A 230,686-nucleotide genomic window follows, 5' to 3' on the forward strand; every position below is an offset into this window, starting at 1 on the left:
GATGTAGATATTGAAGCATTTGAAAATACTAATAATCATATAGGTTTAGATTTAGGAATTAAAGAATTTTGTATCTCAAGTTGTGGAGAATTTATAGAAAATCCTAAGTATCTTAAGAAGTCATTAAACAAGCTTGCTAAATTACAAAGAGAATTATCGAGAAAAACAATCGGTAGTTTAAATAGAAATAAAGCAAGATTAAAAGTTGCAAGACTTCAAGAACATATAGCTAATCAAAGAAAGGATTTTCTACAAAAACTATCTACTAAATTAATAAAAGAGAATGATATTATTTGCATAGAAGATTTACAAGTAAAGAATATGATTAGAAATCGTAAACTATCTCGCTTAATTTCTGATGTGTCATGGTCAGAGTTTATTCGTCAATTAAAATACAAGGCTAATTGGTATGGTAGAAAAATTGTAAAAGTAGGCAAATTCTTTGCAAGTTCACAAATATGCAATAAATGTGGGTATAAAAACGAGGAAGTGAAGGACTTAAATATAAGAGAATGGATTTGTCCTAGTTGTAATGAAACTCACGATAGAGATATAAATGCAAGTATAAATATATTAAAAGAAGGATTAAGACTAATAACAATTCAAAATAAATAACTTATGTAAGAACCGTAGGAACTACGGGGATGGCCTGTGGAGAATTAGTAAGACATATTTTAGTATGCAAAATTCTATGAAGCAGGAACCCTGTGACTTTAGTCATGGGAGGTTCAGAAAGAAATAGTTTTTCTTATGCTTTTACTTAGTAAGATTGGATTTGATATTATCATATTATGTCCAGGAGGAGAAAACAATATAGAGAATGTTATAAATAACCAATTGATTGATATACACAGATTGGATAAAATGGTATATGACCTTAAATTAAATTCGCTTGAAAATGATATACCTTTACTTAAAAAAATTTTTGGAAAGAGGAGACGATTTTAGATGGGGATAAATATAAATAGTTTTTCAAAAGATAAGAATTCTGTAGAGGTTGCTGATAATTTGCCTACAGCAGTTCAAGAAGAAAATTTCGATATAATGGAATATACAAATAATAAAAAAAATGAACTGAGAAAGTCTAAGGAAGTTGAGGCATTGACGTCTCTTATAGAAGTAGAAAATCCAGATACGATTTTACAATTTGGTAGGAAAGCATCTGAAGGAGTAGCAAGAGTTTCCGATAGCCTTTTAAATACAATAAAATTAAATAGAAATGAAGAAAATTCTAAAATGTTAGTTCATTTAACTAAAATAATGGACAAGTTTGATTTAGATGATTTTCAAGAAACTAAGGAACCAAATTTCGTTCAAAAACTTTTCAAAAAAGCTAATAATGCCATTGAAATGATGTTTCAAAAGTATGAAACACTAGGAGGAGAAGTTGAGAAAATTCAAATTGAGCTTGAGCAGTACGAAAGAGATATAGCGCTTTCTAACAAACAAATAGGTGCTATGTTAAATGAAAACTTTGAGTTTTATAATGAACTTCAAAAATATATTGTTGCTGGAGAAATGGCAATAGAAGAAATGGATAATGAAATACTACCTTTCTTTAAACAAAAATCAGAGACTAGTGGAGACCAAATGGATGTTGTTAATTATCAAGAACTATTAAAAGTTTATGATATGTTAAATCAAAGAGTCTATGATTTAAGAATAGCAGAAAATATAGCCATCCAAACAATACCTATGCTTAGAGGTATGCAACATAATAATTATGGTTTAATTAGAAAAATAAACAGTGCATTTGTTGTAACGTTACCAGTATTTAAACAATGTTTATCTCAGGCCATATTGCTTAAAAAGCAAGAATTGCAAGCAAAATCTCTAAAGGCACTTGATGACAAAACTAATGAATTATTGCTTAGAAATGCACAAAATGTAAGTACTCAAAGTGCACAAATAGCTAGAATGGCTGGAACAAGTTCTGTTCAAATAGAAACACTGGAAAAAATGTATAATACTATCAAGTCTGGTATAGATGAAACTATGAGAATAGAAGAAAATAATAGAGCTTTAATTAAGGATAATACAAAGAGATTGGAAGAATTAAATACGACTATAATTTATAATAAGTAGTATTATATTAAGGGCTAATTTGTATAAAGTTGGCCCTTTCTATGTATATGAGGAGGCTAGACATTGAAATATTTCGATTATATCTGCAAAGATGATTTGGAGAGAATTTTTTTGAAGGAGCCAGAAGACTTTAATGCTAAGACTGAAAAAGATGTGTTGAAATATGCACTTGGTGCTTTTTTATACGTTCCAGCGACTCAATATAATATGATTTATAAGAGTATTGTAGGGGATGTTAAGGGAGTTAGACCATTAGCTATTTGTTTAGAAGATGCTGTTGGGGTAAATGGAGAGTTAGAGGCTATAGAAAATCTTAGATTAATTTTGAAAAATATTAGTAATGAAAGTATAACCAATAAAGATGGAATACCATTAATTTTTGTAAGAATAAAAGATGTGGAGCAACTGTTGAGAATTAAAGAGATTATAATTAAAAATAGTCATTCTATAACAGGAATATTAATTCCTAAAGCAAATTCGGAGTTAATTGAAAATTGTATAGAAGCTTTAGATTCTATGAATCTTCAAGATATGTATGTTATTCCAATAATAGAGACAAGAGAATTTATATATAATGAAAAAAAAGAACTTAGTTTTACTAATTTGTACAATGCTATTTTAAGACATAAGTCAAGAATATTAAGCATTAGAGTAGGTATAACTGATATATTAGGGATGTATGGTATAAGGAGGGACAAAACCTTCTCTATATATAATAATTTAATTTGTTCTTCATTTATACTAGATATAATCACATATCTTCAAAGACCAGAGTTAGATATACCTATAAGTGGTGGAGTATCAGAATTTTTTGATTAAAAAATAGCTACGCACAATCGTGACTTTAGTCATGAGTTAGTAGCTAAAATAGTCAGCATATAGGGAAACCTATATGTAGAGATAGGATAGAACCTATCCAATACTACTTGAATTGCTAAAAACCCCTAAAGCTAACCAAACTAAAACATAAGGATGAAATAAACCTAAGTGTGAAAGTTACGAAAGTAGAAAAAATTGGTTAGATGGTATAAGGTTAAACCCTAAGTACTTTAAAATGGGCAATCAGCAGGTAAGCTCCGAATAGGAAAAACTTCAACGACTATTCCTCTTGAGGGAAGTACACTACAAGCTATTGGTAGTGGAAGTGGGTAGACCTTAACGGGTAATGCCGAAGGATAAGATATAGTCTGTGCTTACGTGAAAGTGTAAGAAGTTCATAAGAGAACTGCATAGGTAGTAGCGAACTTATGTGAACGACAACCTCAAAAATGATAAAAGTTAAGACTTACGGTTCTTAAATATGTTATTTAAAATTAAATATAAAGCCTTCTAAATAATTGTTTTAAATAATTACATTTGTTAATATTATGATAGGTGATTAATAAATTGTTCACCACAGCATTATATAATATATTAAATATGATAAAATCATTAAAAAGTGTATTAAAAAACAATTAAAGTGAGGTGATAGTAGTGGAAAAAGCTTATAAGTTTAGAATGTATCCAAATAAAAAACAGCAAGAGCTAATTAACAAAACTTTTGGATGTTGTAGATTTGTATATAATAAATATCTTGCTAAAAGAATAGAAGTTTATAAAAATGATAAAGAAACTTTTACTTATAAACAGTGCAGTTCTGATTTGACCAATTTAAAAAAAGAATTAAAGTGGCTTAAAGAACCTGACAAATTTTCACTACAAAACGCCTTAAAAGATTTAGAAAACGCATATGAAAAATTCTTTAAAGGAAAGGCAGGATTTCCTAAATTTAAATCAAAGAAAATTAATAGATTTTCATATAAAACTAACTTTACAAATGGAAACATTATGTACTTTAGTCAATATATAAAATTACCTAAACTTGGTATGGTTAAAGTAAGGGATAAACAAGTTCCTCAAGGGAGAATACTTAATGCTACTGTATCTAAAGAACCAAGTGGTAGATATTATGTATCATTATGCTGTACTGATGTAGATATTGAAGCATTTGAAAAGACTAATAATCAGATAGGTTTAGATTTAGGGATTAAAGAATTTTGTATCTCAAGTTGTGGAGACTTTATAGAAAATCCTAAGTATCTTAAGAAGTCATTAAGAAAACTTGCTAAATTACAAAGAGAATTATCGAGAAAAACAATCGGTAGTTTAAATAGAAATAAAGCAAGATTAAAAGTTGCAAGACTTCAAGAACATATAGCTAATCAAAGGAAGGATTTTCTACAAAAATTATCTACTAAATTAATAGAAGAGAATGATATTATTTGCATAGAAGATTTACAAGTAAAGAACATGATTAAAAATCGTAAACTATCTCGCTCTATTTCTGATGTATCGTGGTCAGAATTTGTTCGTCAATTAGAATATAAGGCTAATTGGTATGGTAGACAAATTGTAAAGATAGGTAAATTCTTTGCAAGTTCACAAATATGCAATAAATGTGGGTACAAAAACGAGGAAGTGAAGAACTTAAATATAAGAGAATGGATTTGTCCTAGTTGTAATGAAACTCACGATAGAGATATAAATGCAAGTATAAATATATTAAAAGAAGGATTAAGACTAATAACAATTCAAAATAAATAACTTATGTAAGAACCGTAGGAACTACGGGGATAGCCTGTGGAGAATTATTAAGACATATTTTAGTATGCAAAATTCTGTGAAGCAGGAACTCTGTGACTTTAGTCATGGGAGGTTCAGATGACAAATAGGGATATAAGAAGCAAGTATATAGAAGAAATATTATTGGATAAATATCATGGATTAATTGGAAAGACCGTAATTCATCCAATGCAAATTCAAATTGTACAAGCGCTATCTACAGTATCATATGAAGATTTTACTGATGCTTTGGATATACTGGATAGTACAGACAGTAAGTATGGTGTGAGCAAGGGTGTATTAGGAGAGAGAATGAATGAAACAAATCCACATTTTTTATGGGCTAAAAAAACATTGATTCTATCTAAAATATATGGTGTATTAAATAAAGGAGTAGACTATGAAGAATTGCTTAAATTTTAATTGTGAGATTGACATTATTGATAATCCCTTGAATTTAGAACTAAATGATTTTTTAGATGTAGGAATAAGAAATAATAGCAAAAGACGTTTTTTGTTTATCTCAAAGAAACTCGGTAAACATTTAGCATGTAAGCCAAGTGAGATGGATAATTTGGGAAAATTAATGGCTACAATTTATAATGAAAAAAATAAGGAAGAATCAAATGGTACTGTTATAGCTTTTGCTGAAACTGGTACAGCTGTTGGGCATAGTTTTTTTGATTACTTATGTGGAGAGTATGAATTCATTCATACTACTAGAGAACAGTTTGATGAGTTAGAAAATCTTGAATTTTTAGAGGAACATTCTCATGCAACAGACCAAAATTTATATTTTGGGATGCTTAACAGCTTTAAATTTGGAGACGAGATAATATTGGTTGATGATGAGATTACCACAGCTAACACATGTATAAATATAATTAGGAAGATTCAAAGTATTTATCCTAAAAAGAAATATACTATATGTTCCATACTTAATTGGGTAAGTGATGAGAATTTAAGTAAAATTACTCGTTTAGAAAAAGAACTGGATTGTAAGATAGAATTTGTATATTTATTTAAAGGAAACTTTAAATTTGATATAGATGAAGATGTTATTTCAAATTACAATGATAATTATATTATTACCAAATCAGACACTATTTCAAGGGATAAATTAAACTTAGTAGTAAATCATATTTATGTTGATTTAGAAGATTATATTGGAAATAAGAAATATGTAAAATATACAGGTAGATTTGGAATCAATAGAAGAGAACAATCTAGATTAAAAGAAATCGTTAAGAGAGAAAGTAAAAAAATAACTATGGATAGTAAAGGATCTTTAAAAAATGAAAAAGAAAAGATTCTATTTTTAGGTACTGAAGAATTTATGTATATACCTATGTTGTTTGCAAAAGAAAAAGAAAATCAATGTGATGTATACTATCATTCAACAACAAGAAGTCCAATTATTAATATTAATAAAGATAATTATCCTATTAGAAGTAAGTTTATGTTAAAGAGTTTTTATAATACAGATGTTCAAAATTATATTTACAATATAGATAAACATAATTTTTCGAAGTGCTATTTATTTGTAGAGCTAAATAAAAGTGAAAATTCTTATCTAGAATTTATTGATATAATTAAAGAGACAAGTATAAAAGAATTAACTATAGTATGTTGTAGCTAAAGTGTTTTAACAGGATAAATATATCACAGTTTTAAGATAGGAGTTGAGTCATATGGGAGATTTTAGCACATATTCTAAAGATGATGTTATCTTTTTATTAAAAGATATATCAAATTTAATTGAGGAAGAAGGAAATAAAGAGAGAGAATTAAAAATACAAAATGGCAGACATTATTCAGAAATGATACCAATAGAGTATGAAGTTAGTGAAGATTATCTGAATTTATATCATGAGAAACTAAGAGAAAACAAAGATAAGCTTGCATTTTCTATAGGAGTTATGTGTGAAAAAATAATTAAAAAAAATGGAAATGATGTAGTATTAGTTTCACTTGCTAGAGCAGGAACACCTATTGGTATTTTGGCAAAGAGATATATAAGAAGTAAGTATAATATAAATTTACCTCACTATACAATCTCTATAATAAGAGATAAAGGAATAGATATGAATGCAATTGAATATATAGTAAAGAATCATCCAAGTTCAAAAATTCAATTTTTAGATGGATGGACTGGGAAGGGAACTATATCAAAAGAACTTGAAAAAGCATGTGATGAACTTAATACTAAATTTAAAAGGTATTTTGACTCAACCCTTGCTGTATTAGCTGACCCTGCTGGATATTCAGGGCTTTATGGAATTAGAGAAGACTTCTTAGTACCAAGTGCATGTTTAAATTCAACTGTTTCTGGGTTGGTAAGTAGAACTGTACTAAGAGATGATTTAATTGGTAAAGATGACTTCCATGGAGCTAAATTCTATAGACATTTAAAAGATAAAGATGAGTCTATAAACTATGTAGAAACTATAGAAGAATGTTTTAAAAATCAATTTAAAAATATATCTGATGAAGTTGAAAACTGGGAAAGTGATATTATAACAAGAGATGGATATTTTGATGTCTTAAATATAAAGGAAAAGTATAACATAACAGAGATTAACTTTATCAAACCAGGTGTCGGAGAAACAACAAGAGTTTTACTTAGGAGAGTTCCATATAAGATTCTTGTTAAAGACTTAAATGATAAATCTTTAGAACATATATTCATATTAGCTAAAGAGAAAAATGTTGAAGTTGAACAAATGGATTTAAAAGCTTATAAATGTTGTGGAATAATAAAAAATATGAAAGATGTTTAGAAAATATATTAGACAGGAGAATATTGAATGATTGTTTTTTCAGATTTAGACAGGAGTATCATTTACTCTGATAAATTTTTAAATACTAATAGTGAATATACCAATATAGAAATTTATAGGGAAAAAGAAATATCTTATATATCTTTAGATACTATAAATTTAATAAAGCAAATACAATATTATGGTATGTTTATACCGACAACTACTAGAACAGTGGAGCAATTTAAGCGTATAGGATTTAATAAATACGGGATTCACTTTCCTTGGAGTATAACTTCAAATGGAGGAATTATACTTAAAAATAATGAGATACTCAAATCATGGAGTGAAAGAATAGATAAATTAAAATCTGACTATGAACCCATTGAAAGTATGATTGAGAAATTTAGAGACTATTTAAATATAGATGGCATAACTAATTTTAAAGTTGCAGAAGATACATTTTTTTATATAGTTGTTGATTTCTCAAAATTTAATTTGGATTTAATCAAAGAATATATAAATATCTTGGAATCAAAAAATTGGAGGTTCTATGTGAGTGGCAGAAAAATCTATTTTATACCAAAAGAAATTTCAAAAGAAAATGCTATAAAATACTTGACTAAAGAATTAGAAATAGAATCTTTTTATGCAATTGGAGATTCTATTATGGACTATGGTATGCTTAATATCTCAAATAAAGCTTATGTATTAAGGCATGGTGATATAAATAAAAATGAAATAGAAAATTCATTTTTATTAAGTTCTTTTAGTGGAATGAGTGGAACTGAAGAGATACTAGCTAACATTTTAGACGAAAGTTGCCTACTTAATATATAATGACTGACATGTATAAAAATAAGCTAAAAAATCTGAAATAAGTTAGAATAAAGTTTGACATACTAATTTATTTCAGATTTTTATCAATTTATATTTAAGTAAGAACTCAATATGTTAAAATGAAGGTGGAGTCATTGCCCAGACTGAGATACATTCCTCATCATCAAAATTTTCATACACATGTGGGATAGTACTGTTAAAATAAAAACTATCTCCTTCCTCTAATACATATTCCTTATTTCCAAGTGTTATCTTCATTTTTCCTTTTATTATATAGCCACATTCTTCTCCTTCATGTGTCACAAATTCATTATTTTTTTGTGTATGACCATCTAGCGTAACAAGTATAAATTCTATCTTTTTTCCAGATAAATTAGGAACAAGAAGTTCGTAAAATTTTGTAGAATCATTAGTTACTATTTTTTTTCGATTGTTTTTCTTTACTATTATATTAGAATCTTCTCTTCCAATCTCGTCAAAAAAATAACCTATACTTATGTCAAGAGCCTTTGATATTTTCCACATTGCCACAATTGATGGAACAACCATATTACGCTCAATCTGACTTATTAAGCCTGTACTTAAATCTGAATTTTTTGCTAAAGTAGAGATACTGATATTTTTAGATTTTCTAAGAGCTCTAATTTTACTTCCGACATCTATATTCATTAGATACAAACCTCCTCAGACATGATTATAACATATAATTTCTAAAGATTAATAGAATAAATAAAGTTTTACAATATATGTATTTTTTCTGTTATATTGAATTTTCTGAAAAGATGCATTATAATAGTATTAATATTCAGTATATTAAATATTGATATAGATATTTTAATTTAATGAAAGGGAGGTAGTTAAGATGAAGAGTTTTGTAAGCTCTGATAATATTTGGGTATTATGGGCAGTTATAACTGGATGGGCAGCATTTAGTATTTATTTGGAACAAAAGTATAATTGGGCATCAAAAGTGTCAGGAGCAATAATAGCTCTTGTAGGGGCAATGTTATTATCAAATCTAAATATTATACCAGTAGAGTCTGTTGTGTATGACCAAGTATGGGGATATGTTGTTCCTTTAGCTATAGCTTTATTGTTGTATCAATGTAACATTAAAAAGATATGGAAAGAAAGTGGAAGATTACTCGTAATATTTCTTGTAGGTTCTGTAGGAACTGTGCTTGGAGCTATGATTGGATTTTTAGCATTAAAAAATGTAGTACCAGATTTAAATGTTGTTGCAGCCATGATGACAGGTTCTTATATAGGTGGAAATGTAAACTTTGCAGCTATGTCAGGGGCATTTGATGCTCCAGGAGAATTAGTATCAGCAACAGTTGTAGCAGATAATCTTTTAATGGCATTATATTTCTTTGTTTTAATAGCTATACCATCAATTGGATTTTTTAGAAAACGTTTTAAACATCCACATGTAGATGAGATGGAAAGTATAGGTGTAACTGATGGAGAAACAATAGCAGCAAATTACTGGGGAAGAAAAGAAATATCTTTAAAAGATATAGCAATAGCCATTGGTAGTGCCTTTATAATTGTTGCAGTCTCTGTGGAATTATCAACTTGGTTCAAAGCTATAATACCAGTATCAAATCCTTTTTTAGCAATGCTAAATACTTTATTTGGCAATCAATATCTAATAATAACTACTTTGACTATGTTATTTGCTACATTTATGCCTAATTTCTTTAGCGATATAAAAGGAGCACAGGAGTTGGGTACATTTTTAATATATATCTTCTTTGTTGTAGTAGGTGTTCCTGCTTCAATACCATTAATAATTCAAAAATCACCATTATTACTTTTATACTGTGGAATAATGGTACTGATAAACATGTTAGTTACATTTATAGTTGCCAAAATATTTAAGTTTAGTTTAGAAGAAGCTATTCTTGCATCTAATGCAAATATTGGTGGACCTACAACAGCAGCAGCTATGGCAATATCAAAAGGATGGTCTAAGCTAGTAGGGCCAATACTTATAGTTGGTACATTTGGATACATAGTTGGTAATTATTTTGGTCTTTTAGTAGGAAATATTTTGATATAATTTTACGTGGATAAAAAAGTTGTTTTTGAGAAAGATTTTTATTTAATTGGAGGTTGTTATGATTTTCGATGGACATTCAGATACTTGGGCAGATGTAACAATAAGAAGAATTAACGGGGAGAAAGATGTATTTAGAAGAATCCATCTTGATAATTTTAAAAGAGCGAATATAGAAGGAGCTATTTTTGTAATATGGATAGACCCACCATATGATAAAGAGCCTGAAAAAAGAGTTAAACAAATCATAAGCTCTATAAAAGATGAAATAGAAGATATGAAATATATTACAAATATAGTAAAAAAATATTCAGATATAGATAAAGGTATAAGTGAAAATAAAATAAATATTTTAATTGGTCTTGAAGGATTAAGTCATATTGGAAAAAATATAGATTTAATAGATTATTTTTATAAAGAAGTTGGTGCAAGACATGCATCATTAACATGGAATGAGCAAAATGAACTTGCTACAGGATGTTTAGGAGATGAAAATCGTGGTTTAACTGAAACAGGTAAAAAAGCAGTAAATAAGATGGAAGAATTGGGCATGATAGTAGATGTATCACATTTAAATGATAAGTCATTTTGGGATTTAATGTCTATTGCAAGTAAGCCAGTAATAGCTTCTCATTCTAATGCTAGGAGTCTATGTGATGCTAAAAGAAACCTTACAGATAATCAATTAAAAGAAATTTCAAATACAGGTGGATTAGTAGGAATAAATAGTTTTAGAGGATTTACTAATAGTAATCCTAAGAAACAAGATTTAATACATTTGGTTGACCATATAGACTATATGGTAAATCTTATAGGTATAGAACATGTATCTTTTGGCTTTGATTTTAGTGATTACTTAGGAAAAGAGACTATAGGTTCTTTTACTGGAAATGTTAGTATTCCAAGTGTAGATGGTCTTGAAAGTACACATACAGCACATAATATAGTAGTAGAACTCGAAAATAGAGGTTATAAAAAAAGAGATATAGATTTAATTTCTAGTGGTAATTTTTATAGACTCTTTAAAGATATACTAAAATAATATAATAAATAACCTAAATTTATAAAATATTATATTTACATAATAATATTTACATATTTAAATTAGTGTTTATAGTTTTTTATTAAATTAGATTTTAATGTTACTAGAAATTTCTAGTAACATTTTTTATGCGAAAAACAGATTTATATATATGTATTGACAATGATAATTATTATTGATAAACTATAAAAGTGAAAATGATAATAATTTTCATTTTAATTAAGAAGCGATTTTTAAGGAGGGAGAATGAAAAAAAGGTATTTAGTCATAGGAATAATAATTTTGTCTTATTTTTCTTTATTTATAGGAGCTGAAGATATAAATATAATGCATATATTTGCAAAAAATCAGCATAAGCTTATGATATTTATCATGAGTAGAGTACCAAGATTAATAAGTATATTGATTGCTGGTGTAGGGATGAGTATAGCAGGTCTTATAATGCAACAGATAAGTAAAAATAAATTTGTATCACCTACAACAGGAGCTACAATAGATGCAGCTCAATTTGGTATAGTAATATGTATGCTTTTAGTACCAACTGCATCTATTTTTACAAAGACAATAATAGCGTTTGTATTTTCTCTTGTAGGAACTTTTATGTTTATGAAAATAATAAGGAAGTTGCAATTTAAAAATATAATCTTTGTACCATTAGTAGGTATAATGTTTGGAAATATAATAGGTTCTATGACAGATTTTATCGCATATAAATACGATTTGAGTCAAAATGTAAGTTCTTGGATGCAAGGTGACTTTTCTATGATACTTAAAGGAAATTATGAGATATTATATATCACAATACCTCTTATAATATTAGCATATATTTATGCAAATAAATTTACTGTTGTTGGTATGGGTATGGATTTTGCAACAAACTTAGGTCTGAGTTACAAAAGAATTGTTAATATAGGTCTAATAATAGTAGCACTTGTTACAGTATGTGTAGTCGTTACAGCTGGAAATATCCCTTTTATAGGTCTAATAGTTCCAAATATCGTATCTTTATATATGGGTGATAATATAAGGGCAAGTATATGGTATACTGGTTTATTTGGGGCGATATTTGTACTTATATGTGACATTTTTGGAAGGATTATTATTTATCCATATGAAATATCTATAGGGCTTACAGTTGGAGTTATAGGAAGTATACTATTCCTTTATTTAATCTTAAGGAGGAATGTAAATGAAGCTTAGTCTCAATCAAAAAATTTATTTGGTGAGCGCATTACTATTAATATCAATAGCACTTTTTGTAATCTATAGAATAGATATGAATCATTTAGAATATGCATTGTCGCAGAGAATACCAAAAATACTTGCTATGATATTAGGTGGAGGATGCATAGCGTTTACTACTGTGGTCTTTCAAACAATTACGAATAATCAAATATTAACACCAAGTGTATTAGGTTTGGATTCATTATATGTAATGATTCAAACTATAATAGTATTCATATTTGGTTCAAGTAGTAGTTTGATTATAAATGAGAATTATAATTTTATTATTAATATTGTCATGATGATTGGAGCTTCACTGTTATTATATAAGACGTTATTTGAAAAGAATAAAAATAATATTTTCTTTTTAATCCTAGTAGGAATGGTATTTGGAACATTGTTTAAAAGTGCTACAACATTTATTCAAGTAATGATAGACCCAAACGAATTTTTAGCTTTACAAACCAGTATAATGGCTAGTTTAAATAATATAAATACTAATGTGCTTTTAATAGCATTTATAATAATTATTGCCACAATACCTTTTATATGTGACGAAATAAAGTATTTGGATGTATTATCGTTGGGTAAAGAGCAAGCAATTAATTTAGGTGTAGATTTTGATAAAGTAGTTAAAAAAATGATAATACTAATAGCAATTTTAGTTTCAATATCAACAGCACTTATTGGTCCAATGACATTTTTAGGACTTTTGCTTGCCAATATATCTAGAGAAATTTTTAAAACATATAAGCATACATATTTAATTTTGGGTTCTATGTTGATAGGGATGATTACACTGATAATAGGACAATTTTTTATACAACATGTATTTAAATTTGACACAACTTTAAGTGTAGTAATAAATTTCATAGGAGGAATTTACTTTATTCAATTACTATTAAAGGGGGCAAATAGATGATAGAGATAAAAAATATATTTAAAAAATATAAGAATAAAAATGTTGTAGATGATGTCTCTTTTAATATAGAAAAGGGAAAGATAACATCTTTTATAGGACCAAATGGAGCTGGGAAAAGTACTGTATTGTCAATAGTTACAAGGCTTATAGTAGGTGATAGTGGAGAAGTAATAATAGAAGGAAAAAGCTTGACTAATTATAATAATAAGGAATTGGCTAAAAAAATAGCTATTCTTAAGCAGTCTAACAATATAACTTTAAAACTCACAATAAGGGAATTAGTTGGATTTGGAAGATTTCCATACAGTGAAGGTAATCTAACTAAAGAGGATGAAAAGTATATTGATGAAGCAATAGAATATATGAAGTTGACTGATATACAACATAAGTATTTGGATGAATTGAGTGGAGGTCAAAGGCAAAGAGCTTATATAGCAATGGTAATAGCTCAAGATACAGAGTACATATTACTTGATGAACCACTGAATAATTTAGATATGAATCATTCAGTTCAAATGATGAAGGTACTTAGAGACCTTTGTGACGAGTTAGATAAGACTATAGTGTTAGTAATGCATGATATAAATTTTGCATCATGTTATTCAGATAATATAGTTGCATTAAAAAATGGAAAAGTTGAAAAAGTAGGTCGTACAGATGAGATAGTTAATGAAAAAGTTTTAGAAGATATTTATGAAATGAATTTTAACATTAAGAATATAAATGGAAATCGAATCTGTATTTATTTTTAAAATATTGTATATAAAAATAAACTTACTACATCTTTTTTTATAAAATTTTAGATTAAGATAAATATTAATAAGAAAGAGGGAAATATTGATATGAATAAAAAAGCAGCGATAGTAGCAGCAGTAGCTATAGTAGGATTAGTGACAGTGTTTGCATTAGGTGGAAATAAAAAGAATGAATCAAAAACATCAGAGAATTCAAATGATACCATAAAGATAACTCATAACTTGGGAGAAACAGATGTAAAATTAAATCCTAAAAAAGTAGTAGTATTTGATTATTCAGCTCTAGATACGATGGACGCATTAGGTGTAGCTGAGAATTTAGTAGGGCTTCCTAAGGCGAGTTTACCAGCATCTTTAGAAAAATATAAGGATGAAAAGTATACAGATTTAGGAGGTTTAAAAGAACCAGATTTAGAAGGTATAAAGTCAGCAAATCCAGATTTAATTATAATAAATGGAAGACAAGAAGATTTTTATGAGCAATTGTCAAAAATAGCACCAACAATAAGTACAAGTAAGGATGATAAGAAGTACTTAGAATCTGTTAAAAATAATATAGATAAAATAGCAAAAATATTTGAAGTAGAAGAAAAAGCCAATCAAGAATTTAGTAAAATTGAAAAGAAAATAGATACTTTGAATAAAAAAGTAACAGAAAAAAATTTAAATGCTTTAACTATAATGGTCAATGAAGGTAATTTAAGTGTATTTGGCGAAGAATCAAGATTTAGTATATTATACAATAGTTTTGGATTTGAAAATAAAGATAAAAATATAAAAGAATCAAGTCATGGTCAAAATATTACTTTTGAGTATATAGCTAAACAAAATCCAGAAGTTATGTTCGTCATAGATAGAGGAATAGCTACTGGTAGTGATGTAAAGGACAGTTCAACAGCAAAATCTGTTTTAAATAATGATATAATAAAGTCTATGGATGCATATAAAAATGATAATATAATATATTTAGATTCACCAACATGGTATGTAAATGATGGAGGTCTAACGTCTTTAAACAAAATGATAGATGATGCTTCAAAAGCAGTCAATAAATAAATTATTTATATTAAACATGTCTTGTTTATTACTTATTTAATCAGCCACTTTAGAGTGGCTGATTTTTTATAGTTTAAGTAATAGTATTGATTATAATAATATAAATCTATTTAAAATCTAATAAAATATAAAGTTATACTAGACAAAAAGAATAATTTTTACATAGTTATTATTATATAATTTTAAACGGTATTTTGTAATTATAAATACTGTAAATTATATTAGGAAGTAATAATTTATAAGAATTTATAGATTAGAAAAAAGTTTTTATAAATAAAATTCTAAAAAGGAACTATATAAAATAAGTTTTTATATATTCTAATTGTATAGAAGATTTTATTGGATTTTCATGAACTTTATTTGAAAAATAATTATAAATGATAAAGAATTTATTTATAATAGTTAGAAAAAATAATTTTCAGACAAAAAAGAGACTATGAGCTAATTTACTCATAGTTTCTTAAATAAAATATACTTATTTTCTTCCTGCAACCCATTTTAAGCCCCAATTGAACTCAGTATCCATTTCTCTATGTCCTTTAAAGTATTTAACTACTTTTTCAACACTGAATGTCTCATCATCTACATTTTCTATCAATGCTATTGAACACATATTATAGCCATTTTTATGTTCATCAAGTTTAACAACTAAATCTGAATCTTGTTTTTGTTTGATTGTTACAATTCCATCAGCTTCAGACCAATTAGCTACACCTTCATAGATAAAAGCATAAATAAGTATTCTCTTTATTTCTTTTATTTTATTACCATTTATTCTCAAATTTTCTCCCTGTGTATTACTTCCTGTACGGTCATCTCCATCTAATTGTGCAAAAGGTGGATACTCCAAATTACCAAAAGAATTACCTAGTGCCTGAACAGCACCTTTTACACCATTTTTCATTTCAAACAAGCAACCTAAATCTAAATCTATATTACTGCTTTTTAGAGAGCCAAAAAAACCTTTTTTTTGTATTTTTTGGTTCCAATTTAAATTAACTAAAATTTCACCTAAATTACTATTTTCTTTTTTTGTAAGGTTTATTTTTTGCCCCTTTTTTAGTTCTATAGCCATAGTAATCTTCCTCCATAAACATAGATTTATTTAAATGGTAGCACTTAATAAGTCAATGTTCAACAAGATTAGGATAATAATATTAAAATTATACTAAATATACTAAAAAATAGGAATTACAACACCTTTGTACTTTTCTTCAATTATACTTCTTGCTTTGTCTGATGTAAGAACATCTTGTAGAACTTTAATTTTTTCGCTATCTTTATCTTCAGTTCTAAATGCCAAAAGATTTGCATATTCATCATTTACAGGAGCTGTATAAATTCCATTTTTCTTAGCATCAAGACCAGCTGGTACTGCATAAGTAGTATCTATAAATGCAGCAGTTACATCTGGAAGAGAAGACGGAATTTGAGCAATATCTAATTCTTTGAATTGTATCTCCTTTGGATTTTCTATTATATCCTTAGGGCTAACTAATCCATTACCTTTAGGTAAAGTTAAAAGACCAATACTTTCAAGGTATCTAAGGTTCTTAGAACAAGAAGATGGATTGTTGCTTATTGCAATTGTATCTCCTTTTTTAAATTCATCAACAGATTTTATCTTATAAGAGTAAAGTATTGCTGGACATACATATAGTTTTTTACCAGCCATTATTTTGTAGCCTTTAGCTTTAACTGCTTCTTTTAGATAAGGTTCGTGTTGGAATAGATTTGCATCAATTTCTCCATTATTTAAAGCCTCGTTTGGAAGTATGTAATCATCAAAATTTTTAATTTCTAAAGTATAGCCTTTTTCTTTAATAAGTGGTTTTAATTCTTCTAATAATTCTCCACCTGGGACTAAAGTAGCTCCGACAATTATTTTTTTATCATCTTTGCCTTTGTCTTTAGAACATCCCACTATAGATAAGGTAAACACTAAACATAATAACAAACATAATAATTTTTTGAATTTCATATAAATTCCCTCCTGAATATAATTGATTAGTTAAAAATAAAATACCCTTTTTATTACCCTGCAAAATAAAATAAGCCTGAGTTTAAACTCAGGCTTTAAAAGCTAATTTAGACTCATCTTTCAGTATAATACTGCAGGATTTAGCACCAATGTATATAAAATATACTGGTTGCTGGGTTTCATAGGGCCAGTCCCTTCACCACTCTGGATAAGAAGTATTAATTTTTAATTATGTTATAAATATTATCATGATTTTTTATATCTGTAAATATAATTTTATAAATATTTTAAAATATTTAACATACTCATTTAACACCTAAAATTCCAGAAACTAGAATATCAGTATTAGCGCCTAAGAAATAATCATTTATTTCAATAGAGTCTAAGATATTTCTCAAAGCATTTTCCTCATGTTTTATACCAATAAGTTTATCTTCTACAAATGAAACATCACGTTTTCCAAAAAAATCTCCAAAAAATTTTATAGTGCTTATTATGCCTTTATCAACATTTAAATTAAATTCAACATTTCCACCAGAATATTTTAATTCATTTGAAAGAGTATATTTTGGTGAATTGCCAAAGTTCCAATCCCAAGTTTCATATTTTGATTTAGTAAGTTTTTCTATCTGTTCTATATCATATTCACTTAAACAATAATTAGTATTATCAGTATTTATTTTAGAAAGATAGTTCATTATTGCATCTTTAAATTCCAGTATATCCATTTTAGATTGTAGATGTTCACTTATATTAGTTACACGGGATTTTACAGATTTTATTCCCTTTCCTTCAAATTTTATAGGTTTAACTTTTAGTGCACTTGAAAGGTCGTTTATCTCAGATGAAAATAAAAGTGTGCCATGATGCATTACTTTGTTTTTGTAATTATATTGAGCATTTCCAGAAAATTTCTTACCATCTATAAGAAGGTCGTTTCTTCCAGAAAATTCAGCATTGACGCCTAATGTTTTAAGTAAGTCTATTATTGGTTGAGTGAATCTTCTGAAATCACTGAAACTATTATTATTACAAGCTATGAATGTAAAGTTTATGTTTCCTAAATCATGAAATACAGCTCCACCACCAGATTGTCTCCTAACAACAGGTATAGAATGTTCTTTTATATATTCTAAGTTTATTTCAGAAAGTGTGTTTTGATTTTTTCCAACGATTATAGAAGGTTCATTCCTCCATAAAATAAATAAGTCTTCATCAAAGTTTTTTAGAATATATTCTTCCATTGCTAAATTGAAATAAGGGTTTGTTTTTTCATTATAAATTAATAACATTAAAGTAATTCCTCCAATAAGTGATAAAATTTTTTTGTTAGTCTTAGTACAATTAATTTTATAATTCGACAATAGTGTAAAAAGTCCTTTAAATTAGAAATTTTAAAAACTACCTTGCAAAGTTTAAATAAATAATATATACTCAAAATGTGTTTAATAAAAGTGAATAAAAAGGTAGAGGCGCAATAGTCTATCAGTACTAATAAGGAGTTAAGCACAGAGAATTATTAGGAAAGGAGATATTGCCGAAGTTTTATAATCGATGCTTTAAGATTATATTGCTGGGGGTACATAGAAAATGTGTACAACTGTCACAGGTTTATTTGTGGTGAGCTATCATTTAAGGAATTATATTATATTTATTTTTAATATTGTTTATGTATTGTAATGTTTAAGCCTTGAGTGTTTACCACTCAAGGCTTTTTTAGTTTTATCAGAACATAATACCCTGTATAATTCACAAAATTAAAAAGAGAGGGAGATTTACATGAGGAACAAAAAAATTAATATTATTTTTCTGACGACAATTATGTTCATAATGTCAACAGTAATGGTTTTTGCAGAGGAGGATATAGACACTATTGCATTAGCTAATGCAGAAAAATTTGGAATCTTAACTTTAATACCACCAGTAGTTGCTATAGTACTTGCATTTATAACTAAAAACGTAATAATTTCATTATTTATAGGGATTATTTCTGGTAGTTTTATAATTAAAGCTAGTGGTATTAATGTTTTTGCGACATTTATACAAGCTTTTTTAGATTTGGTAGATAGAGCTTTAGTATCTTTGGCAGACCCATGGAATGCAGGAATAATACTACAAGTTCTGGTAATTGGAGGAGTAATAAATCTTGTTGCTAAGATGGGAGGAGCTAAGGCTATAGCTGAAGCGCTTGCTAAAAGAGCTAAATCAGCAAAAGGTACACAGCTTATAACATGGTTTTTGGGACTTTTAGTATTCTTTGATGATTATGCAAATTCATTAATAGTAGGTCCTATGATGAGACCTGTTGCAGATAAGATGAAAATATCAAGAGAAAAGTTGGCATTTATAATAGATGCTACAGCAGCACCAGTTGCTGGATTAGCTATAATATCTACATGGATAGGTCTTGAAGTTGGTTTAATACATGACGCTTTTGAAAGCATAAATGTAGATGTTGACGCATTTGGTATATTTTTAAATACAATACCATTTAGATTTTATAACATATTAATATTAGTGTTTATTGTATTATCAGCATTATTATTAAAAGAATTTGGACCAATGAGAAAAGCAGAGATAAAATCTAGAAGTAGAAAAATTGGTACAGACCTTGATGAAGGTGTAGAAGAATTAGATGATTTAGCTCCAAAAAATGGAGTAAGATTGAGTGTATGGAATGCTATAATCCCGATAGGCACATTAATAATAGTTGCATTAACATCATTCTATTATAGTGGATATACATCTATAATGGGAGGGGAGAATAAGGCTCTTATACAGTTATTTACGAATTCGCCGTATTCATTTGAAGCAATAAAAGAAGCATTTAGTGCATCTGATGCATCTAGAGCATTATTCCAGTCTGCACTTGTTGCAAGTTTGGTTGCTATTATAATGGCTGTAGTCAAAAAGATTTTTACAATATCAGAGGCAATTGATGTTTGGATAGATGGAATGAAAAGTTTAGTAATCACTGGTGTAATATTAATACTTGCATGGTCATTGAGTTCAGTAATAAAAGAGTTAGGTACAGCTAAATTTTTAATACACTTATTATCAGGTTCATTACCTCCATTTTTATTGCCAAGTTTAATATTTGGTTTAGGAGCAATAATATCATTTGCTACTGGAACAGCTTATGGAACAATGGGTATACTTATGCCACTTGCAATACCACTAGCATACTCACTAAATCCTGATATGTCTTATGTAATAGTAAGTACAAGTGCAGTTTTAACAGGTGCAATATTTGGAGACCATTGTTCTCCTATTTCAGATACAACAATACTTTCTTCAATGGGAGCTGGTTGTAATCATATAGACCATGTTAATACTCAAATACCGTATGCTATATTTACAGCAGTAATTACCGTTGTATTTGGATACATACCAGCTGGATTTGGATTGCCAATATATATAGTGTTGCCAGTGGCTATAGTTGCTATATTTGTAGGTATTCAAATAATTGGTAAGAGAGTAGATGAAGCAGAAATTGAACTTGTAGAATAAGGATATAAATAAATTTAACCTTTTATTATGATTGTTTTATTAGTTTATAGATAATTTTAAAAAGTTATTGAAAAGAATAGCGAAATATAGTAAAATAAAAGAGTAATAAGCGGATGTGGCGGAATTGGCAGACGCACTAGACTTAGGATCTAGCGCCGTTGGCGTGGGGGTTCGACTCCCTTCATCCGCATTTTACAGTACTTAGTTGTACTGGAAAAAACTGGGGTTGCTGGCTTTCGGAGTGGGCTATCCCGTTTTTATTTTTTGATAGATAAGTTAAATACAATATGAATATATTTATAAAATATTTTACTAATAAATACAAAAAAGCACATTAAGTGCTTTTTTTGTTGTCTAAAAATATATTTATAAAATTGCAAACGATTCTATTGTTTGTATGAATATATCTTTAACATAATATAGTAAATTACAATATAACTTTACTTTTAGTGTTTTGTATGACATATTAATAATAAATTAAATAAATATATTATTTTACATTAATATATAACATATATGTATAAAAGTTAATAATATAAAAGTAATATAATTGATAATAAAAACTTAACAAAAAAAATAATACATAAAAAAAAATAAATATAATGTGTTGACATTTAATTGAAATATTCATACAATAAAAATGAAAATAAATATTTCCAAATGAGATTAGCGAGAGAGACCTTTATATAAAAAGGCGCCGAAGAAGAAATTTAAGAAATGCCAATTCTTAGAGAAACTTTCAGGCAAAGATATCGCTAGTTGATGGGACTCTGGAAAGACTTAGGTTAATATACTATAAGTCACCGAAGAAGCAAAATAATATTAAATTATTAAATCTTTCAGGTATACAAACAGGGATATATAGGCTAGGATTATTTTCCATGCTAATATATCTTTTTTTTATGAAAAAGTATAGGACATAATATCGAAATTGCTTAAATATAGTGGGTCTAATTTTATAGGGAGGGTTATATATGAATGAATTGAAAAGAGTGACTTTGTATAATATACACAAAGAGCTTGGAGCAAAACTTGTTGAGTTTGCTGGTTGGGAAATGCCTTTGGAATATAAGGGAATAAATAAAGAGCATGAAATGATTAGAAAAAGTGCAGGTATCTTTGATGTATCTCATATGGGAGAGGTACAAATAAAAGGTGTAGATTCAGAAAAATTTATACAAAATTTAGTTACAAATGATATAAGCACATTAAAGGTAAATGACATTATATATACACCTATGTGTTATGAAAACGGAGGAGTAGTTGATGATTTATTAATATATAAATTTGGTGAAGAAGATTATTTATTAGTAATAAATGCAGGGAATATAGATAAAGATGTGGCATGGATAATAAAACAAAGTAAAGGTTACAATGTAGATATAAAAAATGTTTCTAATGAAGTTAGTCAACTGGCAGTTCAAGGGCCTAAAGCAGAAGAAATTCTTCAAAAAATCACAGACATAGATTTAAAATCAATAAAATTTTATAAGTCAATTCCATCAACAAAAATATGTGGTTTAACTTGTTTAGTTTCAAGAACAGGATATACTGGAGAAGATGGATTTGAGATATATTGTAAAAATGAACATACAGAAACAATTTGGAATGAAGTTTTAAAAGCTGGAGGAGAAGATATATGTCCTGCTGGTTTAGGTTGTAGAGATACTTTAAGATTTGAAGCAGCTCTACCTCTATATGGTCATGAAATAAGTGAACATATATCTCCAATTGAAGGAGGCTTATCCATTTTTGTAAAAACAAACAAGGAAAACTTTATTGGAAAAACAATTTTATCAGAAGAAAAAGAAAATGGAGCTAAAAGAAAATTAGTAGGATTTGAAATGCAAGGCAAAGGGATGCCTAGAAATAGATACGATATAAAGGTTGGTGAAAAAATAGTAGGTTTTGTAACAACAGGATGTGCATCTCCAACGACAGGAAAGATTTTAGGCATGGGAATTATAGATTCTAAGTATGCAAAAGTAGGAAATGAAATAGGTATAGTAATCAGAAAAAAAGTTGTTCCTGCTACGATAGTTAAGAAGCCTTTTTATAAAAAGCAATATAAAAAAGATAATACTGTATTAAATGAAGAAAATAAATTTTCATATATACCTGCCATAAGTGAAGATAAATCAAAAATGTTAAAGGTAGTAGGATTAAATTCAGTTGATGAATTATTTTCAGATATACCAGATGAAATAAAATTAAAAAGAGATTTAAACTTGGAAAGTGGAAAATCTGAATTAGAGGTAAGTAAAATAGTAAAAAGGCTGTCAGAAGAAAATTTAAGTTTAGAAGACTTAACTTGTTTTCTTGGAGCTGGTGCATATGACCATTATATACCGTCAATTATAAAACATATAACTTCAAGGTCTGAATTTTATACATCATATACTCCATATCAAGCTGAAATAAGTCAAGGGACTTTACAAGTAGTGTTTGAGTTCCAATCTATGATTGCAGAAATTACTGGAATGGAAATTGCAAATGCATCAATGTATGATGGAGCAACTGCTGCAATAGAAGCATGCATAATGGCTATGAATCAGACCAGAAAAAGTAAAATAGTAGTATCAAAAACTACACATCCTGAAACTTTATCAGTACTTAAGACTTATCTACAATACAAAGATTGTGAAATAGTAGAAATTGATTTTTGTAATGAATATGGAACTACGGATATAGAAAAATTAAGGGCTTCAGTAGATAAAGATACAGCATGTGTTCTTATACAGACTCCTAACTTCTTTGGTATTATTGAAGAGATGGAAGAAATAGAAAAGATAACCCATGAAAATAAGGCTATGTTAATTATGAGTGTTGACCCAATATCATTGGGTGTTTTAAAGACACCAGGTGAGATAGGAGCAGATATTGTTGTTGGAGAAGCTCAATCACTAGGAAATCCTCTTAACTTTGGAGGACCTTATGTAGGATTTTTCGCTAGTAAATCTAAGTATACTAGAAAAATGCCAGGAAGAATAGTTGGGCAAAGCTTAGATACAGAAGGAAAAACTGCATATGTGCTAACTTTACAAACTAGAGAACAACATGTAAGAAGAGAAAAAGCAACTTCTAATATATGCTCAAATCAAGCTTTAAATGCTCTTGTAGCTTCAATATACATGGCTACTATGGGGAGAGAAGGATTTAAAGAGGTTGGAATGCAATCTATGAAAAAAGCACATTATACTTATAATAAACTTATACAAACAGGAAAATATAAGCCAATATTTAAAGGTAAATTTTTCAAAGAATTTACTGTGCAAGGAAATCTTAATATAGAAACTATAAATAATAAACTTTTAGAAGAAAATATATTAGGTGGTTATAATTTAGAACACAATTACCCAGAATTAAAAATTTCAACTTTACTTTGTGTGACTGAGAAAAGAAGCAAAGAAGAAATAGATAAGTTAGTTGGAATAATGGAGGGATTATAAATGAAAGAATATAATAGTTTGTTGATAGATATATCTAAAAAAGGTAGAAAAGCATATTCGCTTCCAAAGTTAGATGTAGACGATATAAAAGTAGAAGATATGATTGACCAAAGTATGGTTAGACAAAGTGAATTGAATTTGCCAGAAGTTAGCGAATTAGAATTAATTAGACATTATACCCTATTATCAAATAAAAACTTTGGAGTTGACACAGGTTTTTATCCTTTAGGTTCTTGTACTATGAAATATAACCCTAAAATAAATGAAGATATGGCAGCACTTCCAAACTTTACTGCAATGCATCCATACCAATCTTCATACACAGCACAAGGTTCTCTTTCTTTAATGTATGACTTGTCAAATAGACTTGCAGAAATTACAGGTATGGATGAAGTCACACTACAACCTTCAGCAGGTTCACATGGTGAATTTACAGGTCTTATGATTATAAAAGCATATCATGAAAACAGAGGAGACCATAAGAGAAACAAAGTAATAATTCCTGATTCTGCACATGGAACAAACCCAGCAAGTGCAGCTATGGCAAACTTTGATGTGATTCAGATAGCATCTGATAAAAATGGAGCTATAGACATAAATGCGTTAAAAGCAGTTTTAAGTGATGAAGTAGCAGCTCTTATGCTTACTAATCCAAGTACTCTTGGATTGTTTGAAAAAAATATAAAAGAGATAGCAAGTCTTGTACATGAAGCAGGAGGACTCTTATACTATGATGGTGCAAATATGAATGCCATTATGGGGATAACAAGACCTGGAGATATGGGATTTGATGTAGTGCATCTTAATCTTCATAAGACTTTTTCTACTCCTCATGGAGGAGGGGGTCCAGGAGCTGGTCCTGTTGGAGTCAAAAAAGAATTGGTACCTTTTTTACCAATACCAGTAATTGAAAAACAAGAAGATAAGTATGTATTAAATTATGATAGAGAAAAATCTATTGGAAAAATTAAAAACTTCTATGGTAACTTTGGAGTGCTTGTAAGAGCTTACACATATATATTAACTATGGGAAGAGATGGGCTTAAAGAGGCTAGTGAAATGGCAGTTTTAAATGCAAATTATATCAAAGAGAGTATAAAAGATGACTATATATTACCAATAGATACCTTATGTAAACATGAGTTTGTATTAGGTGGGTTACCAAGAGGAGAGGCAAATATAAAAACTATAGATATAGCAAAGAGATTACTGGATTATGGATATCATCCTCCAACAATGTATTTTCCTCTTATCATAAATGAGGCACTTATGATAGAGCCTACAGAAAGTGAGAGCATAGAGACATTAGATAGTTTTATAGAAGCTATGAAAAATGTTGCTAAGGAGGCAAAAGAAGAACCGGAACTATTGAAAACTGCTCCACACAATACTTTAGTTAAGAGAGTGGATGATGCAAGGGCAGTAAAGAAACCTATACTTACATGGTCGCAAAGATAAATAATTAAAAATAGAGATTATAAATATAAAGGAATTTGTATTTATAATAAAAAGCTATCTAACTTAATATAGTTTAGATAGCTTTTTTGTATATATATAATATTTACTACTGAAGTTTTAAATTATATTAGTGCTTATATAAGAATATTAATATGATGATTATTATACCATTATTCATAAAAATTATAGAAATTTATTTTGATACAACTTTTTACTCTTTTGGTTTAAGAGAAACTTAACTAAAATATATCGAAATTTATAAAAATTTAGGAAATCTTAAGAATTATATTATTAAAATCTTTAGATTTATATTTTATTATATAAACTATAGAATAATAAAATATAAAAATTGGGAGTTTTATAATATATTTGTAAATTTAAGTATAAAAAGCGTTAAGTTGAAAGGAGTAGAATATGGATAGTGCTAATTTAAAAAGTTATAATTGTGATATAAATATGGGATTAAGCAGTGGGCAACTTCAAAGTAGGATAGATGATAATTTAATTAATGTATTTGATAATGGAAAAACTAAAACATATAAACAAATTTTTAAAGATAATGTATTTACACTTTTTAATCTTATAAATATTGTTTTAGTTTGTCTATTGGTATCAGTTGGCTCTTTTAAAAATACTTTATTTATATTTATTGCTGTAATTAATACTATTATAGGAGTAATTCAAGAAATAAGAGCCAAAAGATTGTTGGACAATCTATCTGTCATAGTTTCAAATAAGGTATCTGTTATAAGGGAAGAAGAGAAAAAAGAGATTGATGTACAAGAATTAGTATTAGATGATATTATGATTTTAAAAACAGGGAATCAAATTTGTGCAGATTCAAAGGTATTAGATGGAAAATTAGAGGTAAATGAGTCTTTAATTACAGGTGAATCTGATATTATTATAAAAAATGAAGGTGATTTCTTATATTCTGGTAGTTTTGTAGTTTCTGGAGAGGCTTTTGTGAGAGTTGAAAATATAGGAAAAGATAACTATGCAAATAAGATAGCTAGTGATGCCAAGATTTCTAGAAAACATAATTCTCAACTTAGAAATTCATTAAATACAATATTAAAAATTGTAGGTATAATAATTATTCCTCTAGGGATTATATTATTTGTAAAACAACATTTTGGAAATGGAGATTCTATAACTACATCTGTAGTAGGTACTGTGGCAGCTGTAAATGGTATGATACCAGAGGGATTGACATTGCTTACAAGTATTGCTCTAGCTGTAGGAACTATAAAGCTTGCAAGTCATAAAACTTTAGTGCAAGAATTATACTGTGTAGAGACTCTTGCTAGAGTTGATACATTATGTCTTGATAAAACAGGCACAATTACAGAAGGTAAAATGCAGGTTGATGATGTAGTAATACTGGATGAAATAGATATTGATGATATAATGGGAAATATATGTAATTCCCTTAAGGATGATAATGCAACAATAAGTGCAATAAGAGATAAATACCGTATTTTAGATACTTATAAAGTTAAAAATTTAATACCATTTTCATCAGAAAGAAAATACAGTGGAGTAGCCTTTGAAGATAAAGGTACATATTTACTAGGGGCATTTGAGTTTGTTTTTAAGGATAAACATAAAGAACTTAAAACAGAGGTTGAAAAATATTCTAAAAAAGGCAATAGGGTAATAGTTTTAGCTCATAGTAATTCTTATATGGAAGAAAATAATATACCTGAAGATATAAAACCACTAGCTTTTATATTAATATTGGACAAAATTAGAGATGAGGCTAAGGAAACTTTAGAATTTTTTTATAATGAAGGCGTAGATATAAAAATTATATCTGGAGACAATCCAGTAACAGTAAGTGAAGTGGCTAGAAAAGCAGGTCTTAAAACGGCTAGTAATTTTATTGATGCAACAACACTTAAAAATGATGATGATATATATGAGGCAGTTGATAAATACAGCGTCTTTGGAAGGGTAAGCCCTCAACAGAAAAAACAAATGATTTTAGCATTAAAAAAACAAAATCATACAGTAGCTATGACTGGAGATGGCGTAAATGATGTTTTAGCACTTAAAGAAGCTGATTGTAGTATAGCTATGGCTTCTGGAAGTGATGTTACTAAAAATGTTTCTAATTTAGTATTGTTGGATTCAAATTTTGCATCAATGCCAAAAGTTGTTATGGAAGGAAGAAAGGTGATTAATAATATTCAAAGAGCATCTTCTTTATTTTTAGTAAAGACAATTTTTTCATTCTTCTTGTCGCTATTAACATTATTTTTCTTTAGTAGACAGTATCCATTCGTGCCTATACAATTATCACTAATTGGAGCTGTAACAGTTGGTATACCGTCATTCTTCTTAGCTCTTGAAGCAAATAAAAGTAGAATTTCAGGAAATTTTTTACTCAATATATTAAAAAATGCATTGCCAGGAGCACTATGTGTGACAGTAAATGTAATTATTGTTTACAATATAGTTGAATACTTAGGTTATAGTTCAAGTGTATTTTCTACTATGTGTGCGATATTAACTGGTGTATGTGGTCTTTTAATATTAAGACAACAATGTCTACCATTTAATAAAGAGAGGTTATTTTTAATTGTAAGTATGACTATTGCATTTGTTATTGGAATTCTATTTTTAGGTGGATTATTCTCATTTGTAGCATTGAGTAGAGAATTAATTCTAATAACTATGGTACTAGCAGTATTAATGCCAATTATGATAAAAGTTATGTTATTCGTGTTGGATGAGATATTAGATACAGTAGCTCCAGATTTAAATTAATTTGTACTGCACCCCAATTGTTGGACCAAAAATCTAACGATGGGGGTGTTTCTATATGGCTAAATATGATTTTAATTTCAAATTAAAAGTAGTTAAGCCCTATTTAAATAGAGAAGGAGGATATGTTTCAATAGCAAAACAATATGGAGTTGTTAACCATTTTTGAATGAACAATAGTACACTTATAGCAACATGAAAACAAAAGTTTTTACATGGTGATGTCGATGACCTGTCTAAAACGAAAGGAAAACCATCAATGAATAAAAATAAAAACACTAAAGAAGAAAAAATCGTCTCTATTTTTGAAGAACATAATGGTAGATATGGCTATTGCCGAATTAAAGTTTCACTAAAAAATAATGGTATAGTTATTAATCAAAAGAATTAAAGAAAAATTCCCTGTTAAATATAGATTTGAATATGAATCTAAAGTTGCATAAATTTAAAAATACAGGAATGAAAATTTCATTCCTGTATAAAGTCTAACTTTTGGGTCTCAGTACACATTTTGAGACAATCCCTTTTATTAGTTATAATTATGTAAATTATTCTATATTAGGTTCTTCGATTAAGTTTCCACATACATATCTATGAATGATATTTCTGTCATCACCAACATAGATAAATCTTTCAAGTCTTTCAAGTATAGAGTAATTGGCATGATTTAAATCTGAATCATCAATAATTAATGCATCAAAATCATAATCTTCTTCAAAGCTACCAACTTTTCCAAAGAAACTTCCTCCACTTTTAGTTGCAATATAAAAAGCTTCAGATAAAGATAAGAAGTTAAGTTCCTTACCAGAGTTCACCCAATATAATTTAGATAACTGTATTGCAGACACTATTGCTTTAAATATTGACAAGGTATGCCCACCGCTTATATCCGAACCAAGGGCTAATTTAATACGATTATCAAGGAATTTTCTAATAGGCATAGCACCACTACCAACATTAAAGTTAGAAGCAGGGCAGTGAACTGCCATAACATTATTTTCCCTCATTAAATCCATTTCTTCTTGAGAACAATGAACACAGTGAGCCATTAAAGTAGGAGTTTGACCAAATAAATTATACATATTATAGGCATCTCCATAAAATTTAGATTTAGGCTCTAAACTTTTAACCCATTCAATTTCATCATAATTCTCAGATAAGTGTGATTGTATAGGCATATTATACTTTAAACATAAATCTCCCAAACCTTTTAAAAGTTCACTCGTACAACTTGGTATGAATCTAGGAGTTATGATTGGTTTTACAATAGACTCTTTATCACTGTATTTATTTATAATTTCTTCTGTATCAGCAATAGATTTATAAGTATTCTCTAGTAAAGCATCAGGGCAATTCATATCCATATTTACTTTACCAATATATGCTCCAATACCAACTTCTTTGAATATATCCATAAGTTTCATAGAAGCTTCTTTATGTACTGTGGCAAATACAGCTGTTCTTGTTGTTCCAGATTTCCAAACTTCTTTTACAAATTTTTTATACATTTTTGTTGCATATTCTATATCTGTATAATTTGATTCTTCTGGAAACACATAAGTTTCAAGCCATGGCAAAAGTTCTTTATCCATAGCTATTCCTAGATTTTTAAATTGAGAAGCATGGCAATGAAGGTCGTTCATACCAGGTATTATAAGTTTATCGGTGTAATCTACTATTTCTAGATTCTTATATTCTTCAGGTATGTCTTTAAAGATTCCTTTTACTTTGCCTTTGTATAGTATAATATAACTATTTTCAAATACTGTGAAGGTGTCTGAAGTTTTTGTGAAAATTATATTCCCTTTTATTGCTTTTAACATATAAGTCTCCTTAGTTTTAGATTTGTTGATTTTAACGTATGTAAGTTATATTTTTGTTTTATAAATTAAACTTTTACCATATCTATTATATCAAATTTGAGTTATAAATACTATTAGAGAATAGTAAACAGCAGTGAAATACAGTTGTTTACTAGCATTTCCTAATATATATTACTGACATTTAAGAAAAACATGATGTTAACTGATATAAAACTAATATTATTTAAAGAGAGCAGTGCTTATATTCTTGGTTGTTTATTTATCCATTTAATCTAAAATGTGAGAATATTTATTTATATCTATTTTTAATAACTGTATGTCCTAATCTTTCAGAAATTATTTTTATGTTGGTTACAGTTAGAAGAAGTAAGCTTGCATTTGCATGTCTTAATTCATGTATCTTTATACATAGAAGGTTATTAGTTTCTAATAGTTTTTTAAAGAATATATTTATTTTATTAAATTTGCTTGTTTAAGTTAACTCATTTTAATATAAATAATTATTTTTTTGTAAATTAAAGTGTATTTATTTTTATTAAATTATAAATTTACATAAATATTCAAAAATAATCTATTTATGATATAATAAAAATATAGAAACTTTGCAGTGTTCGATTTTTTTGGAAAATTGTTTGTAGTTATTGAAATTACTGTTTTATAGAGGTTTTTTATAAAGTATCAAAAAACACTACTGGTCGCTCACTGCAATTTTAAGAGAATTATGTGATTTAAGGTATTGAAAATGCTCAATTTATTTTGGGGTTTTATATTAACTAAGTGGTATGTAAATTTTTTAATCTTACGTCACCTTTTATTCTTCTTATTAAGTTTTATATTAACTAAGTGGTATGTAAATTAAATTATTTTACAATAATGATGATACAATTCTTTAGTTTTATATTAACTAAGTGGTATGTAAATTTAGATCATGCTTATCGTATGGCTTATTTTGTTCAAGTTTTATATTAACTAAGTGGTATGTAAATTGTAAATCCTCTGGAAATGCTTCTCTTAAAGCTGTAAGTTTTATATTAACTAAGTGGTATGTAAATATAGCTAAAGAAAATTCACTGAAAGAACTTCCAATAAGTTTTATATTAACTAAGTGGTATGTAAATTTGTTTAGGATAATATTCTTTTATAAGAAGTTCTACAGTTTTATATTAACTAAGTGGTATGTAAATAAAAATGAAGCAAGTTATTGTGATTATACAGGATTCCGTTTTATATTAACTAAGTGGTATGTAAATAAAGGTGGTCTGATTATGATATAGAAGAAATCTACAGGTTTTATATTAACTAAGTGGTATGTAAATATTGGATATTGTACAATAAAAGGTGAAAGATATGCACGTTTTATATTAACTAAGTGGTATATAAATAAAGTTTATAGGAGTGTCAACACCAGTAGTATCTAAAGTTTTACATTAACTATGTGAATTTAAAATCGAAACCACTAAATAACACTTACTCAAATAGTAGGTGTTTTTTTATACAAAAACTTAAGAAAGGAGAGTAATAATATGGCAATAATACAAACAGCTATTCGAATTTTCGATGGAATTAAATTTTAAATATAAATATACCTTAGGAATTGTTAATAGTAGTGAAAATACCTACTAAAGTGAAGATACTTATCTTTATGCTAATACAAAGAAGCTTAAAGCTTTTATTAGAATTAAAGAATCTAAAAGCATTATAAATAGTAAAACTTCTAATTTAGATACGAAGCTAGAGGAATTAAATAATGAACTGTTAAATGCTATATAAAATATCTAAAAGAATTAAAAAAGAGTGCAAAAGCACTCCAATTGTGAGAAATATATACATAAAATCATTATTACAACAATGAAAAATGTACATATTAAGGGACATTTTGTATTTTTTTATGATAACACTTAATTTAAAATAAATGTTTATCATAGCAATAAAAAAGAAAAAGGGAGTACTTCATACTCCATTTGTCAAAAATATAAAACTTTTACATAAGATTATTATAACATAATTTATAAAAGTGTAAAGATATATAATAAATTTATAAAGATAAGGAAAATAAAAAAGATAAATCCTAAACAATGAGAATTATCTTTTTGGGTAAGAAAATTATTATCCTATTCTTAAAAAGCGTATCTAAACTGAATAATAATTTATTATTACTGCTTTTAATTCTTTTTCTCCTTGATTGTGATATGTATGCATTGATTTAGCTGAAAAACAAATAGAGTCATTTTCTTTAAGTTGATAAATAGAATCATTTACTTCTAATTTTAATTGACCTTCTATAATCATAATATATTCTTGTGATTTTTCGGAATGACCAACAGGCTTATAAGTCTGCATCAAGCAGAAGAATAAAGAATGAGTTTCCAGAGATACGAAAACAATTATGGAAGGAGTATTTTTGGAGCAAAAGTTATTGTTTAGTAACTACTAGTGAAGCACTATTAGAAGTTGTAAAACAATACATAGAAAATCAAGGAAAGAAGTGATATTGTGATAAGAGTCTACAAATATAGGCTATACCCAAATGGGGAGCAAAAAGAATATTTTGCTAAAACCTTTCCGATTTTATGCATAGGGCATTTTCCAATACCTTCACATCCATATTTATCTGCTAAGTCTTTGTGAAATGTACTCTTTATCACTTCTATCTTACATTTTTTCATAGTAGTCTCATCTCCCTATATATTTATTTATATAAGTATATGTTTTATTTTATGTTTGAACAAGTACTTACTTTTAAGTAGAGTACTAACGTTTAGTATAGTGATTTTATTATATGAGGAAGATTAAATAAGCATGAAAGACTATAATACATCATATTTGACCAATATAATTTCTAGTTTATTTATATATGTTTTTCGGTTATTAAATAGGAAATAATTATAATTTTTTTAATATACTGAGTATTATTTCCTAAAATAGGTTTATATCAATTTCTATTTTGATAGATGGAATTCATAAATGATAATAAATAAAAAAATAATATAATCAATTAATGAAACTTATAATAATCATTGATTATTACTTATGTATAAAATTTAGCAATATCAACTGATGATAAAGGTAATATAATAATAAATAATCCAAAATTTTCTGAGTCAGTAAATTGATTAAAATACAATAGGAGATATAATGAATAGGTCAAATCAAAAATTATAGAAAAAATATTGTAATTTGAAAAATGTAAAAACAAGTATAAAATATGAAATAAACATACTTATAAATGTGACATAAGAAAAAAGTTAAAAGATTTATTTTAAATTATTAATCCTTTATATATTCAAAGATTTCTTCTATACTTACGTTGAATACATTGGCAATATCAAATGCTAATTTTAATGAAGGATTATATTTTCCGTTTTCTAAGTTACCTATAGTTTCTCTTCTTACTCCTACTAATGATGCTAGTTTCTCTTGGCTCATATTATACCTTGCTCTATATTCCTTAGTTCTTGAACGAATTATCATTATTCTAATCCTTTTCCTTCTTTATGCTGTAAGTATGCAAAAATTCCTATAAAACTAATCATTGCTACAGAAAAGCTAATTCCGAGTCCATTTTCTATATTAGAAATTTTATATGAAACAATGGATATAACCATAGATGCTGATAGTGATGTAAGTGTTAAGAAGAATGCTGGGGTTGCTGCTTTTCTTAAATTTTCTTTAAATAATTCATCTGGAATGATATTAAAGTATCTGAAAAAAACAAAAAACGCACAAAAGCTAATTGTATGTATTTCACCAGTATATGATATACCAGCTATCCCCAGAAAACCTAAGAATCCTAGAAAACCAAGTTTATTTAGTTCTTTAAAATTTTTCATTGATAATTCCTCCCAATTATAAAATGTGATGTATTTTTAACTTCTTGTTAATAATATATAACAAAATATAGTGATTATACAATATAAAAATTAAATTTTATATAAAATACTTTATAAATATTACTTATCTATGTAGAGAATAACATGAGTAGTTTTTACTATTAAGAAAATGCATAAAACTATAGCAGAGATTGTAACAATAAAACTAAAGAAAATTATCATACTAAAACATAAGGAATATTATAATTTTCTTAGATACACGCATAAATATATATTAAGGGTGTGTCCCAAAATAGAGATAAGTCTCTTTTTCATTGTTGAAATGATGAAAATATATTTGATTTAATACAAAAAAGAGTGCCTCATGAACTAAAAAGTTCATTTTGAGACAACCCCGTTTTTTTCAATATAAAGGTGTATTAAATTTTTTATCAATAGGATGAACCTACTCTCCAAAGCTGTGCTTCTTTTAACAGAATATCAATCAGTTCCTGCTTCCCGTCAGTATAATATATCGTCCAAAGTACTAACGCCTATGGCAATATCAATAATAGGTTTTGCATGAATTTTGCAAATAGAAGTGCTTCCAATATGCTGAATATCGAGGGCAACTTCGCCTAATAATTTTTTTAACAATATAATTATATCTTCTGTTTTTTTATGCCATATCGTTTGATGAGGCACTAATCCAACTATACCTCGTTTTAATCCAAGCATTATATCACTTACCAAAATTTCGATTTGTTAACTTACATTTTATCCATCTAATGAAAATAATAGTCTTTCTTTTACTCTAAATTCAAACGCTAGTTCTGTCAAGTTATTCTATATACTTAAAGAAATTAATTAATAACATGAAAATTAGCAAATTACCTAAAGCAGAATTAAAAGTTACAAGATAAGTTTAGAAATTAGATATAATATCAACATCAAGAGAAATTGTTTTAAATAAATTATAAATAGCTGAATTGATAAAAACAATAGATAAACATAAAGAAAATATAAGAATTTTGTCTAGTTATACGTTTTTATTGACCAGTTATGCAGTTGATATTGAATATTCTAAATATTGATGTTATTTTATAGATGGTTTAAACATACTAGGGGGATTTTATGTATGTGATTTGTATGAAGAGAATGTATAAAATAGTAAAAACTTAGAACTATACCTGATGAGATTTCAGAATATATGTATAGAATGATTCTCATACATTAAGTTAGGTATTAAGTAATGTATAATTTATATTGGTTGATTTATTTTTATGGTATATGCTTTTAACTTATCCAATGAAAAAGTAAAGATGTACTCCCAATACATCTTTACTTTAACAGAAGTTATAGTTACTTATAAAGTACCAAAAAAATTATATATTTATTAAGGTAGATAAATCTAAAAAGGTTTTTCTAGAAAAATTTAAATTTAATTATATCTACTGACTAGCAATAAAACTTGATGTAAGCAGATTTCAACTGTAGTTTCTCCATATTCTGATATAAAATCATCTAACTGTGTATCTAAAAAATTACAATAATCATATGAACTACTGATATAAGCAGTTAATATATGTGTACATTTGTCTATTTCTCCAATAAACATACTATTCATCCCCCTAAAAAATTTAGTAAAAATTAAAAATTGTATTTTAATAACCAATTAACACAACTATAAATTTTTTTAGTATTAGCTTCTATAACTTAACTTTATAAAACTAAATATTCCTAGTTTTACCAATTTAGTTTTATTCTACAAATATATAATACTAGAAGATGCTTTATTATTCAACATGCTTGTTTGAGAATAGAAAATATTCTAAAATTAGACTAGTTTTTAAAAAGAAAATTCAAGGATAAATAGATTTATATGTAACTATTTAAATTAAAGTTGTGTCATTGAACTAACTTCATTTAAATGAATAATTATAAAATAGTGTTAGATAAGGAATTATGTATAAAAGAACAAAAAAATTCATTTTACTATTTAGTAAAAATTTTCAAGATATATGTTATAAAAAATTCAAATAAGGTATTTGTAGACATTTAAGAGATATAAAGAATTTTTCATAATGATTCTTTATATTTTTTTTAGTATATTAAAGAATTTTATAATCTAACAAGATATGGAGAAATACATCTAAAATAAATATTATTAGTGACTATAAAAAAATAAATAAGTTAATAAAATTGTTATCTGATAATCTTTCCACAATAAGTACAGTAAGTACCATTCTTTAAAAGTTCCATTTTTGAATCTAAACAATGATTACAGTTCGGACAACGATAAAATTTTCCGTCAATAAAAATACCTAAGAGGATAAAAATAATTGAAACTGTATAGTTTCCCATAAAGACAATAAATGCAGAGCAATAATAAACATACTTATAGATACTAAAAAACTTATTTTCAATTTTGTGTAAATATCTATATATCTCACATAATCACCAACTTATTTTAGAGTTATTCTTACTAATAAAAGTATACCAAACCTATTATAAAAAAGATAAACTAAAAGGTTACAATAAAAATAAGCATATTATAGATTACTTTATAAAAATATCAAATTTAAAAAGGCATTTTTGATTAGTTTTTGACAAATAAAGCTTAAATTTTTGATTTATCAAAAATTTAAGCTTTATTTAAGGTTAGGATTATATTGATATAAGATTTGAGTTTTAATATGTATATGTAATCAAAATAACTTAGGAGGAGAAGTCTATTGGTAAATTGGGAAATAAAAAAATTGATTAAATCTAAAAGTATGTTTATATCTCTAGGGATACTAATTTTAATGCTGTTAATCAGTATCTTTATTAAACCTGTTTTAGAAACAGAGAATTATTATATAGATAAAGATGGAAGGTATATAGAAGATATAAGAAGTGATAGTGATATAGGTAATGAAAAGTTTCAAAATAAGATTAATCTTTTGAAACAATTTTCAAATCAAATAGGTACAGATGAATTTTCTGAAAGCATTAAATCAATGTCAAAGAACAAACTTAATAATCTAAATGTAAATGAATATAAAGATATTAATTTCTGGAAAGTATTTAATTATAGAACTACAAATGCACTTATAAATGTAGGGATGTTAATCATTATAGCTATAATTATATCAAATATTTATATAGATGAAGTAGTTTCCTCAGTAAGAGATATCATACTATCATCAAAAGAGAAAGAAAAAGCCTTAAGGTCTAAAATAATTGTTGCTTTATTAGTTCCATTAATAATTTATTCTGTTTATTTAATTGGAATATTCATCATAACTTGTATACAGCAAGGGATGCCAATTAATGGAGATTTAGAACCTTTTAGAGTAGTAGACAATATAGCTACATTGAAAACTAATTCAAGTATAACAAATTATGTAATATCAAATATAGGTATAGAGCTTTTAATTTTTGAGGGATGGGCTATGATAGCTATATTATGCTCATTTATAAGTAAATCCTCAATATCATCAATAAGTTTTTTTATATTTTTTATAGCTGCAACTAAGATAATGTCAGTAATTCATATATTACCTAAAAAATTAATTTCAGTCATTTCTACTGTAAATTATTATGATTTGATATTTGGTTTTAATAAAATAATAGGAAACTATCTAGGTAAGATTATGATATTTAAAGTAAATATAGATATTGTAAACCTATTAATAGGACTTTTGATAACAATATTTATAGGTGCTATGTCATTATGTTTTTTAGTAATAAAGTCAGATTATATGAGTAAATAAAGGAGAGTTAAGATGAATAAGTTAGAAATAAAAAATCTTTCAAAGATATATGGTAAAAAAGCAGTGAATGATAAGATTACAATAACTTTAGAAAATGGAGTTTATGGTCTTTTAGGACCAAATGGAGCAGGAAAATCCACTTTAATGAAACAAATAACGACGTTGATAAAACCTGACTGTGGTCAAATTCTCTATAATGGTAAAGATGTATTTAAAATGGATGATGATTATAGAAACATTTTAGGATATCTACCACAAGAATTTGGAGTTTATAAAAACTTTACAGCAAAACAATTTTTACAGTATATAGGAGCATTAAAAGGTTTAAAGGGAAATAATTTAAATAGTAGGATAGATGAATTATTAGAATTAGTAGGACTCTATGATGTAAGAAATAAGACTATAGGAAAATTTTCTGGAGGTATGAAGAGGAGAGTTGGTATAGCACAAGTTTTATTAAACGACCCTAAGATAATAGTACTTGATGAGCCAACAGCAGGTCTTGACCCACAAGAAAGAGCTAGATTTAGGAATTTAATAGCAAAAATATCTAGAGATAAGATAATAATACTTTCTACTCATATAATCTCAGATATAGAATCAGTTGCAAAAGAAACCATAATGATTAAAAATGGAAAACTTCTAGTGAAAGGAACACATAGAGAAATATTAAACCATATGGAAAATAAAGTATATAATATTAAAGTTAAAAATGAGTGTGAAATTGATAAGATTCAATCTAAGTACAAGGTTATAAGTATTCAAAGTGATGTTGATTCAATAGTACTTAGAATTGTTGCAGATAATATTCCAACAGAAACTAATACACAACCAGTGCAAGCAAAATTTGAAGATGTATATATGTTTTATTTCGATTTGGAAGATACAAGGGAGGTATAGTAGAAATGATATATTTAGTTAAAGCTGAAATGATAAAAATATTAAAATCAAGGAGTGTTTGGATAATTTGGCTATTTTTACTATTTTTTGGCTTTCTTCTGATTAGAAAGTTTGATGTTTTAGATACTTATGCAGACATATTTTACAAGATAGAAGGCTCCATACCTCTAATAGGTTTGATAATGTTTATAATAACTTCTGGAAGTTATACTAAAGAATATGATTCTAATATGACTGGTTTAATAAATACAACTAAAAATGGAAAGAAATCAGCAGTGTTATCAAAAATAGTAGCTAATGGTTTAATTTTATCCATTATTAATATTTCATTTATATTATTAGTAGGAATTAGAGGGTTTAGTTTTTTTGACTTTAAAAATTTAAATGAACCAATTCAGAACTTATGGTACTTTAGAGATAGTAATTTAAATCTTACAGTGATACAAATGTATATAATTGTTATCTTAACTACTATTTTTGCTTCTTTTATATTTGCACAAATAGGTTTAACATTTTCATCTATATTTAAATCTGCTATAATTCCATTTATATTAGGTGGATTGATAATGGCAGTTCCATACTTTAGTGTAGGTTTTATACCAGATAAAGCTATAAAATTTATGTCAGTAACTCCAAATTGGATTATGATGAGTCAACAAATCGTTAGGTATAACGTACCAAGTACTTTGATAGGTTTTTCTATACTAATCTCAATTATATTAATGATAGTATTAACTAAAATAACATATAAAAATTTTACATCAAGCAAAAGGTTTTAACTAAAAATAATACTAATATTATCTATACCTTAGTTTAATTTAAAATAAGATAAAAGAATTTTAGATAAAATATATGCTAATATATAGGTAAATTATTATAGGAGGTTATTTATGGAAAATTGTGTTTTGATAATAGATGACGAGGTAGAGATATTAAAACTTTTAGAAACTGTCTTAAAAAAAGAGGGTCTTAAAAACATATATACTGCAAAAACTAGAAAAGAAGGATTAGAAGTATTTAAAAATATCAATCCTGATTTGATTATATTGGATATTATGTTGCCAGATGGCGAAGGTTATGATATTTGTAAAGAAATAAGAAAAACCTCCAATTCTCCAATAATATTTTTATCAGCTAAAACTGAAGAATTAGATAAATTACTCGGACTAGCGATTGGAGGAGATGATTATGTCACAAAACCTTTTAGCCCTAAGGAAGTAGCTTTTAGGGTTAAAGCTCATTTGAGACGATTAAGTTATTTTAGTGATGCTCAAAATGAAAGTACAGATTTAGATGACAATGAAGAAAATATTATATCGTTTGGACCATATATATTGAATGAAAGTAGAGCAGAGCTTATAAAAGATGGAAAGTCTATAGCATTATCTGCAAAGGAACTAAAAATACTATCTTTATTTGCGCATAATCAAAATCAAATTATAAGTAAAGAAAAACTATGTGATAAAGTGTGGGGAGAGGATTATGTTGGATTTGACAATACTATAATGGTTCATATAAGAAAAATTAGGGAAAAATTAGAGGATAATCCTTCAAAGCCTGAATATATTCTGACAATAAAAGGTCTTGGATATAAATTAGCAGTAAAGGAAGATTAGAATATGAAATGGAAGATTACTAGAAACTTTATATTTACAATTGTGTTTGTAGTTATATCAGTAGTAATTATAAATATTATATCTATACTGTATGTGATTTCAACTGACAGTTTTTTTAAAGTTGTAGATTCTAAAAATAATCCTGAAGAATTTGCACGTTCCTTTGAAAAAGATTTATACGAAAAAGATGGAGAACTTAAACTATCTAAAATTGGAATTGATAAATTAAAAAAATCAAATTCATGGATACAGGTTTTAAATGATTCAGGAGAGGAAGTTTATGGAGTAAATGTTCCAAAGGAAACTCCAAAAAAATATACACCCTTCCAAATGGTCAATAATTACAAGTATATAGAAACAAAGTATGTTAATTTTGTCTTAGAAAAATATTTAAACAAAAAACATCTAAATATAATAGTTGGTATGCCTAGTAGAGATACATCAAGAATAATTTTAACTTATTCCCAAAGTAGTATTAAAGAAACTTTAAATAAAACTATCATTATAACATTAGTAATTGATGGCATAGTTGCCTTAGGTGTAGGATACTTATTTAGTAGAAAACTTACAAAGCCAATATCAAGTGTACTATGGAGTATTGAGACTATGGCTAATGGAAATTATAGTTTATATCTCAAAGACAGAGGTATATATGAAGAAGTTTTTAAAAATATAAACATGTTAGCTGATACTTTAAGAATAAATGAAGATGAGAGAAAAGAAAATGAAGAATTGAGAGAGGAATGGCTGGCAAATATAACACATGATATAAAAACGCCTCTAGCATCTATACAAGGGTATGCAGAGATAATCAATGATAAAGATTATGAGTTTGCAGAAGACGAGGTACGAGAGTATACAGAAATTATATATAATAAGTCTAGGTATATAAAAGATTTAGTTGATGACTTAAATTTATCTACTCGATTAAAAAATAATACTATAGTTTTGAACAAGAAAAAAATAAATTTAGTCAGTTTAGTTAGAAATATAATAATTGATATTTTAAATGACAATAGATATAAAAATAGGAATATTGAATTTGAAAGCAATGAAGATTTAATTGAAGTATGTGTAGATTCAATCTTATTCAGAAGAGCTATAACCAATCTTATATTTAATTCAATAGTTCATAACAACGAAGGAGCTTTTATAAAGGTAGAAATTGCAAAAAAAGATAATATAGAAATTATAATAAAAGATAGTGGGGTTGGAATAAGCAAAAATGATTTGAAACATATTTTTGAAAAATACTATAGAGGTACTAATACAGGTGAGTTGCATAAAGGCTCGGGTCTTGGTATGGCTATTTCTAAAGAAATAATAGAGATTCATAAAGGTAAAATTTATGTAAGTAGTGAAATTGGAATAGGAACAGAAATTATTATAGAAATAAATCAAAATTAGAATATATAATATGGATTTTTTTAAAAAAGGTATAAGTGGGTTTACTATATATATTGTATATCTTAGGAATATACTTAATAAATGGGCTTTTGATTGTAAGTACTATTTAATACAAAGCGAGGTTTGCCCTAGGTCAATTAAAATCGTCGTTTGGATAAGCATTATATAGTAAAATTATGAGCAGAAATTCAGTTATTGTATATAAACAACATTAGAATGTAGTATTATAACTTATTTAGAAGTATATAATGGAATATGTGATTTAGTTATTAGTGGAATAATAAAACAGAGGTTTGATATAAAATTCAATACCTCTGTTTTATTACTTTTTATCCCATATCTATGCTTATTTTATTTATAAATTAGTGATTTTATTTTAATTAATACTACTGCATTTTTATTATTTATTTTATAAAATTAGTCATAACTTTTTCTTCGTATTGTGGTTCTTTAATTCCAGCTTTTTTACCAGCTGAGATACACTTAAGAAGCCATGCCATATTTTCTCCTAGAGTTCGCATAGTTTGCAATCCTTCTTCATCCTTCATAACATCTTCTGGTGTAAAGCCATGTACCTGATTCCAATACTGTGATGATACAATAGGCATATTGCTGATTGAAAAATATTTATTTAATTGGTCAAATGTTGCAGTTGCACCACCACGTCTACAGGATACAATTGAAGCACCCAGTTTTGTAGCCATACGACTTCCAGCTATGAAAAATAGACGGTCAAGAAATGAAGTTAACTGACCAGTTGCACTAGAAAAATAAACAGGAGAACCAACAATAATACCATCAATATTATCAAGCTCTTCAACCAATTCGTTAACTTTGTCATTCCAAATACATTTTCCAGTTTCAAAACAGGATGAGCAACTAGTACATCCTGGTATTGCTTCTTTACCTAAATACAATATTTCTGTTTCAATATCATGTTTACTCAATACTTTAGTAATCTCATTTAGTGCTGTATAAGTACATCCATATTGGTTTGGGCTACCGTTTATCAATAAAACTTTCATTATAAATTTCCTCCAATGAACTTTATTTAATAGATTTTCTAAGATACATTATTTTTTATAAAGCAGGATTTCCATGAATACCATCAATTTGTATACCAATATTTAATCTTGGAATCCTATTTAAAATAATTTTTTTACCTATATGACACACCTCCTATTATAAAATTGACTTTCAATTATTCTTACACTATAATTTTATTATAAATTATTCTAAAAACAAGTACGCACATTTTTGTTCAATACTAACCAAAAGGAGAGTGTAATACATGGGTATAGATTGTATTTCAAATACAGATTTAAGTGAAACAGGATTTAGTTATACACTTTCACTGATTAGTGGCAAGTATAAAATGATAATTCTCTACTGTCTTGTAGAGTTTGAAGTTGTCAGATATAATGCATTAAAGCGTTATATAAATACTATCTCCTATAAAACTTTGAGTCTATCATTAAAAGAATTAGAAGCAGATAACTTGATTATTCGTACTGAATATCCTCAAATACCTCCTAAGGTAGAATATAGTTTATCAGAAAGGGGAAAATCTCTGATTCCAATTTTAGATGCAATGTGTGAGTGGGGAGAGAAGAATAGACCTTAACTTTATATCTGTATACCATAAAAAGACTGTGAGTAAGATTGTTTAAATAATCTACTCACAGTCTATATTTAAATAAATAATTTTTATTTGTAATTTATAGAAATGCTCAAAAAATTATTATGAAATTTCACCACCAATTTCCTTTATATCTTCTTTGTATATGACACAAGCTTCTATAGCTAATTCTAAACCTTTGACTATTTCTTCTAAAGACATGAATGGTGTGTTCTTTTTGTCTATTATTTGTGAAGTCATATATGGAATGTGTATAAATCCTCCCCTTAGATTAGGATATTTTTTGTCTATCATATAAAGAATTCCATACATCACGTGATTACAGACAAATGTACCTGCAGTGTTTGAAACACTAGCTGGAATTTTATTTTCATTCATATGTTTTACCATAGCTTTTATAGGTAATTTTGAAAAATATGCAGGTTCACCATCTTCTTTTATAACAGTATCTATAACTTGATTGCCTTCATTATCTTTTATTCTAAAATCATCTACATTTATAGCAACTCTCTCAGGTGTAATGTCAAATCTACCTCCAGCTTGTCCAACTGATATTACTATATCTGGATTGTGTTTTTGGATAGCTTTATCTATAGCTTCAACAGATTTTGTCATAACTGTTGGTATGGTTATTTTTACGATTTCTGCACCATTTATATTATCACTTACCCTTTCAACTGCTTCTTGAGCTGGGTTTATTGGTTCTCCACCAAATGGGTCAAATCCTGTTAACAAAATTTTCATTATTTTACCTCCTAATTATATTAAAATCCTAAAAAGTACATTACTAATATGTGGGCTATAATTAACACCAAAGCAACTGGTGCTTGATATTTTATAACAATATAATCGTTTTTACATTCTAGTAAGGCTGCTGGAACTATATTAAAATTAGCAGCCATTGGAGTAAGTAGAGTTCCACAATATCCTGCTGTTAATGCTAATGCTCCAATTATAGCAGGATTTCCGCCTTGAGACAATACAAAAGGAATTCCAATTCCTGCCGTTATGACTGAAAATGCAGCAAATGCATTTCCCATTATCATGGTAAATATAACCATTCCCAATACATAAGCTATAACACCAAATAATCTGTTATCAGCAGGGACTACTCCAGATATCATAGTTGAAATAACTTCACCCACTCCAGCTTGAGTAAACAAAGCACCTAATGCAACTAAAAGTTGTGGTAGCATACTAGCAGGTCCCATTTGTTGAAGTAATCTTGAACCATCTTGAACTGATGTGGCAGGTTTTGCTTTGGTTATTATAAGAGCTGATATTAACGCGATTACTGAACCTACACCTATTGCAAACTGTGAAGAATTGTCAAAATTAGAAAGGCTCATAGCTACTACTACTGCAGCAAATGCTAATATTAAAGATGGTATAAATATTTTGTTTTTAAGTTTATCTGCATGTTCTTTTCCAAAATTCTCATCTGGTTCTTCATGCTTTGCAAATACAACTTGTTTAGAAAGTGTTAATAAGCTAGATAATATTAGTATCATTCCGATTATATTGGCTGGAATCAATCTACCAAATATGAATGGTAGTGATATAAGTATCCAAAATAATGATGTACCATATTTCTTATTGTTATTTATGGTAGTAAAAGACCTATATGCTATGACAATCATTAAAAATCCCATTAATGCGTAAAAAATTTCTAATGAAATGTTTATAAAATTTTGCATTTTTATTCCTCCTAAATAAATCTATTTTTTATGACTCTTATTTAATTTTTTATCATATAAGGTAAACTGGATTGTAGCTACCACAAGTGCTATTACTGCCATAATAGTGTTAGCTTTTACAATATTAAGACCAGTTACATTGTATCCAAATTGAGTCAGAGTAGAAGCTATAAGCAATACTCCACTACTACCTGTAAATAGGTTTTGTCCATAAAAGTTTCCATAATTTTCTGATGCAGCAGATAATGCTTTTATAGTTTCTTCATCAGATTCTTTTAGTTCGTCACTGTTACTTAAACCAGCAGCTTGAGCCATAGGATTAACAAGTGGTCTTACAAACTGAGGATGACCACTCATTCTAATTGATAAAGCACCAGCTATTTGTCTAGCTATCATGTATATAGTAAGTACTTTTCCTGTTGTGAGTCTCTTTAATTTTTCTATTAGAGAAACAGCTCTTTGTTTCAATCCATATCTTTCTAATATACCGATTACTGGCAATGTCAATATGAATAATGATACACCTCTGTTTGAGACAAAAGAGTCTCCTAATATTGTAAAAATTTGATTAAAATCTAACCCTGCAACAATTCCTGTTGCTATTCCTGCTAATAATACAGTAAATAATGTGTCAGTTTTAAGTATAAAGCCAATTACGACTATCAATATACCAATTAGTTTTATCATAAATTATTCTCCTTCCATTTCTCTATATTTTTAACTTAAATTCACTCAATAGATAAAATTAAACTCTTTTTATAGTATTTGCGTTAATAGGACTATTATTATAAAATTTAAGAAAATTAGAGAAGATATTTTTAAATATCAAAATAAATAAAAGTTAAGCAAATGAATTTAGATAAGAATGATTATATTTTAAACTAATATGAATTGATTTTATAAGTACATAATTTAAATGCTAAGGTATATTTGAAATAGTAGTTTTAAATTAGATATTAGATTATAAAAAGCCGTAATCAAACTTGAGTTGATTACAGCTTTTTCATTATAAATTAATAAAATGTATGCTAATGAATTAGTTTGTATTTTGTTAAAAGTAATAAAACTTTAATAAATATTAAAGACTATTTTTGATAATATTACTCAGAAAATAAAAAGCGTTTATTATAAAAATAAGTAATTTTATTTTAGTTATTAAAATTTATTAAAAAATCGTCTATTTTATCTTGTGATATTCTAAAGTTATCATAATTACCTTTTGTAACAGATTTCATGATAAGTTTATCTAGAAAGTTCATTTTTTCTAATCGAGCTTCGCCACCAAAAATCCCAATCGCATTTGCGCTCTCTAACAAAGATGATGGAAAATTTGATTTTAAATATTTATCTGATTGTTCAGAAAAGCCACAACAAATGAAGATACCAACTTGTTTTTTGTTTAATAATTCTATATTATCGTTACATAATACACGGATTTTTTTTGAAACTAAACCAGCATATATGGAACTTCCAATAATAATTGCATCAAATTCTGATAATTCAATTTTAGTATTATTATCATTAATATCAACAATAGTAACATTATCTGATAGTTTATTTTTTAGTATATTTGCACAGTCTTTTGTACAACCATATTTACTTGAATATATAATAATAGTGTTCATATTTATTCTCCTTTTCGTAAAGCATTTTCTACGGCTTTTCGTATAGTATCACTACTATAAGTTGCAGAGGTTATAGCATCTACCTCTAAAGATTGTTGCTTAATAATATCTTTTATGATTTTTTCAGCAGGTTTACCTAAAAGAGTGTCGTGCTCTAGTATTCTAATATTTTGGATTCTAGCATCATTAACTTCAACAGATACAGTAGCTTTTACCAGTTTATTATCAGCACTTCCAGTATAAATACCGTCTTTCACATTGACAAGATTTATATTTTTAACTACTAACTTTTCTGGTTTTAAGTTGTTTGCAATTAAAATAATAATGCATATAAATACAAAACATAGAAGCATTGCTATTTTCAAAATTTTTGAAGATTTTTTCTTTTTACTATAAGTTTCATTATGAGTTTTCATTGTAAAGTCCTCCCACCAAAATATCTAAGAAATTTTCTATAATTTGAGTAAAATTATGTAAAGAATACAACTGATTTTCAACAATACATAAAACAAATCCTAATATTGCACTTATAAGCATCCATGAAGTTTTATCTATATTTTGTTTAAATATTCCTTGTTTAATCCCAGTGGAAAGAAGTTCATCAAGCATTTTTATACCATTATTACTAGGGGTACCATTTGTATTTTCAGATGCAAATAAAAAATTCATTTTACTATGCATAATAGCTTTTGACATCTCTGGTTCACTAGAAAGAGTTTTTATAAAGTTAGTCATAATTTCTATGATTTGCTTATCTATTGGTAGAGATGAGCAGTTATGCATAAGATTAATAGTATTGCTTTCTATTTTGTTGTAAAGTTTATTGGTCATATCGCTGATAATCTCTGCTTTGTCTTTATAGTAAAGATAAATTGTAGTTGGAGAATAATCTATTTTTGTAGCAATTTTTCTTATTGATAAATTTTCATATCCATGTTGATTAATAATTTCGATACTAGCATCCATAATTTTTTTCTTCATTTCTGCTTTTTCATTTTTACGTCTTTCTTTGATACTCATATAATCACCCCTTTACTTAACGGTGTTAATTTAATTGACATTGTTATTATATGCTTTAATTTTAATGTTGTCAATAAACTATTATAATATAAGTTGATATATTTTTATAGATAATAAATTAAGGTTATTAATTGTAATATTTGAGATATTGTTGTATAATAATAATCGGTTTAAACGTGCCACATTTTGTTAAAGTTAGTTCATAGTCTTAAACAAATTTTAATAAAATACATCGAAATATGATAAATTCTTTTATACTATAAAATTTATTTTGTAGTTATCAAATCAGATGTTTGAAAATTTTTTGCTAATCTATAGTAAAGAGCCGAAAACTATAATTTAACATCTGTACTTGTTCGAGAACTCCAAGTATAAAAAACTAAGGAATTATATAGTGGCAGTATATAATTAATACCCTTAGACACACCTTTTTGAAAGTGGAAAAAAGATGTGTAGTTCTCCTCGACCACAAATCAAGGAGGATAAAAAATGGAAAAGAGAAAAGTAATAATTGATTGTGACCCAGGAATTGATGATTCTTTGGCAATCCTTCTGGCTTTAAATTCACCAGAGCTAGAAGTAATTGGAATTACCACATGTTGTGGAAATGTTCCAGCCAATATAGGTGCAGAAAATGCACTAAAAACACTTCAAATGTGTTCTTCACTAAATATCCCAGTATATATAGGAGAAGAAGCACCACTAAAAAGAAAACTTGTAACAGCTCAAGATACACATGGAGAAGATGGTATTGGAGAAAATTTTTATCAAAAGGTGATAGAAGCTAAGGCAAAAAATGGAGCAGTAGATTTTATAATAAATACTTTACATAATCATGAAAAAGTATCAATAATAGCACTTGCACCACTTACAAATATAGCTAAAGCACTTATGAAAGATAAAAAAGCATTTGAAAATCTCGATGAATTTGTATCTATGGGAGGGGCATTTAGAATTCATGGAAATTGCTCTCCAGTAGCAGAATTTAACTATTGGGTAGACCCACATGGAGCAGATTATGTTTACAAGAATTTATCTAAAAAAATTCACATGGTATGTTTAGACGTAACTAGAAAAATTGTACTTACTCCTAATATTATTGAGTTTATAAATAGACTTGATAAAAAAATAGCAAAGTATATAACTGAAATAACTAGATTCTATATTGATTTTCATTGGGAACAGGAAGGAATAATTGGTTGTGTGATAAATGACCCTCTAGCAGTAGCATATTTTATAGATAGAAGTATATGTAAAGGGTTTGAATCATATGTAGAAATTGTGGAAGATGGAATAGCTATGGGTCAGTCTATAGTGGATTCTTTCGATTTCTATAAAAAAAATCCTAATGCAATTGTTCTAGATGAAGTTGATGAGAAGAAGTTTATGTACATGTTTTTAAAGAGGCTTTTTAAAGGTTATGAAGACACTATAGATTCTGTGGAAGGAGTGATATAGTGTGAAAAGAAAGATATGTATAAAAACTATTACACTTATAGCTTTTGGTATTTCTATAAATATAATAGGTGCTTTTATAGCTATGGGATTAAGATTACCTATATACTTAGACTCAATAGGAACTATAATGATAGCCTCACTTTTAGGACCTAAATACGCTGTCATTACAGGTGTGTTTGGAAGTCTAATAAGTGGAATTACGTTTGATGTGTATTCTCTCTATTTTGCACCAGTTCAAATATCAACGGGATTACTTGCTGGAATAGCATTTAAAAAGAATTTTTTAAAGGGTTTAAAAACTCCTTTAGGAGTGCTACTATTTGCTATTCCAACATCTATAATAAGTTCAATAATTTCAGCTTTTTTGTTTGGAGGTATTACATCATCAGGTTCTTCTTACATAGTACAAATCTTGAAAGTATTAGGGTTAGGAGATGTTTTTAGTGTATTTGTAACCCAGGTATTTACTGACTATGCAGATAAATTGGTAGCAGTTGTTTTGGTGAATTTAGGATTAAATGCAGTTCCAAAAACTATAAAAATGTCATTGACTGAGGGAAGATAGGAGAAAAATGGATAGATACAGTGAGATAACAAATAAAAATCGAAGAGAAATTGTTTTGCTTAAAGGATTTCCTTGTATATGGGGAAAGTGTTCTTTTTGCGATTATATAGATGATAATTCTGATTTAGAAGAAGAGATGAATAAATTAAATCTGGAGGTTTTAAAAAACATAACTGGAAAATATGGAGTTCTTGAGGTCATAAATTCCGGTAGTTGTTTTGAACTACCTAAGAATACTTTAGAAAAAATAAAATGTATTATAAAAGAAAAGAATATAAAAAAATTATTTTTAGAAAGTCATTGGTCTTATAAAAACAGGCTTAAAGAAATGAGAGAGTATTTTGAAATTCCCATAATATTTAAAATTGGAGTTGAAACCTTTGACAATGATTTTAGAAATAATATTTTAAATAAAAATGCAAAATTTAAGACTCCACAAGATGTAAAAGACTATTTTGATTCACCTTGTATTATGGTTGGAATTAAAGGACAAACAAAAGAGATGATAGATAAAGATATAGAGATTATCTTAAATACTTTTGAAAAAGCAACGGTGAATGTTTTTATAAATAATTCTTCTAGTATAAAAAGAGACGAAGAGTTAGTGAAATGGTTTATTAGTAAGTATAAATTTTTGGATGAAAATCCAAATATAGAAGTTTTATACAATAATACAGACTTTGGTGTAGGGGATTAGCATTAATTTAGTTTAAATTTTAAATTAAAAAATTTAGTTTGTTTTAAAAAAAGCTTCTGATATTTAGAAGCTTTTTTTTTAGAGTATTATGTTACAATAAGAAAAAAGGAATTAAGGAGTAAATAAATGATGATTAATAGGGTAAAATGGAATAAATTGGATTATAATGAATTTTTAGAATATATGAAGTCTATGCAAGATATCAAATATAGAGATTTTAACAAAAAGCTCATACCTGGGACAGAAAATATCATAGGTATTAGAATTCCCAATTTAAGAAAGTTATCAAAAGAAATAAGCAAAGGAAATTGGAAAGAATTTTTAGAAGTAGCAGAGGATACATACTATGAAGAAGTTGTACTACAAGGTATGATAATTGGCAATATAAATAGTAACTTTGAAGAAATTTTATACTATATAAAAAGATTTATACCTAAAATCAATAATTGGTCAGTTTGTGATGGATTTTGTTCTGGCTTAAAGTATACGAAGAAATATAATGAAAGCATGTATGATATACTTAAAAAATATGTTTATTCAGAGAATACATGGGAAATTAGATTTGCATTAGTTATGTTTTTAATATATTATGTTGATGATAAACATATTAAGGAAATATTTGAATGCTGTAATAATATACAAAGTGAAGAATATTATGTTAAAATGGGTATGGCATGGTTGCTATCAATTTGTTTTATTAAATATGAAGAAGAAACATTTCTATATATAAAAAACAATAATTTAGATGATTTTACTTATAATAAAACGCTACAAAAAATAATTGAATCAAATAGAGTAGATTTAGAAAAGAAGAATATAATAAGAAGTATGAAAAGAAAGACAAGAAGATATTGACGGAGGAATATTAATGAATAACAATAAGGAAAGAATTGATAAATTTTTAGAACTTCAAAGCAAAGGAATTAAATTTGCAGAGATAGCTCAAAATTTAAAGATTAGTCAAAGTACTTTAAGAACTTTTTTAAATAAAAAAGGGTATAAGTCAGAAAAAGGTAAATACATATTAAAAGACGAATTAAATTATAATGAAAACTTAGATAATAGAAGTTTGGAAGAAGAAAAAGCTAGAGAATATGAAAAAAGTAAAAAGAATAATACAAGTAATATAAGAAAAGTAAGCACCAAGAAAAAGGCTTCTAATGAAAAGATTTTAAGTAAAAATGTCGAACAAATTGAGTTTAATGACACAGATTTAAAAAACATAAAAACCAAAAAAAATGTTAAGCCTAAAAAAGATAGAAAAATAAATATAACTCAAGAAGATTTAGACAAGCTTTGTGAAGTGTATGATTGGTACTTAGAGGTAAAAGACCACAATATAAAACCAAAAAAAGTATCTAATAAAAAAGATGTACATATAGATAATGAACCCTTAAATGAATTAAAAACAACTAGAATACGTATAGATAAAGAAATATGGAATGACTTTGAAAGGTTATGTAGCAATTCTAGTTTTGAAAAACATCAAATACTTACACAAGCATTGAAAGAATTTATGAAAAAATATAAAAATCTACTATAAAATACTACTATATGAGGTGCTTAATATGAATAAAATAGTAAAAAAAACAATTTTTCTAATGATTATATTAACAATATTTATTTTTACGTTGTCAGCATGTGAAAAAGAAGAACAACCTGATTCAGTTTATATTCAAGCAGAAGATAAAAATGAGGTAAAAATAGATGAGGGAAATGCAAAAGTGTTGAATATAGGAAAATCAGAAATTATAAATATAGATGAAGGTGATAAAGTAGACACATCCACAAAAATAGAAAATAATTCAACATTTAATATATCGAATGTTGAATTAATATATAATGAATATGATGAGAATAAAAAAATTATATCTTCAGATAGTAAGGCTTTGTTGGATATGACTCTAATGCCTGGGAAAGTTGCTTATATAGAGTGTGGGCATAAAACTTTTGTAAAGAGTGTAGAAGTTTATGCATATGAATATGAGGCAGAGGGTAAGATAGTGTATGTTAATTTAAAAGAAAACACTATTAATATAAGAAAGAATAATATTAAGCTAGAAAATAGTAGTCAATATGAGGTACTATCTACATCAGAACTTAAAAAAGTAAATGAATCAAACGAGGGAATTACATATCAAGTAAAAGTAAAAAATTCATCATCAAAAGATTTAGGAAATATTATCCTTAAGACAGCAGAAGTTAATGAAAATGGAGAATATTTAATTGTAAATCGTGTGCCATCATATAAGATTTTAAAGGCTTCAGAAGAAATCGATATAGATATATTGTGTTCAACAAAAGCAAAAAGTGCTGAAATAGTGGGATATACATATGATGATATAAAAGAAAAAGCCAATGTAGATATTGATTTAAAATCTCATAAAGTTAAGATAGACAAATAAAGGTAGGGGATACTTATGAAGGTTTTGATAGTTGAAGATAATAAGATACTTTTAGAAAGTGTAGTAGAAGAACTTAGCAAACATTTTGAAACTGAAAAGTGTGAGGATGGAGAAGAAGCCTTATATTTGGTGAATCAAAATATATACGATTTAGTTATTTTAGACTTAATGCTTCCTAATATAAATGGAATTGATGTTCTAAAGAAGATGAGAGTTAATAATATAGATACGCCTGTACTTATATTGACAGCTAAAGAGGCATTAGATGACAAAGTAGAAGCATTTACTATAGGAGCTAATGATTATTTGACAAAACCTTTTTATATGGAAGAATTAGTAGCAAGAGTGTACGCTATACTAAGAACTAATGGGAAGATAAAAGAAAGAAACGGATTAGAATTTAAATCTTTATATTTAGATACATTAGAAAAAAGAGTGTATGTTGAAAAAGAAGAAATAAAACTTCAAAATAAACAGTTTAACTTGCTTGAGTATTTTGTATTAAATAAGGGTTCAATTTTATTAAAAGAACAGATTTATGATAGAATATGGGGAATTGATTCAGATGCAACCATTGAAATAGTGGAGGTATATGTAAGTAATCTAAGAAAAAAGCTCAGTAAATATGGATATGATAAATACATTAAAACTAAACGTAAGGTAGGATATATATTCGATGATAAATAAGAATGTATTTACTAGTACCAAAAATCATCTAATAAAAATGTATATTGTTGTAGTAGGTAGCTTTTTAATAATCTTTTCTATATTTATATATTCATATTTTAGAGGGCTTACATATAGTGGAATTGATAGTGAGATAAATGATGAGCTTGAATATATAGTTTCTCAATTTAAAAGAACTTCGTTTTTGGACCCAATAAGACTCAAAGACCCTAAAGATATGGTATATGTATACGAGGGTGGTAGGATAAGTTACTATACTCAAAATGAATACTTTGATGAGTTACTTCCAGATAGAAGACTAGATAAAAACAATTCGTTTTTTAAATACACAGAAAACGGATATACTTTTAGAGAATTAAATGTGGATGTAGGTAGATACCAAATACAGATAATTAGAAATATAGATTCTGAGATGAATTCTTTAAAACAGCTTACATCTGTTCTTATGATTGGAATCTTAATTTCTGTAATAATCACTTACTTTGTTGCTGTATATCTTACTAGAAAGGCTTTAATTCCAATAGAAACAGCATGGAAAAATCAAGCTAAATTTATACAGGATGCTTCTCATGAATTAAGAACACCAATAACAATAGTTTCATCAAAATTAGAAAGTATGTTGAAATCTCCAGAAAGTACAGTAAATGATGAAGTTGAAACAATAGCCACTGCAATGAAAGAGACTAGAAGACTTAAAAAAATGATAACTGATTTATTGTCTCTTACTAAAGAAGATTCCATTGTCAAAATCAATTTAGAAGAAGTAGACTTAGAAAAATTACTGGAAGAAATATCAGAAGATTATATTGATATAGCTGAATTTCAGGAAAAAAGGTTTGTATTTAATTCTGAACTGAAGAATAAAATTATAATAACAGATAAAAATAAACTAAGACAGCTTATATTGATTTTTATCGATAATGCTTTTAAATATACAAAATTGGGTGATGAGATAGTATTAGAATTAAAAGAAGATATAGAAGATGAGGTAACTTTACTTATAAGTGATACTGGTATAGGAATAAAAAAAGAAGAGATATCTCTTATATTTGATAGATTTTTTAGAAGTGAAAATGTAAGAAATAAAGATTTAGAGGGTTCTGGGATAGGTCTTTCCATAGCACGCATGATTAGCTTAAATTTGTCTATTGAAATAAATGTAACCTCTGATATAGGTATTGGAACTACCTTTGAATTATCAATACCAAAAAAGTTAAAATAATAAAAACATAAAAATCTGTTTTTACAAATAAAGAATGGGTATACTAATTAGTATAAAATAAAATATAAAAACACCTTATAAAAGTAAAATTATATTTACAAATATCATAGTATAATTATATAGGGATAATAAAGTTTAATAGGAGGATTTAAAAAATGGCAAAAGTTATAAATACATCTGAATTTAGAAATATTGTTGAAGGTAGTAAAGGGATAGTTGTAGTGGACTTTTTTGCAACTTGGTGTGGACCTTGTAATATGTTAGGTCCTGTATTTGCAGAATTAGGTGAAGAAATGAAAAATGAAGCTAGATTTGTAAAAGTTGATATAGACGAGAGTTTAGAAATAGCTCAACAGTTTAGTGTGTCTACAGTACCAACTATGATTATATTTAAAGATGGAAAACCAGTAGAAACTTTAATTGGATTCATGCCAAAGAACAAAATTGAAATGAAAGTAAAATCATATTTATAAAAAATGGGTGAGTATTATGAGATATGATATAGCTATAATAGGTAGTGGTCCAGCTGGATTATCTGCTGCTATAAATGCAAAAATAAGGAATAAAACAATTATCATGTTTGGTAATGATAATTTAAGTAATAAGCTTGTTAAAGCTCCTTCAATAGACAATTATTTAGGTTTCTATGATATAAGTGGTGATGAATTAAAAGACAAGTTTAAATCACATATAGATAGTATGGATATTTCAATTGAAAATAAAAGAATAAATAATATTTATGCTATGGGAGAATACTTTGCAATAATGTCTGGAAATGATATGTATGAAGCTACTACTGTAATCCTTGCAACTGGGGTAGAGTATACTAGACCAATCAAGGGTGAAGAAGAATTTCTAGGAAGAGGTGTAGGTTATTGTGCTACATGTGATGCACCACTTTATAGAAATAAAAAGGTAGCAGTTATAGGATATAACGAAGAATCTAAAGAAGAAGCAAATTTTTTAAGTGAACTCACTTCAAAGACTTATTTTATACCTATGTACAAAAAAGACAATCTTATGAGAAGTTCGGATAACCTAGATGACTCTATTGAAGTTATACATGACAGACCAGTACAAATAGATGGAGATAAACTTGTGAACAAAGTATCTTTTAAAGAAAACCACATTGAAGTTGATGGAGTATTCGTTATAAAAGATAGTACAGCTCCAAGTGCATTGGTTCCTGGAATAGAAATTGATGGTATTCATATTAAAGTTGACAATAATATGAAGACTAGTATAGATGGATGCTTTGCTGCTGGAGATTGTGTTGGAAAACCATATTCTTATATAAAAGCAGCTGGGCAAGGTCAAATAGCAGCATTAAATGCTGTTTACTATTTAGATAAATTAAAGAGAGCTTAATATTTATATTCATTAACTTTTTAAAAATATTTATAAAAAACTGTCTTGAAATAATTTGATTATTTTAAGACAGTTTTTTATTTATAAATTATTATTATTAAAAGTATTTTGAAATGTATATTTAATTACTTTTATTCAAAAAAATCCAACATTATATTGTGAAACATTAGCATTATTCATAATATATTCCAAAATTTATAAATAATGGTTGAAAAATATAATTAAGAGTACTATAATTTAATTAAGTAATTACTTAATCAAAAAGAGGTATTTATGGAAAACTTGGTTAAAATATTTAAAGCATTGAGTGATGAAACTAGACTTAACATACTCATATTAGTATCCAAGAGAAATATATGTCAAAAGGGGATTTCTAAATATCTAGGGATTTCAGATTCTGCTGTTTCACAACATATAAAAATATTAAAAGATGTTGGTATAATAACAGGATATAAAGAAGGATACTATGTTTTATATCATATTAATAAAGAATCATTTAATATATGCGTAGATTTTATAAACTCTATGTTAAGTAATTCTAGTGAAAGCTTTATAGATGTATTTGATATAAATACAATACATCTAGGATGCAGTAAAGAATGTAAATCTATAAAAAAATGTTGTAAGAGAAGGGAGAAATAATAATGAAAGTATGTATACCAGTAGAAGAGAATAAAGGATTGGACAGCAAACCATATGGACATTTTGGTTCTGCTCCAATTTTTGTTGTGTGTGATTTAGAAAGTGGAGAAGTTAAATCTTTAGATAATGGAGATTTAAATCATGAACATGGAAAATGTCAACCATTAAAAGCATTGTCAGGTACAACTGTAGATGCAGTAGTAGTTGGAGGAATAGGACAAGGAGCTATAGTTAAGTTAAATGGCATGGGAATAAAAGTTTACAGAGCAGAAGCTGATACTATAAGTGCTAATTTAGACCTACTTAAAAATGGAAAATTAGTAGAGTTTCCATCAAACCATACTTGTTCACATGATGGATGTGGACATCATTAAAAACAAAATAGCTGATGAAATACACATTTCATCAGCTATTTTATTCTTTTAATAATATTATTTTGAAACTTATAATTTAGGTTTTTGTGATTTTTTGGTAACGCCTTTGGTAAGGTCTAAAGTTTATAAGTTTACTACAATTTAGATTTTTTTTGTATGTTTTTCTATATAGTTAATATCATTTAATATGTCGTTAAGTTCATTATTGAGTGTTTTTAAATCATCACTATCTACATTGTAGTTTAAAAATAGTTCTTCTACATTATCAATGATAGCGTTGACTTTTCTGGTAACTTCAACAAATGTTTTAAAGTTACTACTATTTTTAGCATTTAGAAATTTGTTTAAATCCTTTGATATAAATGATACTATTTCATATTCATCATTAAATAGACCTCTACCAATAGGATATGGTTCAATTCTTTGTAAAAAGTATTGATCTTTAGCATTAATATTATAAGTATAAGCTATTTCCCAACCGTCTCCTAAATCAAACTTGATAAAATATAAGGTACTACTTACTTTTGATATTTTTGTCGCTCCAAGTTGCCTTAAAAGAACTTCAATTGAATCACCTTGAACAGTATTAATATTCATATACACATCCCCTTTAGTATTATTATACTATATTTTTTAAAATTTTATAATCAAATAAACAGTGGATATAATAATAGATATAATCATAAGTGGAAAACCTATTTTGAAATACTCTTTGAAAGATATAGGATGACCATTTTTATTACCTATACCTGCTAGTACAACATTGGCAGATGCTCCTATTAGTGTTCCGTTTCCTCCAAGACAAGCTCCAAGAGATGTTGCCCACCATAATGGCATCACATTAATTCCTTTAGCTTGCATAGTCAAAATAAGAGGAATTAGTGTTGCAACAAATGGAATATTATCTAAGAAAGAAGAAACTATTGCTGATAACCATAATATTAATAACATTGTAAATATAAGATGTCCTTCTGTAAGCCCAATCAATGCCTGAGCTAATTTATTTATTATGCCAACTTCTACTAATCCACCTACTACTACAAACAATCCCATAAAGAATAAAATTGTAGACCATTCAATACCTGCCATAATTTCATCTACATCTTGTTTTCCTATTAGAAGCATTATAGATGCTCCTGTTAGTGCTATAACAGAAGAATCTATATGGATTGTACTGTGAAACATAAAACCAAAAAGTATGAATGCTATTAAGATAAGACTTTTTATAAGTAGAGGCTTATCTTTAACAGATTTTTTTTCATCGAGTTTTAATATTGCTTTTTTAGCTTTTTCATTTACAGTAAGTTCTTTTCCATAAATAAATCTAAAGCATATTATAGTTATAGCAAGTATTACTATAACAACAGGACCTAAATTTATTACAAAGTCCATAAAACTAAGATTGGCAGCACTACCAATCATAATATTTGGAGGGTCTCCTATAAGAGTTGATGTTCCTCCTATATTTGAAGCTAAAATCTGTGTTATTAAAAATGGAACTGGATTAAGTCCCAATATTTGTGTAATGACTATAGTCATTGGACCAATAAGTAAAACAGTTGTAACATTATCTAATACAGCTGATAAAATAGCTGTTATAATAGCAAAGCAAATCATTATCTTCCATGGGTCACCTTTAGCTTTCTTTGCAGTCCAGATAGCTATGTATTCAAATAGTCCTGAGTTTTTAACAACAGCTACAAATAGCATCATACCAACTAATACACCAATAGTATTGAAATCTATATGGCTTAATCCCTCATCAAGTGTAAGTATATTGAATATTATCATTAATAGTGCACCGCCAACAGCTGCTACGGATCTGTTTACCTTTTCTGTAATAATAGCTGCCATAACTATTAAAAATATACATATAGCTATTATTTGTTGAAATTCCATAATATAAGTACCTCCATTTGTATTATTTTGTGTCTAATGCTAGTACTATATATAGTATTACTTTTTTATTGTTTTTTCAATGGATGTATAAAAGTATATTATTTAACAAAGTTTTTAGAAAAATTAACAGAATTTAAAGAAAATTTTTATTGTTTAAATAAATTTTTAAATTATTCCACTGTTAATAATATTAAACGACAAACGAAAAAATATACTCTTTAAAGTAGAATTTATTGTACCTAATAATAATTATAAAATATTAAATATATCTATATTATAAAAGTAATAAAAAAATTGAATTCGAATATAAAACTGCAATATATAAAAAAGATTATTCATTTCAAGCCTTGTAATTTGATTTTATAAATATTATAATTAAATTAATGAATTTTTAATAAGGAATTATTCATTTTTTTGATTTTAAGATTTATTGAGAAAACAAGATTAATAAGATTTATTGAGAAAACAAGATTAAATAGGGGAGGGGAATTAATATAATGGATTTTTTCAATGGTATTTTAACTAGCATTAATAATGCAGTAGTATTTGTAAACAATTACTTATGGTCCTATATCTTAATTATAATGTTAGTTGTAATTGGTATTTACTTTACTATTAAAACAAATTTTGTACAATTCAGATATTTTATAGAAATGTTTAGACTTCTGGGTGATGGTACAGCAAATAAAAATGCAAAAAAGGAAGGAAAAATATCTTCATTCCAAGCATTTTGCATAAGTACTTCTTCAAGAGTTGGAACTGGAAATATAGCTGGAATAGCAATTGCAGTAGTAGCAGGAGGTCCTGGTGCTGTATTTTGGATGTGGCTTATAGCATTGATTGGTTCAGCTTCAAGTTTTGTTGAGAGTACATTAGCTCAGATTTATAAAGTTAAAAATGGTCAAGCTTTTAGAGGTGGACCAGCATATTATATGGAGCAAGGTCTAAATAAAAAATGGATGGGTGTTTTATTCTCAATACTTATAACTATATGTTATGGTTTTGTATTTAATGCAGTTCAAGCAAATACTGTTTCACTTGCATTTAATAATGCATTTGGAATAAGTAAAATCGCTATGGGAATAGGTCTTGGAATCTTAACTGCAATAGTTATTTTTGGTGGAGTGCATAGGGTTGCAAAAGTTTCTGAAATAATAGTTCCTATATTTGCAGGATTATATATATTAGTTGCTTTAGCTGTAGTTGTAATGAATATAGCAGAGATACCAAGTGTTATAGCATTGATAGTAGAAAGTGCATTTGACTTTAAAGGAATGGCAATTGGTACATTTATGGGAGTTGTAATGACTGGAGTTAAGAGAGGTCTATTTTCTAATGAAGCAGGTATGGGTAGTGCTCCTAATGCTGCTGCAACAGCACATGTAACTCATCCTGTAAAACAAAGTCTAATTCAATCTTTAGGTGTTTTTACAGATACTATAATAATATGTAGTTGTACAGCATTCATGGTATTATTATATTCAGGTTATAGTAGTAGTGGAGCAACTGGAATTGAATTAGCTCAAGAAGCTTTAGCTCATCACATAGGACCAATTGGAAATGTATTTATAGCAGTTTGTATATTCTTATTTGCATTTAGTTCTATAGTTGGTAATTACTATTATGGTGAGTCAAATATGGAGTTTATGAGTGAAAGTAAGACTAAACTTAATATATTTAGAGCTTTTGTTGTAGGTATGGTTTTATTTGGTTCACTTACTCAAGTAGATGTAGTTTGGAATCTAGCAGACTTATTTATGGCATTGATGGCGATAATAAACTTAATAGCAATAGCACTTTTAGGAAAATATGCATTCATTGCTTTAAAAGATTATACAAGTCAAAAAAAATCAGGAATAAAAGACCCTGTATTTATTGCAGATGAAATAGAAGGTCTAGAAAATGTATCAGAGTGGCATAGTGAATTAGCTGAGGAACATTTAGGATAAAAAATAGTATAAAATTATGAAATTATTTTGAAAGACTAGAGTATGTATATACTTTATATAAATATAATATTGAATTAATTTATATTACTGGAATTTTTAATTCCAGTAATATTTTTTTAATTACAAGAATATTATGATGACTTAAAGACTGTGGAATCCACATATACACGTTTTATTTTACAGACCCAACGAACCTATTTGGAACATAATCAAAACTCTTTTTTAGTTTTCGTTATTAATATTAACTGACAAATTTAGTTTTTATTTAAATTTCTTAAGTGCATATAAATCGTATTCTTTGATAATCCCATTAAATCTGCAACTTTAACAACAGAATCCTTAATTTTAAAAATACCACTTTCATTTAAAATAGAAACAATAGATTTATTTTTATCACTGCTAGATATATTAGAATCATTTTCAACAATTACTTTTGCATCTTGGTATGATTTTAAAATTACTTCATCAGTATTTTCTACGATATTTTCTAAAACAGGAGCACTTTGCATAGCATTATGTTCCGGAATATATGAACCAATTATTCTTGTTAGTGGTGTATTAAGATAAAAATGTATGCAGAGTAGACCGATTATTTTATTATCAACTCCCCTTATCACTATATCTGTTGATTTTAAAGGTTCACCTAGTTTGTTTCTATTAAAATAACTGATAAAATCTCTATCAGCATCATTTTCGAGTTTATTAATGAGTGCCAAATCAAAATCAGTTATAATATCTCCTTCTTTTACAGTATTATATTTACCATTAGCTATTTTATTTATTGAATAGTGTACTCCATTAAATTTATATAAAATAAATTCATATCCTTCTCCCAAATACGCAGATAATCCATCTACTAGATTGTTATAAGAATCGAAAATATAGTTATCAGTCATATGTTACCTCCTAAGAAATATCTTAATATCATATTAACATATAAAATGAATTTAATGAAATATATTTCAGTTAAATAATAAAAAGAATGAAAAAAAAACTATTGAATGAAATATATTTTAGTGATATTATTAAAATACAATAAGGCAAACGTATTACTGATAGAATATATAAAAGATTAAAAATAGTATCTAGGAATTAAACAAATTAAAGGACTAGTGATTTGAATTTCTTTAGTATAATATGTGACTTCCAATTAATATTTATTAAACACCAATAAAATTGTAAATATGCTTAATGATATACTTTAGCGATGAAGTGAAAATATTTTATTTTTATGATTAACCTATAGGAATTAATTTAGCATACTGTTTAGCTAGTAAATCTAAATAAATTTTAGCTTTGGCTGATATCATGTTGAATAAAGTTTCTATTGGATTTTGTATAACAAAGGAGTGGGGAGATGGCACAAGATAAAATTGTGGTTGAAATTTTAGAAAGTATTGGTGGTAAGGAAAATATTAAGGAAGCAGCACATTGTATGACTAGACTGAGAATAAAAGTATATGATAGTTCTCAGGTAAATCAGGAAAAACTAAAGAAAATAAAAGGTGTACTAGGTCTTGTATTAAAAGGTGAGCAATATCAAATTGTTATAGGTCCTAATGTATCACAAGTGTATAATACTCTTAATGAAATTATAGGAATTATACCTGAGAAGGACAGTAAAAAAACAATATCTGAAGGTAAGCAAAATAGTATTGCAAAAATATTAGATACTATTGCAGGTATTTTTAATCCTATAGTTCCAGCACTAGCGGGTGCAGGTCTAATAAAAGCGATATTAGCACTACTAGTAGCATCAAAGTTTTTATCTGCAGATAGTGAAACCTATATGATATTAAATACAATATCTGATGGTGTATTTTCATTTTTACCATTTATGTTAGCTTACTCAGCAGCTAAAATATTTAAAATGAACACTTATGTTGCTGTAGCAATAGCAGGAGCAATGCTACATCCTAATTTCACTAATTTAATTCAACAAGGCTTAACTAAAATATCTTTTATCGGTATTCCGATGTCACTAATCCAGTATAACGGAAGTGTATTTCCGATAGTACTAACTATTTGGTTTGCATCGTATATAGAAAAAGGAGTAGATAAAATAACACCAAAGGCACTTAAGATAATATTAGTACCTGCATTAACTATTTTATTTGCAGCTCCTATAGCATTAATTGTTATTGGACCGATAGCTCAAATACTAGGAAACTATATAGCCGATGGAGCAAGTATCCTATTTGAAAGAGGAGGAATATTTGCAGGGTTAATTTACGGAGGAATTTATTCATTCATGGTAGTAACAGGATTACATCATGGTATGGTTCCTGTATTAGTAGATGGAATAACAAGATATGGATTTAACTATATAAGTCCTGTGTCAGGTAGTTCAAATATGGCTCAAGCGGGATCTGCATTTGGAGTATGGTTAAAAGCAAAAGATAAAGATTTGAAGGCTGTAGCAGCTACAGTTACCATATCAGCATTAACTGGAGTTACCGAACCTGCAATATATGGAGTTAATTTAAGATTAAAGAAACCGTTTTTATGCGCTGCTATAGGTGGTGCAGCAGGAGGTGGATTTGCTGCATATTTCCAATGTAAAGCATTTGCTATGGGAGGTCCATCGTTTTTAACTCTTCCTATGTTTATAGGAGAAGGTGGACATGTAGGATTGGTAGCAATAGCATTTATAATAGCATTTATAGTATCTGCAATAGCTACCTATATAGTAGGATTTGAAGAAGAGGTAACAGCAGATTCACACGCTAACTTATAATAAAGAGAAATTATTTAACATATCAAAAAGGAGATTGATTACTATGAAAATTTATTTAACTAAAGATTATGAAGAAATGAGCCAAGTGGCAGCACAAATGGTGTTAAAGTATATGTACCGCAATGATGATAAAAGAATAAACCTTTCTATAACAGCAGGTCAAACACCAAAAAGAACATACGAAATATTAACTGAATTTGTTAAGAATAAACCTTATTTTGAAAATGTACATTATTATAACTTCGATGAAATACCAATAAAAGGCGAAAAGGTTGGAGTTACTATAAGAAATTTAACTAATATGTACTTTAGAGAAGCTCAAATACCAGAAGAAAGAATACATGTGTTAGATGAAAATAATTATCAAGGCTTTGATAGAAAGATAGAAGCCGATGGTGGAATAGACATGGTATTAATGGGATTAGGTTGGGATGGACACTTCTGTGGAAATCTTAGTGGTACAGTTAACTCTTTTGATGAAGAGACAAGAGCTGTTTCAACTTATATAACAGATGATATGGCTAAACTATTAACAAAATCTGTAGGTGGAGATCCAGAAAAATTATTTGATTACTATGTAACATATGGACCTAAAACAATAATGCATTGTAAAAATATAATAATGATAGTAAACGGAAAACACAAAGCTCAAATATTAAAGCAAACACTATTTGGACCATTAGATTTATTATGTCCATCATCTTTATTGAGATTACATCCTAACTTCACATTAATAGTAGATGAAGAAGCAGCATCTGAAATAAAAGATTTAATATAAATAAGTAAGGAATTAAAAATTAAAAATGAATTTAGGTGCAAAGTAATATTTTATTTTGCACCTTTGTTTTAATAAAAAGGAGAATAAAAATGTATAATCATATGAAAAAAGTATTCCAAGGATTAGAGGGTGGGTTATTTTCAAGTGTAGAGAAAGCTGATGTAGGCGATTCTTATCAAAAATTAGGTGAGCAGGGTGTAAGTTTAATGGGATGGGCAGATCCATTTTTCCCAGATTACTGTATACCTAAACATATATTAGATGCAGCTACATTAGCGATATCAAGTAATATGTCAACTCATTATACAGCGCCTATAGGTAATGATTTATTAAAAATTGAGATAGCAAAAAAATTAAAAGAAGTAAATAATTTAGATGTTGATTTTAAAAGAAATATATTAATAACTCCTGGGTCAGACTCAGGGCTTTATTATTCAATGTTACCGTTTATAAATGAAGGGGATGAGGTTCTTATACCAACACCATGCTATCCAAATAATATACAAAATACTAAATTAATGGGAGGAGTTCCTATATTTGTAGAGTTAAAGGAATCAGATGAATATCAAATAGATATAACAGAATTTGAGAAGAGATTAACTAATAAGACGAAGTTAGTAGTTCTTACCCATCCTAATAATCCAACAACTACAGTATTTAATAAAGAATCTTTAGAAAAATTAGCTAAATTTATTATAGACAATGATTTAATATTAGTATGTGACCAAGCATTTGAAGATTTTACTTTTGAAAATGAATTAATAACACCAGCTTCATTAGAAGGTATGTTTGAAAGAACAGTAACAATATTTTCAACATCAAAAGGTATGGGATTAAGTGGATTTAGAGTTGCATATATGTTATGTAGCGATAAATTAATGGACAAATACTATGGAGCAGCAGTAACAGTATTAGGTGCTACTAATACAGTGGCTCAAATGGCAACGATTGAAGCATTTAAAGATAGAAGCTTTATGGGGGATTTTGAAAGAGTTTTTGATAAAAGAAGACAAGAAGCATATAAGATAATCAATGAGATACCTAATGTATCTATGCAGATGCCGGAGTCAGGATTTTTAGGTTGGATAAATGTATCAAAACTTGGAACATCATCAGAAATACAAAAGTATTTAGTTGACGAGGCTAAAGTTTGTATTAACGATGGAATTAATTATGGTCCAGGTGGAGAAGGGCATTTGAGAATAATTTTAGGAAGCTATAAAGACGATAGTAAGGTAATTGGTGCATTAAATAGAATAAAAGATGCTTTAATTAAAAAGCAGCAATAAATAAAAAATAATTGGAGTTGAGTATGTTATCAATTGGTTATATTTGTAATTATTTTAAGCTTTTAAAAGTAGATTTGATGGATAATGTATGATTTTAGAAGGACATGCAATTTGTTTGATAAGAACGTATATATGATTAAATTAAAAATACTAAGTACCAAAAAGAAGAAAGATAGTTTCTCCCTTTGGTACTTAGTATTTTGTATCCTTTACACTAATTTTTAATATTTATTAATGATATTATTTAATCTAGAGACTTAAATAGGTTTGCCATTTCTAATGCATTCATAGCACAATCATAACCTTTATTTCCAGCTTTTGTACCTGCTCTTTCAATAGCTTGTTCAATATTTTCTGTAGTTACAATTCCAAATATAACAGGTAATTCATTGTCTAAAGAGACCTTTGCTATTCCCTTAGAGACTTCACTACATACATAATCGTAATGAGAAGTAGCTCCTCTTATAACACATCCTAAGCATATTATAGCATCATACTTACCACTCTTAGCCATTTTTTGAGCAATAAGAGGAATTTCAAAAGCTCCAGGAACCCAAACTACTTCTATATTTTCTGGAGAAACATCATGTCTTAAAAGGCAGTCTTCAGCTCCTGATAAAAGTTTTGATGTTATAAATTCATTAAAACGAGAGTTTATTATACCTATTTTTAAATCTTTTCCAATAAGTTTTCCTTCATATATCATTTTTTATTTCCTCCAATTTTCTTTATGTTATAGATTTATATTTATAATATTATTTAATAGTAATTGTAAAAATTATTCAGTAGAAAAATATCTTCATAAACTTATTTATATAATATCTAATAGATGTCCCATTTTATCTTTCTTAGTTTTTAGGTATAGCTTATTGAAGTCATTAATTTCTTCATTAATAGGGACTCTATTTTCAATCTTTATTCCGTATTTTTCCAGCTGATTTATCTTATCAGGGTTATTACTTAAAAGGTTTATACTTTTTATGTTTAAATCTTTTAGTATTTGAGCAGCCATATAGAAATCTCTCATATCTTCTTCAAAACCAAGCATTAAATTTGCTTCAACAGTATCATAACCTTCTTCTTGAAGTTTATAGGCTTTAATTTTATTTAAAAGACCAATACCTCTACCTTCTTGTTTCATATAAATTAAAACTCCATTTCCATTTTCTACAATTTTCTTCATAGAAGATTCTAATTGCAATCCACAATCACATTTTAAAGAGTGGAACACATCACCTGTTAAACATTCAGAATGAAGTCTAACTAAAGTATTTTCTTCATTTATATTTCCATAAGTAAGGGCAATATGTTCTTCATTTGAATAAATATCTCTATATCCTATGATTTCAAAATTTCCATATTTTGTTGGAAGAAAAGCACTAGATACTTTTTCTATAGTAGTTTCATTTATTTTACGATACTCTATAAGGTCTTTTATAGTAATGATTTTTAAATTATGCTTTTCTTTGAAAATCATTAAATCATCAACTCTTGCCATAGTACCATCATCTTTCATTATTTCACAGATAAGACCGACCTCTTTAAAACCTGCAAGTCTAGCTAGGTCTACTGAAGCTTCTGTATGTCCATCTCTAACAAGAACTCCACCAGTTTTTGCAATTAAAGGAAAAATGTGACCAGGAGTTTTGAAATCTTTACTTGTAGCATTATCATCACAGAATAATTTTACAGTTTCAGCTCTTTCATATGCAGATATACCAGTTAGAGTATCTGCACCATCTATAGTAACAGTGAATGCTGTTTGAAATGTATCTGTATTTTCTCTAACCATAAGAGGTATATTCAAACTTTTAAATTTCTTTTCAGTAGCAGGTAGACAAATTAGACCTCTACCATATGTAGCCATAAAATTTATTGATTCAGGAGTAGCCATTTCAGCTGCCATCAATAAATCTCCTTCATTCTCTCTGCTTTCATCATCAACCACGATTACCATTTTCCCTTTTTTTATATCCTCGATAGCTTCTTCAATAGTATTAAACATGTAATTCACTCCCTTATTATTTTTAAAAACCATTTTTAAATAAAAAATCTTTATCTATATTTGATTTATAGTTATTAGTATTAGAATTTAATTCTTTACAGCTGTTGACCATAAAATTATTAACATACTTTCCAATTACATCACTTTCTAAATTAACAAAGTCCCCAACATTCTTTGTCAAGAGAGTAGTGTTAAATTTAGTGTGAGGTATAATAGAAACCTTAAATATTTCATCATCTAAATATGATACGGTTAAACTTACACCATCAATAGCAACAGAACCTTTAAGTATCATTGATGATAAAAGTTTTTTATCAGGTCGTATACTTACTAAAACTGCATTTTCGTCTTTTTCAAACTTGCAAATAGTTCCTCTACAATCAACATGACCTGTTACTATGTGACCACCAAATCTTGAAGAAAGACTCATAGCTCTTTCGAGATTTACCTTGTCATTTGCATTTAATGAACCTAAATTTGTGGAACGAATTGTCTCCATCATAACATCAGCTGTAAATTCATTTTTTCCAAGATTTGAAACAGTTAGACAAACTCCATTTACAGCTATACTATCTCCAAGATTTGTGCCATCTAATATTTTGTTTGATAGTATGGTTACTTTTCCACTCTTACCATTAGCAGTAATTTTTCTAAGTATCCCAACTTCTTCTACTATGCCAGTAAACATTCTAACCTCCTATGTACATGTATTCACAAAATTTAATTTAAAACATCAGATTCTATCAAAACATCTCCATCTATTAAGGTTACGTTATTGATTACTAACTGTGTTGAATCTGACAAGCGGTTTATTCCTTCTCCAGAAACGAATGTAGGTGCATCTTTACCACCTATAATCTTGGGTGATAGAAATAATTTGACTTTATCAACTAACTTGTTTCTAAAGAGATTGTCATTAAGAGTAGCACCACCTTCAACTAAAACAGAATCAATGTTTAGTTCTCCCAATTTATACATTACAAACTCTAAATCTACTAAGTTATTTTTTGAAGGAGAAATTATAGTTTCAACATTATTTTCTTTTAACATAGATAATTTTTTACTGTCTTTGCAACATGTGAAAACTATAGTTTTACTGGTTTTATCCTTAACCAAATTACTACTAACTGGCAATTTTAGGTGTGTATCTATTACTATTCTTGTAGGATGAGATACTTTTTCTTGATTAAGCCTACAAGTCAGTAAAGGATTATCATTTAAAACTGTGTTTATGCCAACCATTATACTTTGGTACTTATTTCTGTATTTATGAGTTAGATACCTTGATGATTCATTAGATATCCATTTTGATTCTAGTGACTTTGTAGCAATTTTACCATCTAGGCTTACTGCTGATTTTACAATACAAAGAGGTCTTTTGTTTTTTATGTAATAAAAAAATGCCTCGTTTAAATCCCTTGATTCTTCTTCTAATATCCCCACAGTAACATCGATGTTGTTATTTTTTAATTTTTTTACTCCATTACCACAAACAAGTGGATTTGGGTCTAATGTAGATATGACAACTCTCTTAATCTTATTTTGGATAATTTTATCAACACAAGGAGGCGTTTTTCCATAATGAGAACATGGTTCTAAGTTTACATAAAGAGTAGAGTCTTTTAGACTTTGTTTAGCACTGTTTATAGCATTTACTTCAGCATGATTAGAGCCAAATTTCTCATGATATCCTTTGCCTATTATGTAATTATCTTTAACAATTACACATCCAACTAACGGATTTGGATTTACAAAACCTTCTCCATTTTTAGCTAATTCAAGGGCTTTTTTCATATAATAAATATCTTTTTCTTTTTGATTCGCAAAATTCACAATATGTACACCTCCTGTTTAAATAGATATTTTTTAAACAAAAAACCCTGAGTTAATCCTCAGGGTTTAGAATAATCTACAATAACTGTTCAATAAATGTACAACAAAATTGTTCTACAAAAACACTCATTAAATATCTTCTTCCATCCAGACTTTACTGTCGGCTTTGGAATTTAACCAAATCAACCAAGTTTTACCTTAGCTCGCGGGCTATACCGCCGATTGGGAATTTCACCCTACCCCGAAGATTAAGTATTAAATTTATACTTAGAATGTATCATAAATTATTTTAATTTGCAAACTATTTTTTTGAAAATATATGTTAATATATAATATAGAATGTGTATAAACTTTGGAATACCACGATTGTGAATATAACAATAAAAATTTGAACATAATCAGAAAAGAAGTCTAATTAATTTAAATTAGGAGAGAAATATATGAATAAAAAACTTTTAGAAATACTATCAAAATACTATGGATATACAAGTTTTAGAAAGGGTCAAGAATCTATAATAAACTCTATTCTAAACAAAAAAGATGTCTTAGCTATAATGCCAACAGGAGGAGGAAAATCAATCTGTTATCAGCTTCCAGCATTGATTTTAGATGGAATAACAATAGTAATTTCTCCACTTATATCTCTTATGAAAGACCAAGTAGATGCTTTAAAAGCTATGGGGATTAGTGCTGCCTTTATAAATAGTTCATTAAGTAGTAGAGAATTTAATGAAATATTAAATAATATTAGAAAAAATAATTATAAAATACTCTATATTGCTCCAGAGAGATTAGATGTTCAGGAGTTTCTTGAGCTAATAAATAATAACAACATAAGTCAAATTGCAATAGATGAAGCGCATTGTGTATCTCAATGGGGACATGATTTTAGGTTGAGTTATAGAAGAATTTCTGATTTTATAAAGAGTTTGCCTAAAAGACCTATAATTACAGCATTTACTGCAACAGCATCAGAAGAAGTAAGAACTGATATAATAAATTTATTGTGTTTAGAAAATCCAGACTACTATATAACTGGGTTTGATAGAGAGAACTTATCAATAAATATAGTAAAATCATCCAGTAAAAATAAGTATATTTTAGATTATATTCAAAATCATAAAAATGAGTCTGGAATTATATATGTTGCAACTAGGAAGGAAGTTGAAAATATATATAATGCGTTATCTAAGAGAAATATATCTGTGTCAAAATATCATGCAGGTTTATCTAAAAACGAAAGAAGTAAAAATCAAGAAGACTTTATAAATGATAATGTGGATATAATGGTAGCGACAAATGCATTTGGAATGGGTATTGATAAACCTAATATAAGATGGGTTATACACTACAATATGCCTCAAAGTATAGAAAATTACTACCAAGAAATAGGTAGAGCTGGTAGGGACGGAGAAAAAAGTGAGTGTGTGCTTTTATTTTCTCCAGGAGATGTACATATACAAAAATATTTAATTGATATTGGAGTTGAAAATCCTGAAAGAAAATTATTTCAACATAAGAAGCTTCAATATATGATTGACTTAGTTTACAGTAATTCATGCTATAGAAAGGCAATATTAAATTACTTTGGAGAAAATTATATAGACAATTGTAATAATTGTAGTAATTGTTTAGTAGAGGGTGAAATAGTAGATAAAACTGTGGATGCTCAAAAAGTCATTTCATGTGTAGCTAGAATGAAAAGAAGTTATGGTGTCACTACTATTGTAGATGTACTTAGAGGTTCTAAGAATAAAAAGATTTTACAGCTTGGATTAAATACTTTATCTACATATAACATTATGAGAGACTATTCAAGCGAAGACTTAAAGAATTTTATAAACACATTGGTTTCTCATGGTTTTTTAGATTTAGTTGAGACTCTAGGTAATGGAAATAGAGGGAGTTTTCCAACTATAAGATTGAATGAGATGTCTATGAAAGTTTTAAAAGGACAAGTGAAAGTAGAATTTAAAGAGATTGTGATGACAAAATCATTAGAAATAGAAGATGAGTTGTATAGTGCTTTAAGAGAACTTAGACACTCAATTGCAAGTGAAGAAAGGATAGCTCCATATATGGTATTTGGAGATGGTACACTTAGAGCTATGTCTATTAGTTATCCAGTTAATAAAGAAGAAATGTTAAATATTTCTGGAGTAGGAGAAATTAAATATCAAAAATATGGTAGAGATTTTGAAACAGTAATTAAAGAATATGTCGAAAAAAATAATATAAATAAAAAAATGAATGAAAAAAATGTCGATTTGAAGAGCGTTAATAGTGACTTCCTTGAGGTCAATACAGATAAAGCTCTATATGAAAAACTGTTGGTTATTAGAGAAGAGTATGCAACAAAGGAAAAATTGCCTCCATATATGGTTTTAGCCAATAAGGCTTTAAAAGAAATAAGTGGAAGATATCCACTTAATGAAGAACAATTAAAAGATATTTCTGGAATAGGTGGTGTAAAATTTGAAAAGTATGGAGCTAGTATTTTGGATGTAGTCAAAGAATATGTGAAAGAAAATGATATTAATGTTATTTGGGAGAAAAAGAGTAAAAGGAAGTTGATACTAGATGGAGAAAGTAGAAAAAATAATGAAATAGCATTAGATTTACTGAATCAAGGAAAAGATATACGAAGTATCAGTCAAGAAATAGAAGTTTCATTATCAACCATTATTGGATATGTGCATGATTATGTAAAGGATGGGAATAGCATATCATTTGAATTAGGGTTAGAAAATTTTTATAATGAAGATAAAAAGAAAATGATTTTAGAAGTTTGCGAAAAAGTAGGCTATGATAATTTAAATAACATAAAAAGAAAACTTCCAGATTCAATAAAGTATGAAAACATAAGGGCTGTGATACTCGACTCTTATCTTGAAAGCTTAAAAAATAATATTATAGCAGAATAATTTTTAATATAATAAAAAATAAAATTTGTATTATTGTGTTGAACTAATATTTTTGCTGTGTTATACTGAATTTGTAAAAATAATGAAAAATTAGAGCTAGGGGCGCTAGAATTGGCTAGCTGAGAGATAAAGCCGTAACTTACAAACCCTAATAACCTGATCAAGATAATGCTTGCGAAGGGAAGCTTTTTAATATAATTTTGTTATATAAATAGATAAATTATTCAATATTAGGGGAAATTTGTCTAAATGTATATATGATTATAAGAGTGCTTTCCAAACAAGGAGAAGCACTTTTTTTATTTTCAAAAATTATAACTTTAATCTTGGAGGATTGTAATATGAATTATACAACACAAATGGATGCTGCTAGAAAAGGCATAATAACTAAAGAAATGGAAATCGTTTCTCAAAAAGAACAGATAGATGTAAACGAATTAAGGGAATTAATAGCAAATGGACAAGTTGTTATACCAGCTAATAAAAATCACAAATCTTTAAGTGCAGAAGGTGTAGGTAAGAATTTAAGAACAAAAATAAATGTAAATCTAGGAATTTCAAGAGATTGTAAGGATATAGAAAAAGAACTTGAAAAAGTTAGAGTAGCAATAGACATGAAAGCTGAAGCTATAATGGATTTAAGTAATTATGGTAAAACTAGAGAATTTAGAGAAAAGGTGGTTGAAATGTCACCTGCAATGATAGGTTCAGTACCTATGTATGATGCAGTGGGATATTTGGAAAAAGAATTAAAAGATATAACAGAAGAAGAATTTTTAAATGTAATAAGACAACATGCTATTGATGGAGTGGACTTTATTACTATACATGCAGGTCTTACAAGAAGTGTTTGCCAAAAAATAAAAAATCATGAAAGATTAACTCATATAGTATCTCGTGGAGGTTCTTTATTATTTGCATGGATGGAATTAAATAATAAGGAAAATCCTATTTATACTAATTTTGATAAAATACTGGATATATGTGAGGAATATGATGTTACATTGAGTCTAGGAGATGCTTGTAGACCAGGTTGTATAAAAGATTCTACTGATGGTGTTCAAATTCAAGAACTTGTAGTATTAGGTGAACTTACTAAAAGAGCATGGGAAAGAAATGTACAGGTAATGATAGAAGGCCCTGGTCATATGGCTATTGATGAAATAGAAGCAAATGTAGTATTAGAAAAGAGATTGTGCCATGGAGCACCTTTTTATGTTCTTGGACCATTGGTTACAGATATAGCACCAGGTTATGACCACATAACAAGTGCAATAGGAGGGGCTTTAGCATGTGCTAAAGGAGTAGATTTTTTATGTTATGTAACTCCAGCAGAACATTTAAGACTACCTAATTTAGATGATATGAAAGAAGGCATAATAGCTGCAAAAATAGCTGCTCATGCAGGGGATATAGCTAAAAATGTTAAAGGTGCTCGTGAATGGGATAATAAGATGAGTAAAGCTAGAGCTGATTTAGACTGGTGTGAGATGTTTAGGCTTGCAATAGACCCTGAAAAGGCTAAGAGATACAGAGATGAATCAACTCCTACTCATGAAGATAGTTGTACTATGTGTGGAAAAATGTGCTCAATGAGAACGGTTAAGAAAATATTAAACAATGAGGAACTTAATCTAATATAATTTTTGGCTAATATGACTGGAATAATAAGAAGGTGAAAAGAGGAGGTGATTTAGTGAAGGTTAATGGGAAGGAAATTGAATTTGAAGAAGATTTGACTGTTATAGATTTATTAAATAAATACAATTTAAAGAGTGATAGAGTTGTAGTTGAAGTAAATCTAGAGATAATTGAAGAATCTAACTACAATACATATATATTAAAAGATGAGGATATTGTAGAACTTATTAGCTTTATTGGAGGTGGTTAAAATAAAAATATTTGTAAATGAGTTATTAACAGATGTTGAGGAAAATACAACTGCTTATAAAGTCAGAGATAGTTATAATAATAAATGTGATGTATTAGTGTTAAATGGATATCCAATTAAAACGGATATCCGCCTTTGTGAAAATGATAAATTAACACTTATACAAAAGGGAGTTAAGCCGTCGCTTGATGAGTTGGAAAGCTTGTTGATTGCTAGACATACTCCAAATATACATAATAAGCTAAAAAAAGGGAAGGTTGCTATATTAGGATTGGGGGGACTTGGTTCCAATATAGCTATCTCTTTAGCTAGAATTGGAGTAGGAGAACTTTTACTTATAGATTATGATGTTGTAGAACCATCTAACTTGAATAGACAGCAGTATTTTATAGATGATATAGGAAAACTAAAAACTGATGCCATGATAGGAAATATAAAAAAAATAAATCCTTTTATAAAATTAAATAAACGGGATATTTTTTTAAACAAGCATAATATGGACACTATTAAAGATTCAGACTTAATAATTGAAGCTTTTGATGATGCTTCATGTAAGGCACAGGTATGTAACTATGTATTAATAAATTTAAAAGATAAATACCTAATAGCATCATCAGGTATGGCAGGTTATTATGATTCAAATATAATAACTACTAAGAAGCTAAAAGACAGGTTTTATATATGTGGGGATTTTGTAAATGAAGCTAAATTTGGTGAAGGGCTTATGGCTCCAAGAGTTGCTATCTGTGCAAATCACATGGCAAATTTGGCAACACAAATACTTATAGATATGTAAATATTAAAATTAGATACAAAAAAGATTGAATATTAAAAAAATTGAACATGGAGGGAAATAATATGGATAAATTGATACTTGGTGGACATGAATTTAGTAGCAGATTATTGGTTGGAACAGGTAAATATGGTTCAAATAATATATTGCCTGAAGTAATAAAAGAAAGTGGAAGTGAAATAATAACAATGGCACTTAGAAGAGTGGATTTAGATAACAAACAAGAAAACATATTAACATATATTCCAAAAGAAATGACAATACTTCCAAATACATCAGGAGCTACTAATGCAGAAGAAGCTGTAAGAATAGCTAGAATATCTAGAAAAATGGGATGTGGAGATTTTATAAAAATAGAAGTAATATCAGATACTAGATACCTACTTCCTGACAATGAAGAAACTATAAAAGCTACAAAAATACTTGCTGATGAAGGATTTATAGTTCTTCCATATATGACACCAGACCTTTATGCTGGAAGAAGACTTATAGAAGCTAATGCAGCAGCAGTTATGCCCCTTGGGGCTCCAATTGGTTCAAATAGAGGTCTTCAAATGAAAGAAATGATAAGAATAATGATAGATGAGTTGGATATACCAATAATAGTGGATGCAGGTATTGGAAAGCCATCTCAAGCTATGGAGGCTATGGAAATGGGGGCTGATGCAGTACTTGTCAACACTGCGATAGCTTCAGCAGGAGACCCTGTACAAATGGCTAGAGCATTCAAACTAGCTGTAGAAGGAGGAAGAGAAGCATATATCGCAAAAACAGGAAGTGTGTCAGAGTTTGCAAACGCATCTTCTCCTTTAACAGGTTTTTTAGGGAATTTATAGAAAGTGGTGATTGGTGATGAGTTTTTATGATGTAATAGAAAAATATAGGGATTTTGATTTTGATGGATATTTAAGTAATGTTACTGATAATGATGTTTTAAGAAGTTTATCAAAAGACAAGCTTGAAGATTTTGATATATTAAATTTGCTTTCTAAAACTGCTGTAAAACATTTAGAAGCTATGGCACAAAAAGCACATAAATTAAGTGTTCAATATTTTGGGAAAACTGTATGTTTATATACGCCAATGTATATAGCAAATTATTGTGTTAATCAATGTGTTTACTGCAGCTATAATATAAAAAGTGGAATAAAAAGAAAAAAATTAACTATGGATGAAATTAGAGAAGAGGGAGATGCAATTTCAAAAGAAGGTTTTAAACATCTACTTGTTTTGACTGGAGAAAGTAGTTTTCACTCAAGTGTAGAATATATAGGTGAGGCTATAGAAATATTAAGAGAGAAATTTCCCTCTATAGGTATAGAAGTTTATCCAATGGAAGTAAAGGAATATAAGTATATTGTAGATAAAGGTGTTGAAGGGTTAACAGTATACCAAGAAACTTATGATGAGGAAATATATAAGAGAGTACATATAAAAGGGCCAAAATCAAATTATAAATTTAGATTAGATGCCCCTGAAAGAGGGGCAAAAGCAGGGATGAGAACTTTATCAATAGGTGCACTTTTAGGGTTAAATGATTTTAGAAAAGAAACTTTCTTTACAATATTGCATGGGAAATACTTAAAAACAAAATATCCTCATATTGAGCTTTCGTATTCAACACCAAGAATGAGACCTTTTAAAGGATGTTTTGAAGAATTAGTAGATATAAGTGATACTGACTTAGTTCAAGCTATGGTGTGTATGAGACTATTTGACCCTCATGCATCCATAAATATATCGACTAGAGAGAATTTGGAAATGAGAAGCCATATAATACCTCTGGGAGTAACTAAATTGAGTGCAGGTGTATCTACTGATGTAGGAGGACATTCTCAAGATGAACATGATACTGCTCAATTTAAGATAAATGATGAAAGTACTGTTAAAGATGTGGAGAAAATGCTAAACTCAATTGGTTATCAACATGTGTTTAAAGATTGGGAAAGATTTTAAATGTATTTGATAACAAACAGAAGGTTATGTAGTGAAGAGCGATATTTAGAAGTTATTAAAGAGTCTATATTGAGTGGTGTAGAAAATATAATAATAAGAGAAAAGGATTTAGAATATAAAGAGTTAAAAAAATTATATATAGAAATAAAAACTAAAATAAATTGTATAGATTTTCAAGAGCAAATGTCAAATGAAAGTTTGAAAACTAATATAAACCAGAAAAAATGTGGAAATAAGTTCAAGGTTAACTTTATAATAAATAGCAACATTGAATTCTTTGAAAAAACGGATTGTCAAGGTATCCATCTTCCTTTTAAATTGTTCTTGAATTTAATTGAAAATAAGTATGATTTTAATAAAAATAAAATATTGGGATTATCTTTACACAAAATAGAGGAAGTAGAATATTTAGAAAAATTAATAAGAAATCAAAATATAAAAATAGATTACATAACATTATCACATATATATGAAACTAAATGTAAAGAAGGCTTACATCCAAAAGGGATTGAGTTTTTAAAAGAAGCTAAGAAGATTACTGATATTAAAATAGTTGCACTTGGGGGAATTTTACCATCCAATGTCAAAGAAACATTAAAATACTGTGATGATTTTGCTGTAATGTCAACTATAATGAAATCTAAAAATATAAAAAAAACCATATCAAATTATAATGAAAAGTTGAATTAGTAAACATATTATGTTGAATTCTTAATTTAAAGAAAAATAAAAAAGCTAGCTTTTAAAGTTTAATTAAAAGGTAGCTTTTTTATTTTATCTTTGCTAATAAAAAATTGTAAAAAGGGAAAACTTTAGTCAGAGAGATTAAACAATATCCTAGAAAGATTTAAATTTTAGTAAAGTATGGAGGACATTATAATGACTGACAGTAAAAATAAACGATTTATTATACCACACACTTTTACAATAATATTTTTACTAATAGTCTTAATGGCAATATTGACTTGGATAGTACCAAGTGGTGAATTTAGTAGAGAAGATGTAGAAGGCAGAATGGTAGTTGTACCAGGGACTTATCAAAGTGTAGAAAGTAATCCTCAAGGATTTGCAGATGTTTTTAAAGCACCAATAGAAGGTTTTATTGATTCAGCTGAGGTTGTAGGTTTTGTTTTAATAGTTGGAGGTGCTTTTGGTATTGTAAATAGGACTGGAGCTATAGAAGCAGGAATAGCATCAGTTATATCTAAGTTTAAGGGAAAAGAACTTCTTATAATTCCAATATCAATGATTTTATTTGGACTTGGAGGCACTACATTTGGGATGGCAGAAGAGACATTACCATTTTATATGATATTTGTTCCGCTTATGACATCCTTAGGATATGATTCTCTAACCGCTATAGCAATCGTATTTATAGGAGCGGCAGCAGGAGCAGCAGCGTCAACAATAAATCCATTTTCAGTTGGTATTGCACAGGCATTAGCTCAACTTGCTCCTGGTTCAGGAGTAGCTTACAGAGTAGTTATTTTTATAGCATATATATTAATCAGTATAGCATTTGTTATGTACTATGCTAAAAAGGTAAAGGAAAATCCTGAAAGTTCAATAGTATATGAAATAGATAAAAATAATAAATCAATACTTAATCAAACTTCAACAGAAATAAAAGAATTTACTTTTAAGGAAGTATCTGTTCTTGCTATATTTGGAATAGGGATGGCAATAATGATTTGGGGTGTTTTAAGTCAAGGATGGTATATTCCAGAAATATCAATGTGTTTTGCTGCGATAGGTGTACTTTCTGGTTTGGTTGGTAGATTATCTCAAATTGAAATTTCAGAAAGTTTTATAGATGGAGCAAAAGATTTAGCATCAGCAGCTCTTGCCATAGCTTTAGCTCGTGGAATCGTAATAATTGCTCAAAATGGATTTATAATAGATACTATATTAAATTCCGCGGCAGCTTTTTTAGGTGGACTTCCAAAGGTTATATTTGTATATTTATCATTCTTCTTGGAGGCTGCATTGGCATTTTTAATACCATCATCTTCAGGTCTTGCTTCACTTACAGTACCTGTGCTTGCTCCTCTTGGTGATTTAGTTAATATATCAGCTCAAGTGATAGTAACCGCTTATCAATTTGGTGTAGGTCTTACAAACTTCATAACTCCAACTTCAGGAGTACTGATGGGAGCACTTGCAGTGGCTCATATTCCATTTTCAAAATGGGTAAGATTTATAATGCCTATATTGTTGATTTTAACAGCTGTATCTCTAGTCTTTTTAACAATAGGTATATATATAGGGTTTTAATTAAGTACAGTTTTATTTAAGATATTTAGTAATTAATTATATAAAATAATAATATATTTTCAATAAATTACCACTAAACTAATTAGTGGTAATTTATTTTTTGTATTTAGAAATAAATATATTTACTGATGTTTTGAGTTATTACCTAATTGGACATAGTTTTAATTGTTATATTTTTCATTTGGTTAAGTATTAATTTTTTATTTTTATCTATTTCATATGATAATATAAAAAAAATTTTTTATATAATAAATGACAAAATTTCGTAACAAATGTATATTTTCTCGCTCAATTTCTTGAAGTGTACTCATTTAGTCTATTGGTTCTTGTTTTATATGTCAAATTAGTAAAAAAAATAAAATTAAAAGTAAAAAAACTAAATAAATTAATGCTAATTTGAAATATATATGAAGGTTTTTGGAGAATACTTACTTATGGTAGGAAAAAATGTTAAAATAATAGTGTAATTAAATATAAAGAACTGAAATAACTAAAAGTTATTAAATATAGGAGCGTAAAAATTTATGGGATTAAAAGAATTTGATTTTATTGAAGAGTCTATCGATATGTTGAGGTCAATATCACCAACATTAGAAACCATATCAGATGAAATAGAAGAGTATTTTGAAAATATTTTGGATGAAAAGAACCAAGAATATATAAATGTAACCTCTAGAATAAAATCAGAATCAAGTTTGAGAGAAAAAATAATTAGAAATAGATATTTAAAAAAATATGGTGAAGCAAGTAATCTTGTTCATAATGTTTCTGACTTAATAGGTTTAAGAATTGAGTGCAGATTTATTGAGGATGAAAACAAGATATATAGGCTTTTGAGAAGGTATTTTAATAAAACAGATGACAAAATAAATTACTATAATAAAGAAAATAAGAATATTAAATTAAAATTATCTGAAAGGCAACCTAATAAGCAAAAAAATGGATTTGAAATATATAAAATAGATGGAGTTTTTACATATTTAGATAGAGAAGTAAAATTTGAACTTCAAATTAAATCTCTTGTAAATGTGTTTTGGAGCGAAATAGAACATAAAATAATTTATAAAAATAATACATATTTACTTGCTGACAAATTTATAAAGGATATGATGGACTCTATAAAGAATAATCTTACTATGATAGACAATCAGCTTTTAAGTATTTATAAAAACTTTCATTCAGGAAAGTCTTTTAATATGAAAGTAAGCAAAAAAGAAATTGAAAAATTATTTGCGAAACTAGTATATGATGCTTTTTCTGAAAAGATGAACAAAAGTATAGGTTTTGTTGTGGATTTTAAAAAACCATGTGAGACTATATTAAGCTATTCTTTTAATAAACAGGACATAAGTGATGACGTTCTAGGTAGTTTTATGCTTGATGAGTTTGCAAGATTGAATGAAATTGTAAACAAGGATATAGATTTCAATGAGCAAATAGAATTTGAAAGAGAACCAACATTTGATGACAAATTTTGCAAAAAACTAGGAAATCACTTTAGAAGTAGATTAAACACGGAATTTCCATGGAATCTGTTTTTTAGAATATTATTTGAAATAGAGCCATGTAACAATACAGAAGACTTTGAAAACTTTGTAGAGTTTATAAAAGAAAATGTGCTACTAGAGGAAAATAGGGAACAACTACTATGCCAATTTGAAGAATATAGTAAGTTTATAATTGAAGATATGTATGATTGTATATTTAATAGCATAAGTGAGATTGATAGTGTTGAAATTTTATATAACTATAATCTTGAAAAAATAAACTTCACATCAAGCGAAATTATAAATTGTATATGTAGAGAATATGAGTGCTATGGTGAATATTTAGAAGAAAAAGAAAAGCTTATGAATGCATTTAAAGAAAAAATTATTCAAATCTTTGAGTAATAAGTCAATATTGAAGTGGCGCTAATGCGCCATTTTTCAAATATATATGAATTAAATAAAATTATTTTGGAGGAGGCGATTTGTATAGAGAAAACAGGTGTGATTTTGGCTGGAGGAAAAAATTCTAGAATGGGAAGAGATAAAGCCTTTCTAGAGCTACATGAAAAGCTTTTTATTGAAATTGCAATAGGAGTATTTAAAAATTTTGATGAAGTAATAATAATATCTAATAATGAAGAATTATATTCTAAATATGATATTAGAGTTTATAATGATATAGTAAAAGATGTTGGTCCAATTGGAGGTATATATACTGCTCTTGAATATGCAAAGTATGATATAGTTACAATTGCATGTGATATGCCATATCTAAACAGTGAAGTTGTCGAAAGAATAGCTAATGAAATGAATGACAAAAGTGTGATTTCAGTGACAAATGGAAAGTTACAACCATTGTGTTCTGGATATAAAAAGAGTATAATAAATAAAGTATCTTTATGTATAGGGGAAAATGATTTAAAGCTCAGAAGCTTTATAGACAAAATAGATAAAAGCTATATATACTTTGATGATGAAGGTTTATTTTTAAATGTAAACACTGTTGATGAGTATGAAAAATTAACTAAAGTTTAATTAGCTATAGTTGTAAAATAGAGTAGGATTTATATGGAGGAGAGTTTATGAATTTACTTAAATGCGATTCTTGGGCAGTAATATTAAATAATAGCGATGAAGAAAGTAAAGCATATAAAATATTAGATGAACTTAGAAAGAATATGTACAAAGTTGTTGCTATAGATGAAGAGAAGAAACCTATTGAAGGTATAGACGTGTATGAGTGTTTAAAAGACGTTCCACACAATATTGATGTTGTAGCAATTATTGACAAACAATCCAAGATGGATGTAATTTTAGAAGAAGTAGAGCTTTTGGATATACAAAATATGTGGTTTGAAAAAGGAAGTTTTAGTGAAATGATGATTAAAAAGACTAAAGATTTAAAATTAAATATAGAATATAATTTAAGTTTATATGATGAGTTAACTAGATAAATTTATGTATTTTAATAATAAAAATATAATTAGTTAATAAAACATATTATTTTATAATATAAATTAGTTAATAAAACGTTAAGTTGCAATATTTGTTAAAAAATTGTGAGTTACATGATATAATATATTAAATAGGAGACTAAGGAGTTGATATATTATGTTAATAGTAACTACAGAAAAAGTAGAAGGAAAAAAGATATCAGAAGTTCTAGGGTTAGTGAGAGGTAGTACAATAAGAGCAAAACATGTTGGAAAAGATATAGGAGCGAGTTTTAAAAATCTTGTTGGAGGAGAACTTACTGGATATAATGAAATGCTTACTGAAGCAAGACAAATTGCCATAGGTAGAATGGTTGAGGATGCAGAGGCTAAAGGTGCAAACGCAGTAATAGCATTTAGACTATCTTCAGCTTCAGTTATGCAAGGTGCAGCAGAAATGCTTGCTTATGGAACAGCAGTTGTTTTAGAAGATGATAATGATGTGGTTGAAAAATAAAATATAAATAGTTAAAAAGAGGCATCTTTTAAAAGTTTTATGGATGCCTTTTTTTATTTGAAAGAACTAATATGAGAAAGAATTTTAATTATTATGACAGTAAAATTAGGATGATATTATATAAATAAGTAAAATTATATTATATAATGTATGGTATAGACTTTAAAAATTTTATTGGTAGAGAAAAATATGGACAATGTTATAATAATTATAGAAATTGAAAGTACTCGTACATGCGTTATATAAATTACATATATAATTAGTTTTATATTTGATACAGTTATGAAGTAATATCTTCATTTTGAGAACGTTGGAATAATAAAAAATGTATGTGTTATGGGTGATATAATTAAAAAAATAAATATAATATGTTATATTACTGAGAAAAAAGTGAATAAAAGATAGTAGGGTTTATTAAAAGAGATTTTTATTTATAGGGACTTAATCAATGTATAGAGGGGTGAGAATATATGTTTAATGTTGCAATTATAACACTTAGTGATAAAGGCTATGAAGGAAAAAGAGAAGATATAACAGGAAAAAAATTAACTGAATTTGTTGAAAATACAGGAGCTTACAAAGTTACTGAATATGTACTTATAAAAGATGATAAGGAAATGCTAAAAGAAAATATTATAAAACTTTGCAATGGTAATAAAATAGATTTAATTCTTACTAATGGTGGAACTGGTTTTTCAAAAAGAGATATAACTCCAGAAGCAACTAAGGAAGTGTTAGAAAAAGAGATACCAGGTCTAAGCGAATACATGAGAATGAAATCTACAGAAATTACCAAAAAAGCTATACTAAGTAGGGGTGTGAGTGGAATAAGAAATAATTCTATAATAATAAATTTACCTGGAAGTCCCAAAGGTGCAGTTGAAAATCTAAGTTTTATAATTGATGTTTTAGACCATGGCATAGAAATATTAAAAGGAGAAGCTACAGAATGTGCCACTAAAAAAAGTGAATAGTATATAATCTAGATAGATAAAAAATAGACAAAGAGGTAGATAGAGTATGATTGATAAGTATGGAAGAAAAATAGACTACCTTCGTATTTCACTTACAGATAAGTGTAATTTAAGGTGTGTCTATTGTATGCCACCAGATGTAAAATTTGATAAAAATTATATAAATGAAAATCTAAGTTTTGAAGATTACAAATTCATTATAAAGGCTATGGCAGAACAAGGTATAACAAAAGTTAGATTTACTGGAGGAGAACCTCTTTTATATCCTAAATTGAATGAACTTATAAAATTTACAAAAGAAGAATGTGGAATAAATAATATAGGAATGACCACTAATGCTATTGGGCTTTCTGATAGAATATTTGAGCTTGAAAAATGTGGTCTAAATAAAGTAAATATAAGTTTAGACTCTTTGAAGGAATATAAGTATAAATCCGTAACAAGAGGTGGAAACTTAAAAGATGTCTTAAAGTCAATTGAATCTTGTTTAAATTTAGGTATAAAAGTAAAGTTAAATTGCGTTGCTATAAGTGGGTTTAATGATGATGAGCTTAAAGATTTTATGTTTTTAACAGTTAAATCACCAATCGATGTAAGATTTATAGAGCTTATGCCATTAGGTGAGGCTAATAGAGTTTATAAAAAGGGTTATTTTAATGTAAAAGAAATGATTGAAAAAATATATGGTTTATATAAAGTTAAAAATGATGAAAAAAGTACAGCAGAATATTATATGTTTAAAGGAGCTAAAGGAAGAATAGGAATTATAACTCCGTTAAGCTGTTCATTTTGTAACACTTGTAATCGTATTAGACTTACTTCTAGTGGTGCAATAAAATTATGTCTACATTCAAAAGAGGAAATAGATATAAAACCATTTTTACATAAACCATTGTTATTTAGAGAATCTATGAAAGATATAATAAAACAAAAACCAGAAAAGCATCATTTAATAGAAAACAAATGTAGTGATACAAATAGGCGTATGTATGAAATTGGAGGATAAGTAATGTTAACACATATAAATGAAAAAGGGTATGCCAAGATGGTGGATATAAGTGAAAAAGATGATACTAAAAGAACAGCTGTGGCAACAGCTACAATTACTCTCAGTCAAGAAGCTTTAGAAAAAGTAAAAAATGGTCAGATAAAAAAAGGAGATGTGTTATCTGTAGCTCAAGTTGCAGGTATAATGGGAGCTAAAAATACATCTTCAAATATACCAATGTGCCATCAGATTAAATTAGTTGGATGTGATTTAGAATTTGATATAGATGATTCTATGTCTGCTATTAGGATATTTGCAACTTGTAAATCTCTTGGAAAAACTGGAGTGGAAATGGAAGCTTTAAGTGCATGTTCTTTAGCAGCACTTACAATTTATGATATGTGTAAAGCAGTTGATAAAAAAATGGTTATAAGTAATATACATCTTGTGGAGAAAACTGGTGGAAAATCAGGTGATTTTAAGTTTGAATAATTTAAGGATATTGGGTGAAAATTTGGAGGGAATATGGCTAAAGTAATATCAATAAATATAAGTGAAAAAAAGGGTGTAGTTAAAGTTCCTGTGCAATGTGCAGAGCTAAAAATAAATCATGGGATAGTTGGAGATGCACATGCAGGTAACTGGCATCGTCAGATAAGTTTACTTGGAAAAGAAAGCATAGATAAAATGAAAATGAGAGGTTTTGACCAATTAAAATTTGGAGATTTTGCTGAAAATATAACTACAGAGGGAATAGAAGTATTTTCCCTGCCTGTTGGCACAAAGTTAAGAATAGGGCAATGTGAAGTTGAAGTAACTCAAATAGGGAAAAAATGTCACAATGGATGTGAAATTAAAAAATTGACAGGAGACTGTGTAATGCCACGAGAGGGAATTTTTGTAAAAGTTATAAAGGAAGGTATTATAAATGTTGGAGATTCAATAGATATAATTCAATAAAAAATTTAATAAAGCATTATACTATGGAACGCCACAAATAAGGTGTTCCTTTTAAAATATTCAGATACTATCAATGTTTTTGAGAAAATATTAGGTCCAGAGTTAGAAGGTAGTTTAGGCATGTTTACAGATGGTTATTGGTTATGGTTTATTGGAAAGTATGTAGAGATGTCTGGTGTTGAAAGACATTTATCTAAATATACAAAGCATATGTTAAATGAATTTTTCATGATACAAATAAATGGATGTATAAGTAATGTATAAAGATGTATAAGAATATAAATATGATATAAAATTTGATGAAATTAAAAAAAATACATAATATAAGTATAGTAATAATATAAAAAATTACATATAAAACTAAAAAATGCAAGTAATTGACTTTTTAAGTTGACAAAATATTGCATATATATTATGATATAAATCATAAATTAACTACAAATCAATATTATATATTCGTAGAAGAAGAAAGTAACATGAAGGAATTTTACAGAGAGTTAGGTTTAGCTGAGAACTAATATTGGAATTTATGTGAAAAGAACTTTGGAGAATACTATTGTAATTATATTATAATAGTGGTTTAATTCGCCTTAAGAAAATGAGTGAGTAAAATTAATTTTTACTAATAAGAGTGGTAACACGGATTTATATTCGTCTCTTGGATTTTTCCAAGAGGCGTTTTTTATTTAGAAACTTATTTCAGAAAATTTAAAACTATATATTAAATGAAAAGTATAAAAATATGATAGTTAATAAATTTATAAATTAGAAAATTGTAAAATATGCTAGAGTCAGTGGACTTACGATTTAAATGGAGGGATGAAAATGGAAGAAGAAAAAATTAACTATGCTCTGGAGCAGGTTCCAGAGAATAAAAAACGTGGTTGGGTAGCTATGTTTTCAGTTTTAGTAGCAATAGGTGTGGATTTATCATCTGTTATTTTAGGAGCTGAGTTGGCACAAAGTATGCCAATGAAACAAGCAATATTGTCAGTAGTTGTTGGTTCATTTTTTTCTGCAATTTTGTATACTATATGCTCTTTGGTTGGTTCATCTACGAGTTTATCTACATCTATGATAACAAAGTATGTATTTGGAGAAGCTGGAGCAAAAATATTTTCTCTAGTTATAGGGGTATCTTTATTAGGGTGGTTTGGAGTTCAAGTAGGTTTCTTTGCCCAAAATGCACAGATAATAATAAAAGATATATTTAATCTAGATGTGAGTATGCAGATTCTAAGCCTAATAGGTGGTCTCTTGATGATGAGTACTGCAATTTATGGATATAAGGCAATGGAAAAGTTGAGTGTGTATTCAGTACCATTTTTATTAGTTCTTATGATGTTAACTATATTTTTAGCTTTTAGAGCAAATGGAATTCCAGTTGATGATAATATGAAATCTACTATGACCTTTGCAGGTGGAGTTTCTTTGTCAATGAGTATAATAATAGTTGGTGCAATAGTGTCTCCTGATATAAGCCGTTGGGCTAAAAGTAGAAGAGATTGTGCACTTTCAAGTTTTTTAGGAATACAATTTGGAAATGCCTTTATGATAATAGTTTCGATAGTATTAGTAAAATGTATGGGAACTTCAGATATTATGAGAATTTTTATTACATTAGGAATTGCTATACCAGGTATAATTGTACTTACATTAGCTCAATGGACTACAAACACAAGTAATGTATATTCTGCATCACTAAGTATAGCTCTTGTATTTAAAAAGGCTCCTGAGAAAGTATTAACTATAGTTCTTGGTATTGTAGCAACGTTATTAGCTGTATTTGGAATATATGAAGGTTTTATAGGATTTTTAAATTTACTTGGAATTGTAATTGCACCTGTTGGTGGTGTATATACAGCGGAATATTACATAGTAAAGCAAGAACTTAAAGGTTTTGATAAAGGTGTATTATATAAACCAATAGTTAAACGTTCAATAGTGTCTTGGATAATTGGTATATTAATAACTTATCTTTCAACATATGGACTTATAACTCTTACTACTATAGCTCCGTTAGATGGATTTATAGCAGGGTTTGTAGTACAATCTATTATTGGAAAAGTGCTTTGTTCAACAGAAAATAAGCAAGAAATAGACGAAGCAGTATAATGAAATTTGTTTATAAAGTATAAAATAAATTTGAAATATAAGGAGAAAGTAACATGAGATTTTTAACAGAAGAAAGTGTGGATAAAATAGCAGTTGGTGCAGCAGTGCTTGGAACTGGAGGTGGGGGTGACCCATATGTAGGTAAATTGGTTGCAAAACAAGCAATTAAAAAGTATGGTCCTGTAAAAGTAATAAGCTTGGATAAACTTGATGATGATGCTTTGGTAGTTCCAGTATCTGGTATGGGTTCTCCTGTAATTACAATAGAAAAATTACTTTCAGAAGTAGAATTAACTACACCTTTAGAGATAATGGAGAAATTATTAAACAGAAAAGTGGATGTTATAATTCCTATAGAAATAGGAGGGATAAACTCGCTTATGCCGATAGCAGTTGCTGCCAAAAAAGGGCTCCCTATATTAGATGCAGATTCCATGGGTAGAGCCTTTCCTGAAGCCCAAATGGTAACTTTTTATCTTGAAGGATATGAGGCATCTCCTGCTGTAATGTCTGATGAAAAAGGTAATTCTGCTATACTTTATCCTGTGGATGGAATTTGGTCAGAAAGATTAGCTAGAACTTTAACTGTAGAAATGGGAGGAAGTTCTTCTATCAGTGACTATAATTTAAGTGGAGCTCAAGTTAAAAAAGCTGCTATAGGTAACACACTTACAATAGCTGAAACTATAGGAGGTTTTTTACTTGAAAATAAATCTGATTCAAAAGGTGCTGTTGAGAATATACTAAAAGAATTAAATGGATACAAATTATTTGAAGGGAAAGTAATTGATATTAAAAGAGAATTAAAAGGTGGATTTACTAGAGGACATGCCTTTTTTGCTGGGATTAATAAATATGATGGAGAGTATTCCATATTATTCCAAAATGAGAACTTAATTGCAAAAAAAGGTGATACACCACTTTGTATTACACCAGATTTAATAGCAGTATTAGACTTAGAAACTGGATTTCCAATAACTACAGAAAGAATAAAATATGGTTCTCGTGTTATGGTAGTAGCTTTTCCTTGTAATGAAAAGTGGAGAACAGAAAAAGGAATTGAGACAGTTGGACCTGGATACTTTGGATATGATGTGGAATATAAAACAGTAGAAGAATTACAAGGAAAATAAAAGTTTAGGAGGAAATTTTGATGTATCGTGTAGGAATTGACGTTGGAGGAACAAATACAGATGCTTGTATACTGGATGGTGAATTAAAAGTAATTCATTCAGTTAAGGTAGCAACTACAAAAGATGTTGAAACTGGTGTTTACAATGCCTTAAAAAAAGTTATAGATGAAAGTAAAATTGACCATTCTTTAATAAAATATGCTATGCTTGGAACAACTCATTGTACAAATGCTATCGTAGAAAGAAAAAGACTTAATAATGTAGCTATGATAAGAATAGGGAAACCAGCAACTACTGCTATTCTTCCTTTTATAGATTGGCCAGAAGATTTAAGAGAAAAAATAGAGTTAGATTCAATATTGGTATCTGGTGGATATGAGTTCGATGGTAGAAAGATAAATGAACTTTGTAAAGATGAAGTTGTAGAATTTTGCAATAGAATAAAAGATAAAGTGGAAAGTGTTGCAATAAGTGGAGTATTTGCTCCAGTAAATAAACAACAAGAAGAAGAAGTTGCAAAGTGGGTTAGAGAAGTTTTAGGGGATATTCCTATATCCTTATCAAATGAAATAGGCAATATAGGTATATTAGAAAGAGAAAATGGAGCTATTTTAAATTCTGCATTATCTCAAGTAGGAAAAGCTGTATCTTTAGGATTTGAAAAAGCACTTAAAGATTTAGGTATAGATGCTCAAATATATTTTAGTCAAAATGATGGAACATTAATGAATTTAGAGTATACAATGAAATACCCAATTTTTACAATTGGATGTGGAATAACAAATTCTATAAGAGGGGCTTCTTTCTTATCAGAAGTAAAAAATGCAATAGTACTAGATGTTGGAGGAACTACAAGTGACTTAGGTGTACTATACAATGGATTCCCTAGAGAATCATCAATTCCAGTTACAATTGGAGGAGTACATACAAACTTTAGAATGCCAGATGTTTTAACTATTGGTCTTGCTGGTGGGACATGTGTAAAAGGGGAAAAAGATAATATAAAGATAGGTCCTGAAAGTGTAGGATATAAAATAACTGAAGATGCAATAATATTTGGTGGAGATACTTTAACTTTATCAGATGTTGTTACAAAGCTAGATATGGTATTTGAAGATAGAAAAAGTAATGTTGAAAATTTAGATAAGGAGTATTGTAGTGAGGTATATAAAAAGGTGGTTTTAAAACTAGAAGATGCTGTAGACCAAATGAAAACTAGTCAAGAGGATGTTGAATTGGTTTTAACTGGTGGAGGAAGTATAATTGTTCCTGAAAAACTAAAAGGTATAAGTAATGTTATAAGACCTCCTCACTATACTGCTGCAAATGCTATTGGTGCAGCTTTAGGACAAATAAGTGGAGATGTAGAAAAAGTATACAGTTTGGATAAAATGTCTAGAGAAGACGCCATAGAAGATGCAAAAAAAGAGGCTGTAAATAAAGCTCTAAAAGCTGGTGCTAAAGAAGATACTATAGAAGTATTAAATATAGAGGATGTTCCGCTTGCATACCTTCCTGGTAATGCACTTCTTATAAAAGTAAAAGTTGTTGGTGATTTAATTTAAAGAAGAATTTAATTATTTTTAAGCTTATTTTATATATAAAAAAATCGGTGCTTAATTTGTACCGATTTTTGTTTTTGTTAGTAAAGAACTCGTTTTTTTGCTTCTGATATAGCTCTAGCAGCACTTTTTGCTTGAATTCTTTTTGCTTCTTCTTTTTTAAATGCATTTATTGTCTCATTTAGATTCTTATCATGTTCATTTTTTTCTTTATCTTCATTTTCTCTGTATACTAATACATAATCTATTATTGATTCGTTTATTATCTGGGATATACTTTTATTTTCGTTAATTCCTATTCTCTTAACTTCTTTAAGTAGCGTCTCATCAATATGAACCGTTGTTTGCTTTGTATTTTTTGCCACTTTAATCACCTCTTAAAAAAAATTCTAACATTAAAATTTTTTTTAGTCAATAAATTTTAATATTAAAATTCTTTAAATGTTTTATTTGATTTTCTAAAATTTTCTATTGTATTTATCATTTTATTTTTTATATTTTCACCTAGTATAGAAGACTTTAGTCTAGGATTTTCGATATGGTCATAAATTGGTTCTAAAAATTCGACTTCTACAGGAACAGAATTAATTTTACCAATAGGTTGGTATCCTTCATAAGTATCTTTTGAATTTTTTATTACTAATGGAACAATAGGGCATTTTGCTTTATATGCTATTTTTAAAGCTCCACTTCTAAACTCTGAAACTAGTGAATTTGGTTCTTTAATCCATGTTAAATCTCCTTCTGGAAATACTGCCATACTTTGACCTGTAAGTATATTTTGAGAGGCTTCAGCAATACTTTTTATACCTTCTCGATTGTTTTTTCTGTTTACATATACACATCTTAGCAATTTTGACCATTCTTTAAATATAGGTATATTTCTCCAAATTGGTTCGTCTGCAATTACACATCCAATTGGTCTTTCTACACTTGCTGTTAGTATAAAGCTATCAAGCATACTAGAATGATTTACAACAAATAGAAGTGGTTCTTTTGGTAGTGTATCCTTACCAATTATATTAAGTTCTATATTTACTATATCTAAAGATTTTCTAGCTTGTTTTTGCATAAATTCAAATTTTTCTTTTAAGCTAAATTTATCAGGATTCTTTTTAATTTTAATGAGCCTAGGTATGGAAGATGTAAAGCCTATAAGTTGATATGTAGCAAATTTTAAGTAATTATTCATAAAATTATCTCCTTAAAATAAAATTATTTATTACTGTAAAGATTTTAACATAAAACAAAATTTAAGTCTATTTCAATTCCATTTTGTAACATATATTTTAAATAGACAGAAATTAAGATTTTATACTTCTAATTTTAGTAATTAGACCTAATCAATAGATTAATATTCTATTAAATTGATTAAATAACCTTTAAATTTAATTATAAAAACTGTTGCAGATTGTTCTACAACAGTTTAAAAGTACTTACTTTATAATAAGGGATTATATTATAAGGCTACAACAGCCCATTCTTTACACTGAGCAATTCTTTTTCCATCATCACCTTGTTCTTTATCATATGCAAATTGATTAAGCATTTCACATGGAAATGCATCACATAGACCACAATGTGTAAGGTTTTTATCTTCACAACAGGATTTTACAGGACATTCTTCACCCCAAAAAGGCTTGTCAATACATGTACATCCTTTACAATTGACTTTTTCCTTGTACTCACATTCATAACACAAAATTCCACATCTTGATTCTATCATTCTAAGTCACTCCTTAAATATAAATTTTATATGATTGTATATCAAAATTTATACTTTTCATTGTAAAAATCGGACAAATTTTTTATATAAGTTGTTGGATTAACACCACAAATAGATTTAAAATCATTTATAAAACGGGATTGGTCATAAATTATAGATATTCATCAAATAAATATATTGAAGAAGAATAGATATAAACCAAAATTAGAAAATAATAGTATTACTTTCATAATAAATACATATAAATATATTCTTAAGAATAAAATTTATTATTAAATAAAAAATAAAGGGGAGTGATTTAATAGCATGGCATCAAAACAAACACCAAGAAACAATTTAGAAAAGTTTTTAAGAATAAGAGTCTTATCACATACAGGCGATAAAATACATATAAAGTTACCTGTAAATTTTGCAAAGAGAATGATTGAGAATAATGCTTTGGATTTATTTAATGGAAAAGATGATGTAGTAGATGGTAAAAAGGTTACTGAAATATTAGTCAAAGCATTTGACTATGATTTAACTGGAGAAGTAGTTCACTTGGAGAGAAAAAATGGAGACATTATTAAAGTTTCAATCGTACAATAGAACTATTTTATATGAAATTTATTTTTTAATAGTTATAAATAACTAGAAATTGGTAAAAAAGTATAACCTATTATTAGTAATGGTACAGAATACACATTTATAATCTATAGATGTGTATTTTTATGTCAATACCTTTTATACACTATTTGTGCTATCCATCTCACACCTAAAGGAGTGGGCTTTCCGCACTATGTTGTAAATATATGTTCTATAGTATAATAAGAGTAACATATCACCTAGTAAAAATAATCAAATAAATTTAACTTATGGAAGGGATAACTATGGAGAATAAGGATTTTAAATTAACAATATGTATATTTGCTTTTATAATTGGGTTAGTAGTATTATTTTGCTGTATAGGTTTAGGTGAATTTAGTGCAGAGCATATTATTCAACAAAATGGAGGAACTATGGATACTAACCAATATAATATTTATCTAGACCAATCTATTTCTCAATATAGAAATTTTGGTTCTATATTAGCTCTATTAGGAGGAATAGGGATATTGTTTGATGAAAATATCAGAAAACACTAAAAATTATGTTTTATTTAAAATGAATTGGTTTTATAACTCTTTATATTGAGATATATCAACTGATGGCATTAAACAGTTAGACTTTATGGAAACTCATGCACAATTATTATCATCATATGACAAAGATACACTTTCAATTATTGATTCAGCATGTGGTAATGATATTCAGGCAACTGCCTTAGCATTAAATGGATACAATGGATAAAGTAATTTTAGAAAATAAACATTTCACAGTTTATAATAAATTAAAATACAAAGGTAAAGAATACATCTCTTTATATTATTAGATATTAAATGGCATGGAAAAAGAGTCAAAAGTGGAAATATTATTTTAAGATATTAATGAAGATAACAGTGTTAATTTATATGAAAGTAATTTATCATTTACACTATTTACACGTGAAAGTTTAATTAATATATTAAAAGAAAATAAAATGGAAATTACTAAATATACTTTTGAATTAGATAATGATTGGTATTATGTTTATGCAAAACTCAAGTAGAATTTTACATACTTTAAATATGACAGTTTAAAATTATGAAAGAATGATAAGTTCCAGTTTGTAGGGTAGTTTTGATGAATAATATTAATATAATACGAGCTAAAAGTAGGAGTATATCAATATGATACCCCTACTTTTTTATTATTAAAATTGTTTATAATATCAACGCTACATTAAAACATAGCCTAAGCTTAAAAAACAAATGGTCTAGCAATATGTACTTTTTTCTATTTATTATATTCTTTTAAATTGAATTCTTTCATCTGAACATAAAGTTTCAAATCTATATGCATCTAGCATCTCATAAAAACCAAAAAATATAAAACCATCACGAGAAGTAAATTCATATTGTATATTTTCAATTTTTAATGTATTTTCTACCTCGCTTATTTTTTCATTATATATAATTTCTACCATATAATTTATCATTGTAGAATCCCTCCTATTAATATGAAAATATCCAAATATATAATAACATATTTAGATTATATAATAGTATCCAAATATAAAATAAACTTATTACATTACTGAATGAAGATAAATAAAGTAAATATTGGTTATTATTGACGTTCTATAAAATAAATCATATATATTTAGAATATTCTAGACAGGAATTGTTTAATAATAAGAGAATACTATAAAAATTTGAGTATTATATAAAAAATAAGAAGCTATAAATGATATAAGCATTATCTATAGCTTCTTATTTCTCATTAATTAGGATTACATACAAAAGTAATCACTATATTTTTTGTTTAAGTTTTAATACTTGTTTTACTATATTTGTTGAGTGGTCAGAAATTCTTTCTAAATTAGTAAGTAAGTCAAGATAAAGTACACCAGCATCAATTGTACAATTTCCGTTGTTTAATCTAATCATATGTGAATTTCTAAAAGTTTTTTCTAAGTAGTTTACTTCATTTTCAACTTCTAAAACTTTATTTGCTAACTCAAAATCTTTAACATCTAAAACTATTAAAGCATCCTTGAAATTAGTAATAGTCTTATTGTATATTTCATATATTTCTTTTATCGCACTATCAGAGAAACTAATATTCATTTCCTTAACACTCATAGCTAATTCAGCTATATTTTCTGCATGGTCAGAGACTCTTTCAATGTCATTTACAGTATTAAAAAGTAAATCTGTTCTAAAACGTTCATCATCTCTAAGAGGTTCTTTAGAAAGTTTCAATAGATAGTTCAATATATCTTTCTGTAATTTATTGACAACTTTTTCTGACTCAAAAGCTTTATTAATATCTTCATTGCTCTTATTTAAAAATCCTGCAATTGAATATTCTAAAGAGTTTGTAGCTTTATGACCCATTCTTACAACTTCTTGTACAGTATTACCAAGTGCTATAGATGGTGTGCTAAACATTCTTTCATCTAAGTATTTAGTATTATTTACTATTTCTGATTCAGTTTCTTTAATAGGTATAAGTTTATTTGCTAATTTAACTATGTATTTAGAAAATGGTAATAGTATTATAACATTTGTAAGATTAAATAAAGTATGTGCGTTTGCTATCTGTCTGGCTGTATCAGTTGGGTCAAAATGAGTAACTATAGCTGATATAGGTTTATTTAAAACAAGCATAAATATTATTGTACCAATGATATTAAAACTTAAATGCATTACAGCTGCACGTCTAGCATTTCTACTTGCACCAACACTTGATATAAGTGAAGTGACACAAGTACCTATATTATCTCCATAAAGGATAGGTAAAGCAGATGATAGAGGAAGTATTCCTTGAGAAGCTAATGCTATTAACATACCCATAGATGCACTCGAACTTTGAACAATACCAGTTATAGCGAATCCTGCTAATATACCTAATATAGGATTTTTACTAAAGTATAAGAGTGCATCAGTAAATGCTTTATATTCAGCAAGTGGAGCTACTGCATCTTTCATAAATTCCATCCCTGTAAATAATATACCAAAACCTATAAGTATTTCAGATAAATGCTTTGTTTTTTGATTTGATGTAAATAAATATAATACAATACCTACACCTAGAGCAATTGGTGCGATTCCTTCAAGATTAAATGAAACTAATTGAGCTGTAACTGTAGTACCTATATTTGCCCCCATTATTACACCAATAGCTTGACTTAGATTCATTATACCCGCATTTACGAATCCTACAACCATAACGGTAGTAGCACTTGAACTTTGTATAATACCTGTAACAACTGTACCTACCAGTACACCCATAACAACATTACTTGTTAAGAGTTCAATAATTTTTTTTAATTTGTTTCCTGCTGATTTTTGTAAACCTTCTCCCATTAAACTCATCCCATAAAGAAAAAGTCCAAGTCCACCGATAAGGCTAATTACTATATTCACGATATTTCCTCCCTTAAGAAATTAATAAATTTTTTATCTGAATTATAAACTTTATTAACTAAAATTTATTGTTTCCATAATATAGAATAACAAATTTTGTCAATAAAAATATTAATGTTTTGTTAAGTGTACGTTAAGAGAATGTTAAATTTTTAAGTTGTTGTTAACTTTAGAAAATTTATGATATATAGTAATTTAAATACTTGAACTTAGATTTTGAGTATTTTATGTACAATTAATTTAACAAAGAATTAACTATAATTATAAAAACTATGTAAAAAATATCATCCTTTTTAGAACGATATTTTTTAGTTATAAATATTCTTATATTCAATTGGTGTAAGGTTATTAAACTTTTTAAAAACCATGCTATAGTAATTTTGACTATTGAATCCAACTAGTACAGCAACATCTAAAATAGATAAATTTTTTCTAATAGATATTTTTTACTTTTTTCAACTCTAACTTTATTTAAAAAATTAGTAAAAGTATATCCACTTTCTTTCTTAAACAGAGAACAAAAATAGCTTTTATTAAGTTGTAGGTCATTACATATGTCGCTTACTGTTATATCTTCTGATTAGTTTTTATGAATATAATCTATAGTTTTCTTTACATAAAAACTAAGAGCTGGCTTATGTTTCATTTTATCCTGGCATATTTATTAAAAAATCAATCTCTATTTGCTAAAATAATTTATGAGTTATGTTAGAAACTGTAAGATATTGGATATAATATAATAAACAGGTAAACTTTGTATTAAGAGGATATATAGTTTATCTTAATTATAGGGGAAGTGAGGATATATTATGGAAAGATTAATGGAACTCATAGAAAGAAAATTTTTAAAGGATGTAGAACTTTTAGAATTAGAAGACATAGAAAATGTAATAGAATGCAAAATGACTAAGCCATATAATGCTCATTATAATGAATACCTAGTAAAAGTAAAGCATGAAGACAAGATAGAAGAATATTTTGTGTATTTAAAACATAGATAAACATAAAAGAGGTTTATATTTATTTGTATGATTATAAAATAAATACAAGCCTCTTTTTTTGATAAATATAAAATTATAAAATTTTTATTTATTTAATTTTTTCAACTACATTAGTCAATATGAAGTCTAAATCGTCGCTAATTTCTGTAACTCCATTATGAGTAATATCTATAATTTCTTTAGTCATAGGAAGCTCTCCTAAAAGCTCTAAGTCTAAATCATCTAAAAACTTTTCAGTAGATTCTCCTTCAAATAACTTGATTTTTTTAGAACAATCAGGGCATTGGATATAACTCATATTTTCAATAACTCCAAGAACTTTTATGTTCATTTTTTTAGCCATATTAACAGCTTTTGATACAATCATAGATACTAAATCTTGAGGTACTGAAACCATAACTATTCCACTTATAGGTATGGATTGCATAACTGTTAATGCAACATCACCAGTACCAGGAGGCATATCTATTAATAAATAGTCCAATTCTTCCCAAAGTACATCAGTATAAAATTGCTTTACAACTCCTCCAAGTAAAGGTCCTCTCCAAACAACAGGTTCATTTTCATCATCTATCATAAGGTTTATAGACATTACTTTTATGTTGTTTGAGTTTTCTACAGGATAAATATAAGAGCCATCAGAATAAGCTTTTACATTTTTTACACCCATAAGTCTAGGAATACTTGGTCCAGTTATATCTGAATCTAATATACCAACCTTATATCCCATTTTGTTTAGTTTATTAGCAAGTAAAGCAGTTACAGTTGATTTTCCAACTCCACCTTTCCCACTCATAACACCAATTATTTTTCCAAATTTATTGTTAGGGTTATTTTCAATAGAACAATTTGATTGACTATTACAATTTCCCTTTGATGGACATGAATTACAATCTGCCATATCTATTACCTCCAAACTTTAGTATTTATTAGATTATTTTTAACCTACATATACTATTTTAGTACAATTGAATAATAAAGTCATTATTTAAAAGTAACTTAGAAAATTTTCTATTGATTTATTCATAGTATATAATAAAAAAAGAAGGCAATAAAAAAATTATAACCTTCTTAAGAAATGATTATTTCAATTGACCTATAGACCTTAATAATATAAATATATAAAAAATATTTCAACATGTTATAAATAACTGGTCATTTTATAAGTGAAATTGGAAATTAGATGCATGTTTTATAAAAATTTTATGAAAAAAACAATTAAAAATTGTAAAGAAAAAAGATATAATTAGAAATGTAGTAATAAATATTTTATTATAGGTAATAGAGTTTAGGTATCTTAAATAATATTTGGAGGAATATAGATGGAATCAATACCAAGAAGTGCAAAAGTAGAAGAATTTGATAAAGTACTAGAATTAATAAACTATGTATTTAGAATATCGAGAAATCATAAACCAACTATGATGGAGGAATTTCCTATTTTACTAAATAAAAATAATATAGAAAATATGATTATAATATCAGAAGATGATAAAGTGGTTTCTGATGTAAATTATCTAATTCAAGATGTATCTATTCAAGGAAGTAGGGTGAAGGTTGCAGCCATAGGTGGAGTATGTACTCATCCAGATTATGAAAAGAGAGGATATTCATCTAAGATATTGGATAAAGTAGAAGAAAAAATGTTTTATGATGGTGTAGATATTGTAATCATTTCAGGAACAAGAAGTTTATACAGTAGAAGAAATTGCAGTTTGATAAAAAGTTTCTACCAATATACAATAAAACCTGAAGATGTGAAAATACCATATGAAATAGTTGAATTTGATGAAACTAATTTTGAAAAAGATGATGATTTAGACAAAATGATTGAACTGTATAATCAAAATAGTACTAGATTTATAAGAACAAGGGATGAGTTTCAAAAATTATTGCATGCAGCAACTATTGCTTGGGGACCGATTGATTACAAAAAGATATTTATAAAAGAAAATAATGATGTAATAGGATACTTGATAATAAGAACAATAAAAAAAGAAGATTCTATTGTAGGAGAAGTGGCTGAAATAGGGTTAAATTCTGTAAATATTGAAAATGTATTGAAATATGTTACAAATAAATTTGGATTAGAATATTTAAATTATAAAGTACATGTGAGAAATCTTAAAGACCAGTTGAAATGTAATAGAACAAAATCTTTGGACTACCAACAAGGAACTATGAAAATAATAAACTTTACTAAGCTATGTGATAGTTTAAGAAGTTATTTTAATCAATATGTGGATTCTAAATTATTAAAATACATGGAATTTAAACAAGTTGAAAATAAATATATTATTAAGTACAAAGAGGAAGAACTCGTAATAGAAAGTTTGGATAAGCTTAATAAACTATTTTTTGAGAAAAATGAAGAGCAGTACAATGAATTTAAACATCTAAAAAATATACATGAATTTGCTACAAAGGCATTTCCTGTAGATTTTCCATGGACTGCGAATTTAAATTATCAATAATTGTTATACTTTTAGACTGTATTAAATAAAAGAGAATTAATACCTAAAGTGAGCTCTTATTAAATAACAGAAATTATTGGATATTAAAAAAAATTTTTGTAAGGAATTAGAAGGGATGAGTATTATATGGACATACTTGATGATATAGCAGAATGTATATTAAATATGGGTGTAGACAATATAGAAAATTTAGTAAAAATTGCTATAGATAAAAATATTGATGTGGAAGATATTTATGAATATGGTTTAAATAAAGGTATGATAGGAGCTTTAGATAAATTTGAGAATAAAGAATACTATCTTTCAGAAGTTATAGTATGTACAGACGCATTAAATAAAGGGATTAATCTTTTGAAAGGAACTGGAAAAGTAAAGAAAAAATCAAAGGGAGTAATTCTAATGTCTGTAGTAGAAGGAGATACTCATGAGATAGGAAAAAATATTGTAAAGGTAATGGTGGAAGCCACTGGATATAAGGTTATTGACTTAGGTGTAAATAGAAAAAGTGAAGATATAATAGAAGAAGCTATAAAAAACAATGTGGATATAATAGGCTTATCTTCAATGATGACAACAACGATGGAAAATATGAAATCAGTTATAGACGAGCTTAATAGGATTAATATAGATAAAAGACCAAAAGTAATAATTGGTGGTGGTCCTGTAAGTATGGAGTTTGCAGAAGAAATAGGAGCAGATGGATATAGCTCAAATGCTCCAAGAGCAGTAAAATTAATAAACAAACTTATAGGAGGTGAAGTTTAACGTGTTTTCAGATATGACTTTACTTCAATATATAAATAGTGAAGATAGAGGTTTTTTTCTTCCTGATATGGGTACAAATGGACTGTTTTTAATAAATAAAAAGGCATATGAAGTGTATGATAGTGTAGATTTACAATTAGAATTAGCAAAAACTATGGACAAGTATTTTGAATCAGACTTTATATACTCATTCTGTGATGGGATTACATTTTGCGAAACTCTGGGTTTAGAGACATTAAGACCAGATTATGATTTTCCAAGTGTGTTAACACATACTATAACTGACAGGGAAAAACTAAGAAAATTAGACGTTCCAGACCCTTATACAAGTGGACGTATGCCACTCAATATAGAAAGCTTATCACTTATATCAAAAAATATTAAAAAACCACTATATGAGTCGATACAAGGTCCATTTACACTTGCAGGTCAATTAGCTGGAGCTACACAACTTTTAAGATGCATAATAACTGACAAAAAATTTGTAGAAGAACTATTGGAATTTACAACTGAATTGGTAAGAAGATATGCCGTAGCTGCAAATAAAGCAGGAGCAAAATATATTTCAATAGCAGAACCAACATCAGTAACCTTAAGTAAAGATAGATTTGATGAATATATAGTAAAAAATTTAAATAAAATTTACGATGAACTTGATTGTTGGAAAGGTATGCATATATGTGGAGACACCAGAGAATTATTAGATAATATGTTAAGTTGTAATATAGATGCAGTAAGTTTAGACCAAATTTTAGACTATGAAGAAATTGCTCCAATGATTCCTAGAGATATAGTGTTGATTGGTAACTTGGACCCAATAAAACTTCTTGGACGTTCTAACCCAGATAAAATCAGAAGAGAGACACTAAAGCTGTTAAAGAAGATGAGAGGATACGATAATTTCTTATGTGATTTTGGATGTAACTGCTTAAATACCACTCCAGTAGAAAATTTACAAGCAGCTATAAAGGCAGGAAGAATTAGTTATAAAGAATTAGATAGGATTGATATTGATGAATTATAATAGTAATGAAAATGAATATCTTTTAGAGAATATAAATTTAGAAGATATTTTTATAGATAAGAACATTGTGCTAAAGTTTTTGGGGTATGGAAATAGAAAAGCACCCGATACAATTATTGAAATCGTGGAAAGAGAAATAAAAAATATAAATAATATTTTGGATATTAAGGTATATATAAGTGAAGTTGATATTGATAAAATGCCTAAAGAATGTAAAAAAGCATTTGCTATACTATATACAATAGGAGATAAAATTGACATCAAGATGAATGATTATATGAAAACTAGCAATATGATGGCAGGATTAGCACTTGACAAAATAGGTATAGTATATTTAGACTGTATTAATGAGAAAATAAAAATGTGCTTAAAAGAAAAATATGCTAGCTTCAACATATCACATGAGATATATCCGGGAGATAAAGATTTTGAAGTAGAGAGACAAAAGGATATTTATAACTATATAAAAAATAAATATAATAATATAGAAATAGAAATCAATGATTATCATCAACTATCTCCCATAAAAAGTGTCGCAATGCTTATTTTGATGGGTGATGAAGAAAATTTAGAATCAAGATGCAGTAAATGTCCTAGAAAATGTTTTTAGCCAGCTTTTAAGATTAAGATTTGTTTTGTGTGTAAATTGCAATAATTTTTTTGGTTATTTTATATCTATAAACCAAAAAAATTATTGCAAAATAATATTATATTTAATATGTATAGCTTTAAGAGTTACAGTAGTTTCTCCAATTCAAGAAGTGTATTTTTTCAAGGTCAAGCCAAAGTTTATCGCTTATATTTCTATATGATTTTATACACTTCTCGAAATTAAGTTCTAAATCAAATTCAGATAGAAGTCTTTTAAAAGCATGTGATTAACTCTTATTAAAATCAAACAAGATGTCATCTGAATCAAAACATATAAATTTATATGTTTTCATGGGTTTTATTCTTTTATAAGATGACTGCAAAAATTACTTTGCTTTCACTATTTGAATCATTTTGCCATTTATGTTTTGTTCCTAAAGGAATCTTTACACTATCCCCTTTGAATAAAGTAAACTCATCATCGTCCATAAAGAGCTTAACTTCTCCTTCCAGAACATATGCAATTTCATCTCCATTATGAGTAATTCTATCAACACAAGAAGAAGTATTTGGAGATAAATCCATAATTGCAAATTCTAAATTACCACTGTAGTCTGGAATTAAAATCTCATATACAACTTCTTTGCTTCCAGGTAAAATAACTCTTTTTCTACTATCATGTCTTACTATCAAGCTTTTTTTATCTACCTCAGATACAAAAAATGTAAATAAAGGAACGTTTAGGGAAGAGGCTATAGATTTTAATGAGTTTACAGATGGATTAGCAAGACCTCGTTCTATTTGGCTTAATAATGATGGTGTGACATCAGCTAGTTTTGCTAAATCTCGAATACTTAAGTTTTGTTTTTTTCGAACTTCAGCTATTTTTTGTCCTAAATTTAAATCATTCATATGAATATCCTCTCTTTTTAATTTAAAAAATATTAACTTAAAATAATCAAGTAAAAAGATTATATAGTATGAAATTATTATAACATATATAATGAAGTTTTGAAAAAACTATGTTCAATCTAATTGAATAAATTAAAATATAATTGACAAGTGAATACAGGATACTCAAAATATATTTAAATAAAATTAAGTAAAAAATAATTAACTTATGATAGGAGGGGATATTATGCAAATAACAACTTTTGGAGCTATGAATATATCACCATCAATTCTTATAGCTTTAGCATAAGGTGTATTAGCTGGAAGTTTAATAAAGACAGGGGTAGTAGATAAGATATCAGAACAGATTGTAAGAATATTTGGTGAAAAGAGAGCTTTGTTTTCGATTGCTGTCTCAATGATGGTATTATTAGCACCAATTTCAGGGGCTTCAATAGTAAATGCAGGCTCTAGTGTGTTCGAGCAATTACCACATGGCTCATTATTTCATACTAGTGCAGGTAGTATAAATATGGATATAGGAGAAAGATTTAGATTAATTCCATATGAAGCACTGATAGGAATAGTAATAACTACAATTTCAACATCTATTCAATTAATTTTACAATAAATATAAATATTTAATGAAAAAAGTAGGATTTTGTTATTAAATATTGAATTTATTATAGTAAAAAAGAAGATTGGAGTTTTAAAGTGAATAAAAAAAAGATAGTTATTATAGGAATTATTTACTCTTTTTTAGTGGTGTTTTCACTTACAAATATGTATGTAAATATGGAGTATAATCTAAATGTATTTGAATATATTGAGAAATCACTTCCATTTACAGAAGAAGAAAAAAAGTGGCTAGAAAAACACAAGCATTTGATTTATAGCTCTGACCAAAGTTCCCCTCCTTTGAGATATAAAGGTAAAGAAGATGGACAGTATAAGGGAATTATTGTTGATTTAATAAATTCTCTGTCAATTCAAATTGGTAGAGATTTTTATTTTAAACCAAATACTTGGTGGAAAGAATCTTTCATAAATTCAATAGATGATAGTATAAAGTTTTTTGACTTGATACCATCAAAAGAAAGGGCAAGTAAATTTATATTTACTGACCCAATATATACTTTGAGTGCAAATATATTAAAAGATAAAAAATCTCAAGATATAAATAGTTACATGGATTTAAAGGGAAAAACAGTAGCAATTCCAGAAGGTGACTATTCTATAAAATTTTTGAAGCAAAAAGTTCAAGACGTAAACATTCTATTGACTCCAGATATAAAGACTGGAGTCAAGCATTTGATATCGGGAAGTGCAGATGCAGTTGTTGGTGATGAACCAGTATTAAGATATTATATAAATAATTATGGACTTTCAAATAAATACAATGTTTTAAGTAATCCTATATATACTAAAAAGGCAGTTCTTGCTGTACCTAAACAATATGAAGCGTTGGTCAGTATTTTGAATAAAGGGATTTTTAAACTTCAGAAAAATGGAGTGTATAAAGACTTAAAGAAAAAATGGTACTCTACATATAATGGAGTTGATGATATATTATATGAGAGAGGAGTTACGCCTAGTATTTATCTTTTTATAGGTATAATTTTAATATCAATTTATTTTTTTTATAGCTATACATATTTGTTAAAGATAGAAATAAAAAGAAAAACAGAAGAGGTAATAGAAAATAAAAAAGCTTTGGAGGCAACCTTTAATAGCATCACAGATATAATAATGCTTGTAGATGAAAATAATAATATAGTAGAATCGAACAAAGTACTATATGATTTTATAGGCGAAATGAGTTATAAAATAGAAGATTTGATTAACATGATAAAAGGTATTATTGAAAATACCTTTTCTGAAAATACGCATAAAACTAGAGAAATAGAAATACACAATAAGATTTTAAAGATAAACACTTTTCCTGTAGAATATAAAAAAAATAATACTGGGTATATAGTAGTTCTTATTAAAGACATAACTAATGATAAAATAGTAGAGGCAAAATTACTTAGAGAAAACAAAATGATATCTATAGGGCAACTAGCTTCTGGAGTAGCACATGAGATAAGAAATCCTTTGGGCATAATAAGAAATAATTGCTATCTTTTAAAAGATAACGTTACAATAGAAGAAGTAAATGATTGTGTAAAATCAATAGAAAGCAATGTAGACAGAGCAAGTAACATAATAACCAACTTGCTAAATTTTGCGAGAATATCAGATGATAATTTAGAACATATAAATATAAGAAATTTTATTGAAAATATAGTGAAACTTCAGTATAAAATCTTACAGCTAAAGAATGTTGAAATAAAAATCGACTGTGATAATAATTTAGTATGTTATATAAATGGAGAATCATTAAAACATGTATTTATAAATTTAATTTCTAATGCAGTAGATGCAATACATCAAGATGGAAAAATTATTATATACTGTTATGCAAAAAATCATTGTTTGTTTATAGATTTTAAAGATAACGGTGAAGGAATAAAAGAAGATGCTCTGAAGGATATATTTAATCCTTTTTATACTACAAAGCCAATAGGCGAGGGAACTGGTTTAGGTTTATATATTACTTATAACGAGATTAAAAAGAATAATGGAGATATAAGTGTTGAAAGTAAATTGGGGATTGGAACTTGTTTTCATGTAAAAATTCCACTAAATAAAGAGGTGACTATATAATGAAAATACTAGTAGTTGATGATGAGTTAGAGTATGGAGCGGTAATGAAAAAAATTCTACAAAAGAATGGCTATCTTGTAGATATAGCACTAAGTGGTGAAGAAGCTATAAATATAATTAGAAAAGATAAGAATTATGATTTGGTTTTATCTGATGTTATGATGAAAAATATGGATGGAGTACAGCTATTAGATAGAATTAAATCTATTAATAGAAATATAGAAGTTATATTAGTTACAGGATATGGAAGTATTGAAAATGCAGTTGATGCTATGAAAAGAGGAGCTCTATCTTATTTTATAAAAAGTAACCCCATTGAAAATTTATTAGAAGAAATTGAAAAAGTAAAGGCGAAGAAAGCATCAGTTTCTATACAAAAAAATAATTTAGAATTTACTTTAGAATCTAAAAATAGAGATTTTAATGATATTATAAAAATAGCAGAAAAAGCTGCTTGTAAAGATGTTAATATATTAATTTTGGGGGAATCTGGTGTAGGGAAAGATATACTAGCTAGATATATACATAGTATAAGCCCAAGAAAGAATGAGATATTTGTGCCTGTAAATTGCTGCTCTTTTTCAGAAAATCTATTGGAATCTGAGCTGTTTGGACATGAAAAAGGCTCTTTTACAGGAGCAGTGGATAGTAGAAAAGGTAGATTTGAACTTTCGAATAAAGGAACTTTATTTTTGGATGAAATAGGAGATATACCTTTAAATGTTCAAGTAAAACTTTTGAGGACACTTGAGGACAAATCCATAGAGAAGATAGGAAGTAATAAATCCATTAAAGTTGACTTTAGGTTAATTTGTGCGATGAATAAAGAACCAAAAGTAGAAATATCAAGTGGAAATATAAGAGAAGATTTTTTTTATAGGATAAGTACAATAACAATAACTATACCACCACTAAGAAAGAGAAGGGAAGACTTAACTACTCTTGTAGAATTTTTCTTAAATAAGTATCAAATTGAACATGATAAAAAGATATACTCAATTGATAAGGAAGTAAAGGATTTTTTATTAAATTACAATTATCCAGGAAATATAAGAGAATTAAAAAATATAATAAATAGACTTGTAGTTTTAAGTGAAGAAGGTAGTTTATCAAAAGATAATTTAAATTTAATATCAAATAATGTGTATATAGACAATAAAATAAGTATTAGACCTTTAAGAGAAATAAGAAAAGAGTTTGAATGTGAGTATATTGAAAAGGTTTTATCTTTATGTGGAAATAATATTTCAAACACAGCTAAAAAATTGGAGATTAGTAGAAGACAATTAACTAACAAAATATCAGAATATAATATTAAGTGAGAAAAAAACTTCTCATTAAGTGAGAAGAAAATTTCTCAAACTATATTAAAAGATAAGCAGAAAACTTCTGTTTATCTTTTTTATTATAGCTTTAAAAATTAATATTTACAATAATTATTGGTAAATTCAATACTGATGTAATTTAAAAATTCAAATTTCTATGATATTAATACATAGAATATATATTTTAAATAATTGGCATAGAAAATGCTTTATATATTAATAAACGTAATAATAAATACTTTTAATTGCGATTAAATATATTAAGGGGGATTTTCATATGAAGCTAGAGCTAGGGAATATATTTATAAAAAACATTGAATTTGGAGAAAAGACAGAAGTAAAAGATGGAGTACTATATGTAAATAGCAATGAAATAGAAAAGATAGCATTAGAAGATGAAAGGATTATAAGTGTAAATGTTGAACTTGCAAGACCTGGTGAATCAATAAGAATAGCTCCAGTTAAAGACGTAATAGAGCCTAGAGTTAAAATTGGAGATGAAAGTAAAATATTTCCCGGAATTATAAATAAAGTGAAGACTGTAGGAAGTGGAAGAACTCATGTACTTTTAGGAGATTGTGTTGTGACTTGTGGAAATATAGTTGGATTTCAAGAAGGTGTAATTGATATGAGTGGTCCTACTGCTAAATATACACCTTTTTCAAAAACAAATAATATATGTATTGTTTTAAAAGCAAAGGATGGTATAGATACTCATGATTATGAGGAAGCAGCTAGAATTGCTGGATTAAAAATAGGTGCATATGTAGGTGAAGCAGGAAGAGATGTTGAGCCAGATGAAGTAGTTGTATATGAGACAAAATCATTATTAAAACAAGTAAAAGAATATCCAGACCTGCCAACAGTAGCATATATCCATATGTTACAATCACAAGGTCTTTTACATGATACCTATTATTATGGGGTTGATGCTAAACAAATAGTTCCCACATTTATGTATCCAACTGAAATAATGGATGGAGCTATAATATCTGGAAACTGTGTAGCACCATGTGATAAGGTTACGACATTTCATCATTTAAATAATCCAGTTATACATGACTTATATAAAAGACATGGAAAAGATTTAAACTTTATAGGTGTTATTTTGACTAATGAAAATGTATTCTTAGTCGATAAAGAGAGAAGCTCTGATATGGTAGCCAAACTAATAGAATTTTTAGAAGTTGATGGAGTTTTAGTGACAGAAGAAGGTTATGGGAATCCAGATACTGACCTAATGATGAACTGTAGAAAATGTAGCGAAGTTGGAGCAAGTGTAGTTTTGATAACAGATGAATTTCCTGGAAAAGATGGCAAGAGTCAGTCTATAGCAGATGCTACTAAAGAAGCAGATGCAGTTGTTTCTTGTGGTCAAGGAAACCTAGTGGTTCATTTCCCAGCAATGGAAAAAATTATAGGAACTTTAGATTATGTTGAGATGATGATAGGTGGGTATAAAGGATGCTTAAATGACGATGGAAGCATGGACGCAGAGCTACAAATTATAATAGCGTCAACTATAGCAAATGGTTATAATCATTTGACAGCAAGATATTATTAAATAAATATTTGAACATAGAGTTTTATTAGTGTAATCATTGATGTAATAACTATAAAGTGATTTGGAGGATTAAGAGATGAGTAAAATCAGAGTGGTTCATTATATAAACAATTTCTTTGCTGGTATAGGAGGAGAAGAAAAAGCAGATATTCCGCCAGAGAAAAGGGCTGGGGCAGTAGGACCTGGAATAGCATTTCAGAGTCAATTTAATGATGATGCAGAGATAATTTCAACTGTGATTTGTGGAGATACGTATTTTGGTGAAAATATTGAAAGTACAACTCAAGAACTTTTAAAAATGATAAAAGAAGAAAGTCCTGATTTATTTATTGCAGGACCAGCATTTAATGCAGGTAGATATGGAGTAGCTTGTGGGACTATTTGTAAGGCAGTTGAAGAAGAACTAAATATTCCTGTAGTTACAGGAATGTATAAAGAAAATCCAGGTGTAGATATGTTCAAGTTAGATTTGCATATAGTATCTACAGGAAATTCAGCAGCAAGTCTTAGAAAGGTAGTTCCAATAATGGCAAAACTAGGTCTTAAATTGGTTAGAGGTGAGGAAATAGGGTCTCCTGAAGAAGAAGGATATATAATGAGAGGAATAAGAAAAAATTTCTTCCATGAACTTAGAGGGTCTGAAAGAGCAATTGATATGTTGGTTAAGAAGATGAAAGGGGAAAACTTTGAAACTGAGTATCCAATGCCTGAATTTGATAGAGTTACACCTGCGAAGGCCATTAAAGATTTATCTAAGATAAAACTTGCACTAGTAACTTCTGGAGGGATAATTCCAATTGATAATCCAGATAAAATTGAATCTTCAAGTGCTACTAAATATGGAGTTTACGATTTAACAAATATGGATTCTATGTCAAATAAAGAATTTACAACTATACATGGAGGTTATGATAGAGCATATGTCCTTGAAAATCCAAATTTGGTTGTGCCATTAGATGTAGTTAGAGAGTTTGAGAAAGAAGGTATAATTGGAGAATTAGCAAATTATTTTATAACTACTACAGGAACGGGAACAAGTGTTGGTAATTCTAAAAGATTTGGTGAGGAATTTTCTAAGAAATTGTTAGAAGATAATATTGATGCTGTAATTTTAACATCTACATGAGGTACTTGTACTCGTTGTGGAGCAACGATGGTAAAAGAGATTGAAAGAGTTGGTATAGCAGTTGTTCATATTTGTACTGTAGTACCAATATCACTTACAATAGGGGCTAATAGAATTGTTCCAGCAGTAGGAATACCATATCCACTTGGAAATCCTAATTTAGGAGAAGAAGAAAGTAAAAAAATTAGAAGAAATATAGTTTTAAAAGCTTTAAATGCATTGACAGAAGATATAGAAGGTCAAACAGTTTTTGAATAATAAAAATATAACGTAACACTTAGATAAAAAAAGATGTTATAAAATAGTTTTTGAAACTTATTTTACAACATCTTTTTTTATTATTATATATTAATTATTTTTTAAATTTATATTTTTTGCATCAGATTTTCTAATAGCCAAATCAAATCCTCTAAATCTAATCACTATAGGGTCATTAAGAGGAGCTATTTTTTTCACTTCAACCTCAGTGCCATCTATTAATCCTAAAGCTAGAAGTCTCTTCATAAGTTTTTCATTTCCAACTACATTGTCTATAATTCCCTTTTGTCCAAGTTTTAAATTGTAAACAGTCATTATTAACACCTCCTAATGAAAATCATTATCAAACTTTATATTTATAATATATAACAAAAAGAGTAAATTGTCAATATATAACAAAAAAATAAACATACTAACTTAGTATGTTTATGAAAAATAATATACAGGGAATACTGATAGCATCTAGCAAAAATCCACTTACTAGCGGGACTACCAAAAATGCTTTTGGAGAATCACCATATTTTTGTGTCAAAGAGCTCATATTTGCTAAAGCGTTTGGAGTAGCTCCTATTCCATGTCCAATCAGACCACTTATTATGATGGCAGAATCAAAGTCTTTTCCAAGTACCCCAAAACAGATAAATATAGAAAATAGAATTATAAAGATTACTTGGAAAGTTACTATTAGGAGAATAGGAGGTAATAGTGTAGATAATTCAAATAAATCTATGTTCATAAGTGATAAAGTTAAAAAAATTCCTAATGAAATTTCTTTTAGAAAATTTATAAGTTTAAAATTTAATTTTAGTATATTTATCTTGTCATTCAAATTTCTAAAGATGACAGCTGAAAACATACAAGTTACAACAGAAGGTAAAAGAATGTTAAACATTATATAGAAGGATCTACTTATAATTTCTCCTGTATTTATACAAATAAATATGAGAAGAACTTGTTCCAAAAACACGGTAGGTGTTATTGGTTTAGAGAAGTCATTGTTTTTTATTCTATTCTTATTTCTAAAAAACTTATTTCTTAATTTCTTTAGATTTCTATTATACTTAGGACTCGATAAGTCTATATTTGATGAGGGTTTTAATTTATATTTATTTATTAAAAATCTAGCTACAGGAGCTCCTAATATACCACCTATAATAAGTCCTATTGTTGCAGAAGATAAACCAACTCCAACTGCTCCATCTACACCAAGATTTTCTATTGTAAGTCCAAATGCAGCTGAATAACCATGACCACCTTCCATAGACACATTCCCACACATGAGTCCTAAAAGAGGTTCAAGTTTTATAATTTTTGATATTGTAATAGCTAAGATATTTTGGCAAAATGCCAATACTCCACATAAAATCCAATATCTAAATAATACACTCCCGCCCTTTTTTATAAGACTTATGCTTATTTCAAGTCCTATTGTTGTAAAAAAGAAGGTTATAAAATTTGGCATTAAACTTCCACTTACAGATATATCTGCTATATTAAAATATTTAAGAAATAAATTTAAAAAACAAAATGATAGACCTCCTATTACTGGTGCAGGTATGCAGAAGTTATTTAAAAAAGTAATTTTATTTTTTAACAAATTACCAATTAAAAAAAATAATATGGATAGAGTTAGAGTTTGTATAGTATCAAAAGTTATGGTAAGCAAAATAAATCCTCCTTTGTGATTCAAAGTTTTAATTGTATAACTCAAATTCTTGTGTATTAGAATTTTATTATCGAATGTATATTAATAAATGTATATTAATAAATGTATATTAAAAAAAATCAGTAGATATAATTAGATAATCACAAATTAAAATATTTTAAAAAGATGTAATTTTTTTAGCATGAAAAACCTTAGTATATTGATATAATAGAAATAAGACTTAGAAACATATTGAGAATGTTATTTATAAGTATAGTAGGAGGATAAAATGTTTAAAAATTTACCTAAGATAGACTTACATTGCCATTTAGATGGAAGTGTTAGAGTAGAAACTATGTTTGATATAGCTATTAAGGAGAAAATAGATTTACCTTCAAATAATATTGATGAAATAAAAAAATTAGCAAAAGTTTCTTTTAATTGTACTTCACTTGATGAATATCTAGAAAAATTTGATTTGCCTTTAAAAGTAATGCAATCTAAGGAAAATTTAAAAAGAATTGCTTTTGAACTTTTGGAAGATGCAAATAAAGAAAATGTAAAATATATTGAAATTAGATTTGCACCATTACTTCACACCAAAAAAGGGATGAGTATTAAAAGTATAATTGAGAGTATAATTGAAGGAATTAGAGAAGCCGAAAGTATTTATGATATAAAAGGAAATTTAATATTAGGCTGTATGAGAACAATGACTTCAAAAGATGCATTGTTAGTAATTGAAGAAGGAAAATCGTTTGTAAATAAAGGCGTTGTCGCAGTAGACTTATGTGGACCAGAAAAAGAAGGGTTTTGCAAGGAATATGAGGATGTTTTTAAATTGGCAAGAGAATATGGATATAAAATTACAGTACATGCAGGAGAAGCCGCAAGTGGCGAAAATGTTTTAGATGCTATAAATATTTTAAAGGCTGATAGAATTGGTCATGGCGTAAAAATTAATGAGCATAAAAGGGCTTATAATTTAGTTAAAGATAAAAAAATATTACTTGAGTTATGTCCGACTAGTAATGTACAAACTAAGACAGTAGATTCTTATGAGACACATCCATTTTATAATTTTTATAAAGATAATTTACATGTAAGTATAAATACTGATAATAGAACTGTATCAGATATAAGCTTAAATTCAGAGTTAAATGTTATATTTGATACCTTTAAATTAGAATTAGAAGATTATAAAATAATTTATAGAAATACAGTGGAAGCTAGTTTTGCAGATAAGGAAACTAAAAAGTATTTAAATAGTTTAATTTAATAGATTAAACTATTTAAACTTTAAATCTACTCATTAAATCAACAAAAATATATCATAGTAGGATAAAAAATATGAAAGGTTATGAAAACATTGCTTATATTAAATTAGCTAAAAAAGAACTTGAAGAATGTAAGAAAAATTAATGAATAACTGGGATGAGTATGTAAAGAGTCTACCAGAAGACATCAATGATTTTGATTGGAGAACATTTCAATAAGAATATAGAGATTATTTAGATTTAGCTAAGTTTTTTCAACTAATGTCTGGAATAGGAGCATTTGTAGGATTTTATGTGAATGGAAAGTTAATTGACAAATTACATGAAACTGATGTGTCTGATTATAGATTGAAGATTAGGGAGCTTAAGTTATAAAAATTATAAGAGGCAAAATTAGTTATACAATATATCTATATATATTTAAATTTGCATTGATAAAAACAATTATGGATAAAAGGTAAAGCATGATAGAATCTAATGTAGAGGTTTGTATTTTAATGGAAAAATTTAGTTTTTAGTGTTTTAAGATACGAATTTAATTATGAAGAAGAGTAATTGGGAGGAATATTTTCATGTCAAATTTGCCAAAACAATTTGATAGCTTCAATGAGGCTAGACAAAAAGGATTTATAAATGCAAAAGAACTTAAGGAAAGTGGGAAAAAGATGGTTGGAGTTTTCTGTACGTTTACTCCAGTTGAAATTCCAATGGCAGCTGGAGCAACTGTAGTAGGAGTATGTGGTGTTAGTGAAGAGCCAATACCTGATGCAGAAAGGGTACTTCCAAGAAATCTTTGCCCTTTGATAAAATCAAGCTATGGGCATGCGATAACAGATACCTGTCCATATTTCTATTTTTCTGATTTATTAATAGGAGAAACTACCTGTGATGGCAAGAAAAAAATGTATGAAGAGCTTGCAAAAGTTAAGCCAACATATGTAATGCATTTGCCAAATACTTCAAAAGGTGAATTTGCCTATAAACTTTGGAAGGATGAAATGGTAAGATTAAAGGATGAGGTTGAGAAATCTTTAGGTGTGACTATAACTGAAGAGGATATAAGAGTTGCTATAAAAGATAAAAATGAAGAAAGAGAACTTTTAAAAGAGTTCTATGCACTTGGTAAATTACAACCATCTGCACTTACAGGTCTTGAGTTACATAATGTTTTATATCAAGCAGGTTTTAAATTTGACCGTGCAGAGCTTAAACATTCTTTAAGAAAAGTTATAGATGATATGAAAGAAAGATACAAAAAAGGCGAATGTCCAGTTAAAAAAGATAAACCAAGGATACTAATAACAGGTTCCCCTATTGGTGGAATAAGCGAAAAAATAGTTAAAACTTTAGAAGATGCGGGGGCATCAGTTGTGGCATATGAACTTTGTGGGGCTATTAGGTCGAATGATTTATTGGTTGATGAAGAAACAGAAGATGTGTATGATGCTCTTGCACAAAAGTATATAAATATAGGTTGTTCTTGTATGATGAATAATGATAATCGTATTGAATTATTAGATAGAATAATAGATGAATATGATGTAGATGCAGTAATAGATGTAGTTTTACAAGCCTGTCATACATTTAATATAGAAAGCTATAGAATAAAAGAGTTTGTCACAAAAGAAAAAAATAAACCATTTATGTCTCTTGAGACTGATTACTCAAAATCAGATACTGAACAATTGAGAACTAGATTTGAAGCATTTGTGGAGATGTTGTAGAGATAGATAAAAGTAGGAGGAACTATGTTTAGTATAGGAGTGGATTCAGGGTCAGTTGCAACAAAAGGTGTGCTATTTGATGGTGAAAAAATTGTTAAGAAATTAATTATACCAACTGGATGGAGCCCTAAAAGTACATCTAAACAGGTCTATGAGTTGCTAAGTAGTGAAATTGATAAAAAAAATATAAAAAAAGTAGTAGGTACAGGTTATGGAAGAGGAGTAATGGATTTTGCTGATAAGAAAGTAACAGAAATAACTTGTCATACTAGAGGCGTTTACTTTTTAAATAAGAGCATAAGGACTATTTTAGATGTAGGTGGTCAAGATAGTAAAGTTATAAATTTAGATAGAGATGGAAATGTATTTAATTTTATAATGAATGATAAATGTGCTGCAGGAACTGGTCGATTTTTAGAGATTACTTCTAACCTTTTAGGAAGTGATATAGAAAGTATTGATACATTAGCTAAAGGACATGAAGCAGTTAATATATCTAGTATGTGTACGGTTTTTGCTGAGTCTGAAATTGTAAGTCTTCTAGCTCAAAATATTTCTACTGGAGAGGTAGCAGCAGGGATACTTAAATCTATTGCAAATAAATCTACTTCGATGCTAGCAAGAGGTGAGGTAATAGATGAAGTTGCATTTACTGGAGGGCTTGCAAAAAGTAAAGAACTAGTAAAAATGATAGAAGAAATATTGGATAAAAAAATTTTTATTGCAGAAGATACTCAAATAATAGGAGCTTTAGGAGCTGCTGTAATAGGGTTTAGATAAAAATATATAAAAAATAAAATAAGAAACTGAATTTATCTTAAATAAATTCAGTTTTTTATTTTATTTTGTTTATTTTTAAAGGAAAACTTTGGTATAATTGATTTAAATGATTGTATATTTGTAAATACTTGATATTTAGCCATATATAACATTAAAATTTTAAAAATTAGCTCGTAGCAAGGGGGAGAAAATGTGAAAAAATTTACTTCAAAAAAAGTAGTAAGGTTTGTTGCACTATTTTTAATATCTATTTTAGTAATGTTAACAATTCCTGTATCAGCTGACAATAGCAATACATTGAATCAGATAAAAAGGGCAGAATACAGTGAAACTTATAAACAATATTTAAAGGATGTTAAAAATGGACGTACAGAAAAGTATAATGGGATTATACCAAATCCATATAAATTGGAAGGGACTCAAATTCAAAGTAAAGGAAGAACAGCTCCAATATCTTATGACCCTAGAAAATTAGGTCTTATGACATCAGTAAAAAATCAAGAAAATTTAGGAATATGCTGGGATTTTGCTGCAATGGCAACTTTAGAAAGTTTCTTGAAGTTAAATAATTATGGAGACTACGATTTATCAGAAGAACATTTAAGATGGTGGGCTTCAGATGGTGGATATGGATGGTCTGTAAATGACATGGATGGTGCTTTAAATTATGAAGCTATGGGATATTTAACATCTTGGTCAGGTCCTAAATTAGAAAAAGACATTCCATATAATGGTGAAGTATCTAAAGCACAAGGAGCTACAAAACCAACTAATATGGATACAGCACCAACTGTTTTTAATGTGACAGATGCTGTGTGTGTAAGTAATGATATGAATTCTACAAAAAATGCTATATTACAGTATGGAGCAGTAACATCTAGTTATTACGAAGATATTAAATATCAAAGTGAAGACCAAAATTCATATTATTGTCCAACAAAAAGTTTTAATACAAATCATGCTATTTCAATTGTAGGTTGGGATGATAACTATTCTAAAGACAATTTTAATACAAAGATTAAACCATCAAAAAATGGTGCTTGGCTAATAAAAAATAGCTGGGGAGATTATAATTCTGAAGATGGATATTTCTGGATATCTTATGAAGATAAGACACTTATGTCTGATATAGATAACTTTTCAATCAAAGGTGGTCAAAAACCAAATGATGATAAAAAGATGTATCAACATGACTATGCAAGTATTGTTCCTTTAGTCTCAAATAAGATAACAGCCGCAAATGTGTTTGATTTCAATAGAGGTGATGAGACTCTAAAATCTGTAATGTTTTTAACTGAAAGTATAGGTGCTAAATACGAAGTATATTATGCTCCAGTAGTAAATAGTATACCTCAAAAAAATAATATGAAAAAGTTAAAAGAAGGTACTGCCCAATATTCAGGTTACATAACAGTTCCAATTGGTTCTTTTGAGATACCAGAAGGAAAGGGAGCAATTGTAGTCAGTATAGAAGCAAAAAATGGAGAGTCAACTATAGGTTCTGAATCAAATGTACCAGGATATGATACATTTAAGGCTAAAGCTAATTTAGGTGAGAGTTATATTATAGATAGTACTGGAGAATTCTTTGATATAAACAGAGACAGCAACTTCTACCCATGTAACTTTACTATAAAAGCTGTTACAGAAAAGTCTTCTGGTGAGAGTATTCCAAATGAGTCTTTAATTGGTAGTGATAGATATGAAACTGCTATTAAGGTTAGTCAAAATGGTTTTAGTTTTTCAGAAAATGTAGTTTTAGTAAATGGTAATTCAATAGTAGATGCATTGGCAGCAACTCCTTTTACATCTGCTATAAATTCACCAATATTATTGACACAAAAAGAAGCTTTAAATTCAAAAACTAAAGCTGAAATACAGAGATTAGGTGCTAAAAAAGTATACTTAATAGGTGGAGAAAATTCCATAAGTAAAGAAACTGAACAGCAACTAAAAAATTTAAACATATCAACAGAGAGAATATCAGGAAGTGATAGATATAAGACAAGTTTATTATTAGCTCAAAAACTAAGTCACATAAAGAATGTATCTCAAATAGCAGTTGTAAATGGAGTGAAGGGATTAGCTGATGCAATTAGTGTAGGTGCAGCAGCAGCAGAAAATAATATACCAATTATACTTGCAAATGAAAAAAGTGAATTGCAAGGAGCTGATGAGTTTTTAAATTCATTAAACATAGAGAAATCTTATATCATTGGAGGAACAGCATCCATATCAAACAATCTAGAAAGTAAGTTGAAAAATCCAATTAGATTATCTGGTAGCAGTAGGGATGAAACTAACTCAAAGATAATAGATAATTTTTATAAAAAAGATACCTTAAAAAATGCATTTGTGGTTAAAAATGGAATTAAAAATCAAAATGATTTAATAGATGGATTGTCAGTTGGTCCTTTAGGAGCAAAAACTGGGTCACCAGTAATTTTAGTTGGTGATAAATTAGCCGATGGCCAAAAAGAAGTTCTTAAAAATAAGTCTTTAGAAAAAGTAACTCAAGTTGGTGGAGGAGCAAATCAAAATGCATTTAAAGAATTAGTAAAACTAAAAAGTGCTAAATAAGATGCTTAAATATTAGTATATACTAGTATGTATTAGTAACTTAACTAATCTCAATAAAAGCTGAAAATAATTACTTTAAATTATTGTTAAATAAGATAATCAATGATTGTAAAGTTTTGTTTTCAGCTTTAAATTTGTGTATATAAGTTTAAAAACATAAAAAAGGGTTACTTTATATAGAAAATCTTACATTTTATATATAAATAACCCATATTTAATTAACTTTTTATAGTGTTCTAATAGATATTATTGAGTTTAATGGTAAATATAATGTGTAAGTTTCATTTAAAGTTGGATTAGATTCGTCTATATATCTTGAGCAAAGTGTAATTGATAAGCTGTCTGCTTCTATAATTTCACCATATAGAGGGCAACTGCTAAAATAAGAATGTACTTCAACGTATTTGTTTAAGTTTTCTTGAACATAATCGTAAAAACGGTTTTTTGTAGTAGTAGCCATAAAATCAACTCCTTTGTTTTTTATTAAAAACGAAATATTTAAAAAGATGAATATGATTACCTCTATTAGAAACTAAGTTAAAAAATAAGCAAATAGATATGAAAATTAGAATAATATATTATTTATATTTTAATTATAACACTAGATAATAAAAAATGCTATAGAAAATTCAGAATTTTCGAAAGTTTTTAAGTTTATTTTTAAATATACTAATAAAATTATTGACATTAAACAAAAAAAGTAATATATTGACTATATAAAATGTTTTAGTCAAACTGGGGGGAGAAAAGATGCCTAAATCATATTCTGATAAAGAAAGAGAGTATATAATAAAAAGACTTAAAGAAGAAGCAAGATTGTGTATGGATAAATATGGTATTAGAAAGACTACTGTTGATGAGCTTGTAAAACGAGTAAAAATACCAAAAGGAACTTTTTATTTATTTTTTCAATCAAAAGAATTACTCTTTTTTAAGGTGTTGAGAGACATGCATGATTCTATACAGAAAGAACTTTTATATGAAATAGAGAGACTAGATGAAAGCATTACATGTGAACAATTGACAGATATACTTATGAAATTTTATAGGATGGTTGATAGTACTTCAATTTTAAACCTCATAGTAAATGGAGAATTTGAGATATTAGTTCGAAAGTTACCAGATTATATGATTGAAGAGCATTTTAAACATGATGATTTTGAAATTGAAGAGATTATATCTCGCATACCAAATGCAAAAAATAAAGATATAGAAAGCTTTAGTGGAGCGTTTAGAGCAGTTTTTCTTACTACGTTATATAAGCGTGAAGTTGGAAGGAATTGTTTTGAAGATGCTTTAAGATTAATGATAAATGGATTGGTTATACAACTTATGGAATAGAGTTCAAATTTTGTTTTCTAATAACTTTTAATAAAAATTATTAACAAACAAAAAAATTAACTTTTATTGACTATATGATTAAAATAGTCAATAAAATGAAAAGATGATATGAAATGGTTAAAATTGATAATTTATCATTTAGTTATACAGACAAAGGTTTTTTACAAAATATTAATTTTAAAGTAGGAAAAGGAGAAATAATAGGATTTTTAGGTCTATATAGTGCTAACTGGTACTAGCATAAAGGGGTGAGAGTAGCGACCATAGGCTACAAACAAAAACAGGTGGGGTGGCAACACTTAGTGGAGATACTCAAATATACTGTCTATTGTCGGGGTGTTTGTAGACTGTGTTAAATCACAAGTAGAGTATTTACTTGTACCAGTCCAACGTTGTGGGAACGTAACCCACCAATCCTATTGGGTTTGATATATGGAAAGTAACCACGGACAGTAGTTCGTGGGTAACTGTGTCCAATTACAAAGCCTTTAGGTTTGCATTAAAAAAACAAATAGTCAATAACAAAAATAAATAGGAATAACAAAATTCGACAAGCCCCTTCTGGCTTGGCATATTGAGAATGCGTTAGCAACAACTGAAAACCGTAGGTTGAAGGCGTTAGTAGCCGTTAGGCTTAATAAAAGGAAGGTGAAGATTATGAAAGATTTTTCAATTAAAAATACCATTAAAGAACAAAGAAAAGAAATTGTTAGATAGATATGTTGAAGGAGAATTGGAGATAAGAGAAATTCAAGATATAGTGCTTAATTTTTATAAGAGAATTATGGTGATGAAGAAGGTATTGAAAAAATGATGGATGAAATAATAGACCAAAATATAGATGCTTTGAAAAAATTATCTGAATGATATGAGGTGAACCAATGTACATTGTTGCAAAAGAAATTGACAAAGTAGGTTGCATTGCATCAGAGGTAGAAAGTGGAGAAAGGATAAGTGCATTGATTGAATATTTATCATTGACAATGCTTGATAAAGGAATTGAAATTATCGTTTTAGATAAGCCAAATATGTATGGAGAATATGATCCGTATAAGTTTTTAAGCGAAGTTGACTTTGTATGTAGTGTTTTATCAATGAAACATTAGTGGTCTAAATAGACCACTTTTGGTATGTAGGTTTTTAATGCCTCGCAGAGCTTACCACTTTGCCAACGTAGTGCAAAGTATAGTAAGTTAGTTAGACTTATATGTATAAATATGCTATTCTTGATTATTTATAATCAAGAATTTCTATAATATGGATATATCTATATTATAGAAGGTTTATTTGTATGTATAAGTCTTTTTTCTATAAAACTTTAAAAAGAGTATTAAAATTTTATGATATAGAAAGGAGTTTAAGAGTATGGCATTTTTTGTTTGTCATGTAGCAAAGTATTCTATAAACAATATAGTGGGTATTCAAAAACATAATCAAAGATAAAATAAATCTTATAGAAATAAAGATATTGATATAACAAAGAGTAGCAAAAATATAGATTTTGAAAACAAAGCTAGAATAAAATATTTAGAAAAAATAGAAGAAATTATAAAAGAAAGTAGGAAAAAAGGAAAAGTTATAAGAAAAGACGCAATATTAATGTGTGAGAGTGTAATTTCAGCAAGTCCAGAATTTTTTCTAGGTATAGATCATAAAGACAAAGAAAAATATTTTAAATACTCATATGAATTTTTGAAAGATAGATATGGTGAAAAAAATATAGTTTCTGCTACAGTACATTTTGATGAAACAACACCTCACATGCATTTTAATTTTGTTCCAATAACTTTTGATGGAAAATTAAGTGCAAAAGATATAGTAACAAGAATCGAATTAAAAAAGATACAAGATGAATTGCCTAGATTTTTACAATCAAAAGGATTTGATATAAAAAGAGGTCGTGAATATAGTGAAGCAAAGCACATGCAACCAGAAGATTATAAAAAACAACAAATTCAGGAACTTAAAGAATTAGAAAATAAATTAGAATATGTAAAAAAACTATTTAAAGACTTTGAGAAGCCTTTAAATAGTTTTAATTATAACCTGTAAATGTTAAAAAAAACCTTATAACAGGCAAAGAAACGGTATATAAGAATGATTATGACGAGATAATAGATATACTAAAAGGAACAATGAAAGAAAATCTAAAACTTAAAGAAAAGTTACATAATGAGCAGTTGAAAACAAGAAATTTAGAAGTTAAGTTAAATATAATAAATGAATATGAAATATTGACTTATGAAAAAGAAAAAAATTAAAATTGGAAAAGGAAGAATTTGAAGAACAAAAACAACTAATATCTGAACGTGAAAAAAATATTGAGAAAGTACTAGAAAATAAGAATAAAAATAACAAAAACATTCTTGATGAAAAGGAAATAGAGAGAAATGAGTTAGAAAAACAATATAAAAATTTATCAAGAAAATATAATCATTCAATCAAGAAATATGAAAAAGAGATTGAAGAACTTAGCAAAAATTGTATATATATCATTTTTAATAGGTCTAGTATCAAAGAGATATAAGAAAATGACACATATAGGTTTAAAGATGCTAATAATTTTATTAAAGAATTAAATAAACTTTGTTTCTATAGGAATGAAACAAGAGAATTAGGGTTTCAAATGTCATTTTAAACTAATGTAAAAGGTTTTTTTTGGAAAAGAATATTATTCTTGGACAATATAGAGATATAGACTTAAAGCGTGAAACTATCAATATAAACAAATCTATATACATTCTCAGATTTGGGGCTGTAAGTAAATTTGTTTTTACACAAATCTACTTACAGCCCCAAATCTTAATAATAAAGTAGTTTCTAAAGATTTATTTAAATAGTACAAGTAAAATATAGCAAAAAAGCAGTAGATTCAATTCTACTGCTTTTTTGCTATATTTTACTTGTATTTTTTCTAATAGCGGGAGAGGACAAGATACGTGTTAATATCCATTAGCTGATATATCTAAAATACTACCTTTCGGTAAATTACTAATATCATTTTGTATTTCATTAAGTTGTTTTTGTAGTAATTTAACATAATCATTAGAATTTATATCATTACTATTTTCTTCTAATTCACGATATCTGTCCATAATAGAACGTTCTAACTCAGCTATAGCTTTTCCATTTTCTTTAAAATTTTTCATATACCCTTCATTAGATTGAAGAATATGCTTAAATTCATGAGAACTATAGTCTTTTACGGTTGAGGTTTCAATAAGAGATTCATTATTATTGATATCTAAATCCAAAGTTTCTTTTTTATTATAATCCTCATAATTAGAGTTTTTCATTGTTGAGGTTTCAATAGAAGATTCATTATTACTAATAGAACTATAATCCTCATAGTTAAAATTATCGGAGTCTTGCTTATATTTATCAGCAAGTTCTCCATTTTGTTTTTTAAGATTTTCTATTTCACGATGTAGTGATTCTAATAGTGGATCATCTCCATTTTTTAAGTTTCTAATTTTCTCTAAAAGTTCATCTCTTTGATCAAATAAATTATTAACTATATCTGTAGCTTTATTTACAGGAGTGCTATTTTTTACCTGCAAAACAGATGTTTTAATAGAATTAATATTCGAATCTGATTTCTTCTTTGCCCCTATATTTATATTGTTATGAAAATACATATTTTTTTGTAAACTTATGCTATTCATAATTATTTCACCTCCTTCTTAAAATATATCGGCTATTAATTTAAAAAGTTTATCTCTGGGAATGGTTCTATTTCTCTGTCATAATAGAAATTTAATACACTTAAAAAGTCTATTGCTTTATTAGAATCTAAATCTAATATTAAGATATGCTCTCCATATTCATTAAAATCTTCAGTGTCTAATGCTCGAGGAGTCTTCTTACCAGTTATATCGTTAAAATATGAATAGTGACATGAAGGATATGAATGAAATTCAGATTCAAAGTAAGTAAATATTGTCCCTTTCTCTAGGTAAACCATTATAGCATTATCAGAACTAACATATTGTGATTTATAACTTATAGGAGCTGAGACTGATTTTATTTTGGCTGACGATATTTTATGATTTCTTGCTATGTAATTTCCATCCCATTTAAAATAGTAATTTCTTTCCCAATCTAAGTTAGAATTAGAATTATTAGGATTAAATAAAAGTTTACCTTGTGAATAAACATCTCCGTTACTGTATCCAAGAACTACATATTGTAAAGAATCTGATTGGTGCATTATACTAGTTGCATTTTCAGGGTTTTCAGCATTCATTCTAATAGTATAGTTATCTCCTACAGAATCTTGAGAAAATATACGTATCGCATAATCACCTGCAGGCAAACCACTTAAATTGAATTGCTGATTAGATGATACATATACGTTAGTTCCAGACCACGTACCAGTATTCCAGTCAACTATTCCAAGTTGAGCTATATAATTATCATTAATAGAATTCATTTTCATTAACATTGTTCTTGCTGAGTCTACATTAAAAAAATACATATCTTCTTTGTCTGAACTAATTAAAGAGTCAGTATGATTTAAAACCGAACCTTCTATCTGATAATTAGCTTTATTTTTTTTATATCAATTACTTCGCTATTATTAATTGATATATTTTTCTTAAAATCTGATAAAGATGAATTCAGATTACTAAAATCAAATTTGTTAGTCTTATCATTGATTAAAGATTCAATTTTAGATGATGTTTTTTAAATCATATTTTGCATTCTCATTTGCAAATGCAGAAGTCGGACCTATTATAGTTGCTAAACAAAGAGTTGTTGCTATAAATTTTTTTAATTTCGTATTTCAATATTCCCCTTTCTATATTTAATATAAGTATACATTTTCTTTGAGCTTTTCTCAACGTTATTTTATTGTATTTTACAAAAATATTTAAAATATCTGTAGGATTAAAAAGAGGGAGAACGACATACATGCGTAAAACGGACATAAGTTTTATGAATCAGTTAAGATAACTATATTTATTTCTCAAAAAACATAAACTTTGACAGTTAGAATATAGTTAATAACTTACAAATAAAAAAAGTCATCAACTGCAAATTGAGAACTTTTTCGTATATTAACTTCGGCTCTTTAACTCGATTGCAAAACGAATTGAAGTAGCCACAGGTAACTAACCGACCTAGAAGTTAAGGAATAATCCAATCGAAATATAACTGCAAATTATCTTATGAAAGTTGACCTCAACCGAAGTAATAAATTAAATTGCCATTTTGTTATTTCTAAAAGTATTGAAAATGCTATATTTCTTTAAAATATTCCCTAAATTTACGTTTAGGGATTAGTTAAACATATTTCAGCATTTTCAATACTTATAAAAATAAAATAGTACTAACTTAATAAGTTTAAGTTAGTAATATTTTTAATTTTTTATTATAATTTAGAGAAATAATTTAATATATTCGACCCTTAACTCTTATTTCTATTTTTTACTTTATTTTATTTAACCTAGTAAGTTTTAATAACTATAGTATCTATAATGCTAGTCCATAAGGTTCTTTTTTCTTGGTCACTTAAATCAAAGTATATTTCTTCGAAGTTAATTTATAAAAAACTTCTGATATTTTTTAAATTTATTATAGATTTTTTTCTTCACTATTATTATTTTCTAATTTAATTAACTGTGTATTAAGTTTTTGATACTTAAGCTTGTAATTTTCTTTATCTATTAAGTCGTCAAAATATAAATCTTGAAGTTTATTTATTTGTTTTTTTATCTTATTTTTAAGTTGATTATTTTTATTGTTATTAGATTCATATCCAAAAGCAATTTCTTCTAATTATCTCCTTACATTTTTCAATAAAAAATCTTCAAGTTTTTTTCTGATAATCTCCTTGTATTGTTACATTTTTTAGTAGTTTGAAATACATGACATCTATAATATTTATAGATTTTTTATCAGAGCTTAAACAATATGTACCGCTCATTTTAAAACCACATTTACATATCACATTTACGTTTTTCTAACGTTTCCATTATTTTATAGTAATTTTTGACACCAAGACTTAATCTGTCAATTTTAGTTATCATAACTAAATCTATTTTGTTGTTTTTCACATCTTCAATCATGCGTTGTAAATTAGGTATTTTTGAGTTTGTTGCAGAATAACCTTCATCTATGTATTTATCTAGTATAATAAAATTATTATATTTTGCGTATTGTTCTAAAGCTTCTGTCTGTGTTCTAATACTATCTCCATGCAATACTTGTTCTTCTTATTACTAACACGTATATAAAGAGCCACACGTTTTATTTTATCCATTGAAAACCCCCTCACAACGTATGCCTTGTGCCTAGTGTAAATTCATTAAGCACAATTAAATAGAATTAATTAATATTAAGTTTATTTTTCAAAGCTTCTTGCAATAACTGAGAAAAATTTATATTATTTTTTTCAGCTTCTTTATTTAGCCACGAAGGTATAGTTAAAGTTTTTTTAATTGACTTACTATCATATTCTTTTATTGTTTCTTTTAAACTAATTTTTACCAATATAGCAGTTTGATTTTCTTTAGTACTAATATTATTTAGTTGTGTAGGCTCTGGAATCTCTAAACCATCTGAATATAAGTCAAACAATTCTAACTTTAAAGCATCTTCTGCCATAAGAAAAGCTTCTTCTAAATTCTCACCACAAGTTATTATATTTGAAAAATCATAAAAATTAACTTCATAGTCACCTTTATCATGTTTTGCTATAACTGCTGGAAATATATATTCATTTTTATACATATTTTCACCGCCTTTATAAAATTAGTTACAAATATTAATTTTCTTCACAATAATCATGAGATTTTGCAAAACTTATAACATCCAATACTTTTTGTTCTATATTATAATATCTAGCTACGTTAAGTACCTCATTATAATGTTCTTTTTCATTCTCATTATAGAAAATGTAATAGTCTAGAGCTTCCTGAATAAAACTATACTCGCTATCATATCTTATCATATCACAAATTGTTCTTGCAGGATTTGTTATCCAAACACCTTTTCTAACTTCTTCTACATAAGATAAGTCTAAATTTTTAACAGGGGACACCGTAAAATAATCTGTATCAATTTCTTTATCTATAAAAGCAGATTGAGCTATTATATGAGTATCTGGAAAATTAGTTATTCCTAATAAGCTTCCTGCATATTCTCCGCATAGTAAAACATTATCAAAAGAGTTTCTTATTACTCCTGTAAAATCCACCTATCATCCCTCCAAACATAATTTTTATTTGATTTTGATGTTATAAATGTGTGTATTGGAATTATAAAGTTGCTTACTCTTTTATAAACAATTGTAAAATCAGGTTTAGATTCAATACCTCTTAACCTATTATACCCATATTCTAAAGTATTAAAGTTCTCTAATTGGAACATGGACATTTTTTCTGATATATTTTTATATTTATCTATGTACAATCTTACTAAATCATTGCTATTATATCCTTTTAAATAACTTAATGAGTATACATCAAACAAATCTTTCAACCTTATATTAATTTGTTTACTTTCACAAGCATGTATTTTATCAACTAATATTAGTTCTGGTGTATATCCATTAATTGTAACTAACCCACCCAATGAATATTTCTCTGAGTCTAAAGTAGACCACTTAAAGTTTATATCTATACTAAATCTAGTAATTAATTCCGCAGCTCTATAAACACCTACAGTCACACTTTCATTTTTAGTAGTTTCATTTATTGTTATTTCTTTTATAACTTTATACATTACTTTAAATCTACTGTACTTAGAGCAAGCTATTATATCTTTTTTGAAATTAAGCCATTTATTATAATCAGTTCCATGTATATTTATATCTTTTGTTAATCTTCTATTACCATAATTATATTTTTTAAATGCACATAATAATGTTATTCCGCCTTTAAAAATTATATCATTAAAACTATTGCTATGACTCATACAATAGATAAAGTCCTCTATATAATCTAGTGTGCTGTTATTATCATGAAAATTGTTACTATTACTCCACTTATTATTAATCAACAGTATCATTCCCTCCTCTCTTTAACTATATTTATATTATAATAAAAATATTAATACGTTTAAATACGTTTTAACAAGTAACTTTTTGAGAAAATCTTTTTCTTATTTCTTTTATTATAAACTCTAAAGTCTTATTTTCAATGGGTTTAAGAGTTTTGTTTGTTCTTAGATTTTCTATTTCTACGATATTTTTTCTTATGTCAATAAATGTAATTTTCATATTATAATCTTCTCCAAAAACTTTGATTAAATTTTTTTGGCTATCCCAATTATAATCATTATTACTTAGAAATAAGAATACATTTTCAAATGAAGGAAAATATTTTCTGTTTTTTAATGCCCAATCCAAAGGGTAGTCTTTGCAATTTGCTTCAAAATCAAAATCAATAGAATTAAGTAAAGTGTCATTATTGGATTCTTTGATAAAGGTATCGGAGTTTTGTAACTTTTTGAATATTTTTAAACATGTTTTTGCATCCTCTAAGGAATTATGATGATTAAATTCTATATTATATTTTTTTGCAAGAGTAGATAGTTTATAGTTTTCTAAATCAGGTAATAAATCCTTTGCTAACTTTAAAGTATCATAAGACATTTTATTAAATTTTTCAGCGAATTTAGGCATTTCCATATTATATCTTTCACATTCCTGTCTTATACAAGCTAATTCCATGCTTCTTAGATTGTGTGCTATTACTAATGTAGATGGAGTTATATATTCTTCAACAATACTCCAAGCTTCATCCCATTTAGGAGAGTTAGAAACATCTTCTGGAGTAATACCGTGTATTTTAATATTGGTCTTTGAAAAGTCTGAATTAGGGTTAACTAAGATTTCTTTTTCTATCAAAATCTCATTATCTTCTTCAACTACAAAGCCGATACTACAAACAGAGCATCTTTTTGAATTTGCAGTTTCAAAATCTATAGATAAGATTCTAGTATGGTTTTTGCTATCTATTTCAGCGATAGAAAGGTTTTCTTCCAAAAAAATATAGTTTTCCGTTTTATGTTCTAAACTATATTCGCTCATACTATATTCTAAATTGAAAAAATTATTATTATTGTAAAATTTAATTCTGTCATAAATATTTACAAAATGTTTTGTCATTACTTCATTTTTAGTTAAATTTGTATTCATGGCTTTATTAAAACCTTTTGTTATTGCAGTATGTAATACGTTTTTTGGAATATTCATTTTAGCATTAGAAAGCGTTAGAATTACTCCTTTTCTTGCTCCAGTAGATAAATGTACAATTAACATATTATTTTACCTCGACTTTATTATATATTTTGTTTACAAATAGTAACATATATATTTTACTTTTTTCATACTATACATGTCAAATGTAAACAAAGTATTATAGAAAAAGACGAATGATATATAAAAAACTAATTGAAATTTTTCTTATACTTCAAGTAATTTTTTATAAACTTATGGAACTGTTTTTTTTATTGAGTTTTCTAAGTTATCCATATAATATGGAAATTTAATTTTTTCTAGATAGTAATTTTGTATTAAAGCAATATTTTTATTAACTCCACATATATACATAATTTCATAAGGGTTTGCAATATCATAATATAATAGTATTATATCTGGGCATAACAAATACTGTGTAAAAACTTCTGCTTCTAATTCAAGCAATTTATTTCTAGAGTTTAATTTTACAATACTTGTTTTTTTAGTATGACCTAGTGCTATATGAGCTATTTCATGTGTAAGTGTCCAACGTACCGAATGAAAAAGCGAAACCTTGGCAGTCGTATTTTTCTATTATGAAATTAATATCTTTTTTTATTATTTTCGAAAATTCTATATATGTATAAACCTTGAAGTCACTACAATTATTGATGATTTCAAGAGGACAAATATAGTACTAATATATTATTACCATCAAGTGCGGGAAAATTTACATTACAAAAGATTATAATTGTCATGATAACTAATTATAAAGGAAGTGTACTTGTAAATGGTAAAATATCTGCATTAGACACACCACATAATCTTATTATGTCAAAAGGAGCTATTGAAGTCAGATATACTTATTTTGATAATGGAGAAAAAACTTCTGAGTGTTTTTTGAATAATACTAGTAATGATAAAAATTTGAATATGCTTATTGAGAAAAATAAACTTTTATCATTACATAGTAGTGAACCAACATTAAATGATATTTTTATTGAGATAACAGGGAGACATTTACAATGAGAATGAAAAATCTTATCTTAGGAGATATAAAGTTTCAATTTAAATATGGTTTTTATTTTTTATATCTTGTTTTAAGTATTACATATATTTGTATTATCAATCTGTTTTCAACTTTTATGAGAGAAAAAATAGCTTTTATTACACCTTTCATGTTCTTTTTGGCCTCTACAATGGTCATATTAGGAGAAATTGATGACAGTATTTCAAGATATTTAATAGTAAGCCCACTTGGCAAAACTGGTTGTTTTTTCACGACTTGGAATACCAGCTATTTTAGCATTTATTATTACAATAATTCTACTGATATTTTTTTCTCTAACTAAAATTCCTTTCTTGTTAAACTTATCAATTTCTTTATTAGTTTTGTTACAAGGAATTATTGTATCAATATTAGTGATTTCTTTATCATCAAATAAACTAGAAGGAATGGTGATTACGAAATTATCAGGTGTTTTTATGATGGGTATTTTAGCACCATTTTTTATTTTAAATAAAGCGCAATATATTCTGTTTTTTTACCAACTTTTTGGCTATCAAAGGCAATTAAGGAAAATAATTATATATATGTTTATTTCAATTGTTATAATCATTAATATGGATTTTACTATTATTTAAAAAGTTTAGTGAAAAAATAGTTAAATGAGATAATTTATTGAATAAATGTAAGGTTAACTTGACAGTAATGTTGAAAAATGTTACATTTAAAATGTAAGGTTAACATTACATGAATGGAGTATATATGAAAAATAAAATAAAGATATTAAGAGAAACATTAGGATTGACACAAGAACAACTAGGAAGGTTAGTTGGGACATCTAGACAGGCTATAAATGCTATAGAAACTGGTAAAAATGAACCTTCAATATGGTTGGCATATGATATTTCAAGAGTTTTTAATGAACCAATTGAAAGCGTATTCTTATTTGAAGAAAGTGAAAGAAAATCAAGAGCACAGATAAGTAGGGGGGAATATTATGGCTCTAAGAGAGATTAGAAGATTTGATGATGAAATTTTAAGAAAAAAGAGTAAGCATGTAGAAAACGTAGATAATAAGATAAGAGAGATATTAAATGACATGGCAGAGACTATGTATAATACTCCAAATGGAGGCGGATTAGCTGCATGCCAAGTAGGAGTATTAAAGCGATTAGTTGTTATAGATTTAGGAGACGGTCTTATTAAGCTTGTTAATCCGGAAATTATTAAAGAAGAAGGAGAACAAATTGTTGTTGAAGGATGTTTAAGTTTTCCTGAAACATGGGGAAAATTAAAAAGACCAAAAAAAGTTACAGTACAAGCTTTAAATGAGTATGGTGAGAAAATAGAGATTAAAGGCTCAGGTCTTATGGCAAAATGCCTTTGTCATGAGATAGACCATTTAAATGGTATAGTTTTTACAGATAAAATTATTGAACATGTAAAATTGTAAGGTAGATTGGGTATTGAATTTAAAATATTTTATAGTTAGGAGTTAAATTATGAGATTATGGCATAAGGATTTAATTGATGTATTACCTAAAAATCAATTAGTAAGTCAGTGGAGAGAACTACTTGCTATAAAAGGTTCTATAGATAAAAAAGGTACTCCAAACCATCTATTAGTAAATAAAGTGTTGAATTATAGTATAGATGAATTTAAATTTTATACAAAAACTATACATGATGAAATGTTAAAAAGAAATTATAAGCCTAATGAACTTAAATATACAAGTATATTAAAATGGAAAAATAGCAGTTTTTCAAATGACATATCTAATGGGAATAGTTTAAATTTAGAAAATTTATATAATGGTTGGCATAATAGAACATATTTAAAACAGTGCTTATATAATTTAGAAGAAAAAGCAACATGTGGAGGAATACCCATGAATGAATGGAATATATTACTTTGTAAATATGGTAAGGAGTATGAATTGTGGTCTGGAAATATTTTGCTTTAATTACTGTAGATTAACATCGTGATATTATTATATATAAAGAGGTGATTATTTGTATAAGAAAGTAAAATATATTCCAATAGATTGTGAAATAGCTTGTAATAAATTAAAAAGGAGTATGCCATATAAATGGGATTTAAATATTTATCGTGGATGTGAGCATGGATGTAAATACTGCTATGCTATTTATTCTCATAAGTACATCAATTCCAATAATTATTTTGAAGAGATTTATGTAAAAACAAATATAGTAGAAAAACTTGAGAGACAACTTAAAAGTAGTAAATGGAAGAGAGAAGTAATCAATATAGGAGGAGTTACAGATAGTTATCAACCAATAGAATCTGATTATAAAATTATGCCAGAAATATTAAATCTACTGATAAAGTATAAGACACCAGCTATTATTTCTACAAAATCAGATTTAATCTTAAGAGATTATGATTTAATTGATAAGCTATCTAGGATTACATATGTCAATGTAGCATCTACAATTACAACAGTAAATGAAGATATACAAAGGCTTATTGAGCCAAATGGTGTGGATTCAATGAGACGATTTAAAATGTTAAAAGAATTTAGAAAAACTAACGCATCAGTTGGGCTACATATTATGCCAATTATACCATATATTACAGATGATTTTGATAATATAAATTTACTATTTAGACATGCAAAAGAATGTAATGTACATTATGTTTTGCCTGGGACTTTATATTTAAGAGGTATAACTAGAGGTGTTTTTTTTGACTTTGTTAAAAAAGAGTTCCCTGAATTATTTGACAGGCTATCAATACTATATAGTGCAGGTTCACCTAATAGGGAGTATAAAAATCAATTATATAAAATGGTTAATGAGCTTAGACATAAATATTCTCTATCAAGTAGTTACTCTAAGGTAATGAAGGAAAAGTTAAAAAACTCAGGAGAATTACAAATGTCTTTTTTTGATTAGTTTTAGATAAAAAAATTTTCACTATAAGGTGAAGCATATTCTGATGATAGTATGACTATGGGATTAGTTTTACAAAAATAATAAATACTTTTAAAGGAATAAATAAAAACTTGAAACCTATAATAATAAAATAACATAAGAAAAGCTTACATATTGAAAAATACAAACTTTTATGTTTGTTTTAATACATTACAAATTTGATTATATAAAAATCAATGTTTGAATAGTTATTTCTATGTGAAATTTATCTAGAGTATATTTTTCTAAACAATCAATGTTATTAAAATTAATATGTAGTTAAAAATGTGTAGCTAAAAAGGATGTGATATTAATGTTAGAGGCTCAAGGAAAATGTAATAAAGCAAAGATATCTACAGATAATGTAGATAGCACAACAATAAGTCAGATAATAGAATTACGTAATCAAGAATTTACAACAAAGTCTAAGATAAGAATAATGCCAGATTGTCATGCAGGTGCTGGATACGTAATAGGTACTGTCATGACAATACAAGATAAAATTGTTCCAAATCTTGTTGGAGTCGATATAGGATGTGGTGTTTTATGTGCAAACTTAGGCAAAATTGATTTAGATTAAAAAAAATAGATGATTTTATAAGAGAAAAAATACCTCATGGATTTAATATAAATAAACACAGTAAGGCAAATTATAAAAAAGAAATAGAATCATTGTACTGCATAAAAGGTATAGTAAAAGCAACTGAAGAATATAATCGAGCAATTTGAAGTCTTGTAGGAGGGAATCATTTCATTGAATTAGATGAAGATGATGAAAAAAATAAATATTTAATAATACACTCAGGTAGTAGAAATCTTGGAAATAGAGTGGCTAAATACTATCAGAAGAAAGCTTATGACTATTATATTAGAACTAACAATGAATTTGAAGAAGATAGTAAAAAATTCATAGAAAAGTATAAAAAGGAAAATAGAGAAGATGAGATTCAAGATGCATTGATAAAGCTTAAAGAAGAACATAACTTTATTCCTAAAATAGCAAAAGATTTATGTTATTTAGAAGGCAAACTAATGGAAGACTATCTTCATGATATGAATATTATACAAAAATATGCTGAATTAAATAGAGATATAATGGCTAAGAGGATAATTGAAGATTGTATAGGTCTTAAATTTAATGATTTAGAACATTTTCAAACTATACATAATTATATAGAAATTGAAAATCGGATATTAAGAAAAGGAGCTATAGCAGCATATGAAGGTAGAAAGTTATTAATTCCTATAAATATGAGAGATGGTGTTATATTGGGAGTAGGTAAAGGCACTTTAGATTGGATTAACTCTGCACCTCATGATGCTGGACGTATACTTTCAAGAGGGGAAGCTAAAAGAAGTATAAATATGAAAGATTATAAAGATTCTATGAAAAATATATTTACAACAAGTGTAAATATTAATACGATTGATGAAGCACCTCAAGCATACAAACCAATTGATGAGATTATTGAAAATATAAGAGATACAGTTGACATAATTAAAATATTGAAACCTATTTATAATTTAAAATCAAATTAATAATAATTAATATTAAAATTAAAATAATATTAAAATATCAATGTTATCAAGGGTACAACATAAGAAGTACTATAAAAATAGTACTTCTTACTTATAGATATTAGACAATAAGAAGCTTTTTATTATATTAGGCATATAGGTAAATTTTAAACATTTTTTTAGGGAACTTGACAATTGAGAAACAAGGGTATAATATGTGATGAATTTACTAAATTTGTAATTAGGATATATGATGGAATTGCCATTAATAGTCTTACTTTAAAAAAATATATGTTTAAGGAAATATAGTTTACTAATATTATTAGAGTCTATTTTAAAATAGTAAAGAAAAGAATTAGACAAGCAACCGGTGAATTGAATTGATTAGGTAAGTTGTTGAATTAAGTATAATTAAAAAATATAATATTATAATCTATAAAGATAAAAACATAGTCTGGTTGGTAGCCCAGACTCAGCAAGAGCTGTTAGTAACCTGCCTCCTTGGTTGTCCGTTCTTTAGAAAGTAATTAAATAGGAGGAACTAGCAATGGAAAAAATCAGTGGAAAATTGACAGTCTTATTTGAAAATCCATTTTGGATAGGCGTATTTGAAAGACAAGATGGTAAAAAATATGAAGCATGTAGTGTAGTTTTTGGGGCAGAACCTAAAGAGGTAGAAGTATATGAATTTATACTTGAAAGATTTTTCTCATTAAATTTTAGTAGTGTTAAGTTGGAAAAAATGTGACCAAAGACAACACTGGATACAAAAGAATGCAGAGAAAAGTAAAAGAAAGACTATTTAATTTGAAACAAGAAAAGAGAAAATCTAAACATAAAGGTCATTAATTATAATTATGTATCTTTTTAATAATTGATAGAAAAAAGGTGTATAAAATTAAAAATTTTATACACCTCAATTTATTGAAGAAATAAATTTTTATATTTCAATTACTTTAAAATATAAAAATATACTAATAATAATTGTAGAAATATTATAAATGGTATACCAAATGTAAATTTAATATGTTTAGTTTTATGTCTGAAAGAATACATTCCAATTATAGAACCTAAACTGCCTCCAATTACTGCTACAGATATAAGGGTGGCTTCTTTTACTCTCCATTTATTTTTAATTGCTCTTTTTTTATCTATGTACATTGAAAAGAAAGCAATAAAATTAATCACTATAAAATATATTAAAATAAAGTTTTTCACAATCTTGCCTCCATACAAATATATTATACATTATAAAGCAAGATATTTATTTTTAAAAGTTAAATTTGTAAGTAGTACATATAAAATATTTTATAAGATTTAGTATAATATAAATTGGAAAATTTAAAAAAATTAAACAATTACTAAATAGGGGGTATATTTATAAGACACAAAGTGATAAAATTTATTTAGAAAATAATGTAAAATAACAGGAGGATAAGACAAAATGAAATTTATAGTAGAAAAAGAAGTCTTTGATAAATTAGAAAATGTATGCTTTGGTGTAGTAGTAGCAAAAGGAATAGATAACACTAAAGAAATCGAAAGAATAAGCAATCTTTTAGATATAAGTATAGATAGAGTAGAAGATTACTTCAAAGATAAAAAAGTAAAGGAATCAGAAGAAATTATACCATATAGAGAGGCATTTAGAAGTTTAGGTATGAATCCTAATAAATTTATGAGTTCAATAGAAGCAATGGCAACAAGGGTTGCTAAAAATAAGAAACTTCCTCATATAAATCCTATCGTGGATTTAGGAAACTCTATTTCTTTAAAATATTTACTTCCAATGGGTGCTCATGATATGGATTTTAGAAATGATGATGTATATGTTAGATTTTCTAAAAAAGGGGATAAATTTGTGCCATTTGGAGAAACTGATGTTGAGTTAATGGAAGAAGGAGAATTAATTTATTCAGTTGGAGATATGGTAAAAACTAGAAGATGGATATGGAGACAAGGAGAGGAAGGAAAGATTACTAATAGCTCAAAAAATATATTTTTCCCTATAGATGGTTTTACTGATGCTAACTTAGATAAGGTAATGAGTGCAAGAGAAGAACTAGCAAAACTGTTAAAGGAAATCTTTAACTGCGAAATTAAATTAGGTTTTGTAGATAAAGATAACCCAGAAATGGAAATATAATAAGGCATGTTGAATATTTGTTAAGATATTATATTTACTTAATGGTATTAAAAAAAGAAAGGTCGTAGCAAATTTGAAAAAAACTATAATAAAGAATGTAAATCCAATGATTGAAAATAAGTTTATAGGACTTTTTGAAATTGAGTATAAAAACAAATTAGATGAAGATAAAGTCTGGATGGTAGCATCAAGAAAAAATAGTGAGCAATTAAAAAGTATTTACTTGAAGAATGAAGAAGATAGTGTAGATGCAGTTGTGATAGTTGGACTTCATAAAAGTAGTAAAAAATTGATTTTAATAAGACAATTTAGAGTACCTATTAATGATTATATATATGAATTACCAGCAGGTCTTGTTGATGAAGGAGAATCTATAGATATTTCTGTTGAAAGAGAACTTAGAGAAGAAACAGGACTTACTCTTTTAGAAATTAAAAAAAATAAAAGTAGCGATAAGGTATATTTATCTCCTGGAATGAGTGATGAATCTGTTGCTTTTGTTTACTGTATATGTGATGGTGATATAACAGATGAATTTTTAGAACCAGATGAAGAGATTGAAGCTATCTTGGTTTCACAAGAAGAAGCAAAAGAGATTTTACAGAGTAATCATAAGATAGATATAAAAACATTTTTAATTTTACAGATGTTTGTGAACTTAGGAATTAAATTATTTGAATAGATATATATAAAAGAGATTATATAGAGGAGTAAAATGATAAGGTTTATTTTACTTGTATAAATTATAATCTCTTTTTTTATACAGTAAAGTATAATTTTCTGTATTTTTAAATAAGTGACCTTACTCTTAGTTTTTGCACCTCAAAGATTTTCCACTAAAATAAATCAATCAAACTATTATTGGTAAAATAGGAGAAGAGCTTGTCACAATACATGCCCATAAATCCAAAGTTAAGTATAAATGCTAATAGCCAATGCAATTTTTTTATAATTTATAAAATATATTTTTAAGTTTTCAATTAGTAACAGTTCTAGGAGTCAATTAACAACAAGGTAATAAAAATTTATATATTGATATATAAATAATAATTATAGTAAATTTTAAAAATCTATGTATTTTTTGAACTAAATAATAATTTATTTTATTTTTATTATTTTAAATTAGAGGAGATTCTTGAAGGTATCATATTTTTAAGAATAGGTCTAGTTTAAAAATTCAAAAAAAGATGGCAAAATATGTCCCAAGGGACATTGAGCAAAATAAATGACTTCAGCTTCTTTATACTAAAAAGTGTACACTAAATAGGGGTTTAAATAGATAAAAATGATATACTATTTATCTTTTGATAATAAAAAAACATAGAATTCAAGTATTTAATCAAGAAAAAGTATTGAACAAATGATTTATTTAGTGTACAATAATCATGTAAAAACATAGTAATGGAGGGAGACATTTCATAATGAAAATTAAGGTAGGAATGAACGGATTTGGAAGAATAGGAAGAGCTGTATTAAGAATAGCTCAAGAAGAATTAGGAGATAATATAGAAATTGTAGCCATAAATGCAAGAGCAACAACAGAATCTTTGGCACATTTATTTACATATGATTCATGCTATGGAACTTTTAGAGGTGAAGTAGAAGCAAAAGATGAAGACACACTAGTAGTAAACTCTAAAGAAATAAAAATATTAAGATATAATGACCCAGAAGAATTACCATGGAAGGAACTTGGAGTTGATATAGTAATAGAATCGACAGGATTATTTACACAAAGAGAAAAGGCAGAAAAACATATTAAAGCAGGAGCAAAAAAAGTAATTATAACGGCTCCAGGAAAAAACGAAGATATAACTATAGTTATCGGAGTTAATGAGGAAAAATATGATAATGAAAAGCACAATATAATTTCAAATGCATCTTGTACTACAAATTGTCTAGCTCCTTTTGCTAAAGTATTGGACGAAAAATTTGGTATAGTAAAGGGACTAATGACTACAGTACATTCATATACTAACGATCAAAGAATATTAGATAAGAGCCATAAAGACTTAAGAAGAGCAAGAGCGGCGGCTGAATCTATAATACCTACCACTACAGGAGCAGCAAAAGCTGTGTCAAGAGTATTACCACAATTAGAAGGAAAATTAAATGGTTTTTCGCTTAGAGTGCCAACACCAACAGTTTCACTTGTTGATTTAGTGTGTGAACTTAAAGAAAACGTTACATCCGAGCAAGTGAACTCTGTGTTAAAAGATGCTGCTGAAGGAGAATTAAAAGGCGTTTTGGGATATTGTGACAAGCCACTTGTTTCTATAGACTATAAAGGAGATTCAAGGTCATCTATTATAGATGCTCTATCCACAATGGTTATAGAAGACAATATGGTTAAAGTAGTTTCATGGTATGATAATGAATGGGGATATTCTTCAAGAACTGTTGATTTAGTAAAATATATAGCTGGGAAATTAAAATAATGCATAACTCTTAAAAAAGTTTTGAAAAAAATTCTATAAAACTAAAAAAAGATTATGAAAAATATTGAAGGAAAAATTTTTTCATAATCTTTTTTCTTTTATGTGAAAGATAAAAGTTACAACTTATATTTGTATATTAGGTCGTTAGAGGGGTTTGTATGGATTTAGTAAGGAATCATACTTTTCATAAAATGAAAGATAAGATGTCGAAAACTTGCATAAATCTGAAAAATTTTTATTATTAAAATACTGATTTTTATTTTAAATATGATAAAAAAATGACAAATAAAGTTGCAAATAGTAATATTTATAAGTATAATTAAAAAAGAGAAAAGGTTTTGTTAAACTTTATAACAAAAGAAAAAGAAGGGATGATTCAAAATGGAGAAGTTAACAGACAGGAGACAGGTTAAGGCAGTAAGCATGGAAACCTTCATTTTCCTAATATTACTAGTAGTTGGCTTTGGATATGTTGGTAGTATTATGGGTGCAGGAATGATGTTCAAAGTAATAATGAGTACAGCACATGCTTTACTATTAGAGACAGTTTTCTTAATTATGGCTATGGCAGTTCTTGCAGGCGCATTAAGTGCACTACTTTCAGAGTTTGGAGTAATAGCATTAATTAATAAAATTTTCGCTGTATTTATGAAGCCTTTATATGGACTACCTGGTGCTAGTATAGCAGGAGCTATAACAACTTATTTATCAGATAATCCAGCTATTATACCTTTTGCTAAAGATAAAACATTCACACAGTATTTTAAAAAATACCAAGTTCCAGCATTATGTAATTTAGGAACAGCTTTTGGTATGGGACTTATCTTAACAACATTTATGATTTCTCAAGGAACAGAATATGTACTTCCAGCATTAATTGGTAATTTAGGTGCAGTTATAGGTAGTGTCGTAAGTGTTAGAATAATGTTGACATTTACTAAAAAGTTTTATAAATACAATCCAGAGGAAGATAAAAAAACAGGAATATTAGAGAAAAAGGATGAGTTTAGAGAAATCAGAGAAGGAAATGTATTCCAGAGAGCTTTAGATGCAATTCTTGAAGGTGGTAAAATGGGAGTAGACATGGGAATGGCTATAATCCCTGGAGTCCTAGTAGTATGCACATTGGTGATGTTATTAACTTTTGGACCATCTACAGACCCTGTTACAGGTCAAGATGTTTATACAGGAGTCGCATATGAAGGAATAAAATTACTTCCAGTAATTGGAGATAAACTTGGATTTATATTAGAACCATTATTCGGGTTTACATCACCAGAGGCAATAGCATTCCCTATAACTTCATTAGGAGCTGTTGGTGCAGCAATGTCTCTAGTTCCAGAGTTTATAAAGTCAGGAGCTGTAACTCCTAATGATATAGCAGTATTTACAGCCATGGGGATGTGTTGGAGTGGATATTTAAGTACACACATTGGTATGATGGATGCATTAAATGCTAGTCAATTGTCAGGTAAAGCTATTCTTTCTCATACAATAGGTGGTTTATGTGCAGGAGCAGCAGCTCACTTTATATTTATGCTCGTAGGATAAATGTAATAAGTATAACTAACTAAAATAAAAAATAACATAAAAAAAATGGTTGTTGATGTACAATAAGAAGTTGTACACCAACAACCATTTTTTTCTGATTAAAGATAATTTATAATACATAAACATTAAGTGGATATTAGAATTAAGTTATATTTATGTAAAAAGTAACAAAAATCTGTAGAAATTTATGACAAAATTTAGTACACTAACTATATGTTCTTATTTAAAATTTGAGGTTAGAATTAGAAATTACCTAGTAGAGTAAGATTTGATTAATAAAAGAATCATAAAATAAAAATATTAGTCATAAAGATTATAAATAACTTACTTAAAATAAAGCCATAGAACTTACAAAAATTAAAAAAGCATATAAATATGGAGGGATACAATGGATGAATTATTTCATATAGGAATTGATGTAGGTTCTACAACGGTGAAGGTTGTGGTACTTAATAATAGTAATAATATAATTCATAAAGAATATAGAAGACATTATTCTGATGTGAAAAAATCAGTTAAAGAAGTACTAAATGGTATATATGAAAAGTTGGGAAACATAAATACTACTATTATAATAACTGGTTCAGGTGGAATTGGAATATCAAAAAAATTAGGAATAAAATTTGTTCAGGAAGTTATATCTAGTACAAAAGCAATAGAGTATTTCTATCCTGAAACTGATGTTGTCATAGAACTTGGAGGTGAAGATGCAAAAATAACATATCTAAGTGGAGGAATAGATCAAAGAATGAATGGTATATGTGCAGGTGGCACTGGAGCATTCATAGACCAAATGGCATCACTTTTAAAGACAGATGCCAGTGGGTTAAATGAGCTTGCTAAAGGGTATAATGTTATATATCCAATAGCTTCAAGATGTGGTGTTTTTGCTAAAACAGATATTCAACCTCTTATAAATGATGGTGCTAAACAGACTGATATAGCAATGAGTATTTTCAATGCAGTTGTCGTACAAACTGTAAGTGTTCTTTCTTGTGGAAGAAAAATAGAAGGAAATGTTGCATTTTTAGGTGGTCCATTGTACTTTCTATCTGAACTTAGAGAAGCATTCAAAAAAGTCTTGGATTTAAAAGATGAAAACATAATTTTCCCAGAAAATGCACAACTTTATATTGCTATTGGAGCAGGATTATTATCAGTAGATGAAGATAGTACAGAACTAAAATCTCTGATAGAAAAATTGGATAGTATAAAGAATATTGAAGATGGCGAAGTAAATTTATTAGAACCTTTATTTAAAGATAAAAATGAGTATGAAGAATTTTCAAGAAGACATGAAAAAGAAAAAATAAATTATGTGGATATAAATTCAATTAAAAGTAATTGTTATTTAGGAATTGATGCAGGTTCAACTACAACTAAAGCAGCACTCATTGATGAAGATGGAAGACTTGTATATTCTTATTATAATAGCAATGAAGGAAACCCATTAAAAACAACTATCAAAGTTATAAATGAAATATATGATATATTGCCAAAAGACATTAAAATATTGAGTTCAACCGTAACTGGATATGGAGAAGGTCTTATCAAGAAAGCTCTTAAAATTGATAATGGAGAGATAGAAACTATAGCACATTACAAGGCTGCTAAATTTTTCAATAAAGATGTAGATTTTATACTTGATATTGGTGGTCAAGATATGAAGTGCCTAAAAATAAAGGATGGAGTAATTGACAATATAATATTAAATGAGGCTTGTTCATCAGGTTGTGGTTCATTTTTAGAGACATTTGCGAGTTCTCTGTCTATGACAATAGAAGAGTTTGCACATGAAGGGATTTATTCTCAAAATCCTGTAGATTTAGGCTCAAGATGTACTGTATTTATGAATTCTAGAGTAAAACAATCTCAAAAAGAAGGCGCAAGTGTTGGAGATATATCAGCAGGGCTATCTTATTCAGTAATAAAAAATGCTTTATTTAAAGTAATAAAGATTAGAGATTTAAATGAGATTGGTAATAATATTGTTGTACAGGGTGGAACCTTTTATAATGATTTAGTGCTTAGAAGCTTTGAAAAACTAATTGGAAAAAATGTAATTAGACCTAATATTTCAGGAATTATGGGGGCTTTTGGTTCAGCACTTATAGCAAAAGAAAAGTATGAAAGCGGATATCAAACATCTCTATTATCTAAGGAAGAATTGAATAATATCAAACTAGAAGCAAGTGTAACTAGATGTAAAGGATGCTCAAATCATTGCCTTCTTACCATAAATAAGTTTTCTGATAATGAAATTTTTATTTCAGGGAATAGATGTGAAAAGGGTGAAGCTATTTACGGCGATAAAAAAATAGGACTAGAAAAGAAAAAAAACATAAATTTATTTAAGTACAAGTACGATAGGATTTTTAGATACAAACCATTGAAAAAAGAAGAAGCAAAAAACGGGGAAATAGGGATACCAAGAGTATTAAATATGTATGAGGATTATCCATTTTGGTTTACTTTTTTCAATGATATGGGTTTTAGAGTTGTACTTTCAGATAGGTCATCAAAACGATTATATGAAACTGGTATAACTAGTATTGCATCTGAAACAGTTTGTTATCCAGGAAAATTAGTTCATGGACATATAGAAAATTTAATTGAAAAAGGGATAAAAACTATATTTTACCCAAGTGTAATAAATGAAAATAAAGAGGATTCAAATGCAGATAATTATTATAATTGTCCTGTCGTAATATCGTATTCTGAAGTAATAAAAAACAATGTAGAGAATATAAGAAATAAGAACATAAACTACATAAATCCATTTATAAGTCTAAATGATAAGGAAAAATTGAAAAAGAGACTCTATGATGAGTTATCAAGACATTTTTCTAGTATAAAAATAACTAAAGAAGAAATTAATCATGCAGTTGATAAAGCTACTGATGAGCAAAATTCATTTAAAATGGAGATACAGGCAGTAGGTGAAAGAGCACTTAAAGAAATAAAAGAAAGAAATATGAAGGGGATTGTGTTATGTGGGAGACCCTATCATATAGACCCAGAAATAAATCATGGAATGCCAGAGCTTATAAATTCTTTAGATATGGCAGTGCTTACTGAAGATTCTATATGCCATTTAGCTAATATACAAAGACCACTTAGAGTTGTAGACCAATGGGTATATCATTCAAGATTGTATAAAGCAGCTAGCTTTGTAAGAGATAAAAATTATTTGGAATTGGTTCAACTTAATTCATTTGGCTGTGGCTTAGATGCAGTAACTACAGATCAGGTTCAAGAAATACTTAATGAAAAATCGAAGATATATACTATTATAAAGATTGATGAAGGCAATAATTTAGGTGCAGCTAAGATAAGGATGAGGTCTTTAAAAGCAGCTATGTTTGAAAGAGAAAATAAAAATATAGATGTAAAAAATATAAATGTAAATAGGATACAGTATGCTAAAAATAATCGAATAACGAACAAACATACTATATTAGCACCACAAATGTCTCCAATACATTTTCAATTCCTTGAAAAAGCTGTGAACTTAAGCGGTTATAATATAGAGGTTCTAAAAGATACAGATAGTAGTGTAATTGAAGAAGGATTAAGATATGTAAATAATGATGCCTGCTATCCAGCTATAATAGTTGTAGGTCAGCTAATAACAGCATTAAAATCTGGTAAATATGATTTAAATAATACTTCTGTTGCTATAACTCAGACTGGTGGAGGTTGTAGAGCTACAAATTATATTGGATTCCTAAGAAAGGCTATGTATGATGCTGGATTTAAAGATATTCCTGTCATTGCACTTAGTGTAAATGGAATAGAAGATAGTGGTATAATGGATAATATATCACTAAAATTAATCAATAGACTTTTTATGTCTGTTGTATATGGTGATTTGTTGATGAAAGTACTCTATAGGGTAAGACCATATGAAAAAGTTACTGGAAGTGCAAATGCTCTATATGAAAAATGGGTTGATATATGTAAAACTTCTCTTGTTAAGGCAAAGATTTCTGTATTTACTAAAAATGTAAAAGATATAGTAAAGGAATTTGATAATTTAGATATATTAGATGTGAAAAAACCAAAAGTAGGCTTGGTTGGAGAAATATTGGTGAAATTCCATCCAATTGCAAATAATAATCTAGTAGATATATTAGAGCGAGAAGGTGCTGAAGCAGTCGTACCAGACCTTGCAAATTTCTTCTTAAGCTGTGCTTTCAATACTATATATAAACACACTCATTTAGAAGGAAGTAGAAAGAGTAGAATGATAGGAGAAGCATTTATATACATAACTGGAATATATCAAAAAGTGTACAAAAAAGCGCTTGATAAGAGTGAGAGATTTTATGCTCCAGGTAACATAAAAAATGTTGCAAAAAGTACAGAACCAGTAGTGTCATTAGGTAACCAAACTGGAGAAGGTTGGCTTTTAACAGGTGAGATGGTTGAATTATTAAATGAAGGTGTAGAAAATATTATTTGTATGCAACCTTTTGGATGTTTACCTAATCATATAATTGGTAAGGGTTCTATAAAAGAATTAAAGAGATTATATAAAAATGCAAATATAATACCTATTGATTATGACCCTTCTGCAAGTGAGGTAAATCAGCTTAACAGGATAAAACTTATGCTCTCTAAGGCTTTTAAAAATATTTAAGATTGATATTTTGATATGTTAAAAGTTAGTGAATTTAAAAATATATTCTATGTTAAATATTTATAAAAAAAGAGTTATCCTACCTTTTAGGGTAACTCTTTATTAATTAAAAAATTATATGTATACTGGTATTAAAGGAGGGAAGTAATATGAATTTAGTATATGATGTTTACCAATCAAAAATAGGAAATTTGTACATATTGAGTGAAGATGGTTTTATAGTTAGTGTAGATATAGGAGATGAAAAATTTAATAAGTTAAAAAACGAATATATTGAAAAAGGAATTGATATAAAGAAAAGCACAGAAGATTTAAAAGAAGCAATAAGTCAGATAGATGATTACTTCAATGGGAAAAGAAAGGTTTTTGATTTAAATATTCGTATTGAAGGGACTGAATTCCAAAAGTCAGTTTACAGGGAAATGTTAAAAATACCATATGGAGAAACATTGTATTATTCAGATATAGCAAAAAATATAAACAATCCAAAATCTGTAAGAGCAATAGGACAAGCAAGTAAATGTAATAAAATTCCAATAATAATACCTTGTCATAGAGTAGTTGGCAAAAACAATATTGGTGGATATATGGGGAATCATTCTGATTTGAAAGAGATATTATTAAATTTAGAAAAACAGAGTTAATTTAGAAAGAGATGTTTTTATTGTTAATATTTGATATAATAATGATAAAAAGAAGTATTTTTTTACAAAAATAGTAAAAATTTTATTTTAATTTACAAAACTGAGGGGGACTTTTAATGTGCAATAAGGTTATAGCATCAAAATATCATGAGAAGGGATTCAATTGTGCAGAATCAGTTATAAAAGCATATAATGAAGAATTTAATACAGATATACCAGTTTGTTTAGGAAGTGGATTAGGTTCAGGGTGTGGTGTTGCTAGTTTATGTGGTGCAGTAAATGCATCAAATATAATAATTGGATATGTAAAAGGAAGAAACCATGAAGATGAAAGTACTAAAGCTAAAGTATATGCTAAAGATTTAACTACAACAGTAAGAAAAGAGTATGGTTCAGAGCTATGTATAGACCTAAAAAAAGATTTAGTTGCATGTAGAGAAATAATGGATTTCGCATATGATAGTCTAAAGGAAACTTTAAAAAAAGAATTATAAGAAAAATAAACTATTAAGTATAAATTATTTGATAGCTTATTTTTATAGGCTATACTCAATAAATCAATAATATTTCAGAATTATTTCTTGGAAATAGAAAATGATAAAATACATTATCTAATATTAGTTAAATATTTACTATAAAAATTGAAGATTTTCTGGTTACAATTATTTATAACTAAGGTAATAAAACAACAATAGTACTAATTTTTATAGATAAATTGATTATGAAAAATTTATGTAGGTAAAATACATTGACATAAAGGTAAAATTTTATATATCAAAAGGGAATATTTACAGTAAAATGGCAGTTTTGAAATAATAAATCAAAACTGTCATTTTTATTTAAAAATCCTTTAGAAAAAGTACAATAGTGTTAATGTGTTAACTAGATAAGGTGTATATAAGAATTTGAGTAATATGATATAAAATATGTTGTAAATTAAATGTTTTCTTTGACAATATATATACAAGGATGATAATATCTATATGAATAAAAGCTAAGGTATTAAATTGGCAATATTAAATTATAAAATTATGTTATAATTACAATAAAGAATGTAATAATCTGTAGAAATTGAAAGTTAGCTATCTAAGTTTTCAAATAATTAAATCTAAACAAAATACATAATGTATGAAATAAACGATGATACTAAAATGATACTATTTTTATAGAAATTTATTAAGGTATATAATTAATGAAAATAATATATTAAATCATATAATAGATTGAGTTTTACATAAAAAAGAACTACAATCCCTATGTTATCATACAAAAGCAAAGGTGGGAATAAAAATGAAAGAAATTGATGATGCTATAACATCAGAGTATTTAAGCTATGGTATCAATGAAGATATTAGTATCTATGAAGGTAGGTTTTGCATATATTTAGATAAAAAATATAGATGTAATGGAAAAATTTATTATAAAATGACACCTCCAATATCGATAAATTTTAAAGCAGATATAGGTTGCATTGAAGAAATAGACAATGAAGATGACAATTTAGCTTTGGATTATGATAATGCTATTCTTGAAGTTCATGGATATAAAATTATTTCTATAACAATAAACATTTTAAGTGAATTTAGTATAGAAGGCTATATCAATGATGACTGTATAAAATCTAAAAACTCCTATGTTGAACATGTAGATTTTAATATAATAAACCTAGATAAAATACCTGGAAAACTCATTAAATACAATGATAAAGTATATGCAGGTAGAATTGAATTTGATATAAATGATTATATTGTAACTATAGATAAACGGTATGATTATAGAAAAGAATTCAAATCAGAGTTAAAGTCTAAATCTGGAGCAGTAATAACTCATATAGGTAGGATTAGAAGAAAAGATGGTAGAATTTTTAGAACAAATAATACAATAAATCTTTTAGATAGAATATCAACAGCTTTGAGCTTTATGTGTGGAAGATATGTAGGATTTTGTTTGGGCAAAGGGTATAGAAGTGGTAATGAAGTTTATAGAATATGGAATGAAAATCAAATATCTCCTTTTAGGTATGTGCCAACATGGTCAGATACACTTTCAAATTATCATAATATGGAAAAATATATAAGTCTTATGTGTAAAAAGTTAGAAGATTTTTATTATGGTTCTGCTATAAAGAGTGTTGTTGATTGGTATATAGAATCTCTTGGAAGTGTGACTATGGAAAACAACATAATATCTGTACAAATTGCACTTGAAACTTTATCATATGTGATTCTAGTGGAACAAAATAGGGTGCTTACAGATGAAGCTTTTGACTGTAATTTAGCATCTAGAAATATAAGACTGTTACTTGATATATGTAAGATACCATATGGCAAACATGAATTAAATATATTTGATAATATAATAAAAAATAAATTTGATGATGGAGTGGATTTAGTTATTTATTTAAGAAATAGCATAGTTCATCCAAGCAGAAAAACTCATAGAGCTGTGTTAGAAGTTGAAGATATTTGGAATACAATTTCAATAGGAACGAGATATATTGAGCTTGTTTTACTTTTTACTTTAGGTTATAGAGGAGAATATTCCAATAGATTGGTAGAAAGATGTTATGGTGAAGTGGAAGTTGTACCTTGGAACTAGATTTTTATATTTATTTTAAAATATATATTGACAAATATTGCCTTATGCTATAAAATCAATATCATAATAATTCAAAATAACATTAAATGCTGAGAAAAGAAATAGTAAAAGTAGTTAATCTTAAACAGAGAGTTTCCGATTGGTGAGAGGAGCAATAGATTTTACTTTGAACACATCTTTGAGCAGGACTCTGAAAGAGTAGAAATACTTTATTAGGAGCTTTCCGGAATCCTTGCACCCGTTATAGTGCTAGAGTATAATTATTGTACTTAAAGAGGTTAGTGTCGTGAGGCATTAATAAACAGAGGTGGAACCACGAGAGTTAACTCCCGTCCTCTAGCAGAAGCTAGAGGCGGGAGTTTTTTAATATAATTTTTTAAGCGCGCAGAGAATTATATTGCAACATATACATTTTTTGAAAATAATCAAAATATTTAAAAATTTAAAATGAGAGGGAGAATATTATGAAAAATATATTTAAAAAATTAGGAATATTTACAATTATGTTAGGCTTATTAGGTGGAATAGTAGGTTGTTCAAAACCAGATACTGAAAAGGATAAGGATGTTTCAAAAGAATCTAAGAAAGAAGTAATTGTAGGATTTGATAATACATTTGTACCAATGGGATTTTTGGATGAAAAGGGAGATACAGTAGGATTTGATGTAGATTTAGCTAAAGAAACATTTAAAAGACTTGGAATGGAAGTTAAGTTCCAGCCTATAGATTGGTCAATGAAGGAAACTGAACTAAATGATTCAAAAACTGTAGATGTATTATGGAATGGATATTCTATAACTGATGAAAGAAAGAAAATAGTATCATATACAGAGCCATATTTACAAAATAAGCAGATAATAGTTACTCTAAGTGATTCAAAAGTAAATTCAAAAGCTGATTTAAAAGATAAAGAAGTTGGGACTCAACAGGGTTCAACAGCACTTGATGCAGTGGAAAAGGATAAAGATTTTATGAATAACTTAAAAGGTGGAGCACCAGTTCTTTATGATACTTATGATAAAGCACTTAGAGATTTAGAGATAGGTAGAACTAGTGCAGTTGTTGGTGATGAAGTTTTAATTAGATACTATATGGGACAAAAGGGTGAAGATAAATATAAAGTATTAAAAGATGATTTTGGATTAGAAGATTATGTTGTAGCAACTTCTAAAGAAAATCCAGAACTTTGTGAGAAAATAAATGAAACATTAAAAGAAATGAAAAAAGATGGAACTTTTGAAAAAATTTATGATAAGTGGTTTAAATAAAAGATGAGTTAGCTGTTAAGAAGGGGGCACTAAAGGCATGTTACAAGGTTTAGAGATAGTTATAGCAATGTTTTGTATAACATTGATAGTATCAATTCCATTGGGGATTGGAGTTGCATTTTTAAGGTTATCAAAAAATAAATTAATAAGCGGTATTACACAATGTTATATATTGATAATGAGAGGTACACCTTTACTTTTACAAATGATAGTCATATTTTATGGATTACCTCTTTTAGGAATTGTATTTGACAGATTTACAGCTGGAATAGTAGCTTTCTTCTTAAATTATGCAGCATATTTTGCAGAAATATTTAGAGGTGGAATACAGTCAATAGATAGAGGACAATATGAAGCTTCAAAAGTACTAGGATTTGATAAATTTACTATGTATAAGAGAATAATCTTTCCACAAGTTTTTAAAAGAATATTAGCACCTATTTCAAATGAAGTAATCACATTAGTGAAAGACACATCTTTAGTATATATATTAGGATTAAATGATATTTTAAGAATATCTCAAATAGCAATGAACAGAGAAGCAAGTCTGTTACCATTATTTGAGGCAGGAGCAATATATCTTGTATTTGTAGCTATACTTACTAAGGGATTTGAATTACTTGAAAAAAAATATTCTTATTACAGATAAAGTTACAATATTATAGGAGGAGGTTTTTTATATGTTGAAAATCAAAAACTTAAATAAATCATTTAAAAAAAATAAAGTACTTAAAGATATTTCTTTTGAATTAGAAAAAGGTCAGATTGGAGTTTTACTTGGCAAGTCTGGTGCAGGAAAGACCACAATATTGAGATGCATAAATGGTCTTGAAGAATTTGATAGTGGAGAGATTATAATAGATAATGAGGTAATAAAAAATAAGAAAGATATGACAAAAATACGAGGGAAAATAGGTATGGTTTTTCAAAACTTTAATTTGTTTCCTCATATGACGGTACTTGAAAATATAATTGAATCTCCAGTTAATGTTTTTAAAGTTCCTAGAAAAGAGGCTGAAGAGAGGGCTAGAGAACTTTTAAGATTAGTTGATTTAGAAGATAAACTAAATTCCTATCCATTTGAATTGTCAGGAGGACAGCAACAGAGAGTTGCAATAGCTAGGTCATGTGCATTAATGCCAAAAGTTCTTTGTTTTGATGAACCTACGTCTGCACTTGATATTGATACTATTCAAAGAGTAGTCAATATAATGAATAGACTTAAAGATAAAGGTATGACTATACTAATAATTACACATGATGTTGTCTTCTCAAATAATGTTGCAGATAAAATTATAAGTATAAAAGATGGTATAGTAGAAAATGTTCAAATAAAAGAAAAAATTGTTTAGGGTTTTATAAATATAAATTACGGCATAATTTTATAATATAAATAACGGGCAAGTAAAATCAAATATACTATGTCCTTTTATTATTCCAAAATTTAATTTTATACTGAATGTTTAAGTTAGATTCAATCCATAATAAAAATATTATTTAAATATCCAATGCAAAGAAATGCTTACTTTGAAATATGATAATTTTTTATGTTGAAAGCTTATAATGATTGTGATATAAATTGGTTATAGTATACAAATTATGGGTATAAAAATAAAAAATTAGAGAGGAAGTTTTATACAATGGTTAAATTATATGGATATACAAAATGCTCTACTGTTAAAAAAGCAAAAAATTGGCTTAAGGAAAATGACTTAGAATTTGAAGATATAGATATGGTTCAAAATCCTCCTAGTAAAGAGGAATTGGAATCAATTTATAAGATTAGTGGATACGACATAAAGAAATTTTTTAATACAAGTGGTATGAAATATAGAGAATTAGGTCTTAAAGATGTTGTAAAAACTGAATCTGATGATAAACTTTTAGAAATATTGGTAAGTGATGGTATGCTTATTAAAAGACCATTACTTTTTGATGGTAAAAATGTGTTGCTAGGTTTTAAAGAAGATGTATGGAAAAGTACTTTGCTAAAAAAAGATTAGAAGTATGTAGGTGTATTGATTAAAATTATTAATTAATACACCTATAAATTTATATATCAAATCTAATTTTTATAGATATAAATTAGTAAATTCAAATCAAAGAAATTCATATCAATAAACATATTACTTCTTATTAAAAATAGTGTTGCGTATTTTATTTGAAATAGTATAATATTACAACGAATTATTACAAAATCACTTATTATTAACCATGAACATTTGTTTTGTACTATTATATTTATATATAAGAGAATTGTCATAAAAAATATCTTACTCATACAAATTAATACAAAAAATAGAATGAATTTTTATTTTATATAAGTATATTTTGTAAATTGCATCTCTATTTATAGTTTTACAAATAATAATGGTATTAAAAAATTTGATGATTTATGTAGGCAAATAGTGAATTATTGATGACTTTTAAACATATTACTATGTTACACTATTTTTTATATATAGTGTAGTACAGTAATATGCTTAAATTATAAAGATTAAAAATGCTTTGGTATTATATTAACGCACTTAAAGGTAATTCTAATTTATAAAATAAATGCTTTATATGTTATAATCATTAAGAGTATAAAAAATAATATATAGTTTTATGTTTCATATTTTCCAGATGTGGAGGTAGATTTTGTGAAGGAAAAAGAAAAATTAGATAAATTAAAAGAAAAATTACTTGAATTAGGTAGTGTTGTAGTCGCTTATTCTGGAGGAGTAGATAGTAATTTTTTACTTAAGGTGGCAAAAGATACATTAGGTGAAAATGTTATAGCTGTAACTATTCATGCAATGATGCATTCGAGTAGAGAAATTGAAGAAGCTAAACAATATACTCAAAATTTTGGTGTTAAACATATCATATTAAACATAGAAAACTTTGACTTAAAAGAATTTAAAGAAAATGGTGTTGATAGATGTTACCATTGTAAAAAATATATATTCTCTAAAATAAAAGAGGTAGCAAAAGAACATAATATAAAGTACATAGTAGATGGGACAAATATAGATGATTTAGGAGACTATAGACCTGGGCTTAAAGCACTGAGTGAACTAGGAGTAATTAGTCCATTAAAAGAAAGTAGTTTGACAAAAGATGAAATTAGGTCATTTTCAAAACTCTTGGGATTAAAGACTTTTAATAAACCATCATTTGCATGCCTTGCAAGTAGAATTCCTTATGGAGTTGAAATAACAGATGAAAATCTAAGAATAGTAGAAAAGAGTGAAGAATATTTATCCGATTTAGGTTTTTCTCAATTTAGAGTGAGAATGCATGGAGATATAGCCAGAATAGAAGTTGGACAAGAAGAATTAGGTAAGTTTTTTGAAAATAACAATTTTAATAAAGTTGACACTAAATTAAAAATATTTGGCTTTAAATATGTTACACTAGATATGTCAGGATATAAAATGGGAAGTATGAATCTAAATGTGTAGATTATTTGAAAAATAAATAAGTTTTGTAGTTAACATAGGAAACAGGAGGTTTTATGAAAAATTATACATTAATATCGCCATGTTTTTTTGGGATGGAAAAAATGCTGGCTAGAGAGATTACTAATTTAGGATATGAAATAATAAAAACAGAAGATGGAAGAATAACATATAAAACTGATGAGTTTGGAATAGCAAAATCAAATATGTGGTTAAGATGTGCTGAAAGAGTACATCTTAAAATTGCTGAATTTGAGGCAAAAAGCTTTGATGAGTTATTTGAAAATACGAAAAGAATAAACTGGTCTAGATATATACCTTATGGAGCTCAATTTCCTATATCTAAAGCTTCTTCTATTAAATCAAAATTATACAGTACGCCAGATGTACAAGCTATAGTAAAAAAGGCTATAGTAGAAAGCTTAAAGAAAAGCTATTTGGAAGATGGTTTGCTTAAGGAAGATAAGGAGAAGTACCCTGTCTTTGTATTTATACACAAAGATAAAGTAACTATTTCTATAGACACAACAGGAGATGCTTTGCATAAGAGAGGATATAGAGAAAAAGCAAATAAAGCCCCAATAAGAGAGACTTTAGCTGCTGGACTTATTTATTTAACTCCGTGGAAAGCAGGTAGAGTTTTAGTGGACCCAATGTGTGGTTCTGGAACTATATTGATTGAAGCAGCTATGATTGGTATAAATATGGCACCTGGTTTAAATAGAGAATTTATATCAGAAAAATGGAGAACTCTCGATAAAAAAATCTGGTGGGATGTAAGAAAAGATGCCTTTAATAAGATAGATAATGAATCTAAATTTAAGATTTATGGATATGATATAGATGCAGAATGTATAGATATAGCTCGAGAAAATGCTGAAATAGCAGGTGTAGATGAATATATAGAATTTAATGTAGGAGATGCAACTCAATTTAAAAGTGAAGATGAGTTTGGATTTATAATCACTAATCCTCCTTATGGAGAAAGGTTAGAAGATAAAGATAGCGTTAAACAATTGTATAAGGAGCTTGGTTATGCATTTAGAAAATTAAAAAATTGGTCATATTATTTGATAACATCTTATGAAGATTTTGAATATGAGTTTGGGCAAAAGGCAGATAAAAAAAGAAAATTGTATAATGGTATGTTAAAAACTAACTTTTTCCAATATCCAGGTCCTAAGCCTCCTAGAAATAATAAATAAGTTTTACAGTATTCATTTATAAAAATATAAAGTTTTATTAAAATAAGTAAAACATTATAACGACTTGAAACGTCTAATTATTGTGAGGAGATTTTTGTGACCAAATTTAAAGATTTATAGGATTAGGAGGAGTTAAATGAAAGTATTAAAGCTTGTTACTGTAGTAGCCTTAATGATGTTATTTGTTACTGGGTGTAATGTAAAGACTGAATCTCCAGAACAATTAGCAAAGATACCTGACTATGATGATACAAAAAAAGTATTGTATGATGGTATTGACCAGTTACTAAAACCGGATTCATCTATGATATTGCCTTCTAATACAAAAGAAGTAGGAAAAATAAATAAGGTAGATTTAAACAGCGATGGAGTTGATGAATTAGTAGTATTTGAACAAAAAGAAGATTTGAGCAATAATATTAGTCAGGTAGGGTTTGTAACCTTGAGTTACAATGGAGAAAAATACGTACTTGGAGACCATTTTTTAGAAAATGGTGAATCAATAGAATATGCTAATTTTTATGATTTGGACTCAGATGGATATAAGGAAGTTATCTTATTGATTAAATCCAAAGACAAAACGAATATGCATATATATAAAGTAATAGATAATGAAATAACAAAAATATATGACTTGGATGCATCATGGCTTCAAAATAAAGAAGATTTTAATGACATGAAAGTAAAAATTGGATATATAGATGGAGATGACAAATTAGATATATTGATGCTTCATTTGAATAATAAGACTAATGAAATGTTTGCAAGTGTTGCAAATTTTGATGAGAGTATGAAAATCAAAGACTATGTTAAGTTTGAAAATGTAAAAAATTTAAGCGAACTATATATAACATTAGGTAATGTCGCTTCATCTATTGGAAATTCCTCGGCAGCTATAAAAGGCGTTGTACTTGATATACCTATATTGAAAGATAATAACTATATTACACAGATACTTTATATGAAAGATGGAAAAATTAACAAAGCTTTTAGTGATTATGATAAAACTATTACTAAATCTTATTATATACCTGTAGATGATATTGATAAAGATAAGATTATAGAAATACCTATAGTAGCAGGAAATACAGGGAATAATAGAAATACTTATAGCTCTAAGGCATCTGCAAATATAAGTTGGTATAGATGGAATGGAAATGAAGGTGCTAACTCGAGTTTAATATTTACAAGTCAGATATATTATAATTATAAATATAATTTTAAATTATTTATTCCAAATAATTTATTTGATAAAATACTTGTTGAACAGGAATTTGTTGGAGAAAAAGCAGTATTTAAATTTTACTATTTTGACTATTCAGATCGTAAGAATTTATTTAATATAGTAGTAGAGAGTAAAAACAAACTTGAAGATAGAAAAAATACAGGTACTCAAAACTCTATTGTACTTCAAGAGAGCGATGAATATACTTTCTTACTAGTTGTAAACAATGCAAATGAAATGGATAAGCTAGATATGACTATAGACGCATTAAAAGAATATTTCTCATTAATATATGGTTAATATTATACTCAATTGGAGGTTTTATTTTATGAAGGAAAAGATACTTATACTAGAAGATGAAATTGGGATTAGAAGTTTTGTCAGTATAAACTTAAAAAGAGAAGGTTACGAGATAGTTGAGGCAGGTACTGGGAGAGAAGCTATAGAAAAAATGACAACAGAAAGTGATATTACAATAGCTCTTTTAGATGTGATGCTTCCAGATATAAGTGGAATAGAAGTATGTAAATTTATAAGGGAGAATTTTGACCAAGTAGGTATAATAATGCTTACTGCTAAAGCTCAAGAGGATGATAAAATAGAAGGATTTATTTCAGGTGCAGACGATTATATTATAAAACCATTTAGTATAAAAGAGCTTTTAGTCAGAGTTTCTGCTCTTCTTAGAAGAGTAGCAAAGGATGATTCAAGTGTTAAGTCGAGTGAGATAGTTTCTCCACCATTTATACTTGATATAGACAAAAGAAAATTATTTAAAAATGGAAAGGAAATTGAGCTTACACCAACTGAATTTTCAATAGTGAAATATCTAATATCAAATGCTAAACAGTCGTTAAGTAGAGACCAGATATTAGACGAAGTATGGGGAACTAACTATTTATATGATTTTAAAATAGTCGATGTAAATATAAGAAGGATAAGAAATAAAATAGAAGATGACCCATCAAAACCAAAATATATACAAACTATTTGGGGTTATGGATACTGTTTTAGAAAGGAAGAGTAATAGTGTTACATTTTGAAGGTCTGCGAAAAAAAGTAATAAAAAACTATTTTATAATAATTATTATAATGGTTACTCTGTTTGAAGGAGTGTTTATGTTTTATATACAAAACTATTATTATGATTCTGTCAAACAACTACTTGAATCTGAAATAAAATATACTGATGAATATAATGCTATTACAATGGAAACTACAAGTTTTGAGAAAAAAGTAAAAAATATATTTGATAAACAACCCTTAACTAAGAATTCAGAATTTGGAATTTCAATAATAGATAAGGATAAAAATATTATATTAGACCAATATGGTTTTAAAAGTAAAGAAAAAGCAAATTATGAAGACGTTAACAATGCACTAAAAGATATAAAAACCAAAAATTTAACACCATATACCTATAGAATACAAGATACAGGAGAGCATGTTATGAGTATCTCCTTACCACTTAAGGTAAATAATATAATAGAAGGTGTTGTTAGATATACAGTTTCATTAGATGCTATTGATAATGCAATATTAAAGCAAGCTACATGGCTTATATTAGCGGGTATATTTATACTTATTATAGCAATACTAATAAGTCTTAAATTTGCTGAGACTCTTATAAAACCATTACGAGAGTTAAAGAAGTTTGCAAATGAATTGGCTGTAGGAAATTACAATATAAAATTAGAAAAAATGAAAATTGTAGATGATGAAATTGGTGATTTAGCACAGACATTTGAATATATGGCACATGAGATTGATAAGAGTGAAAAATTAAAAGAAGAATTTATATCCTCTGTATCTCATGAACTAAGGACTCCTCTTACATCCATAAAAGGGTGGAGTGAAACTTTAGGTTATGAAAGTATAACAAGAGAAGAGTTAGACTTAGGTCTAGGTATCATACAAGATGAAACGGAAAGACTTATAAAACTAGTTGAAGAGTTGTTGGACTTTTCAAGACTTTCTTCAGATAGGATAAAGCTTCATGTTGATATAGTTGATGTTGAAGGCTTGGTTGTAGGTGTTGTAAATCAACTTAAAGTTAAAGCAGCCGAAAAGGATATATCACTTTTATTTGAATTTGAAAATGAGTTTATAGAAAATATTCAAGGAGATAAGAACCGATTAAGACAAGTTCTTATAAATTTAATACAAAATTCATTTAAATTTACCAGTCAAGGTGGTTACATAAAAGTTGTAGCTTCTCAGGATGAAGAGATAACGACCATATCAGTTGAGGATAATGGTTCAGGTATAGAAAAGCAAAATCTAAATAAAGTGTTAGATAAATTCTTCCAAGAAGATTATAATAAGGCTGGTAGTGGATTAGGACTAGCAATCAGTAATGAAATTGTAAAACTTCATGGTGGAAGAATGAAAATAGAAAGTGAAAAAAATGTAGGAACAAAAATAACTTTTAATATAAAAAATAAGTTTGCTAAACAAGCATAAATTCTTAGAAAGAGGATTAAAATGAGAAACATAAAAATGATAGTAGCATATGATGGCTCAAGATATAAAGGGTATCAAAAACTAGGTGATAATAATATGACGATACAAGAAAAACTTGAAACAGTCTTAAGTAAAATGACTAATGAAACAGTTGAGATAATTGGTTCTGGTAGAACTGATATGGGAGCTCATGCGAGAGGACAAGTGATAAATTTTAGAACTAATTGTATGGATTCAGTGGACAAAATTCAAAAATACTTATATGAATATTTACCAGAAGATATAGTTGTAAAAGCTGTTGAAGAAGTTGATGAAAGATTTCACTCAAGATACAATGTAAAATCAAAGACTTATATGTATAGAATTGACAATAATAAATATCACAATCCTTTTATAAGAAAATATGCTACTCATGTAAGTAAAAAATTAGATTTAGATAGGATGAGAAAAGCAAGTGAATATTTAATAGGAGAACATGATTTTACTAGTTTTGCTTCTTCTAAATCTAAGAAAAAATCAAATGTAAGAGAAATTTATTCAATAAATATAAAAGAAGACGATAATATTGTAGAAATATATATAGAAGGAAATGGATTTTTGTATAACATGGTAAGAATAATAGTAGGTGCTTTGATGGATGTTGGACTAAAAAGAATAGCTCCACAAGATATTAAGTATATGCTTGAATCTAAGGATAGACGTCAATCATCAGATACTGCACCAGCTAAAGGGCTATGTCTTTGGAAAGTAAGATATTAGTCAATTATATAAAACTCTTTTTAAAATAAAAAATAAAATAAATTATATAGTTGACATAAATGGAAAAATAAACTATTATATACTTTATAAGAGAGATGTAAAACTTTATATTTAAATCCTGTGAGAAAGAGAGTAACTTCTATGTGTTTTATAGAGAGCTGAGGATGGTGGAAGCTTAGCAAATGAATATTAGTGAAAAGAACTTTGGAGGATACTAATTGAATTTAGTATGTTAGTAGGTAATCTCGCCTTAAGAGAAAGAGTGGATAAGTTTATCTTATCAATTAGAGTGGTAACGCGGATATATTTCGTCTCTTGGTTTTTCCAAGAGGCGTTTTTTAATATATTAATTACTAATATTTATTTAGTATGTTGAACATTTACTAATTGATTAGCTAAGGTTTATCAATAAGAGTGGTACCGCGGATATTTCGCCTCTTAGTATTTTAAAATACTGAGAGGTTTTTTTAGTATTAAAATGATTTTAAGTGAACTTAAATTCTCAAAATCATTCAATATTAAGAATTTCTATTAAATAAAAAATAAAAATCATAATTTAAATTGGGAGGAATTGAAAATGAAGGAAAAAGTAGTATTAGCATATTCAGGAGGTCTTGATACATCAATCATAATACCTTGGTTAAAGGAAAATTATGAAGATATAGATGTTATAGCTGTTTGTGGAAATGTAGGTCAAGAGGACAAAATGGAAGATGTTTATGAAAAAGCTTTACAAAGTGGAGCTTCAAAGGCATATGTGGATGATATAAGTGAAGAATTTGTAACTGAAACTATATTTAAAGCTGTAAAAGCAGAAGCTAAATATGAAGGAAAATATTTATTAGGAACTTCTTTAGCAAGACCTATAATAGCTAAAAAGTTAGTTGAAGTTGCTCATAAAGAAGGTGCAAAATATATATGTCATGGATGTACAGGAAAAGGTAATGACCAAGTTAGATTTGAAGCTACAATTGCAGCCCTTGACCCAACTATAAAAGTTATTGCACCTTGGAGAATGTGGGATATAAAATCAAGAGAAGATGCTATAGACTATGCTGAAAAACACAATATAAAGGTAACAGCAACTAAAACTAAAATATATTCAGTAGATGCTAACCTTTGGCATGTATCAACAGAGGGTGGGGATATAGAACACCTAGAAAATGAACATAAAAAGGATGTTTACAAACAATGTGTAGACCCAGAAGATGCATGTGATGTAGCTGAATATGTAGAGGTTTACTTTGAAAAAGGTGTTCCTAAAAAGATAAATGGTGAAGAATTATCTCCAGTTGCATTGATTCATAAATTAAATGAGTTGGGTTGTAAACATGGGATTGGTGTTATAGATATAGTTGAGAATAGACTTGTTGGTATGAAATCAAGAGGTATATATGAAACCCCAGGAGGAACAATTCTTTATGAAGCACATAATATTTTAGAAAGCGCTACTTTGGACAAAGATACATTACATTTCAAACAAATGGTGTCTTATAAATATGGAGAACTTATTTACAATGGATTATGGTACTGTAAATTAAGAGAATCTATAGATGCATTTATAGAACAAACTCAAGATAATGTTACAGGAACTGTAAAAGTTAAACTTTACAAAGGAAATATAAAACCTGCTGGAATATTTACTGAAAATGCTCTTTATGATGAGGGAATATCTTCTTTTGGAAATAGTGAACTTTATGACCACAAAGATGCAGAAGGATTTATTAATTTATTCACTTTACCATTAAAAATCAGAGCTATGAAAGCAGGAAAATAATAAAATAAATTATAGTCTCAAATAGCCTAGTAATATTAAAATATAATACTTAAAATTAAACATCATTCACATGATTATGAATGTATGTGGAATGGTATAGAAGATTTATATATAAATAAAACAGGTTTCTGATGAGAAAAGTTAAGGCGATAATGTCAAGTCAACATTTTGATAATAATAAGTATTGAAAATTTAGAAGCAAAAAATAAGGATATAAATTACTTGCATCTATATCCTTATTTAAGATTATTAAAATATATAGTTTACATCAAACTTAACACTTTCAACGATATTTCCCAAATATGTTTTTATACTTTCAACTTCTTCTAAAGATTTTAATTTATCTTCAGTATAAATTGCTTTATCGAGAATATTAAACTTTAATCCTATTTCATCAAAGTATTCATGATTTAAAACTTTGTACCAATGATTTTTTTCTTTAGCCCATCTTGTAGATATGGAATCAGCCTCTTTTTGAGCTTTTTCCCAGTCTTCATTTTCTATAGATTTTTCTAAAACAGACATGTTATCTTTATATTCATCTGTAAAATCATATAGTTTATTATTAATGTAAAATCCAAATAATACAAATAAGATAGTCCATAGTATAACAAATGTTGCAGATTTCAATATTAATCACCCTTTTTATTTTGAATAAATATTTTGTCGTTTTCATCTAAAACACAAATAAGAACATCTTTAAAAGTTTCTATGTGATTAGACTTTAAAATACCCATCAACCAATTAGTATCCTTTTTAGCTATGTCTAGATTTTTATTTATTATTCTACCATCCAATATAAGTGGAATTGGTAAATGATTAAAAGCTTTTGGAGGAGTACTATTATAAGTTGATGCTGGAACGACACTTAGGTTACCATCAGTTTCCAAAATAGCATATTGTACATCTTTTAAATTGAAGTAACCCTGAACTCTAAGTTGTTCCAATAACTCATCTATAGTAACCCTCTCATTTTTTAGTTCTTTATATACAATTTTTCCCTTATCTATTAGTACAGAAGGTTTGCCTGACAAAAATGAACTCAATTTTCTGCTTTTTAAAGATAAAAATGAAATTAGAGTTTGCATAATTATAAGTCCAGTTATTGCTGCAACACCATTTATAATTGGTATATTATTATTTTCCATTGGAACTGATGCAACTTCTGCAATTAAGAGTGTTATAACTAAATCAAAGCAGTTCATTTCAGCTATTTCACCTTTTCCCATGACTCTAAGTGCAATTAGCACTGTTATGTATAATATAATACTTCTTATTAACACCACTGTCATATCTATCAATTACTCCTTTAAAAAATATTTATACTTAGTTAGTATGTCCTGTATAAAATTTTTAATTCAAGGTATCAAAAATACCTTAAATAATTGAATTCAAGCATTTAAGGTATTTTTGATAATTTTAATATTAAATTTTTTATAGATTTTCTGTTGCTTTTATTTATTTTAACAACAGATTCAACAAAACTCTTTTTATCTCCTAATTTTAAGACAAAATCAGGATATTCTTCAAAGTCATTGAGTTTTATTAATTTGAAAGAAGAAGAAAGATTTTTAAAGTTAATAATTTTAGAGTTATTCACTAACACACTTCTTTTTTTAAAATAAATTTCTTTTTTACTTATATTTAGTATGTTTAATATTTGTTTAAGATATATTATTATATCTTCTGGAGTTTTATCAAATTTAAGTTCAAAATTTTCATCTTCAAAGTAGGGCATATAATATAAAGGTGTTTTGAGAGGAGGTAATTTATTGTACAATTCTTCAAGAATATCGACATTTTTAGCAGAGTTAAAGTAAAAGCATTTACATACGTTCATTAAATCCACAGCGTCTGAAAGTGAGTTATGTTTAATATCTCCTTTTATAGAAAAAATCTTTTTCATATTCAGTAAAGATAGTTGTCTAGATAAGATTCTATTATTGTATGTAATATGTTGAGATATAAAAGGTTGAATGTCAATCATCATATTAAACAACTCTAAGCATTTACCTGTATATTTATATACTCTAAATGAAGTTAGAAGACCAACTATATCAAAATCACCCCAATTATATATTGTAACATCATTAAATTTACAAAACCATTTATAAAAATCATCCAAAACATATAAAAGATTAGGAGCATTATTAATATCTAATTGGTTCAATTTAGTTAATTTTTTGCATTTATTTGAAAGTATTGTATTGTATCTTGGCTTAACCAAAGAGTAATATTTATCTATTATATTAAATTTATTATCTACTAAAACTCCGCCAATAGAGATTAATTCGGCTCCATTATATTCTTTTGGTTTATTTTTATTATCATCTAATATATTAAATTCAAAATCTATAAATAACTTGTATTTCATAAGTCTAAAGCACATCCTCAAGTATATTATTTATTGAGTCTAAGCATCATAAGAATCAATAGATATAATGACTCTAAACATCAAAGGCTCATTACAACTTTTATTTATTTCATAATTTAATTCAAATAAATCTTTTAAGATATAATTTATAAGTATTCTTTCCCAACCCATTTTTAAATTAACCTTAGAATCTAGTAATATATTTTCTATTTTTTTAAATATTTCTATATTTGCTGGTATTATACTGAGCTCAATATTACTTTTAAACGGGTTAGACTGTAAATCAGTTATAAGTATACTTTTTAACTCTTCTGTAAGCTCGGAAATTAAACTATCACCTATGTATTTTTTTATTATTTCCTCTCTAATTTCTCTTAAATTTAGCAATATTAGTACCTGCTACTTACGTTATATTATATAAAGTGCAGTAAAAATCTAAGTAAATTTTTTATTACACTTAAAATAGTAGCTTTTCCTTTCTTTTTAATACTATTATTTATTTTTGAGTTTGATTTGAATACATTTTTTTGTAGAAGCAACTATTTATTCAGGAGCAAAACTCATAGCATTAATAATATTAAAAGCATTTATATGAATAAGTTTATCGGATGGAGCTTCGATTAAATCTACTATTGCTTGAAGTGCATCGGGAATATACATCATATCCACCTTTGTACTTTCTGCTATATGAGATTTATATCTTTTATTTTTAATGCTTCATAATTATAGTGTCTACATCATATTTTTTTCAATTTGATGACTTACTCAGGGTTTAATTTATGTAGTCTTATTTTTATTTTAGCAAATCTTTTGTTTAAATACAAAGAATTAAAAATAATAATATATGAATTAATTAAATGAAGTGTAGTGAATGTCTAAAAATTTAAAGTTAATATATAAGTGGATATTATATAATAAAAGACTAGATTAAATTATTATGTATAGATATAGATTGTGTGACTAAGTCACAGAAACTATAATAAATTTAATATATAATAAAAGCATATCAAATAAAGAATTAAATTAAAGTAACTTTATAAATAAAAAGTAATATAAATCGAGAAATTTATAAATTTATTTATAATAAATATATTTTAGATTTTATAGATACAAAAAATATTATATAAAATATGGGTACTATTATCATGTTTAAAAGTAGTAAAAAATATAAAATAAAATTTGAAAGGAAGTATAAAAATGACAAGACCATCAATATATCATAGCCAAGGATACACTTGTGCAGAGGCATTAATAAAGTCTTATAACGAGGGACACAACACAGATATACCAATCTCAATAGGAAGTGGTATGGGAGTTGGAATTACTGTTGGAAGTGTCTGTGGAGCTGTAAATGCAGCTATTGTTATAATAGGATATTTAAATGGACGAAATAGTAATTTAGATGAAAATATAGCAAGAAAATATTCAAGAGAATTAATGAATAGAGTAAGGGGTAAATATAGTACAGAAATATGTTCATCTTTGAAGAAAAATAAAGTGAGTTGTGAAGGAATAATAAATTTCACATACGATGCTTTAAATGAAATGCTAGAAAATCAAAAATAATTATAAAGAACAAGTATTTTGCATTTGATAGAATACTTGTTTTTTTATGTTATTTTTAATAAACTTTGGGTGTAGTAGGCAAGATTAAAACTGGATAATAACACAATTGTATAGTAATTGTATAGTATTTATAATATTTTAAGTTGATTTTCACATATATGAGATGAGTAAAAAACAAAGATTATTCAATACTGGAGGGGTAGTTTAATGGAATATAGTTAACTTTTCAATTAATACAATCTAAAATTAATTTGACAATGTCGGATATTACTACTTGTTGTGTATTTTATATAAAATAGAATTAGTAAATAGTTATTATAAAATAATAATTTGTAAAGATATACATATGTATATCTTTACAAATTATACTGATTAGTTTTTTAATTCTTAACTAAATTTTTTTACATATGTCAATGCTATTTATACAATTAAAACATTTATCATTAGCACAGAGCTCCACCTGTAAGGTGTAAAGGAGCATCAAGTATATCTTCTTTTCTTTCCAAAACGTCATCTGATAAAAGCATTTCTATGAATTCATCAACACCTATTCTGTCTATAGTTATTCCAAAACGTTCACCTGTTTTACCTTGTTCTCTAAATAAAAGAATTGCCTTTTCAATTAAAGTCATAAGTTCCTGTTTTGAAAATAATCTATCAATCTGTGTTCCAGGACGAACAGATTTGCCCCATTTTCCTCCAATATATACTTTATAACTAGATTCTTTTTCTTCAATACTGTCAAAATTACAACTTTCTATACATTTACCACAGTTATTACATAAATTACTGTCTATTTCAAGTTTACCTTCATCTGTTAATTTAGCTGCTTTGACAGGACAGACTTCTATGACAGCACATTTTTTACAACCAACACAAAGTTCAGAGTCGTAATCAGGTACACGTTGCCCAACAATTCCAAGGTCGTTTAAGTCGGGTTTAATACAGTTGTTAGGGCATCCTCCAACACCAATTTTAAATTTATGAGGTAGCTTTACATCATACCAACCTTTGTAAAATTCTTGATGTATTTCAGCAGCAAGTGCCTGTGTATCAGTTAAACCATGAACACAAACAGTACCCTTACAAGCTACAACAGGACGAACTCTTGAGCCAGTTCCGCCTGTGATTAGATTTTCACTAGCGATAAATTCACTTAAAGCTTCAATATCTTCAAATTTTACACCAGGTAATTCTACTGTTAATCTAGTAGTAAATGCTAGTTGACCATTTCCAAATTTTTCAGCAGCTTCTGTAATTTTTTTTGCTTGTGCTGTATTTATTACACCATTTACAGTTATTATACGTGCTACAAAATGTTCTCCATCTCTACTTGGTATAAAACCTCTACCTTTTAATTCTTTTTTTTGTTCTGCTGTAATATTACTCATAATTACTCCTCCATTACCTTAAGATTTGGATAAAATAGTATTCCGCCTTCAAGAACTTTTGTATTTGTATAGCCAAAGCGTCTTAAGCGATTTTGGGCCATATAGCTATTTTTACCTTTAGCACATATAAGAAGAATTTTTTCATCCTTAGCAAGACCTTCAATTTCTCCATTAATTTCACCAACAGGAAGATAACGCAAACTAGGAATAGAAGGAGCTTTTGAAACATCAAGTTTAGTCCAACTGTCAAAGTCTTCAATTTCGTCAAGTAAAACACTATCAAGTTCTCCGTTTAGTTTGTTTTGTAAAACATTTACTGATACTACAAATGGATGAATAGCAGTTGAAAAAGGTGGTGCATATGCAAGGTCCATACTTTCTAATGAATAAAGGTCAGCTCCTAAAGTTATTGCAGTAGCAGAGATATCTACTATTTTATCGACTGCTCCAGGTCCCATAACTTGAACACCTAATAATTTTCTTGTATTTTTTTCAGCAACCATTCTTATAATAAAATTAGAAGCACCTGGATAATAGTGAGCCTTATCATCAGTAGCTATGGTTACAGAGCAAACATTATAACCTTCTTTTTCAGCTATTTCTTTACTTAGACCTGTTTTTCCTACATTGAGTTCAGGTAATTTTACTACTGTTGTTCCAAGAACACCATTGTAAGTTTTAGATTTTCCAGATATATTTTGTGCACAAATTCTACCTTCATGATTTGCAGATGACCCCATAGGTGACCACGTAGGTTTATTTGTTAAAGAATTTTTTACAAAAGCACAATCTCCAACTACATATATATCTTTATCATTTGTAAGCATATATTCATCTGCAATAAGTGTGTTATTAGGAGCAAATTCTAAACCTGTGTCTTTTAGAAAACCTGTGTTGGGACGAATTCCAACTGACATGACTACCAAATCTGTTTTAATAACTCTATTATTAGTACGAAGTTTTTCAACCTTATTTTCACCTTCAATACCTACAACTTGGTCACCTGTAAAAATCAGTATACCTTTATCATCCATATGATTTTCAACATATTCAGCAAAATCAGTATCAAATCCAGGCATGACATGTTCAGCCATATCAATAACACTTACACGTATACCCATTGCAGAAAGGTTTTCAGCAATTTCAAGACCAATGAAACCTCCGCCAATAACAACAGCTCTCTTAATACCATCTTCAATAGAATCTCTTAGTTTTATAGCATCATTTGGAGTACGCATAAAAAATATTCCAGGTAAATCAATTCCAGGTATTGGTGGTTTTATTGGGTCTGCTCCTGTAGCAATTACAAGTTTGTCATAGCTTAAATTTTCTTTTTTTTCTGTTGAAATCGTTTTCAAAGTTACTTGTTTTGCATTTCTATCAATAGATGTAACTTCAACTCCACAACGAACTTCTGCTCCTGTCAGTTTTGAAAAACTTTCAGGTGTATTTACGATTAAAGATGATTTGTCTTTAATAACCTTACCAACGTAATATGGAAGACCACAACCTGCGTAAGAAATATCATCACCTTTGTTTAGTATTGTAACAGAGCAATTATCACCCATTTCACGTTTTATTTTTGCAGCAGTTTTTGTTCCAGCAGCAACTCCACCTATAATTAATACTTTCACAATATACCACACTCCAATCTACTTTATAACTCTATGCTAAAATTATACTTCTTGACAATGTATTTGTAAAATACTAAAATATTAATAAAATCATAAGCATTTACTAATGTTTGCTAAGGTTGTGATAATATGACAATTCGTAGTCTTGAGATATTTGTTAAGGTTGCTGAATGTGGTAAAATGAGTGAAGTAGCAAGAAATATGTATATTACACAGTCATCAGTTAGTCAAGTTATTTCAGAAATAGAAAAAGAGTATGGAGTTAAGTTATTTGATAGAATTTCAAAAAAATTATACTTAACAGAAGCAGGAAAAAAACTTCTTGGATACGGAAGGCATCTTTTAGCTGTAAATGAAGAAATGAATGATTGCATGAAACACTGTGCAAAAAACATTCGTATAAGAGTTGGAGCAACAGTAACTGTTGGTACATGTGTAATAAGCCCAATAATACTAGAGTTATATAAGGTAAACCCCTTGATAGAACCAGAAGTATTTGTAGAGGATACAAGGTTGATTGCAAAGAAACTACTCAATAGTGAATTAGATATTGCAATTGTAGAAGGGAAAATTAAGCATCCAGATATTATTACAAAAAGTATTATTAATGACCATCTTGTACTTATATGTTCAAATAAGCATAAATTCTACAAAAGAGATTCTATAAAAGTTTCAGAACTTTCAAATCAACCATTAATTATGCGTGAATTAGGAAGTGGTACAAGAGCACAATTAGAAAAGCAATTAAAAGAATTAAAAATCCCAATGAATATTAGATGGTCATGTTATAATTCTGAAGCTATATTGAGAGCAGTTGTAGATAATTTTGGTATTGCAGTTATATCTGAATTACTTATTGAGGATTATTTAAAAAAGCATCTTTTGTGGGCTTGTGATATTGAAGGTATCAACTTACATAGAACATTTGATATTGCATATCATAAAAGCAAGTTTTTTACAGAAAATATCTCATCATTTTTTGATATTTCAGTAGAATTTGGAAAAAAACAAATGAGAAAAAAGAGTATAAGGGTCAACAATTTATAATATATCTAAGCAAAAATATTTAATAAAAATAAGAGCATATTAATATGCTCTTATTTTTATTAAATATTATATTACTAGAGAATTAAAAAAATCTCCTTATTATTTTAAACTACTTAAGCATTAACCTATATTAACACCAAAATTTCCACATAATCCTGCAAGACCATCTTCAAAACCAGAGCCTAAGGCATTGAATTTCCACTCTCCATTATGTCTATATAATTCTGCAACTACTATTGCTGTTTCTATACTAAAATCTTCCCCTAACTCATATTTAATAAGTTCTTCATTAGTTTCTTCATTATAGATTCTTATATATGAATTTTCAACTTGTCCAAAATTTTGTCTTCTTGTAATGGCTTCATTTATAGTAACACTAAATGATATTTTAACAATGTTTTGTGGTATCTTAGATAAGTCCACATTTATTTGTTCATCATCACCATCACCAACACCTGTTCTATTATCACCCATATATTCAACTGCCCCAGAAGCGTGTTTTAAATTATTATAGAATATAAAATCTCCATCATTTGTTACTTTACCATCAGCTCCAGTTAAAAATGCAGAAGCGTCTAAATCAAAATCAAAACCACCATCATATTTATTAATATCCCATCCCAGTCCTACTATTACTTTTTTTAGACCAGGGTTAGTTTTTGTTAAACTTACTTTTTGTCCTTTTGCTAAAGTTATACCCATTTAAACCAACTCCTCGTTATAATTTTTTTTATTGTAATTATTATTTATATGTATTAGATAATTCACGAAGTTCTTCATTTTGACCAAGCCCTAAAGCATTAAATTTCCATTCTTCATTTCTGCGATAAATTTCCCCTGCCAAAACTGTTACTTTACCAGAGAAGTCCTCTTGAAGATTATATTTAAATAATTCTTGTTTGGAATTTGAATCAATTAGTCTTATAAAAGAATTATTCATTTGACTAAAATCTTGGTCTCTTTTTTTAGCTTTGTATATAGAAACTCCAAAAATTATTTTATGTACATATTCAGGTATATCATCTAAATTAACAATTATTTGTTCATCATCACCTTCGCCTCTTCCAGTTAAGTTGTCTCCAGTATGTATAATAGCTTTAGAAGGGTGTTTAAGATTTCCAAAATAAACTAAGTCACCTCTAGAGCTCATTTTATCTTGGTTAGTCAATGCTATTGCAAATGCATCTAGGTCATAGTTTTTTTTACCCAGTTTATTCATATCCCATCCTAATCCTACAACTAAATTTTTTACAGGATTATTGTCTTTTACTAAGCTAACTCTTTGTCCTTTTTGTAAACTAACACTCATTTTAAGTTCTCCTTTTTATATTTTTAGTTTGATTGTCAGTGCCAAGCATAAAAATCATGTTAGATATATTATATACGTATTTAGACTAATTTGGCTATATTTATAAATTATTTATTATATAATTACATGAATATTTTACAATTTAAACATGTCACTATTATGTGGTTTAAATTATTTTGTAGTGTTATAATATTTAAATTTGTATTTGATTGTTACAAAATGGAGTAGGTATTTCAATCAGAGAAAATAATTTTTAAAGTTACTATTTAAATGAGAGTAAAGCTAGAAAGACTTATATAAAATAATAATTAATACATTTAATTGTTTATTTCAAAAAAAGCAAGTATGATATAATATATAAAAAGTTACATTTATATATGTTAATTATACTTGCTGTTTGTTTTGTAATTATTCTATTTTTTTAAATCCATTACCTAAAGCTTCATGTATATCTGTAATTATAATGAATGCATTGGGGTCGACATTTTTTACTAATTTTTTTAATTCGACAACTTCTTTCTTTTCAACTACTACTAAAAGCACATTCTTATTTTCTCCAGTATATGCACCTTCGCCTTTTAGGATAGTTGCACCTCTATCTAAGTCTTCCATTATTTTTTTACTTATATCTTTTGAAAGGTCAGATATAATAGTGAATGATTTTGAATAATTAAATCCTTCAATAAGCAAGTCACTAACTTTTACTAAAATGTATAAGGCGACAGTTGAATAAAGTGCAATTTCAACCTGTCTATTTACTATACCTGATAGAACTACTACAACGCAGTCAACAATACCCATTAAAACAGGTATACTAAACGTAGGAAAATATTTATTTAGTAGGAGTGCCATCAAATCAGTTCCACCTGTAGAGCCATTTATTCTAAAAATAAGACCTTGACCAACTCCCATTAAAATAGAACCAGATATAATTGCAAGATACATATCATTTGTTATATCTAATGTAGACATATTTGCAGTAAGTTTAAGTGCTATAGTAAGAAAAATTATTCCTAAAACTGTTTTAAAACAATCTTTCTTTGAAAGTATTTTGTAAGCAAATATGAATAATGGAACATTTAAAAGTAAATTGACAATCCAAAGTTCTACACCAAATAATGAATTTAAAACAACTCCAAGCCCAGTTATACCACCAGCAGCAATTGCATGTGGATTAAAAAATAAGTTAAGGGAAATTGCCATTAATATACAGCCTACAATTAATATTAAAATTTCTGAAAAAGTTATTCTATCTTTTTTCAATAACATCACTCCTTATATATAGATTATAATATATATTATATAGTTTTTCCAATTTTTAATAAAAGAAATAAAAATATATTATAAAAATAATTTGATTAGAATTTTCAGAAAATAAATGCTATAATTAAAAGTAAATTTAAGGGGAGGTCATAAAATGGCTAAATTAACTCTAGAACATATAAAAGGAAATACATATTATATTGCACTTCCTACAATAGTAGGTGTATATATAGATGGTAATGATGTAATTTTAATTGACAGTGGAAACAATAAGGATACAGCTAGACAAGTTTTAAGATTGTTAGAGGAGAATAATTTAAATCTTAAATTAATAATAAATACTCATTCAAATGCAGACCATATAGGAGGAAATGCATATCTGAAAAATCAAACAAAATGTAAGATTGCCACGACTAAAATGGAAGGATATTTTACAGAAAATCCAATATTAGAATCAGCATTTCTATATGGAGGTTATCCAAGTAAAGCACTGAAGAATAAGTTTCTATTGGCAAAGGAAAGTGAAGTTGATTATATTATACCTTCAAATGGAAAAGTCGTAGACACAGAACTTGAAGCGATTTCTCTTCCAGGTCATTATTTTGAAATGATTGGTATTAGAACTCCAGATAATGTTTTGTTTGTTGCAGATAGTCTTACACCAGAGAATATAATTACTAAATATCATTTCTTCTTCCTATTAGATATAGATTCACAATTTAAGACACTAGAAAAATTGAGAATGTTAGAGGCAGATTTCTTTGTCCCAAGTCACTCTGTCAAAACTACAGATATAAAAAATTTAATTGATATTAACAAGAAGAAGATGGAAGAGATAATAGATAATATTAAAAAGGTTTGTTGTGAGCCAATTATGATTGATGAAGTTATTGAAAAAATGTGTGATTTGTACAATGTAAAGCTGGATTCTAATCAATACGTATTAGTTGGAAGTACAATACGTTCTTATATAACATATTTATATGAGAATGATATAGTTGAATATATATTTGATGGCGGTAAGATGATGATAAAAGCTGTGTAAACAGTCATAATTTTAAAATTATACAATTGAATTATTTGAGTATGACTGTTGTAATAGGAATTAATAGGTATGAAACAGCAGGACCTATAGGAGATAGACAGACTTATGATACGGTAATATTGTCTAATGTATATAAAAGTCTATCTGATAAACTTTCATCAAGTGGATTAGCTGGAGCTATTAACGTACCAATACTTTTGACTAAAGAAATGAAATACCAAAAGTTACTTCAAATAGACTAGATAATAAGAATTTTAATGTTGTAAAAAAATTATATATAATTGGTGGTTATAATACTATTGAAAATTCAGTAGAAAAAGATGTAAAAGCATTGACTGGATAAATAACTATATTTTATTTTAAATATATAATATAATAAAATAGAATATATCAAATGTAGAAGGTGATAGCCTATGAAAAAAATAACAATAAATGATATTGCTAACTTGGCAGGAGTATCTAAAAGTACTGTATCAAGATATCTAAACAATAAAGATATCAGTGATTCTACTAAAAAGAAAATAAAGAAAATAATAGATGAACATGGATATGAGCCGAATGCATTTGCTCAAAGCCTGAGAGCTAAAAAAACATACTTTATTGGTATTATAGCACCTTGTTTAGATTCTTTTGTAAAATCTAAAATTATGATGGCAATAGACGAAGAACTTAAAGAGTTAAAATATACATCATTAATTATTAATACTAGTAGAAAAATAAGGTCGGAAATAGATAGTATATCAAAATTAGCTAGACTAAAAGTTGATGGAATAATACTAGTTGGTACTGAAATAACTAAAGAACATAAAAATGAAATTGAAAAGTTAGATATACCAATAGTTGTAGTTGGACAAAAGGTTGATGGTATCAATAGCATAGTGAATGATGATTATGAGGCAGGGTATACAATGGGTCAATATATTGCTAATAAAAATTACAAAAAAATTGTATATTTAGGTGTTGATGAAAATGATATATCAGTTGGTTTAAATAGAAAAAATGGAGTACTTAATGGTTTAAAAGATAAAGGATATGATGCAAAAGTATTTTATACTGATTTTGACCAAGAAACATCTATACAAAAAAGTAGAGAAATGTTAGAAAATGAAAATCCAGATATGATAATATGTGCAACTGATAATATAGCAATAGCAACAATGAAAGAAATCAATAAGATAGGTAAAAATATACCACAAGATATATCTGTAGCTGGATTTGGAGGATATGACGTATTGTCTATTATAAGCCCTAAACTTACAACAATAAAATTTGAAAATGAAAATGCAGGTAAGGTAGCAGCAAATACAATAGTAAACTTAATACAAGAAAGAAAAGAACCATTATTAAAGGAGATTAAATTTGAATTAATAGAAGGCGAAAGTACAATAAATAAAAATTAGAATGCACATTACGTATATTAGTAATGTGTATTTTTTTACTAAAAAAGAACTATAATTCTAAAAATAGGAAAACTTTTTCAAAAGAAGTATTGCATTCGAAATAAATTTATGATAATCTTTTATTAAACCGGTTTCGAAACCGGTTTAATAAAATCGAGAGGGAGAGCAAAATGAGTGCAAAAATAACTGATTACAATAAAGTATCAAAGCAATTATTAGAGTACATAGGGAATAAACAAAATATAAAAGGCGTAGCACATTGTGCGACTAGATTAAGAATTGTTTTAGATAGCAATGATAAAGCAAATATAAAAGCAATAGAAGAATTAGACGGAGTAAAAGGAGTATTTATAGCATCAAACCAACTTCAAGTAGTATTTGGAGCAGGAATAGTAAACAATGTTTATAAGGAATTTAGTAAAATATCAGGATTTGAAAATATGTCATTAAGTGATGTTAAATCTGAATCGACTCAAAAACAAAACAAATTTCAACAAGCTATAAAATCTTTATCAGATGTATTTGTGCAGATAATACCGGGATTATTAGCAGCAGCATTGCTAATGGGTATTACAGGGCTTTTAGGTCAAGAAGGAATATTTGGAGAATTGTCAATAATAGAAATGTATCCTCAATTAGCAGGGCTTAATAGATTTATAAGTATAGCATCAACAGGAATATTTACTATATTACCAATGTTAGTAGTATATTCTGCAACTATGAGATTTGGAGGAAGTCCAGTATTAGGTCTAATAATAGGAGCTATAATGCTTCATCCAGAACTTGCAAATGCATATGCAGTAGGAAATGGTAGTGTAGTACCAGAAATAATAGATTTATTTGGATTAAAAATTGAGTTAGTAGGATTCCAAGGTGGAATAATAGTAGCTCTTATGATGGGATTTGTAGTAGCTAAGTTAGATAAATTCTTTAACTCAAAAATACATGATATGCTTAAGTTATTCTTAGCGCCGATATGTACAGTTATAGTAGCATCATTTTTATTATTTGTTGTAGTTGGTCCATTAGGAAGAGGCTTAGCAAACATAGTAACATCATCTTTATTATGGACGACTGAAAACTTAGGAATACTTGGATATATGATATTTGCTGGAGTACAGCAAGTTATAGTTATAACAGGACTTCACCATGTTATAGGAGCTGTTGAAGCACAACTTATAGCAGATACAGGAGTTAACTTTATAATGCCTCTTATGTCAGTAGCATTAATAGGTCAAGGTGGAGCTGTATTAGGATATTTAGTATTAAATTGGAAAGATATAAAAGCTCGTCAAATAGGAATATCTTCATTTGCTTCAGTGTTATTTGGAATATCAGAACCAGCTATATTTGGAGTTACTTTAAAATATAAGTATCCATTAATAGCAGGGTGTATAGGTGGAGCAATAGGCGGTGCGTATATATACATGATGAAAGTAACAGCATTGGCATTTGGAGCAACAGCAGTGCCAGGGTTAGCGATAGTGTCTACTCAAGGTGGGGGACATATTCAATATATATTAGCACATTTAATAACAATAGTTGTAGCTATGATAGTAACAATATTACTTGGAAAATTACAGAAAAAATCAGTTAATTAATAAATTATAGATAGCATTAAAAAATGCTATCTATTAATGATTTTTAAGACTATATAAAATTATAAAAGAAAAGGAATAAATGTATGTACAAAGAGCCTAAATATAGAACAATATTAGAATCGACAAAAGAAGAATTAAATAGATTAAGAAATATATCTTTAAATGATAAATATAAACCACTATTTCATATACATCCACAACATGGACTACTTAATGACCCAAATGGATTAGCATATTATAATGGTAAATACCATGTATTTTATCAATGGTATCCATATGATGTAACTCATGGAATGAAGCATTGGGCTTATGTAAGTTCAGATGATTTTGTAAATTGGAATAGAGAAGATGTAGCATTAATACCAATTAAAAGTTATGAATCTCATGGAGCATATTCAGGAAATGCGATAGAAGTAGGTGAAAAACTGCACATGTATTATACAGGGAATATAAAGTATAGTGCAGAAGATAGATATGCATATCAAAACTTAGCTATAATGGATAAGGATGGCAAAATAACTAAATATGAAAATAATCCAATAGTAAGTGAAATACCAAAAGGATATACAGGACATGTAAGAGACCCAAAGGTATTTAAAAAAAATGCTAAATACTTTATGCTACTTGGAGCACAAACAAGTGAAAAAAAGGGAGCTATAATAGTATATGAATCTGAAAACTCTATAGATTGGCATTTTAAAGGAGAATTGAATGTAAAAAATATAGATGAAGATTTTGGTTACATGTGGGAATGTCCAGATTATATTAATATAGATGGAAAAGATATATTAATATTTTCACCACAAGGAGTAGAACCTAAAGGATTTGATTATCAAAATATATATAACGTAGTATATGCTATTGGGAATATGGATTTAGATAATTTAGAATTTGAAATAGATATAATGAAAGAAATGGAAAAAGGATTTGATTTTTATGCACCACAAACATTTGTAAAAGACTCACAAACAATACTATTTGCATGGGCTGGAATGGGAGAAGTTTTATATCCTACAGATAAAAATAAGTGGGCACATTGTCTGACTGTTCCAAGAAAATTAAATATAAAAAATAATAAGTTATTACAAATGCCTGTAGATGAATTAATTAAATTGAGATATGATGAAGCAAGTGGACAAAATACTATAAAAGATAATATCGATATTATAGAAAATGATGAAAATTTATATGAACTTAATATTAATATAAAAAATATTGATAGTGATAAATTTGGTCTAGAATTATTTGCATCACAAGATGAAGGTGTAAAATTAGAATTTGATAAGGTAGAAAGCACAGTAACTTTAGACAGAAGCAACTTTGAAAAAGTTTTCGGTGTTGAGTATGGAACAAATAGAAAAGAATATATAAATATTGATGAAAATACTAATATCAAAGCACTAGCAGATAGAAGTATTTTGGAAATATTTATAAATGATGGTGAAACAGTATTTACTAGTAGAATATTTGCTAAAGCAAATTCTAATCAAATAAAGGTTTATAGTGATAAAATAGTAGAATATAAGTATACTAAATATAAATTAAAGCAAGGTATTGAATTATAAAAACATATTATAAGGGGTAGAAAAGATGAAAAAAGTAATTAGCATAGGAGAAGCTTTAATAGACTTTATACCTAATCAAAATAGGTGTAAATTAAAAAATGTATCAGGATTTAAAAGAGTAGCAGGAGGAGCTCCAGCAAATGCTAGTGCTGTTGTAGCAAAACTTGGAGGCAAATCAAGTTTTATATCGAAGTTAGGGAAAGATGCATTTGGTGATTATATAATAGATGTATTAAATGAAGCAAATGTAAATACTGATTATGTATTAAGAACAAGTAAAGCAAATACGGGGCTTGCTTTTGTATCATTAAAAGAAGATGGTAATCGTGATTTTTCATTTTATAGGAATCCAAGTGCAGATATGCTTTTAGAAGCTGATGAAGTTAAAAAAGAGTGGTTTGATAATTGTCATAGCCTACATTTTTGTTCAGTAGATTTAATAGATAGTCCAATGAAATTAGCGCATAAAAAAGCAATAGAATATGCACTTGAGAATAATAGTATAATAAGTTTTGATCCTAATATAAGGTTACCTTTATGGGATAGTGAACAGTCTTGTAAAAATGCAATATTAGAATTTTTACCTTTTGCTCATATTGTTAAGATATCTGACGAAGAATTAGAATTTATAACAGGAGAAAATGATATAGAAAATGCACTACATAAGCTTTTTGTAGGGAGTGTTGAGTTAGTATTATATACAAAAGGAAAAGATGGAGTAGATGCATACACTAAAAAAGTAAAAGGCATGTGTAAAGGGGTCAAAGTAAATGCAATAGATACAACAGGAGCAGGAGATTCTTATATAGGTTCATTCTTATACACATTATTAGATAAGCAAATAACATTAAATGATATAAAAGAAATGAAGCAAGAAACATTAAATAAATATTTGGAGTTTTCTAATTATTATGCAGCTCGTAGTACAACTATCAAAGGTGCTATAAATTCATATGCAACAAAGAAAGAAATAGCTGAATTTATAAATAATTTATAGTAATAACAAGTAATTGGATTTGAAGAGGATGGTATTTCAAAAAAAATTATTTATGATATAAATATTGGTAGGTATTTTTCATTAAAAATATTTTAAGTGTGTGTTTGAATATGTAAATGTTGTTGGAAATCTCTGTACTTCATTAGATTTAATAGCAAATAATGTAAAACTGAAAAAAGCAAATATAGGAGATTTGATTTTAATTACTAATGCTGGGAGTTACTCATATTCTTTATCTCCACTGCTATTTTCTAGTTATGAGCTTCCTAAGCAATATTATAAAAGAAGAGATGGATACATTGAATAAATTATATTTTAAATATTTAGTTTAGGATATATAATTTTTTATGTATAATGATGAAAATATATATAGTTTTGAGTGACAAAAGGTATAGAGAGCTATAATAGTTCTTTATACCTTTATTTTGTTTTGTAAATTTACTATATTTGTTTTATGAATTTACTATTTCAATAATTGTGCCTTCTGGAAACAATGTTCTAAAAATAAATCTGACTAATGGTCCTGCAATTAGCAGTTGTAATGGTAATGCAATAATAAAATTATTTACTATATTTATAATCCATATAGTGATAAGTGTATTAGAAAACCCAATTGATTTAATGGCTCCAAATAAAGACATACATAAAACCATTCCACATACCATACAACTTGATATAACAATAGCCTTTATAATTTGTTTAGAATCTGGGCTTATAATACTAAATGCTATTTTCTTTGCAATATTAGAAACAATAAACCAGTCAAAAATCATAGCTATGATATATGTAATTGGAAAATCCAACCATGCATCTTTAAAAGTATCTAATGAGAATTTATCGTGTATAGAAATATTATAAACGCTCATAAAAAAGACCATAAAAGCACACATAAGTACTGTAAATATTAAACTTTCTTTTCTATTTTGTGGCATATTCATCTACCTCCAAGTGTAATTTATTTCTATTAGGATTATACATGAAGAAAAATTTTGTCGTAAGTAAAATTTTTAAAATTTGAAATTTATTTTTAGAACGGACTTAAATGAATATAAAAAAATTTTATTTTTTATTGCCTGTATAGTTAATTAAGCGCTCATAAGGTAGCAAATCGCCTTATATGCAGCCCCCGTAAACTCGCATGAAATGGGCGTTTTCTTAAACTCCGCAAATAAGGCGGCACAAGCTGTGACAGTATAGTTTTGTAAAGTTGGGCACCATTTAGGCACAAAAAAACAAAAAAAGCAAGCCCTTGTTTGGCCTGCTGATATCCTTAGCATACTACACACTCCCCAAAATCGGCAAGAGACCGGACAGAGTTTGCGGGCAGAGCCGACAAGCGGACATTGAAAAATAGGGCCTCAAAATCCCTGACATAATGAGCCCATACGAACACGGGGCTGAGGGAGCCTGTATCATTTCATCTGAACCCCCGAAAACGGGCTTCTATCGTTCCGCAGAAAAGTCCCGGCGTGAGACTTAGCTCCGTCCCATGACGGATCTATATTAATGCGCGGTGGAAAGCAAAATCCCACCAAAGACAATCGTAGCAAGCGGTCTTTTTCATCACCCGTAACGGGGCGGCTACGCATCATGCCAGACGATGCAAGCATACCTTTTCCAGCTGATCAATTCTTTGTTTATCAGCGCCCGTAAAGGCGCGTAGCCGCTCTACTTGTGTACCGTTGCGCCCTGCTTGCCACTATTAAAAACAGTTAAAGAGGGAGTACGCAATTTACCAATAAGGTTGTATTAAATTAGCCTGACAAACTGGAATTTTCATTTATACTGGCTTAATCAAACCGTTTTCCCAAAAAGCATCAAAGGTGTTTACTGCACCACCATGTTCGACAATTTTTCCGTTCACAATTTTATCAATATCTACACCAGTCATTTCTATGACCTTATTCGTAGGCGTTATTCCAATAAACTTGCCTTTATGCGTTCCTCTCATAATAAATTCTGAAATAACAGTTTCGCCGTCCTCAAATTGACGGATAATCTCCATTGTGTAGTCTGGATATGTTTTTTTGACAGCCTCAAGGTGTTGCCTCATTCCGTCTATGCCGATAAACATCTCGTTTTCGCCAACCTTTTGCACGCAATCCTTTGAAATATATGATGGAAGCTCATTAAGCAAGTTTTTTGAAACAACCACCTCATAAAAGTATTTTATAATCTCTTTATTGTTCATGGTACACCTCCAAAATAAATTCTAACTTGTCCAGTTCGTTAAACTGGGATTTGCCTTATTTCTTACTCTTAAATTTGTTAATAGCAGTTCCCACGATTACTCCTAATATAAGTCCAAATACTAAGCCGTAACACATTAATATTCCTATTTTCCCTTGAAAAATCCCTAAAGCGCAACCAGTTGCCAGCCCCAGTATCATGCCTAAAAACATACATATAATGATTGCTTTATTATCTTTATTCATAGTCCTTTTCCTTCACAACTTCCAATTTGTCGAGTGCGCCTTCTCCGCCTAAGGCGTGCAAATCCATAACTAGTTTAATATAAGCGTATGGGAATGTCAAGTAGCTTATTTCATTACTTCATGCTACTGCTCATAACTCTGTTTGTCTGCTTGGGCACCATTTTAACCTTTGTAGGATTGTATCGCATACAGCATAAATGTTGGTTTTATAGGCTTTTCCAGCTGAAAAAAGTATTTTATTGCCGATAAAGATTTACTATTTTTTATTGAACTTTGACTATAAAATAGCTTGAAATCTCTTATATCTCTTTATAAGCCAATGCCTGCAAAGCCCCATTCTATCAGGGTTTTCAGGCATTGGCTTATTTTTGTGTTAAAACTTTTTATTAGGTATTTTTGTAAGGTAGGGCGGGAATTGGGCGGAATTTTATTTTTCTATCTAGCTGATAAATAGAATACCTGCGGAACATTAGACGTCCATTTTAAGGTGTTGGATATTGTGCTATTCCCTTTATTGTTTTGAGCGTCATAGCGCCCTATATGCTCTAATGCAAAGTATGTCCTTATAGTACCAGCGCCCGCAAAGGCGCGTAGCCGCTCCACTTGTGGAGCGTTCGCAAGGGAGCAAAGCGGCCCTTGCCGGGGGATTGGGGGAGGCCCCCAACAAGCGGTTTGAACAGTTTTCGCAGAGCGGAAAATGGGCAAATGCACAACGGTGTGTACCGTTGTGCCCTGCTTGCCACTATTAAAAACAGCTAAAGAGGGAGTATGCCTTATACCCAATAAAGCGCATTTAACAGTCAGGCAAATCTAAAGCTGATGTTTCGATTATTCACTTTCCCTTTTAAAGAAAAAGAAACCATCTTTACGCTGAACAAGTTCCCAACCGTCACTTCCTAATTCATTTAGTTGAACTTCAATATCTTGTGCTACTTTTTCATACTGCTTTGTATTCATAGCTAAAGCCGTTGCGATTGTTATAACCTTATATTCATATTTTTTCATTGAAAATGCCTCCTCCAATTTCTATTTTGTCGAATACGCCTTTTCCGCCTAAGGCGTATAAATTTATAACTGGTTTTTTTCATTTTAATATGAGCGCATGGAAATGTCAAACAGTCCATTTCGTTTCATTACTTCATGCTACTGTTCATAACCTTGTTTGTTCGTTTGGGCACCATTCGGGCACCATTTTAACCGTTGTAGGACGGCTTCTCACATAGCAGAAATGCTGATTTCATAGGCCTTTCCGGCTGAAAAAAGGATTTTATAACCGCCGAATATTTACTATTTTTTATAGTTATCCATAGAAATTGGTTTTTTATCTATTTTAATTTTATATTGTAGAATAAAGATTTATTATGTAATTTGTTATGAAATTATATCAAGAAATAGTTCTTGGTAAAAATTGGAAAATATTATTATCGACAAAATCTTTGACTTAAAAACTATATTGCGATAGTATTAATTTAATAAAAGTTTGAGAGGGGCGTAAGGTTATGACAATTTCAAAAATACCACAAGCAGAATTAAAAGTTATGAAGTTTATTTGGGGGAAAAATGATACAGTAACATCAAAAGAAACTATTGAAGCTATGGAAAAAAAATATGGATGGAAACAAACAACTACATTGACACTTTTATCAAGACTTGTTAAAAAGCATTTTTTAAATGCAGAAAAAATAGATAGATATACTCATTATACAATAGTTGTTGGACATAAGGAGTATTTAAGTGTTGAGACAAAAGATTTTTTAAGTAATATACACGATAATTCTTTACAGAGTTTGGTTTCAGCATTACATGACGATGAAGTTATAGATAAGGATACATTAGATTTATTTGAAAGTCATTTTAAAAACTTAGAAGAGGAGTAATTATGTAGTCTAAAACTCTAAGATTTAAATTAATATATGGCTGAAAAAATCCATAAAGGGTATTATTTAATCAGTTACTCACTATTTCATAAAGTAATATTAAATAGGTTTTAATTAGTAAAGTACCTATAAATATTTGGAATAGGAGTATCAAATTAAATGATACCACTTATCCTATTAAATAGTGACTTTTAACATTTAAAATAATTTTATAACCTATCAATATTTACTAATCTAAATCATTATTTCTATTTAACCATATCAAAATATACCCCGATACAATTTATTCAAATAAAAAGCTAATATTTACTTTTTTATGTATATTTTTACATGATTTTATATAAGAGTTTTTTTATTAAAGATATATATACTTATATATAGAAATGTTATTCAAAAAAGTATTTTTAACTTTAAAAATTAATGTTAAAAAGTAAGCTTATAAACTAATATTAAAAATTATATTTTAAATATCTTAAATGAACCAGTCTTACATATATTTCCGATGGATTATATTGATAAAAAACACTAAAATTAAATTAATAAAAGTACTTGGAGGGATGGTAATGAAAGAGGAAAATTTTATTAATATTGAATACGAGGATAAACGTTTTTCAATTAATAGCAAAGAAGTTTTGTACATAGAGAAGCAAGAATATGAATCAAAGATTTATACAGAAAATGGTAATTATGAAGTTGGAGAAAATGCTCCTTGTATAAGAAAACTAATAAAAGAAGAAAATTTTTTCAAATGTAGTAATAGTTATATTGTAAATTTAGATAAGTGTGAATTTTATCTAAGCAATAATTGTATTTTTGTGAATAATAATTTTATAAGAATTTTAGGTTCAGAAAGAAAAAAGAAGTTAAAAAAGAAATTAGAAAAATTATATGATTATGAAGATTAATCTTGAGAGGCTGTATCTTATACAGCCTCTTTATTTATTGTATTATTAATAAATTTCAAATTATGATAAAATATAAAACAAGTAACTTATTTCAAAATAAAATACTTTTAAAAGAAAGGGACGAGATATGGGAGATTATAATAAAATGCTTGAATTAAAAAATAACTCAGGTACTAACGAAAGACAGTTAAAATATCCTTGTATCTATAAACATTTCAAAGGAAAATATTATGCTACAATGGGGATTAGTAAAGCTATTGATAATGTAGAAAACATATGTGAACTATACAGTGGAGAAAATTTAATCCAAAATAGAAATAAATATAAGTTGATTATTAGACATACTGAAAGAGAAGAAAATATCTATGTATATATGGATTTAGATGGAAATTTTTATCATAAAAAAGAAAAAGATACTAATGATTTAGTTTTATACAAGACTTTATATGATGATACAGGAATATTTGCAAGACCTTTGGATATGTTTTTAGAAAAAGTAGATACAGATAAGTATGTTAATCCAATTCAAAAGTACAGATTTGAAGAAGTTTATAAATAATATAAGAAAGATGTGTTTATAAATTTAGAAAAATCCTTTAATAGTGCAATAACTTGTAGAAATATAAATGAGATTTATTGTAAATAATATGTTAGATTAGGTTATAAAATAGAAACAAAGTAAAGTATTATATGATATAATTAAATTTTGAGAAGTGATAATTTATATTTAATAAAAATAGGCATATATTAGGAGGACATATGGGAAATACTTTTTATATAGTTAGACATGGACAAACAGATTGGAATCTATTAGGAAAAACGCAAGGTCATGGTAATTCTGACCTTACACCTCAAGGTATAAATCAGGCAAAAGAACTTTCTGAAGATATTGGAAAGTATCCAATTGATTATATTTTTAGTAGTGACCTTGGAAGAGCAATGCAAACAGCTCAAATTTTAGGAGATAAGCTTAATATTGAAGTTCAAAAAACTGAATCACTTAGAGAAATGGGATTTGGAGTTTGGGAAGGTCTTTTAATAAAAGAAATTCAAAAAGATTACTCAGATATATATTCAACATGGAGAAATGAGCCACACTTAGTAAATATACCAGAAGGCGAAACTCTTAAAATTATAAAAGAAAGAGTAGATGCTTTTATAAAGGAATTAAATGAAAAATATGATAATAAAAATATAATTCTTGTTACACATTCAATTACATTGAGAGTTATGTTATTGTCATTTTTAGAATCAGGTATGGAAAATATATATAGAATTAAGCAGGATAATACTGCTTTAAACATAGTAGAATTTAAAGATTATGGACCTGTTATAATAAAAATGAATGATACAAGTCATATAAAAAATCATGTAAAGATAAATAATTCTGCATTAGAGTAGGAATCAATTATAAGGAGAAATTTATGAGTAAAGTTATAGTAGTTGGTGGAGGTGCCTCTGGAATGATGGCAGCTTTGGTAGCTTCGAAAAATAATAATGAAGTAATATTAGTTGAGAGAAATGGAGAATTAGGGAGAAAGCTAAGAGCAACTGGTGGAGGTAGATGCAATTTTACCAATAACAGGGAGATAGAAGATTTTTTTGATAAAGTCGTTAATAATAAAAAATTTCTCTATAGTAGTTTCTATACGTTTACAAATAAAGACCTTATTTCGTATTTTGAAAGTAGAAATTTAAAATATAAGATTGAAGAAGAAAATGACCACAAAGTATATTCTAAAAATGATAAATCTATAGAAGTAATAGAAGTATTAAATAAAGATTTACTCAATCACAATGTAAAGATAGTGTATAATAAAAAAGTTGCAGACATTATAACTGAAGACATTGCTCCAAAAGATGACTCTAATAAGGACAAGTCAAAGTATCTAGTAAAAGGAATTATTTTAGATAATGGAGATAAGATACTAGGAGACAAGATTATTATATCAACTGGAGGAGTGAGTTATCCAAAAACGGGTTCAGATGGTTCAATGTACAAGATTCTTAAAAATCATGGACATACATTAAATAAACTATATCCTGCTTTAGTTCCGCTTAGAATAGAGGAAAAATGGATTAAAGATTTGCAAGGAATATCCATGAAGAATGTGGAAATATCTTGTAAGATTAAGAAAAAGAAAATATCAAAATCGGGGGATATGTTATTTGCACATTTTGGGATAACAGGACCTTGTGTGCTTATAATGTCTTCTTATATTAATAAGATTATTGAAAGAGAAAAGGTAGAATTAAATATAGATTTCTTACCAAATTTAAGTCATGATGAAATTTCTAGTATAATCAGAGAATTTCCAAATAAAAATATTATAAATAATCTTAGGCAAATACTACCTCAAAATTTCTTAAAAGAAATTCTATCTCTATTATCTTTGAGTGATAAAAAAGCAAGTGATTTATCTAAGGTAGATGAAATTAAAATTATTGAGTATATAAAAAATATGAAGCTAACTTGTAATGGAACTACAGGTATAAACACTGGTATGGTTACTTCTGGTGGTATCTCAGTTAAAGAAATTAATTCCTCTACTATGGAATCTAAGTTAATTAAGAACTTGTTTTTTACAGGTGAGGTAATTGATATAGATGCAGAAACTGGTGGATACAATTTACAAATAGCGTTTTCAACTGGATACCTTGCAGGTATTAGTGTATAAATGTAGTTTTTTTATTAATAATTAAATATAAATAGAGGTGTATATATGGGTAATTTAGTTATAGCCGTAGATGGTCCAGCAGGAGCTGGAAAGAGTACAATAGCTAAGATAGTAGCAAAAAAGTTAAATATAAATTATATAGATACAGGTGCTATGTATAGAGCAGTTACTTATAAATGTTTAAAAAGTGGTATTGATGTCAATAATGAGAAGGAAGTTATTCAAATAGCTAGAAATTCAGATATAGATTTTAAAAATAATAGTATATACTTGGATAAAGAAGTTATGGACGAAGAAATAAGAACAATAGAAGTAAGTAACAATGTTTCTAATGTAGCTAAGATAAAAGAAGTAAGAGAGTTAATGGTTGAAGTTCAACGAAAAATAGGAACAAAAAGTTCAGTAATATTAGATGGTAGAGATATAGGTTCATATGTTTTCCCAAATGCAGATTATAAATTCTTTTTAGTAGCTACTCCAGAAGAAAGAGGAAGTAGACGTTATAAAGAACTTTGTAATAAGGGATATAATACTACTTTAAAAGAAGTAATTGAAGATATAATAAAACGAGATGAAATGGATTCAAATAGAGAATTTGCTCCATTAGTAAAAGCTAATGATGCGTTAGAAATAGACACTACAGGAAAAACTATAGAAGAGGTTGTGTATGAAGTTGTGTCTAAAATAAATCTTTAGTTTAATGTATCAGAATGAAAATATAATGTAGTGTTGAAGGGAGATAAACGTGAATTTTTATAGATTTGCAATAAATATTTTTAAGGGTTTTTCTAAATTATTTTTTAAGTATGAGGTTATAGGTGCACAGAATATCCCTGATAGAGGGAATATAGTAATAGCTTCAAATCATAAGTCCAATCTTGACCCTATATTCTTGGCAGCGGCTATAGAAAATAGAGAAATAGCTGCAATTGCAAAAAAAGAATTATTTGAAGTAAAGCCATTAGGATTTATATTAAAAAAATTGCATGTTATGCCTATAAATAGAGAAAAGCCAGATGTATCTACAATAAAAACTATTTTAAGGTCAATTAGAGATGGTTATGTATTAGGAATATTCCCAGAAGGGACTAGAATAAAGGGGGATTCTTTTGGTAAGGCTAAGGCAGGTCTTTCTGTATTTACAATAAAAAGTAAGTCTAAAGTTGTTCCAGTATCAATAATATCCAAATATAAACTTTTTAGTAAAGTAATTGTATATATTGGAGAGCCAATATCATTTGAAGAACATTTTAAGGAAAAATTAAGTAATGATGACCATGAAAGAATATCACAAGAGATTTTAGAAGTGATAAAACAAAATTACTTTAAATATTCAAAATAAGGGGGTAAACTTGTGAACGTAAAAATAGCAAAAAATGCTGGCTTTTGTTTTGGAGTAAAAAGGGCAATGAAAATGGCATGGGACGAAGTTGAAAAAAATGATTCTGGCATATATGCTTTAGGTCCTCTTATTCATAACAAACAAGCAGTAGCAAAATATGAAGAAAAAGGTCTTAAGACTGTAGATGAAATTGATATAATACCAAACTATGAAAATATGATAATAAGGTCTCATGGAGTTCCTGAGAAGATATATAAAGAAGCAAAAGACAAAAAACTAAAAATTGTGGATACTACATGTCCATTTGTAAAGAAAATACATACAGTAGTAAGTGAGTATCATAATAAAGGCTATGAAATAATAGTTATTGGAGATATGAAACATCCAGAAGTTATAGGTATAAATGGATGGTGTGAAAATTCAGCTATAATAATAAAGACTTTAGAACAAATGGAAAATATGGAGTTTGATAATTCAAAAAAATATTGTCTTGTTGCACAGACTACAATAAATCCAGATTTATATCTAAGTATAGTTGATAAACTATCAGATAAATTAGAAAAAATAGTATTTAATGATACAATTTGTTCAGCTACAAAAACAAGACAAGAATCAGCTAAAGAACTGGCTAAAGAAGTTGATTGTATGATAGTTATAGGAGGCAAACATAGTTCAAATACTCAAAAGTTAGTAAAGGTTTGTGAAGACTTAGTACCAACTTTTGCAATAGAGACTAAGGATGAATTGGATGTAAAAATGCTTAAAAAATATAAAAATTTAGGTATTACAGCAGGGGCATCTACACCTAATTGGATAATAGAAGAGGTTGTAACATTCCTTGAAAATTTATAAATTTGATAGATAATAAAAACAGGTGGATATTGTTATGATATAGAACTTATCATAATGTCCACCTTTGATTTCATATTACATGTGGTAAATAGATAACCTAATATCAAAAAGTGTGTATCTTAATACGAAAAATTAATAATATAAGATGCGCACTTTTTAATATTAGAAAGTTAAAAGAAATATTGATATTGATTATCAATAGAAAATATAATATAATTATTGCAAAATTAGTGTAGGAGGTAAATTAATGGAAATGTTAATATCCGCTTCTGAAGAGGCATTTTTACATGTAGGCTCTATGATTGGATTTTTTATTTTGTTATTTGGATATATTAATTATAAAACTAGTGGAAATTTTACTAATATCATATCAAAAAACAGAAAGCTTCAACCTTTAATGGGTGCTTTAATTGGAGCTATACCAGGTTGTGGGGGAAGTTTGGCAATAATGCCCTTGTATATAAATGGTAAATTAAGCTTTGGGGCAATAATTGCGAGTTTAATAGCTAGTATGGGAGATGCCGCATTTATACTTATTTCATCAAATATTAAAATGTATTTTTTTGTCACTATAGTTAGTACCATTACAGGAATAATAACTGGGCAACTAGTGGATTATTTTAAACTAGAAGAAAAATTAGGGCTAAAAAAGCGTAGAGAATCGGATAAATACAATATAAGTAAAAATAATTCTAAAGAAAATAAAGAACAACATAATCATGATGAAATAATTTTGGACAATCTAGCTAAATCTCATGGAAATACAAATAGACTTGCATTCATAATAACACATGGAAAAGGATATAAAATTTATATAGGAATTATATTAATCGGCTTTATATTTATGTCACTTGCTCACTCTGGACTTAATCTTCCTATAATTGAGAAATTACATTCATTAGAAGAAATGATAGCAGTAATTGGAATATTATTTTCAATAATTTATATGTGGTGTTTTAAAAAGGTATTTAAGAATTCTAATCAAAAAGAGGAAGAAAATAAAAAGATTTCTCTAAGAGAAATGCTTATACATTCTGTTGGTGAAATATCATTTGTAATTACATGGATTTTTATTGCATATCTTATCTACGATTTGATAATATTAATTTTAGGTGGAGATGAATACTTGGTTAAGCTAGTATTATCAACAGGTGTAATAAGTGTATTTATAGGCGCAGGTCTTGGGCTTATTCCAGGTTGTGGTATACAAATTGTGCTTATGTCATTTTATTTGAAGGGAACTATACCACTTGGGGCGGTGATAGCCAACTCTATATCTCAAGATGGGGATGCACTTTTCCCACTTCTAGCAATGGATAAAAAATCTTCTTTATGGGCTATGATTATTACTACTATACCAGCAATACTTGTAGGTATGATAGTTTATGTATTTTTAGGATAAATATAATTATGAATAAAAAAAGTATTGATAAAATAATAAGATACATAAACTTGTTTGTAAGAATAGTGAAGATTAAATATAGAAATAAAAAAATTCAATATTACTTAAATATTAATGAGAACATGGGAAATAATATTATTCCTCATGTTCTCTCTATTTAATTAAATTGGTAATGGAACAAATTTCAAGTGATACTTTCTATTAAAACTCATATATAATATATATTAATAAATCAAACTATGATATGTAATACGACTAGTATATTGATATAAAAACTTAAGAGGAGTTGTAAAGCATGGGTAATTTAAAGAGACAGTGTGATGTGGCAAGTGGAAGAGAGAAAGCTGACATTGTACTTAAAAATGGGACAATCATAAACGTATTTACAGAAGAGCTAATAGTAGGAGATATAGCAATGGTAGGAGATACTATTGTTGGTATTGGTGATTATAATGGCAATGTAGAAATTGATTGTAGAAATAAATATATATCACCTGGTTTTATTGATGCACATATGCATATTGAATCTACAATGGTAATGCCAATTGAACTATCAAAAACAATATTAAAATCAGGTACAACAACTATCATAGCTGACCCACATGAGTTAGTTAATGTAAAGGGAGCAAGTGCAATAGATTTTTTATTAGAATCGACAAAAGATATACCACTTAATGTATATATTATGATGCCTTCATCTGTACCTGCAACAAGTTTTGAAACTAATGGAATTGGTAAATTTAGTGCAAAAGACATGGAGAGATACATAAATAATCCTAGAATTTTAGGTTTAGGAGAGGTAATGTGTTTCAATGATGTTATAAATTCTGAAAATGAAATCTTGGATAAACTAGAGCTTTTTAAAAATAAGGTGGTAGACGGACATGCACCAAATGTAAATGGAAAATCACTTCAGACATATGTATGTGCAGGAATAGAAAATGACCATGAATGTATAACTTTTGATGAAGTATATGAAAAATTGAGAGCGGGACTAAAAATTTTAATAAGAGAAGGAAGTGCAGCAAAAAACTTAAAATCTATAGTAAGTGGTATGTTAAAGCATAATTTACCAATTGAAGAATTTATGTTTTGCACAGATGATAAGCACCTAGATGACATAGAAAAACAAGGTCACATAAGATGGAATATAAAATGTGCGATTGATTTAGGTATGGAACCTATAAAGGCTATAAAAATTGCAACTTATAATTCTGCAAGAGCATATGGGTTAAAGAAAATTGGAGCAATAAGTGCTGGTTATAAGGCAGACATTGTTGTATTGAATGATTTGGATAAAATGAAAGTGGATAGTATCTATAAAGATGGTAAATTAGTAAAAAAAGAAATTTTCTCTACTTACAATTATGAGATTAAAGATAAAGAATTACTTAATACAGTTAAATTTAAAGATATTAATAAAGAAAAAATACAGTTAAAATTAAATGAAAAAAATTATGTAATGGAAATTGTGCCTTATCAAATTTTGACAAATAAGTTATATGAATCTCTACCAAGTTCAGATGGATATTTTGTTCCAAATGAAGAGTATTCTAAGCTTTGTGTTGTTGAGAGGCATAGAATGACTGGAAATATATCAGTTGCTCCACTAAAAGGATTTGGCATAAAAAATGGAGCAATAGCTACTACTGTGGCTCATGATTCTCATAACATTATAGTTGCAGGAGATAACGATGATGATATTCTAATTGCAATAAATTATTTAAAAGAGATTCAAGGTGGTTATGTGATTGTATCAAATGGAAAAGTTATTGCACACTTAAGTCTTCAAGTGGCTGGATTAATTAGTACTCTTACAGCTGAAGAAGTACAAGAAACTACTGATAATATGTTGGAGATAGCAAGAAAAATGGGAGTTCCAAAGTATGTAGACCCTTTTATTACACTTTCTTTTATGGCACTTCCTGTTGTTCCACAAATAAGACTTACTGATTTAGGTATGTTTGATGTTGAAGAATTTAAATTTATATAGATTAAGACATTATAAAAATAACAATAGATGGAGCTGTCTCAAAATAGAGGTAGGTTTCTTTTTCATTGTTGAAACGATGAAAATATATTAATTTATTATTTAACCTTATTTTAAGTTCAAATATCCCAACAAAACTATTTTCAGCCTATTTTAGCACATAAATATATGAAAATTATATGTTTATAAAATTTTATAAATAAAAAATAAAATATTTTATTTATATATAGATTTATAGGGTAATAATATAAGCATAATATAAAAATTATCAATAAAAACAAAAGGAGAGATATTTATGTTGAGTATAGGAACAAAAGCACCAGAATTTACACTAGAAGATAAAGATGGAAATAAAGTAAGTATATCAGATTTTAAGGGGAAAAAAGTAGTAGTGTATTTTTATCCTAAAGATAACACACCAGGTTGTACACGTCAAGCTTGTGCTTTTAGAAATGCGTACGATGGATTTAAAAAGGATGATGTACAAGTTATTGGCATAAGTAAAGATAGCATAAAATCACATCAAAAATTTGCAGAAAAGCATGAACTTCCTTTTATTTTACTTTCTGACCCTGATTTAGTTGCTATAAAAGCTTTTGATGTATGGAAAGAGAAAAAAATGTATGGAAAAACTGCATTTGGAGTTGTACGTGCGACATATATTATAGATGAAAATGGAATTATTGAAAAAGTTTTTGAAAAAGCAAAACCAGATACAAATGCACAAGAGATTCTTGAATATTTGGAAAAACAGGAGCAATAAGAATTTATGATTATAATGTTATCACCAGCTAAAAATATGAAGAATATAGAAATATTTGATAGAGATTTGAATTTGCCCTGTTTTATAGATAATACAAAAGAAATAGTTGAAAATATAAATACATTTAGCATAGAAGATTTTAAAAATAAAATGAAAATTAATGAAAAATTAGCTGTGTTAAATAAAAATAGATTTGAAAGCATTAAGTTCGATAGATTAGGAAGCCCTGCAATCTTAACTTATGATGGAATACAGTATAAAAATATAGAAGCAGAAAATTTTACAAAGCAAGATGAAGAATTTGCAGATAGTTGTATTCGAATCATAAGTGGATTGTATGGGCTTGTAAAACCATACGATAGTATATATGAATATAGGTTAGAAATGCAGACAAAATTACAGATAGGTGAGTTTAAGAATTTATATGAATATTGGGGAAATCGCATATATAAAGAATTAAGCAAAGAAAAAACAGCTATCATTAATCTTTCATCAAATGAATACAGCAAGTCAATAGAAAGATTTATTAAAGATAGTGATACATATATTACATGTACTTTTAAAGTAAACAAAAATGGTATATTGAAAGTGGAATCTACACAAGCAAAGAAGGCTAGAGGTATGATGGCAAAGTACATTGTAAAAAATAGGATAATAGATATTGAGGAGCTAAAAAAGTTTAACTTAGAAGGATATAAGTACCAAGAAAACTTATCTGATAATAGTGAATACATATTTGTAAAAGAGTAGAATTTTTTATTAAGTATTAAATGGCATTGTTAAATTTAGGTAAAATATACTTATTGTGTATTGAACTGAACTTGATTTTAAAATATAATTACTCTTAAATCAAAAAAGAAAGGAGTGGTCTTCCAAAATGGAAAATCACAAACAGATGCCTTGGCATTCAAGAGCAACTCATGAAATTTTAGAAAGTCTAGATTCATCAGAGGAGGGGCTCACCGATACCGAGGCGGAAAAACGGCTTAAAAAGAGTGGTGTTGTCTTTAATATTTGGCGAATTTACAGAAGCTTTTGTAATACTAATAATTGTAATAGTAAATGCAATTATTGGTATTGTTCAAGAAAAAAAGGATGAAATATCATTAGAAGCATTAAAAAATATGAATTCACCTATAGCTCGTGTGTCCCCATTTGATAAACTTAGAATAATAAAATCTTTAAAAAGAATTGGAGAAGTACCAGCAATGACTGGGGATGGTGTAAACGATTCTCCTGCCTTAAAATCTGCTGATATTGGTATAGCTATGGGTATAAGTGGTACAGATGTTGCAAAAGATTCTTCTGATATGATTTTAATGGATGATAGCTTTACAACAATTGCTTATGCAATAAAAGAAGGTAGGCGTGTATATAGGAACATACAAAAAGTTATACAATTCTTGCTTGTTGGTAATATAGCAGAGATACTTACACTGTTTGTAGCAATACTATTAAATTGGGATACTCCACTTCTTGCTGTTCATATTCTGTGGGTAAACCTTGCAACTGCTACACTTCCAGCTCTTGCTCTTGGAGTTGACCCACCAAGCAGAAATATAATGAAGCATCAGCCAGTGAAATCAACCACTTTGTTTGAAAAAAACCTTATACAAAGAGTTGTTACCCAAGGTATATTTGTGGCAATAATGACTATTTTAGCATATAAAATTGGTCTTAATATAGAAAATCATTCTGTAGGTCAAACAATGGCGTTTTGTGTATTAGCATTTTCACAGATGTTACGAGCATTTAGCCAGCGTTCAAATATAGATTCAATGTTTAATAGAAATAATGGTAAAAATCCATTTCTTTTAATCTCGTTTTTAACTTCTGCATTGCTAATAGCAGTAATACTGTTTGTACCTGTTTTTAGAAATGCTTTTAGTCTAACTATTTTAAATAGTTCAGAGTGGCTTATAACAATTGTTTTAGCTGTAATGTCTGTAGTTCAAGTAGAGGTTGGGAAAGTTATTAAAAGAAAAAAATTAAAAAAATAGTTGACAAAATTAGGAAAAATATATAAGATATAAAACATAGAAAAATTAAATAAATCTTATCCAGAGAGGTGGAGGGACTGGCCCTATGAAACCCGGCAACCAGTATATTTATATACATTGGTGCTAAATCCTGCGGCGAAAGCTGAGAGATGAGTATAATTAAGCTTATACAGAGCCTGAGTTATATACTCAGGCTTTATTTATTTTAAATCTCATCTGATAAATAGTTTAATTTTTTTAATAAAATCTAAGGGGGATATAAAAATGTATAATAAAGAGACAATATGTGTGCAAGGAAATTATAAACCAGGTAATGGAGAACCAAGAGTATTACCTTTATATCAAAGTACAACTTTTAAATATAGCAGTATAGACCAACTTGCTGAATTATTCGATTTAAAGGTTGATGGACATATATATTCAAGAATAAGTAATCCTACTATTCAAGCTTTTGAAGAGAAAATAAGTTTACTAGAAGGAGGAGTATCTTCTGTAGCTGTATCATCAGGTCAATCTGCAAATATGTTGGCAGTTTTAAATATATGTAAATCAGGAGATAGCATACTTTGTTCTTCAAAAGTATATGGAGGAACATTCAATTTATTAGGACCTAGTCTTAAAAAATTTGGTATAGATTTAATATCGTTTGACTTAGATTCAAGTGAAGATGAGATAGCAGAACTTGCAAATGAAAATACTAAAGTTGTGTTTGCAGAAACACTTGCAAATCCAACTCTTGAAGTTATAGATTTTGAAAAAATAGCAAATGTAGCTAAGAGGATTAATGTTCCATTTATAGTTGATAATTCATTAGCATCTCCAGTGCTTTGTAACCCTTTAAAGTATGGAGCAAATATAGTTACTCATTCTACTACAAAATATTTAGACGGGCATGCTTCAAGTGTTGGGGGAATTATAGTAGACGGTGGAAACTTTAACTGGGATAATGGAAAATTTCCAGAATTAGTTGAACCAGACCCAACGTACCATGGAATAAGTTATACTGAAAAATTTGGAAATGCTGCGTATGCAACTAAAGCAAGAGTTCAATTACTTAGGGATTATGGAAATTGTTTAAGCCCGTTTAATGCATATCTTACTAACTTAAATGTTGAAACACTGCACCTTAGAATGGAGAGACATAGTGAAAACGCACTTAAAATAGCTAGGTTTTTAGAAAAACATGAAAATGTAGACTGGATTAATTATCCAGGGCTTGAAGATAACAAGTATTATGAGAATGCTAAAAAATATTTATCAAAAGGGTGTAGTGGAGTTTTATCATTTGGAGTAAGAGGTGGGCTAGAAAATGCAAAAAAATTTGTGGAAAAACTACAGATAGCATCTTTAGTTACGCATGTTTCAGATGTAAGAACATGTGTTATACACCCAGCTTCAACTACTCATAGACAATTAACAGAAGAACAATTAATTGCATCTGGAGTATTGCCTTCACTAATAAGATTGTCAGTTGGAATAGAAAATGTAGAGGATTTAATAGCTGATTTAAATCAAGCTTTAAATTTCTAATATTCTAAGAGAAAGAGAAGTGAAAAAATATGGCTTTAATACTACCAAAAGGATTACCTGTTATTAATAAATTATTAGATGAAGGAATAGATGTAATTTACAAAGAAGATTTTAATAAGGAATTAAAATATGAAGAAAACATAGATACTAAGATAGCTATACTGAATCTAATGCCTATAAAGATAGATACAGAATTAGATTTACTAAGAAGGATAGATAAAACAGGATTCAATGTATCTGTGGAATTTATTAAAATTTCAACAAGAGAGAGTAAGAGAAGTTGCAATGAATATGTTAAAGAATTTTATAAAACATTTGATGAAGCCAAAGAAGAATACTTTGATGGTCTTATAATAACAGGAGCTCCAGTTGAACAAATGGAGTTTGAAGAAGTTGATTATTGGAATGAACTAGAAGAGATTATGGATTATTCTAAAAGAAAAACTAAATCTACATTATATATATGTTGGGCAGCTCAAGCAAGTCTTTACAAATACTACAATGTAAAAAAACTACCATTAAGTAAAAAATGTTTTGGAGTATTTAAGCATAAAGTAGATAAGAATAGTAAGATAGTAGATGGGTTTGAAAAAGAATTTTTTGCCCCACATTCAAGACATACTACTGTAAATATTGAAGCTCTAAAAGAGAATAAAGAGTTGAGCATTGTGAGTCATTCTAAAGAAGCTGGTCCTTATATAATTACAAATTCGAGAGATGTATTCGTAATGGGTCATAGCGAGTATGATAAATACACTCTTGATAAAGAGTATAAGAGGGATATAAATAGAGGTGATGAAATATCGATACCTCAAAATTACTACATTAATGATGACCCTTCAGAAGAGCCAGCTGTAAAATGGAAAAAACATTCAGAATTGTTGTTTAGAAATTGGATAAAAAACTATTTGATACAATAAATTTTAATAGTATATAAATGTTAACTAAATAAAATATAGAGATTTATAGGTATAAAGTTAATCTTAATGATTCTTTATACCTTATTTTAAAAAAAATTTGACCTTATAATAGTAGTTTTATATATTATGGAAATCACTTTAGGTGTAGATAAAGGTAGTTTTAATTTTATACATGATATGATAATGGGAGATTAAACCTTTAGATTATCAATAAATTTGTATTTTAATTTTTAAAATAGATTAAAAATGGAGAAATCGGTGTAAAATATATACATCGATTTTTTATTAAATTTTATCAAAAGCATCCTGTATAAAATTAAATATCCATAAGATAACAAAATTCCAACTGAAGTTACAATATTGTAATTGACAATGAATACTTAATACTATAATATTTAATACATTAAACATTATAGTATTAAGTATTCATTTACAGGATAAACTTAAGCCTAAAGTTAATAGTTAGTGGAATAAAGTATTTTCGTAGGGAGCGTTTGTATGGACGAGATGAGTTTTAAGAAAGAGCTATTAGAGTTGACTAGGGATATAAATATGAAGTTTGCAACTTTATTAAGTAAGTTTTATCAGCCACTTGGTATTACAGCAGTGCAAGCTTTGATTTTATCAGAGTTATGTGAACATGGAGAGAAAAAAATAAGCGATTTAGGTAAAAACTTAAACATGACAAATAGTAATGTATCAGTAATCTGTCAGAGACTTGAAAAAAATGGTTTTTTAAATCGCATAAGAGATATAGAAGACCAGCGAATTGTGAAAGTAAAAGTTACAAATAAATCATTGGATATACAAGAGAATATTTCAAGTAGTATTTTTGATAGTTATTTTGAAAATATGACTAGTGAAAAATTGCAAGATATGAAAGATATAATAGAAGGTTTAGAAAAATTAAATAAGCTTTTAACTCACATTGATTGCAAATAACATAAAAATAATTTAAAGGAGAATAAAATTATGGATGAACATAAACCCCAAAAAAGGTCTGCACTCTATTATTATACAGTTATAATAATAGTAGTAATGTTTTTAAATGCTTTAATATTTCCAAGTTTAATGGATAAAAAAATGGTTGAGATTGACTATGGGAAGTTTCTTACAATGTTGGATACAGGGAAGGTTAAAGCCGTTGAGATAGAAAACAATAGAATAGCAATAAATCCATCTAGTAGTAAGGATAAGAATATATACATAACTGGTAGAATGGATGACCCAGAATTGGTAGATAGATTAAAAAATGCAAGGGTAGAATTTACTAAGGTTATTCCCAAGGAAAATTCACCTCTTCTAAGTATTTTACTTACATGGATAATACCTATAGGTATTCTTATGCTATTTGGTAATTTAATGATGAAGTCGATGCAAAAGCGAATGGGTGGTAATGCGATGCAATTTGGAAAAAGCAACGCCAAAATGTATGTATCTGCTCAAAGCGGAAAAAGATTTAATGATGTGGCTGGTCAAGATGAGGCAAAAGAAGCTTTAAGTGAGATAGTAGATTTCTTACACAATCCAGAAAAATATAAAAAGATAGGAGCACAAATGCCTAAAGGTGCACTTTTAGTAGGACCTCCAGGTACAGGAAAAACACTTCTTGCAAAAGCTGTAGCAGGAGAAGCAAATGTACCATTTTTCTCAATATCTGGTTCTGAATTTGTTGAGATGTTTGTAGGAATGGGAGCTTCTAGAATTCGTGATTTATTTAAACAAGCAAAAGAAAAAGCTCCATGTATAGTATTTATAGATGAAATTGATACTATTGGTAAAAAACGTGATAATGGAAGTGGATTAGGTGGAAATGACGAACGTGAGCAAACTTTAAACCAGTTGCTAAGTGAGATGGATGGGTTTGATGGAGGAATAGGTGTAGTAATACTTGCTGCTACAAATAGACCTGACAGCCTTGATAAAGCATTACTTCGTCCAGGAAGGTTTGATAGACGTATACCAGTTGAGCTTCCAGACCTTGGAGGGCGTGAAGCTATCTTAAAGGTACATGCTCAAAATGTAAATGTAAGCTCAGATATAGATTATAATGCAATTGCAAGGTCTACATCAGGAGCATCAGGTGCAGAGCTTGCTAATATTGTGAATGAAGCAGCACTCTTAGCCGTTAAATCAGGTAGGGATATAGTAGAGCAACAAGATTTTGATGAATCTGTTGAAACTGTAATTGCTGGGTACCAACGTAAAGGAGCTGTAATTTCTGATAAGGAAAAGAAAATTATAGCCTATCATGAAATAGGTCATGCACTTGTTGCCGCTATGCAAAAACATTCTGCTCCTGTCCATAAGATTACTATAATACCTAGAACTTCAGGTGCATTGGGTTATACTATGCAAGTTGCAGAAGATGAAAGTGTGCTTATGTCTAAAGAAGAAGCAATAGATAAAATAACTACTTTTACAGGTGGTCGTGCTGCTGAAGAAGTTATTTTTAATACTTGTACATCAGGGGCATCAAATGATATAGAGCAAGCTACTAAAATTGCAAGAGCTATGGTTACTCGTCTTGGTATGAGTGAAGAATTTGACATGGTTGCTCTTGAGACAGTAAGTAATCAATACCTAGGAGGAGATACTTCTCTTGCTTGTTCTTCAGATACTGCTGCTAAAATAGATGAAGAAGTATTTAAAATAGTAAAGGCTTGTCATAAGAATGCAATTGAAATTTTAGATAACAATATTGATAAGTTGCATGAACTTGCTGAATACTTATTAGAAAAGGAAACTATTACAGGTGATGAGTTTATGGAGATACTTAACTTAAAATAAATATATTATATAAAAAATAAAAATGCCTATTATTGGGCATTTTTATTTTTAGTTAATAATTACTTATATTTTTTTTTTAATATTTCTATCTTTACATAATCTTAACCATTAAAAATATATTTTAACTACAATTTTATACTGGAATTGATATTATAATAGTAATGAAAGATGTAAGGAGGTTTTTAATGGATAGACCTAACCCTGATATTCTGTTAGAAAAAATTAAAAATGAAGAAGAAAAACTAAGTAGAGGACAATTAAAAATATTCTTTGGTTATGCAGTAGGAAAGACTTATTCCATTGCAAAATGGATAGCTCTATATGTTGAAATTCCAAGTACAGCAAGACTAGCCCTTGATGAACAAAAACAATTAAACAATCTAAAATTAGCTAAGAAATTAGATGGTGAAATAATTGTTTTACATGGTGAAAATATAATAGAGCAAATGCTTAGAATTGCAAAACTAAGAAATGTAATAAAAATCGTAATAGGTAAAAATCATTCAAATAATAAGAAATTTAGCAAAAAGTTTAAAAAGGATATAGTTGACAAATTAATTGATGAAGTTGATTATATAGATATACACATAATTCCATATAAATTTGCTTTAAACATTAAATATAAACCTAAAAAGGGTAAGTCGTCAATAAAATCAAAGTTAAAAATTAGCAAATTAGATTTTATAAAACTAATAATTATTACTTTAATGATAAGTATTTTAGCATATGCAGTACAAAGTATGGGATGTTTATTGTGTTCATTATTCCTTTCCATTTTTAATATATTAAGTTATTATCTTAATACGCAAATACAAATCCCAGTTTGTAAGTATCTTAAAAGGACAGGAATTAAATTATCATCATTTCATTTTTATGCAATATCAAGACTTTTATATTCATTGTAATTCAGTAGTAGAATAAATGGTTTTAAATTGATAAATTGATAATATGTGTAGCGTTTATGAGGATAGTTGTTATTTTTATATAAAATTTAATATAAATATTAAATAATAATTATTCAAATAGTGTAAAATAATTACAGTAATGATTATAGAAAATTTTTAAAGTGCAAATTGAAATTTAGGAGTGGATGTATGTATATACTGAATTTAAATACAAGAGATATTATTGAAGATTTTAGAGATAAATTTTATATAGCAGAAAATTCTTATCTCATATTAAGTGCTCCAAAAAATTTAAAATTGCTTAAGGAAATCCTGGATATAGATGAAATAACTTTTAATGATTGTCTTAAATTTGATGAAATAACCAAACTTGATTTATTTGATAATTATGATTTTTTGAGCTTAAATACATTTGAATTAAGAGAAGGAGAAGCTGTTATAGAAGAAGTAAACATGTATTTATCAGATAATTTTATATTGGTTGTAGTTAATGAAGAGCACTTTTTATTTGAATTTGTAAAAAATATTATTTTGAAGAATTCTCAACTTGAAAAAAATCCAGTTATCAATCTATTTAAGATAAACTATTTGATTTTTAGAGAAGTTATAAAAAATGGTTTTGAGTCTTTGGAAAAAGTAGAAGAGTTAATTCTTCAAATAGAAGATGAGATGATGGACAAGATTGACAAAAACCATGTATCTAGAATAAGTGATGTAAGAGGATTAACAAGGACTATAGTTAAGAATACCAGACCCCTTTTGTATATTGGAGATAGAATAGTCAAAGAGAATATAAGGTATTTAAAATATTCAAATGTGAAAAAGTACAATTTAGAAACTTTTCAAGGTATAGATTTTGGAATTGACAAATTATACAATTTCGCATTATCGACACGAGAGTTAGCAGATAAACTATTAGATATTTATTCTTCTAGAGTAGGTGAAAAAACAAATCACTTAATTACAAAATTAACCTTATTAACAGCTATATCGGCACCACTTACAATTATAACTGGTATATATGGAATGAACTTTAGATATATGCCAGAGTTAAATTGGATTTATGGATATCCAGCAACTTTATTTTTTATGTTATGTATAATTTTTGTTGGAATCATAATATTTAAAATAAAAAAATTATTGTAAATTACAGATTATTTTTAATTGATTTTATAAAAATACATCAATTGAGAAACTGATTTAAGTAAATAAAAAATATTTTAAATTGAAAATATTTATAGAAAATATTGACAATTATATTTTCTTTGCTATAATTATTAAACAAGAAGAGCAATAATTATAAAAATGGAGGATAATACTATGAAAGGAATATTAAAAGAACTAACAGCAAAACTTTATAGCTTTTTTTACTTTATGTTCTGGGGCTTTTATTTTAGCGCTGGCTATTTCTTTTACAAAGATACATGTAATTTCTTTCTGGTGAGGCCTTGTTTTAATGACTTTGAGCATAAGTAAATTTTATAAAAATAATTATTTTATATATTTATGTAAGATTTAATGCTTGATAGATTATCTTAGAGAACTCATTGGTGAGTTCTCTTTTTTATTTTAAATATAAAATTATAATACTAGGAGGTAGTAAAAATGATAGTAGTACTAAAAGTAGGAGCAGATAAAAATGAGATTAGGAAGTTAATAGAAGCTATTGGCAGAGAAGGAGTAGAAGTTAATCCCATAGATGGTACAGAATTAACTGTTTTAGGTTTAGTTGGAGATACTAGTAAAATAGATGCTAAAAGAATAGAAGCAAATAAGATAGTTGAAAAAGTCATGCATGTAGTAGAACCTTTTAAAAAGGCAAATAGAAAGTTTCATCCAGAACCTTCAATCATAAACGTAAATGGTATGGAGATTGGGTCAAAAAAAATCGCTATGATAGCTGGACCTTGTTCTGTTGAAACAGAAGAACAAATAGTATCTATAGCTGAGGATGTAAAAAAATCAGGTGCAGGATTTTTGAGAGGAGGAGCATTTAAGCCAAGAACATCACCATACGCTTTTCAAGGATTAAGATATGATGGATTGGACTTATTAAAGAAAGCAAAAGAGAAAACGGGTCTTCCTATAGTTACAGAAATAATGTCAACACAAGATATAGATATATTTGAAGAAAATGTGGATGTAATTCAAGTTGGAGCTAGAAACATGCAAAACTTCGATTTGCTAAAAGAATTAGGAAAAATAAATAAAACAATACTTTTAAAAAGAGGATTATCTGCTACAATTGAAGAGTGGTTAATGTCAGCAGAGTATATAATGGCTGGAGGAAATGAAAATGTAGTTCTTTGTGAAAGAGGTATAAGAACTTTTGAAACATATACTAGAAATACTTTAGATTTGAGTGCAATTTTAGCTGTAAAGAAACTTAGTCATTTACCAGTTATAGTTGACCCAAGTCATGCCGCAGGAAAATCATGGATGGTTGATTCTCTATCTAAGGCAGCAATTGCAGTTGGAGCAGATGGTCTTATAATAGAAGTTCATAATGACCCAGCACATGCACTTTGTGATGGTAAACAATCAATTAAACCAAACGAATATGATGAATTAATAAGTGAATTAAAAACTATCGCATCAGCAGTTGGAAGAGAAATATAATCTATAAAAGGATGGTTAAAGGTGGAAAAAAAATTATTAGTAAATTTAAAAGAGAATAGCTACAATATATTTATTAAAAAAAATATACTAGAAAATATAGGAGAAGAAATAAAAAAAATATATTCTTGGAATAAAATTTTTATTGTAACTGACGAAAATGTATCAAAATTATATTTAAATGAAGTAAGAAGTAATTTGAGTGAATCTGGATTTGAAATTAAATCTATAGTATTAAAATCAGGTGAAGAAACAAAGTCATTTAACACTCTTCCTAAAATATACGATAGTTTACTTGACTTTAAGTTAACTAGAAAAGATTTGATTATTACTTTAGGAGGAGGGGTAATAGGTGATTTAGGTGGATTTGCAGCAGCAACTTTTTTGAGAGGTGTAAACTTTATTCAAATTCCAACATCTCTATTAGCACAAGTTGATAGTTCTGTAGGTGGAAAGGTTGGAGTTGACCTTGAGAGAGGTAAAAACTTAGTGGGAAGCTTTTATCAACCTAAAGCTGTATTTATTGACCCAAATGTATTATTATCACTTCCAGAAAAATTCTATAGAGATGGAATGGCAGAAGTTATAAAGTATGGATGTATAAGAGATAAAACTTTTTTTGATAAGCTTTTAAGTTTGAAAAATAGAGAAGAAGTAATGCAACATATAGAATACATTATACATAAATGTTGCCTTATTAAAAAAACTGTAGTTGAAGCTGATGAAAGAGATTTTGGAGATAGAATGCTTCTAAACTTTGGTCATACATTAGGTCATGCTATTGAGAAACACTACAATTTTACGGGATACACTCATGGAGAAGCCGTTGGTATAGGAATGTATAAGATAACTTTGGAAAGTGAAAAGATAGGAGTTACAAAAAAAGGTACATCAGAACTTATAAAAACAATTTTAATGAACTATAATTTACCGTATGAGATTGAATTAAGTGATAGCAAATCTATAATAGATGCTATATCTCTTGATAAAAAAAATCTAGGTGATACATTAAAAATAATACTTTTAAAGGATATTGGAGAGAGTATTATATATAATACTACTTCTAAATTTTTTCAGGAGGTAAAATAATGGGAAGTCTAAAAATATATCCAAGTAAATTATCTGGAGAGGTAAAAATTCCACCATCAAAGAGTATGGCACATAGGGCAGTTATTTGTGCATCTTTAAGCAATGGAAAAAGTAGAATTTCTAATATTGATTTTTCTGATGATATTATAGCGACTATAAGAGCTATGACATCATTAGGAGCTATTATAGAAAGAAAAGAAGATTTTTTAGAAGTTTCAGGAATTTTTTCTGAAGAAGGCATTTTAAATAGAGATAATCAGTTGAATCAGCCTAAATTAACAATAGATTGTAATGAATCCGGCTCTACTTTGAGATTTTTAGTACCTATATCTTTAGCATTTGATGGTGTAAAAAGATTTATAGGTAGAGGTAATCTTGGAAAAAGACCACTTGATACTTATTATGAAATATTCGATAGACAGAATATAGAATATAGCTATAAAGAAAATCAATTGGATTTGATTATATCAGGAAAAATTAAGCCAGATGAGTTTAGAGTAAAAGGAAATATAAGTTCGCAGTTTATAACAGGTTTATTATTTATATTACCTACACTAGAGACTGATTCAAAGATAATAATTACAACTGAGTTGGAATCTAAAGGATATTTGGATTTGACTATTTCAACTATGAAAGATTTTGGAGTAGAAATTATAAATAATGACTATAAAGAATTTATTATAAAAGGAAATCAAATCTATAAAGCAAGAGATTATAAAGTGGAAGGAGATTATTCTCAAGGAGCATTTTATTTATCGGCAGATGCTATAGGAGAAGATATTAGTATATTGGACCTTAGAGAAGATTCTCTTCAGGGAGATAGTGAAGTAATTGAGATTTTATCTAGGATGGGTATGGAAATATTAAGAGAAGATAACAAAATCAAAGGAATTGCAAATTGTTTAAATAGTACTTTGATAGATGCATCTCAATGTCCAGATATAATACCAGTATTATCTGTAGTAGCTGCTTTAAGTAGAGGAAAAACCACAATAATTAATGCTGGGAGACTTAGAATTAAAGAATGCGATAGACTTCATTCAATAAATGTTGAGTTAAGTAAACTTGGAGCAAATATAGAAGAGAAAGAAGATAGTTTGATAATCGAAGGAGTAAGTAAGTTAAATGGTGGAGTAGAGGTGTGGAGTCACAAAGACCACAGAATTGCTATGACACTTGCAATTGCCTCTTGTAGATGTGATAAACCAATAATATTAAAAGATTTTGAGTGTGTATCAAAGTCTTATCCACATTTTTTTAAAGACTTTGAGATGCTAGGAGGACGAATTGATGAGTGGAATATGGGGAAATAATTTAAAAATATCCATTTTTGGAGAATCTCATGGAAATGCTATAGGTATAAATATAGATGGTCTTCCTTCAGGAATTGAACTTGACCTTGATAAGATTGATAAAGAAATGAAGAGAAGAGCACCTGGAAAAAATTCTATATCTACCTCAAGAAATGAAAGTGATATACCAGAAATTCTAAGTGGATATTTTAATGGAAGAACTACAGGAACGCCATTATGTGCAATCATAAGAAATAGTGATACTCGCTCAAAAGATTACGGAGAGCTTAAAAATTTAATGAGACCAGGACATGCGGATTTCACAGGACATGTGAGATATTCTGGATTTAATGACTACAGAGGAGGAGGTCATTTTTCAGGTAGGATAACAGCTCCATTGGTATTTTGTGGTGCTATATGTAAACAGATTTTATTGCAAAAAGGAATAGAGATAGGTGCACACATAAAAAAAATTAAAAATATAGAAGATATGAGTTTTGATTATGTAGGTATTACAAAACAACAGTTATCAGATTTACAAACTTTAGAACTACCTTTACTCGATTTATCAAAGGAAGAGGCTATGAAAAATACTATTATAGATGCAAAAAATCAAGGAGATTCAGTTGGTGGTATAGTTGAATGTGCGGTGGTAGGTGTTAATGTAGGAATTGGAAATCCATTTTTTGATTCTGTTGAATCTACTCTATCACATTTATTGTTTTCTGTTCCTTCTGTAAAAGGTGTAGAGTTTGGTTTAGGTTTTAAACTTACAGATATGTATGGTTCTCAAAGTAATGATGAAATGTATTATGAAGGGATTCAAGTTAAGAGTAAAACAAATAATAATGGGGGAATCATTGGAGGTATTACAACTGGAATGCCAATAATTTTCAAAGTAGCAATAAAGCCAACACCATCAATTAGTAGACAACAGAACACTGTTAATATAAAATACAAAAAAGATGATATTTTATCTATTAAAGGCAGACATGACCCTTGTATAGTTCAAAGGGCCATACCTGTAATAGAAGCAGTAACGGCTATTGGAATTTTTGATTTGATGAAAGGACGATAATAATGGAGGATTTAACAAGATATAGACATGAAATTGATAATATAGATAAAGAGCTTATTCAATTATTTGAAAAGAGAATGAATACAGTTCTTGAAATTGCTAAACATAAAATGAAAAATAACACTGCTATACTTCAAAAAGATAGAGAAGAAAAAGTATTAAGTAGAGCTGTAGATAACTTAGATAATAAAGTATATTCACAAGAAACTATACAATTTTTTAATTCTATAATGGAAATTAGTAGAGGGTTACAAAAAAGATTAATGGGTAATGATAGTGAGCAGAAAATTGAATATAGTATAGATTCGTCAAATAAGAAATTTGATTTGTCAAATATAGATAAATATAAGTCTTTAAAATGCGAATTAAATAAAAAAAATATCCTAGTAGGGTTTCCAGGTATATCAGGTTCATTTACAGAAGAAGCACTAAATAAATTCTTCAAAAAAACAATTTCAAAAAAACAATTTAAAGAATTCGAAGATGTTTTCATTGCTCTTAAAAATAAAGAAATAGACTACGGAATAATACCCATAGAAAATTCATCCACAGGAGCTATTTCTGAAACTTATGACCTATTAAAAAACTACGGTTTTTATATAGTTGGAGAAGAATGCATAAAAATAGACCAGAATTTAATTGGGATAAAAGGTACAAAACTGGAAGATATAAAAGAAATATATTCTCACCCACAAGGTATAGGACAAAGTAGTGAGTTTTTAAAACAAAATAGTACTTGGAAGCTGATACCATTTAATAATACAGCAACAAGTGCTGAACTTGTAAAAAAACTTCAAGATAAAACAAAAGCAGCAATTGCAAGCAAAAAAGCTGCAAGTATTTATGGATTAGAAATAATAAGCCCTTGTATAAATGATATTACAAATAACTATACAAGGTTTGTGGTAATCAGTAATCAAATACACATTGAGGAAGAGTCAAACAAGATGAGTGTAGTATTTTCTGTTGAACATGAAGCAGGAAGACTTTATAAAGTGCTTGGATACTTTGCGGAAAATAACATAAATATGACAAAAATAGAATCAAGACCTATGAAGAACGCTTCATGGAGATATTTCTTTTATATAGATTTTGAGTGTTCTATATATAACCCTAAAGTATATGATTTATTAGAATTGATAAAGCATAATACAGCATATTTTAAATTTATGGGAGTATATAAAAATAAAACTGAATAAATAAGATAAATTTTTATTTAATTGTAGCTATTAGGAGGTGTAAAGATGAATTTTTTTGGTCTAGTAGGTGAAAAACTTTCTCATAGTGTTTCACCTCAAATTCACAAGAGAATATTTGAGATACTAAATATTGAAAGTGCATATAAAAACTTTGAAATTTCAAAAGAAGATATATATAAGTTAGATGGTGCTATAAAATTATTGGGAATACAAGGAGTAAATGTTACCGTACCATATAAGGAGCGTATTATGAAGCATCTGGATTTTATATCATCAGAGGCAAAACGTATAGGAGCAGTTAATACAATTTTACTTAGAGAAAATATGTTATATGGTTACAATACAGATTACTTTGGTCTTGATAGTATGTTTAAAATGCTTAATATTGATGTTCTAGGAAAAGTAGCTGTTATATTAGGAACTGGTGGCGCTTCTAAAGCAGCTCTTACATATCTTCTTGATTCTGGCATAGAGAAGGTTTATGTTGCCACTAGAAAAAAGGATAATAAAAAATTATTAAATAGTAAAGCTATATTGATAGACTATGAAGAACTTAAATGTATAACAGGTGATATAATATTAAATGCTACACCAGTAGGTATGTACCCTAATGTAGGAATTTCACCAGTGCCAAAATCTATTATACAAAATTTTGATACATTAATAGATTTGATTTACAATCCTGGAGAAACAGAGTTTTTAAGGATTGGTAATAGTATAGGTAAAAAAACTTGTGATGGCTTGTATATGTTGGTAGGGCAAGCAATAAAATCTCAGGAAATTTGGCAAGATACTAAAATAGATAATAGTATTTTAGATGTCATATATAATGAATTAAAATTAGAATTTTTGTAAGGGGAATTATTATGATAAATAAAACAAAAGAAAAATTGATATTAATAGGTATGCCAGGCAGTGGAAAGACTACAATTGGTAAACTTTTAGCTCAAGAGTATAATTGTAGTTTCTGCGATATGGATGATTATATAAGTCAAATATCCCAAAAAAGCATAGCAGAATTGTTTTCAAAAGGAGAATATATTTTTAGAGATTATGAGACTCAAGCATGTAGGGAACTTTCTATAAGTAATAAAACAGTGATATCTACAGGTGGAGGTGTAATAAAAAAGGATATCAATATGGAGATATTAAAAGAAACAGGTATAATAATTTTTATTGATAGACCTGTACAAAAGATTTTAGAAGATATAAATATTAATTCAAGACCCTTATTAAAAAACGGAAAAGATAGATTGCATAATCTTTATAATGAGAGAATAAATCTTTATAAAAAATTCTCAGATATAGAAATTTTAAATGATAAATCATTAAATAATGTTGTATATAATATTACAAATATAATCAGTGAAAATTTTAAGTTTGAATTTAAAGAAAAATAATCTAGGGGGAAGTAAGAATAATGAATATTGTTATTGTAGGACTAGGAGTGATAGGAGGCTCTTTTGCCAAAGCATTAAAAAAAGCTGGCTATGAAAATGTATTTGGGGTAGACGTAGATTTAGAAACTTTAAAGAAAGCAGAAAAAGCAAGAATCATAAAAAAAGGATGTACTACAGGTGAAGAGTTATTTAAAAAAGCTGATTTAATTATATTATCTATATATCCTAGATTAGTTGTAGATTTTTTGAATAATAATAAAAGCTTTTTTAAAAAAGGAACTATAATTACTGATACTACAGGAATAAAAGAAACACTTATCAATGATGTATTGCAAATTATTCCAGATGATATAGATTTTATATTTGGTCATCCTATGGCAGGTAGGGAAAAAAAGGGAATTGATTTTGCAAGTGAACAGGTTTTTAATGGTGCAAATTACATAATTACTCCAACTGGCAGAAACAACGTAAAGAATTTAGAATTAGTTGAAAATTTAGTTTTAGAGATAGGATTCAAAAGAGTAAAAAAGCTAACTTCACAAAAGCATGATGAGATTATAGCTTTTACATCTCAGCTACCTCATGTTATGGCAGTTGCTCTTATAAATAGTGATGAAGAAGGTAGAGATACAGGTAAATTTATTGGAGATAGCTATAGAGACTTAACTAGAATTGCAAATATGAATGAAGATTTATGGAGTGAACTTTTTTTAGGAAATAGAGATAATTTACTAAAAGTTATAGAAAATTTTGAATCAGAAATAAACTTAGTAAAAGATGCTATCTTTAATGATGATAAAAATAAATTGATAGAATATTTTAAAAAATCATCAATAAGAAGAGAGGCTTTAGAAAAATAAAAATGAATATTTAAGCTATATATAGATGGGTATAAATATAAGCGATAGTATATTTAATTATATTAGTAACTATAGATTCAATATAATTAAATATGCTATTGATATATTTGTACCCTTAAATATTATTATCCTTTAAATGATATTTATTTAAATTACTCTTTATTAACAATTTATAAAACTTAATTGTAAAAAACAGCTATTAATAGTAAAATAAAGTGAATCAATTATATTATAAGCGCTAAGGAGGGTGAGGTGTAGCTATTTGAAAAAAAGTAGACCAATAGTAAAAAATATGTCAGTAGCATTTATAGTACTATTCTTTTTTAGTATATTTGCATTTTGTTATGTAAGTAATATGGATAGAGTATTAGAATATGAAACAAAAAGTTATTTATCCGAAATTAGTGAAGAGAGCAAAATTGCCATTAATAGCAAGTTGACAAGTAATTTAAATGAATTAGAAAATATTTCTAAACTTCTAGAAACAGAGGATGACTTCGATTTAGAAAAGACTTTAAGAATGTTAAAATCATATAATAAAAGCAGTGATTACAATAATATTGGAATGATTCTACCTAATGGGAAAGGATATGCTGAAGGAGTTTTTGGAACAGATTTTTCAGATAGAGACTATTTTAAACTTGCTATTAGAGGTAAAGCTAATATATCAAAACCATTAATAGATAAAACTACTGGAAAACTTACTAAAACATACGCTGTACCATTGTATAATAAAGAGAGGATAGTTGCTGTAATTGCAGCAGATTATAATGTTGAGTTTATATCTGAATTCTTATCTATTTCTACATTTAACGGTGAGGGTTTTTCAATTATATGTGATAGTAATGGCAAGATAATTATTCCGCCTTATAATAAAAATTTAAATTCGAATATTACAAATCTAGCTCAAATTAACTTTGAAAAAAGATTTACTTTTAAAAATATGAAAATATCAGACCAAGGTGTAGTAGAAGTTAAAGATTCAGAGAAAAAATTTTATATGGCATATACATCTCTAGAAATCAATGATTGGTTTATAGCATCTTTTGTTCCAAAGATGGTTATATCTAAAAAACTAAATGGATTAATGATAGTTACAATTATTGGATGGATTATACTTTCATTTTTATTTTTAGGTATCATAATTTATATACTGTACTCAAAGGCAAAGAGTCAAAAAACTATAGAAAAAATAGCATATACAGATTCTGTGACGGGTTATTCCAATTGGAAAAAGTTTGAATCTGATGTCACAAACTTATTGAGGAAAACATCACAAGATAATAAGCATGCAATGGTTATATTTGATATTGATAAATTTAAAGCAATTAATGATATATATGGTCATAAAAGGGGAAATTTAATCTTAAAAAACATTGCCGATACTTTAAATGAATTGACTGATAGCAATGAAACTTTTGCTCGTGTAAGTGCTGATAATTTTAACATATTATTAACATATAATACAAAAGAGGATATAATAAATACTATAAAAAAGATTATGATAAATAATGAACTTGTAAACTTATCTTTTGGAATTTATGAAATTAAAGATAAGGCTCTATCTGTAAGTGCATATAGTGATAGAGCTTCGCTTGCAAAATCTTCAATAAAAAATAATAGTGATGTAAACTTTGCATTTTTTAATGATAAATTAAGAGAGAAATTATTACTTGAAGATAAGATAGAAAAAGAAATGGAGTATGCTCTTGAAAATGGTCAATTCGTAATGTATCTACAACCAAAATATAATATTAAATCAGATAAATTTTGTGGAAGTGAAGCCCTAGTCAGATGGCAATATACAGAAAAAGAAGTCATATATCCAGGTGATTTTATACCTATATTTGAAAAAAACGGATTTATTAGAAAGATTGATATGTACATATTAGAACAAGCTTGTAAAGAAATTAGGTCTTTATTTGATAAAGGAATTTCACCTCTACCTATATCTGTAAATTTCTCAAGAGTTGATTTTTTAAAAGAAGACTTCATTTCAAAAATAGTAAATATATGTGATAGATATAAAATACCATATAGTTTAATAGAGATTGAAATTACTGAATCTAGTATGTTTGAAGATACTGATACTTTATTTAATGTAAGTAGAAATCTACAGGATATTGGTTTTATAGTTTCAATGGATGATTTTGGGTCGGGATATTCTTCTGTAAATATGCTTAAAAATATACCATTAAATGTAATAAAATTAGATAGAGGTTTTTTTAGTGATGATAAAGATGCTGATAAGAGTCAAATTGTTATAAAAAGCATAGTCTCTCTAATTAAACAATTAGGAATAAGAGTTGTTGCTGAAGGAATTGAGACAAAAAGTCAAATAGAAATGTTAAAAGAAGCAAATTGTGATATTGTTCAAGGATATTATTTTTCAAAACCATTACCAGTTAAAGAATTTGAAAAATTAGTCTATAAAATATAAGTCAATAAGTCTTAAATGGAAGGTGGTGATTAAGTGATAAGAGCAAAATCGTTAAAAAATGTACTGAGTATTGTTTTAATATTTTTATTTACAATAATTTCTTTTTCTGATTTTGCATTTAAAACTAATGTTCAAGAAGAAGAAAATAATAAAGTTAATTTAAAGAAAATATCTTTACAAAGTTCTAATGCTATAAAGATAAAATTAGATAGTTCTTTATCCTTTATTAAAAATGTAGCAAATATGGTTTCATACTTTGATACTATAGATAATTCAGAAATAATTCCATTATTAGCTAGTATATCAAAAGAATCTGATTTTCAAAGAATCTCTATTGTATCTCCTGATGGAACAAGCCATACTAGTGATGGCAAAATTATCGATGTGTCAAATTATCAATACTTTAAGAAAGCAATTAGTGGAGAAAGTAATATATCTGAAGTTGTAAAATCTCAAATTGATAGAAAAGATACTTTTGCTGTAGCTACTCCTATATTTAATAAAAATAACAAAGTGATTGGTATTTTATATGGTTCTTACTATAAGGATAAATTAGCTGAATTTATAGATATAACAAGTTTTAATAGTGAAGGATATATAGATATATTTGAATCTAGTGGGAAGTTTGTTCTAAAATCTTCACATACAAATAAGTTGATTAAATCAAGTAGTAATAATATATATGACATACTTAAAAATGCTTCTTTTGATGATGGATATAGCTATAAAAAAATATATGAAGATATAAAAAATAACAAGAGTGGTTTTGTGTCATATGAATACAAAGGAGAAAATGGTTATGCTACTTATACGCCAATTGATATAAATGATTGGTATGTGTTTTCTGTGATACCACAACATACTGTAAGAAAAAATATTGATAAAATAAATCAATTAGCATTTTCTCTTATTTTTAAAGTGTTCTTGTTGTTTATTATACTCATAATATATATATTTTATAAAAATAATAAATCTCAAAGACATATATTAAAAGCCAACAAAGAAATATCATCTATTACAAATAGCATTCCTGGAGGAGTACAAAAATGTACTCTTGGCGAAACATGCGAGTTTAATTTTTTAAGTGATGGGTTTATAGATTTATTCGGTTATACAAGGGAAGAAATAAAAACATTATTTAATAACAATTTTTATAGCTTAATACATAAAGATGATGTTAAAAGGATAAAAAGAGAAATCTCTGAACAAGTTTACAAAAACAAAACTATTGAATTAGAATACAGAGTTATAACAAAAAGTGGTGATACAGTATGGGTTTTGGATAAGGGAGAACTCATAACAGAACCTGATGGAAAAGAGTATTTTTGTTGTGTTACTGTAGATATTACTAGAACAAAAAAATTAGAAAAAGAAATGAAACAAAAAAATCTAGAACTTGAAATGGTATCAGAAAATATTTTAGGTGGTATACTTATAACAGAATTTAATGAGGATTTTACTATAAAATATACTAATTCTGGTTATCTTTCAATGATTGGATATACGCGTGAACAGTTAGAAGATGAACTTCAATCCAAAGCATGCAATCTTATTTTCTACGATGATAGAAAAAAGGCTCTTGAAAATATACAACATCAGTTAAATACAAAAGGTATAGCTGTATATGAACATAGAATAAGAAGAAGAGATGGTAATATTATTTGGGTTTCTATAAAAGGAAGACTTATTATTGACGATGATGGTATTAAAAAAGGTATTTGGATTATAACTGATATAACAGACTTGAAAAATGCAGAACAAAAACTTAAAATCAATGAGGAAAGATTTAGAATTGCATTAAAACAAACATCAAACACCATATTTGAGTATGATATAAAAACTAAGTCGCTTTTAAATACTAGTAAAGAACTTGACAAATATAATATTTATAAAATTGTTGAAAATGTTCCATATTCTCTAGTAGAATCAGGCGTTATTCATAAAGATTTTAGTGATGATTTTATAAATATGTATGAGAATGTAATAAATGGAGCAAAAACAGCAAGTTGTGTAGTTAAGATAAAACTTCCAGATGGAAGTTATATATGGAACAAGATTACTTTGACTACTATTTTTGATGAAGATGGTAATCCTGTAAGGGCAATTGGTATACAGGAAGATATAAGCAAACAAAAAGAAGCAGAGATAAGGTATAATGAAGAAGGTAAATATCATTCAGCGATATTGTCAGAAGCAATGATAACTTATGAAATAAATGTATCAAAGGATACTTTTATCAAAGGAAATGAAAGCTGGCACAAACCATTTGGAATTAAGCCTGACAATAACTATTCTGAAATGGTAAAAACTATAGCAAACAGTATTATCCACAAAGATAATAAAGAAGTATTTTTAAATACATTTTTGTGTAAAAATTTATTAGCTGCATATAAAAACAATGTAACTGAAATAAAATTAGAATATAGAAGAATGAATCAAGAAAATAAAATGATTTGGGTTGTTTGCACAATGCACTTAATAAAAGATTCTATTACAAATGATATAAAAGCTCTTGCTTATGTCAAAGATATTGATAATCAGAAAAAAGAAGAAATCAGATTAAAACTAAAAGCTGAAAGAGATACTCTTACAGGATTATATAATAAAGGTACTACAGAAAATTTAATTAATGATTTCTTGGATTCTGAGGAAGCAAGTTCAGGAATTCATGCATTTTTAATTGTTGATATAGATAATTTTAAATCTGTGAATGACAATTTAGGACATGTATTTGGAGATAAAGTATTATTTGAAGTTTCTAAACACCTAAAACCTATATTTAGAAAAGATGATATAGTGGGTCGTATTGGTGGAGATGAGTTTATAGTATTCTTAAAAAATATTCAATCTTTCGAGAATGCTAAAAAGAAGGCTGAAAAAATATGTGATATATTTAGGAATTCTTATACAGAAAATAAGAAGACATATAAGATATCTGGCACAGTTGGAATTTCATTTGTTCCAGAACATGGAACTATATTTAAAGAACTTTATCGAAAAGCAGACGTGGCACTTTACTATGCAAAAAGCAAAGGTAAAGATAAATATGCACTTTACAATGATTATATCTATCGGAATGAACTTAAAAATAATATAAGTGATAACAATATAAAAGAATTAAATGAATATGAAAAATCTAAACCAATACTTAAAGAAGTTATTGATTCTATTGATAATTATATGTATATAGTAAATCCAAATACTTATGAACTTATCATTGTCAATAATAAGATAGAAAATCTAGATTTAGGTATAAAATCGGGAGAAACTTGTTACAAGGCATTATTAAAATCTAACAGTCCTTGCAATAATTGTCCTATTAAGGGATTGAAAGAAAATAGACATTCAAAATTCAAAACGGAGACAAATACCTTTGGTACAAACATCAGTATAGCAAGTTGGATTAATTGGATGGAAGGAGAATATAACTGCCTTATAGAGTGTATAGATATTTCTTTATACAAAAAATAAATAAAAAGGATTCTGATGATATGTTAAATAGTATAAGTTTGGTTTTAGGTGTAATATTTACAACTTACTATTTTTATCTTAAAATGATTTTTGGTAGAATTTCATTTAGTGAAATTTTCTTAGTTGTAGGAGTTCTATTAATTATTTATCAAATCTTTAAAAATAAAATTAAAGAAAAGAAGGTTTTTTGTAAAGTGCTAAAAATAATGATTAGTATCTTTCTAATAATATTCATAATTACTGAGAGTTTAATAATTTTTTATCCTAAAAACAGTATTGAATCAAAGAGTAATTATCTCTTGATTTTAGGAGCTTCTGTGAAAAGGAATACACCAGGTACAACTTTAAAGGGAAGATTAAATACTGCTTTAAAATGTCTAGAAATTAATAATGATTGTTATGTGGTCGTATCAGGTGGTAAAGGTAATGGTGAAAACATAAGTGAGGCAAAAGCTATGAAAAATTATCTCGTTAAAAATGGTATAGATAAGAATAGGATAATAGAAGAAGATAAATCTACGAATACTTATGAAAATTTTAAATATTCAAAGTTAAAGATAGAAGAACATAGTGGAAAAGCAATAAAAGATATAAAAGTAAAAATAATAACGACAGATTTTCATGTTCTTAGGAGTAAAATACTAGCAAATAGAAATGGATATAAAAATATTTCTTTTTATGCTAGTAAGTCAAAGATTTCATTTGTTCCAACTTATTATACAAGAGAATTTTTTGCAATATGGAAAACAATTGTTTTTGACAGATGATAAATAACGATAAGTAAAAAGAGGCTATCTTAAAATAGAGATAAGCCTTTTTTCATTGTTGAAATTATGAAAATTAATGTTATAAATGTAAATTGAATATTCATAATATTAATATAAAATAATGTAAAAATAATTTTAATTTTATATTGATTATTCAGAATATAAATAAAAATTGTAAAACTCATCATAAGTTTACATAATACAAATATAGTTAACTAATTTAAAGGCCTTTCAACTTAAATATAGAATTATCCATTTAAATGGATTTTAAGCTTATTTTTATTAAATAGGTATAAAACATCGTATAAATTAATAGAACGTATTTAAAAACTAAAATATAAGGTAGTTATTTTAGAATAAAAATCATAAATTCAACTAGAGTAAATTAAATGTTGAAATATTTAGGATAAACAATATAAAAATTTTAACTAGTCTCAATACAAAATGCGAATTGAAAGTTATCTAAAACTTAAAAACTATTATCAATAATGCTAAAATTTAAGAGAAACTTTATCATTAATATAAACGTATTTAAATTAAAAATATAAAGTGTAACATAAATATGTGGGGGTAAAATTTATCTTAAAAATGAAAAAATAATAAAAAAATTACTGACATTTAACTGACAAACTAGCATTTTATTTTTATCAAACCATTAAAAATACTAAATATATAAAAAAGAGCATATAAGTAAGTATTCTATGCCATTTGCTATTATTTGATAGTTTATCAAATCATGATATAAGTTGTTTTTTTACATACATAATAAAATATTAAAAAATTGATAGTGCAAATAGAAAAAAGAGATGTTATAGAAAAAGAACATAATTACAGTATTAAAATGAAGTGGTACTTTTTTAATTCATTACTATGATTTATTCTATATAAACGTTAAACACACTAAATAGTTTTAATTTTTTAGAAAAAATATTCATATATTTTATTCATGTTAAGGTTTATATATCTAAAAATAATTTTAGAAATTATTATTTTATGTTAATTTTTTATATCTTATAAGGATTATACTTCTCTAGCAGAAAAATATATAATCCTTGTGTTTAAAAATAAAAGAATTTTATTCCTATTATGCAGGATGAGAATACTATTTTCTTATATTGGAATAATAATAGTAAATCTATAATATAGAAAAGAGGTATTTTTAGTATGCATGAAAATAAAAAGAATCTATTAGATGGAAGTTTAGCTCAATATAATGATGTAGCAGTTCCAAAAATACCAGTATTTGCTGGTAGTGATATAACTTCAGAAGTTTATTATTTTAAACCTGACCAAGTTCTTAAGGCTCATAGACATCCTAATGGCGAGCAAATATTTGTGTTCCTAAAGGGAGAAGGTAAAATGAAGCTTGGTGAAAATGAATGCGACGTAAAAGATGGTGATACTGTCTTTGTACCAACAGGAGAGTGGCATGAAATTACTAATGGAAGCAAGGAAGAAATGATAGCTGTTCAAATTACAAAAATTAATGCTGGAGCAGAATACAGAGGATAGATATATAAGTACAATTAGTACTTTGATTTCTATTTTATTATATAAACTTTAATCTCAAAATATAAAAAGAGTCTTTTGAAAGACTCTTTTTATATTTTCATATCTTTTATATAGATTTTTTAATTAAATATTCTACTTAAATAAGAAATTTTTTAGTTAAAATTAAATATAGTTTTATTTTATAGTTTTTATGGCAGTCTCAGCAAATTCAGTGTTTACAATATCTTTATAAAGTGCTTCCTTATCTAATTCTTTAGCTTCTTTCATAACAGCCATCAATTTCTTCAATCCTTCTTCTTTTAATACAGGATTTTGAGACCATGCATCTATTGATTTATATCTATTTACAACTGTAATTAAATCTTCTAAAGATATGTCTTCAAAAAAAGGTTGCATAGCTTTAGCTATTTCTTTACTAGGTGCTTGTTGAACCCATAATTGACCTTTATAAACAGCATTTGTAAATCTCTGAATTAAATCTTTATTATTTTTCAGATATGATCTTGTAGTAGAGTAAGCTGTAAAAGGTATTTCTCCAGAATCTTTTCCTATAGATGTGACTATATATCCACTACCTTCTTTTTCCATTGCTGTTGCTGTAGGTTCAAATGCTGTTGTAAAGTCACCCTCTCCACCTGCAAAAGCTCCAGCCATTACACCAAATTGTACATCAGTTCTTACATTAACATTGCCTGCTTTTAGGTTTTCTCCAAGAGTAAGACCTTTTTCTTTTAAAACATATTCAAAAGTCATTAGTGGAACTCCACCTTTTCTACCACCTAATATTTCTTTTCCTTTTAAATCTTCATAAGAGAAATTAGGCATTTTTTCTCTAGCAACTAAAAAACTACCATCTCTTTTAGTCAATTGAGCAAAGTTTACTGCATAATCGTTTTTGTTTTGATTATATACATATATAGATGCTTCAGGACCCATTAAACCTACATTTGCTTCGCCTGAAATCAAAGCAGCCATAGTTTTATCTGCACCTTGAGTATTTATAAGGTCAATCTTTATACCTTCATCTTCAAAGAAACCTTTGGTAATAGCAGCATACTGTGGAGCATAAAAAACAGAATGAGTAACTTCTGCTATAGTTACTTTATCTAGATTTTTGGATGAAGAAGATTCATCTGTTTTGCCATTAGAGTTAAAATCACATCCAGTTAGACATATTGTGCTTACAATGATAGAGCTTACTATTACGACTATTTTTTTAAACATAACAAATACCTCCCATAAGACATACGAATAATATATAGTATTAAATACTTATTGTAGTTGTTACAAAAATTTATCTCTACTTATAATATTTCTACAAAAACTTAATAATAAATTTGAGTTTTATGTTTAGTTTTTTTAGTAATGTGTAATATTGAATAAATTATATTGATTATTTATAAGCTAAGTAATAAAATTAAAATAATATCATTTTTTGCCTATTATATATAAAGAAAAAATTTGTTGATAATATAAATTATATTAATTTATATGAAAACAATTTATTTATATAAACTTTTATTATTTTTGTGTGAAATAATAAAAGTTTATCTTTTGTATTTAATAGAGTGTTGCTAAACAAAAATAGTTAAAATGGAGGAAAATATATGAAACAGAATAAATATGATAATAATGAATTCTTTGACAAATACAGTAAAATGGAACGTTCTATAAATGGACTAGCAGGTGCTGGAGAATGGCATATTTTAAAAAAAATGTTACCTGATTTTAAAGGAAAACGAGTTTTAGATTTAGGTTGTGGATTTGGATGGCATTGTCAATATGCAGTTGAGAATGGAGCAAATTCTGCTGTTGGAATAGACATTTCAGAAAAAATGCTAAAAGAAGCTAGAAACAAAACACAATTTGATAATATAAAATACATATGTATGCCTATTGAAGATATTAATTTTCCAAAAGATAGTTTTGACGTAGTTATTAGCTCTTTGGCATTTCATTATATTCAATCATTTGAAGAGATATGTAAAAATATAAGTAGTTGCCTTTCAAACGGAGGTGACTTTGTATTCTCTGTTGAACATCCTATATTTACTGCATATGGAACTCAAGAGTGGTACTGTGATAAAGATGGTAATAATCTACATTGGCCAGTAGATAGATATTTTGAAGAAGGAGTACGTAAGTCAAATTTTCTAGGAGAAGAGGTTATAAAATATCATAAAACACTAACAACTTATCTAAATACTTTAAATAAAACTGGGTTTGAAATACTAGAAATTATTGAGCCTCAACCAGAGGAAAAACTATTAGATACAATTCCTGAAATGAAAAATGAGCTACGAAGACCTATGATGCTACTTGTAGCTGCAAGAAAAAAATAATAAAAACAAAGCACTATTGTAAAAATAAAGTTGTAGAAAACAATTACACTAATGTAAAGAGTGTAAAAGCAATCATTGCCTTTGCACTCTTTATCAAGTTACAATTATACTTCCACGTAATATATTTCATTTCCATTTTGTTCTATAAGCTTTTTCATATCTTCAAACTTTAAAAATACAGTAGCAGTATTATCATTTGGATGTATGCCTATTTTATCCATTTTTAATAAGTCTTTATCAAATACAACTTTTACAACAGCCTCTGTATCATTTAATATACCAAAAGGAGTCACAGCTCCCTTAGTAAGTTTTAAGTATTTTTGAAGTCTTTCTTCTGATGCAAAACTAAGAGGTTTACTATCAATTTGTTGACGAATATCTTTTAAATCTGCTTTTTTATCTTTACCTAATACAACTAAAAAATGTTCTTTTCCTTTAGCATCACGAAGAAATAAATTTTTTACAACAAATTCCATATGTAATGTTTTTAATTCTTCCATTTCTTCAATTGTATAAACTGGTGGATGATTTACAGCTTCATAATGTATGTTTAATTCATCCAATTTTTTATATACTTCTTGTTGTTGATTGTTCATAATATCCTCCTATTAGAAATTTATTTTTTATATAAATAATATTATCATAGAAAACTTTAAAAGAAAACGTTTTATATGATATAAACCTTATATTATATTTTTATAAAGAATTAAGAGTATTTAATATAACGTAAAAAGCTAAACAATTTCTAAAAACAGCTTACAAATAGAACCTTATTTACCATTTATAAATCATATAAAAATAGTTTATATAAAGTCATATATGAAAAAACTATATTATGCTATCTTTTCTTTTTGGAATAAACTATACTTTAAGTATATATATTTAATTTAAATAAATTTTACAGTATTAATGGTAAATTATCTTAGAAAGGAATGTGCTTTATATGTCTACAGACAAAGTTGTTGGAATCATAGATGAAGAAACGGCAGAACTTGCAGGAATTGAATATACTGGTAAAATTTATGCTTCTTCTGGTGTTATAAAACATATAAAGAAAAAACATCGATGTCAATTAAGTAAGGACATTGTTAATGATATAATAGATACTATAAAAATGGTACTAAAGTCCCCTGAATATATAGGAAGTCATCCTAAAAAACCTAGAAAAAGCGTGGAGTTTATAAAAAAAATTGATGATTATATTTTAGTGGCTACAGAATTAGATACAAAAAAAGGCTATTTATATGTCTCTTCACTGTATGCTATAAAAGAAGCAAAGTTAGAAAGTAGAATAAACAGTGGAAGAGTAAAACAATATTATGGTTAACATAATATTATTAAATTTTCAAAAGTATTGAAAAATATTATCATATAAGTTATAATATAAATATACATGTAAATATTTATTAGTTAGATTTGAGGTTGGAAAAGGCACCCAATACGCTACTATGGAGTAGTTAATAGAGATGCAGGATACGCCGCCCTGCCAGGTCTAATTAAATTAAAAAGAGAGGATTAATTCCTCTCTTATTGTTTTTTGAAACACTAATTTAATTTATACAGAAAGATTGAAGTATATTTATACTAAAAAAGTTTTTAGTTATCCATGTTTATTTAATCAAATAAGATATTTAATTTATAATCTATATCTGATAAATATTATATTTTAATAAAATAAAAATATATAGAAAATCCTTATAAAATTTTAGATTGTAGCAGATAGGGAGTAATTAAAAGAATTTTTATTGATTTTTAAAAATTTAGTTAGAAACTATATCATTATGGTAAAAAATGTATTATAATGTTTAAAAATATTATAATAAGGAGCGATTAAATATGAGTTTATCAAAGAAAATAGAGGATAAAAGAAAAGCTAAACAAAGAGCTGAAAAAGTTAAAAAAGCTAAAATTGCTACAGCTGGTGTGGTATTAGGAGCTGTTACTGGTGCAGTGAGTGGAGTACTGTTGGCTCCAAAATCGGGAAAAGAGACAAGAGAAGATATAAAAGATGCTTCACAACAAATTGCTGAAAAAATAAATATGAAAACCGTGGATGTAAAAGGTAAGGTATCTGAGAAGCTAGAAGATAGAAAAGGAAACTTTATAGAATCAAAGAAAAAAATAAAAAAATATATAGATAATAAAAAGAGTATTGAAAATTCTAATGAGGAAGATAAAATAATGGATATTGTTGAACCAGTTAGTGTTACTGAGGAATAATATGAACAATACAATAACAATTAACATAAGTATAATATATGTATTATTAGCTATACTTGGGTGTATTACTTTAGTTTATTTAATTATTGTACTTTCTAAACTACATAAGATTTTAAATAATGTTGGGACTATGTTAAGTGAAAATACTCAAAATATAAATACAACTTTAAATAATCTTCCTAGTGTTGTAGAAAATTTTGGAGAAGTAGGGGAAAATATGAAAGATGTAACAGAAGTGGTTACTGAGGTTACAGCAGATTTTCTTGTTACTAAAGACAGTGTTAAATCAAATATGGATGTTATAGTTGATATATTGACTATAATTAAAAATATTTTTCTAGATAAAAAATAATATGTTTAATATAAAAGAAGTCTAGAAGATATAATTTAAACGACCTTAAAATGGTATTTATAAGGTCGTTTTTTATTGGTTTAATTTGATATTATGTGTTTTAATTATTGGTAATATTCCTCTTTATCATTTGAACATATATATCTATGCTTGTTGTTTCAATTACATCCATAAGAACATCTTTACATTCAAGCTCAAAATCTTCCATTCCTTCTAAATAGTCATCATCTTCATCAAAAAAGATATAAGAATTATATAACCATTCTTCAAATTTTTCTTCAAGTACATCCCAATACGAATTCCAAAATAATCCACAACCTGACATATAAGATGCTCTACTTTCATTTATATAAATCTCGTTTAGGAGCTTTTGTAATTTACTGCTATAAAGTAAATCTGCTTTTCCACTGCTTGATATTAATTCATTTAAATCTTCTATTGACATTAATTCAACTTTACCACTTTTATCATAAGGAGTATAATTTTCATCAACCCATTTATATGGTTTGTTTTCTCTGCATACTGTTGCTATTAGCTCTACAACTTTTGTTCTTATCATTTTTTCTTTGTCCTAACTTATTGATTTTTTTATAAGATAATCATAATTTTATAATTTATCTATTTGTTTTAATGCTAATTTAACAGTTTCATATCTATCAGCACCATTTATTACGACATCACCTTTTACAAGTTTATTAGCTTCTCCACCTACAACATAAACCTTTTTACCTAAACCTTGCTTATAGCTAGATGCTTCAACTATTAAAGAATCCTTTAATTGCCAGTGTAAAATTTGAGCAGTCACTTTGTCAACATCGCCTGCATAAACGATTACATTTTCGTACATTTTATTTCCACCTCCTCCTTGAGAATTTGATATAGATTTGTTTAATATACCTTCTGCTATCAATTTAGCAACTTTATCTTTATTGTTAACATAATAATCTGTATCGGCTTTACTATCTACAAAACATACTTCTATTAATATTGCTGGAGCAATGGTATGATTAAGCCAATAAAGACTTCTAACATCAGATTTTGCACCCCTATTTTTGAATACTGTAGCTAACTTAGTATTCACTCTTTCTGCATATGTTTTTTCACTATTAGTTTTATATATTGTTTCTGTACCTACTGGAGTTGAAGTTGTGACATTTGAATTAAAATGAATTTGAACAGCTAAATCAGTTTCTTGTTTATTTGCTATAGCACACTGGTCTGCTAAATGATTATTTGATTCATCAACTCTTCCTGTATAAACAGTAGCTCCACCTATTTTAAGCCATTTAACAATTAAGTCATTCAGTATTCTTGTTTCTTTGCTTTCGTTTATATACCCAACAGCTCCTGTACCTTTTCCAATTAAAGTGTGTCCTGGTATTATCACTACTTTCAAATTAATATCTCCTTTACAATTAAATTTAACTTCTATTTAATATATGCATAGTTCAGAATTTTGTTTCTTTTTATATCTTATACTTTTATTATAATCAATTTTGTAAAGTTATGGAATATTAAGTAAGAAATATTAAATTTATAATTTTGTGTATAGGACATTACTTGATTTCAACAATTTTATAGCATATTCATCAATTCTATATCCAATTCTATAATATATATGTTTAATTCCAGATTGAATTATAGCCTTAGTACAATTTAAACAAGGAAAATGAGTTACATAAATAGAGCAATCTTTAACTGAAATACCTTCTTTTGCACAATAATAAAGGGCATTTTGTTCAGCATGAATGGTTCTAATACAATGTCCTTCTCTCATTTCATGACCAACTTCACTACAATGCTTATCTCCAGAAATGCTACCGTTATATCCAGTAGACACGATTCTGTTTTCAGAGTTGACAATTATAGCTCCTACATAAGCTCTATCACAAGTACCTCTTTCAGCTACTGTTTCACACAATCTCATAAAATATTCTTGCCATGAGCATCTGCTTTCAAGTTTTTTATCCAAATCATATACCTCCAAAATTTATATCTAATATATAAGATTTATACCTTAAAAATAACATTAAAAACAAATTTATATGACAAATAAAGTTTATTAATATTAAATTTATTTCGAATTATTTTACTTTAAATTAAAGTTCTAAGGAAGTTAAAATTTATATATATATTTCGTCATAATATAAAATGTTACAATATAAAAAACTGTCTCAATAAAATAGAGACAGTTTTATAGTCAAAGTTTATAATACAAGTTCATATTTTTCTTTAAATTCTTTTACAGCTTCAGGCCATGCCTTTTGTTCTGTAATACCTTTTTCTTTAGCTATTTTAATTGCAATTTCTCTTATCATTGCAGCGCCCTCTAATATTCCCATTTTTAATCTCCCTTCAAATATCTTTTTGTATAGAATATAAATAGTGCTAAGATTTATTACATGCTGCATATACAGTATTTATACAACACATAACTTATAAATTCCTTTTATTTTCATACGTCTTTAACCGACATATAATTATATTCAATAAGTTTTAAAATTATGAACTTAATTATAATTTTTTTTATTTTTTTAGAATCTAAACACTAAAAATTGTAGGTAAATTTGTCTTATGCCTTTACAAATATTTCTACAGTTTTAATTATTAGACGTATCTCTTTTTATTATAAAAATAGTATAGAAATCAAGATTATCTCGATAAATACAGAGTTTTAAGGGATTTAGGAGAAAAAAATTTTAAGAATTTACAATGATATTATAGCAAATGAAAGAATCTTATTTGTTGGAGCATGGTTTGTTAAGAGCCTGTTTCGGAAGAAATTCCATAAGATATTCTTGATAAATTATGTGGAAATAAGTATTATCTGCAAAATTAGAAAAGAAATGACTTTATAATTTATCCATGTTATAATTATTGATGAGAAATCAATAAATCGGAATGACTTTTGGAATTTAACAACACTAAGTAAGGAAAAAGTGAATGATTTTTGCAAGGAGGTGTTAATATCAGACAAGTAAAGTCTTTTATTTTTCCAGTCATATGCTTAATATTCTTAGACCAAATTAGCAAATCTCTTATAGGATTATTCTTAATGGACTCTGAATTTGATATAATTGGAAAATTTTTAAGATTTAATCCTGTTCAAAATACAAATCTCTCTTATGGTGGAAATTTTATTGGGATTCTATCTAATTTATGGGTACTGATATTGTTTAACATTTTGGTTATCCTCATTATTGTATCTGGATATGCTTTTTACAAATCAAAAAATAAACAAACGAGCTATTCAGTAAAAGTAATTATATCTTGTGGGCTTGCTGGGGCAATATGTAGCTTGATAGATAAAGTATTTTGGGGAGGAAGTTTAGACTTTTTGCAGATACCAAGCTTTTTTATTTTTGATTTAAAGGACTGCTATCTTACTGTTGCAGAAATAATATTTGTTATCATAGGAATTTTGCATAATAGAGAAATATCAATGAAAGAATATATATATTTTTGCTATCGTCAGTTTAGAAGATAAATTCCAGTTTCAAGGTAAACTATTTAATTACAGCAAATGGCTGGCTCGCTTCAGCTGTTGATTATCTAACAAGAGAAGCTCAAAATATCGAATATGAAACACAGTTAATTTTGATTAAAAAATTGGCTGTTTTTTCTTTTGTAGAAATTTAAGCATAGGTATAAATAAATGACTACATTTAAGTATTATGTTATAATTGGATGCAACAAAAAGCCAGCAAAGCCCACAAAATAGAGCTATGCTGGCAACATGATGAAATATTCTAAATAAAATTTTTATTTATCTGGAATTGTATATTTTTTCTATAATATTAACTACAGCGTACATTGCCCAAGCACAGATAGCTAATACAAATACTCCCATCATTACTAAATCTAACTTAAATACTTGAGAGCCATATACTATCAAGTAACCTATTCCATATCTTGAAACTAAAAATTCTCCAACGATTACACCTACCCATGCCATACCAATATTAATCTTAGTTAAATTTATTAAATTTCCTGTATTTGCAGGTAATATGAGTTTAAATAATATCTGAGACTTACTAGCTCCAAAACTCTTTAACATCTTAATTTTTTCTTCATCTATATTCATAAAATAATTATAAGCTGAAAGTATAGTAACAACAACAGAAATAGTTACTGCTGTTACGACGATTCCTTCTATTCCAGCACCTACCCAAACTATAATTATAGGAGCTAAAGCAGTCTTAGGAAGAGCATTTAAAACTACCAAAAATGGGTCCAATATTTTTGATAATTTTTCTGACCACCAAAGAGCAATTGCTACCAAAATACCTAAAACAGTCCCTATAACAAGACCAAGAATAGTTTCATATACAGATATTCCAATATGTTTAAATAATTGACCACTAGATGCATATTGAATAAATAAATTGTAAATATCACTTGGTTTGCTAAATAGAAATGTATTTATAACATTTAAGTCAGCTAAAAGCTCCCATACTACAATAAAACCGATTAGAATTAATAGCTGGTAGAATAATACATTTCTTTTTTCTCTTTTTATATCTTTAACATAGTTTATATATCCTTCAGATCTTTTATTAAGCCTCATGTGTATCTAGCTCCTTCCATAATATGTCGAAATACTTTTGAAAATCAGGAACTTTACGTGTTTTGAGAGGCGTTTTTGTTCCATCCATGTTAAGTTCAATATTATAAATACTTTTTATGGTAGCTGGTCTTTTAGATAGTATTGCAACCTTATCTGATATGCTTATTGCTTCTACTATATCTAAAAAAGTGCAACTAATTGCTTAACGAAACAGAATTATCCATTTCAGCACCCATATAAACAATATTAAGATTTCCCAAACTACTATCCCAAACAATAGAATTAATAATAGTAGATAATAACAATCTCTTATCATCTAAACTGGCGTTATCAACTTCGTCATTAAATCTCTTTAAATTACTAACGATAATATCAATATTAATACTTCCACTATTAATATTGACGTTACTAGATTCCAAAGTATTAATCTTGTCCTTTAAAATACTAATCTCACTATTTAAGCTCTCAATTTGAGAAACTATATAATCAGAAGCACTGCTACTGGTATTTTTTGCAAGTTTTATAACTAAATTTTTAATAAACTTTTCTTTATCTAAAATTTGATTTTTAAGTAAATTAGTTTCAGATTTTAAAATATTAAAAACATTATCAGTTTTAATGTTATTACTATTAAATGAACTTATGATAGACTCCTCTTTACAATTTTTAATTTTATCTATAACTAAACTTTCAACTAATGGACCATTAAGGTTTTTGCAGTTACAACTATCAGCACCAAGTGTTTTTTTAGTGCCACAAATATAATAATATTTTAAATCTTTATCAGTTTTTTTACCTTTATAGGTAATTCTCATATTAGAACCACACTTACCACATTTTATAAGACCAGATAAAAGAGCAGTTTTTCCAGTTGCTATTCTTGGTGTCTTATCACGATTTTTATCTAGCTGATTTTGTACTTCAAGCCATATTTCGGGTTCTATAACTCCATGGTGTTTTGCAATTGCTGCTATTGAGTCAGACGTATTTTTAGCATATGTAAGGATTCCACATTTTCTATCTGGAGTGCCTACAACGTCCATACCATTATTTCTAAGATACTCTAAAATTTTATCATTAGCTTTTACGTATGCTGGATTTCTAAGTATTCTAGATAAAGAACTAGGGTCAAATTTACCACCACGAGAACCTCTTATTCCATTATGATAGACATATTTATATAACTTGGATAATGACCTAAGTTCTAAGTATTTATTGTATATTAGCTTTACAACCTCCATTTGTTCATTATTTACTTGAAGTTTATACATACTTCTTTCTTTTAAATTTTCATCTAAGAATGTGATTTTTTCACTGTTAAATCCATGAGGTGTATTGCCCCCAAGCCATCTACCACTACGAGCTAGTTCATACATATTATCTTTTATACGTTCTGCTATTGTCTCTCTTTCTAGTTGAGCAAATACACTTGATATAAACATCATAGCTCTTCCCATTGGAGTTGAAGTATCAAATTGCTCTTTGATAGATATAAATGATATGTTTAGTTCATTTAATTTTTCTATTAAAGTCGAGAAGTCAGATACATTTCTCGATATTCTATCTAATCTATAGCAAATTAAATAATTGAATTTCTTATCTTTAGCATCCTGCATCATTTTTTTAAATTGTGGTCTATCTATATTACTGCCACTAAAACCCTCATCTTCATATATCAAAAAATCTTTTATACCAATAGACTTTGTATAATCCATACATAATTGTATTTGATTTTCTATAGATTCACCTTTTCCAGTAAATCTTGATTTTCTTGAATAAATTGCAGCTTTCAAAATTAAAACCTCCTATAAATTAGGATATATATTTGAAATTATTTATATACAGCCTTTCAAGTAAACTTATTAGAATGAATTTATTAATTAGGCAAATTTATATAATTCTACTTTTTATAATATATGACTATTTATTTTATTTCTTTACTATTCAAGTTTTAAATCAATAATAAATTTTGATACTTAATTGTATCAGGACAAATCTCTAATTTCATAGATTAATATAAAATCGTAGTTTACTATGAAAAAGTTAAAATTTAAATATTTTAAGTGATGATTCTTTGAAACTAATAGTTATAACAAAAATTTGTAGGGGGCTTGCATATGGAAATCAATGTTATAGAGATTTTTCCTAAAGATGAAGCTAAACTTAATGAAATAGAAATGGCTAAAGCTAGTTGGTTTGTAAATATAATAGGTAAAAAATATCCTAAAGAAGTTTTAGACAAAGCATTTAGTACTTTAGAAAAAGAATTAAATATAAGTAAAGCTGATACATAAGCTTTGATTATTGATTTTATATACTATTGACTTGACATTATATTAATCAAATAGTATATTTTTAAATATAGCACAATGAAGTGTTAAAAGAGCAATGGAGCTCCATAGATAAAGTCTATGGAGCTTTTTTGTATATTTAACTTAAGGAGGATAGAAATTTGAATAACTTTGAGATTAAAACAAGAATAAAATTTGGAGAAGGTTCACTGAAAGCTTTACAAGAATTAAAAAACAAAAACGTATTAATAATAACGGACCCATTTATGGTTAAATCAAAAACAATAGATAAAATAACATCTAACTTAGTAAATTCAACGTATCAAGTTTTTGAAGAAATAGTACCAGACCCGCCAATAGAAATAGTAGTAGCGGGAATAGAAGCATTTAAATCTATAAATCCAGATGTAATAATAGCTTTAGGTGGTGGTTCTGCAATAGATGCAGCAAAATCTATAATGGATTTTTCTAAAAAAATATTAAAAACTAACGAAGTAGAATTTATAGCAATACCAACAACAAGTGGAACAGGTTCAGAAGTAACATCATTTGCCGTAATAACGGACAGTCAAAAGAAATGTAAGTATCCATTAGTAAGTGATGATTTACTTCCAGACATGGCAATACTAGACCCAGAACTTGTAAAAACTGTACCAAACTTCATAACAGCAGATACAGGTATGGATGTATTAACACATGCCATAGAAGCTTATGTATCTACAAATTCTAATGACTTCTCAGATGCACTAGCTGAAAAAGCCATAAAGTTAGTATTTAAATACTTAATAAAAGCATATAAAGATGGAAATGATATAGAAGCTCGAGAAAAAATGCACAATGCATCTTGTTTAGCAGGTATGGCATTTAACCAAGCATCACTTGGTATAAATCATTCTATTGCACATGTACTAGGAGGAAAATTCCATATACCACATGGAAGAACAAACTCTATATTACTTCCTCATGTAATAGAATATAATTCATCAATAGTAGGATATACTAATACAACTTACTCAGATACAGCTAAAAAATATGCACAAATAGCAGAATTAGTAGGACTTGGGAATGGTAATATAAGAATAGCTGTTAGAAATTTAGTAAATGAAATAAAGAAACTACAAAAAGAAATGAATATGCCAACCAAATTGACACAGTGCAAATTAAGTTTAGAAGATGTAACTAACGAGGAAAGAGAAATAGCAAAACTTGCTATAAAAGATTCTTGTACATTAACTAATCCTAAAATTCCAACTGAGGATGATATAATAAACATATTAAATAATATTAAAT

General features: G+C 27.5%; 224 protein-coding genes, 1 tRNA gene, 5 pseudogenes, 1 CRISPR repeat array, 7 riboswitches and 3 other annotated features (1 of these 241 cut by a window edge). Of the genes and pseudogenes, 163 read left to right on the forward strand and 67 right to left on the reverse strand.

Going from position 1 to position 230,686, the window contains the following annotated elements; all coding sequences use genetic code 11:
• The 9 genes from IR152_RS03790 to IR152_RS03830 all read left to right on the forward strand — a co-directional run.
• A partial coding sequence (locus tag IR152_RS03790; protein ID WP_227450482.1) for a transposase occupies window positions 1-615 on the forward strand: 615 nt, incomplete at its 5' end.
• 123 nt (window positions 616-738) lie between these two features.
• Window positions 739-948 carry a YceG family protein gene (locus IR152_RS03795; RefSeq protein ID WP_227450725.1) on the forward strand — a complete coding sequence of 70 codons (210 nt, stop codon included), beginning with the start codon at window positions 739-741 and terminating at the stop codon, window positions 946-948.
• Window positions 949-2,085 carry a toxic anion resistance protein gene (locus IR152_RS03800; RefSeq protein WP_227450483.1) on the forward strand — a complete coding sequence of 379 codons (1,137 nt, stop codon included), beginning with the start codon at window positions 949-951 and terminating at the stop codon, window positions 2,083-2,085.
• Between the two features lie 63 nt (window positions 2,086-2,148).
• Window positions 2,149-2,904, forward strand: a complete 756-nt coding sequence (locus tag IR152_RS03805) for an HpcH/HpaI aldolase/citrate lyase family protein (protein ID WP_227450484.1) — start codon at window positions 2,149-2,151, stop codon at window positions 2,902-2,904.
• Window positions 2,905-3,549: 645 nt separating this feature from the next.
• Window positions 3,550-4,668: an IS200/IS605 family element RNA-guided endonuclease TnpB gene (gene tnpB / locus IR152_RS03810; protein ID WP_227450485.1), complete on the forward strand. Its 1,119-nt coding sequence runs from the start codon at window positions 3,550-3,552 to the stop codon at window positions 4,666-4,668.
• Window positions 4,669-4,785: 117 nt separating this feature from the next.
• Window positions 4,786-5,109 (forward strand): HpcH/HpaI aldolase/citrate lyase family protein, encoded by a 324-nt coding sequence (locus IR152_RS03815; protein WP_227450486.1) that lies wholly within the window; start codon window positions 4,786-4,788, stop codon window positions 5,107-5,109.
• Complete coding sequence (locus IR152_RS03820; protein ID WP_227450487.1) at window positions 5,087-6,325, forward strand: phosphoribosyltransferase family protein; 1,239 nt, start codon at window positions 5,087-5,089, stop codon at window positions 6,323-6,325. The genes IR152_RS03815 and IR152_RS03820 overlap by 23 nt, the downstream gene beginning before the upstream one ends.
• Window positions 6,326-6,377: 52 nt before the next feature.
• Window positions 6,378-7,466: a cysteine protease StiP family protein gene (locus IR152_RS03825; protein ID WP_227450488.1), complete on the forward strand. Its 1,089-nt coding sequence runs from the start codon at window positions 6,378-6,380 to the stop codon at window positions 7,464-7,466.
• Window positions 7,467-7,493: 27 nt separating this feature from the next.
• Entirely contained in the window at window positions 7,494-8,285 is a 792-nt protein-coding gene (locus IR152_RS03830) for an HAD family hydrolase (RefSeq protein WP_227450489.1), read from the forward strand.
• Between the two features lie 114 nt (window positions 8,286-8,399).
• On the opposite strand, the gene IR152_RS03835 is transcribed toward IR152_RS03830, so the two are convergent.
• Window positions 8,400-8,954: a cupin domain-containing protein gene (locus IR152_RS03835; protein WP_227450490.1), complete on the reverse strand. Its 555-nt coding sequence runs from the start codon at window positions 8,952-8,954 to the stop codon at window positions 8,400-8,402.
• A 193-nt stretch (window positions 8,955-9,147) separates the two neighbouring features.
• Here IR152_RS03835 and IR152_RS03840 point away from each other — a divergent pair, with 193 nt between their 5' ends.
• The 6 genes from IR152_RS03840 (at window position 9,148) to IR152_RS03865 (ending at window position 15,346) form a co-directional block, all read left to right on the forward strand.
• Window positions 9,148-10,350, forward strand: a complete 1,203-nt coding sequence (locus IR152_RS03840) for a DUF819 domain-containing protein (protein WP_227450491.1) — start codon at window positions 9,148-9,150, stop codon at window positions 10,348-10,350.
• A 58-nt stretch (window positions 10,351-10,408) separates the two neighbouring features.
• A complete protein-coding gene (locus IR152_RS03845; RefSeq protein ID WP_227450492.1) occupies window positions 10,409-11,389 on the forward strand; it encodes a dipeptidase in 981 nt (326 codons plus the stop codon).
• A 246-nt stretch (window positions 11,390-11,635) separates the two neighbouring features.
• The gene (locus IR152_RS03850; protein ID WP_227450493.1) at window positions 11,636-12,589 is read left to right on the forward strand and encodes an ABC transporter permease; all 954 of its coding nucleotides are present in this window, start codon (window positions 11,636-11,638) and stop codon (window positions 12,587-12,589) included.
• The gene (locus tag IR152_RS03855) at window positions 12,579-13,535 is read left to right on the forward strand and encodes an iron chelate uptake ABC transporter family permease subunit (protein WP_227450494.1); all 957 of its coding nucleotides are present in this window, start codon (window positions 12,579-12,581) and stop codon (window positions 13,533-13,535) included. Before IR152_RS03850 ends, IR152_RS03855 begins: the two co-directional genes overlap by 11 nt.
• A complete protein-coding gene (locus tag IR152_RS03860) occupies window positions 13,532-14,287 on the forward strand; it encodes an ABC transporter ATP-binding protein (protein WP_227450495.1) in 756 nt (251 codons plus the stop codon). The genes IR152_RS03855 and IR152_RS03860 overlap by 4 nt, the downstream gene beginning before the upstream one ends.
• Window positions 14,288-14,377: 90 nt before the next feature.
• The gene (locus IR152_RS03865) at window positions 14,378-15,346 is read left to right on the forward strand and encodes a siderophore ABC transporter substrate-binding protein (protein WP_227450496.1); all 969 of its coding nucleotides are present in this window, start codon (window positions 14,378-14,380) and stop codon (window positions 15,344-15,346) included.
• A gap of 475 nt (window positions 15,347-15,821) precedes the next feature.
• On the opposite strand, the gene IR152_RS03870 is transcribed toward IR152_RS03865, so the two are convergent.
• The 3 genes from IR152_RS03870 to IR152_RS03880 form a co-directional block, all read right to left on the reverse strand.
• The gene (locus IR152_RS03870; RefSeq protein ID WP_227450497.1) at window positions 15,822-16,421 is read right to left on the reverse strand and encodes a TerD family protein; all 600 of its coding nucleotides are present in this window, start codon (window positions 16,419-16,421) and stop codon (window positions 15,822-15,824) included.
• A gap of 102 nt (window positions 16,422-16,523) precedes the next feature.
• Window positions 16,524-17,327 (reverse strand): MetQ/NlpA family ABC transporter substrate-binding protein, encoded by an 804-nt coding sequence (locus tag IR152_RS03875; protein ID WP_227450498.1) that lies wholly within the window; start codon window positions 17,325-17,327, stop codon window positions 16,524-16,526.
• Between the two features lie 110 nt (window positions 17,328-17,437).
• Window positions 17,438-17,542: riboswitch (SAM riboswitch) on the reverse strand.
• Between the two features lie 90 nt (window positions 17,543-17,632).
• Window positions 17,633-18,619 carry a lipoate--protein ligase gene (locus tag IR152_RS03880; protein ID WP_227450499.1) on the reverse strand — a complete coding sequence of 329 codons (987 nt, stop codon included), beginning with the start codon at window positions 18,617-18,619 and terminating at the stop codon, window positions 17,633-17,635.
• 167 nt (window positions 18,620-18,786) lie between these two features.
• A riboswitch (Lysine riboswitch) is annotated at window positions 18,787-18,963 on the forward strand.
• 143 nt (window positions 18,964-19,106) lie between these two features.
• On the opposite strand from IR152_RS03880, the gene IR152_RS03885 reads away from it, so the two are divergent.
• The 6 genes from IR152_RS03885 to IR152_RS19915 all read left to right on the forward strand — a co-directional run bounded on the left by IR152_RS03885 (window position 19,107) and on the right by IR152_RS19915 (window position 28,904).
• Window positions 19,107-20,837, forward strand: a complete 1,731-nt coding sequence (locus IR152_RS03885) for a Na+/H+ antiporter NhaC family protein (protein ID WP_227450500.1) — start codon at window positions 19,107-19,109, stop codon at window positions 20,835-20,837.
• Between the two features lie 109 nt (window positions 20,838-20,946).
• Window positions 20,947-21,027 (forward strand) — tRNA-Leu (locus IR152_RS03890).
• A 470-nt stretch (window positions 21,028-21,497) separates the two neighbouring features.
• Window positions 21,498-21,602: riboswitch (glycine riboswitch) on the forward strand.
• Between the two features lie 209 nt (window positions 21,603-21,811).
• Window positions 21,812-24,286, forward strand: coding sequence for an aminomethyl-transferring glycine dehydrogenase subunit GcvPA (gene gcvPA, locus IR152_RS20370; protein WP_255624412.1), 2,475 nt, complete (start codon window positions 21,812-21,814; stop codon window positions 24,284-24,286).
• Window positions 24,287-25,744 carry an aminomethyl-transferring glycine dehydrogenase subunit GcvPB gene (gene gcvPB, locus IR152_RS03905; protein WP_227450501.1) on the forward strand — a complete coding sequence of 486 codons (1,458 nt, stop codon included), beginning with the start codon at window positions 24,287-24,289 and terminating at the stop codon, window positions 25,742-25,744.
• 414 nt (window positions 25,745-26,158) lie between these two features.
• Window positions 26,159-28,516, forward strand: a complete 2,358-nt coding sequence (locus IR152_RS03910; RefSeq protein WP_227450502.1) for an HAD-IC family P-type ATPase — start codon at window positions 26,159-26,161, stop codon at window positions 28,514-28,516.
• A 256-nt stretch (window positions 28,517-28,772) separates the two neighbouring features.
• The gene (locus tag IR152_RS19915; protein WP_395970766.1) at window positions 28,773-28,904 is read left to right on the forward strand and encodes an IS3 family transposase; all 132 of its coding nucleotides are present in this window, start codon (window positions 28,773-28,775) and stop codon (window positions 28,902-28,904) included.
• A 157-nt stretch (window positions 28,905-29,061) separates the two neighbouring features.
• On the opposite strand, the gene IR152_RS03925 is transcribed toward IR152_RS19915, so the two are convergent.
• Entirely contained in the window at window positions 29,062-30,336 is a 1,275-nt protein-coding gene (locus IR152_RS03925; RefSeq protein ID WP_227450504.1) for an amidohydrolase family protein, read from the reverse strand.
• A gap of 760 nt (window positions 30,337-31,096) precedes the next feature.
• A CRISPR array of direct repeats spans window positions 31,097-31,719; the repeat unit is 31 nt; unit sequence AGTTTTATATTAACTAAGTGGTATGTAAATT.
• Window positions 31,720-32,466: 747 nt separating this feature from the next.
• Window positions 32,467-32,625, reverse strand: a complete 159-nt coding sequence (locus tag IR152_RS03930) for a cupin domain-containing protein (protein ID WP_255624415.1) — start codon at window positions 32,623-32,625, stop codon at window positions 32,467-32,469.
• A 35-nt stretch (window positions 32,626-32,660) separates the two neighbouring features.
• Here IR152_RS03930 and IR152_RS03935 point away from each other — a divergent pair.
• Window positions 32,661-32,825, forward strand: a pseudogene (locus IR152_RS03935) (transposase); the annotation flags it as partial.
• A 4-nt stretch (window positions 32,826-32,829) separates the two neighbouring features.
• Complete coding sequence (locus tag IR152_RS20375; protein ID WP_227450506.1) at window positions 32,830-32,964, forward strand: helix-turn-helix domain-containing protein; 135 nt, start codon at window positions 32,830-32,832, stop codon at window positions 32,962-32,964.
• 639 nt (window positions 32,965-33,603) lie between these two features.
• On the opposite strand, the gene IR152_RS03945 is transcribed toward IR152_RS20375, so the two are convergent.
• The 4 genes from IR152_RS03945 to IR152_RS03960 form a co-directional block, all read right to left on the reverse strand.
• Window positions 33,604-33,807, reverse strand: a complete 204-nt coding sequence (locus tag IR152_RS03945; protein WP_255612282.1) for a helix-turn-helix transcriptional regulator — start codon at window positions 33,805-33,807, stop codon at window positions 33,604-33,606.
• Window positions 33,807-34,166 carry a DUF3796 domain-containing protein gene (locus IR152_RS03950; RefSeq protein ID WP_227450507.1) on the reverse strand — a complete coding sequence of 120 codons (360 nt, stop codon included), beginning with the start codon at window positions 34,164-34,166 and terminating at the stop codon, window positions 33,807-33,809. The genes IR152_RS03945 and IR152_RS03950 overlap by 1 nt, the downstream gene beginning before the upstream one ends.
• Before the next feature lie 501 nt (window positions 34,167-34,667).
• The gene (locus tag IR152_RS03955) at window positions 34,668-34,898 is read right to left on the reverse strand and encodes a GrpB family protein (RefSeq protein WP_227450508.1); all 231 of its coding nucleotides are present in this window, start codon (window positions 34,896-34,898) and stop codon (window positions 34,668-34,670) included.
• A 688-nt stretch (window positions 34,899-35,586) separates the two neighbouring features.
• The gene (locus IR152_RS03960; protein WP_227450509.1) at window positions 35,587-35,763 is read right to left on the reverse strand and encodes a hypothetical protein; all 177 of its coding nucleotides are present in this window, start codon (window positions 35,761-35,763) and stop codon (window positions 35,587-35,589) included.
• A 1,117-nt stretch (window positions 35,764-36,880) separates the two neighbouring features.
• Between IR152_RS03960 and IR152_RS03965 the strand changes: the two genes are divergently transcribed.
• The 5 genes from IR152_RS03965 (at window position 36,881) to IR152_RS03985 (ending at window position 41,826) form a co-directional block, all read left to right on the forward strand.
• The gene (locus tag IR152_RS03965; protein WP_227450510.1) at window positions 36,881-37,903 is read left to right on the forward strand and encodes a hypothetical protein; all 1,023 of its coding nucleotides are present in this window, start codon (window positions 36,881-36,883) and stop codon (window positions 37,901-37,903) included.
• A gap of 12 nt (window positions 37,904-37,915) precedes the next feature.
• On the forward strand, window positions 37,916-38,803 hold the full coding sequence (locus IR152_RS03970) for an ABC transporter ATP-binding protein (protein WP_227450511.1): 888 nt from the start codon (window positions 37,916-37,918) through the stop codon (window positions 38,801-38,803).
• 5 nt (window positions 38,804-38,808) lie between these two features.
• On the forward strand, window positions 38,809-39,582 hold the full coding sequence (locus IR152_RS03975; RefSeq protein ID WP_227450512.1) for an ABC transporter permease: 774 nt from the start codon (window positions 38,809-38,811) through the stop codon (window positions 39,580-39,582).
• 111 nt (window positions 39,583-39,693) lie between these two features.
• Entirely contained in the window at window positions 39,694-40,419 is a 726-nt protein-coding gene (locus tag IR152_RS03980) for a response regulator transcription factor (protein WP_227450513.1), read from the forward strand.
• A 3-nt stretch (window positions 40,420-40,422) separates the two neighbouring features.
• Window positions 40,423-41,826 carry a sensor histidine kinase gene (locus tag IR152_RS03985; protein ID WP_227450514.1) on the forward strand — a complete coding sequence of 468 codons (1,404 nt, stop codon included), beginning with the start codon at window positions 40,423-40,425 and terminating at the stop codon, window positions 41,824-41,826.
• Window positions 41,827-42,230: 404 nt separating this feature from the next.
• Here the strand turns inward: IR152_RS03985 and IR152_RS03990 are convergent, their stop codons facing one another.
• Window positions 42,231-42,851 (reverse strand): flavodoxin family protein, encoded by a 621-nt coding sequence (locus IR152_RS03990; protein ID WP_227450515.1) that lies wholly within the window; start codon window positions 42,849-42,851, stop codon window positions 42,231-42,233.
• Between the two features lie 266 nt (window positions 42,852-43,117).
• Between IR152_RS03990 and IR152_RS03995 the strand changes: the two genes are divergently transcribed.
• Window positions 43,118-43,450 carry a winged helix-turn-helix transcriptional regulator gene (locus IR152_RS03995; protein WP_054273669.1) on the forward strand — a complete coding sequence of 111 codons (333 nt, stop codon included), beginning with the start codon at window positions 43,118-43,120 and terminating at the stop codon, window positions 43,448-43,450.
• 117 nt (window positions 43,451-43,567) lie between these two features.
• Here the strand turns inward: IR152_RS03995 and pcp are convergent, their stop codons facing one another.
• The 6 genes from pcp to IR152_RS04025 all read right to left on the reverse strand — a co-directional run bounded on the left by pcp (window position 43,568) and on the right by IR152_RS04025 (window position 47,807).
• On the reverse strand, window positions 43,568-44,209 hold the full coding sequence (gene pcp / locus IR152_RS04000) for a pyroglutamyl-peptidase I (protein WP_227450516.1): 642 nt from the start codon (window positions 44,207-44,209) through the stop codon (window positions 43,568-43,570).
• Window positions 44,210-44,229: 20 nt separating this feature from the next.
• Entirely contained in the window at window positions 44,230-45,162 is a 933-nt protein-coding gene (locus tag IR152_RS04005; RefSeq protein ID WP_227450517.1) for a DUF979 domain-containing protein, read from the reverse strand.
• Window positions 45,163-45,183: 21 nt separating this feature from the next.
• Complete coding sequence (locus IR152_RS04010) at window positions 45,184-45,849, reverse strand: DUF969 domain-containing protein (protein ID WP_227450518.1); 666 nt, start codon at window positions 45,847-45,849, stop codon at window positions 45,184-45,186.
• A 461-nt stretch (window positions 45,850-46,310) separates the two neighbouring features.
• Window positions 46,311-46,787: a flavodoxin domain-containing protein gene (locus IR152_RS04015; RefSeq protein WP_227450519.1), complete on the reverse strand. Its 477-nt coding sequence runs from the start codon at window positions 46,785-46,787 to the stop codon at window positions 46,311-46,313.
• 2 nt (window positions 46,788-46,789) lie between these two features.
• A complete protein-coding gene (locus tag IR152_RS04020; protein WP_227450520.1) occupies window positions 46,790-47,203 on the reverse strand; it encodes an FMN-binding protein in 414 nt (137 codons plus the stop codon).
• Window positions 47,190-47,807: a TetR/AcrR family transcriptional regulator gene (locus IR152_RS04025; protein WP_227450521.1), complete on the reverse strand. Its 618-nt coding sequence runs from the start codon at window positions 47,805-47,807 to the stop codon at window positions 47,190-47,192. The genes IR152_RS04020 and IR152_RS04025 overlap by 14 nt, the downstream gene beginning before the upstream one ends.
• Window positions 47,808-48,152: 345 nt before the next feature.
• Window positions 48,153-48,196, forward strand: a riboswitch (PreQ1 riboswitch).
• Between the two features lie 100 nt (window positions 48,197-48,296).
• Between IR152_RS04025 and IR152_RS04030 the strand changes: the two genes are divergently transcribed.
• From IR152_RS04030 to IR152_RS04085, 12 genes are all read left to right on the forward strand, one after another.
• On the forward strand, window positions 48,297-49,265 hold the full coding sequence (locus tag IR152_RS04030) for a nucleoside hydrolase (protein WP_227450522.1): 969 nt from the start codon (window positions 48,297-48,299) through the stop codon (window positions 49,263-49,265).
• A gap of 1 nt (window position 49,266) precedes the next feature.
• A complete protein-coding gene (locus tag IR152_RS04035) occupies window positions 49,267-49,830 on the forward strand; it encodes an ECF transporter S component (protein WP_227450523.1) in 564 nt (187 codons plus the stop codon).
• 7 nt (window positions 49,831-49,837) lie between these two features.
• A complete protein-coding gene (locus IR152_RS04040) occupies window positions 49,838-50,527 on the forward strand; it encodes a radical SAM protein (RefSeq protein WP_227450524.1) in 690 nt (229 codons plus the stop codon).
• 126 nt (window positions 50,528-50,653) lie between these two features.
• The gene (locus IR152_RS04045; RefSeq protein WP_227450525.1) at window positions 50,654-51,382 is read left to right on the forward strand and encodes a DNA alkylation repair protein; all 729 of its coding nucleotides are present in this window, start codon (window positions 50,654-50,656) and stop codon (window positions 51,380-51,382) included.
• Window positions 51,383-51,395: 13 nt separating this feature from the next.
• Window positions 51,396-52,070, forward strand: coding sequence for a DNA-binding protein (locus IR152_RS04050; protein ID WP_227450526.1), 675 nt, complete (start codon window positions 51,396-51,398; stop codon window positions 52,068-52,070).
• Between the two features lie 25 nt (window positions 52,071-52,095).
• The gene (locus IR152_RS04055) at window positions 52,096-52,932 is read left to right on the forward strand and encodes a hypothetical protein (RefSeq protein ID WP_227450527.1); all 837 of its coding nucleotides are present in this window, start codon (window positions 52,096-52,098) and stop codon (window positions 52,930-52,932) included.
• A 15-nt stretch (window positions 52,933-52,947) separates the two neighbouring features.
• Window positions 52,948-53,619 (forward strand): response regulator transcription factor, encoded by a 672-nt coding sequence (locus tag IR152_RS04060; RefSeq protein WP_227450528.1) that lies wholly within the window; start codon window positions 52,948-52,950, stop codon window positions 53,617-53,619.
• Window positions 53,609-54,841, forward strand: a complete 1,233-nt coding sequence (locus IR152_RS04065; protein WP_227450529.1) for a sensor histidine kinase — start codon at window positions 53,609-53,611, stop codon at window positions 54,839-54,841. Before IR152_RS04060 ends, IR152_RS04065 begins: the two co-directional genes overlap by 11 nt.
• A gap of 155 nt (window positions 54,842-54,996) precedes the next feature.
• A complete protein-coding gene (gene trxA, locus IR152_RS04070) occupies window positions 54,997-55,314 on the forward strand; it encodes a thioredoxin (protein ID WP_227450530.1) in 318 nt (105 codons plus the stop codon).
• Window positions 55,315-55,330: 16 nt separating this feature from the next.
• Entirely contained in the window at window positions 55,331-56,209 is an 879-nt protein-coding gene (locus IR152_RS04075; protein ID WP_227450531.1) for an NAD(P)/FAD-dependent oxidoreductase, read from the forward strand.
• A gap of 273 nt (window positions 56,210-56,482) precedes the next feature.
• On the forward strand, window positions 56,483-56,851 hold the full coding sequence (locus tag IR152_RS04080) for an ArsR/SmtB family transcription factor (RefSeq protein WP_227450532.1): 369 nt from the start codon (window positions 56,483-56,485) through the stop codon (window positions 56,849-56,851).
• A gap of 2 nt (window positions 56,852-56,853) precedes the next feature.
• Entirely contained in the window at window positions 56,854-57,225 is a 372-nt protein-coding gene (locus IR152_RS04085) for a NifB/NifX family molybdenum-iron cluster-binding protein (RefSeq protein WP_227450533.1), read from the forward strand.
• 141 nt (window positions 57,226-57,366) lie between these two features.
• Here IR152_RS04085 and IR152_RS04090 read toward each other — a convergent pair whose 3' ends face one another.
• Together IR152_RS04090 and IR152_RS04095 are read right to left on the reverse strand one after the other, a co-directional pair.
• On the reverse strand, window positions 57,367-57,822 hold the full coding sequence (locus tag IR152_RS04090) for a hypothetical protein (protein WP_227450534.1): 456 nt from the start codon (window positions 57,820-57,822) through the stop codon (window positions 57,367-57,369).
• 36 nt (window positions 57,823-57,858) lie between these two features.
• A complete protein-coding gene (locus tag IR152_RS04095; protein WP_227450535.1) occupies window positions 57,859-59,124 on the reverse strand; it encodes an SLC13 family permease in 1,266 nt (421 codons plus the stop codon).
• 497 nt (window positions 59,125-59,621) lie between these two features.
• On the opposite strand from IR152_RS04095, the gene IR152_RS04100 reads away from it, so the two are divergent.
• Window positions 59,622-61,073, forward strand: coding sequence for an alanine/glycine:cation symporter family protein (locus tag IR152_RS04100; RefSeq protein WP_227450536.1), 1,452 nt, complete (start codon window positions 59,622-59,624; stop codon window positions 61,071-61,073).
• Between the two features lie 254 nt (window positions 61,074-61,327).
• On the opposite strand, the gene IR152_RS04105 is transcribed toward IR152_RS04100, so the two are convergent.
• A complete protein-coding gene (locus IR152_RS04105; protein ID WP_227450537.1) occupies window positions 61,328-61,969 on the reverse strand; it encodes a transcriptional regulator in 642 nt (213 codons plus the stop codon).
• Window positions 61,970-62,430: 461 nt separating this feature from the next.
• On the opposite strand from IR152_RS04105, the gene IR152_RS04110 reads away from it, so the two are divergent.
• The 3 genes from IR152_RS04110 to IR152_RS04120 all read left to right on the forward strand — a co-directional run bounded on the left by IR152_RS04110 (window position 62,431) and on the right by IR152_RS04120 (window position 65,877).
• Entirely contained in the window at window positions 62,431-63,810 is a 1,380-nt protein-coding gene (locus tag IR152_RS04110) for a PTS transporter subunit EIIC (RefSeq protein WP_227450538.1), read from the forward strand.
• 43 nt (window positions 63,811-63,853) lie between these two features.
• Window positions 63,854-64,588, forward strand: a complete 735-nt coding sequence (locus IR152_RS04115; RefSeq protein WP_227450539.1) for a glucosamine-6-phosphate deaminase — start codon at window positions 63,854-63,856, stop codon at window positions 64,586-64,588.
• Between the two features lie 89 nt (window positions 64,589-64,677).
• Window positions 64,678-65,877 carry a pyridoxal phosphate-dependent aminotransferase gene (locus IR152_RS04120; protein ID WP_227450540.1) on the forward strand — a complete coding sequence of 400 codons (1,200 nt, stop codon included), beginning with the start codon at window positions 64,678-64,680 and terminating at the stop codon, window positions 65,875-65,877.
• Between the two features lie 244 nt (window positions 65,878-66,121).
• Here IR152_RS04120 and ribE read toward each other — a convergent pair whose 3' ends face one another.
• The 4 genes from ribE to ribD form a co-directional block, all read right to left on the reverse strand.
• The gene (gene ribE / locus IR152_RS04125; protein WP_227450541.1) at window positions 66,122-66,583 is read right to left on the reverse strand and encodes a 6,7-dimethyl-8-ribityllumazine synthase; all 462 of its coding nucleotides are present in this window, start codon (window positions 66,581-66,583) and stop codon (window positions 66,122-66,124) included.
• A 105-nt stretch (window positions 66,584-66,688) separates the two neighbouring features.
• Window positions 66,689-67,882, reverse strand: coding sequence for a bifunctional 3,4-dihydroxy-2-butanone-4-phosphate synthase/GTP cyclohydrolase II (locus tag IR152_RS04130; RefSeq protein WP_227450542.1), 1,194 nt, complete (start codon window positions 67,880-67,882; stop codon window positions 66,689-66,691).
• Window positions 67,883-67,904: 22 nt separating this feature from the next.
• Window positions 67,905-68,570: a riboflavin synthase gene (locus IR152_RS04135; protein WP_227450543.1), complete on the reverse strand. Its 666-nt coding sequence runs from the start codon at window positions 68,568-68,570 to the stop codon at window positions 67,905-67,907.
• Window positions 68,571-68,602: 32 nt separating this feature from the next.
• Complete coding sequence (ribD, locus tag IR152_RS04140; RefSeq protein ID WP_227450544.1) at window positions 68,603-69,715, reverse strand: bifunctional diaminohydroxyphosphoribosylaminopyrimidine deaminase/5-amino-6-(5-phosphoribosylamino)uracil reductase RibD; 1,113 nt, start codon at window positions 69,713-69,715, stop codon at window positions 68,603-68,605.
• Window positions 69,716-69,846: 131 nt separating this feature from the next.
• A riboswitch (FMN riboswitch) is annotated at window positions 69,847-69,968 on the reverse strand.
• 187 nt (window positions 69,969-70,155) lie between these two features.
• Between ribD and recQ the strand changes: the two genes are divergently transcribed.
• From recQ to IR152_RS04240, 20 genes are all read left to right on the forward strand, one after another.
• Complete coding sequence (gene recQ, locus IR152_RS04145; protein ID WP_227450545.1) at window positions 70,156-72,639, forward strand: DNA helicase RecQ; 2,484 nt, start codon at window positions 70,156-70,158, stop codon at window positions 72,637-72,639.
• An 88-nt stretch (window positions 72,640-72,727) separates the two neighbouring features.
• Window positions 72,728-72,839, forward strand: a riboswitch (TPP riboswitch).
• A gap of 141 nt (window positions 72,840-72,980) precedes the next feature.
• A complete protein-coding gene (gene thiC / locus IR152_RS04150; protein WP_227450546.1) occupies window positions 72,981-74,282 on the forward strand; it encodes a phosphomethylpyrimidine synthase ThiC in 1,302 nt (433 codons plus the stop codon).
• Window positions 74,283-74,335: 53 nt separating this feature from the next.
• A complete protein-coding gene (thiS, locus tag IR152_RS04155; protein WP_227450547.1) occupies window positions 74,336-74,530 on the forward strand; it encodes a sulfur carrier protein ThiS in 195 nt (64 codons plus the stop codon).
• The gene (gene thiF / locus IR152_RS04160) at window positions 74,523-75,326 is read left to right on the forward strand and encodes a thiamine biosynthesis protein ThiF (RefSeq protein ID WP_227450548.1); all 804 of its coding nucleotides are present in this window, start codon (window positions 74,523-74,525) and stop codon (window positions 75,324-75,326) included. The genes thiS and thiF overlap by 8 nt, the downstream gene beginning before the upstream one ends.
• Window positions 75,327-75,388: 62 nt before the next feature.
• Window positions 75,389-76,159, forward strand: a complete 771-nt coding sequence (locus tag IR152_RS04165; protein WP_227450549.1) for a thiazole synthase — start codon at window positions 75,389-75,391, stop codon at window positions 76,157-76,159.
• Between the two features lie 16 nt (window positions 76,160-76,175).
• Window positions 76,176-77,279, forward strand: coding sequence for a 2-iminoacetate synthase ThiH (thiH, locus tag IR152_RS04170; protein ID WP_227450550.1), 1,104 nt, complete (start codon window positions 76,176-76,178; stop codon window positions 77,277-77,279).
• A complete protein-coding gene (locus IR152_RS04175; protein ID WP_227450551.1) occupies window positions 77,280-77,969 on the forward strand; it encodes a thiamine phosphate synthase in 690 nt (229 codons plus the stop codon).
• Between the two features lie 189 nt (window positions 77,970-78,158).
• Window positions 78,159-79,553, forward strand: a complete 1,395-nt coding sequence (locus IR152_RS04180; RefSeq protein WP_227450552.1) for a YfcC family protein — start codon at window positions 78,159-78,161, stop codon at window positions 79,551-79,553.
• Between the two features lie 524 nt (window positions 79,554-80,077).
• On the forward strand, window positions 80,078-81,445 hold the full coding sequence (locus IR152_RS04185) for a GTP pyrophosphokinase family protein (protein ID WP_227450553.1): 1,368 nt from the start codon (window positions 80,078-80,080) through the stop codon (window positions 81,443-81,445).
• A gap of 24 nt (window positions 81,446-81,469) precedes the next feature.
• Complete coding sequence (locus tag IR152_RS04190) at window positions 81,470-82,078, forward strand: molybdenum cofactor guanylyltransferase (RefSeq protein WP_227450554.1); 609 nt, start codon at window positions 81,470-81,472, stop codon at window positions 82,076-82,078.
• A 47-nt stretch (window positions 82,079-82,125) separates the two neighbouring features.
• Entirely contained in the window at window positions 82,126-82,497 is a 372-nt protein-coding gene (locus IR152_RS04195) for a CoA-binding protein (protein WP_227450555.1), read from the forward strand.
• 157 nt (window positions 82,498-82,654) lie between these two features.
• Complete coding sequence (locus IR152_RS04200) at window positions 82,655-82,993, forward strand: heavy metal-binding domain-containing protein (protein ID WP_227450556.1); 339 nt, start codon at window positions 82,655-82,657, stop codon at window positions 82,991-82,993.
• A gap of 470 nt (window positions 82,994-83,463) precedes the next feature.
• Window positions 83,464-83,967 (forward strand): molybdenum cofactor biosynthesis protein B, encoded by a 504-nt coding sequence (locus IR152_RS04205; RefSeq protein WP_227450557.1) that lies wholly within the window; start codon window positions 83,464-83,466, stop codon window positions 83,965-83,967.
• A 46-nt stretch (window positions 83,968-84,013) separates the two neighbouring features.
• Complete coding sequence (moaA, locus tag IR152_RS04210) at window positions 84,014-84,973, forward strand: GTP 3',8-cyclase MoaA (protein WP_227450558.1); 960 nt, start codon at window positions 84,014-84,016, stop codon at window positions 84,971-84,973.
• Window positions 84,974-84,976: 3 nt separating this feature from the next.
• A complete protein-coding gene (gene moaC / locus IR152_RS04215) occupies window positions 84,977-85,447 on the forward strand; it encodes a cyclic pyranopterin monophosphate synthase MoaC (protein ID WP_227450559.1) in 471 nt (156 codons plus the stop codon).
• Window positions 85,448-85,480: 33 nt separating this feature from the next.
• Window positions 85,481-85,915 (forward strand): MOSC domain-containing protein, encoded by a 435-nt coding sequence (locus IR152_RS04220; RefSeq protein ID WP_227450560.1) that lies wholly within the window; start codon window positions 85,481-85,483, stop codon window positions 85,913-85,915.
• Window positions 85,916-85,957: 42 nt separating this feature from the next.
• Window positions 85,958-86,179 carry a hypothetical protein gene (locus IR152_RS04225; RefSeq protein ID WP_227450561.1) on the forward strand — a complete coding sequence of 74 codons (222 nt, stop codon included), beginning with the start codon at window positions 85,958-85,960 and terminating at the stop codon, window positions 86,177-86,179.
• A gap of 186 nt (window positions 86,180-86,365) precedes the next feature.
• Window positions 86,366-86,577: a binding site (T-box leader), on the forward strand.
• Between the two features lie 163 nt (window positions 86,578-86,740).
• Window positions 86,741-88,030 carry a cytosine permease gene (locus IR152_RS04230; protein WP_227450562.1) on the forward strand — a complete coding sequence of 430 codons (1,290 nt, stop codon included), beginning with the start codon at window positions 86,741-86,743 and terminating at the stop codon, window positions 88,028-88,030.
• A gap of 53 nt (window positions 88,031-88,083) precedes the next feature.
• On the forward strand, window positions 88,084-89,163 hold the full coding sequence (locus IR152_RS04235) for a DUF917 domain-containing protein (protein ID WP_227450563.1): 1,080 nt from the start codon (window positions 88,084-88,086) through the stop codon (window positions 89,161-89,163).
• Between the two features lie 20 nt (window positions 89,164-89,183).
• A complete protein-coding gene (locus IR152_RS04240) occupies window positions 89,184-90,728 on the forward strand; it encodes a hydantoinase/oxoprolinase family protein (RefSeq protein ID WP_227450564.1) in 1,545 nt (514 codons plus the stop codon).
• 77 nt (window positions 90,729-90,805) lie between these two features.
• On the opposite strand, the gene IR152_RS04245 is transcribed toward IR152_RS04240, so the two are convergent.
• From IR152_RS04245 to IR152_RS04255, 3 genes are all read right to left on the reverse strand, one after another.
• Window positions 90,806-91,090, reverse strand: coding sequence for a transcriptional regulator (locus IR152_RS04245; protein ID WP_227450565.1), 285 nt, complete (start codon window positions 91,088-91,090; stop codon window positions 90,806-90,808).
• Between the two features lie 62 nt (window positions 91,091-91,152).
• Entirely contained in the window at window positions 91,153-91,917 is a 765-nt protein-coding gene (locus tag IR152_RS04250) for a lysophospholipid acyltransferase family protein (RefSeq protein WP_227450566.1), read from the reverse strand.
• Window positions 91,918-92,184: 267 nt separating this feature from the next.
• Window positions 92,185-92,451: a DUF3795 domain-containing protein gene (locus IR152_RS04255; RefSeq protein WP_227450567.1), complete on the reverse strand. Its 267-nt coding sequence runs from the start codon at window positions 92,449-92,451 to the stop codon at window positions 92,185-92,187.
• A gap of 306 nt (window positions 92,452-92,757) precedes the next feature.
• Here IR152_RS04255 and IR152_RS04260 point away from each other — a divergent pair, with 306 nt between their 5' ends.
• Window positions 92,758-93,039, forward strand: coding sequence for a hypothetical protein (locus IR152_RS04260; protein ID WP_003420428.1), 282 nt, complete (start codon window positions 92,758-92,760; stop codon window positions 93,037-93,039).
• A gap of 281 nt (window positions 93,040-93,320) precedes the next feature.
• Window positions 93,321-93,575: a hypothetical protein gene (locus IR152_RS04265; RefSeq protein WP_227450568.1), complete on the forward strand. Its 255-nt coding sequence runs from the start codon at window positions 93,321-93,323 to the stop codon at window positions 93,573-93,575.
• A gap of 737 nt (window positions 93,576-94,312) precedes the next feature.
• Here IR152_RS04265 and IR152_RS04270 read toward each other — a convergent pair.
• The 4 genes from IR152_RS04270 to IR152_RS20210 form a co-directional block, all read right to left on the reverse strand.
• The gene (locus IR152_RS04270) at window positions 94,313-94,507 is read right to left on the reverse strand and encodes a peptide ABC transporter substrate-binding protein (RefSeq protein ID WP_227450569.1); all 195 of its coding nucleotides are present in this window, start codon (window positions 94,505-94,507) and stop codon (window positions 94,313-94,315) included.
• A gap of 313 nt (window positions 94,508-94,820) precedes the next feature.
• Window positions 94,821-96,440: a Na/Pi cotransporter family protein gene (locus IR152_RS04275; RefSeq protein ID WP_227450570.1), complete on the reverse strand. Its 1,620-nt coding sequence runs from the start codon at window positions 96,438-96,440 to the stop codon at window positions 94,821-94,823.
• Between the two features lie 308 nt (window positions 96,441-96,748).
• Window positions 96,749-96,883: an AraC family transcriptional regulator gene (locus IR152_RS20250; RefSeq protein WP_311315426.1), complete on the reverse strand. Its 135-nt coding sequence runs from the start codon at window positions 96,881-96,883 to the stop codon at window positions 96,749-96,751.
• Window positions 96,853-97,011, reverse strand: a complete 159-nt coding sequence (locus IR152_RS20210; RefSeq protein ID WP_227450729.1) for a helix-turn-helix domain-containing protein — start codon at window positions 97,009-97,011, stop codon at window positions 96,853-96,855. Before IR152_RS20210 ends, IR152_RS20250 begins: the two co-directional genes overlap by 31 nt.
• 238 nt (window positions 97,012-97,249) lie before the next feature.
• Between IR152_RS20210 and IR152_RS04290 the strand changes: the two genes are divergently transcribed.
• Window positions 97,250-97,441: a hypothetical protein gene (locus IR152_RS04290; RefSeq protein ID WP_227450571.1), complete on the forward strand. Its 192-nt coding sequence runs from the start codon at window positions 97,250-97,252 to the stop codon at window positions 97,439-97,441.
• 88 nt (window positions 97,442-97,529) lie between these two features.
• On the opposite strand, the gene IR152_RS04295 is transcribed toward IR152_RS04290, so the two are convergent.
• A complete protein-coding gene (locus IR152_RS04295) occupies window positions 97,530-98,342 on the reverse strand; it encodes an Mrp/NBP35 family ATP-binding protein (RefSeq protein WP_227450572.1) in 813 nt (270 codons plus the stop codon).
• 421 nt (window positions 98,343-98,763) lie between these two features.
• Between IR152_RS04295 and IR152_RS04300 the strand changes: the two genes are divergently transcribed.
• The 4 genes from IR152_RS04300 (at window position 98,764) to IR152_RS04315 (ending at window position 102,314) form a co-directional block, all read left to right on the forward strand.
• Window positions 98,764-99,915, forward strand: coding sequence for a GNAT family N-acetyltransferase (locus IR152_RS04300; protein WP_227450573.1), 1,152 nt, complete (start codon window positions 98,764-98,766; stop codon window positions 99,913-99,915).
• 126 nt (window positions 99,916-100,041) lie between these two features.
• On the forward strand, window positions 100,042-100,680 hold the full coding sequence (locus IR152_RS04305; RefSeq protein ID WP_227450574.1) for a B12-binding domain-containing protein: 639 nt from the start codon (window positions 100,042-100,044) through the stop codon (window positions 100,678-100,680).
• A gap of 1 nt (window position 100,681) precedes the next feature.
• A complete protein-coding gene (locus tag IR152_RS04310; protein WP_227450575.1) occupies window positions 100,682-101,704 on the forward strand; it encodes a uroporphyrinogen decarboxylase family protein in 1,023 nt (340 codons plus the stop codon).
• Window positions 101,694-102,314: a hypothetical protein gene (locus IR152_RS04315; RefSeq protein ID WP_227450576.1), complete on the forward strand. Its 621-nt coding sequence runs from the start codon at window positions 101,694-101,696 to the stop codon at window positions 102,312-102,314. Before IR152_RS04310 ends, IR152_RS04315 begins: the two co-directional genes overlap by 11 nt.
• A gap of 347 nt (window positions 102,315-102,661) precedes the next feature.
• Here the strand turns inward: IR152_RS04315 and IR152_RS04320 are convergent, their stop codons facing one another.
• Window positions 102,662-103,207, reverse strand: coding sequence for a helix-turn-helix domain-containing protein (locus IR152_RS04320; protein ID WP_227450577.1), 546 nt, complete (start codon window positions 103,205-103,207; stop codon window positions 102,662-102,664).
• Between the two features lie 376 nt (window positions 103,208-103,583).
• Between IR152_RS04320 and IR152_RS04325 the strand changes: the two genes are divergently transcribed.
• The 5 genes from IR152_RS04325 (at window position 103,584) to grdF (ending at window position 110,168) form a co-directional block, all read left to right on the forward strand.
• Window positions 103,584-103,817 carry a hypothetical protein gene (locus IR152_RS04325; RefSeq protein WP_227450578.1) on the forward strand — a complete coding sequence of 78 codons (234 nt, stop codon included), beginning with the start codon at window positions 103,584-103,586 and terminating at the stop codon, window positions 103,815-103,817.
• An 83-nt stretch (window positions 103,818-103,900) separates the two neighbouring features.
• Window positions 103,901-105,895, forward strand: a complete 1,995-nt coding sequence (locus tag IR152_RS04330) for an ATP-binding protein (RefSeq protein ID WP_227450579.1) — start codon at window positions 103,901-103,903, stop codon at window positions 105,893-105,895.
• Window positions 105,895-107,217, forward strand: coding sequence for a sigma-54-dependent transcriptional regulator (locus IR152_RS04335; protein WP_227450580.1), 1,323 nt, complete (start codon window positions 105,895-105,897; stop codon window positions 107,215-107,217). The genes IR152_RS04330 and IR152_RS04335 overlap by 1 nt, the downstream gene beginning before the upstream one ends.
• 280 nt (window positions 107,218-107,497) lie before the next feature.
• On the forward strand, window positions 107,498-108,784 hold the full coding sequence (grdG, locus tag IR152_RS04340; protein ID WP_227450581.1) for a sarcosine reductase complex component B subunit alpha: 1,287 nt from the start codon (window positions 107,498-107,500) through the stop codon (window positions 108,782-108,784).
• Between the two features lie 76 nt (window positions 108,785-108,860).
• Complete coding sequence (gene grdF / locus IR152_RS04345) at window positions 108,861-110,168, forward strand: sarcosine reductase complex component B subunit beta (RefSeq protein ID WP_227450582.1); 1,308 nt, start codon at window positions 108,861-108,863, stop codon at window positions 110,166-110,168.
• A 90-nt stretch (window positions 110,169-110,258) separates the two neighbouring features.
• Here grdF and IR152_RS04350 read toward each other — a convergent pair whose 3' ends face one another.
• On the reverse strand, window positions 110,259-110,483 hold the full coding sequence (locus IR152_RS04350) for a FeoA family protein (protein ID WP_227450583.1): 225 nt from the start codon (window positions 110,481-110,483) through the stop codon (window positions 110,259-110,261).
• 97 nt (window positions 110,484-110,580) lie between these two features.
• The gene (locus tag IR152_RS04355) at window positions 110,581-111,834 is read right to left on the reverse strand and encodes a sodium/glutamate symporter (RefSeq protein ID WP_227450584.1); all 1,254 of its coding nucleotides are present in this window, start codon (window positions 111,832-111,834) and stop codon (window positions 110,581-110,583) included.
• A gap of 268 nt (window positions 111,835-112,102) precedes the next feature.
• Here IR152_RS04355 and add point away from each other — a divergent pair, with 268 nt between their 5' ends.
• The 5 genes and pseudogenes from add (at window position 112,103) to IR152_RS04380 (ending at window position 118,174) form a co-directional block, all read left to right on the forward strand.
• Window positions 112,103-113,092: an adenosine deaminase gene (gene add, locus IR152_RS04360; RefSeq protein WP_227450585.1), complete on the forward strand. Its 990-nt coding sequence runs from the start codon at window positions 112,103-112,105 to the stop codon at window positions 113,090-113,092.
• Window positions 113,093-113,321: 229 nt separating this feature from the next.
• Window positions 113,322-113,465 (forward strand): annotated as a pseudogene (locus tag IR152_RS04365) (EcsC family protein); the annotation flags it as partial.
• 197 nt (window positions 113,466-113,662) lie between these two features.
• Window positions 113,663-114,814, forward strand: coding sequence for a double-cubane-cluster-containing anaerobic reductase (locus IR152_RS04370; protein WP_227450587.1), 1,152 nt, complete (start codon window positions 113,663-113,665; stop codon window positions 114,812-114,814).
• A 24-nt stretch (window positions 114,815-114,838) separates the two neighbouring features.
• Window positions 114,839-115,594, forward strand: coding sequence for an acyl-CoA dehydratase activase (locus IR152_RS04375; protein WP_227450588.1), 756 nt, complete (start codon window positions 114,839-114,841; stop codon window positions 115,592-115,594).
• A gap of 192 nt (window positions 115,595-115,786) precedes the next feature.
• Entirely contained in the window at window positions 115,787-118,174 is a 2,388-nt protein-coding gene (locus IR152_RS04380; protein ID WP_227450589.1) for a cell wall-binding cysteine protease Cwp13, read from the forward strand.
• Between the two features lie 226 nt (window positions 118,175-118,400).
• Here IR152_RS04380 and IR152_RS04385 read toward each other — a convergent pair whose 3' ends face one another.
• Window positions 118,401-118,634 (reverse strand): ATPase, encoded by a 234-nt coding sequence (locus IR152_RS04385; protein ID WP_227450590.1) that lies wholly within the window; start codon window positions 118,632-118,634, stop codon window positions 118,401-118,403.
• Between the two features lie 290 nt (window positions 118,635-118,924).
• Here IR152_RS04385 and IR152_RS04390 point away from each other — a divergent pair, with 290 nt between their 5' ends.
• The 6 genes and pseudogenes from IR152_RS04390 (at window position 118,925) to IR152_RS04405 (ending at window position 122,042) form a co-directional block, all read left to right on the forward strand.
• A complete protein-coding gene (locus IR152_RS04390; protein ID WP_227450591.1) occupies window positions 118,925-119,515 on the forward strand; it encodes a TetR/AcrR family transcriptional regulator in 591 nt (196 codons plus the stop codon).
• Between the two features lie 113 nt (window positions 119,516-119,628).
• Window positions 119,629-119,754 carry a hypothetical protein gene (locus IR152_RS19930; RefSeq protein ID WP_255624431.1) on the forward strand — a complete coding sequence of 42 codons (126 nt, stop codon included), beginning with the start codon at window positions 119,629-119,631 and terminating at the stop codon, window positions 119,752-119,754.
• Window positions 119,755-120,396: 642 nt separating this feature from the next.
• Window positions 120,397-120,621 carry a DUF6718 family protein gene (locus IR152_RS04395; RefSeq protein ID WP_227450592.1) on the forward strand — a complete coding sequence of 75 codons (225 nt, stop codon included), beginning with the start codon at window positions 120,397-120,399 and terminating at the stop codon, window positions 120,619-120,621.
• A gap of 349 nt (window positions 120,622-120,970) precedes the next feature.
• Window positions 120,971-121,567 (forward strand): annotated as a pseudogene (gene mobV / locus IR152_RS04400) (MobV family relaxase); the annotation flags it as partial.
• A gap of 83 nt (window positions 121,568-121,650) precedes the next feature.
• Window positions 121,651-121,776, forward strand: coding sequence for a hypothetical protein (locus IR152_RS19935; protein WP_255624432.1), 126 nt, complete (start codon window positions 121,651-121,653; stop codon window positions 121,774-121,776).
• A 2-nt stretch (window positions 121,777-121,778) separates the two neighbouring features.
• Entirely contained in the window at window positions 121,779-122,042 is a 264-nt protein-coding gene (locus IR152_RS04405) for a hypothetical protein (RefSeq protein WP_227450593.1), read from the forward strand.
• Window positions 122,043-122,457: 415 nt separating this feature from the next.
• On the opposite strand, the gene IR152_RS04410 is transcribed toward IR152_RS04405, so the two are convergent.
• The 8 genes from IR152_RS04410 to IR152_RS04445 form a co-directional block, all read right to left on the reverse strand.
• Window positions 122,458-123,180 (reverse strand): hypothetical protein, encoded by a 723-nt coding sequence (locus IR152_RS04410; protein WP_227450594.1) that lies wholly within the window; start codon window positions 123,178-123,180, stop codon window positions 122,458-122,460.
• 35 nt (window positions 123,181-123,215) lie between these two features.
• Window positions 123,216-123,947 carry a hypothetical protein gene (locus IR152_RS04415; RefSeq protein ID WP_227450595.1) on the reverse strand — a complete coding sequence of 244 codons (732 nt, stop codon included), beginning with the start codon at window positions 123,945-123,947 and terminating at the stop codon, window positions 123,216-123,218.
• Window positions 123,948-125,457: 1,510 nt separating this feature from the next.
• Window positions 125,458-125,721: a recombinase family protein gene (locus IR152_RS04420; protein WP_227450596.1), complete on the reverse strand. Its 264-nt coding sequence runs from the start codon at window positions 125,719-125,721 to the stop codon at window positions 125,458-125,460.
• Between the two features lie 124 nt (window positions 125,722-125,845).
• Window positions 125,846-126,250 carry a type II toxin-antitoxin system HicB family antitoxin gene (locus tag IR152_RS04425; RefSeq protein ID WP_227450597.1) on the reverse strand — a complete coding sequence of 135 codons (405 nt, stop codon included), beginning with the start codon at window positions 126,248-126,250 and terminating at the stop codon, window positions 125,846-125,848.
• Between the two features lie 34 nt (window positions 126,251-126,284).
• Window positions 126,285-126,716 carry a hypothetical protein gene (locus IR152_RS04430; RefSeq protein WP_227450598.1) on the reverse strand — a complete coding sequence of 144 codons (432 nt, stop codon included), beginning with the start codon at window positions 126,714-126,716 and terminating at the stop codon, window positions 126,285-126,287.
• Window positions 126,698-127,519 (reverse strand): nucleotidyl transferase AbiEii/AbiGii toxin family protein, encoded by an 822-nt coding sequence (locus IR152_RS04435; RefSeq protein WP_227450599.1) that lies wholly within the window; start codon window positions 127,517-127,519, stop codon window positions 126,698-126,700. Before IR152_RS04435 ends, IR152_RS04430 begins: the two co-directional genes overlap by 19 nt.
• A 70-nt stretch (window positions 127,520-127,589) precedes the next feature.
• Window positions 127,590-128,783: an exonuclease domain-containing protein gene (locus IR152_RS04440; protein WP_227450600.1), complete on the reverse strand. Its 1,194-nt coding sequence runs from the start codon at window positions 128,781-128,783 to the stop codon at window positions 127,590-127,592.
• 171 nt (window positions 128,784-128,954) lie between these two features.
• Window positions 128,955-129,167, reverse strand: coding sequence for a hypothetical protein (locus tag IR152_RS04445; RefSeq protein ID WP_413927466.1), 213 nt, complete (start codon window positions 129,165-129,167; stop codon window positions 128,955-128,957).
• Window positions 129,168-129,485: 318 nt separating this feature from the next.
• On the opposite strand from IR152_RS04445, the pseudogene IR152_RS04450 reads away from it, so the two are divergent.
• Window positions 129,486-129,731: pseudogene (locus IR152_RS04450) on the forward strand (ABC transporter ATP-binding protein); the annotation flags it as partial.
• A 52-nt stretch (window positions 129,732-129,783) separates the two neighbouring features.
• On the opposite strand, the gene IR152_RS04455 reads toward IR152_RS04450, so the two are convergent.
• On the reverse strand, window positions 129,784-129,984 hold the full coding sequence (locus tag IR152_RS04455; RefSeq protein WP_227450601.1) for a hypothetical protein: 201 nt from the start codon (window positions 129,982-129,984) through the stop codon (window positions 129,784-129,786).
• Window positions 129,985-130,470: 486 nt separating this feature from the next.
• On the opposite strand from IR152_RS04455, the gene IR152_RS04460 reads away from it, so the two are divergent.
• From IR152_RS04460 to IR152_RS04490, 7 genes and pseudogenes are all read left to right on the forward strand, one after another.
• Window positions 130,471-130,725 (forward strand): helix-turn-helix transcriptional regulator, encoded by a 255-nt coding sequence (locus tag IR152_RS04460; RefSeq protein ID WP_227450602.1) that lies wholly within the window; start codon window positions 130,471-130,473, stop codon window positions 130,723-130,725.
• Entirely contained in the window at window positions 130,706-131,161 is a 456-nt protein-coding gene (def, locus tag IR152_RS04465; protein WP_227450603.1) for a peptide deformylase, read from the forward strand. The genes IR152_RS04460 and def overlap by 20 nt, the downstream gene beginning before the upstream one ends.
• 49 nt (window positions 131,162-131,210) lie before the next feature.
• Window positions 131,211-131,672 (forward strand): pyrimidine dimer DNA glycosylase/endonuclease V, encoded by a 462-nt coding sequence (locus IR152_RS04470; RefSeq protein WP_227450604.1) that lies wholly within the window; start codon window positions 131,211-131,213, stop codon window positions 131,670-131,672.
• Between the two features lie 49 nt (window positions 131,673-131,721).
• Window positions 131,722-132,624, forward strand: a complete 903-nt coding sequence (locus IR152_RS04475; protein WP_227450606.1) for an SPL family radical SAM protein — start codon at window positions 131,722-131,724, stop codon at window positions 132,622-132,624.
• A 331-nt stretch (window positions 132,625-132,955) separates the two neighbouring features.
• On the forward strand, window positions 132,956-133,222 hold the full coding sequence (locus IR152_RS04480) for an RtcB family protein (protein ID WP_227450607.1): 267 nt from the start codon (window positions 132,956-132,958) through the stop codon (window positions 133,220-133,222).
• 212 nt (window positions 133,223-133,434) lie between these two features.
• On the forward strand, window positions 133,435-134,181 hold the full coding sequence (locus IR152_RS04485) for an RtcB family protein (protein ID WP_413927469.1): 747 nt from the start codon (window positions 133,435-133,437) through the stop codon (window positions 134,179-134,181).
• A gap of 526 nt (window positions 134,182-134,707) precedes the next feature.
• Window positions 134,708-135,009 (forward strand): annotated as a pseudogene (locus IR152_RS04490) (YjdF family protein).
• Between the two features lie 102 nt (window positions 135,010-135,111).
• Here IR152_RS04490 and IR152_RS04495 read toward each other — a convergent pair.
• Entirely contained in the window at window positions 135,112-135,378 is a 267-nt protein-coding gene (locus IR152_RS04495) for a DUF1294 domain-containing protein (protein ID WP_227450609.1), read from the reverse strand.
• Between the two features lie 226 nt (window positions 135,379-135,604).
• Here IR152_RS04495 and IR152_RS04500 point away from each other — a divergent pair, with 226 nt between their 5' ends.
• The 19 genes from IR152_RS04500 to IR152_RS04590 all read left to right on the forward strand — a co-directional run bounded on the left by IR152_RS04500 (window position 135,605) and on the right by IR152_RS04590 (window position 160,319).
• Entirely contained in the window at window positions 135,605-136,306 is a 702-nt protein-coding gene (locus IR152_RS04500) for a B3/4 domain-containing protein (RefSeq protein ID WP_227450610.1), read from the forward strand.
• Between the two features lie 73 nt (window positions 136,307-136,379).
• Window positions 136,380-136,988: an NUDIX hydrolase gene (locus tag IR152_RS04505; RefSeq protein ID WP_227450611.1), complete on the forward strand. Its 609-nt coding sequence runs from the start codon at window positions 136,380-136,382 to the stop codon at window positions 136,986-136,988.
• A gap of 739 nt (window positions 136,989-137,727) precedes the next feature.
• Window positions 137,728-138,744 carry a type I glyceraldehyde-3-phosphate dehydrogenase gene (gene gap / locus IR152_RS04510; RefSeq protein ID WP_227450612.1) on the forward strand — a complete coding sequence of 339 codons (1,017 nt, stop codon included), beginning with the start codon at window positions 137,728-137,730 and terminating at the stop codon, window positions 138,742-138,744.
• 381 nt (window positions 138,745-139,125) lie between these two features.
• A complete protein-coding gene (locus IR152_RS04515; RefSeq protein ID WP_227450613.1) occupies window positions 139,126-140,295 on the forward strand; it encodes a hypothetical protein in 1,170 nt (389 codons plus the stop codon).
• A 388-nt stretch (window positions 140,296-140,683) separates the two neighbouring features.
• Window positions 140,684-144,937 (forward strand): 2-hydroxyacyl-CoA dehydratase, encoded by a 4,254-nt coding sequence (locus IR152_RS04520; protein WP_227450614.1) that lies wholly within the window; start codon window positions 140,684-140,686, stop codon window positions 144,935-144,937.
• 149 nt (window positions 144,938-145,086) lie between these two features.
• Window positions 145,087-145,581 (forward strand): methylated-DNA--[protein]-cysteine S-methyltransferase, encoded by a 495-nt coding sequence (locus IR152_RS04525; protein WP_227450615.1) that lies wholly within the window; start codon window positions 145,087-145,089, stop codon window positions 145,579-145,581.
• 116 nt (window positions 145,582-145,697) lie between these two features.
• Window positions 145,698-146,075: a C-GCAxxG-C-C family (seleno)protein gene (locus IR152_RS04530; protein WP_054270252.1), complete on the forward strand. Its 378-nt coding sequence runs from the start codon at window positions 145,698-145,700 to the stop codon at window positions 146,073-146,075.
• Window positions 146,076-146,871: 796 nt separating this feature from the next.
• Window positions 146,872-148,179, forward strand: coding sequence for a hypothetical protein (locus IR152_RS04535; protein ID WP_227450617.1), 1,308 nt, complete (start codon window positions 146,872-146,874; stop codon window positions 148,177-148,179).
• Between the two features lie 82 nt (window positions 148,180-148,261).
• Window positions 148,262-148,519, forward strand: a binding site (T-box leader).
• Window positions 148,520-148,643: 124 nt separating this feature from the next.
• On the forward strand, window positions 148,644-149,447 hold the full coding sequence (locus IR152_RS04540) for an amino acid ABC transporter substrate-binding protein (protein WP_227450618.1): 804 nt from the start codon (window positions 148,644-148,646) through the stop codon (window positions 149,445-149,447).
• 37 nt (window positions 149,448-149,484) lie between these two features.
• Window positions 149,485-150,096 carry an amino acid ABC transporter permease gene (locus IR152_RS04545; RefSeq protein WP_227450619.1) on the forward strand — a complete coding sequence of 204 codons (612 nt, stop codon included), beginning with the start codon at window positions 149,485-149,487 and terminating at the stop codon, window positions 150,094-150,096.
• A gap of 31 nt (window positions 150,097-150,127) precedes the next feature.
• On the forward strand, window positions 150,128-150,799 hold the full coding sequence (locus IR152_RS04550; RefSeq protein ID WP_227450620.1) for an amino acid ABC transporter ATP-binding protein: 672 nt from the start codon (window positions 150,128-150,130) through the stop codon (window positions 150,797-150,799).
• 288 nt (window positions 150,800-151,087) lie between these two features.
• The gene (locus tag IR152_RS04555) at window positions 151,088-151,450 is read left to right on the forward strand and encodes an arsenate reductase family protein (protein ID WP_227450621.1); all 363 of its coding nucleotides are present in this window, start codon (window positions 151,088-151,090) and stop codon (window positions 151,448-151,450) included.
• Between the two features lie 639 nt (window positions 151,451-152,089).
• Entirely contained in the window at window positions 152,090-152,893 is an 804-nt protein-coding gene (larE, locus tag IR152_RS04560; RefSeq protein WP_227450622.1) for an ATP-dependent sacrificial sulfur transferase LarE, read from the forward strand.
• Window positions 152,894-152,946: 53 nt separating this feature from the next.
• The gene (locus IR152_RS04565; protein ID WP_227450623.1) at window positions 152,947-154,095 is read left to right on the forward strand and encodes a THUMP domain-containing class I SAM-dependent RNA methyltransferase; all 1,149 of its coding nucleotides are present in this window, start codon (window positions 152,947-152,949) and stop codon (window positions 154,093-154,095) included.
• Window positions 154,096-154,231: 136 nt separating this feature from the next.
• On the forward strand, window positions 154,232-155,620 hold the full coding sequence (locus IR152_RS04570) for a hypothetical protein (protein WP_227450624.1): 1,389 nt from the start codon (window positions 154,232-154,234) through the stop codon (window positions 155,618-155,620).
• Window positions 155,621-155,648: 28 nt separating this feature from the next.
• Entirely contained in the window at window positions 155,649-156,347 is a 699-nt protein-coding gene (gene walR / locus IR152_RS04575) for a cell wall metabolism DNA-binding response regulator WalR (RefSeq protein ID WP_054270262.1), read from the forward strand.
• A 2-nt stretch (window positions 156,348-156,349) separates the two neighbouring features.
• Window positions 156,350-157,783, forward strand: coding sequence for a cell wall metabolism sensor histidine kinase WalK (walK, locus tag IR152_RS04580; protein WP_227450625.1), 1,434 nt, complete (start codon window positions 156,350-156,352; stop codon window positions 157,781-157,783).
• 21 nt (window positions 157,784-157,804) lie between these two features.
• On the forward strand, window positions 157,805-158,542 hold the full coding sequence (gene truA, locus IR152_RS04585; RefSeq protein WP_227450626.1) for a tRNA pseudouridine(38-40) synthase TruA: 738 nt from the start codon (window positions 157,805-157,807) through the stop codon (window positions 158,540-158,542).
• Window positions 158,543-158,653: 111 nt separating this feature from the next.
• Window positions 158,654-158,861: a binding site (T-box leader), on the forward strand.
• 258 nt (window positions 158,862-159,119) lie between these two features.
• Window positions 159,120-160,319, forward strand: coding sequence for an argininosuccinate synthase (locus IR152_RS04590; protein ID WP_227450627.1), 1,200 nt, complete (start codon window positions 159,120-159,122; stop codon window positions 160,317-160,319).
• A 249-nt stretch (window positions 160,320-160,568) separates the two neighbouring features.
• On the opposite strand, the gene IR152_RS04595 is transcribed toward IR152_RS04590, so the two are convergent.
• The 4 genes from IR152_RS04595 to IR152_RS04610 form a co-directional block, all read right to left on the reverse strand.
• Window positions 160,569-160,949: a DUF4363 family protein gene (locus IR152_RS04595; protein WP_227450628.1), complete on the reverse strand. Its 381-nt coding sequence runs from the start codon at window positions 160,947-160,949 to the stop codon at window positions 160,569-160,571.
• 2 nt (window positions 160,950-160,951) lie between these two features.
• Entirely contained in the window at window positions 160,952-161,611 is a 660-nt protein-coding gene (locus IR152_RS04600) for a DUF421 domain-containing protein (RefSeq protein ID WP_227450629.1), read from the reverse strand.
• A gap of 107 nt (window positions 161,612-161,718) precedes the next feature.
• Window positions 161,719-162,693 carry a 3'-5' exonuclease gene (locus IR152_RS04605; RefSeq protein ID WP_227450630.1) on the reverse strand — a complete coding sequence of 325 codons (975 nt, stop codon included), beginning with the start codon at window positions 162,691-162,693 and terminating at the stop codon, window positions 161,719-161,721.
• Window positions 162,694-162,732: 39 nt separating this feature from the next.
• Window positions 162,733-163,080 (reverse strand): hypothetical protein, encoded by a 348-nt coding sequence (locus IR152_RS04610; RefSeq protein ID WP_227450631.1) that lies wholly within the window; start codon window positions 163,078-163,080, stop codon window positions 162,733-162,735.
• A gap of 810 nt (window positions 163,081-163,890) precedes the next feature.
• Between IR152_RS04610 and IR152_RS04615 the strand changes: the two genes are divergently transcribed.
• Window positions 163,891-164,259, forward strand: coding sequence for a C-GCAxxG-C-C family (seleno)protein (locus tag IR152_RS04615; protein WP_227450632.1), 369 nt, complete (start codon window positions 163,891-163,893; stop codon window positions 164,257-164,259).
• Between the two features lie 443 nt (window positions 164,260-164,702).
• Here IR152_RS04615 and IR152_RS04620 read toward each other — a convergent pair whose 3' ends face one another.
• Both IR152_RS04620 and IR152_RS04625 read right to left on the reverse strand, forming a co-directional pair.
• Window positions 164,703-165,650, reverse strand: coding sequence for a 4Fe-4S dicluster domain-containing protein (locus tag IR152_RS04620; protein ID WP_227450633.1), 948 nt, complete (start codon window positions 165,648-165,650; stop codon window positions 164,703-164,705).
• A 2-nt stretch (window positions 165,651-165,652) separates the two neighbouring features.
• A complete protein-coding gene (locus tag IR152_RS04625; RefSeq protein WP_227450634.1) occupies window positions 165,653-167,284 on the reverse strand; it encodes an FAD-dependent oxidoreductase in 1,632 nt (543 codons plus the stop codon).
• Between the two features lie 129 nt (window positions 167,285-167,413).
• Between IR152_RS04625 and IR152_RS04630 the strand changes: the two genes are divergently transcribed.
• A complete protein-coding gene (locus IR152_RS04630) occupies window positions 167,414-168,331 on the forward strand; it encodes a LysR family transcriptional regulator (RefSeq protein ID WP_227450635.1) in 918 nt (305 codons plus the stop codon).
• 120 nt (window positions 168,332-168,451) lie between these two features.
• Here the strand turns inward: IR152_RS04630 and IR152_RS04635 are convergent, their stop codons facing one another.
• The 3 genes from IR152_RS04635 to IR152_RS04645 all read right to left on the reverse strand — a co-directional run bounded on the left by IR152_RS04635 (window position 168,452) and on the right by IR152_RS04645 (window position 170,909).
• Complete coding sequence (locus tag IR152_RS04635) at window positions 168,452-169,033, reverse strand: TerD family protein (RefSeq protein WP_227450636.1); 582 nt, start codon at window positions 169,031-169,033, stop codon at window positions 168,452-168,454.
• Window positions 169,034-169,073: 40 nt separating this feature from the next.
• Window positions 169,074-169,640, reverse strand: coding sequence for a TerD family protein (locus IR152_RS04640; RefSeq protein ID WP_227450637.1), 567 nt, complete (start codon window positions 169,638-169,640; stop codon window positions 169,074-169,076).
• Between the two features lie 408 nt (window positions 169,641-170,048).
• Window positions 170,049-170,909 (reverse strand): YitT family protein, encoded by an 861-nt coding sequence (locus IR152_RS04645; protein ID WP_198670004.1) that lies wholly within the window; start codon window positions 170,907-170,909, stop codon window positions 170,049-170,051.
• 148 nt (window positions 170,910-171,057) lie between these two features.
• On the opposite strand from IR152_RS04645, the gene IR152_RS04650 reads away from it, so the two are divergent.
• From IR152_RS04650 to IR152_RS04680, 7 genes are all read left to right on the forward strand, one after another.
• Window positions 171,058-171,948, forward strand: a complete 891-nt coding sequence (locus tag IR152_RS04650) for an MBL fold metallo-hydrolase (RefSeq protein ID WP_227450638.1) — start codon at window positions 171,058-171,060, stop codon at window positions 171,946-171,948.
• 26 nt (window positions 171,949-171,974) lie between these two features.
• Window positions 171,975-172,190 carry a cell wall-binding repeat-containing protein gene (locus IR152_RS04655; RefSeq protein WP_285894801.1) on the forward strand — a complete coding sequence of 72 codons (216 nt, stop codon included), beginning with the start codon at window positions 171,975-171,977 and terminating at the stop codon, window positions 172,188-172,190.
• A 171-nt stretch (window positions 172,191-172,361) separates the two neighbouring features.
• Window positions 172,362-173,348, forward strand: coding sequence for a LacI family DNA-binding transcriptional regulator (locus tag IR152_RS04660; protein WP_227450639.1), 987 nt, complete (start codon window positions 172,362-172,364; stop codon window positions 173,346-173,348).
• 170 nt (window positions 173,349-173,518) lie between these two features.
• Complete coding sequence (locus tag IR152_RS04665; protein WP_227450640.1) at window positions 173,519-174,949, forward strand: PTS transporter subunit EIIC; 1,431 nt, start codon at window positions 173,519-173,521, stop codon at window positions 174,947-174,949.
• Between the two features lie 83 nt (window positions 174,950-175,032).
• Window positions 175,033-176,514 (forward strand): glycoside hydrolase family 32 protein, encoded by a 1,482-nt coding sequence (locus IR152_RS04670; RefSeq protein ID WP_227450641.1) that lies wholly within the window; start codon window positions 175,033-175,035, stop codon window positions 176,512-176,514.
• A gap of 25 nt (window positions 176,515-176,539) precedes the next feature.
• Window positions 176,540-177,511, forward strand: coding sequence for a carbohydrate kinase family protein (locus tag IR152_RS04675; RefSeq protein ID WP_227450642.1), 972 nt, complete (start codon window positions 176,540-176,542; stop codon window positions 177,509-177,511).
• Between the two features lie 100 nt (window positions 177,512-177,611).
• On the forward strand, window positions 177,612-177,818 hold the full coding sequence (locus IR152_RS04680) for a hypothetical protein (RefSeq protein ID WP_227450643.1): 207 nt from the start codon (window positions 177,612-177,614) through the stop codon (window positions 177,816-177,818).
• A 145-nt stretch (window positions 177,819-177,963) separates the two neighbouring features.
• Here the strand turns inward: IR152_RS04680 and IR152_RS04685 are convergent, their stop codons facing one another.
• The 4 genes from IR152_RS04685 to IR152_RS04700 all read right to left on the reverse strand — a co-directional run bounded on the left by IR152_RS04685 (window position 177,964) and on the right by IR152_RS04700 (window position 180,951).
• A complete protein-coding gene (locus IR152_RS04685) occupies window positions 177,964-178,443 on the reverse strand; it encodes a DUF2798 domain-containing protein (protein ID WP_227450644.1) in 480 nt (159 codons plus the stop codon).
• A gap of 848 nt (window positions 178,444-179,291) precedes the next feature.
• Window positions 179,292-179,702, reverse strand: coding sequence for an ester cyclase (locus IR152_RS04690; protein ID WP_227450645.1), 411 nt, complete (start codon window positions 179,700-179,702; stop codon window positions 179,292-179,294).
• 55 nt (window positions 179,703-179,757) lie between these two features.
• Window positions 179,758-179,913 carry a hypothetical protein gene (locus IR152_RS04695; protein ID WP_311315425.1) on the reverse strand — a complete coding sequence of 52 codons (156 nt, stop codon included), beginning with the start codon at window positions 179,911-179,913 and terminating at the stop codon, window positions 179,758-179,760.
• Window positions 179,914-180,774: 861 nt separating this feature from the next.
• Window positions 180,775-180,951, reverse strand: coding sequence for a DUF4177 domain-containing protein (locus IR152_RS04700; RefSeq protein ID WP_227450647.1), 177 nt, complete (start codon window positions 180,949-180,951; stop codon window positions 180,775-180,777).
• Between the two features lie 494 nt (window positions 180,952-181,445).
• Between IR152_RS04700 and IR152_RS04705 the strand changes: the two genes are divergently transcribed.
• The 32 genes from IR152_RS04705 to IR152_RS04860 all read left to right on the forward strand — a co-directional run bounded on the left by IR152_RS04705 (window position 181,446) and on the right by IR152_RS04860 (window position 217,624).
• A complete protein-coding gene (locus IR152_RS04705; protein ID WP_227450648.1) occupies window positions 181,446-181,823 on the forward strand; it encodes a BlaI/MecI/CopY family transcriptional regulator in 378 nt (125 codons plus the stop codon).
• A 563-nt stretch (window positions 181,824-182,386) separates the two neighbouring features.
• A complete protein-coding gene (locus IR152_RS04710; RefSeq protein WP_227450649.1) occupies window positions 182,387-182,728 on the forward strand; it encodes a LytTR family DNA-binding domain-containing protein in 342 nt (113 codons plus the stop codon).
• 145 nt (window positions 182,729-182,873) lie between these two features.
• Entirely contained in the window at window positions 182,874-183,287 is a 414-nt protein-coding gene (locus IR152_RS04715) for a DUF1653 domain-containing protein (protein WP_227450650.1), read from the forward strand.
• Between the two features lie 200 nt (window positions 183,288-183,487).
• The gene (locus IR152_RS04720) at window positions 183,488-184,129 is read left to right on the forward strand and encodes a histidine phosphatase family protein (protein ID WP_227450651.1); all 642 of its coding nucleotides are present in this window, start codon (window positions 183,488-183,490) and stop codon (window positions 184,127-184,129) included.
• A gap of 23 nt (window positions 184,130-184,152) precedes the next feature.
• Window positions 184,153-185,406, forward strand: a complete 1,254-nt coding sequence (locus IR152_RS04725; protein ID WP_227450652.1) for an NAD(P)/FAD-dependent oxidoreductase — start codon at window positions 184,153-184,155, stop codon at window positions 185,404-185,406.
• A gap of 45 nt (window positions 185,407-185,451) precedes the next feature.
• A complete protein-coding gene (cmk, locus tag IR152_RS04730) occupies window positions 185,452-186,102 on the forward strand; it encodes a (d)CMP kinase (RefSeq protein WP_227450653.1) in 651 nt (216 codons plus the stop codon).
• 49 nt (window positions 186,103-186,151) lie between these two features.
• Window positions 186,152-186,748, forward strand: coding sequence for a lysophospholipid acyltransferase family protein (locus tag IR152_RS04735; RefSeq protein ID WP_227450654.1), 597 nt, complete (start codon window positions 186,152-186,154; stop codon window positions 186,746-186,748).
• Between the two features lie 12 nt (window positions 186,749-186,760).
• Window positions 186,761-187,600: a 4-hydroxy-3-methylbut-2-enyl diphosphate reductase gene (locus IR152_RS04740; protein WP_227450655.1), complete on the forward strand. Its 840-nt coding sequence runs from the start codon at window positions 186,761-186,763 to the stop codon at window positions 187,598-187,600.
• Window positions 187,601-187,847: 247 nt separating this feature from the next.
• Entirely contained in the window at window positions 187,848-189,002 is a 1,155-nt protein-coding gene (locus IR152_RS04745; protein WP_255624434.1) for a putative manganese transporter, read from the forward strand.
• Window positions 189,003-189,297: 295 nt separating this feature from the next.
• Entirely contained in the window at window positions 189,298-190,995 is a 1,698-nt protein-coding gene (gene ade, locus IR152_RS04750; RefSeq protein WP_227450656.1) for an adenine deaminase, read from the forward strand.
• A 292-nt stretch (window positions 190,996-191,287) separates the two neighbouring features.
• Complete coding sequence (gene bcp / locus IR152_RS04755; RefSeq protein ID WP_227450657.1) at window positions 191,288-191,755, forward strand: thioredoxin-dependent thiol peroxidase; 468 nt, start codon at window positions 191,288-191,290, stop codon at window positions 191,753-191,755.
• A 6-nt stretch (window positions 191,756-191,761) separates the two neighbouring features.
• Entirely contained in the window at window positions 191,762-192,505 is a 744-nt protein-coding gene (gene yaaA, locus IR152_RS04760; RefSeq protein ID WP_227450658.1) for a peroxide stress protein YaaA, read from the forward strand.
• A gap of 127 nt (window positions 192,506-192,632) precedes the next feature.
• Window positions 192,633-192,854 carry a cation-transporting P-type ATPase gene (locus tag IR152_RS20380; RefSeq protein ID WP_413927467.1) on the forward strand — a complete coding sequence of 74 codons (222 nt, stop codon included), beginning with the start codon at window positions 192,633-192,635 and terminating at the stop codon, window positions 192,852-192,854.
• Window positions 192,754-193,755 carry an HAD-IC family P-type ATPase gene (locus tag IR152_RS04770; RefSeq protein ID WP_413927468.1) on the forward strand — a complete coding sequence of 334 codons (1,002 nt, stop codon included), beginning with the start codon at window positions 192,754-192,756 and terminating at the stop codon, window positions 193,753-193,755. The genes IR152_RS20380 and IR152_RS04770 overlap by 101 nt, the downstream gene beginning before the upstream one ends.
• Window positions 193,756-193,808: 53 nt before the next feature.
• Window positions 193,809-193,911: riboswitch (SAM riboswitch) on the forward strand.
• A gap of 108 nt (window positions 193,912-194,019) precedes the next feature.
• Entirely contained in the window at window positions 194,020-195,285 is a 1,266-nt protein-coding gene (locus IR152_RS04775; protein WP_227450659.1) for an O-acetylhomoserine aminocarboxypropyltransferase/cysteine synthase family protein, read from the forward strand.
• Window positions 195,286-195,314: 29 nt separating this feature from the next.
• A complete protein-coding gene (locus IR152_RS04780; protein ID WP_227450660.1) occupies window positions 195,315-196,205 on the forward strand; it encodes a homoserine O-succinyltransferase in 891 nt (296 codons plus the stop codon).
• A gap of 498 nt (window positions 196,206-196,703) precedes the next feature.
• Window positions 196,704-197,147: a MarR family winged helix-turn-helix transcriptional regulator gene (locus IR152_RS04785; RefSeq protein WP_227450661.1), complete on the forward strand. Its 444-nt coding sequence runs from the start codon at window positions 196,704-196,706 to the stop codon at window positions 197,145-197,147.
• A 30-nt stretch (window positions 197,148-197,177) separates the two neighbouring features.
• The gene (ftsH, locus tag IR152_RS04790) at window positions 197,178-198,995 is read left to right on the forward strand and encodes an ATP-dependent zinc metalloprotease FtsH (protein ID WP_227450662.1); all 1,818 of its coding nucleotides are present in this window, start codon (window positions 197,178-197,180) and stop codon (window positions 198,993-198,995) included.
• A gap of 185 nt (window positions 198,996-199,180) precedes the next feature.
• On the forward strand, window positions 199,181-199,900 hold the full coding sequence (locus IR152_RS04795; RefSeq protein ID WP_227450663.1) for a hypothetical protein: 720 nt from the start codon (window positions 199,181-199,183) through the stop codon (window positions 199,898-199,900).
• Window positions 199,901-200,089: 189 nt separating this feature from the next.
• Complete coding sequence (locus IR152_RS04800) at window positions 200,090-201,046, forward strand: CorA family divalent cation transporter (RefSeq protein WP_227450664.1); 957 nt, start codon at window positions 200,090-200,092, stop codon at window positions 201,044-201,046.
• Window positions 201,047-201,505: 459 nt separating this feature from the next.
• Complete coding sequence (aroF, locus tag IR152_RS04805; RefSeq protein ID WP_227450665.1) at window positions 201,506-202,519, forward strand: 3-deoxy-7-phosphoheptulonate synthase; 1,014 nt, start codon at window positions 201,506-201,508, stop codon at window positions 202,517-202,519.
• A 21-nt stretch (window positions 202,520-202,540) separates the two neighbouring features.
• A complete protein-coding gene (aroB, locus tag IR152_RS04810) occupies window positions 202,541-203,605 on the forward strand; it encodes a 3-dehydroquinate synthase (protein WP_227450666.1) in 1,065 nt (354 codons plus the stop codon).
• Window positions 203,605-204,918, forward strand: coding sequence for a 3-phosphoshikimate 1-carboxyvinyltransferase (gene aroA, locus IR152_RS04815; RefSeq protein ID WP_227450667.1), 1,314 nt, complete (start codon window positions 203,605-203,607; stop codon window positions 204,916-204,918). The genes aroB and aroA overlap by 1 nt, the downstream gene beginning before the upstream one ends.
• Complete coding sequence (aroC, locus tag IR152_RS04820; protein ID WP_227450668.1) at window positions 204,896-205,975, forward strand: chorismate synthase; 1,080 nt, start codon at window positions 204,896-204,898, stop codon at window positions 205,973-205,975. Before aroA ends, aroC begins: the two co-directional genes overlap by 23 nt.
• 2 nt (window positions 205,976-205,977) lie before the next feature.
• The gene (pheA, locus tag IR152_RS04825) at window positions 205,978-207,174 is read left to right on the forward strand and encodes a prephenate dehydratase (RefSeq protein WP_227450669.1); all 1,197 of its coding nucleotides are present in this window, start codon (window positions 205,978-205,980) and stop codon (window positions 207,172-207,174) included.
• Window positions 207,175-207,219: 45 nt separating this feature from the next.
• On the forward strand, window positions 207,220-208,029 hold the full coding sequence (gene aroE / locus IR152_RS04830) for a shikimate dehydrogenase (protein WP_227450670.1): 810 nt from the start codon (window positions 207,220-207,222) through the stop codon (window positions 208,027-208,029).
• 11 nt (window positions 208,030-208,040) lie between these two features.
• Complete coding sequence (locus IR152_RS04835) at window positions 208,041-208,574, forward strand: shikimate kinase (RefSeq protein WP_227450671.1); 534 nt, start codon at window positions 208,041-208,043, stop codon at window positions 208,572-208,574.
• 20 nt (window positions 208,575-208,594) lie between these two features.
• Window positions 208,595-209,434 carry a prephenate dehydrogenase gene (locus tag IR152_RS04840; protein ID WP_227450672.1) on the forward strand — a complete coding sequence of 280 codons (840 nt, stop codon included), beginning with the start codon at window positions 208,595-208,597 and terminating at the stop codon, window positions 209,432-209,434.
• Between the two features lie 262 nt (window positions 209,435-209,696).
• Window positions 209,697-211,874, forward strand: coding sequence for an EAL domain-containing protein (locus tag IR152_RS04845; RefSeq protein ID WP_227450673.1), 2,178 nt, complete (start codon window positions 209,697-209,699; stop codon window positions 211,872-211,874).
• Window positions 211,875-211,907: 33 nt separating this feature from the next.
• Entirely contained in the window at window positions 211,908-215,345 is a 3,438-nt protein-coding gene (locus IR152_RS04850; protein WP_227450674.1) for a GGDEF domain-containing protein, read from the forward strand.
• A 206-nt stretch (window positions 215,346-215,551) separates the two neighbouring features.
• Window positions 215,552-216,112 carry a YdcF family protein gene (locus IR152_RS04855; protein WP_227450735.1) on the forward strand — a complete coding sequence of 187 codons (561 nt, stop codon included), beginning with the start codon at window positions 215,552-215,554 and terminating at the stop codon, window positions 216,110-216,112.
• Between the two features lie 1,164 nt (window positions 216,113-217,276).
• Window positions 217,277-217,624 (forward strand): cupin domain-containing protein, encoded by a 348-nt coding sequence (locus IR152_RS04860; RefSeq protein WP_227450675.1) that lies wholly within the window; start codon window positions 217,277-217,279, stop codon window positions 217,622-217,624.
• A gap of 174 nt (window positions 217,625-217,798) precedes the next feature.
• Here IR152_RS04860 and IR152_RS04865 read toward each other — a convergent pair whose 3' ends face one another.
• Window positions 217,799-218,848: an ABC transporter substrate-binding protein gene (locus IR152_RS04865; protein ID WP_227450676.1), complete on the reverse strand. Its 1,050-nt coding sequence runs from the start codon at window positions 218,846-218,848 to the stop codon at window positions 217,799-217,801.
• A 383-nt stretch (window positions 218,849-219,231) separates the two neighbouring features.
• On the opposite strand from IR152_RS04865, the gene IR152_RS04870 reads away from it, so the two are divergent.
• Complete coding sequence (locus IR152_RS04870) at window positions 219,232-219,966, forward strand: class I SAM-dependent methyltransferase (protein WP_227450677.1); 735 nt, start codon at window positions 219,232-219,234, stop codon at window positions 219,964-219,966.
• Window positions 219,967-220,070: 104 nt separating this feature from the next.
• Here IR152_RS04870 and IR152_RS04875 read toward each other — a convergent pair whose 3' ends face one another.
• Window positions 220,071-220,562: a prolyl-tRNA synthetase associated domain-containing protein gene (locus IR152_RS04875; RefSeq protein WP_227450678.1), complete on the reverse strand. Its 492-nt coding sequence runs from the start codon at window positions 220,560-220,562 to the stop codon at window positions 220,071-220,073.
• Between the two features lie 347 nt (window positions 220,563-220,909).
• On the opposite strand from IR152_RS04875, the gene IR152_RS04880 reads away from it, so the two are divergent.
• The 3 genes from IR152_RS04880 (at window position 220,910) to IR152_RS04890 (ending at window position 222,538) form a co-directional block, all read left to right on the forward strand.
• On the forward strand, window positions 220,910-221,293 hold the full coding sequence (locus tag IR152_RS04880) for a PBECR2 nuclease fold domain-containing protein (protein WP_227450679.1): 384 nt from the start codon (window positions 220,910-220,912) through the stop codon (window positions 221,291-221,293).
• Window positions 221,294-221,802: 509 nt separating this feature from the next.
• On the forward strand, window positions 221,803-222,186 hold the full coding sequence (locus tag IR152_RS04885) for a YtxH domain-containing protein (RefSeq protein ID WP_227450680.1): 384 nt from the start codon (window positions 221,803-221,805) through the stop codon (window positions 222,184-222,186).
• 1 nt (window position 222,187) lies between these two features.
• A complete protein-coding gene (locus IR152_RS04890; protein WP_227450681.1) occupies window positions 222,188-222,538 on the forward strand; it encodes a hypothetical protein in 351 nt (116 codons plus the stop codon).
• Between the two features lie 100 nt (window positions 222,539-222,638).
• Here the strand turns inward: IR152_RS04890 and IR152_RS04895 are convergent, their stop codons facing one another.
• The 4 genes from IR152_RS04895 to IR152_RS19940 all read right to left on the reverse strand — a co-directional run bounded on the left by IR152_RS04895 (window position 222,639) and on the right by IR152_RS19940 (window position 224,880).
• The gene (locus IR152_RS04895; RefSeq protein ID WP_227450682.1) at window positions 222,639-223,097 is read right to left on the reverse strand and encodes a hypothetical protein; all 459 of its coding nucleotides are present in this window, start codon (window positions 223,095-223,097) and stop codon (window positions 222,639-222,641) included.
• A gap of 48 nt (window positions 223,098-223,145) precedes the next feature.
• Window positions 223,146-223,934 (reverse strand): N-acetylmuramoyl-L-alanine amidase, encoded by a 789-nt coding sequence (locus tag IR152_RS04900; RefSeq protein ID WP_255624440.1) that lies wholly within the window; start codon window positions 223,932-223,934, stop codon window positions 223,146-223,148.
• A 138-nt stretch (window positions 223,935-224,072) separates the two neighbouring features.
• Window positions 224,073-224,510: a deoxycytidylate deaminase gene (locus IR152_RS04905; protein ID WP_227450683.1), complete on the reverse strand. Its 438-nt coding sequence runs from the start codon at window positions 224,508-224,510 to the stop codon at window positions 224,073-224,075.
• 235 nt (window positions 224,511-224,745) lie between these two features.
• The gene (locus tag IR152_RS19940) at window positions 224,746-224,880 is read right to left on the reverse strand and encodes a hypothetical protein (protein ID WP_009889851.1); all 135 of its coding nucleotides are present in this window, start codon (window positions 224,878-224,880) and stop codon (window positions 224,746-224,748) included.
• A gap of 608 nt (window positions 224,881-225,488) precedes the next feature.
• Here IR152_RS19940 and IR152_RS04910 point away from each other — a divergent pair.
• Window positions 225,489-226,025: a signal peptidase II gene (locus IR152_RS04910; RefSeq protein ID WP_227450684.1), complete on the forward strand. Its 537-nt coding sequence runs from the start codon at window positions 225,489-225,491 to the stop codon at window positions 226,023-226,025.
• Between the two features lie 279 nt (window positions 226,026-226,304).
• Here the strand turns inward: IR152_RS04910 and IR152_RS04915 are convergent, their stop codons facing one another.
• Window positions 226,305-227,105: an ABC transporter permease gene (locus tag IR152_RS04915; protein WP_227450685.1), complete on the reverse strand. Its 801-nt coding sequence runs from the start codon at window positions 227,103-227,105 to the stop codon at window positions 226,305-226,307.
• Between the two features lie 194 nt (window positions 227,106-227,299).
• Window positions 227,300-228,898 carry a recombinase family protein gene (locus IR152_RS04920; protein WP_227450686.1) on the reverse strand — a complete coding sequence of 533 codons (1,599 nt, stop codon included), beginning with the start codon at window positions 228,896-228,898 and terminating at the stop codon, window positions 227,300-227,302.
• A 324-nt stretch (window positions 228,899-229,222) separates the two neighbouring features.
• On the opposite strand from IR152_RS04920, the gene IR152_RS04925 reads away from it, so the two are divergent.
• Window positions 229,223-229,399 (forward strand): hypothetical protein, encoded by a 177-nt coding sequence (locus IR152_RS04925; RefSeq protein WP_227450687.1) that lies wholly within the window; start codon window positions 229,223-229,225, stop codon window positions 229,397-229,399.
• 158 nt (window positions 229,400-229,557) lie between these two features.
• On the forward strand, window positions 229,558-230,686 hold the 5' portion of the coding sequence (locus IR152_RS04930; RefSeq protein WP_227450688.1) for a 1-propanol dehydrogenase PduQ. The gene runs 2 nt beyond the window's last position; only the first 1,129 of its 1,131 coding nucleotides appear in the window; it begins with the start codon at window positions 229,558-229,560; the stop codon is cut by the window's right edge — 1 of its three bases falls inside, at window position 230,686.

It is taken from the genome of Clostridioides sp. ES-S-0108-01 (genome assembly GCF_020662285.1).
Classification (GTDB): domain Bacteria; phylum Bacillota; class Clostridia; order Peptostreptococcales; family Peptostreptococcaceae; genus Clostridioides.

Coding starts and splice junctions, on each gene's coding strand:
- IR152_RS03800 (WP_227450483.1), top strand. CDS start 949: ATGGGGATAAATATAAATAGTTTTTCAAAAGATAAGAATTCTGTAGAG.
- IR152_RS03815 (WP_227450486.1), top strand. CDS start 4,786: ATGACAAATAGGGATATAAGAAGCAAGTATATAGAAGAAATATTATTG.
- IR152_RS03820 (WP_227450487.1), top strand. CDS start 5,087: ATGAAGAATTGCTTAAATTTTAATTGTGAGATTGACATTATTGATAAT.
- IR152_RS03825 (WP_227450488.1), top strand. CDS start 6,378: ATGGGAGATTTTAGCACATATTCTAAAGATGATGTTATCTTTTTATTA.
- IR152_RS03830 (WP_227450489.1), top strand. CDS start 7,494: ATGATTGTTTTTTCAGATTTAGACAGGAGTATCATTTACTCTGATAAA.
- IR152_RS03835 (WP_227450490.1), bottom strand. CDS start 8,954: ATGAATATAGATGTCGGAAGTAAAATTAGAGCTCTTAGAAAATCTAAA.
- IR152_RS03840 (WP_227450491.1), top strand. CDS start 9,148: ATGAAGAGTTTTGTAAGCTCTGATAATATTTGGGTATTATGGGCAGTT.
- IR152_RS03845 (WP_227450492.1), top strand. CDS start 10,409: ATGATTTTCGATGGACATTCAGATACTTGGGCAGATGTAACAATAAGA.
- IR152_RS03850 (WP_227450493.1), top strand. CDS start 11,636: ATGAAAAAAAGGTATTTAGTCATAGGAATAATAATTTTGTCTTATTTT.
- IR152_RS03855 (WP_227450494.1), top strand. CDS start 12,579: ATGAAGCTTAGTCTCAATCAAAAAATTTATTTGGTGAGCGCATTACTA.
- IR152_RS03860 (WP_227450495.1), top strand. CDS start 13,532: ATGATAGAGATAAAAAATATATTTAAAAAATATAAGAATAAAAATGTT.
- IR152_RS03865 (WP_227450496.1), top strand. CDS start 14,378: ATGAATAAAAAAGCAGCGATAGTAGCAGCAGTAGCTATAGTAGGATTA.
- IR152_RS03870 (WP_227450497.1), bottom strand. CDS start 16,421: ATGGCTATAGAACTAAAAAAGGGGCAAAAAATAAACCTTACAAAAAAA.
- IR152_RS03875 (WP_227450498.1), bottom strand. CDS start 17,327: ATGAAATTCAAAAAATTATTATGTTTGTTATTATGTTTAGTGTTTACC.
- IR152_RS03880 (WP_227450499.1), bottom strand. CDS start 18,619: ATGTTATTAATTTATAATGAAAAAACAAACCCTTATTTCAATTTAGCA.
- IR152_RS03885 (WP_227450500.1), top strand. CDS start 19,107: ATGAGGAACAAAAAAATTAATATTATTTTTCTGACGACAATTATGTTC.
- gcvPA (WP_255624412.1), top strand. CDS start 21,812: ATGAATGAATTGAAAAGAGTGACTTTGTATAATATACACAAAGAGCTT.
- gcvPB (WP_227450501.1), top strand. CDS start 24,287: ATGAAAGAATATAATAGTTTGTTGATAGATATATCTAAAAAAGGTAGA.
- IR152_RS03910 (WP_227450502.1), top strand. CDS start 26,159: ATGGATAGTGCTAATTTAAAAAGTTATAATTGTGATATAAATATGGGA.
- IR152_RS19915 (WP_395970766.1), top strand. CDS start 28,773: ATGAATAAAAATAAAAACACTAAAGAAGAAAAAATCGTCTCTATTTTT.
- IR152_RS03925 (WP_227450504.1), bottom strand. CDS start 30,336: ATGTTAAAAGCAATAAAAGGGAATATAATTTTCACAAAAACTTCAGAC.
- IR152_RS03930 (WP_255624415.1), bottom strand. CDS start 32,625: ATGATTATAGAAGGTCAATTAAAATTAGAAGTAAATGATTCTATTTAT.
- IR152_RS03945 (WP_255612282.1), bottom strand. CDS start 33,807: ATGATAATTCGTTCAAGAACTAAGGAATATAGAGCAAGGTATAATATG.
- IR152_RS03950 (WP_227450507.1), bottom strand. CDS start 34,166: ATGAAAAATTTTAAAGAACTAAATAAACTTGGTTTTCTAGGATTCTTA.
- IR152_RS03960 (WP_227450509.1), bottom strand. CDS start 35,763: ATGTTTATTGGAGAAATAGACAAATGTACACATATATTAACTGCTTAT.
- IR152_RS03970 (WP_227450511.1), top strand. CDS start 37,916: ATGAATAAGTTAGAAATAAAAAATCTTTCAAAGATATATGGTAAAAAA.
- IR152_RS03975 (WP_227450512.1), top strand. CDS start 38,809: ATGATATATTTAGTTAAAGCTGAAATGATAAAAATATTAAAATCAAGG.
- IR152_RS03980 (WP_227450513.1), top strand. CDS start 39,694: ATGGAAAATTGTGTTTTGATAATAGATGACGAGGTAGAGATATTAAAA.
- IR152_RS03985 (WP_227450514.1), top strand. CDS start 40,423: ATGAAATGGAAGATTACTAGAAACTTTATATTTACAATTGTGTTTGTA.
- IR152_RS03990 (WP_227450515.1), bottom strand. CDS start 42,851: ATGAAAGTTTTATTGATAAACGGTAGCCCAAACCAATATGGATGTACT.
- IR152_RS03995 (WP_054273669.1), top strand. CDS start 43,118: ATGGGTATAGATTGTATTTCAAATACAGATTTAAGTGAAACAGGATTT.
- pcp (WP_227450516.1), bottom strand. CDS start 44,209: ATGAAAATTTTGTTAACAGGATTTGACCCATTTGGTGGAGAACCAATA.
- IR152_RS04005 (WP_227450517.1), bottom strand. CDS start 45,162: ATGCAAAATTTTATAAACATTTCATTAGAAATTTTTTACGCATTAATG.
- IR152_RS04010 (WP_227450518.1), bottom strand. CDS start 45,849: ATGATAAAACTAATTGGTATATTGATAGTCGTAATTGGCTTTATACTT.
- IR152_RS04015 (WP_227450519.1), bottom strand. CDS start 46,787: ATGAACACTATTATTATATATTCAAGTAAATATGGTTGTACAAAAGAC.
- IR152_RS04020 (WP_227450520.1), bottom strand. CDS start 47,203: ATGAAAACTCATAATGAAACTTATAGTAAAAAGAAAAAATCTTCAAAA.
- IR152_RS04025 (WP_227450521.1), bottom strand. CDS start 47,807: ATGAGTATCAAAGAAAGACGTAAAAATGAAAAAGCAGAAATGAAGAAA.
- IR152_RS04030 (WP_227450522.1), top strand. CDS start 48,297: ATGGAAAAGAGAAAAGTAATAATTGATTGTGACCCAGGAATTGATGAT.
- IR152_RS04040 (WP_227450524.1), top strand. CDS start 49,838: ATGGATAGATACAGTGAGATAACAAATAAAAATCGAAGAGAAATTGTT.
- IR152_RS04045 (WP_227450525.1), top strand. CDS start 50,654: ATGATGATTAATAGGGTAAAATGGAATAAATTGGATTATAATGAATTT.
- IR152_RS04050 (WP_227450526.1), top strand. CDS start 51,396: ATGAATAACAATAAGGAAAGAATTGATAAATTTTTAGAACTTCAAAGC.
- IR152_RS04055 (WP_227450527.1), top strand. CDS start 52,096: ATGAATAAAATAGTAAAAAAAACAATTTTTCTAATGATTATATTAACA.
- IR152_RS04060 (WP_227450528.1), top strand. CDS start 52,948: ATGAAGGTTTTGATAGTTGAAGATAATAAGATACTTTTAGAAAGTGTA.
- IR152_RS04065 (WP_227450529.1), top strand. CDS start 53,609: ATGATAAATAAGAATGTATTTACTAGTACCAAAAATCATCTAATAAAA.
- trxA (WP_227450530.1), top strand. CDS start 54,997: ATGGCAAAAGTTATAAATACATCTGAATTTAGAAATATTGTTGAAGGT.
- IR152_RS04075 (WP_227450531.1), top strand. CDS start 55,331: ATGAGATATGATATAGCTATAATAGGTAGTGGTCCAGCTGGATTATCT.
- IR152_RS04080 (WP_227450532.1), top strand. CDS start 56,483: ATGGAAAACTTGGTTAAAATATTTAAAGCATTGAGTGATGAAACTAGA.
- IR152_RS04085 (WP_227450533.1), top strand. CDS start 56,854: ATGAAAGTATGTATACCAGTAGAAGAGAATAAAGGATTGGACAGCAAA.
- IR152_RS04090 (WP_227450534.1), bottom strand. CDS start 57,822: ATGAATATTAATACTGTTCAAGGTGATTCAATTGAAGTTCTTTTAAGG.
- IR152_RS04095 (WP_227450535.1), bottom strand. CDS start 59,124: ATGGAATTTCAACAAATAATAGCTATATGTATATTTTTAATAGTTATG.
- IR152_RS04100 (WP_227450536.1), top strand. CDS start 59,622: ATGGATTTTTTCAATGGTATTTTAACTAGCATTAATAATGCAGTAGTA.
- IR152_RS04105 (WP_227450537.1), bottom strand. CDS start 61,969: ATGACTGATAACTATATTTTCGATTCTTATAACAATCTAGTAGATGGA.
- IR152_RS04110 (WP_227450538.1), top strand. CDS start 62,431: ATGGCACAAGATAAAATTGTGGTTGAAATTTTAGAAAGTATTGGTGGT.
- IR152_RS04115 (WP_227450539.1), top strand. CDS start 63,854: ATGAAAATTTATTTAACTAAAGATTATGAAGAAATGAGCCAAGTGGCA.
- IR152_RS04120 (WP_227450540.1), top strand. CDS start 64,678: ATGTATAATCATATGAAAAAAGTATTCCAAGGATTAGAGGGTGGGTTA.
- ribE (WP_227450541.1), bottom strand. CDS start 66,583: ATGATATATGAAGGAAAACTTATTGGAAAAGATTTAAAAATAGGTATA.
- IR152_RS04130 (WP_227450542.1), bottom strand. CDS start 67,882: ATGTTTAATACTATTGAAGAAGCTATCGAGGATATAAAAAAAGGGAAA.
- IR152_RS04135 (WP_227450543.1), bottom strand. CDS start 68,570: ATGTTTACTGGCATAGTAGAAGAAGTTGGGATACTTAGAAAAATTACT.
- recQ (WP_227450545.1), top strand. CDS start 70,156: ATGAATAAAAAACTTTTAGAAATACTATCAAAATACTATGGATATACA.
- thiC (WP_227450546.1), top strand. CDS start 72,981: ATGAATTATACAACACAAATGGATGCTGCTAGAAAAGGCATAATAACT.
- IR152_RS04165 (WP_227450549.1), top strand. CDS start 75,389: ATGGATAAATTGATACTTGGTGGACATGAATTTAGTAGCAGATTATTG.
- thiH (WP_227450550.1), top strand. CDS start 76,176: ATGAGTTTTTATGATGTAATAGAAAAATATAGGGATTTTGATTTTGAT.
- IR152_RS04175 (WP_227450551.1), top strand. CDS start 77,280: ATGTATTTGATAACAAACAGAAGGTTATGTAGTGAAGAGCGATATTTA.
- IR152_RS04180 (WP_227450552.1), top strand. CDS start 78,159: ATGACTGACAGTAAAAATAAACGATTTATTATACCACACACTTTTACA.
- IR152_RS04185 (WP_227450553.1), top strand. CDS start 80,078: ATGGGATTAAAAGAATTTGATTTTATTGAAGAGTCTATCGATATGTTG.
- IR152_RS04190 (WP_227450554.1), top strand. CDS start 81,470: ATGCGCCATTTTTCAAATATATATGAATTAAATAAAATTATTTTGGAG.
- IR152_RS04195 (WP_227450555.1), top strand. CDS start 82,126: ATGAATTTACTTAAATGCGATTCTTGGGCAGTAATATTAAATAATAGC.
- IR152_RS04200 (WP_227450556.1), top strand. CDS start 82,655: ATGTTAATAGTAACTACAGAAAAAGTAGAAGGAAAAAAGATATCAGAA.
- IR152_RS04205 (WP_227450557.1), top strand. CDS start 83,464: ATGTTTAATGTTGCAATTATAACACTTAGTGATAAAGGCTATGAAGGA.
- moaA (WP_227450558.1), top strand. CDS start 84,014: ATGATTGATAAGTATGGAAGAAAAATAGACTACCTTCGTATTTCACTT.
- moaC (WP_227450559.1), top strand. CDS start 84,977: ATGTTAACACATATAAATGAAAAAGGGTATGCCAAGATGGTGGATATA.
- IR152_RS04220 (WP_227450560.1), top strand. CDS start 85,481: ATGGCTAAAGTAATATCAATAAATATAAGTGAAAAAAAGGGTGTAGTT.
- IR152_RS04230 (WP_227450562.1), top strand. CDS start 86,741: ATGGAAGAAGAAAAAATTAACTATGCTCTGGAGCAGGTTCCAGAGAAT.
- IR152_RS04235 (WP_227450563.1), top strand. CDS start 88,084: ATGAGATTTTTAACAGAAGAAAGTGTGGATAAAATAGCAGTTGGTGCA.
- IR152_RS04240 (WP_227450564.1), top strand. CDS start 89,184: ATGTATCGTGTAGGAATTGACGTTGGAGGAACAAATACAGATGCTTGT.
- IR152_RS04250 (WP_227450566.1), bottom strand. CDS start 91,917: ATGAATAATTACTTAAAATTTGCTACATATCAACTTATAGGCTTTACA.
- IR152_RS04255 (WP_227450567.1), bottom strand. CDS start 92,451: ATGATAGAATCAAGATGTGGAATTTTGTGTTATGAATGTGAGTACAAG.
- IR152_RS04260 (WP_003420428.1), top strand. CDS start 92,758: ATGGCATCAAAACAAACACCAAGAAACAATTTAGAAAAGTTTTTAAGA.
- IR152_RS04265 (WP_227450568.1), top strand. CDS start 93,321: ATGGAGAATAAGGATTTTAAATTAACAATATGTATATTTGCTTTTATA.
- IR152_RS04270 (WP_227450569.1), bottom strand. CDS start 94,507: ATGATAAATTATATGGTAGAAATTATATATAATGAAAAAATAAGCGAG.
- IR152_RS04290 (WP_227450571.1), top strand. CDS start 97,250: ATGGAAAGATTAATGGAACTCATAGAAAGAAAATTTTTAAAGGATGTA.
- IR152_RS04295 (WP_227450572.1), bottom strand. CDS start 98,342: ATGGCAGATTGTAATTCATGTCCATCAAAGGGAAATTGTAATAGTCAA.
- IR152_RS04300 (WP_227450573.1), top strand. CDS start 98,764: ATGGAATCAATACCAAGAAGTGCAAAAGTAGAAGAATTTGATAAAGTA.
- IR152_RS04305 (WP_227450574.1), top strand. CDS start 100,042: ATGGACATACTTGATGATATAGCAGAATGTATATTAAATATGGGTGTA.
- IR152_RS04315 (WP_227450576.1), top strand. CDS start 101,694: ATGAATTATAATAGTAATGAAAATGAATATCTTTTAGAGAATATAAAT.
- IR152_RS04320 (WP_227450577.1), bottom strand. CDS start 103,207: ATGAATGATTTAAATTTAGGACAAAAAATAGCTGAAGTTCGAAAAAAA.
- IR152_RS04335 (WP_227450580.1), top strand. CDS start 105,895: ATGAAAATACTAGTAGTTGATGATGAGTTAGAGTATGGAGCGGTAATG.
- grdG (WP_227450581.1), top strand. CDS start 107,498: ATGAAGCTAGAGCTAGGGAATATATTTATAAAAAACATTGAATTTGGA.
- IR152_RS04350 (WP_227450583.1), bottom strand. CDS start 110,483: ATGACTGTTTACAATTTAAAACTTGGACAAAAGGGAATTATAGACAAT.
- add (WP_227450585.1), top strand. CDS start 112,103: ATGTTTAAAAATTTACCTAAGATAGACTTACATTGCCATTTAGATGGA.
- IR152_RS04370 (WP_227450587.1), top strand. CDS start 113,663: ATGTCAAATTTGCCAAAACAATTTGATAGCTTCAATGAGGCTAGACAA.
- IR152_RS04375 (WP_227450588.1), top strand. CDS start 114,839: ATGTTTAGTATAGGAGTGGATTCAGGGTCAGTTGCAACAAAAGGTGTG.
- IR152_RS04385 (WP_227450590.1), bottom strand. CDS start 118,634: ATGGCTACTACTACAAAAAACCGTTTTTACGATTATGTTCAAGAAAAC.
- IR152_RS04390 (WP_227450591.1), top strand. CDS start 118,925: ATGCCTAAATCATATTCTGATAAAGAAAGAGAGTATATAATAAAAAGA.
- IR152_RS19930 (WP_255624431.1), top strand. CDS start 119,629: ATGGTTAAAATTGATAATTTATCATTTAGTTATACAGACAAAGGTTTT.
- IR152_RS04395 (WP_227450592.1), top strand. CDS start 120,397: ATGTACATTGTTGCAAAAGAAATTGACAAAGTAGGTTGCATTGCATCA.
- IR152_RS19935 (WP_255624432.1), top strand. CDS start 121,651: ATGAAAGAAAATCTAAAACTTAAAGAAAAGTTACATAATGAGCAGTTG.
- IR152_RS04410 (WP_227450594.1), bottom strand. CDS start 123,180: ATGAATAGCATAAGTTTACAAAAAAATATGTATTTTCATAACAATATA.
- IR152_RS04415 (WP_227450595.1), bottom strand. CDS start 123,947: ATGAATTCTATTAATGATAATTATATAGCTCAACTTGGAATAGTTGAC.
- IR152_RS04425 (WP_227450597.1), bottom strand. CDS start 126,250: ATGTATAAAAATGAATATATATTTCCAGCAGTTATAGCAAAACATGAT.
- IR152_RS04440 (WP_227450600.1), bottom strand. CDS start 128,783: ATGTTAATTGTACATTTATCTACTGGAGCAAGAAAAGGAGTAATTCTA.
- IR152_RS04460 (WP_227450602.1), top strand. CDS start 130,471: ATGAAAAATAAAATAAAGATATTAAGAGAAACATTAGGATTGACACAA.
- def (WP_227450603.1), top strand. CDS start 130,706: ATGGCTCTAAGAGAGATTAGAAGATTTGATGATGAAATTTTAAGAAAA.
- IR152_RS04470 (WP_227450604.1), top strand. CDS start 131,211: ATGAGATTATGGCATAAGGATTTAATTGATGTATTACCTAAAAATCAA.
- IR152_RS04480 (WP_227450607.1), top strand. CDS start 132,956: ATGTTAGAGGCTCAAGGAAAATGTAATAAAGCAAAGATATCTACAGAT.
- IR152_RS04500 (WP_227450610.1), top strand. CDS start 135,605: ATGAAATTTATAGTAGAAAAAGAAGTCTTTGATAAATTAGAAAATGTA.
- gap (WP_227450612.1), top strand. CDS start 137,728: ATGAAAATTAAGGTAGGAATGAACGGATTTGGAAGAATAGGAAGAGCT.
- IR152_RS04515 (WP_227450613.1), top strand. CDS start 139,126: ATGGAGAAGTTAACAGACAGGAGACAGGTTAAGGCAGTAAGCATGGAA.
- IR152_RS04520 (WP_227450614.1), top strand. CDS start 140,684: ATGGATGAATTATTTCATATAGGAATTGATGTAGGTTCTACAACGGTG.
- IR152_RS04525 (WP_227450615.1), top strand. CDS start 145,087: ATGAATTTAGTATATGATGTTTACCAATCAAAAATAGGAAATTTGTAC.
- IR152_RS04530 (WP_054270252.1), top strand. CDS start 145,698: ATGTGCAATAAGGTTATAGCATCAAAATATCATGAGAAGGGATTCAAT.
- IR152_RS04535 (WP_227450617.1), top strand. CDS start 146,872: ATGAAAGAAATTGATGATGCTATAACATCAGAGTATTTAAGCTATGGT.
- IR152_RS04540 (WP_227450618.1), top strand. CDS start 148,644: ATGAAAAATATATTTAAAAAATTAGGAATATTTACAATTATGTTAGGC.
- IR152_RS04545 (WP_227450619.1), top strand. CDS start 149,485: ATGTTACAAGGTTTAGAGATAGTTATAGCAATGTTTTGTATAACATTG.
- IR152_RS04550 (WP_227450620.1), top strand. CDS start 150,128: ATGTTGAAAATCAAAAACTTAAATAAATCATTTAAAAAAAATAAAGTA.
- IR152_RS04555 (WP_227450621.1), top strand. CDS start 151,088: ATGGTTAAATTATATGGATATACAAAATGCTCTACTGTTAAAAAAGCA.
- IR152_RS04565 (WP_227450623.1), top strand. CDS start 152,947: ATGAAAAATTATACATTAATATCGCCATGTTTTTTTGGGATGGAAAAA.
- IR152_RS04570 (WP_227450624.1), top strand. CDS start 154,232: ATGAAAGTATTAAAGCTTGTTACTGTAGTAGCCTTAATGATGTTATTT.
- walR (WP_054270262.1), top strand. CDS start 155,649: ATGAAGGAAAAGATACTTATACTAGAAGATGAAATTGGGATTAGAAGT.
- truA (WP_227450626.1), top strand. CDS start 157,805: ATGAGAAACATAAAAATGATAGTAGCATATGATGGCTCAAGATATAAA.
- IR152_RS04590 (WP_227450627.1), top strand. CDS start 159,120: ATGAAGGAAAAAGTAGTATTAGCATATTCAGGAGGTCTTGATACATCA.
- IR152_RS04600 (WP_227450629.1), bottom strand. CDS start 161,611: ATGACAGTGGTGTTAATAAGAAGTATTATATTATACATAACAGTGCTA.
- IR152_RS04605 (WP_227450630.1), bottom strand. CDS start 162,693: ATGAAATACAAGTTATTTATAGATTTTGAATTTAATATATTAGATGAT.
- IR152_RS04615 (WP_227450632.1), top strand. CDS start 163,891: ATGACAAGACCATCAATATATCATAGCCAAGGATACACTTGTGCAGAG.
- IR152_RS04620 (WP_227450633.1), bottom strand. CDS start 165,650: ATGAGTAATATTACAGCAGAACAAAAAAAAGAATTAAAAGGTAGAGGT.
- IR152_RS04630 (WP_227450635.1), top strand. CDS start 167,414: ATGACAATTCGTAGTCTTGAGATATTTGTTAAGGTTGCTGAATGTGGT.
- IR152_RS04635 (WP_227450636.1), bottom strand. CDS start 169,033: ATGGGTATAACTTTAGCAAAAGGACAAAAAGTAAGTTTAACAAAAACT.
- IR152_RS04640 (WP_227450637.1), bottom strand. CDS start 169,640: ATGAGTGTTAGTTTACAAAAAGGACAAAGAGTTAGCTTAGTAAAAGAC.
- IR152_RS04645 (WP_198670004.1), bottom strand. CDS start 170,909: ATGTTATTGAAAAAAGATAGAATAACTTTTTCAGAAATTTTAATATTA.
- IR152_RS04650 (WP_227450638.1), top strand. CDS start 171,058: ATGGCTAAATTAACTCTAGAACATATAAAAGGAAATACATATTATATT.
- IR152_RS04660 (WP_227450639.1), top strand. CDS start 172,362: ATGAAAAAAATAACAATAAATGATATTGCTAACTTGGCAGGAGTATCT.
- IR152_RS04665 (WP_227450640.1), top strand. CDS start 173,519: ATGAGTGCAAAAATAACTGATTACAATAAAGTATCAAAGCAATTATTA.
- IR152_RS04670 (WP_227450641.1), top strand. CDS start 175,033: ATGTACAAAGAGCCTAAATATAGAACAATATTAGAATCGACAAAAGAA.
- IR152_RS04675 (WP_227450642.1), top strand. CDS start 176,540: ATGAAAAAAGTAATTAGCATAGGAGAAGCTTTAATAGACTTTATACCT.
- IR152_RS04685 (WP_227450644.1), bottom strand. CDS start 178,443: ATGCCACAAAATAGAAAAGAAAGTTTAATATTTACAGTACTTATGTGT.
- IR152_RS04690 (WP_227450645.1), bottom strand. CDS start 179,702: ATGAACAATAAAGAGATTATAAAATACTTTTATGAGGTGGTTGTTTCA.
- IR152_RS04695 (WP_311315425.1), bottom strand. CDS start 179,913: ATGTTTTTAGGCATGATACTGGGGCTGGCAACTGGTTGCGCTTTAGGG.
- IR152_RS04700 (WP_227450647.1), bottom strand. CDS start 180,951: ATGAAAAAATATGAATATAAGGTTATAACAATCGCAACGGCTTTAGCT.
- IR152_RS04705 (WP_227450648.1), top strand. CDS start 181,446: ATGACAATTTCAAAAATACCACAAGCAGAATTAAAAGTTATGAAGTTT.
- IR152_RS04710 (WP_227450649.1), top strand. CDS start 182,387: ATGAAAGAGGAAAATTTTATTAATATTGAATACGAGGATAAACGTTTT.
- IR152_RS04715 (WP_227450650.1), top strand. CDS start 182,874: ATGCTTGAATTAAAAAATAACTCAGGTACTAACGAAAGACAGTTAAAA.
- IR152_RS04720 (WP_227450651.1), top strand. CDS start 183,488: ATGGGAAATACTTTTTATATAGTTAGACATGGACAAACAGATTGGAAT.
- IR152_RS04725 (WP_227450652.1), top strand. CDS start 184,153: ATGAGTAAAGTTATAGTAGTTGGTGGAGGTGCCTCTGGAATGATGGCA.
- cmk (WP_227450653.1), top strand. CDS start 185,452: ATGGGTAATTTAGTTATAGCCGTAGATGGTCCAGCAGGAGCTGGAAAG.
- IR152_RS04745 (WP_255624434.1), top strand. CDS start 187,848: ATGGAAATGTTAATATCCGCTTCTGAAGAGGCATTTTTACATGTAGGC.
- ade (WP_227450656.1), top strand. CDS start 189,298: ATGGGTAATTTAAAGAGACAGTGTGATGTGGCAAGTGGAAGAGAGAAA.
- bcp (WP_227450657.1), top strand. CDS start 191,288: ATGTTGAGTATAGGAACAAAAGCACCAGAATTTACACTAGAAGATAAA.
- yaaA (WP_227450658.1), top strand. CDS start 191,762: ATGATTATAATGTTATCACCAGCTAAAAATATGAAGAATATAGAAATA.
- IR152_RS20380 (WP_413927467.1), top strand. CDS start 192,633: ATGGAAAATCACAAACAGATGCCTTGGCATTCAAGAGCAACTCATGAA.
- IR152_RS04775 (WP_227450659.1), top strand. CDS start 194,020: ATGTATAATAAAGAGACAATATGTGTGCAAGGAAATTATAAACCAGGT.
- IR152_RS04780 (WP_227450660.1), top strand. CDS start 195,315: ATGGCTTTAATACTACCAAAAGGATTACCTGTTATTAATAAATTATTA.
- IR152_RS04785 (WP_227450661.1), top strand. CDS start 196,704: ATGGACGAGATGAGTTTTAAGAAAGAGCTATTAGAGTTGACTAGGGAT.
- ftsH (WP_227450662.1), top strand. CDS start 197,178: ATGGATGAACATAAACCCCAAAAAAGGTCTGCACTCTATTATTATACA.
- IR152_RS04795 (WP_227450663.1), top strand. CDS start 199,181: ATGGATAGACCTAACCCTGATATTCTGTTAGAAAAAATTAAAAATGAA.
- IR152_RS04800 (WP_227450664.1), top strand. CDS start 200,090: ATGTATATACTGAATTTAAATACAAGAGATATTATTGAAGATTTTAGA.
- aroF (WP_227450665.1), top strand. CDS start 201,506: ATGATAGTAGTACTAAAAGTAGGAGCAGATAAAAATGAGATTAGGAAG.
- aroA (WP_227450667.1), top strand. CDS start 203,605: ATGGGAAGTCTAAAAATATATCCAAGTAAATTATCTGGAGAGGTAAAA.
- aroC (WP_227450668.1), top strand. CDS start 204,896: ATGAGTGGAATATGGGGAAATAATTTAAAAATATCCATTTTTGGAGAA.
- pheA (WP_227450669.1), top strand. CDS start 205,978: ATGGAGGATTTAACAAGATATAGACATGAAATTGATAATATAGATAAA.
- aroE (WP_227450670.1), top strand. CDS start 207,220: ATGAATTTTTTTGGTCTAGTAGGTGAAAAACTTTCTCATAGTGTTTCA.
- IR152_RS04835 (WP_227450671.1), top strand. CDS start 208,041: ATGATAAATAAAACAAAAGAAAAATTGATATTAATAGGTATGCCAGGC.
- IR152_RS04840 (WP_227450672.1), top strand. CDS start 208,595: ATGAATATTGTTATTGTAGGACTAGGAGTGATAGGAGGCTCTTTTGCC.
- IR152_RS04855 (WP_227450735.1), top strand. CDS start 215,552: ATGATTAGTATCTTTCTAATAATATTCATAATTACTGAGAGTTTAATA.
- IR152_RS04860 (WP_227450675.1), top strand. CDS start 217,277: ATGCATGAAAATAAAAAGAATCTATTAGATGGAAGTTTAGCTCAATAT.
- IR152_RS04865 (WP_227450676.1), bottom strand. CDS start 218,848: ATGTTTAAAAAAATAGTCGTAATAGTAAGCTCTATCATTGTAAGCACA.
- IR152_RS04870 (WP_227450677.1), top strand. CDS start 219,232: ATGAAACAGAATAAATATGATAATAATGAATTCTTTGACAAATACAGT.
- IR152_RS04875 (WP_227450678.1), bottom strand. CDS start 220,562: ATGAACAATCAACAACAAGAAGTATATAAAAAATTGGATGAATTAAAC.
- IR152_RS04880 (WP_227450679.1), top strand. CDS start 220,910: ATGTCTACAGACAAAGTTGTTGGAATCATAGATGAAGAAACGGCAGAA.
- IR152_RS04885 (WP_227450680.1), top strand. CDS start 221,803: ATGAGTTTATCAAAGAAAATAGAGGATAAAAGAAAAGCTAAACAAAGA.
- IR152_RS04890 (WP_227450681.1), top strand. CDS start 222,188: ATGAACAATACAATAACAATTAACATAAGTATAATATATGTATTATTA.
- IR152_RS04895 (WP_227450682.1), bottom strand. CDS start 223,097: ATGATAAGAACAAAAGTTGTAGAGCTAATAGCAACAGTATGCAGAGAA.
- IR152_RS19940 (WP_009889851.1), bottom strand. CDS start 224,880: ATGGGAATATTAGAGGGCGCTGCAATGATAAGAGAAATTGCAATTAAA.
- IR152_RS04915 (WP_227450685.1), bottom strand. CDS start 227,105: ATGAGGCTTAATAAAAGATCTGAAGGATATATAAACTATGTTAAAGAT.
- IR152_RS04925 (WP_227450687.1), top strand. CDS start 229,223: ATGGAAATCAATGTTATAGAGATTTTTCCTAAAGATGAAGCTAAACTT.